This is a genomic window from Sinorhizobium sp. BJ1 (assembly GCF_002531555.1).
In the GTDB taxonomy this organism is placed as follows: Bacteria; Pseudomonadota; Alphaproteobacteria; order Rhizobiales; family Rhizobiaceae; genus Sinorhizobium; species Sinorhizobium fredii_B.
The window spans coordinates 57,523-283,489 of sequence record NZ_NWTH01000003.1 but is presented as its reverse complement, the minus strand read 5'-3'; the positions used below and the strand labels follow the sequence as shown (position 1 = coordinate 283,489).

Below are 225,967 nucleotides of genomic sequence, written 5' to 3'. Positions count from 1 at the left end.
CGTGACCGTGCTAATCCCCGGCAATGGAGGGCGGCCTAAGAAAGTGACGGTCAAGGTGCCGATGTAGGCATCTGCGGCGCCTGCCAGCAAAGGGAAGTAACAGCAAGATGCGCATCCTGATAGTCGAGGACGACGTCAACCTGAACAGGCAACTGGCCGACGCGCTGAAGGAAGTCGGATACGTCGTCGACCAGGCCTTCGATGGAGAGGAGGGCCACTATCTCGGCGAAGCGGAACCTTACGACGCGATCATTCTCGATATAGGCCTTCCGGAAATGGACGGCATCACGGTGCTTGAAAGGTGGCGCGCCGACGGTAAGACGATGCCAGTGCTGATCTTGACCGCCCGCGATCGCTGGAGCGACAAGGTGGCGGGTATCGACGCCGGCGCCGACGATTACGTAGCAAAGCCTTTCCATGTCCAGGAGGTGCTCGCCCGCATCCGGGCGCTGATCCGCCGCGCCGCCGGCCATGCCAGTTCCGAGATCGTCTGCGGACCGGTCCGGCTCGACACGAAAGGCTCGAAGGCGACCGTCGGCGGCGTTGCGCTGAAGCTGACCTCCCACGAATTCCGGCTGCTCTCCTATCTCATGCATCACATGGGCCAGGTGGTTTCTCGGACGGAACTTGTCGAGCACATGTATGATCAGGACTTCGACCGCGACTCCAACACGATCGAAGTCTTCATCGGTCGGCTTCGCAAGAAGATCGGCAATGACCTGATCGAGACGGTGCGCGGTCTCGGATATCGGATGCAAGCACCCGGCAATGGCCATTAGATCCCTCACGGCGCGCGTTCTGGCGGTTTCGACCGTTTGGGCCGTCGTTGCCCTCGTCGTGATCGGAGTGGTTATCTCGGCACTCTACCGGCAGGGCTCCGAGCGTGGTTTCCAGGACCTGCTGCGCGCCCAGCTCTACAACGTCATCAATTCGATCTCCGTTGACGAGAAGGCCGCTCTGTCCGGGAGTCCCCAACTCGGCGACCTGCGCTTCTCCCAGCCGCAGACCGGTTGGTATTGGATCGTCGAGCCGATCGGCGAATTCGCTACGCCGCCCTTGCTGTCGACGTCGCTCGGTTCCGCCAAGCTGCCGATCGTGAGTGTCGACGAGGTTCCATTCGATATTCGCTATGAGCGCTTCTACACGACCGAGGACCCATTCGGAAACGAGGTCGAAGTGGCCGAGACCGAAGTGGTGCTCGACATTCAGGGCCACACGGCGCGCTTCCGGGTTGCCGGCAACCGCGACGTCCTGGAGGCGGACATCGACCGTTTCACCCGCAATCTGACGATCGCGCTCTCGATCTTCGGTCTCGGCGGCCTCGGCGTGAACGCCTTGACCATTCTCTTCGGTCTGCGGCCGCTCGATCAGGTGCGCCGCTCGCTCGAAAAGATCCGGACGGGCCAGAGCGAGCGCTTGGACGGTGCTTTCCCGCGCGAGATCCAGCCGCTGGCCAACGAGGTGAATGCGCTGATCGACAGCAACCGCCGCATCATCGAACGCGCCCGCATGCAAGTCGGCAATCTTGCCCACTCCCTGAAGACGCCGATCGCCGTGCTGCTCAACGAGGCGCGCGTTCTCGAGGTCCCCCACGGTGAACTGATCAGGACGCAGGCGGACGCGATGCAGACCCAGGTGCAGACCTATCTCAGCCGCGCCCGGATTGCGGCCCAGCGCGGCTCCATCCTGGCGAGGACCGAGGCTCAGCCGGCCCTCGAAAGGATCGTTCGGGTGATGCGGCGGCTCAATCCGGAGAAGCAGTTCAGCCTGTCGATCAACCCGCCGGGGCTGGTGCTGGCAATGGAGCAGCAGGATGTCGAGGAGACCGTCGGCAACCTGCTCGAAAATGCCGCCCGATACGCACGTGATCACGTCGTACTCAGCGTTGAGCGCGCCGCCGACCAGGAGCGCAGCAAGGAGTCCGGCCGCGAATGGATCGTCCTGCGGATCGACGACGACGGCCCGGGCCTCAATCCGGATCAGATCGCGTTGGCGATGAAGCGCGGCAAACGACTCGATGAAAGCAAGCCGGGCACCGGCCTGGGGCTTTCGATCGTCAGCGAGATCGTCGGTGAATATCAGGGCAGCGTCGAGCTCAGTCGACGCGACGAGGGGGGCTTGAGGGCCAAACTCGTTCTGCCAGCGGCGGTCTGACGCGGGACGTTAAGCAGCTTTCAGGTCGGTCGCCTCCGCCATCGTGATCCGGCGGTCACACCGGCAGTCGAAAATGCCCTGTCCGACACGGCCCGCGGTTGCCTCGCGAGGCCGAGGGTGCAAAAAGAAATCCTGAAAGCGCCGCCGCCTCGACGCCATCGCCGAGACGCAGGCGGCGACCGGTCAATGAGGATTGAGTTGTCGCGTATCATGAAGATCAACGCAGAAATGGGGCGGGCCGTTGCCTTGAGCGGCAGGATCGTGGTCGTCGCATCGACTGTTGCCCTTGCCGGCTGCGGGACGACGGCCGGCGGCCAGCGCGGCGCGGTCGGTCTTGGCGCAGCCGCGGCGGGCGGAGCCTCATCGGCGTCCTATATCGAGGCCCTGCAGGGCGGTGTCATCGCGCGCCTCGGCAATATCGACCTCGGAAAGTCGGACCGGCAGCGCGCTCTCGAAGCGGAGTACCGTGCGCTCGAGGCCGCCCCCGGCGGCCAGCCGGTGGCTTGGGAAGGGCGCAGCGTTAGCGGCTCGGTCGTCGCCGCCGCCCCCTATCAGGTTGGCTCTCAGAATTGCCGTCAATACAGCCATACGGTGGTCGTCAAGGGGCAGTCATCGACGGCGCGCGGCGCCGCATGCCGCAACAGCAATGGCACCTGGTCGCCGCTGACCTGAGGGGCGAACGCGGCGCCTTCCATCATTCGATTGGCGGCGCTGCCCCTGCCGGGCCGCCGCCCCTTGCGGCGAAACGCCTCAAATATTCGTCATTTTCGGTTTTCGAGTTGGAAAGCCGGGAACCTCATAGTATTTCGCATCCATGTTGTTCTGGATTCTTGTCGCCACCTTGACGGCGGCTGTCGCAGTCGCGCTCGTCCTCCCGCTGATGCGGGCGGCGTCGCCCCTCCCGTCTCCTCACAGCCATGACATGGAGGTCTACCGCGACCAGCTCGACGAACTGACCAGGGACCGCGAGGCGGGGCTGATCAGCGGCGATGATGCGGAACTCGCCAGGGCCGAAATCGGACGCCGAATGATCGCCGCCAGCGCCGCAGATGCATCAAAGCAAGAAAGCATGTCCAAGCGGCTGGGTTCGAAGCGCCTGGCGCAGGCGTTCATTCTCCTCTGTCTTCCGGCCGTGGGGCTCTGTCTGTATTTGACGACGGGCAGTCCTGGCGTGCCGGCGCAACCGCTCGCAGCGCGGCTCGCCAATCCCGGCGAGGATATCAATATTTTGATCGCCAAAGCCGAAAATCATCTCGCCCTTAGCCCCGACGACGGGGCAGGGTGGGACCTGCTTGCCCCGATTTACATGCGCAACGGCCGCGTCGACGACGCGGTCGGCGCCTATGACCACGCGATCCGGCTGCTCGGACCGACGGCGGCCCGACTGGGCGGCTATGCCGAGGCCCTGATCGTACAGTCCGGCGGCCTTGTGACGGCGGCGGCACAGGATGCCCTGAAGAAGGCGCTGGCTCTCGATGCCAATGATCCCCGCTCGGAGTTCTACCTCGCCCTCGGCCTCAAGCAGGAGGGAAAGCATGGCGATGCGCTCGCCGCCTTCCGCAAGCTCGCCGGCAGGTCGCCCGCCGGCGCGCCGTGGTTGCCGCTGGTCAACCAGCATATCGCGGAGCTCTCTGCCGACAAGCCCGGCGCCGGTGGCGAAGCGCTCGGAAATCCGACCTCCGAGGATATTGCCGCAGCCGAGGGCATGAGCGCCGGCGATCGTCAGGCGATGATCCGCGGCATGGTCGACGGTCTTGCCGGCCGCCTGAAGGAAAATCCCGACAACTTCGAAGGCTGGATGCGCCTGGTCCGCGCCTATGTTGTCCTCGATCAAAGAGATAAGGCCGAGGATGCTCTAAGCGAGGGACTGCAGGCCTTTCCGGCCAGCGTCGACGAAGGCAAACGATTGCTGGCGCTCGGCCGTGAACTCGGCCTCGATGGCGGCGGAGCGAAAGAATGACCCGTAAGCAGAAACGGCTGGCGATCATCGGCGGTGGCGTCGGCTTCCTGACGGCCGCCGTCCTTCTGGTAATGGTCGCCTTCAGCCAGGCCGTGGCCTATTTCTATGTCCCCGGCGACCTTGCCAAAGCGGGTCTCGCGCCGGGCACACGCATCCGTCTCGGCGGGCTGGTGGAAGCGGGCTCGGTGAAGCGCGGCGACGGCAAGACCGTCACCTTCAGCGTCACCGATACGCTCGCGACGGTGCCGGTGACCTATACCGGCATTCTTCCGGACCTCTTCCGCGAGGGGCAGGGCGTGGTGGCGGAGGGGACCTTCGTCGCAAGCAGCCAGATTTTCGTTGCCGACACGGTGCTCGCCAAGCACGATGAGACCTACATGCCGAAGGACGTGGCCGACCGCCTGAAAGCCCAGGGCGTCACGCTCGGCGGGAAGGAAAACATTCAATGATCATCGAGCTCGGACACTATGCGCTGGTGCTGGCGCTCGCGACCGCGCTCATCCAGTCGGTGCTGCCGCTCTTCGGCGTTCGGCGCAACGATCGGGCCTTGGTCGAACTGGCGGGCAGCGCGGCGATCGTCTCCTTCCTGCTCGTCGCCTTCTCCTTTGCGGTGCTGACCTTCGCCTATGTGACCTCCGACTTCTCGGTCCGGAACGTCTGGGAGAACTCGCATTCGCTGAAGCCGCTGATCTACAAGATCTCCGGCGTCTGGGGCAATCACGAGGGCTCGATGCTCCTGTGGCTCCTGATCCTCGTGTTCTTTTCGGCTCTGGTGGCAAGTTTCGGCCGTAACCTGCCCGAAACCCTGAAGGCGAACGTTCTGGCGGTTCAGGCCTGGATCGCTGCCGCCTTCACGCTCTTCGTCCTGCTGACGTCCAATCCTTTCGCCCGGCTCGTTCCAGCCCCAGGCGAGGGCCGGGATTTGAACCCCGTGCTGCAGGACATCGGCCTCGCCATCCATCCGCCCTTGCTCTATCTCGGCTATGTCGGCTTCTCCGTGTGCTTTTCCTTCGCGATCGCAGCCCTGACGGAGGGCCGCATCGATGCCGCCTGGGCCCGCTGGGTCAGGCCCTGGGCCCTGGCGGCCTGGACATTCCTGACCGCGGGCATCGCCATGGGCTCCTACTGGGCCTATTACGAGCTCGGCTGGGGCGGCTGGTGGTTCTGGGACCCGGTCGAGAATGCCTCCTTCATGCCGTGGCTGGCCGGGACGGCGCTCTTGCACTCGGCGCTCGTCATGGAAAAGCGCGAGGCGTTGAAGATCTGGACGGTGCTGCTCGCGATCCTGACCTTCTCGCTGTCGCTGCTCGGCACGTTCCTGGTGCGCTCGGGCGTGCTGACATCGGTTCATGCCTTCGCCACCGATCCGACGCGCGGCGTCTTCATCCTGGCGATCCTCGTCGTCTTCATCGGCGGCGCGTTGTCGCTCTTCGCCTTGCGCGCCTCGCATCTCAAGTCCGGCGGGCTCTTTGCGCCGATATCGCGCGAGGGCGCACTCGTCCTGAACAATCTGATCCTGACGACGGCTACGGCGACCGTCCTCACTGGCACGCTTTATCCGCTGGTGCTCGAGGCACTCACCGGCGACAAGATCTCGGTCGGCGCTCCCTTCTTCAACATGACCTTCGGGCTGTTGATGCTGCCGTTGCTCTTTGCGGTTCCCTTTGGCCCGCTGCTGGCCTGGAAGCGCGGCGATCTTGCTGCTGCCGCCCAGCGCCTCTTCGCCGCCGTGGGCGCCGGTCTGCTCTTCGCCGCCGCCGTCTACTATACCAGGAACGGCGGTCCGGTTCTCGCCGTCCTGGGCATCGGGCTTGGCGTCTACCTGATCCTCGGTTCCGTCACCGATGTCGCGCTTCGATCCGGCCTCGGCAAGGTGGCAGGCAGCATTGTCTTGCGGCGGTTCCTGGGCCTGCCGCGCTCGGCCTTCGGCACGGCGCTCGCTCATATCGGTCTCGGCGTCACGCTGATCGGCATCGTTGCCGTGACGGCCTACGAGACGGAGACCGTCGTCGAGATGAAGCCTGGAATGGTGGTCGAGGCCGGCGGCTACAGCTTGCGCTTCGATGGCATGCGCCACGGCCGCGGGCCGAACTATACCGAGGACACTGGTCACTTCACCGTCAGCCGCGGCGGCGTAAAGGTGACAGAGATCTGGTCGTCCAAGCGCCTCTATTCGGCACGCCGGATGCCGACGACCGAGGCCGGCATCAGGACGTTCGGCCTCAGCCAGCTCTATGTTTCGCTGGGCGACGAGATGACCGGCGGCGGTATCGTTGTGCGCATCTGGTGGAAGCCGCTGATCCTCTGCATCTGGGGCGGCGCGCTCGTGATGATGGCGGGCGGTGTCGTTTCCTTGAGCGATCGACGCTTGCGGGTGGGCGCCCCGTCGCGCGCTGCCAGAGCGGCGCGCCTTGCTGCCGGAGCAGCCGAATGATCCGCATCCTCGTCGCGCTGTTCCTCTCCCTCGCTTCCGTCGCGCCGGCCTTCGCGGTCAACCCGGACGAAGTGCTCACCGATCCGGGGCTCGAAGCGCGGGCGCGGGCAATCTCGGCCAAGCTTCGCTGCATGGTTTGCCAGAACCAGTCGATCGACGATTCCAATGCGGAACTCGCCAAGGATCTGCGATTGCTCGTACGCGAACGCCTGAAGAGCGGTGACACAGACGAGGCGGTGATCGCCTATGTCGTCTCGCGCTACGGTGAATTCGTGCTGCTGAAGCCCCACTTCGAGGCCAAGACGCTGCTCCTCTGGGGTATGCCGGTCGTCCTGCTCGTCCTTGGCGCGGTCACCCTGATCGTCGCCGCGCGCCGGCGCGGGGCGCAGGGCGCGGGCCCACCGCTTTCCGATGACGAAAAGGAAAAGCTGGACAAGCTTCTGCGGTCGTAGGATTCCGTCGGCCCAGTCGGCAATCGAAAAAAGATAGTCCGTTCAAGTGGTTGAACGAACGATTTGCCGGGCGCCGGGCGATTCCGCGGCTCGCTCACGGGCGGCCCATTGCCGCCCTGCCGGAACATTACCAAAAATTCATCTTCCGGACAGAACTCAGTAAGGTCCCATCCGTTACACGTTTCGTCATCGGCTGTTCCTCCAGTCACAGCCAGGCGAGCGGGTGTCCGGGCGATCTCGTCCTCCGGATACTGGCTCGTGGTCAAGGTTTCGAAGCCGTCCACCGCTCCGCGGCGGCTTCATGCAAGAGAGAAGGCAACACGAATGTCCATGATCAAAACTCCGCGTCCATCGCTGAAGACCGTCCTGAAGACCTCCACGGTCGCCGGCCTTGCCGCAGTCATGCTGACGACCGGTCTGCCGGCGCAGATTACCCAGTCCTTCGCTGAAGCCGTGAGGATTCAGGCGCCGTCTGTTCCGAGCTTCGCCAACGTCGTCGACGCTGTTTCCCCGGCCGTCGTTTCTGTTCGCGTCCAGGCAAGGCAACAGGCTGCCGACGACGAAAGCAACTTCACCTTCGATTTCGGCGGCCGTGGTTTCGAGGATCTGCCCGAGGACCATCCGCTGAGGCGCTTCTTCCGTGAGTTCGGCGGGCCTGACTCCCGCGACGGCGACCGCGCCGATCGCTGGCGTGATCGGCGCGGTCCCCGCGGTGAGGGCCGTCTGCGCCCGAGAGCCCAAGGCTCGGGCTTCTTCATCACCGAGGACGGCTACCTCGTCACCAACAACCACGTCGTTTCCGATGGCTCCGCCTTCACTGTCATCATGAACGACGGAACGGAGCTCGACGCCAAGCTCGTTGGTAAGGACAGCCGCACCGACCTTGCCGTGCTCAAGGTCGATGCCGCCAACCGCAAGTTCACCCATGTCAGCTTTGCCGATGACAACAAGGTTCGGGTCGGCGACTGGGTGGTCGCCGTCGGCAACCCCTTCGGTCTAGGCGGCACCGTGACGGCGGGTATCGTCTCGGCGCGCGGCCGCGACATCGGCTCCGGCCCTTATGACGATTATCTGCAGGTTGACGCGGCGGTGAACCGCGGCAATTCCGGCGGCCCGACGTTCAATCTCTCCGGCGAGGTCGTCGGCATCAACACGGCGATCTTCTCGCCATCGGGCGGCAATGTCGGCATTGCCTTCGCAATTCCCGCCTCGGTCGCGAAAGATGTCGTCGACTCCTTGATCAAGGACGGCTCTGTCTCGCGCGGCTGGCTCGGCGTTCAGATCCAGCCGGTGACGAAAGACATTGCCGAGTCGCTCGGTCTCTCCGAACCGAACGGCGCCCTTGTCGTCGAACCGCAGGCCGGTTCGCCGGGCGAGAAGGCAGGGATCAAGAAGGGTGATATCGTCACCGCAGTCAACGGTGAGCCGGTCAAGGATCCGCGCGATCTCGCGCGCCGGGTAGCGGCGATGCGTCCCGGAGCCACCGCCGACGTCACCCTCTGGCGTGACGGCAAGTCTCAGAGCGTCAAGCTCGAGATCGGCACGCTGCCGGAAGAGGCCAAGGCGGCGACGCCGGACACGAGCGACGAGCAGCCCGACCAGGGTCAGGCCGGCGAAGAGGCATTGGCGGATCTTGGCTTGGCAGTCTCCCCCTCGGAAGACGGCAAGGGTGTGACGATCGCTTCCGTCGACCCGGACTCGGATGCCGCCGATCGCGGCCTGAAGGAAGGCGAGAAGATCGTCTCCGTCAACAATCAGGAAGTGAAGACGGCGGACGACATCCTGAAGGTGATGAACAACGCCAAGAAGGATGGCCGCAGCAAGGCGCTGTTCCAGATCGAAGCCGAAGAGGGCAGCCGCTTTGTCGCACTGCCGATCGCTCAGAGCTGAGACGCGGCGCCAACAAGACACGGAGCGGGCGGACTTAGGAGCGCTTACCGCCCGCTCCTGGCCGATGACGAGGCGCCGCGACATCTGTCGATATCGCGGCGTCCTCTGTTCCGGCCGAACTCTGCATTTGGCCGATGCAAACCCCGAAACCGGTTGAGACGAACAGAGGTCCGGGACTATGGTCACCCGTATGAAGATTTTGATTGTTGAAGACGACCTCGAGGCAGCCGCCTATCTGGCTAAGGCGTTTCGAGAAGCGGGTATCGTTTCCGACCACGCCAGCGACGGCGAAAGCGGCTTGTTCATGGCGAGCGAGAACACCTACGACGTGCTCGTGGTGGACCGCATGCTGCCCCGCCGGGACGGCCTGTCGCTGATCACCGAATTGAGGCGCAGGGGCATCCACACGCCGGTGCTCATCCTTTCGGCCCTTGGCCAGGTAGACGACCGAGTGACCGGCCTTCGCGCCGGTGGCGACGATTACCTCCCCAAGCCTTACGCCTTCAGCGAGCTTCTGGCGCGTGTCGAGGTGCTCGGCCGGCGCAAGGGAACGCCGGACCAGGACATGGTCTATCGCGTCGGCGACCTCGAACTGGACCGGCTTTCCCACTCGGTCCGCCGGCAGGGCAAGGAGATCCCGCTGCAGCCGCGTGAGTTCCGGCTGCTCGAATATCTGATGAAGAATGCCGGGCAGGTGGTGACGAGGACCATGCTGCTCGAGAATGTCTGGGACTATCACTTCGACCCGCAGACCAACGTGATCGACGTGCATGTGTCGCGCTTGCGCTCCAAGATCGAGAAGGATTTCGATCCGCCGTTGCTGAGGACCGTTCGCGGCGCCGGCTACATGATCAAGGACGACCGGACCGCTGACGCATGAGCAAATTCGGCGTTCTGTTCAGGACGACCGCGGTCCGGCTTTCCGCGCTCTATCTCGTTCTCTTCTCCCTCTGCGCCGTCTTCCTCGTCTTCTACGTCACCGGCATGTCCGAGCGTTTCCTGCAGCAGCAGACGCGTGAAGCGATTTCTGTCGAAGCAACCCAGATCGAGGGCATATACGAGCGCGCCGGCGTCAACGGCCTGCTTCGCTCGCTGGAACGGCGGGCGCGCCAGCCCGGCGCCAACCTTTACGTCATTGCGGGACCGAGTGGAGAAATCCTCGCGGGCAACGTGGCCGGCCTCGAGCCCGGCTTGCTAGACGACGAGGGCTGGACATCTGAGCCTTTTCACTACCGCCGCTTCACCGATGAAAGCCGCGCGGACAACCACGTCGCACTCGCCCAGGTGCTGGTGCTGGACAACGGTCTGCGGATTCTCGTTGGCCGCGACTTGCAGGAACCGGAAAAGTTTCGCGTTCTCGTGCGCCAGGCCCTGGTGGTCGCTCTCGGCATCATGGGGCTCGGCGCGCTGGTGATCTGGTTCGGCATCGGCCGCAATGCCTTGAGGCGCATCGACCGGATGTCGGAGGCGAGCACCAAGATCATGGCGGGTGACCTTTCGCAGCGGCTGCCGACGAGCGGTTCGGGCGACGAGTTCGACCGTCTGTCGGAATCGTTGAACGCCATGCTGGGCCGGATCGAGAAGCTGAACGAAGGCCTGAAACAGGTCTCCGACAACATCGCGCACGATCTCAAGACGCCGTTGACGCGGCTGCGCAACAAGGCCGAGGCGGCGCTCGGCAGCAAGGAAGGCGGGAGCCAGAACGGCGCGCTCGAGGAAATCATTGGGGAGTCCGACCAGCTGATCCGCACCTTCAATGCGCTGCTGATGATTTCGCGCGTCGAGGCTGGTTCCGCTGTCGCCGAGATGAGCGACGTCGACTTGTCCGGCATCGTCGACGATTGCGTCGAGCTTTACGAGCCGGTCGCCGAGGAAAGCGCCCTCCGCCTGGAAGCGGACATCCAGCCCGGCATAACAATTTCCGGCAACCGCGAGCTGATCGGCCAGGCGCTTGGGAACCTGATCGACAACGCGATCAAATATGCGGATGGTGCGGAAAATCCGGTCATGCGGGTCGAGATGAAGAAAAGCGGTGTCAACGCCGTCCTGACGGTCGCCGATCACGGTCCAGGCATTCCCGAAAATATGCGCCGCGAAGTGGTCAAACGCTTCGTGCGGCTGGACGAAAGCCGTTCGAAGCCCGGCACCGGTCTCGGCCTTTCGCTCGTCGAAGCCGTGATGGAGATGCACCATGGCTCCCTCGCTCTCTCGGCGACGGAGCCGGAAGGAAAGGGATTGACGGTTCGCATGGTTTTCCCGGCCGGCACGACCTGATACACCAGCCAAGCAATGACCGGTTGGATCAAGGTTTCCCCGATGATCCGAAAGGGAGGAGAAGACCGATGGTGGACGCGACCGAGAAGCGGTTGTCCGATATCGAGGCGGTGCCGATCCGTCCCGCGAGCCAGGCCGACGCAAAGGTCGCTCTTTCCGTTCTCAAGGACATGGCAAAGGGGCGCGAGCCGATCGCGAAGCTTTTGGCCTCCGATGCGCCGCTCAAGCACTTTATCCTTGCCGCATTCGCGCTCTCGCCGTTTCTGCGCGATACGGCCGCCAGCAGCCCTGCCACCCTCGAGGCGCTGCTTGGCGAGAGCCTGCCGGGGTTTTTGCAAAGCCGGATCGACGCCGCGCGAAGGGCCTGGCAGGGCGAGGCGGCAGGCAAGGCGCTGCCGGACGCGGAGATCATGTCGCGGCTGCGGCGGGCAAGGCGCGAGGTCGCCTTTGCCGTCGCGCTTGCCGATCTCTCGCGGCTGTTCAATGGCCGTGAAACGACACGATGGCTGAGCGACTTCGCCGGTGCGGCGGTATCGGCCGCGATCGATCACCTGCTGCTCGGCGCGGATGAGAGCGGCAAGTTCGTCCTTCCGGATCCCGCCGCGCCGAGCGTCGCCTCGGGGGTCGTGGTGCTCGGCATGGGCAAGCTCGGCGCCTGCGAGCTCAACTATTCCTCCGACATCGACCTCGTGATCTTTTATGATCCGCAGGCCGGCATCCTCGTCAGTCGCGACGAGGCGACGGAGATCTTCGCGCGGCTCTTGCGGAGGCTGATCCGCGTCCTGCAGGAGCGGACCGGCGATGGCTACGTGTTTCGCACGGACCTGCGCCTCAGGCCCGATCCTGGTTCGACGCCGCTCGCGATCCCCGTCGAGGCGGCCATGCTCTATTATGAAAGCAGAGGGCAGAACTGGGAGCGGGCGGCGTTCATCAAGGCGCGGCCGATCGCCGGCGACCTCTCGGCCGGCGAACGCTTCCTCAAGGAGCTGACGCCCTTCGTCTTCCGGAAATACCTGGATTACGCGGCGATTGCCGACATTCACTCGATCAAACGGCAGATCCACGCCCACAAGGGCCACGGCGAAATTGCCGTGAAGGGGCACAATGTCAAACTCGGCCGCGGCGGCATCCGCGAGATCGAGTTTTTCGTGCAAACGCAGCAGTTGATTGCCGGCGGGCGGACACCCGCCCTTCGGTTGCGCGAAACCGAGGCAATGCTGCATGTGCTCGCCGAGGCCGGCTGGATCGACCGTTCGACGGCGCACGAACTGGTGGACGCCTATTGGTTCCTTCGCGACGTCGAGCACCGCATCCAGATGGTGCATGACGAGCAGACCCACCTTGTGCCCGAGACCGAGGCGGAGCTGAAGCGAATTGCCTGCATGCTCGGCTTCGAAGATACGGCGTCCTTCTCCAGAGAGTTTTCGCGCGTGCTGCGGACGGTCGAACGACGCTATGCGCAGCTTTTCGAACAGGAGGCAAAGCTCTCGACCGAGACCGGAAATCTGGTATTCACAGGCCAGCAGGATGACCCCGACACACTCGAAACGCTGAAGAGGCTGGGGTACCAGCGTCCCTCCGACATAGCCCGCATCATCCGCACCTGGCATTACGGGCGCTATCGGGCGACGCAGTCCGTCGAGGCGCGCGAACGCTTGACGGAATTGACGCCGGAGCTCCTGCGCGTATTCGGTGAGAGCCGGCGCGCCGACGAGGCTTTGCTGCGCTTCGACCAGTTTCTTTCCGGCCTGCCGGCCGGCATCCAGCTCTTCTCGCTGCTCGGCAACAATCCGGGACTGTTGTCGCTGATCGTCAATATCATGTCCTCGGCGCCGCGCCTGGCGGATATCATCGCTGCCAGGCCGCATGTTTTCGACGGCATGCTGGACCCGGGCCTGCTCGCCGAACTGCCGACGAAGGATTATCTGGCGCCGCGGATCGCCAGTTTCGTCGCCGGCGCGCACCATTATGAAGAGGTGCTGGACCGACTGCGCATCATCGCCGCCGAGCAACGCTTCCTGATCGGCATCCGGTTGCTGACCGGCTCGATCTCCGGCCTGCAGGCGGGAAGGGCCTTCACCGATCTCGCCGACCTGATCATTGCAGCTGCGCTGGATGCGGTTCTGGAAGAGATCCGCTCGGTGCACGGCCGCTTCCCGGGCGGTCGCGTTGCGGTCGTCGGCATGGGAAAGCTGGGCAGTCACGAACTGACGGCCGGTTCCGATGTCGACCTCATCCTGCTCTACGATTACGACAGCGATGCCCACCAATCCGACGGCGCCAAGCCGCTCGACCCGACACGCTATTTTACGCGCGTGACGCAGAGGCTGATCGCCGCGCTTTCCGCCCCGACCGCCGAGGGCATCCTCTACAATGTCGACATGCGGCTCAGGCCGTCGGGCAATAAGGGACCGGTCGCGACACGCATCACCGCCTTTGCCAAATATCAGCGTGAGGAGGCCTGGACCTGGGAACACCTGGCGCTGACGCGCGCCCGATGCATCTGCGGCGACGAAAGCCTTGTCAGTGAAGCGGAAGCGATCTTCGCCGAGGTCCTGTCGCAAAAGCGCGATATCGCCAAGATCCGCAAGGAAGTCGAGGAGATGCGCAATCTCATCGACAAGGAGAAGCCGCCGAACGACATCTGGGACTTCAAGCTCATCCCCGGCGGCCTCGTCGATATCGAGTTCATTGCACAATATCTGACGCTCGTGGCGCCAGCGAAAGGCGAGGCGCCGCCGCCTGCCGGAACCCAAACTCTGGAGGCGCTGAAGAGGCTCGGCGCCACGCTGATGGATGCAAACGATCTCGACACGGCAGTCGAGGCGCTCGCGCTGTTTACGGAGGTCTCGCAGGTCGTCCGGCTCTGTCTCGACGGCGATTTCGATCCGAAGGAAGCGCCGGCAGGTCTCGTCGATCTCGTTTGTCGGGCCGGCGATTATCCGGACCTGAAGCACCTCGAGGCTGACATACGCCGCTTCTCCAAAGCGGTTCGCGGCATCTTCCACTCGGTTCTCGCGGCCTGACTCACGCGAGGTCTGGAATTCGCACCGAGATGATCGTGCCGACGCTCTCGGCGGAATGGATTTTCATCCGGCCCCCATGGAGCCGCGTGAGCGATCGGGAGATGGCAAGGCCCAATCCGGATCCGCCCTTGCTCTTGGCATACTGACTCTGCACCTGCTCGAAGGGATGGCCGATCTTCTGCAGCGCGTGCCGGGGAATGCCGATGCCGGAATCGGCGATCGTCAGCGTCACTGCGCCGCGAACCTTGCGGGCCCTGAGCGAAATGCGTCCACCTTCGTTGGTGAACTTGACCGCGTTCGACAGGAGGTTGAGCAGCACCTGTTTCATGGCGCGGCGATCGGCGAACATCGTCAGGCCCGAGGAGATCTCCTGGACGACGCGGATATTCTTCTGCTCGGCCGGTATCGTGGTGAAGCGAAGCGTTTCCTCGATCAGAGGCGCAAGATCGATCCTCTCGCGCGTGATGCGCATGTGACCGGCCTCGATCTTCGACATGTCGAGTATGTCGTTGATGACGTTGAGCAGGTGCTTGCCGCTCTCGTGGATGTCACGCGAGTACTCGTCGTATTTCTCCGACCCGAGCGGCCCGAACATCTGGTTCTGCAGGATCTCGGAAAAGCCGAGAATGGCGTTGAGCGGCGTGCGCAACTCATGCGACATGTTGGCGAGGAATTCCGACTTGGCCCGGTTTGCCGCCTCCGCCCGGTCCTTTTCCGCCTGGTAATTGGCGTTGGCGACGGAAAGCTCGGCCTTTTGTCGTTCGAGCGTGATGCGCGAGGCCGAAAGGTCGCCGATCGTCGCCATCAGCCGCCGCTCGGATTCGCGCAACCGCACCTGATGCCGCTTTAGCAGCGTGATATCGGTGCCGACCGAGACGAGGCCGCCGTCGCGCGTGCGGCGTTCGTTGATCTGCAGCCAGCGCTCGTCGGCGAGTTGCACCTCGCTCGTCTGCGAGTGATTGCTGCGGTCCGGATCGGCGACGCGTCGCTCGACGACGGGCCTGGCCGCCGCGGCATGGACGACCGCCCGTTCGGTCCCCGGCACGAGGACGTGGTCCGGCAACTGATAGGCCTGCTGATAGTGGGTGTTGCACATGACCAGCCGGTCGTGCTTGTCCCACAGCACGAAGGCTTCCGACGTGCATTCGATGGCATCCGTCAGGCGCTGGTCGGCTTCCGCATAGCGCTGGGCGAGCCGGTGCTGCTCGGTCACGTCCATGGCGATGCCGATCAGGTGCGTGCGCCCGGAAACCGTGCGGATGACCTGGGCGCGCGCCCGAAGCCACACGTAGTGACCGTCCGCGTGACGCATGCGGAACACCTGATCGATCTGACGCTCGCTGCCTTTGGCGATCGCCCGCGCCACCCGGTAGATGCCGCGGTCCTCCGGGTGCATGAGCCGCGCCGCATCGCCGAACGACAACACGCTGCTGTCGCCCGGCATGCCGAGCATCTCGTACATGGAGCGAGACCAGAACAGGCGCCGATTGGCAAGGTCGAAATCCCACAGCCCGCAGCGGCCGCGCGACAATGCGGTCTCGACGCGCAGGTTCGATTCCGCGAAGACCGAATCGGCGTCCCGCGCGCGTTTTGCCTGGATATAATAGGCGTAGAGCACGACGAGCAGGATTGCCGAGATGCCGGCAAACAGCGTGACATTGAGCGAGACATCGTCGCGCCAGGCGGCTTCGAACTGGGCGACCGGCGTTGCCGCCAGCACGGCGCCCGCGGAAGCCGAGACCTGCATCAGCGCCACCAGGTGTTCGACGCCGTCGATTGTCGCCCTCATCGCGCCGGCGCCTTCGCCGTAATACTGCAGCGAGGCCATGTCGGGGGCGATCGAGGTGAGCGTGCGTCCGATGAAATGTGCCCCGGCATGGGTGCTCGCGAATATGCGGCCGTCCCGGCGAACCGTCAGCAGGAACATGCCGGTGTCGAGGAGCTCGGCGGGCAGGTATTCAGCGAGCCGGCGTTCGGTCTCCCAGCGCTGCCCATCGACGAAGAGCTCCGGGCCATCTGCCTGGAAAGCCGCCGTTGCGGCGGTTGCCGCCAGGCTGACGGTCCGGCGCGAACTGGCTTCCATTCGGGCGTGCTCGTCCATGATCCCCGACATACGGGATATCGCCACGATGAGCAGGAAGGCGATGATGAGGACGGGAATTGCGCGCTTGAGAACGGGTTCGGCCCGCGCAAGCCTGCGCGATGCCGGCTCGGCAAAGAGCCTCGCCTTGTCGATGAGCTCCCGTTCCAGGCCGAAAAAGCCTGGGAACTTGAGTCGCAACCGCCCGTCGGCTGCGCTTCCCCGTCGCGCGTCCGCTATCTTTCCCAATTTCTGCCGTCCTCGAGAGCGTCCCGCATTTGAATGCGAAAGGAACGCTGTGATCTCTCACTCCGAAACGTCATCGGAAATCGGGACGCTTCGGTGATTCGGTGCGCCGCTCGCCCGAACCTGACTCAATGAATCACAGGGCGATTCGCCTTGTCCAGAGGCAGGGGTAAAGATTTATTAACCAATTTTCATCGTTGGAAAGTTGTAGCTCCTTGCCGCCGAGTCGAGCGCGCGGCGAAATTACGCCGCGCTTCCGTCGTTCAGCATTCGATCGACGATGTCGCTGGCATCGGCGGAGAGGCTGGCACTACCGGCGATTTGCTTGAGGGCATTCAGGGCGTGGTTGGCCCTGACCTGCTCCAGCGACCGCCAGGAGCGCATCGATGTCAGAATCCGTGCCGCGAGTTGTGGATTGCGGGGGTCGATATCGAGGATCTGCTGCGCCAGGAAGCGGTAGCCTTCGCCATCCGCCCGGTTGAAGCCCGTCGGGTTGGAGAAGGCGAAGGCGCCGACGAGAGAGCGTACGCGATTAGGGTTGTTGGCGTTGAAGAGCGGATCGGACATCAGCGCCTTGACCCGGTCGAGGGTCGAGGCGCCGGGGATTGTCGCCTGGATGGCGAACCATTTGTCGATCACCAGCGCATTGTCTGAGAAGCGTTTCTTGAACGTCGCCAATGCATCGAGCGCCTCATCCGCGTCCGGAAAGCGGTGGGCGAGCAGTGTCAGCGCCTGACTGAGATCGGTCATGTTGTTGGCGGAACGGAAGGCGCTTACCGCTTTCTCCGGCCGATCGTCCCCATAGACGAGATAGGAGAGGGCGGCGTTGCGCAGCGCCCGCCGGCCGGCGCTCGCAGCATCGGGCCGGAACGGACCTGACAACGTCATCGCCCCGAGCAATCGCGTGAAGATACGCTTCCCGGAAGCGGAAACGGCGGAAAGGATCGCCTGGCGGCCCGACTGGATGGCATCCGGGTCGTTGTCGCGGCCGATTTCCCGGGCGATGTCGGCCTCGCTCGGCAACGAGAGGACCTGTGCGCGGAACGCCGGCTCCAGCCGTTCGTCGCCCGCGGCCGCCAGAAGTCCGCCGATAAGGGCGTCGTCGCAGGCGATCGGCTGGCCGATTCGCGCCTCTCCCGCGGCCTTGGCCAGATTGTCGAGCGCCATGGCGTTCAGCGCCTGCCAGCGGGCGAAGAGATCGGCCTCATGGCGTGCGATGTGCGCGCGGTCTTCCGCGCTTTGTTCGACGTGCAGGTTGATCGGCGCCGAGAAGCCGCGATTGAAGGAGGGCACCGGCCGGGACGGAATGCCGGCAAAGACGACGGTCTGCTTGCGCTCCGTCAGGTGCACCACGTCTGCCGTGACGTCGGCGCCCGAAACGGCCGCGGGTGTTGCCTCGCTGCCGTCCTCGAGCAGGAGCCCGACACGCAGCGGTACATGCATCGGCTTCTTGGCGCTCTGCCCCGGTGTTGCCGGCACCGTCTGTTCGAGCGACAGGATGTAGTTCTGCTTCGTCGCGTCATAGGATCCGGAAGCGCTGATCAGCGGCGTTCCCGCCTGATGATACCAGAGCGAGAATTGCTTGAGATCGCGCCCGCTCGCGTCCTCGAAGCATGCGATGAAGTCCTCGATCGTCACCGCCTGGCCGTCATGGCGGTCGAAATAGAGATCCATGCCCTCCTTGAAGAGATCGCGACCAAGAATGGTCGCGATCATCCGCGTCACCTCGGACCCCTTCTCGTAGACGGTCGTCGTGTAGAAGTTGTTGATCTCGCGGTATTTCGTCGGGCGCACCGGATGGGCGAGGGGACCGGCGTCCTCGGGGAACTGTTCGGATTTCAGGTGCCTGACTTCGGCAATGCGCTTGACGGCGCGCGAGCGCATGTCCGCCGAAAACTCATGATCCCGGTAGACCGTAAGTCCTTCCTTCAGGCACAGCTGGAACCAGTCGCGGCAGGTTATGCGGTTGCCCGTCCAGTTGTGGAAATATTCATGGGCGATGATCGCTTCGATATTGGCATAGTCCGTGTCGGTCGCCGTTTCCGGATCGGCGAGAACGTATTTGTCGTTGAAGACGTTGAGCCCCTTGTTCTCCATGGCGCCCATGTTGAAGTCGGAGACGGCGACGATCATGAAGATGTCGAGATCGTATTCGCGGCCGAAGGCCTCTTCGTCCCACTTCATCGAACGTTTGAGCACGTCCATCGCATAGGCAGCGCGCGGCTCCTTGCCGTGCTCGACATAGATCCTCAGCGCCACCTTGCGGCCTGACGCGGTCGTGAACGTGTCCTCGACTACGCCGAGATCGCCGGCGACCAACGCGAAGAGATAGCTCGGCTTCGGATGCGGATCGAACCAGGCGGCGAAGTGACGGCCGTCACCCATGTCGGCGCCGCCGAGATAGTTGCCGTTCGAAAGGAGAAGGGGGGCGGTCGCCTTGTCGGCGATGATGTTGACCGTATAGACGGCGAGCACGTCGGGCCGGTCGGGGAAATAGGTGATGCGGCGGAAGCCCTCCGCCTCGCATTGCGTGCAATAGACGCTGTTGGTGTAGTAGAGACCCATCAGCTTCGTGTTCGTCTCCGGCGACAGGAGCGTCGTCACGGTGATCTCGAAGGGAGCGGTTTCCGGCAGGCTGCGGATCGTCAGCGTATCGTCCGTCAGATCGTAGAGCGTCGCCGGGATCTCTTCCTGGTCGAGCAGCAGGCCGGTCATGCTCAGCTCGTCGCCGTCAAGAACCAGCGGGGCGGAGGGGTCGACGCCTTCGCGACGGTGGAAGATGAGGCGCGCCTCGACCTTCGTCTCCTTGGGGTCGAGTTCGAAGGTCAGATCCACTCTTTCGAGAACGAAATCGGTCGGCCGGTAGTCTTCCAGATGAATGATCTGGCCAGTATTTGTCCGCATGGTCAGTCCCGCTTGCGCCTTCCGTTCCTAAGGTAGAGGGCGCCTGTGATGGTGAAAAGGCCAAGAGGCGAGATTTTGTGCTGCAATGCCGTCGACCGCACTTCGGAAGCAAACACGTTCGATTTTTTCCCGCCCCCGTACGGCAGGTTTAACGAAACGGCACTAACAAGAACTAAATCCAACAAGTTTTTTTCGTGATTGCTAAAGCAAGCGAGGAAAGCAACTTGTTCAAGCCATCACGAATATCCCGCACCCATCAAGAAAATTGATCCAACATCCCGCGCCGTGCAGCTAGACTGGCTCCATCCTCCCGCGGCTTGGGCCGCGTCCTTCTTCCCGCGACCGGCTCGCCGGTACCATCTCGAAAATGTCCTCCATGGATGCCGACATTCACAATCCCATGAAGGGGATTCTGCTCAAGGTCCTGTCCGTCATCGTCTTCGTTTGCATGTCCACTTGCATCAAGGCGGCCGGCAGTGACATCGCCACCGGGCAGATCACCTTCTATCGATCGGCCTTCGCCATGGTGCCGATTCTCGGTTTCCTCGCCTGTCGCGGCCAGCTGCGCGACGCCTTCCGGACAAACAATGTCCCGGGGCATGTGCTACGCGGCTTGATCGGCATTCTGTCGATGAGCTGCGGCTTCTACGGGCTCGTGCATCTGCCGCTTCCGGAGGCGATTGCGATCGGCTACGCGATGCCGCTGCTGGCGGTGGCCTTCGCTGCAGTGTTTCTCGGCGAGATTGTCCGGCTTTACCGCTGGTCTGCGGTGGTCATCGGCCTCGTTGGCGTGCTGATCATCACCTGGCCACGCCTGACACTGTTCGGCGAAGGAGGATTTGGCTCGTCGGAAGCGCTGGGTGCCGTCGCGGTGCTGCTTTCGGCGACGCTCGGAGCGGTCGCGATGGTCCTCGTGCGCAGGCTCGTGCAGACGGAGCGCACGCACACGATCGTTCTCTACTTCTCGCTCTCCGCCGCCGTGTTTTCCCTGGCAACACTTCCCTTCGGCTGGTCGGCGATATCGTGGACGTCCTTCCTGCTCTTGATGCTCGCCGGCTTCTGCGGCGGGGTCGCCCAGATTTTACTGACGGAGAGCTATCGCCACGCCGACATGTCGACGATCGCGCCCTTCGAATATGCCTCTATCGTGCTCGGCATCGCCATTGGCTATTTCCTTTTCGGCAACGTACCGACGGCAGCCATGCTCCTGGGCACCGCGATCGTCGTCGGAGCGGGCATCTTCATCATTTTCCGGGAGCACCGGCTCGGGCTTGAGCGGAAGGGGGCGCGCAAACACGTCACACCGCAGGGCTGAACATCGCCTATTGCGCCTGCCTCTGCCAGTCGGAGGGACGGCGTCGACCTTGCCCGGGGCGCAGGGGGTGGATGGTGCAGGGATCAGTTGGGCAGCAGAGGGCTCACCGCGACACGATGCGCGCGGCGAGCATCCGTGATCGTGCTCAGCCTGGTGAACTCGCGCGAGGCACGAACGGCGGTGCTGATATCAGAAATCGTGTCGAGCAGGCTACGGATAGACATGATCGTGATCTTGCTCAGGCGAGCGCCGGGACCGAAGGCTCGCCGCACCATTTGATCAGCGTTGAATGAAATCGGCGTAGATCTGGGCCGGGCGGCGCGTGGTGCGCGCGAAGCCGATCGCCGTCATCTGTTCGTTGGCTACGGCGCCGAAGCTATTGTACGGCGTCCGCAGAGCGACACGGGCCTGACGGAGCGTCTCGAAGCTGCTGTGGATCGGGCGAAGGCGGGCAGTCATGGTTCAGTTCCTTAATCCATTCCTCCCGTGGCCTTATATTGCGGTGCAGCATAGTATTTGCAACGCATTAAAACGCGGCACTGACCTGCGCAAATTGCATGGCTTTGTTCATATTTCCTTCACCCGTCGGAAAGGCGGGTCAGCCGGTGATCCGGGCCCTGAAGGCGAGGAGATCTTGCCAGGCGAAACGCTTATTGACCGGCGCGCTGATGAGATCCTGGGGGTGCAACGTCGCCAATGCCTGAACGGGGTGGCCTCCGGCGGAAAGCTCGCGCCATTGCCCCCTCGTTTGATGGATCGTCTCGCTGGTGCCGAAGAAGAAGCGGGCGGTGAAATTGCCGAGTAGGAGCAGGTGCCTGGGCTCGGCGAGGGCAATCTGCCGCTCGATGAAGGGACGGCAGATGTCGGCCTCCCGTCCGCTTGGCACGCGGTTTCCGGGCGGCCGCCAGGGTACGACATTGGCGAGCAGCACATCCGACCTCGACAGGCCGATGCCGAAAAGCATCCGTTCGAGCATATCACCGTGCTTGCCGGCGAAGGGCTGGCCATCCCGGTCATCCTCCGCATAGGGCATCGGACCGACAATCATGACGCCGGAGGCGGTGTTGCCGTCGGCGAATACGAGGTTGCGGGCGCTGTTCCTCAGGTTGCAGCCGGTAAAGGCCTCCATGGCCGTGCGCAATTCGGCGAGCGAGCGCGCACTTTCGGCAGCGAATCGTGCTTCGCTGATCGCTTGCTCGTCCGGGATCGCCACCGCCGGCGGAACACTTGCCGGCGCGGCAGGAAGAGGGTCCCGGGCCTTGCCGGGGGGCGCCGGCTGGACACGACCGCTCTGCACCTCCGAGGGGCTCGGCGGCCTGACTTGCGGGGCAGCCCGCGCGTCGGCGCGTGTGGCCCTCATCGCTTCGAACTCTGCCAGCCGATCGACGGGCTTGTCCTCAAGCAACCATTCGACGCCCGCCTCCGCATGGAAAGCAAGAAGGGCGGCGAGTTCCGAAGGGGAGAGGTCGTTGGCCGAGATCATGGGCGGAACCTAGAGCCTTTCATGGCCAAATGGAACCATTCTGTTGGCTCCATTTGGTCATATGAAAGGCTCTAGCAGATCGGCGAAAGCGGTCAGCGGCGGGCGGGACACTTACGCAGCGATCGTCCAGGCCGTGATGTCCTCCCGCTCGCCGATGAGCGCAAGCCCGTGGGCGATCGACAGGAGTTCGCCGCCGCTCTCGATCCGCTCCTGGCCGAAGCGGTTGTCGAAAAGCCGACGCACGGCGGGCACGAAGGACGTACCGCCGGTCAGGAAGATTCTGTCGATTTCGGCCGGCGCAGTCGCCGTCGTTGCAAGCACCTCGTCGAGAGCCGCTTCGATACGGGCGAGGTCCGGGGCGATCCACGCCTCGAAATCCTTGCGGCGAACCGTTCGCCGCGAGCGCTCCCCAAGCGGTGCGAAGAAGAATTCGGTTTGCTCCTCCTGCGACAGTCGCATCTTGGTAGCCGAGATCGCCTGATATAGCGGATAGCCTTCGTCATGCTCGATCAGGTCGACGAAGGCCTCCAGTTTCTCCGGTTCGAGGCTGGTGCGCACGAGCTTCTTCAGCTCGGCAAAGTCCTTGAGCGTCTTGAAGATCGACAGCTGGTTCCAGCGGCCGAAGTTGGCGTAGTAGCTCGACGGAACTTCAAGCAGCTTGTCGAAACTCTTGAACAGACTCCCCTTTCCGATCAGCGGCGCGACGATGTTGTCGATGATGCGGAAGTCGAAGTGATCGCCGGCAACGCCGACACCGGAATGCCCGATCGGCGTGGCGACCAACCGCCCGCCGTGGCTTTCGAACCGAATGATCGAGTAGTCCGTCGTCCCGCCGCCAAAGTCGGCGACGAGCACCGTCGCATCGCGCTCGAGCTTGCGGGCGAAGTAGAAGGCGGCCGCAACCGGTTCATAGACGTAATGGATCTCCGGAAAATCGAAACGGGCAAGGGCGCGGCCGTACCGTTCAATCGCCAGCTTCTCGTCCGGACTGGCGCCGGCAAACTGCACCGGACGCCCAACGACGAGTCGCCGCAACGCTCCGTTCCAGTCGTCTCCCGCATAATCTCTGAGGCGGCCCAGAAAGCTGTGCATCAGATCTTCGAACTCATGACGTTTCGCGAAGACGAGGGTGCCTTGAAAAAGCGCGCTTGCGGCAAAGGTCTTGATCGACTGGAGGAAACGGCATTCACCCGGATTGTCGATGAAATCGCGGATCGCCGCCTGGCCTGCTTCGACTTTCAAGGAAGCGGGGCCCTTCATGAAGGAAAGAGCCGTCCGTGTCGTGTCGAACCGGCCGGCGGGGCTTTCCACGTAGAGGGAGCGAGTCGAAGCGCCCTGCGCCAGCGCCAGGACGGAGTTGGTCGTTCCGAAATCAAGGCCGAGGGCCGAAGCCATGATTGTCTCCTTGCGATGTCAAGACGGGGCCGGCCTCCTTGCATGCGGGCGCCGCAAAAGCAAGCTGAGACAGTCTATTCGGTTGCGCCATTATTTACGTTTACGTTCACGTAATATATAGGATTGTGCTAAACTCATGAAGTCATGCGCAAATGCAGAGACAGTCTGTCGCATCCCGGCTCGACAAGGTTTGCGGCATTTGTCATGACGGGATGATCTGACTGGGAACGGAGCCGGCGGAGAACGGCAAGACTGGAGAACGCGCTAATGACCGAGGCGATGGAACTGCCCGAACGCGAGAGCATGGAATTCGACGTGGTGATCGTCGGGGCGGGTCCGGCGGGGCTTGCCGCGGCGATTCGGCTGAAGCAGGTCAATCCGGAGCTGTCGGTCGTTGTGCTGGAAAAGGGGGCGGAGGTCGGCGCGCACATCCTCTCCGGCGCCGTCGTCGATCCGATCGGCATCGACCGGCTGCTGCCCGGCTGGCGCGACGAGCCCGATCATCCGTTCAAGACCGAAGTCACCGACGACCATTTCCTCTTCCTTGGCCCGGCCGGCTCGATCCGCCTGCCGAATTTCCTGATGCCGCCGCTGATGAACAATCACGGCAACTACGTCGTATCGCTTGGGCTCGTCTGTCGCTGGCTCGCCACCCAGGCCGAAGCGCTCGGCGTCGAAATCTATCCGGGCTTTGCCGCGACCGAAGTGCTTTACAATGACGAGGGCGCGGTGATCGGCGTCGCCACCGGCGACATGGGGATCGAGCGCAACGGCGAGCCGGGCCCGAACTTCGCCCGCGGCATGGCGCTCCTCGGCAAGTACACGCTGATCGGCGAGGGCGTGCGTGGCTCGCTCGCCAAGCAATTGATCGCCAAGTACAGGCTCGACGACGGCCGCGACGTGCCGAAATTCGGCATCGGCCTCAAGGAGCTCTGGGAGGTGAAGCCCGAGAACCACAAGCCCGGTCTCGTGCAGCATTCCTTCGGCTGGCCGCTCGGCATGAAGACCGGCGGCGGCTCGTTCCTCTATCACCTCGAGGACAATCTCGTCGCGGTCGGCTTCGTCGTCCATCTGAACTACAAGAACCCCTATCTCCATCCGTTCGAGGAGTTCCAGCGCTTCAAGACGCACCCGGCGATCCGTGGCACCTTCGAGGGGGGAAAAAGGCTCTCCTACGGGGCCCGCGCCATCACCGAGGGCGGCTGGCAGTCGGTGCCGAAGCTGTCCTTCCCCGGCGGCGCGCTGATCGGCTGTTCGGCCGGCTTCGTCAACGTGCCGCGCATCAAGGGCAGCCACAATGCGGTGCTGTCGGGCATTCTCGCGGCGGAGAAGCTGGCGGCGGCGATCGCTAGCGGCCGCGCCAATGACGAGCCGATCGAGATCGAGCGCGGCTGGCGCGACAGCGCCATCGGCCAGGACCTGAAGAAGGTGAGGAACGTCAAGCCGCTGTGGTCGCGCTTCGGCACGGCGATCGGCGTGGCGCTCGGTGGCCTCGACATGTGGACCAACACGCTGTTCGGCTTCTCCGTCTTCGGCACGCTGAAGCACGGCAAGAGCGACGCCCAAGCACTGGAGCCGGCGGCCAAGCACCAGAAGATCGACTATCCGAAGCCGGACGGCGTCCTGACCTTCGACCGGCTATCCTCGGTGTTCCTGTCGAACACCAACCACGAGGAAGACCAGCCGATCCACCTGCAGGTCAAGGATCCGGACCTGCAGAAGCGTTCCGAATACGACGTCTATGCCGGTCCGTCGACGCGCTACTGCCCGGCCGGCGTCTACGAATGGGTGGAGAAGGACGGCCAGCCAGTCTTCGTCATCAACGCGCAGAACTGCGTCCACTGCAAGACCTGCGACATCAAGGACCCGAACCAGAACATCAACTGGGTGCCGCCACAGGGGGGCGAAGGCCCGGTTTATCCGAACATGTGACGCTCGGGGGCGCCGGGCCGCACGGACTCCCGAAAGCGAAGTGCGGGGAAGGCCCCGTCTATTCGAACATGTAGTGCTCGGCAGGCTGCACGGACCTTATCAATGGCCAAGGTGCGCATCCGAGGAGGGATTCTCGGAGCACCTGACCGCGTTCCCCATGCCCCTGCTGCAGATGAAATTTGCAGCCAGTCCTTCAATTGCTCATCTTCGTGAAAAAAGACAATGAGCGCGATCGCTGACGCAAATGGGCAAGCCTTTGCCCGCGAGACTCGATAGCAGTAACATGAACCATCGATCGGGAGTTTGGGTCGATGGCGACAAAGGCCGTTCGATCCGGTCCTGATCCAATCACTGTCCGCTGCCGCGGTGAGGCTGGCAGTTCGTCACGGGTACACCGTTAGAAGAGAGGGAAACGAGATGAAAAAACTACTTGCAACGACGTGTCTGGCCGTGGGCCTCTTCGGACTTGGCAGCGCCGCCTCGGCGCAGGAGTGCGGCGATGTGACGATCGCCAACATGAACTGGCAGAGCGCCGAAGTGCTGGCGAATGTGGACAAGTTCATTCTGACGGAAGGTTATGGCTGCAGCGCCGAATTGGTCGTTGGCGACACCGTGCCGACCATCACGTCGATGATTGAAAAGGGCGACCCGGACATCGCTCCGGAAGGCTGGGTCGACCTGCTGCCGGACGTCGTCAATCGTGGTCTGCAGGAAGGCAAGCTCGTCGGCGCGGCGATGTCGCTCTCCGACGGCGGCGTCCAGGGTTGGTGGATACCGAAATACATCGTCGACGCCAATCCGGACATCAAGACGATCGATGACGTGCTGAAGCGCAAGGACCTCTTCCCGGATCCGGAAGATCCGAGCAAGGGCGCCGTCTTCAACGGCCCGCAAGGCTGGGGCGGCACGGTGGTGACGACGCAGCTCTACAAGGCCTATGGTGCGGAGGCCGCGGGCTTCACGCTCGTCGACCCCGGCTCGGCCGCCGGTCTCGACGGCTCGATCGCCAAGGCCTACGAGCGCAAGCAGGGCTGGGTCGGCTACTACTGGGCGCCGACGGCGCTGCTCGGTAAATACGAGATGGTCAAGCTCGACCATGGCGTGCCGGCTGATGCGGCCGAATGGAAGCGCTGCAACACGGTCGCCGATTGCCCCGACCCGAAGAAGAACGACTGGCCGAAGGACAAGGTCCAGACGCTAGTGACGAAGGCCTTCGCCGACCGTGCCGGTCCGGTCATGGATTATCTCAATACTCGCGCTTGGTCGAACGACGTCGTCAACAAGCTGATGGCCTGGATGACGGACAATCAGGCGAGTGGCGAGGAAGGCGCCAAGCATTTCCTCGAAGAGAACCCGGATATCTGGACCAAGTGGGTCTCGCCGGAAGTCGCAGAGAAGGTCAAGGCGGCCCTCTGATCCAGTTTCTAGCCGAAGAGCGGCGCGCCCGAATGCGCGCCGCTTTCATTTAAAGAGCGATTGTGAGGCGGCTCCAGCCGTCGCAGCAACCCTCCGCCCTCCGGGGAACGCAGGCGCTGCGGCGGCCGTAACGAGAAAGCAGAAAATCTCGCCTCGACCAAAGCGAAGGGGAATGAAGCAATGGAATGGCTGACCAATTTTCCGCACATGGATGATGACCGCCTTCGAGAACTGAAGAAAGTGATCGATGAAGGCTTTCGGACCTTCACGCGGGCCTATGGTGACGGCATCGAGACGTTCTTCGAGCCGCTGCAATTTTTCCTGATCCAGTCCGAGCGGTTCATGACGCGCACGCCCTGGCCGATTATCATACTCCTGATTGCGGTGATCGCCTGGTTCGCCAGCCGCAACTGGAAGGTCGTCGCCGGATGCGTCGGCACCCTCCTGCTGATCGGTTACTTCGACATGTGGGACGACACCATGAAGACGATCTCGATGATCTTCGTTTGTACGGTGCTGTCCATCGCGATAGGCATTCCGCTAGGCATCCTCATGTCGCGCTCCGATCGCGTCCAGAACGTCGTCAATCCGGTGCTCGACGTGATGCAGACGATGCCCAGTTTCGTTTATCTGATCCCCGTGGTGATGCTGCTCGGCATCGGCAAGGTGCCCGGGCTGATCGCAGTCGTCATCTATGCCATCCCGCCGATGATCCGCCTGACCAATCTCGGCATCAGGCTGGTCGACAAGGATGTCCTCGAAGCCGCGGACGCCTTCGGCTCATCGAGCTGGCAGAAGCTGAAGAACGTGCAGATGCCGCTGGCGCTGCCCACCATCATGGCCGGTATTAACCAGACGATCATGATGGCACTTGCCATGGTGGTGATCGCGTCGATGATCGGCGTCCAGGGCCTGGGCCAGCCGGTGCTGAAGGCCATCGCCAACCAGTATTTCACGCTCGGCATCTTCAATGGCCTCGCCATCGTCGGCATCGCCATCATCTTCGACCGCGTCAGCCAGGCCTATGGCCGCCGCCTGCAGCGGCACCGTGAAATCGTTCACGGCTAGAATGGCACTGCGGTTGCGGCCGGGTCGGCCTGCGAGCAGTGACAGAAATCGGCCCGGGACCACACTCCCGGGCCGTCTGCCTTTAAGGCTCATGCCCGCCGAGCCGAGAGGATGCCGGTCGACAGCGCAACACCCGCGGCCGTAATAAACGCTGCGGCAATCTCGAATGGACCGATCGTCTCTCCAAGAAGCATGCCGCCACCAATCATCGCGAGCACGGGCGTCATGGCCGTGAAGGCGGCCGCCTGCGTGCCGCCGAGGCGCCGGACGGCAAGGCCGTAGGCAAGCGTCGCAATAAGACCGGAAAGAACGCCCTGGCTCATCACCTGCAGGCCGATCTCCTGCGCGGGCACGTTCCCGAGCGTGCTGCCGAAAACGAGCGCCAGGGCGATATGGATGAGGAACGACCAGATTGCGATGAGCGCGCTGCCTTCAAGCGGGTTCAGACCCGAGCGCCGGAAGGCGTGCGTATAGATCGCCCATAGCGTCGCGGCGGCAGGCAGCAGCAGGTAGCCGGTCCAACTGGGCGCGTCCGACGCGCCGAGGCTGCGGAATAGCAGGACCGTCATGCCGATGATGATCGCCGCAAAACCGAGGAGCCGCATGGGATCCGGACGTTCCCGGAACAGCATCACGCCGATGATTGCCGTCGCGAGCGGCATCGAGCCTCCGAGGAGCACCCCGACCGAGGCCGCCGGCGTCGCGTGGATGGCGAAAGCCGCCACCTGGAAGAATACGGCGCCCGATCCCGCGACCATCAGGGCGAGAAGTGTCAGCGGCAAGCCTTTCGGGATGAGACCCGCCTTCAGCCAAACCGGGGTAAGGAGCAGTGCCGGTATCCCATAGCGAATGAGCCCGAGATCGATGGTGCCGAGCTTGGTCGCGGCGGTGTGCCGCGTCGCGAGAATCCAGCCGGCCCAGATCAAGACCGTGACAAAGGCGCCGGCATAGCCGGCGGCAGGCGAATCGGAGTGGCCATCGAGTGTCAGCGCAACCATTGTCTTGTTCCTCCAGCGTCGTGGTGGGGTGTTTCAGGTGCGTGAATCTACCGCCGACACGCGGGGCATGTCCTTGCTATCTATGTCTTGGTATTGGTATATGAAGCAATGATCTGCCAATATTAGTATAGAAGTGATTCAGCTATGCCAAAACTCGACAAATTCGACATCGCCATCCTCAAGGTCCTGCAGGAGGATGCACGCGCGACCAATGTCGAGATCGCCGAACGCATCAACCTTTCGCCGTCTCCCTGTCTGCGGCGCATCCGCAATCTGGAGAAGTCGGGCGTGCTGCGCGGCTACCGCGCCGATATCGACCGCAAGGAGGTGGGGCTGGGGCTGACCGTCTTCGTCGAGATCAAGGTCGGCCAGCACAGCCAGGAAAATGCGCGACGGCAGCAGGAGGCGTTGCTCGCCATACCGGAGGTGGTCTCCTGCTTCCTGATTTCCGGCAATGCGGATTTCCTCGCCGAGGTGGTCGTGGAGGACCTCTCGGCCTATGAGAGGCTGCTCACCGAAACCTTGCTGACCCTGCCCGGGGTGACGGATATTCGCTCGAATTTCGCCATCCGAACGATCAAGACCGCCGGTCCTCTGAAGCTGCCGGTCCTGTGAGGCCGCGACACCGCACCCACCAACCGGCCGCGAAAGTCTTTTGCCGGTGTGCTCTGGAATCCCCCGCTGCCGCCCTTATCTCAGGACCAGAAAGGTTTCACGGATGAAAGAGAGAGCAGTCCTTGAGAGTTAAAGCCATCTTCAATCGGGATGGAGGGACTTTCCGCACCACGGATATGGAGACCTATGGCAGGAGGGTCGAGGAGGTATTTCGCGCCGCCGGGCATGAGATGGAAATTGCCGCGGTGGCCGCGAGCGATATCCTGCCGGCGCTGGAGACGGCCTGCCGGCGCGATGATCTCGATGCGATCGTCGCCGGTGGCGGCGACGGCACGATCTCCGCCGCAGCCGGGGTTGCCTGGCGAACCGGCATGCCGCTCGGTATCATACCTGCGGGAACGATGAACCTGTTCGCCCGCTCCCTCAAGCTGCCGCTCGATATCTGGAGGGTCCCCGAGGTCCTCGCCAATGGTCGAATCATCGATGGCGACATCGGCAGTGCCGACGGCCGGGCGTTCGTGCATCAATTCTCGATGGGACTGCACGCCCGCATGGTGCGTTATCGCGAATCCTATAAATTCGCTTCCCGCCTCGGGAAAATCGGTGCCAGCGTGCGCGCCGCCATTGGTGTGATCTTCAACCCGCCGGATTTCGAGATCGAATTCGACGCCGACGGCCACCGCGAGCTTAGGCACGTTTCCGCCATTTCAGTCTCGAACAACCATTTCGGACACGCGACGCTGATGTATGCGGATGATGTTACGGCCGGACATCTCGGTTTCTACACGGCCCCGCCGCTGAGCCCGGCGGGCGTCGCGAAGCTCGCCTTCGACATTCTGCGCGGCCGTTTCCGGGCAAGCCCGCTGATCACCGAGATGAGCGCCCTGGCAGTCGATCTGCATTTCCCCAAGGTCGATCGCAAGATCAATTGCGTCATCGACGGCGAACTCGTGCCAATCCAGCGGCGCGATGTCGCCCTGCGCATCCATCCGGGCGAACTGAAGCTGCTCGTCGGCTCGGAATAGCGGCTGCGGTTATTCGCCCACCCAGATATAGTTGAACCCGTAGCGATCCGGTCCGGACGCGTAGACGTAAGGCACTTCGAGTCTGCGCGGCGTTGCTGCGGACCCCGGGACGCCGGATGACTGAAGTGCCTCCTTCAGATTGGCAGGGAGCAGCGGCGATGGGTTTGCCTCATCGCGCCAGACCACCAGCAGCGGCCGCTTCGCGGCGTTGGCCAAAGGCACGTCCGAAAGATGAGGGATTACCACCGTAGCATCGGCAAGCCGCGTGCGGATGTTGCCGGCTACCTGCCGGTCATTGGTGAGCACCAGCGCAGGAGGTCGGCCTTCTGCCTCGACGACGGCTTCGACAAAGGCGGCATAGGGGATGTTCAATTTCGAGTAGTCACCGAACCATGGACGGACCACGGCCCGGGCCGACACGATGACGAGGGCTCCGAGGACAATGCAGGCAACCAGCGGCACGAAGCGCCGGAAGCCCGGCGCCGGATCGATCGCCGCCGCCTCGATCTTCAGACAGAGATAAAGCGGCAGCAGCACCAGAAAAAGAACCAGCCATTTTTCGCGGACATGGGTCGCAGCGACGCCGAGAACGACAAGCAAGACGCCCAAAAGGCAAATCGCGATCATCCGCCCGATGATGCGGGTCCATTGGCTTTCAGCCTGCCAGATCGTCCGGATTTTGCCGCGGAAGACGAGGCCGAATACAAGCAGGGTGACGAGACTGCCGCCAATGATTGCCGAGGCGAGGGCGAAGACGCCGTGAAGCGCCTGCATGAGGCGCCCCTCTGCAGCACGCTCCTTCATCTCGTTCAACGTGCCTGACGAAGCAGCGTCGAGATTTTGAAGCACCCACAATCCGTGCGGCAGGGCAACGACGCCGGCGACGCCGATCGCCGCCAGGATTCGCCAATCGAAGATGCGCTTGCGCAGTTCCGGTTCGGGCAGCACCGCAACGATCGCGGCGATCGGCACGAGGACAAAGTTATACTTGGAAATCACACCGATGCCGACCGCAGCGCCGGCCAAGAAATAGGAGAAAAGGCTCGGCCGCGTGAGTGTCCGCAGAAAACCGTAGAGGAACAGCGAAACGGCGAAGAGGGCGGCAACCGTATGGGAGAGATCCCGCTGGGCGAGCAGGAAAACCGGTGGCAGGCTCAAGACGCCAAGCATCGCGATCGCCGACAGGCGTCGATCTTTGAGAACAAGCTGCGCCGCGAGGCCGTAGAAAAGACAGCACAGAAACAGGAGCCCGTTCTTGAGAATGGTCATCGTCGCGAGCGACGTGCCGATCAACTGCGCCAGACCGTATTGCAGCCAATTGTAGAAGGGCGGTTGCGGCCCGTATCCGAGCTGCAGGAATTGCGACAGGAAAGCCTGTTCCGCCTCGTCGATCTCGAGCGAAGGCGAAGCGGCAAGGCGCAGCATGATGCACAGCAGGAAGTAGCCGGCCAGCACGCTGAACACCAGGTTCGGCCGCCGATCGACGATGTCACGCATGCGGCTGGTCCTGCCCGAAGACCTGGCGGACGATATAGCTCGCCGTATCGTCGTCGCGGAAATAGGCGCGCGCCATCATTTCCGCGAGAATGCCGGTGGTGATGAGCTGGACCGAGGACAGGAACAGCATGACGCCGACGATCAGCAGCGGTCGGGTGCCGATATCGTTGCCGAAGAGGAACTTGTCGATCCCGAGATAGAGCAGGATGAAGGCGCTCAAACTGCCGGTCGCAAGCCCGATCGAGCCGAAGAAGTGGCCGGGACGCGCCTTGTAGCGCATGAAAAACAGGACCGCGAGCAGGTCGAGGATGACGCGGAAGGTGCGCGAGATTCCGTATTTCGATGCGCCGAAGTGCCGAGCGTGATGCGTCACGGGCATTTCACCGATTCGGCTGCTCGGCACGACGCCGGCAACCCAGGCCGGAATGAAGCGGTGCATCTCTCCCATCAGCTTGACCTGCTTGATGATCGCGCTGCGATAGACCTTGAGGCTGCAGCCGTAATCGTGAAGCTTCACGCCGGTGATCTTGCCGATCAGGAAGTTGGCGCACCAGGACGGGATCTTTCTGAGCACGAGGCCATCCCGGCGGTTTTGCCGCCACCCGACCAGCAGGTCGAGCTCGCGCTCCTCGATGGCGGCGACCATTTGAGGGATGTCCTTGGGGTCGTTCTGCAGGTCACCGTCGAGCGTGGCGATCAGCCGGCCGGCGGCGGCATCGATCCCGGCCTGCATGGCGGCGGTCTGGCCGAAGTTCTTCTGCAGCTCGATGATCTTCAGTTGCAGGCTCGGGCGCGAAAGCTCCTTGCGGGCGTTCGGCAGGGTCCGGTCGGTGCTGCCGTCGTCGACCAGGATCAACTCCCAGGATCGGTCGAAACCGGCCATAGCCTCTTGAATGCGGGTGATGAGCGGCGCGACACTGTCCTCCTCATTGAACACCGGCACCACTATGGACAGCTCAATCGCCTCCATGGCGCCCGTCGTTGCGGTCAGAGGTTGTTCTATGTGAGTCAAGGCAGTCTCTCCGGTGTGCCGTCGCAGGTTTTCTTGCACAGTTAACGGTGATAACCAACGCTCATTGCGTGGCTCTGTACAGGAAATCGGCATCTCATGAATTCGGACTGGCAGTTGGGCCGGCGCGCGTGGCTCGCGCGCAACCGCATGGCACTGATTTCCGGGGCGGCGATAGCGGCTTATGCCGTTTTCGTCGAGTGGGTCTGGGGATGGTCGGTCCTGCTGCAGCAATGGGCCAACATCGGATTCTCGTCGGTGCTTGCCGCGCTTGGCCTTCTCATCGCGACCTACTTCGTCCGCTGCTACCGCATCTACGACTACTTTCCGGAGCAGACCGCGGGCAAATTCCTGGCGCTCTTTCGTGTGACGCAGGTCCACAATCTTCTCAACATCATGCTGCCCTTCAGGGCCGGCGAGACGAGCTTTCCGCTGCTCATGCGTGCCGAATTCGGCGTTCCGCTGCTTCGCGGAACATCGGCGCTGCTCGTCATGCGTCTCTTGGACCTGCATGCGCTGCTCACCGTAGCGGCGATAGGCCTGGTCATCGGCCGCAGCAATCAGATGGTCGCGTGGCTGCTTTGGACGACGGCCTTTTTCTCGCCGCTTGCTTTCTTCCTGCTCAAGGCCAGGATTCTTCGCCTGGTGCGCCGCGTGGCTCCGGCGCCGCTCGTGCCCCATGTCGACGAGATAGAGGCGGGTTTGCCGGAGCATGTTCCGGCGTTCCTGCGCGCCTCTGCGATGACGATGCTGAACTGGGGGGTCAAGGTCGCGGTGCTCGCCTGGGTGCTGGCGATCATGGGCGTCGCGCCGCTTGCCGCCGCCTTCGGCGGTGCACTTGGAGGCGAGCTCTCGTCCGTTCTCCCCGTTCACGCGCCGGCCGGCGTCGGCACCTATGCGGCTGCGATCGTTGCCGGGGCGGTCGCCTTCGGCGCGTCCGGTGGAAAGGCGGCGCTGGAGATCCTCGGGCGCGCCAGCGTCAACGCCCATCTCATCATCATCGCCTCGGCCGTCGCCGGCACGTTACTATCGCTCGTGCTGCGGCCCAAGGCTTGATGCGTCCTACTGGAACGACGTTTCGTAGAAGCTTCTGAGCTTGCGCGAATGCAGTTTCTCCGGCGGCATGGCGGCGAGCTTCTGCAGCGCCAGGATGCCGATCTTCAGGTGCTGGCTGACCTGCGTGCGGTAGAAGGCCGTCGCCATGCCGGGCAGCTTCAATTCGCCGTGCAGCGGCTTGTCGGAGACGCAGAGCAGCGTTCCATAGGGCACCCGGAAGCGGAAGCCGTTGGCGGCGATCGTCGCCGATTCCATGTCGAGCGCGATGGCGCGGGCCTGCGAGAGGCGCTTGACCGGGCCGCGCTGGTCGCGCAGTTCCCAGTTGCGGTTGTCGATCGTCGCGACCGTGCCGGTGCGCATGATCCGCTTGAGATCGTAACCCTGATAACCGGTCACTTCCGCCACCGCATCCTGCAGGGCGACCTGCACTTCCGCCAATGCGGGCAGGGGAATCCACACCGGCAGGTCGTCGTCGAGCACGTGATCCTCGCGCATATAGGCATGCGCCAGGACATAATCGCCGAGCCGCTGGCTGTTGCGAAGCCCGGCACAGTGGCCGAGCATCAGCCAGACATGCGGCCTCAGGACGGCGATGTGGTCGGTGATCGTCTTGGCGTTCGAGGGCCCGACACCGATATTGACCAGGGTGATGCCGCCGTGGCCCTTCTTCTTCAGGTGATAGGCCGGCATCTGCGGCAGGCGGGCAAGCGTATAGTCGGCCTCGGGCCTGTCGGCGCCCGCGGGCGTCACGATGTTGCCTGGCTCCACGAAGGCGGTGTAGCCGTTGCCGCCTTCCGCCATCTGCTGGCGTGCCCAGGCGCAGAACTCGTCGACATAGAACTGGTAGTTCGTGAAGAGCACGAAGTTCTGGAAGTGCGTGGCGCTGGTCGCCGTATAGTGGCTGAGGCGGGCGAGCGAATAATCGATGCGCTGCGCCGTGAAAGGTGCGAGCGGCGAGGGCTCGCCCGGCCCAGGCTCATAGGAGCCGTTGGCGATCTCGTCATCCGTCGTCGTCAGGTCCGGCGCATCGAAGAGGTCGCGCAGCGGGATGTCGATGGTATCGGCTGCCGACGCCTCGACATGGGCGCTCTCGCCGAACGCGAAGTGCAGAGGGATCGGTGTCGACGATTCCGAGACGGTGACGCCGCCGCCGTGATTGCGCATCAGATGGCCGAACTGCTCCTTCAGATAGTGACGGAAAAGCCGCGGCCGCGTGATCGTCGTCGTATAGACGCCGGGCGCGCTGACATAACCGAAGGAGAGCCGGGAATCCACATGTCCAAAGCTGCTCGTCTCGATGCTCACCTGCGGGTAGCAGGCGCGGAAACGCGTGACCGGCCGACCGTTCTTGCCCAGCCCCTCGAAAGCCTCGCAGAGGAACCGGGTATTGCGTTCGTAGAGAGCCTGCAAGCAATCGACGGCCGCGGCCGGATCGTCGAAGGTTTGCGGCTCGAAGGCTTCAGGGGTGGCGACGGAAAGGATAGAGTTTGCAGAGATTCGTGTGTCCATGGCGTATTATAGGCTGCGGCATCTGACAAGCAAACGACAAGATACGCGTTTGAATAGTGCCGTCTAACGTGGCCCGACGAGAATGATCGTCGTGCCGACAAGCGCCACGGCCATACCGGTCCAGGTTCCAGCGGTCGGGCCGCACGCCCTCGGCAAGCCAGAGCCAAACGAGCGAAGCTGCAATATAGACCCCTCCATAAGCGGCGTAGGCGCGTCCGGCCGCCGGCACGGCTATCATCGTCAAGAACCAGGCAAAGAGCGCCAGCGACCCCATCCCCGGAAGGAGCCACCAAAAGGACTTGCCGAGGCGGAGCAGGCCCAGAAGGCAAAGCATCCGGCGATTTCGGCGACCGCGGCGAGTGAATAGAGGGCGAATGCTGGCATCTGGCGACCTTTCAACCGCGAAGGGATCGAAAAGTCAGAGCATGCGCAAGAGGGAATTTCGTTTCCTGCGGTGCCACTGTGGGAGTGAGGCAGGTTTTCAGCTTCGGCCCACCCGGGTCGAGGATCAGCTCATCGCCTGGCGTTGCAGCGTGACGAAGAGAACGAGGCCGGCGCCATGCTTTCCGATGCCGGCGCCGGTGGCCTTGTTGTAAGCGACCGCTCCGATCGGCGCCATCAGCACGCCCGTGAGGACCAGGAGCCGGAGCGAGAGGATGGCGGAAGAGACGAGGGCGGCCATTTGTGTTCCTCTACAGCTTGGCTTGGCAATATTGCGCCGTGTGGGCGGTGCAGTCGGTCAGCGAGCCGATATAGGTGTTTTGGCGGCGACGCTCCGTATCGGCGCCGACTGCGGCGGCGAGCGACATCGCGAATACGACCATCAGAAGGCTGATGATGGTGAGGCGGCGAGCGAGAATATCCATTGTTCTGTCCGTGGGCTGGAGCGCGTTCAAATCGATTGAGCGTCTTTTCGCACAACCAAACTGAATTCTTGCTGAGATGCTCGTTCATCTGCCGTTCATCTTGGGCGCCGTGCTCTTGCCGGCGCCGGCGTGCGTTCCTACGTGTGTGTGCCCCGCAACCTTAGGAGACACCGCCTATGACCGCTCCCATCGAGCTCTATTACTGGCCGACACCGAACGGCTGGAAGATCACCATCATGCTGGAGGAGCTCGGCGTTCCCTATGCGGTCAAATACATCAATATCGGCCGCGGCGACCAATTCGCGCCGGATTTCCTGAGGATATCGCCAAACAACCGCATGCCGGCCATCATCGATCCGGACGGTCCGGGCGGCGAGCCGATATCGATCTTCGAATCCGGCGCGATCCTGCAATATCTCGGCCGCAAATACGGGAAGTTCTACCCGGCCGACGAGCGCGCCCGCGTCGAGGTCGAGCAATGGCTCTACTGGCAGGTTGGCGGTCTGGGCCCGATGGCGGGGCAGGCCCATCATTTCCGGCTCTATGCGCCGGAGGAGATCCGATACGGCATCGACCGTTACACCAATGAAGTGAACCGTCTCTATGGCGTCATGAACAAGCGGCTCATCGATCGGCCGTTCCTTGCCGGTGAATATTCGATCGCCGACATGGCCGCCATCGGTTGGGTGATCCCGCACGAGAACCAGGGCCAGGATCTCAATGATTTCCCGAACCTGAAGCGCTGGTTCGACACGATGCTCGCCCGACCGGCTGTCCAGACGGCGATCGAGGTGGGCAAGGAAGAGCGAGCCCGTCAGAAGAGCCTTGCCGAGGACGAGGAAGCGCAGAAAATCCTGTTCGGGCAGCGCGCCCGCTGAAACGACGGCGGGGGCGGCCACGGCAGACCGCCCTCGCTTGATTCTGAAAGAACTAAAGCCGCGTCCAGGTCTGGGACTTGCACAGCACTTTAAGCACGCAGCCTTTCATCTTCAGCGAATTGCCGTCGACCGAACCCGAACCGCTATAGGTCTTGTCGTTTTCCGGGTCGGTGATCTCGCCGCTGTAGCTGCCACCGGTTCCGGCAAGGTTGCCGATGCGTTTGCCGGCGTGCTTGCCCGTCTTCAGCGTCACGCAGAAGGCGCCACCGCATGGGGCGATTTCCGCCGTGGCTCCGCTCGCTGTCTTCCAGTTGCCGAGAATTGGTTCGGCGGCTTGAGCCGCTCCCACCACTCCGAAGGCGAGCGCCGCGCTGACGAGCAAAGTTCGAATCATTCAAAGTCCTCCTTTGGAGGCGGTCGGCTGCCAGCCGCCGCGATCTGGATACCTCGCACCGGCGGCCTCCTCGCCGCCTGAGCGCTGCACGATAACTTACGCGTACGTAAAGGTAAATACGTGCCAGCAGCGCGAAAATAGCCGCGGCTGAACGCTGGTTATGCGTCGCGGAAGGCGCCAGCGGTCGAGCGGCAGATTTGTTCTTGGTTAGCGATCGGTTGAAATCCGAGATTGAATTTTTCGTAAATTTTGAACCGGTTTGTCGGTCCCCCAGGCGCTCCGATGCTTAACAAAAACCCAAGTTTACCAAGTGTTTGAACTTTGTTTGCGGCAAATTAATCATGCATTTTAAGCGCGTATTGAAGGCCCCGGGGCATACTCGAACCATAAGACGAGCGGAGACAACGCCCCGCCAAATCAGACCGGAGCCGACGCCGCAGAAGACGGCGCGTTACCGGAAAGCCCGCCAAGAGGCAAGACTGAAACAGGGACAATAAACAAGCAACTGAAGCCGGGCGCGCCCCGAAGGGGCGTGCCGCTTCGGCTGAACCAACAAAGAACGACAGGGACAAGACAAATGGCACGCTTTCACTTCGAGATCACGTCGGATGCGGCATTGGGCGGCGAAAACCGGGCCGACGCTCTTTGCGAAATGGGCCTCGCCTATGCGACCGGTCGCGGCCGACCGGTCGACCTGGTGGCCGCCCATAAGTGGCTGAACATCGCCGCCATCAAAGGCTCGGACCGCGCAGCCGACCTTCGCGCCGACCTTGCGGCGACGATGAGCAAGACCGACCTTGCCGCGGCCCTGCGCGCGGCACGCGAATGGATGACCGTGCATTGATCCCATACGAGGCGCGCGGCAGTCGCTCTAAGTCTCGGCCAGGCTCTTGAGCACTGCGGGCAGGGCGGACTCGAGCAATTCCATCTCGGCGTCAGGCCCCGTGCTGATGCGGATGCAGCGATTGAGCGGCGCGACGCCCGGCATACGGATGAAGATGCCGTGATCGTTCATCAGCCGGTCGACGATCGCCCGGGCGTAGGCCGCATCCCGTCCGCAGTCGACAGCGACGAAATTCGTCGCCGAGGGTAGCGGCAGAAGCCCGGCATGACGCGCAATGCGCGCGATCCGGTCGCGCGACGCCGCGATCCGCTGCGTCACTTCCTTCAGATATTGCTGGTCGGAAAGCGCGGTGATCGCCGCAGCGACACCGACACGATTCATGCCGAAATGATTGCGGATCTTGTCGAAGGCCTGTGCGGTACCCGGCGTCGTCAGCGCATAGCCGACGCGCGCGCCGGCGAGACCATAGGCCTTGGAGAAGGTGCGGGTTCGGATGACGTTCGGCCGGTCGATCAGGCTATCGATCGGCGGCAGAGTCTCGGGCGGAGCCGTTTCACAATAGGCTTCGTCGAGGATGAGCAGTGTCGTTTCCGGCAGGGCGGCCGCGAACTCGATGACGCGTTCGGCCGGCCACCAGCTCCCCATCGGATTGTCGGGATTGGCAAAATAGACGAGCGGCGCCGCCTCGCGCTTCACGGCCGCAAGCAGGCCATCGAGGTCTTCGCGGTCATCGACGTAAGGTACGGTGACGAGCCGGCCGCCATGGCCTGCGACGTGGTAATTGAAAGTCGGATAGCCTCCGAATGAAGTGACCACCGGCATGCCCTGCTCGATGACGAGGCGGACGATCTGCCCGAGCAGACCGTCGATTCCCTCTCCGACGGCAATATTGGCCGGCGATGTACCGAGATGCGCCGCGAGCGCATGCCTCAAGTCGTAATTTTCGGGATCGGCATATTTCCAGGTTTCGCTGGCGGCTCGCTCAATGGCGCGCAATACCGAATCGGCCGGGCCGAATCCGCTCTCGTTGGCGCCGATGCGGGCCGCGATCCCGCGGCCGCGCTGCCGCTCGATCGCTTCCGGACCGACGAACGGAATCGTGGCCGGCAGGGATTGGACAAGCGGCGTGAAACGAGAGAATGCAGACATCTGGATAACCTGAGCTCCGTTCGAAAAGCGCCGCGGAAGTTATCGCATCGCGACGCCGAGCGGAATGCGCAAAAGTGACTGCGGTCAGCTTCTGCCCGGCAATGCGACAGTCTGCCTCGCAGGTGCGGGGCGATAGGCGCTGGGCCTAGGTTTGGCGTTGCCGGACTGACCCGTGAAAAATTCGTGGCGTACGATTTGGTGAAGGAAAGTCTCGTCGATGGCCTTGATGAATTGCACGCCGATTCGGTTGTCCCGCCGGTGGACCTCGGCGCAGCCAATCCGGAAATTCGTTCCGATGATGTGGAGATAGTAATGCGAAGACAGGCCGATTGTCGTGCTTACGGAGAAACTCGCTCCACCGCGCGAGATATCGATCATCTTGCAAGCGTGGATCGACACGCCGCCGAGGGCCGGCCGCACCGACATCAGCGTTGCGGCATGCCCGATCGCGAAGCGGTCGTAGCGCCGCTCGTAGAGCGGAGATGGGACAAGCGAATACATGGTCGACTGCAGCATGCGTCGTGCTCCGGTAGCGGCGTACGCCCAAGACACGTCACGCGGTCTTACGCCCGCCGGCCCAAGGGAGTTTGCCAGACGCCGGCAAGTCATTTGCCGGCACCCGTGAGGCGCGAGACGCCTGCAAGGTCGACAGTCAGTTTCCTTCAGCAATCTTGCAATCGCTTGAAGATCTTCAATAGAAATCTAATGAACGCCATCCGGCCTTAGAGTAGGGCCTTGCCCGGCCCACAACCCGCTCGAGAACTGGACACGAATCAGCCTGCTCAGGAAATCCTGCGCCAGCAGCATGTTGAATCGCACGCCCGAGTTCGGGACCGCTGCGGTGCACTTCGGCGCAGCCGATTTCCTCCTTGAAGCCATCGACTTCCAGAAAGAAGTGCTTCGGCAGGAGGATTGCGGCGTTGAAGTCGAGCATGGCGCCGCCGATGGAAATGTGCCGCAGCAGCGCCCGATATCTGGTCGTCGCCTTCAACTGACTGCCGATGACGAGAATCCGGCAGCGACGCTCTATGTGATAATGCGGATAGGCAACGGCCGACTGGCCGGGCTTTCCTTGCGCGAGATGCATGATCATCGACATGGTAGGGTCCGGGAAATACCTGTCCTCTCCACCGGAGAAACGCACATTCAGCGGCACAGCGTGTGCCAATTTTGTGTCAAACGTTGTTCTTTTTGCCGAAAACCCGGTCGATAACTTCCCGGACGGCATCCCCTTCCACATAGGTCTCAATCAGCAGCCGGCGTGACTTCCATCCGCCGATTGGGGCGCTCGGGACATCTCTGGGCCTGACGGATGAACAAATAGACGAGATGTGGCTATCTTCGGTCGGCATCTAGATTGGAACCGCAGCTTGCTTTGGCCAGACGCCCCTTGTAATTGACCTCGATCTGGTCATCGAGGATCGACTATGGGGATGCGCGAGTTTAAGAGGCGAGTGAATTTGTTCCTGAACGGGGATAAGGCGCTGCCTGGCTTTCACTCGGACAATGTGCGGGTGGTCAAGAAGAATCTCGGCTTCTTGGATGAACCGCGGTTCAAGACGGCCTGGGAATTCGGTCGGGATGGCAACAAGCATGCGTTTGGCAAGAAGCGCGATGTTCCGGACATCCGTTGGCGAGCCCATGTTTGTTGCTGGGCGGCCAGCAACGCTCTGAACCTTGAAGGCGACTTCGTTGAGTTCGGAGTGAACGGCGGCCTCGTCTCGATGACGGTGTGCGACTATCTGGACTTTGGGAAGCAAAACCGCTCATTCTGGCTCTTCGACACCTTCGCCGGCATACCGACAGAGAGCCTGAGCGGAGAAGCGGAAGAAAAAGCCAAGCGTGCTAACGACGGGCTCTATTCCGACGTCTTCGAGATTGCCAAGCGCAACTTTTCCAAGTTCGCAAATGCCCGTCTGGTGAGGGGCAATTTGCCCGGGACGCTGGATGCGTCGCCAGTTGGGAAAATCGCCTATCTGCACGTTGATTTGAACGTCGCCAAGTATGAAAAGCAGTGCATCGAACGGGTGTGGGACCGTATCGTCCCGGGCGCCCCGATCGTCTTGGACGACTACGCATTTCAAGGGCATGAGGATCAGTATGAAATGTGGAACGAGTTCACGGCGGCTCGGGGACATATGGTTCTTACGCTCCCAACAGGCCAAGGCATGATAATCAAACACTGAGTCCGAGCTATCAAGAGCAAAGCCCCGATTACCGTGCGGGGCTTATTATTGTTCCTTGGCGGCGCTGGTCTTGCTGACCCTTTACGGACCGAGAGGGTTTCAAGGAACGTTCGGACTCTATTCATCATTGAAGCACTAGAATCGTGATCCTGACCAGAGGAGACCGAAGATGGCCGGTTTACCGTTCAAGATTCTTCTCGCGTTTGCGACCGCGCTGACTGCCGCGCCGGGCGTCAGTGTTTCTCAAGACTTCGACGTCTACATCGGCGGCGGATATGTCCCCCGGTATTATGATGAATACAGGCCGCGGCGATATTATCGCGAGGATTACCCCCGGGAAGCGTATCAGTGTACTGAGCGTCAGGCGCTTTACATATCAAGGCAGTATCTTCGAAAGCCGAGAATCGGGCGAACGACGAGACATTCAATCGAGGTTAAAGGGATCGGGCGTCGAGGAGAGCGCAATCGCGTTATCTTTGGGGCTGAGCCTGGCTGCCCGCGGATCGATTAGCGGGCAGACCGGAGTTCGAAGCGAACTTACTTGGATGCAGATGCTGACCAAGCGAGTCTTGCGATGGCCCCGTCTGCCATGGCGCAGTTGGTGAGGGCAATCTTCCCGACGGTCTGCAGGTCAACTTTCTCACGCTCGCATTCCCCGCTTAGGCGGGGTTTTTGGTGCCCATAGGGCAAGACTGCAACCCCCTACATTCAGGTGAAACATATGGCTCGGGAAACCCTTCCCGTCGCCCTCGAACTCACGTTCGGGGATGAGGGCGGCTAGGTCTGGACTATGCCGTGTTCAACAGCGGCGTCATGTCGGGGCTATCTCGGGCCGTGAAGATCCTGCAGGAGACGCTCGGTGTTCGCGAGGATGGGCACGTCGGCGAGCAGACGCTCGCGGCCGTGCGGAAGTACCCGGGCGGCATATCAACGCTGATCCGCGCCTATTGCGATGCCTACAATGCGCTTCCTGCGGTCGCTCACCAATGCCAAGACAGGTTTTCCCGTCAACGGCCGCGGCTGGACCATCCGGGTCACCGGCAAGGATCCGAAGGGCGAATGGAAAGACCAGCCTGGCGTTCTCGGCAACGCGCTGCGCTTGGCGGCCGACGCCAGCGGCCAGACCGTGGAGAAGCCCAAGACACAGCCGGAGGCCAGCGCGGTCGTCGGCACGTCGCTGATCGGCCCCGCGGCGCAACGCCAGCCGATCAAGACAAGATCGACGAGACAGTCGCGGGCCTGTGCGGCGCCCGCGCCTGGACGCAGAGCGAATGCGCCCGCCACGACGTGGCGCAGTAAACCATTTCAAACATTCGCATTGCATACGAGGGCCGGGGATTGGAAAACGGATACGAAGAAAAAACCGTCGTGAAAACTCCAACATGGAAGTTCGAATGGAATCTGAACACCCTCGTCATCCTGTTCGGTTTCGCCGGGGGCGTCTAGCCTGGGGCGCGACATGGGAGAGGGTGGGCGCCAATCAGGATGCTCATGGCCGCTCGATCGATCGTCTTGAAAACCGGGTGACGGCCGTAGAGACGACAGTGCGGCAGCTCGACAATCACGACTCAGATTGTCGGCCGTCGAGAAACAAGCGGCAGAGGCGGCAACCTCAATGAGGGCGGTGGAGACCACGCTGAACAGCCTTTCGGCAGACACGCGGGTTTTGCGGGAGATATTGCAGAGGATCGAAGCGAGCCAGCGCGACGGGGCAGCATTGCGGCGGTGAGAACGGATCGCGATTTCCTTGTGCCAATTTTGTGCTGCGCGTGCCGGCGCGTTCCCGACTCGTTCGCGTTTTCAACTGCAATGACCTGCAAGATGGCAAATTGGCCAAAATCGCCAACAGCCTCAAAATCCTCTTGATCGGCAAGGCGTTTGCCCCTATCAGGGCGCTAACGGAGAGGTGGCCGAGTGGTCGAAGGCGCTCCCCTGCTAAGGGAGTATACCGGAAACGGTATCGAGGGTTCGAATCCCTTCTTCTCCGCCATTTCCGCAAAGCCGTTCTGAAGCTGCCGACCGCCTTGGCGGTAAAGCGCATGCCCACTTCTGTCGGCGGGGGGTCGAAGCCTTTCCAAGACGAGTCGCCAAAACGACTTCGCGCACGAAGGTCCGCACGTCCTCAAGGCTCTGCGCGACGACGCAGGACAGCCGCGAATCTCCGGCCGCTGATTCTCCGGGAATCGTCCGGAAAGCCTCCGGCTCCGGCTCGTCGAGCGGCGCTCTGGCCGGACCGAGGCGTGTGCGAAGCAGGCGCCCCGCAGCCCCGTTGCCCGGTTTTGCCCCCGTTTTGGGCCCTTTTCTGCCTCTTTCTGAAACAAATGCTGCGTTGAACCCCGGTGCTAACCCCCCGTGGCTAAAGGATTTTCTTAATGGTTTGTTAATGACCTCGGGCCGTCTGGGGCGATTTTGTGTCGTTTCAGCAACAGGGATCAGGGAAGGGCAGCGCAAAGCAGTTGATCTGACAAGTTGGACATTGCGCGCCCCACCCGGTTTTGTATTTTCAACTCCGGAAGCAAGGGCGGTTGATCGTCCGACTTCTTGAACGTTGGGGATGGGGCAGGGAACGCTGTCCTTCAGCAAAGAAACCCAGACCCGTTTGAAACTTTTGACTGGAGGTCAGAAATGAACATCAAGAGCCTTCTTCTCGGCTCCGCTGCTGCTCTCGCAGCAGTATCCGGCGCTCAGGCTGCCGACGCTATCGTCGCTGCCGAGCCGGAGCCCATGGAATACGTTCGCGTCTGCGACGCCTTCGGCACGGGCTACTTCTACATCCCGGGCACGGAAACCTGCCTCAAGATCGGCGGCTTCATCCGCGTACAGGGCGACTTCGGCCGTGACGCTGCTGACAACCGTTTCAACCTTGAAAACGACAACGATGGCGATGGCTTCGCTGACGGTCAGTCCACGTCGGACTGGGATGTCTTCTCCCGCGCTTACATCTCGTTCGACGCCAAGAGCGACACCGAGTACGGCACGCTCACCGGCTTCTTCGCTGCTGAGTTCAACGCCGACAACGACAGCGACGCTGGCGATAGCCTGATCGACGTCGATGAAGCCTACATCCAGCTCGGCGGCCTCAAGGCTGGCTTCTTCTACAGCTGGTGGGATAAGGGTCTGAACGGTGAAACCGACTCGATCGGCGAGAACACCGAATTCAACTCGATCGCTTACCTCTACGACGGCGGCACCTTCCAGGCTGGTATCGCTGTTGATGAACTCGAAGGCGCTACCACGAAGGCTAATGGTGTTGGCGTTGAAGGTATCGTTTCCGCTACGCTCGGTGGCGTGAGCTTCGACCTGCTCGGCTCTTTCGACACCGAAGTTGAAGAAGGCGCGATCCGCGCTCTGCTCTCCGCAGACGTTGGTCCGGGCACCTTCCAGGCCGCTGCTATCTGGGCATCCGACCCGAACGCTTACTGGTCTGACTCCGAGTGGAGCGTTGCTGCTTCGTATGCCTTCCAGGCAACCGAGAAGTTCAAGATCACCCCCGGCGCCCAGTATTGGGGTGACCTGAACGATGGTGCTGGTGGCTTCGACTCCGGTGACGATCAGTGGCGTGTTGGTATCACCACCGATTACCAGATCACCGAAGGCCTCGCTTCGCGCTTCACGATCAACTACACGGATCCGGATAACGCTGAAGAACAGGTCAGCGGCTTCCTGCGCCTGCAGCGTGACTTCTAATCTGACCTGACCTCGGTCAGTAGGGAAAAGCCCGGCTCTTGAGCCGGGCTTTTTCTTTATGCGCTTTGTGTAGGGAAGCTGCGACGCGGAACGAGATTCCATCTTGCCGCTGGGCAAGCGCGCCAGTTCGGGGACCATTGGGATCTTGCTTAGCCTTGAATAAAGGCGGCGATCTCGTTTCGGAGGCCATTGAGGTGCAGGAGCGGCGCGTGGCCCTGGCCGGGAGCGGTGACTGCAACCAGGCCGGGGTGTCGCCGCGCCATTTCCCGGACGGAAGACTCGCTGAGCAACCGCGAATATTCGCCCCGGACAACCATCATCGGTACGCCTGCGAAAGCCTCGAATTGCGGCCACAGCGACGGCAGCACGGCTTCGCTGGTGAGGCCTTGCAGTTGCGCTGCGATCTCCGGGTCGAAATCTGCGATCGGAACTCCGCCTTCATCCCGATAGATCGCTTCGGCCATTTCTCGCCAGTCCTGTGGTCGGAGAGTGGGAAAGTCTGCTCCGTGCACGCGCTGCAGGAAGCTTGGAGCCTCCGCCCAGTTACTCGGGCTCGCCGGATCATTGAGGTAGTCCCTGATCCTCAGCAGCCCGTCGATCTCGATTACCGGACCGATGTCATTGAGCACGACACGGGCGATGAGGGCAGGGGCTGACATGATGAGGTGATGCAGGATGAGGCCGCCCCGCGACGTGCCGATGAAGGTCGCCTTGCTCATGCCGAAATGCGCGCAGGCCGCGATGACATCCCCTGCCTCGACGGCGATCGCGTAACGGCTCTTGTCGCTGTCGCGCTCCGACTGTCCCCGGCCGCGATAGTCGAGCGTGACAACGGGATAAGCACCGCCGTCGGGCGAGGCAAGGAAAGCTGCCAGACGATGAAAATCGCGGCTGTTGCGCGTCAGTCCGGGCAAGCAGACGATGGGCGTCTTCTCATCGCGCCCTATGCCATCGCTGCCGTAGCGTCTGCCATAGAGCCTGAGGCCGTCCCTTGCGTGAAAATAGTGCTCCCGAAACACCTGTTCCTCACGCACCAGATGCTCTCGCATGGCTCCACCTTCGCTTACATTGCCGGAGATTGCCCTTGCCTGCGGGGGCTGCCGCTCAGGAAGGGTTGCGGCCCATCCTCAGGTCGGCGACGATGTCCGCCTGCTGCCCAAGTCGGGATTTGTAGACCTGGTAATTCTCCATCACCCGCTGAACATAGTTGCGCGTTTCCTGAAAGGGAATGCGCTCGATCCAGTCGACCACCTCGTCGATCGGCTTGCCGCGCGGGTCGCCGTAGCGCGCCAGCCATTCCGGGACGCGGCCGGGGCCGGCATTGTAGGCGATGAATGTCAGGATGTAGGAGCCGCCAAAACTGTCGATCTGCTCGCCGAGATAATGCGAACCGAGCGTGGCGTTGTACCCGGCGTCCGTCGTCAGGCGGTCCTTGGAATAGGCAAGGCCGTAGCGGCTGGCGACGCCCTTGGCGGTCGCCGGCAGAAGCTGCAGCAGGCCGCGGGCATTGGCCGCCGAAACTGCGGCCGGATTGAAGGCGCTTTCCTGCCGGGCGATGGCGTAAGCAAGTGCCTTTCCGGCGCCGCTGATATTGGCGTCCGACGGAATGACGCCGAGTGGAAAGGCAAGCGCGGCGACATCGATGCCGCGGCCGAAGGCGATCTTGCCGATCTGCAGGGACAGCTGATGATTACCCGCCTTTTCCGCTCGTGCCGAGAGAATGGCGAGTTCACCGGGGCTGGCGAGGTCCTCGGCGAGCGCCCGGTAGAGGCTCTCCGCTCGCCAGCCGTGGCCGGCAGCTTCCAGCCGTTCAATCGCCCGAACGGCTTCGCGGCCTTCCAGCCGCGCGCGCTCCTCCGCGGTCGGCGAGGGATAGGCGACGTTGAGGATTGGGCGCCCGAGCCGCGCCGCAGCGAGCTGCCCGTAGAATGTAGCGGGATAGCGGGCCGCATTGGCAAAATATTCGTCCGAACGCCCGGGATCGCCGGCCTCGGCGGCACGTCCCAGCCAATACCAGGCCCGCGAGGCCGAAATCGGCTGGCTGGACGCCTCGAGGATCTTGCGAAAGTGGCGTGCCGCGGTCGTTGAATCTTCCAGTCCGCGGAGCGCGTACCATCCGGCGTGGAATTCGGCATCCACGATGTCGGTCGCCTCGGTTGCGGCGTGGTGGGCGGCAACCCGGTAGGCGCCGCGGAAGTCGCCCTTGTCGAGCAGGCCCCGGCTGACGATCCTTTGTTCCGTCCACCATTCGCCGGGATCGACGAGGGCATTGCTGTCCTTCGGCGCCAAAGCGAGAAGCTTTGCCGCTTCCTCGAACTTCTCCTGCTTGCGCAGGTGCTCGATGCGCACGAAGAGATGGGCAGGATTGTCGCGCCAGGATGGATCGATCGCTGCGATCAGCGCCGCCGCCTTGCCATTGCCGCGGATGACCGCAGCCCAGGCCCTGTAGAGCGATTGCGCCTTGCCCAGTTCGCTGAACCGCTGCGCCTGCTCGACGCGGCCGCGGTAAAGAAGCATCTCCATGCGGCGCCTGTGGTCGGCAGTTGTAAGCAAAGAGGAGAATTCCGAAAGAATCTTGCTTTCCATCCCTCTGTCCAGCGCCTCCTTGGACCAGAAGGCTCGGAGGTGCTGCGTGGCCGCGCCGCTTTTTCCCTCGGCGGTGAGCGCGCGTGCGAGAACGATGGCGCCGTCGGCCGTTTCGGGCCGGGTCGAGCCGAATGCGGCGATTATGTCCACCGGACGCGGATTTTCGCGGGAAAGGGCGCGTTCGGAATGGGCGCGCAGCGTCTTCAAGCCGGGCCAGCCCTGAAGCTCGCGCTGCGCTTCGGCGATTTCGTAAGAGGGGATGTCCTTCTGCCCGGAGACGGCGATCGCCCAGGTGAGGATATGCCGGTCGAGCGTTCCCGCACCCATTCGGTTGCGGATGGTGATCGCCTCGGTCGGCCTGCGATCGGACAGCGCGTCGAGCCCGGCCTTCAGATCTGCCGCGACAGGCGCGACCGCGGCCCGTATGGCTCCGGTGACCTCGTTGGCCACCACGCGCCCCGATTTGCTGGTAGCGCCGGGCTTGCCCGTCGGTACGGGCATGCGGGTCTCGGCTGCGAGGGCGGAGGACGCCAGCATCGCGGCACCGAGAATGGCGGCGACAGGCAGAAAGAGTGGTCCGCGCATCAAGCCCCGTGCTTCCCCGTTTCTCTCAACTTCATTAGCTGCCGGATTCTCTAACGAAAAGTTAGCGGGCATCCGCCATCGACGCAATCGCCGGCAAAAGCCCGCCATCGTGCATCCCTGCCGTTTGCGACGCGCATCGAGCGGTCCAATTGCAAGAAATCTGGCAGGAAATGCGCCTCTCCGACGCTTGCCGCGGCCATGTCACATGATTATGGTGCGGCAGTTTCTAACCGTCGATTGCGGCCAAAGCGTGGGCGTGTGTTTGCCCCTTCAGCCGTCAGGAGTTGTGCATGTTCAAGGGTTCCATTCCCGCACTCGTAACCCCGTTCACGTCCACCGGCGCGGTGGATGCGGCAAGTTTCGTCGCGCATGTGGAATGGCAGATAAAAGAGGGTAGCCACGGCCTGGTGCCGGTGGGCACGACCGGTGAATCGCCGACCCTTTCGCACGACGAACACAAGCAGGTGGTGGAGCTCTGCGTCGAAGCGGCGGCGCGTCGCGTGCCGGTGATCGCCGGCGCCGGCTCGAACAACACGACTGAGGCGGTCGAACTTGCACAGCACGCAGAGAACGCTGGCGCGGATGCCATTCTGGTGGTGACGCCGTACTACAACAAGCCGACACAGAAGGGGCTCTTCGCTCACTATGCCGCGATTGCCGAAAGCGTGAAGCTGCCGATCGTCATCTACAACATTCCGGGCCGCTCGGTGGTCGACATGAGCGTCGAAACCATGGCCGCGCTGGCAAAGGCCTATCCGACGATCATCGGTGTCAAGGACGCGACCGGCAAGATCGAGCGCGTTTCCGAGCAGCGCATGGCCTGCGGCAAGAGTTTCGTCCAGCTTTCCGGTGAGGATGCGACGGCGCTCGGCTTCAACGCCCATGGCGGCGTCGGCTGCATCTCCGTGACGGCGAATGTCGCACCGCGCCTCTGCGCCGAATTCCAGGAGGCGACCCTTGCCGGCGACTACGCCAAGGCGCTGGAATATCAAGACAAGTTGATGCCGCTCCACAAGGCTATCTTCATGGAGCCTGGCCTCTGCGGAGCCAAATTTGCGCTTCATCGTCTCGGGCGAATGAGCCGTGCCGTGCGCTCGCCCCTGCTGCCGACGCTCGAGCCGGCGACCGAAGCAGCCATCGATGCAGCGCTCAGGCATGCGGGATTGATGAGCTGATGGCACCCAAGGGCAGCGAGCGGACGGTCAGGAAAGTGGTGGCGGAGAACCGCAAGGCCCGCTTCAACTACGAGATCGTCGACACCTACGAGGCCGGTCTTGTGTTGACCGGCACGGAGGTCAAGTCGTTGCGCGAGGGTAAGGCCAATATCGCGGAATCCTACGCCACCGACGAAGGCGGCGAGATCTGGCTGATCAATTCCTACCTGCCGGAATATCTTCAGGCCAATCGCTTCAACCACGAGACCCGGCGCCGCCGCAAATTGCTGTTGTCGAAGCGCGAGGTGAACCGGCTGCAGGGCGCGGTCAATCGCGAGGGCATGTCGCTCATTCCGCTCAAGATCTACTTCAACGAGCGGGGACGGGCGAAACTGGAACTGGCGCTCGGCAAGGGCAAGAAGCTGCACGACAAGCGCGAGACGTCCAAGGAGCGCGATTGGAACCGGCAGAAGAACCGCCTGCTGAAGGAGCGCGGCTGAGTCGCTGCCACGCCGCCTTCCGTCCGCGACGCGACCCAATCCGCGGCGTGCCGCTTGGGTGGAGGGCCGGGGGCAGATCGACCGGGATTCGAACGGGGTTCTATTAAAGCTCGGCGTCGTTGGAGACGGGCTCGGGCGGGCGCGGCATGCGTTCGGACGGCTCGCGGCCGATCTCGCCCCTGAGCGTTGCCAGATCGATGAAGTGGTCGGCCTGGCGGCGCAGGTCGTCGGCGATCATCGGCGGCTGCGTCGACATCGTCGAGACGACGGAAACCTTGCGTCCCTTGCGCTGCAGCGCCTCGACAAGCGTGGTGAAATCGCCGTCGCCCGAGAAGATCACCAGATGGTCGACGGTTTCGGATTGCTCCATGGCGTCGATCGCCAACTCTATATCCATGTTGCCCTTGATCTTGCGCCGTCCGAGCGAGTCCGTGAACTCCTTCGCCGGTTTGGTGACGACCTTGTAGCCGTTGTAATCCAGCCAATCGATCAATGGGCGGATCGAGGAGTATTCCTGGTCCTCGATAAGTGCGGTGTAATAGTAAGCGCGCAGCAGGTAGCCACGTTTCTGGAACGCCTTCAGCAGCTTTCTGTAATCGATGTCGAAGCCCAAGCTCTTAGAGGCGGCGTAGAGATTGGCGCCGTCGATGAAAAGAGCGATTTTTTCGCGAGGATCGAACATCGTAATTTCCTTTTCCATGCCCTGCGCATTATAGCGAACCGCCCTTGCGGAAGTGCGCAGAAAATAGGTGCATTACATTAATAATTGCTGATATTGCAAATAATGTAAGTTATGCCACGCATTAATCCAAGCGACGTACGATGCATATAGCAAGTTTTAGCAGTTGCTCCAGTTGATCCACACTTCAATTTACGATTGCTGGTGGAGATTTCCGAGGACGCCGCCTGAAATACAATCCATATCTGTAGCCGTCGGCCGGGTCGGGGAAATGTCGTATTCTAACATGGGGCTGGGAAGATGTGAGCGCCGGGCGCAGGAAAAACTTGAACTTGTGCTGTTTTGATTGTATCCGGGCGACTAATTCCAGAAATCGGAGCTGCACGTGCCGTCCTGTCGCGGCGTTCCGGTTTCGTGTCGTTAATCATGCCGCGGCAGCCGCCGCGCTCTCGCAAAGGACAAGGCCATGGCCCGCGTCACCGTCGAAGACTGCATCGACAAGGTCGAAAACCGTTTCGAACTCGTCCTGCTAGCCAGCCACCGCGCACGCCTGATCTCGCAGGGCGCCCCCATCACGATCGACCGCGACAATGACAAGAATCCGGTTGTTGCGCTGCGCGAGATCGCCGATGAGACGCTGTCGCCGGGCGATCTCAAGGAAGATCTGATCCATTCCCTGCAGAAGCATGTGGAAGTGGACGAGCCGGAGCCCGATGCGGCCGCCATCGCCCAATCGGAACCTGCCGCTTTTGCGGAGGCTGCGGAAGAGGAGGACCAGCCGGAGGCGCTAACCTTCGATCGCATGTCGGAAGAGGAACTGTTGGCCGGCATCGAAGGGCTGGTACCTCCGGAAAAGAGCGACGACTACTGAGATCCGTTCGCGAACAGCCGTTCCAAACGTGTTTCGAAGCAGTGCGCCACTCATATGATTGGCGCACTTTTTGTTTGTCTGACTGTCATGGAGCTGCCTGCGGATGATGCGCCAATACGAGCTCGTTGAGCGCGTGCAGAAATACAAGCCCGACGTGAACGAGGCCTTGCTCAACAAGGCCTATGTCTATGCCATGCAGAAGCACGGTCAGCAGAAGCGGGCAAGCGGCGATCCGTACATTTCCCATCCGCTGGAAGTGGCGGCGATCCTCACGGAAATGCACCTCGACGAATCGACGATCGCCGTAGCGCTGCTGCATGACACGATCGAGGACACGACGGCGACGCGGCAGGAGATCGACGAACTCTTCGGCGAGGATATCGGGGCGCTGGTCGAAGGCCTGACGAAGATCAAGAAGCTCGACCTCGTCACCAAGAAGGCCAAGCAGGCTGAAAATCTGCGCAAGCTGCTCTTGGCGATTTCGGATGACGTTCGCGTGCTGCTGGTGAAGCTCGCGGACCGGCTGCACAACATGCGCACCCTCGACCATATGTCGGCGGAAAAACGCGCGCGCATCTCCGAGGAGACGATGGACATCTATGCGCCGCTCGCCGGGCGCATGGGCATGCAGGATATGCGCGAGGAACTCGAGAACCTCGCTTTCCGCCACATCAATCCTGAGGCCTACGAAACCGTCACCAGGAGGCTCGAAGAGCTGTCCCAGCGCAACGAGGGCTTGATTAAGAAGATCGAGGAGGAATTGAGCGAGCTGCTGCAGGCCGAAGGTTTGAGGAATGCGCAGGTAAAGGGGCGTCAGAAGAGGCCCTATTCCGTCTTCCGCAAGATGCAGTCCAAATCGCTGTCCTTCGAGCAACTGTCGGACGTCTGGGGCTTCCGCATCATCGTCGACGACATTTCCTCGTGCTACCGGGCGCTCGGCATCGTGCACACCCGCTGGCGCGTCGTTCCGGGCCGCTTCAAGGACTATGTTTCGACGCCGAAGCAGAACGACTATCAGTCGATCCACACGACGATCATCGGTCCGTCGCGCCAGCGCATCGAACTGCAGATCCGCACCAGGCGCATGCATGAGATCGCCGAATACGGCATCGCGGCTCATGCGCTCTACAAGGATCGGGATGCCGTTACGGGCGACCTGACACGGTCTCCGACGTCGAACGCCTACGCCTGGCTGCGGCGTACCATCGAATCGCTTGCCGAAGGCGACAATCCCGAGGAATTCCTGGAACACACCAAGCTCGAGCTCTTTCAGGACCAGGTCTTCTGCTTCACGCCCAAAGGCCAATTGATCGCGCTGCCGCGAGGCGCCACGCCGATCGATTTCGCGTATGCGGTGCACACCAATATCGGCGACACATGCGTGGGCGCCAAGATCAACGGCCGCATCATGCCGCTGGTCACCCGCCTCAACAATGGCGACGAGGTCGAGATCATCCGCTCGGGCATCCAGGTGCCGCCACCCGCCTGGGAGGAGATCGTCGTCACCGGCAAGGCGCGCGCGGCAATCCGCCGCGCCACCCGCGCCGCCATCCGCAAGCAATATGCGGGTCTTGGCTACCGCATCCTGGAGCGCACCTTCGAACGGGCCGGCAAGACCTTCTCGCGCGAGGGGCTGAAGCCGGTGCTGCACCGGCTCGGCCAGAAGGAGGTCGAGGATGCTATCGCTGCCGTCGGCCGCGGCGAGCTCTCCTCGCTCGACGTGCTGCGTGCCGTCTTCCCCGATCACCAGGACGAACGCGTGACCGTCAAGCCGAGCGCCGACGATGGCTGGTTCAATATGCGCAGCGCCGCCGGCATGATCTTCAAGCTGCCGGGGCGTTCGAAGGAGACAGCCGCGGCTGGGCAGGTCGAGGGACCCGAAGCGCTGCCGATCCGCGGCCTTTCCGGCAATGCCGAGGTGCATTTCAGCCCGGCCGGGGCCGTTCCCGGCGACCGCATCGTCGGCATCATGGATCGGGACAAGGGCATCACCATCTATCCCATCCAGTCGCCGATCCTGCAGAAATTCGACGAGGAGCCGGAGCGCTGGATCGACGTTCGTTGGGACCTCGACGAGGCCAACAACAACCGCTTCATGGCGCGAATCGCCGTGAGTGCGCTGAATGAGCCGGGCACGCTGGCCGAGATCTCTCAGGCGATCGCCACGAGCGACGTCAATATCCGCTCGCTTTCCATGGGGCGGGTCGCCGCCGATTTCAGCGAGTTGCAGTTCGACCTGGAGGTTTGGGACCTGCGGCAGCTCAACCACCTGATGACCCAGCTCAAGGAATTGCCTAGCATTTCGCTGGTCAAGCGGCTCTTCGAATAGCCTCTCGCAGAGGTGAGGCCTGCTCGCCATGCCTCTTTCTTGGGCAGCGGGATTGGCACGCATGCGCGAAACGCATGGCTGCCGGTTGACCATGACGCTGGTAGAACACCGATCGCTAAACTACTCTTCGGATCGGGAGGTAAACGAAGAGGTTTGCCATGTTCAAGCAGTTGAAGAAAATCACCCGTGCCCTGCACGGCCCCACCACCGAAGAGCGCGAGACCGCCTATCTGAACGGCTCGGTCGACCGCATCGACCTCGAGTACCGCCAGCGTCAGATCGACCGCGGCCTGTTCCGCAAGAACTTTTGATCCTCAGGTCCGCGCCCGGTAGCGGTTTTTGGATCGCGGGAACCTGGGTTCCGGAGCGGACGATGCAAGAAGGCTGTCTCGAGCTGTGCGTTTGATGAATGGCTCGGATGCTTGTCCCGCCCGTTTGCGGCTCAACCTTGCGCCTGGCGGGTCTGGCGCCTATCTTGCGCCCATCAGAAGGCGGGCGGGCTGTCTTGCGCGGTTTCAAGGTGCGACGACGACAGAATGTTATTTAGGCGCAGAGAACCGGTCACGATCTCCGAAAGGCTTCGCGTGTTCTTCTGGCCGCGCAAGGGCTTCTCGCGCGGTCCGCGCTACATCGCCCTGCGCATTCTTCGCCTGAATTCCTCGCCGCATTCGATCGCCGTCGGTGTGGCAGCGGGCGCGGCTGCTGCCTGCACGCCGCTCTTCGGCTTGCACATCGTCCTTGCGGTCATTCTCGCGTGGCTCTTCTCCGGGAATCTGGTGGCCGCAGTCATTACCACTGCGCTCGCCAATCCGATCACCATTCCCGTGATCCTGACGGCATCCTACGAGATCGGCATCGCTCTCATCGGGCCGCAGTCCGGTCCGAGCGTCGGCTCGGCGGAGATCGGCCAATTGATCGAGCATATGCAGCTTGCCGAGCTTTGGGGGCCCGTCGTCAAGCCGACGCTTGTTGGTTCGTTGGCCCTTGCTCTTGTCGGCGCTTCGATCTTCTACCCGCTCGCCTTCCAGACCGCCCGGATTTTCCAGGTGCGGCGGCGGGAGCGCCTGCAGAAAGCCGGATACCCATCATGATCATCGGTATCGGAAGCGATCTCATCGATATCCGCCGCGTCGAAAACTCGCTCGAACGTTTCGGCGAGCGCTTCGTCAATCGTTGTTTCACCGACATCGAGATCGCCAAATCGGATGCGCGCAAGAACCGCGCGGCTTCCTATGCCAAGCGCTTCGCCGCCAAGGAGGCCTGTTCGAAGGCGCTGGGTACGGGGCTGGCCCAGGGCGTCTTCTGGAAGGACATGGGCGTCGTCAACATGCCGGGCGGAAAGCCGACGATGCAACTGACCGGCGGTGCGGCGGCCCGGCTCCAGGAGATGCTGCCTGTCGGACATCGCGCCGCCATTCATCTGACGATCACCGACGACTTCCCGCTCGCACAAGCTTTCGTGATTATCGAGGCGCTGCCGGTTGCCCCCGCCGAGGGAACGGTTTAGAGCACTGCCGGGACAGTGCCGGCTCCGACGGTCGCTTGAAGCGAACTCATCCGGTGAACATATAGATGCGGTTGCGCGGGCAGGATGACAAGGAAGAACTGAGCGTGGAAGAAAAGACAGAAACGCACCAGAGCGCCCTCTGGGAAAATGTAAAGGTCATTATTCAGGCGCTGCTCTTGGCTTTGGTCATCCGCACCGTTTTCTTCCAGCCCTTCACGATTCCATCCGGCTCGATGATGCCGACGCTCCTCGTCGGCGACTATATCTTCGTCAACAAGTTCGCCTACGGCTATTCGAAATACTCGCTGCCCTTCTCGCCGGACCTTTTCAGCGGACGGATCTTCTCGAGCGAGCCGAAGCGCGGCGATATCGTCGTCTTCCGCTTTCCGCCCAATCCGGACATCGACTATATCAAGCGCGTCGTTGGCCTGCCAGGCGATCGCATTCAGGTCAGAAACGGCGTCCTCCACGTCAACGACAAGCCGGTCGATCGGGTCCCTGACGGGACTTTCCGTGCCGATGACAAATATGACACCGGCGGCGACGTACCGGTCTATCGCGAGACGATGGACACGGGGGTCGCCTACGACACCCTCGACCAGTTCGCCGACTCGAGCGGTGACAACACGCGCGAATTCCTGGTGCCGGAAGGCCATTATTTCATGATGGGCGACAACAGGGACAATTCCTCGGACAGCCGCTTTGACGTCGGCTTTGTACCGGCGGAAAACCTGGTCGGTCGCGCCAGCATGATCTTCTTCTCGCTCGGCAACGGCACATCCTTCCTGAAGATCTGGGAGTGGCCGGCGAATCTGCGTTACGACCGGCTGTTCAAGGTCGTCGAATGATGAAGGGGCGGTCGCTGAACGCGGAGGATCGGGCCAGGCTCGAGACCGCGATCGGTTATCAGTTCGTAGAGAAGGAGCGCCTCGACCGGGCGCTGACGCATTCCAGCGCCCGCAATGCCAGAGCGAGCAACTATCAGCGTCTTGAGTTCCTCGGCGACCGCGTGCTCGGCCTTTGCGTCGCCGAACTTCTGTTCCAGACCTTTCTCGACGCCAATGAGGGAGAGCTGTCGGTTCGCTTGAACCAACTTGTCAGCGCCGAGAGCTGTGCCAATGTTGCCGATGAGCTGTCGCTGCACGAATTCATTCGCACCGGCTCGGACGTGAAGAAGATCACCGGCAAGCACATGATGAATGTGCGTGCCGATGTGGTAGAGTCGCTGATCGCCGCGATCTATCTCGATGGTGGACTGGAGGCGGCACGTCGCTTCGTGCTGCGGCACTGGACCGATCGCGCCGCGAGCGCCGACGGTGCCCGCCGTGACGCCAAGACGGAATTGCAGGAATGGGCGCACGCCAAGTTCGGCGTCGCGCCCCGATACAGGACGGACGATCGCTCCGGTCCCGACCATGATCCGCGCTTCACGGTGACCGTAGAGGTCGACGGGATTACGTCGGAATCCGGGACCGATCGATCGAAGCGCGGAGCCGAGCAGATCGCCGCCATGCGATTGCTGGAACGCGAAGGTGTTTGGCAGAAACGGTCTGCCGGAAATTGACGGAAGCCATGACGGACAAACAACAGAACACGGGCGCCGACACCACGGCGACCCGCTCGGGCTTCGTGGCGCTGATCGGCGCGACGAATGCAGGCAAATCGACTTTGGTGAACCACCTGGTCGGCGCCAAAGTATCGATCGTGAGCCACAAGGTGCAGACGACGCGGGCGATCGTCCGCGGCATCGCCATCCATGATAAAACCCAGATCGTGTTCATGGACACGCCCGGTATCTTCAAGCCGCGCCGCCGGCTGGATCGGGCCATGGTGACGACGGCCTGGGGTGGTGCAAAGGACGCCGACCTGATCATGCTGCTGATCGACAGCGAGCGGGGATTGAAAGGGGATGCCGAAAAGATCCTCGAAGGCCTGAAGGACGTTCACCAACCGAAGATCCTGGTGCTCAACAAGATCGATCGGGTTCGCCCGGAGGACCTGCTGAAGCTCGCGGCCGTCGCCAACGAAGCCGTTCCGTTCGAGCGCACCTTCATGATTTCGGCGCTCACCGGCTCCGGCTGCGGCGATCTCATGGACTATCTTGCCGCGGCACTGCCGGACGGGCCGTGGTACTATCCGGAGGACCAGATCTCCGATCTGCCGATGCGCCAGCTCGCAGCCGAGATCACCCGCGAGAAGCTGTTCCTGCGCCTGCATCAGGAGCTTCCCTATGCCTCGCACGTCGAGACGGAGAAATGGGAAGAGCGCAAGGACGGTTCCGTTCGCATCGAGCAGGTGATCTATGTCGAGCGCGACAGCCAGAAGAAGATTGCGCTCGGCAAGGGAGGGGAGGCGATCAAGGCGATATCGACCGCAGCCCGGAAGGAGATCTCCGAGATCCTGGAGCAGCCCGTGCACCTCTTCCTGTTCGTCAAGGTGCGCGAGAACTGGGGCGACGATCCGGAGCGCTTCCGCGAAATGGGACTCGATTTTCCAAAATAACCGCTATTTTTGGTCGTTCGAGGCGGCGAGCCTCCTGTTCAGGAGCGGTCCGATCGTCTCGGCCCGATTGGTCCAGACGTAGCCGGGAAAATTCTCCGGAACGAGTGCGAGCTCATCGGCGCTGTCGATGCCGGAGGTGAAATCGCCGCCGCGATGGGGACCGAGCAGGATGATCTCGCTTCCGGCGGCCTGCATCCGGGCGGCAAATCTATTCGGCCACCCCCACAGAAAAGGCGCGTAGTTGGCGGGCACGACGATCAGCGTATCGCGGCAGGCATCCGGCACGATTCCGGTCCAGCCATAAGCGGCATAGCGGCCAAGGCAGGCCATGGTGGATTGCCGGTCGTAGCCCCTCAGCCCGCCGACAAGCCGCAGGGCCTCTTGCGTCGGCGTTCTGCCTCCATAAACCCCGAAGACCAATTTGCGCCACTCCGGGTGAATGCGCAGCATGACGGCGAGAGTCGCACCTTCCTCCCGCCGCTCACTTTTGAAGTTGATCAGGAAGCGACCGTGCGGCAGGGCCGTGAACACCTCCCTGAGTGTCGGCATCTGGCCTTCCCCAAGGCCGCGGAAGGGAAAAGTCTTGCCGCCATCGGCCGTGTACCCGTAGCCGATGTCGAGCGTCTTCAGCTTCGACATTGGCGTCGCCTCCGTGACACCCGCTCCATTGGTGCGGCAGTCGAGCGTCCAATCGTGGAAAACGGCGAACTGGCGATCCGGAGTCAGGTGGATATCCAGTTCGATCACCTCGGCGCCGCTGTCGAGCGCAGCGCGCATCGACGCGATCGTGTTCTCGAGATAGGCATGCCGCGGCGGTTCGATGCGCTGCGCAGTGCAGGTATCATTGCCAAGCCCGTCCAGGCTGTAGACCTGGTGGATGCCGCGATGGGCGAGGACCTTCGCCGCGCCGGCGGGCGGGGTCACCAGGTAGGACGTGTTGAGGAGCCAGACGATGGCGACGATGATGACCGCGACGATGGCTATGACGGCGAGTTTCCTCATCGTAAGTCCTCCTCTCGCACCACGCTTTGCTCGGCATCGCGGCGATCCCGGACGTTTGCTGCCACGCTCCCTGTTATGCGGATTGCGAACAAACTGTCACCTCCGCGCGCGATTGACCGGTAGCAGGCCCTATGGGAGGTAGGCGACCGTGCCGTCCAATGCAATGCCGCAGGAGAACTTAGGTGCCGCAACTCGTCCAGGGAAAATGGGTCAAGGATGATGTCGCCGCAAGCGAAATGAAGGACGGTGCGTTCCATCGCGAGCCGACCCGCTTCCGTGATTGGATCACCGTCGAAGGACGACCCGGGCCGGACGGACAGCCGGCGGTCGCGGCGGAAGCGGGACGTTACCGCTTGTTCGTCTCCTATCTCTGCCCCTGGGCTTCTCGGACGATCGCGATGCGCAACCTCAAGGGACTCGGAGGTATCATCGGGCTCACGGTGGCAAATCCCGTGCTCGGAGAGGATGGATGGACCTACGACACGTCTGCGGACGCAGGCACCCGCGTCGGCCGTATCCGCTACCATCACCAGCTCTACACGGCGAGCGATCCGACCTATACCGGCAAGGTCTCCGTGCCGGTGCTCTGGGATATGAAGGAGGGGCGCATCGTCAACAACGAGTCGGCCGATATCCTTCGCATCCTCAACACGGCCTTCGACCATTTGTCCGGCAACCGCCTCGATTTCTACCCGGCGACCCTCCGGGCCGCCATCGATCGCTGGAACGAGCCGGTCTACGCGCGAGTGAACAATGGCGTCTACCGAGCCGGATTTGCAAAGACCCAGGCCGCCTATGACGAGGCTGTCGCGGCCCTTTTCGGTATGCTTGACGAACTCGAGCGGCATCTCGATGTGAACCGATATCTCGCCGGGGAATATCTGAGCGAGGCGGACATCCGCCTGTTCGTAACCCTGGTCCGTTTCGATGTCGCCTATCATGGCGTCTTCAAATGCAATATTCGCCGGATCGAGGATTATCCCAGCCTCTCCAACTATCTGCGCGAGCTCTACCAATGGCGGGGCATACGTGAGACTGTCCGGATCGACGATATCAAGCTTGGATATTACGGGATTCGGCACGTCAATCCCACTGGCATCGTGCCGGCGGGCCCCCTGATCGATTTCGATCGCCCGCATGATCGCTCGCGCCTTCCTGGTCTCGGCATAGTTGGCGCCTGAGCGCGGCCGCGCTGCCGACCGGAGGCCGCACGTCTTCCCCATGTACTAAGGAAACAAATCCTTGAGGGGCCACAAAGCAGCCCATTGAATAACCGCCGAACGCCGCTAAGTTAATGGAAGTTCTGATGGATAGGAGCCTGAAGAGGCTGGCCTGACGACATCCCGGTTGAGCCCCGCGCCTCGTGCACGGCGCCGGCCCGCCGGAGGCCGTGAGGGCTTGCCCGAACCGGTTTCTCGCTACTTCTGGACACACCGGCGCTGTTTCCAAGGCGCGCGTCTTTCCAGAAGCCGACCAAACCGCCCGCGCTTCATACTGAAGAACCAATATGGTCCGTGTAGGTCTGGCGCTGAGGTTGGAAATGAATGCAGCATTGTTGAAGTTGCTTCGCCGTCTTGTCCAGAAGGGAACTCTGACGGTCGTTTTTTCATCGGGAGAAAAAGTTGTTCTGGGTGATGGAACGGGAAAGCCCGCCGCCATCCGCATAACGGACGCCGAGGCGGAAAGGGCGATACTATACGATCCCGGCCTGAAATTCGGCGAAATGTACATGGATGGCCGCGTCTTGGTTGAAGAGGGGGATATCTTCGACGTCCTGGCCATCATCAAGAGCAACGGTGTGGAAAACGCGGCGACCTTCGCCAATTCCTTCGTTGCTTTTTGGCATGTGCTGCGCCAGCAGCTGAAAAGTCGGCTGCCGGTCAACCGCAACCGCTACAATGTCGCGCATCATTACGATCTCGACGGCAAGCTCTTCAATCTCTTCCTCGACGAGGACTGGCAATATTCCTGCGCCTATTTCCATCCGCCGGGCATCTCGCTGGACGAGGCGCAGCGCGCCAAGAAGCGCCATATAGCGGCGAAGCTGCTGCTCGAGCCCGGTCAGCAGGTCCTGGAAGTCGGTTCCGGCTGGGGCGGCATGGCGATGTACCTTGCCGAAGCGACCGGAGTCGAAGTCACCGGCATCACATTGAGCGAGGAGCAACTGAAGGTTTCGCGCGAACGCGCCGCCAGGCGCGGGCTTTCCGATCGCGTGCGGTTCGAATTGCAGGATTACCGCACCATGGAGGGACAGCAGTTCGACCGGATCGTCTCCGTCGGCATGTTCGAACATGTGGGCATCGGCAATTACGGCAATTTCTTCCGCAAGATCAAGGAATTGCTGAGACCCGACGGCGTCATGTTGCTTCATTCGATCGGTCAGGTCTACAAACCCTGGGCGACCAATCCATGGATCGAGAAATACATCTTCCCGGGCGGCTACATCCCGGCACTTTCCGAGGTCTTGCCGCCGGCCGAGAGCACGCGCCTGCTCGTCAAGGACATCGAGATTTTGCCGATGCATTATGCCTGGACGCTCCGGGCCTGGCGCGAGCGTTTCGTGGCCCGGCGCGAGGAAGCGGTGAAACTCTATGACGAGCGCTTCTTCCGGATGTGGGAGTTCTATCTCGCCGCTTCCGAGACCGCCTTCCTCTACGACAAGCACTTCGTCTTCCAGCTGCAGCTCTCGCCATCGCTGGAGACGGTCCCGGTTTCGCGCGATTACATCGAAGCGAAGGAGCGCGAATTGCTGGAATTCGAGAAGACCCGGTCGCGCCTGGAACTCGTCGCGGTGTAGTGGCGTCAAGACCTGCGTTTCTGTGGAGTGCGGGCGACTGATTGGCCGCCTTCACTTGGCCTCGTTCGCCCGGACCATTATGGTCCGGCTGGAAACAACGGACGGAACGCAGAATGGTCATGACCGCAAAGCCCATCGCCGCCATCATCGCAAGCGAGATCAAGGCAACCGTGGCGCAGGTCGGCGCCGCTGTCGAACTTCTCGACGCCGGAGCGACGGTGCCTTTCATCGCCCGCTACCGCAAGGAGGTCACCGGCGGTCTTGACGACACGCAATTGCGGACCCTCTCGGAGCGGCTCACCTATCTGCGCGAGCTCGAGGCGCGGCGGGCATCGATTCTGGAGTCGATCCGCGGCCAAGACAAGCTCACCGACGAGTTGGAAGGCAAGATCGCCGCCGCCGTTACCAAGGCGGAACTCGAAGACATTTACCTGCCTTACAAGCCCAAGCGGCGGACGAAGGCGGAAATTGCCCGCGAACGGGGTCTCGGACCGCTCGCCGAGGCGATTATTGCCGATCGGTCGATTGCGCCCGCTGAACGGGCGACGTCCTTCCTCTCCGCCGACGTGCCGGACGTGAAGGCCGCACTCGACGGCGCCCGCGATATCATCGCCGAAGGCATGACCGAGAACGCCGACCTCCTGGGACGCCTACGCAGTTATATGCGCGACGCGGCATTGCTGAGAGCAAAGGTCGTCGACGGCAAGCAGGAGGCCGGGGCGAAGTTCTCGGATTATTTCGATCACTCGGAGCGCTGGGCAACGGCGCCGGGTCACCGTGCGCTGGCGATGCTGCGCGGCTGGAACGAGGAGATCCTGTCGGTCGATATCGTCGTCGACCAGGACGCGGCATCTCAACAAAAGCCGGTCGAACGCATGATCGCCGCCGCATACGAGGTCGGTGGTCATCTGCCCGGGGACAAATGGCTGCTGGACGTGATCGGCTGGACCTGGCGTGTCAAGCTTTCCCTGTCGCTTTCGCTCGATCTGATGCGCGAGTTGCGCGAGCGGGCCGAGGAGGAAGCAATCCGCGTCTTTGCACGCAACCTCAAGGACCTATTGCTTGCGGCCCCCGCCGGCTCGCGTGCGACCATGGGTCTCGATCCCGGCATCCGAACCGGCGTCAAGGTCGCGGTTATCGACGGCACCGGCAAACTGCTCGATACCACGACGGTTTACCCGTTTCCTCCGAAGACCGACATTCGCGGCACGCAGGCGGAACTCGCATCGCTCGTCCGCAAACACAAGGTCGAACTGATTGCCATCGGTAACGGCACGGGCAGCCGCGAAACCGAGAAGCTGGTCGCCGATATGCTCGCGCAGATGCCGGCGCCGAAGCCTACCAAGGTGATCGTTTCCGAGGCAGGTGCCTCCGTCTACTCCGCTTCCGAAGCGGCGGCTGCGGAATTTCCGAATCTCGACGTATCGCTGCGCGGTGCCGTGTCCATCGCCCGGAGGCTCCAGGATCCGCTCGCCGAGCTCGTCAAGATCGAACCGAAGTCGATCGGCGTCGGCCAATACCAGCACGACGTCGACCAGTCGCATCTCAGCCGCTCCCTGGATGCGGTCGTCGAGGACGCGGTGAACGCTGTCGGTGTCGATCTCAACACCGCATCGGCATCGCTGCTGGCGCGTGTTTCCGGCCTGGGCAAGTCATCAGCGGAAGCGATCGTGGCGCACCGCGATGCGACGGGCGCGTTCGCAAACCGGCAGCAACTCCTCAAGGTGCCGCGCCTCGGCGCCCGCACCTTCGAGCAATGCGCCGGCTTCCTGCGGATTACGGGCGGCTCCGAGCCGCTCGACGCCTCGGCCGTGCACCCGGAGGCCTATGGAGTAGCGAAGAAGATCGTGGCCGCCTGCGGCCGGGATGTGCGCTCCCTGATGGGAGACAGTGGGGCTCTGAAAGCACTCGATCCGCGCGCTTTCGTCGACGAACGTTTCGGTCTGCCGACGGTGAAGGACATCCTTTCCGAACTGGAGAAGCCGGGCCGCGATCCGCGCCCGAGCTTCAAGACGGCCACGTTTGCTGAGGGCGTCGACGACATCAAGGACCTGAAGATCGGGATGCAGCTCGAAGGGACCGTGACCAATGTCGCGGCCTTCGGCGCCTTCGTCGATATCGGCGTGCACCAGGACGGACTCGTACACGTCTCCCAACTTGCTGATCGTTTCGTCAAGGACCCGCACGAGGTCGTGAAAGCCGGCGACGTGGTGCGGGTTCGCGTCACCGAGATCGATGTCGCGCGTAAACGCATCGGTTTGAGTATGCGCAAGGATGGCGGTGCCGAAACCGGGAGAGAGGCGAGAGGGCCATCGCCGAACGGTGGCAACCGCAACGCAGCCGCGCGTCCGCAGAAATCGCCGCCGCCGGGTCAGGGCGCATTCGGTGCGGCGCTGTTGGAGGCGATAAAGAAAAAATAGGCCGGAGCGTGGAACGGCGCGGCATCAAGGATCGTTACGTGCTCATCGGCTAGTGGCGCGATGGGCTCTCGTGGCTGGATGCCGACCATAGGAATGCCGGACTGCGGCGGAACAGGTCAGCGGAAAACCCTCTTCCGCCGGGTATCCCGGCGAAAAGGAGGTGCATCGTGGTAGGCCATGCAATCCGCGTCCTTCCGCAAGCCGTCCTCTTGGCGGCGGCGGTAACCGCATATCCCCAGACAGCAGGCGCGCAGGGTGTCGTGAATTGCGCCGACCGCTCGCAGGTGATCGAGTTCCTCGCTCGGCAATACGCCGAGAAGCAAGCTGCCGTAGGAATGGTCAACCAGCAGGCGGTGATGGAACTCTATGCCGCCGACAGTGGCAGTTGGACCTTGGTGATAACCGATGTGTCAGGCCGAAGCTGCGTGATTCTGGCCGGCAAGAGCTGGGAGACGATCATTCCCGTCGGCCCCAAAGCCTAAGCACCGGATAGGTTCCGGCGGCGTACCTTGTTCACTCCATGACGCGAGGGCGCACTCGCCAGCGTGCGAAATCCCGAGCCCACCACCGTTTCAGCTCCAGATCTCAAGAACGGGAGCAGGATAGGAATGTCCTGCTCCCGCCAGTCTTTTTTCGCTGATCAGTCCGGCCGGCCAACGCTGGCATAGGTGAAGCCGTGGCGGGCGATCTCGTCCTTGCGGTAGATGTTGCGCAGGTCGACGAGCAACGGGGCGCTCATCGTGTGTTTCAGCCGCTTGAAGTCCAGCGCCCGAAATTCGTTCCATTCGGTGACGATTACCAGTGCGTCGGCTTCCGCCGCCGCATCATAGGGATCGGTCGCATAGTCCAGGCCATCGATGACCTTGCGCGCGTTCTCCATCCCTTCCGGATCGTAGCCCGTGACCCGGGCACCCGCATCCTGCAGCGTCTGGACGATAGCGATCGCCGGGCTGTCGCGCATGTCGTCGGTGTTCGGCTTGAAAGTGAGGCCGAGCACGGCGATCTTGCGGCCGCGCACGTCGCCGCCGACCGCGGCGATCACCTTGCGGCCCATTGCTCGCTTGCGATTGTCGTTGACGGCGACGGTGGTTTCGACCAGCCGCACCGGACTGTCGTGATCCTGCGCGGTCTTGACCAGTGCCAGGGTGTCCTTGGGGAAGCACGAGCCGCCGTAACCCGGACCGGCATGCAGGAACTTGGCGCCGATACGCCCGTCGAGCCCGATGCCGCGAGCGACATCCTGGACGTTTGCGCCGACTCTTTCGCAAAGGTCGGCCATCTCGTTGATGAAGGTGATCTTCATCGCCAGGAAGGCATTGCCCGCATATTTGATCAGTTCGGACGTGCGGCGTGAGGTGAAGACGAGCGGGGACTGGTTCAGATACAGGGGCCGATAGACTTCCGTCATCACGTCGCGTGCACGCTGATCGTTGTCCGCAAGGCCGATGACGATGCGATCGGGCCGCTTGAAGTCATCGATCGCGGCACCCTCGCGCAGGAACTCCGGATTGGAGACGACGGCAAAGTCGGCATCCGGATTGGTTTCGCGGATGATGCGTTCGACCTCGTCGCCGGTACCGACCGGAACGGTCGACTTGGTGACGACGACGGTAAAGCCATTGAGATTGGCAGCGATCTCGCGTGCGGCGGCATGGACATAGGAGAGGTCCGCGTGCCCGTCACCGCGGCGCGACGGCGTACCGACGGCGATGAAGATGACATCGCTGCCGGATACGGCGGGCGCGAGATCCGTGGTGAAGTGCAGCCGCCCTGCAGCGACGTTGCTGGCGACGAGATGGTCGAGACCCGGTTCGAAAATCGGGATCTCACCCTTCTTGAGCGCCTCGATCTTGCCCTCGTCCTTGTCGAGGCAGACGACGTCGTGACCGAAATCCGCGAAGCAAACGCCGGAAACGAGGCCGACGTAGCCGGCGCCAATCATCGTAATCTTCATCCGTTCTTCCTTTGTTGGTGGTCCTTAAGCCTTGGGAGCTACTCATCCATTGATAGGCAAATAGGACCGTTTTTCGACCTGCAAATGACAGGGGCATTTACCCGATGCGACGAATCGCCCGGTTCTGCCTCAGGCAGGGCTCTTCGCAGGGCGATAATATTGCTCGTACCATTCCACGAAACGGGCGACGCCTTCCTCGACGGGCATGGTCGGCTTGAAGCCGGTCAGCGCCTCGAGCAGGTCCGGTGACGCGTAGGTGCGCGGCACGTCGCCCATCTGCATCGGCAGCATGTTGCGCACTGCCGGCCGACCAACGGCCCTCTCGACGGTTTCGACGAAGGTCATCAATTCAACCGGCTGGCCGCCGCCGACATTGACGACGCGGAAAGGCGCCTGTCGGGAAAGCGTGTCCTGCGCCAGATCCGGGCCGACGCGATTGGCTTCGGATGGCGCCACGTGGGAAAGCCGCAGAATGCCTTCGACCAGATCGTCGATATAGGTGAAGTCGCGGCTCATCCGGCCTTCGCCATAGACATCGATCGGCCGGCCGTTGAGGATGGCATCGACGAATTTGAAGAGCGCCATGTCGGGCCTTCCCCAAGGACCATAGACGGTGAAGAACCGGAAGGCGGTGGTCGGTACCTTGTAGAGATGGGCGTAGCTGTGGGCCATCAACTCCATCGACTTCTTCGTCGCGGCATAGAGCGTCATCGGCTCGTCGGTCCGATCCGCCTCGGCAAACGGTATCTTCTCGTTGGCGCCGTAAATCGACGACGTCGATGCCAGCATAAGATGCTTCGGGCCGATCGTCCTGGCAAGCTCGAGGATATTCCAGGAGCCCATAAGGTTCGCGTCCACATAGGCCTTCGGGTTTTCAAGGCTGTAACGAACGCCCGCCTGCGCGGCGAGGTGGATGATGACCTCCGGCTCTGCAAGCTCGGCAGCGCGGTCGAGAGCGGCGCGATCCTCGAGCATCGCGGTGACCGCCTTGAAACCGTTGGAACGCTCGAGGATTGCGTGGCGGCGTTCCTTGAGCTTCACGTCGTAATAGGGCGTCATGCCGTCGAAGCCGACCACGAAATGACCATCGTCGATCAGCCGCTTGGCGACGTGAAAGCCGATGAAACCTGCGGTGCCGGTGATGAGGTAACGCACGGAAACTATCCCAGTTTTCTTGAACTTGATCGTTCATACGAAGAAAGCCGGGCAATGGAAAGACGAAACCGTCACTCCTGTGCACCGTCGAGTTGCTGTTGCAAGGCCGTGAGCACCGATATCGCATGGCCGGAATACTGGCTGATCCAGCGGTCGTGAATGGCTTGGATCGGCAGGGCGTTCAGGTGGTTCCATCGTTCCCGCCCTTCGCGCCTGACAAGAACGAGACTTGCCTCTTCCAACACCTTCAAGTGCTGCATCACCGTGCAGCGGTCGAGATCGGAAAATCGCTCGCACAACATGCCGGTCGTCCGGGGCGCCTCCTTCAGCGCATCGAGAATCTGCCTGCGCAGGCCATTGGCCAACGCCTTGAAAATCGCATCGTCGGTCGAATCAATTGACATGTTATATTTTTATAACATATTATATCCGGACGCAATTGGAAGGAGGACGTCATGGCTTTCGAATTTCGGGTGAATGGGCGAATTGCCCGGCGCGTCGAGGAGGTCTTCGACGCGGTCGTCAATCCGGACAAGCTCAGCCGCTACTTCGTGACGCTCGGCGGCATCAGCGGCCCGTTGGTCGCCGGCGCCACCGTGACCTGGTGGGGCGAGGTCCCGGTTCAGGTGGAGGTCGTCGAACCCCATGAGCGGATCGTCTTCCGCTGGGACGCTATGGTTGCGAAGGAAGAGGCGCCATACCAGACGCGGGTGGAGATGCGCTTCCAGCCGCTCGAGGACGGCGCCACCATGGTGACCATTGCCGAAAGCGGCTGGCGCGAGAACGAGCAGGGGCAGAAGAGCTCCTACCTCAACTGCGAGGGCTGGTCGCAGATGCTCGCCTGCATGAAGGCTTGGGTCGAATACGGCATCAACCTCAGGGAGGGCTATTACGTGAGCGAACTCTCCGGCAAGCCGGCACTCGAGCCGCAAACATAGGAGGAGCGAGCGATGTCAGTGGATATAAAGGGCGGCATCAACATCGCCATGAAGGTACCGAGCCATCAATACAGAGCCGTGGTGGCCTTCTACCGCGATGTCGTCGGCCTGCCGCCATTCGACGAGAAGCAGCCCGCCAAGGGCTTCATCCTCGGTCCGAACCGCCTTTGGATCGATGAAATGGCGCATCTGAGTCAGGCGGAGGTCTGGTTGGAGCTGTTCACCGACGATCACGAAAGGGCGTTGAGCCATCTCACCGCAAACGGAGCGGTGCGCTGCGACGCGGTAGAGGATCTGGGCGAGGGCTTTCGCGGCGGCTGGGTGATGAACCCCGCCAATATCGTGCACCTCGTGCGCACGCCGGACGCCTGGTGACCTACAGCGCCGCGCGTCTTTTCAGACGCACAAAGGTCGCGGTAGGAATCGCTGCATGTTTTTATCCTTAAATAGGTGTCCGACTTAAGGATGCATGGACGTCAGAACGCCAGCGGCGCGTCCTCGGCGGGCGTCTCGATCGGGGCATCAACTGGCGGCATTGCCGCGTCCATCGGCGATTGCGCCTGGATCACGACGACCCGGGTGCCTTCCGGCACACGGTTGTAGAGATCGATCACGTCCGGGTTGAACATGCGGATGCAGCCGCTCGAAACGGCGCTGCCGATCGACCAGGCCTCGGTCGTGCCGTGAATGCGGAACAGCGTGTCCTTGCCGTCCTGGTAGAGATAGAGGGCACGCGGTCCGAGCGGATTGGTCGGACCCGGGTCTATTCCGCCGGCGAGCGGGCCATAGCGTTCCGGCTCGCGGGCGACCATGTCCGATGTGGGAATCCAGCGGGGCCATTGCGCTTTGCGGCCGATGCGTGCCTCGCCGGCGAATTCCAGCCCTGCCTTGCCGACGCCGATGCCGTAGCGCAGCGCCATGCCGCCACCCTGCACGAGATAGAGATATCGGTTCGGCGTGTCGATGACGACCGTGCCGGGAGGCTCGTAGGTGACGTAGGGCACCTGCTGACGCAAGAAGCGCGGATCGACCTTGCTGATGTCGGTCGCAGGCAGCGGGAACGCCTCGTCCGGTTGCGGTCCGTACATCGCCGTGAAATAGGGATCCGGCCCCCGCGGCCGGGGCGGCTGCGCGGTATTCGTCGCGCAGCCCGCCAGCGCGGCTAGAACAAGAAAGAACGTGAGAAGCTGGGTGAGGCGGAACACACACATACTCCAAACAATCTGATGATTGCCACTCCGAGATCGGCAGTCGGCTTCGACTTGTGGGTGAAGCTTCGCTGCGATTCGCCTGGATATTGACAGAATTCTACTGCATGTTTCCTTAAATCGTAGCCGATTTAAGGATAAAAAACATGCAGCAATTCAAAGTGCTACGGCGACCTTTGAAAAGACGCACGGCGCTGTAGTGCGGCGAACACGGTGCGGAAAGGGCGACAGGTGGTGGAACTAGGGCGCCCGCTGTGGCGACCTGTTGGACGCGCCATCTTCACTTGCTCCCGCTTCCGCCCCGGGTGTATGCCTTTGCCATGCAATGGAGCGATCAGGCCATTATTCTCGGCATCCGGCGGCACGGCGAAAGCTCTGTCGTCGCCGAGGTCATGACGTCCGCGCACGGGCGCCATCTGGGACTCGTGCGCTCCGGCCGGTCGCGGACGATGCAGCCGGTGCTGCAGCCGGGCAATTCGGTGGAAGTGACCTGGCGGGCGCGGCTCGACGAACATCTCGGCGAGTTTCGCATCGAGCCGCTGCAGTTGCGGGCGGCGAGGCTGATGGAGGCGGCAACCTCGGTCTACGGTATCCAGGCGCTCGGCGCCCTGTTGAGGCTGTTGCCGGAGCGCGATCCGCATCCGCATCTCTACGAAGCGCTCGCCGTCATCGTCGACCACCTGCAGGACCCGGCCGATGCCGGCGAATTGTTTGTGCGCTTTGAACTGGCGATCCTGAACGATCTCGGTTTCGGCCTCGACCTTTCGGAATGCGCGGCGACCGGCAGCCGGGCCGAACTCGTCTACGTTTCGCCGAAAACCGGCCGCGCAGTCAGCCGCGCGGCGGGGGCACCCTATGCCGAGCGCATGCTTGCCCTTCCGGATTTCCTGTCCGGAGCACACAGCGCGGCCGATCACGAGAGCCTCGCCGCAGCCTTCCGCCTCACGGCCTATTTCCTCAACCGGCACGTCTACGAACCGCGCGGCGTCGACGTTTCCTCCGCCCGCGACGGTTTCGTGCATGCGACGCTCAAGGCGCTGAAACCCTCGGCGGCATAAAAAAGGCGCCGCATATCTCATGCGGCGCCTGCAATCAGCGAGAAACCCCGCCTTAGCCGATCTTGCCACCGCCCTGCTTGGTCACTGCGACCACGGCCGGGCGAACCGGCATGTCGTCGCGGAAGTCCGGCCAGCGCGTTGCCGGCTTCTCGTAAGTGGCGAGGCCGGCATCTCCGGGATGCTGCACGGCAAGGAAGAAGGTGTCGCTCGTCGGGTTGAAACTCGGTCCGCACATTTCGGCGCCGACCGGAACCCGGAAGAACAGCTTCGACGTGCCGCGGGCCTCACCTTCCGTATCGATCGCCCAGACACCGTCGGTGCGACCCGTCTCCTTTTCGTTGTTGCCGTCGGTCGATACCCACAGGCGGCCGTCCGCATCGATGGCGCAATTGTCCGGCATGCCGAACCAGCCGTTCTTCGTCGTCGCCGTCGAGAACGAGGCACCGACGTCGGCAACGCTCGGATCGCCGCATTTCAGCAGAACATCCCACTTGGACTTCGTCGATGCGAAATCGCCGTCGGTTTCGGTGATCTCGACGATGTGGCCGAAGGCGTTCTTGGCGCGCGGATTGGCGGCGTCGATCTCGTCCTCCTTGCGCTTGGTATTGTTGGTCAGCATGACATAGACCTTGCCGGTCTTGGCATTCGGCTGGATGTCTTCCGGCCGGTCCATCTTGGTCGCGCCGAGCGCATCGGCGGCAAGCCGGGTATTGATCAGCACGTCGGCCTGCGAGGCAAAGCCGTTCTCGGCCGTCAGCGGGCCTTCGCCGTGGACGACCGGCATCCAGGTGACGGTGCCGTCCTCGTCGAATTTCGCCACGTAGAGCGTGCCGTCGTCGAAGAGGTCCAAGTTGGCGGCGCGGTCGTTCGGGTTGTAGGTTCCCTTGGTGACGAACTTGTAGACATAGTCGTAACGCTCGTCGTCGCCGCTGTAGAGGACGACCCGGCCGTCCTTGTTTACGATCGATTCGCAGCCCTCATGCTTGAAGCGTCCGACGGCGGTGCGCTTCTTCGGCACGGAGGTCGGGTCCATCGGGTCGACTTCGACGACCCAGCCGAAACGGTTCGCCTCGTTCGGGTCCTTCGATACGTCGAAGCGATCGTAGAATTTCGACCATTCATATTGGCCGCCCGGTGCTCCGAGGCGCTTCAGCTGCTTGAATTCCGGATGATCCTCGGCGAGTTCGCCGCCGAAATAGCCGTTGAAGTTTTCCTCGGCCATCATGTAGGTGCCCCAGGCGGTAACGCCGCCGGCGCAATTGTTGATGGTGCCGAAGACCTTCTTGCCGGTCGGATCGGCGGCGGTCTTTACGCGGTCATGGCCGGCCACCGGACCGGAAAGCTGCATCTCGGTGTTGACCGTGATGCGGCGGTTGTACTTGCCGTCGAGAACCGGCTGCCATTTGCCGTCCACCTTGCGGATCTCGATGACCGTGCCGCCATGGGCGGCCATTTCGATGTCGACCAGTTCCTTGGTGTATTCGCCGAGAACGACCTTGTCTTCCTCCTTGCCGTCCTCCGTCACTTTTTCGACGCGCGCGAAGTTGGGGAACATGATCTCGGCATTCGTGTATTCGTGGTTGACGACCAGCAGGCCGTGGTCCGGACTGCCGTCGAGCGGGATGAAGCCGACATAATCGTTGTTGTAGCCGAACTGGCGGTTCTGCGCTTCGGCCGTCTGCTTGAGCGGATCGAATTCCGGGCTGTCGGCGAAGATCTTGTCGCCCCAGCGCAGCAGGATGTCGGCGTCGTATCCTTCGGCGACGTGATGCGTCTCGTCGACGCCGGCCTCGATCTCCTTGAAGCCGAAGCGCGAGGCGCTGCCGCTGGCCCGTGCTTCGTCGGCCGAGAGCAGCGCAAGCGGGCTGACCGTCGTGGAAATGGCCGCCACCGCGAGCGATCCGCCAAGGAACGACCGGCGCGAGAAGCGGCGATTGATGATGTCGCCCATGGTCGGATTGGTGGAACAGTTCTGGCCGATGTCCTCCTGTTCCTCCCTGCGTTCCGTCAGCGTCCTGAATTCGGTTTCTTCCGTCGAGCCGAGATGCTTGTCCATGTCATTCTCCCCTTTGAGGACGATAGAGGCGCCGTTGGTGGCCGGCGTCCATCGTCGCTCTATCAGCTAGCTCATGACAGTTCTGCGACAGTTCGATGAAGAGATTACGGCTCCTCTGCCCGTTAGGAATACTTATCCCTCCGCCAAAGACCTGTGGTTGCGAGGACGAGGGTATTCAAGCGGGATGTCTCCGCTGGTATTCCGGGGTAACTTGTGCGAATCGTTCACTGTCGTCGTGGTGTCGGGGGACCCATGCTTGAGCTTATCGCCCTTGTTGCCTTTGCCGTGGCACTGGCCGCCTTCCTCGGCGGCCGCAGGACCGCAGGCCGGCTCGACGCCGAAATCGAGAGCCTCAAGGCGGAGATCGCCCGGCTCGCTCAACAAGGCCCTGCAGAGGTAGTGCCGGAACTTGCGGCCTCCGAGCGCAAGGAGGCTGAGGTTCCGACCGTGCCCGAGGTCGGGGAACAGGCGGTCCAGGGGCCGTGGTCGCAGGCACGCGAGGGGGCCTGTATCTTCGGCAGCACCCCGGCGGGCACAGAGGGCGCCGGGATGGAGGCAAGCAGTACGCCTGCCGACGTCGCGCCTGTTGCCGCGCGGCCCGCGGAGAGCCTTGAGAGCCGGATCGGCGGGCGCTGGCCGGTCTGGGTCGGCGGGCTTGCGCTGGCGCTCGGCGGCTTTTTCCTGGTGCAGTATTCGATCGATGCTGGGCTTTTGAGCCCGGTGGTCCGCCTGTCGCTGGCAGTGGTGTTCGGTCTGGTGCTCGGCGTCGCCGGCGAAGTGATCCGGCGTCGGGCGGTGCCGACGATTGCCGATCGGTTCCACAATGCGATGATTCCGGGGGTCTTGACCGCAGCCGGCGCCGTCACGCTGTTCGGGGTCGTTTATGCCGCCTACGGCATCTATGGGTTCATCGGCACGACAATGGCCTTCGTGCTGCTGGCCATGATTTCGCTGGCGACGGTCGCCCTGTCGCTGCTGCACGGTCAGGCGCTCGCCGGACTGGGCCTTCTCGCTTCGCTTCTGACGCCCCTGTTCGTCTCGACCGACAACCCGAGCCCCTGGGTGCTGTTCAACTTCCTTGCGATCGCGTGGTTTGCGACGATTTCCGCTTCGCGTGTTCGCCGATGGACAGTGGTGCCGACATTGTCGAATGTGGGAGTGGGCCTCTGGGGTCTCGCCTATCTCGTCGGTTCAACGATACCGTTCCAGGCAATGCCGGTGATGGTGTGCCTGCTGGTGATGATTGCCGGCACGGCCCTGATCTGGCCAGGCAGCTTGCGGCGCGAAGCCGTCGCAGTGGAGATGGGCCAAAGCGCACCAACCGTAGCCGGGCATTGGGAAAGACTGTTCACGCCGCCCCATGCAGCGATCTCGATCTCGGCGGCGATCGTGGCCACAATGCTCTCGCTCCTGTTCATCAGTCCAGCGCTCGAGGCTGCGCGCTTCCCGATCGCCGAGTTCGTGATCGTCATCGCGGCCCTTGCCGCCCACGGTGCCTTGAGGCAAACGGCCGCTTACCCCGCGCTGCTTGCGGCCTTCGGCGCCATCGCCGGCACGTGGACCCTGACCGCGCTTAGCGGCATATTCGCCTATCTCGACCCGACGCTGGCGACGCCGGAGATTGTCGTTCCCGGCCGGACGGCCATGCTGACGGCGATGATCCTGGCGGCACTTTTCCTCCTGCTTGCGTCGGCCGTGCTTTCGCGGCTCGCCGAACAGCGACATTTTGCGATTCTTTGGGCCGGCATCGCTGCCGTCGTGCCGGGCACCCTCATCGGCATGTCGTTCCTGATGACGGGTAATTTGGCCTTTGACCTGCCGCATGGGCTTGCCGCCTTTGCGGGCGGACTGTTCCTCCTTGCCCTCGTCGAGTGGCTCTCCCGCCGCTACGCCGAAACGGCGGAAGTCGATCTTGCCGCCGGTCTTCTGGCGCTGGGCTCCTTCGGCCTCGTGGTCATCGGCCTGCATGCTTGGACGGACGGGCTGGTCACGACACTTGCTATCGCGCTTCTCGGCACGGGGTACACTTTTGCAACGCGTGTCCGCTCCTGGCCGGTTCTGCCTTGGGTGACAGTCGCTTCCGCCATCGTCGTCCTGGCGCGGATTGCCTGGGAGCCAACAATCGTCGGCCCCGGCAGTCTGGGGACAACGCCGGTCTTCAATGCGCTTCTGCCGGGTTACGGCATTCCGGCATTGCTGCTCGTCTTCTGCGCCTATTTCCTTCGTGCTTCACCGGATCCCCGCGTACGCAACCTGCTGCAGGCGCTCGCAAGCCTGTTCGTGCTCCTGACGCTCGCGATTCTCGTTCGCCATGCGATGAACGGCGGAGTGCTCGACAGTTCCGTTCCAACGCTCGGCGAGCATGCGATCTATACGCTGCTTGCCATCGGCGCCTCCGGCATCTTCATGACGCTCGACGGGAGATCGCCAAGCCCGGTGTTCCGCTATGGCGGCATGGTCCTCGGCGTGCTCTCGATGCTGTCGGTGCTCTCGGCACATCTCGTGGGGCTGAATCCTTATTTCAGCGGCGAGTTGCTCGGCAGCATTCCTTTCTTCGACCTGCTCTTCATCGGCTATCTGCTGCCCACCATTGGCTATGGAGGCCTCGCCTGGTATGCGCGCGGCAGGCGCCCGCAGGCCTATGTCATGGCGCTTGCGGTGAGCGGCGCGGTGCTTGCCTTCGGCTGGGCGACTTTGAGCGTGCGCCGCTTCTGGCAGGGGGAAAGCGTTGCCGACTGGAAAGGCTTCCTGCAAGGAGAGACCTACACCTATTCGGTGGTCTGGCTGGTGCTCGGCGTTCTGCTCCTCGTGGCGGGCTCGCGCTTCAACGCAAAGAGCATCCGCATCGCCTCGGCCGTTCTGGTCTTCATTGCCGTGCTCAAGGTCTTTCTCGTCGATATGTCGAATCTCGAGGGCTTCCTGCGGGCACTCTCCTTCATCGGCCTCGGCGGCGTGCTGATCGGCATCGGGCTTTTCTACCAAAAGATACTCTCGAGCAGCGGGAACGGTTCGGTTGATCCGCCCGGATCGATCGCGACTGCGGCAGAGCCAAAACAGGGAGCGAGCCAAGCATGACGCGCCTTCACGAACTGGCCGCCGCCTTCGCGCCGCATGACGAGCTTGCCGGCCAGCTTCTGCCGCATGCATTCTCCGGCGACGATGGCTCCCATGACGCCGCCCACCTCATCCGCGTCTGGAAGAACACGGCGCGCATACAGGCGGAGGAGGGCGGCGACAGCCGCCAGCTCGCGGCCGCCGTCCTGCTGCACGATTGCGTCGCCGTCGAGAAGAATTCGCCGTCGCGGGCAGGCGCATCGCGGCTGGCCGCCGAAAAGGCATGGCAGATTCTGGACGGCTTGCGCTGGCGTACGCTGGAAATTTCTGCTGTTGCCCATGCCATTCTGACCCACAGCTTCTCGGCCAACATGGCGCCCGAGACGCTTGAAGCGAAGATCCTGCAGGACGCGGATCGGCTCGATGCCATTGGCATGGTCGGCGCCGCGCGCTGTTTCTACATTGCCGGTCGTATGGGAAGCGGCCTCTATGACCCGCTCGATCCCTTGGCCGAGGACAGGCCGCTCGACGACAAGGCCTTTGCGATCGACCACTTCGAAACGAAGCTCTTCCGTCTCGTCGACGGATTCCAGACTGCTGCAGGGCGTCGCCTGGCGCTGGAGCGACAAACGCGGCTGCGCGGCGTGCTTGCCATGCTGCTCGATGAAATCTAACTGTTTCAGCATGTTGCAGCCACGCGATGAATCGGATCGCGAGCGACCTGAATCAATCGCTGAATTTGGAAAACGCGATGAAAGTCACCGGCCTCAATATCCACCCCTTGAAAAGCGGTCGCGCCGTGCCGCAAACGGCCGTGACGGTCAATCGCGACGGGTTGGCAGGCGACCGGCGATTCATGGTCGTCGAGCCCGATGGCCAGTTCATCACCCAGCGCGAGTTGCAGGCGCTGGCCCAGGTCGAAGCGACACATATCGACGGCGGCGTTCAACTGAAGATGCATGGCAACGAAATCTCCGTCCGCTTCGATCCGGATAGCCGGCTCGCTGTCCGGGTCTGGTCAAGCGACGTGAATGCAGCCGTTGCCGACGACGCCGTGAATGAGGAGCTGTCGGCCTGGTTCGGGCGTCCGGTCAAGCTCGTGCATATGGACGAGGAGGCCGAGCGCTTCGTTGGCGCCGAATGGGCCGGTATCGCGGCGCCGGTCGGCTTTGCCGACGGCTTCCCGGTGCTGATCACGACGACCGGTTCGTTAGTCGATCTCAATCGAACCCTCGTCGAGAAGGACCAAGTGCCGGTCGGCATGGAGCGCTTCCGCACCAACATCCTCATCGACTGCGAGGAGCCTTGGGCGGAGGACCTGTGGGAAAGCGTGGAGATCGCCGGCATCACCTTCGATCTCGTCAAGCCCTGCGCTCGATGCATCATGACCACGCAGGACCAGATGACCGGTGAACGCATTGGTGGCAATCCGATTCAGGGGCTTGCGGAAAAGCGCATGTCCGCGGATCGCCGCGTGCCGGGCGTGCTCTTCGGCTGGAATGCCGTGCCAAGGGGCGAGGGGATCGTCAGGATCGGCGACGAGGCGAGGGTGGTTCGCCGGCGTACCGAACGCTGGCCGATGAAGATACGCAGCATCGGTTGAGCCGCAGCCACGACCTCGCGGCCATCAATTCCTGTGATTGTATCGTCAATAAATTTGGCTTTGCGCAGATTGTGCGCCGCAATAGGATGGCCCTCAAAAAATAGGAGCTTCCTATGTCCGCTGCCACCCCACCCGCCAAGCATTCGACTGATCACCTGCCTTGGCTGATCATCGCCGCCGGTTCCATGATCGCCATGCTGACCTTCGGTCCCCGCTCGGCCATGGGCTTCTTCCAATTGCCGATGCTCGCCGACACCGGCTGGGATCGAACGACCTTCGGTCTTGCCATGGCCATCCAGAATCTCTGCTGGGGCCTTGGCCAGCCGTTCTTCGGGGCATTGGCTGACAAGTTCGGCACCTGGCGCATGCTGGCGCTGTCCGGTCTTTTCTATTCCAGCGGTTTGTTCATCATGGCCTACGCCAATGCGCCGATCTGGTTGCATGTCGGCGGCGGCGTGCTCGTCGGTCTCGGCGTTGCCTCCGGTTCCTTCGGCATCGTGCTCTCGGCTTTTGCGCGCAATGTCGCGCCTCATCACCGTTCGTTCGTCTTCGGCATTGGTACGGCGGCGGGATCGGCCGGCATGTTCCTGTTCGCGCCGCTGAGCCAGGGGCTCATTTCCGCCTATGGCTGGTCCGACAGTCTCGTCTATCTCGGCTTCCTGATGCTGCTCGTGCCGCTCTTCGCCCTTCCGTTGCGCGGCAATGCCATGTCCGGGCGGCATTCCGAAGCGCTGTCCAAGCAGACCGTCGGCGAGGCCATAAAGGAAGCTCTCGGACACAGGAGCTATCTGCTGCTCGTCTCCGGCTTCTTCGTCTGCGGCTATCAGGTCGCCTTCATCACAGCGCATTTCCCCGCCTATCTCGGCGACATCGGCATCGATGCGCGCTATGCGGTGATCGCGCTCGCCCTGATCGGCTTCTTCAACATCATCGGTTCGCTGTCGGCCGGTTTCATCAGCCAACGCTATTCGAAGCCGTATTTCCTCGTGTGGATCTACCTGGGTCGCTCGGTTGCCGTAGCGGCGTTCCTGCTTCTGCCCCAGTCGCCGACCTCTGTGGTCATCTTCGCGATCGTTATGGGCCTCTTGTGGCTGTCGACCGTTCCGCCGACCAACGCGCTGGTAGCGATCATGTTCGGCACGCGGCACCTCGGTCTGCTCGGCGGCATCGTTTTCCTCTCGCACCAGGTCGGCTCTTTCCTCGGCGTCTGGATGGGCGGCTATCTCTATGACCGCTTGGGATCCTACGATCCGGTCTGGTGGCTGGGGGTCGCGCTCGGCATCTTTGCGGCCATCGTCCATTGGCCGATCGAGGAGCGGGGCGTCGCTCGCCCGGCCTTGGCCTGAGAGATAAGTTCGATGCGTCCGACGATTTGTCGGGCGCATCAGCCTTGAAATCTGTCACAAAACTTTCTAAATCAGTCGCCGCGGCTCAGCCGCTTTTGTTTTGACCTAATTATGCTCACCTTGAGCATAAAGGTGGCCGGAAACGGCGAGAGAGGAGATCTCGATGAGCAGTCTTGACCTTCGCGCGGGCGCAACAGCTGCCCCGGCTTTCCTGAGTGCCGCGGCGCGCTACGGTGTCATGGAAAGGCCGGACCTCGCCTTTACACCGGCGGTTGCCCGTGAGACCGAGCACCTCTACGAGAAGGTCAAGGACTTCATTCCGGCAATCGAGTGGGCGGCCTATGCACCCTATGTGCATGCGATCAACCGGCTGAAGAAGGAGCGCAACGCCGTCATCCTGGCGCACAATTACCAGACGCCGGACATCTTTCACTGCGTTGCCGACATCGTTGGCGATTCGCTGCAACTCGCCCGCGACGCCACCAAGGTCGATGCCGAGATCATCGTCCAGTGCGGCGTGCACTTCATGGCCGAGACGTCGAAGCTGCTCAATCCGGAAAAGACCGTGTTGATTCCCGACGCCAAGGCCGGTTGCTCCCTGTCCGAGTCGATTACCGGCGCGGATGTGCGGCTGCTTAAGGAACGCTATCCCGGCGTGCCGGTCGTCACCTATGTCAACACCTCGGCGGATGTGAAGGCGGAGACGGATATTTGTTGCACCTCGTCCAACGTGCTCGCCGTCGTCGAAAGTTTTGAATCCGACACCGTGCTCTGCATTCCGGACGAATATCTGGCGATGAACGTCGCGCGCCAGTCCAACAAGAAGATCCTGACCTGGAAGGGTCATTGCGAGGTGCACGAGCGCTTCACGGCGGCCGAGCTGCTCGCCTACAAGGATGCCAATCCGGGCATCGAGATCATCGGCCATCCAGAGTGCCATCCGGATGTGATCGAAGTCTGCGATTTCTCCGGCTCCACCTCGGGCATGATCAACTATGTCAAGGACAAGCGGCCGCAGCGCGTGCTGCTCGTCACCGAATGCTCGATGGCGTCCAATATCCAGGCGGAGGTGCAAGGCGTGGATTTCGTCAAGCCCTGCAATCTCTGTCCGCACATGAAGCGCATCACGCTGCCGAAAATCCTCGACAGCCTGCTCAACATGACGGAAGAGGTTCTGGTCGATCCGGCGATCGCCGACCGCGCGCGCCTTGCCGTCGAGCGCATGGTGAACCTCAAGCAGTAATCTCGAGCGGAATGAGGAAAACTGCGCGCGGTTTTCAGCTCGCATCCCGTTCAAATTGACATGGCCGGGCCTTTCGCCCGGCGCTCATGCAAGGCCGTTGGAGGAGTTACCGAGCCATGCTGACCGACCATTTCCGCCCGCAATCCTTCAACGGGATCGATGACATCGTCATCGTCGGCGGCGGCCTTGCCGGGCTTTTCTGCGCGCTGAAGCTGGCGCCGCGTCCGGTCACCATTCTGGCCGCCGCGCCGATCGGCCACGGCGCCTCCTCCGCCTGGGCCCAAGGCGGGATTGCCGCGGCGATGAGCACCGGCGACACCTTCGGAAAGCATGTTGCCGATACGATGGCCGCCGGCGCCGGCATCGTCGACGAGAAGATGACCCGGATGATGGTCGCCGAGGGGCCGGCGCGCATCCACGACCTTCTCGAATATGGCGTCCCCTTCGATCGGGATCTCGAGGGCAAGCTGGTCCTGTCGCGCGAGGCAGCGCATTCCGAGCGGCGCATCGTGCGCGTCAAGGGCGACATGGCCGGCAAGGCGATCATGGAGGCGCTGATCGCCGCCGTACGCAGCACGCCATCGATCCGCGTCATAGAAGGCTATGTCGTCGAGGAACTGGTGCGCGAGGGACGCTTCATTTCCGGAGTCGTCGCGCGCCCGGATGCCGGCCAGTCGAAGACCCGCGTATCCTTCCCGGCACGCGCCGTCGTGCTTTGCTCCGGCGGCCTCGGCCACCTTTACGCCGTCACCACCAATCCGTGGGAAGCCTGCGGCCAGGGCGTCGGCATGGCCGCGCGCGCAGGCGCGATCATCGCCGATCCGGAATTCGTCCAGTTCCACCCGACGGCGATCAACATCGGCAAGGATCCGGCACCGCTCGCAACCGAGGCTTTGCGCGGCGACGGCGCGATCCTCGTCAATACGAAGGGCCGGCGCTTCATGCTCGACATCCACCCGGATGGCGAGCTTGCACCGCGCGACGTCGTCTCCCGCGGCGTGTTTGACGAGGTCAAGGCCGGGCGCGGCGCATTCCTCGATTGCACCAAGGCGATCGGCAAGCATTTCCCGGACATGTTCCCGACCGTCTATGCTTCCTGCATTGCAGCTGGAATCGATCCGGTGAAGCAACCGATCCCCGTCGCTCCGGCGGTCCACTACCACATGGGCGGTGTGTTGACGGACGGGGAGGGCCGCACCTCGATCGACGGCCTGTGGGCCGCCGGCGAAGTGACCTCGACCGGCGTCCATGGCGCCAATCGGCTTGCCTCCAACTCCCTGCTCGAGGCGGTGGTCTTCGCGGCGCGGATTGCCGAAAACATCAAGGGCACGCTCCCGACTCCGAAGCTCACGGAATGGGGAGACAATGCCGGCGAAAACGACGATCCGGTGACGGTAGAGGACAGCCCGCCCTTCCAGCGACTGCGCGGCGTGATGAGCGAATGTGTCGGCGTCGTGCGCACGCGAGAAGGCCTGCTGCAAGCGATCCGCGAGATCGCCGAATTGGAGAGGGTCAATACGCGCTTGCGCTTCGCCAATATCATCACAACGGCCAAGCTCATTGCGGTCGCCGCCCTGCAGCGCACCGAAAGCCGCGGCGGGCATTTCCGCGCCGATTGCCCGACCGAACGTCCGGAATGGCAGCGGCGCACCTATCTGACGCTGGCGCAAGCGGAGCGCCTTGCCGCCGAGGCAGCGGCGGCAGAACCGGCTTGATGCCGCTGCCGCCTCTGCCGCGGAGTCAATTGGGAAATTGGAAAGAAGATCATGACAGTCGCCCTACGTCCGGAACTGCCCGCCCTCCTGGTCGAGGAGCAGGTGAAAACCGCGCTCCTGGAAGACCTCGGCCGAGCCGGCGACATTACGACTTTGGCGACCATCGGACCGGATATGACGGCGACCGCAAATATGAGCGCGCGCGAAGCGGGTATCATTGCCGGCCTGGAGCTGGCGCGCACCGCCTTCCGCCTCGTCGATCCTTCGATCCGCTTCGAAGCACTGGTTGCCGACGGTGATCGTGTCGCACCGGGAATCACGGTTGCGCGGATCTCCGGCCGGGCCCGGGGCGTGCTTTCAGCCGAGCGCGTCGCCCTCAACTTCCTCATGCACCTCTCGGGGATTTCCAGCTACACGGCGAAGTTCGCCGACGAAATCGGCCACACGGCGGCCAAGGTCTGCTGCACCCGCAAGACCATTCCCGGCCTTCGCGCGCTCGAGAAATACGCCGTTCGGCTGGGTGGCGGCTCCAACCATCGCTACGGCCTCGACGACGCGGTGCTGATCAAGGACAACCATATCGCTGTTTCCGGCGGCGTTGCCGGCGCCATCCGTGCGGCCCGCGCCTATTGCGGCCATCTGGTCAAGGTCGAGGTCGAGGTAGACGGGCTCGCCCAGATGCGCGAAGCGCTGACCGCCGCACCCGACGTCATCCTGCTCGACAATATGGGCCCGGAGCTGTTGCACGAGGCCGTGGCCGTCAATGCCGAACATTGGAGCTTGAGCGCCGCCTCCTATGCGGGTGACCTGCGCCGCACTCGGCTGGAGGCGTCCGGAAATGTCAAGATCGAGACGATCCGTGCGATCGCCGAGTCCGGCGTCGATTACATCTCAACGTCGAAGATCACCATGGCGGCGCCGACGCTCGACATCGGGCTCGATATTTCGATCTGACGCTCCTCCAGCAGGCCGTTTCAACTCGCCCAGCGCCGCATCTCCGGAATTGTCGTGGGAACGAGATCGGCAACCGCGCGTTGCTTCTCAAACCGACAGCGAGGAAGAGAACGATGATGATCAGGGTGATAATCGCGCTCGCCGCCACCGCGGGACTGGCGGTCGCTGCCTTCGCACAACAGTCATCGCAGACAGCGACGGCGGAATTCGTCGGCAAGGACGGCACGGACACCGGACGAGCCACGTTGACGTCCGGCGGCAAGGGTGTGCTGATCGAGATGGAGGTCAGCGGCCTACCCAAGGATACGTGGGTGGCCTTCCATGTTCATGAAACGGGACGTTGCGACGTCGCGGGCGGCTTCGAATCTGCCGGCAAGCATTTTGTCGGCGGAGACGAAGGCGCGGAGCACGGCTTCCTGGCTGCCCATGGTCCGCATGCCGGCGACATGCCCAATCAATATGTGGGTGCGGACGGCGTCTTGCGCGCCCAGTTGTTCAGCAGCTTCGTCTCGCTCGACGACAAGGCAACGGCCATTCGCGGACGTGCTCTGGTTATCCATGCGCGTTCGGACGACAACCGCAGCCAGCCGGCAGGGGATGCCGGCGACCGGCTCGCCTGCGCCGTGATTAAATAGTGCATCACCCAAAAGTCTGCAGCGGTTTTGGGATAGAGCCATGCATAAAAACAAGGACCTAAAGCGCGCCTCGTGAATGCGGCGCGCCTAGGATCATCGTCCGCCGACCTTGAGCCCCGGGGCAGGGCGCTCGTCGAGAATCTGTCGGCGAAAGCGGAAAAGCGCAGCCGGCCGCCCGCCGGTGGAGGCAAGAGTTCCTCCGGTCGGCTCGACGAGTTCCGCGCCCTCGACCAGCCGGCGGAAGTTCTGCTTGTGCAGATGGCGGCCGGAGATCGCCTCGACCGTTGCCTGAAGGTCGGTAAGGGTGAATTCCGGCGGCATCAATTCGAAGACCACCGGCCGGTATTTGATCTTGCCCCGCAGCCGGGCGACGGCGGTCGCGACGATGCGGCGGTGGTCGTGCCGCATAGCCAGCCCGGCCGCCGGCGTGTCGGATTCGCGGCCATGGCCGTCGATCACCGCTTCGCGCACCAGCCCGGCTTCATAAAGCAGTTCGTAGCGTTCCAGCACGCGCTCCTCGTCCCAGGGGAAATCGTCGAGCCCGAAGGCCAGCCGCACGCGCGATCGGCGTTGCGCACTCGCAGCGGATTTCTCGTCGCCGGCAAGGCCGGCTTCCCAGCGGGCAAGTGCAGGCAGGATCGTCTGGTCGAGCACGGCAGGACGTCCGTGCCGCCAATCTTCCCAAGGCAGATAGCCGTGCCAGTCCCGCCAATGGGCGCCGGCTTCCGCCAATCTCTCGTTGTTTTCGGCGTCGGTGCGCGTCAGCGCCAGATAGCCGACGGAGACCATGTGCTTGCCTTCTTCACCCGGCAGGCGCTGGCGTCCGCGATCGCCGAAGGTGTAGAGCTGCTCAATATAGCCGAGCTTCAGCGCCGTTCGTTTTTCGACGCGGGCGCGCAGGCTGGCCTCGAAAGTGCGGTGGCGGGCTGGATCGAAGGGGCCGAAGGGCAGGCTGTCGCGCATGTCGCCGTCCGTTTCGCTGACCGCGAGGATGCGCGGACTGCGGTTGACGACGGCAACGATGACCGCGTTGAGGCCAATCTCGACGGTGACCGGCACTCCTTCAGGGTGCATGGCGCTCATTTTCCTGGAGAAGACGCAGGAGGAAGGGCGCATTGCCGTCGGCGTCCGCTCCGCGGCCGATTGCCCGCACCGCGGCGACGAGCCGTCCTTGCCGCGACAGCGCCTCGTCGCCGATCTCGATGATGCGTGTGTTCGGCGTCGCGAAGGGCGAGGCGAGCCGCAAGCGTTTTACGAGCGCCTCGTCGTCCTGGTCCGGCGCGACGGCGAGAGCTGCGATCAGTGCCGCGGCGGGCGAGCGGGAAATCCCCATCCAGCAATGGACGAGGAGCGGTCGCGAGCGGTCCCACTTGCGGGCGAAGTCGATGATCTGCGCGACATGCGCCTCCTGCGGCGCGATCAGATCCCCCGTTCCGGCAAAGCTGATGTCGTTGACGCCGATCGTCACGTGCTTGGTCGCGTCGATCACTCCCGGTCGGTGAAAATCCTGTCCTCGTGCCACGAGGCTGAGCATCTCGCGGCAACCGTGGCGGACGGCCATTTCTGCGATTCGGCCGAGCGGCGATACGACGATGCCTGCCATGTCAGGCCTCCTGGCTCGTTTTGGTCCACTCCGCTTCCAGCGAAGTGAAACGCGCGGCGAAAAGCCGCTGCGCATCGACCGCCGGCAAGGGATCGATCAGCAGGGTCTCGCGCGTGACGCCACGCGGCTGGCCGAAGAACTTGCGCGCCTCCTCCGGTGAAAAGCCGGCAAGTTCGGTCGCTTCGAAATAGGCGGCGACGCGGTCGGCTTTCTTGATCCGCTCCTTGAGCTCCTTGGGGGTATGGGGCGGCAAGCCGAAGCGCAGATGGACGGCGCTTTCGAGCCGCTTCTCCACCGCCTTGTAACCTCCGCCGACCACGGCCTTGAACGGCGAAATCATGTCGCCGATGACATATTCGGGCGCATCGTGAAGGAGCGCCATCAGGCAGTCGCCCGCGTTGCAACGGTTGGTCCGGCGAAAGATATCTTCGACCAACAGGCTATGCTGGGCGACGGAAAAGGCGTGATCGCCAACTGTCTGGCCGTTCCAGCGGGCAACCCGGGCAAGGCCGTGGGCGATATCCGAAAGCTCGACGTCGAGCGGCGAGGGGTCGAGCAGATCGAGCCGTCGACCGGAAAGCATCCGCTGCCACGCGCGCGCATTCATCATGCGCTCGCCTCGTCCGCCTCGGCCGGAAAGGCAAGACCCGTCCAGCCGGGCAATTTCAAGGTGACCGGCACGTCGCCGGCGAGGATCGGGTCGCTCTTGGCGATCGCTTCGCCCGCCTTGTCGATGCGCACGATCGCGAGGGCTGCCTTGTCCTGGACGGTGCCGAGCGCGCCGATCGGACGCCCGTTGATGGTAAGGCTCGTGCCCGTCGGCGGGAGCGGGGCCTCGCCGGAGACAATCACGACACGGCGCCGCGCCGTGCCTCGGTGCTGCATCCGCGAGACGACCTCCTGGCCGACATAACAGCCCTTGCGGAAGGAGAGACCACCGTTCAGATCCATCAGCACGTCATGCGGAAAGGCGTCCTGCAGCGCGTAGTCTCGGTTCACGACGGCGATACCGGCCGCAATCCGCAGACGATCGTAGTCGGCGATGCTGGCCTCAGCGTCCGCTATTGCGTGATAAAGACGGAATACGGGCAGCCCGGCCCTCTCGAACCGATGGTCGCGATAGCTGCCCTCGGGCCGGTCCTCCTCCCCGAAAACGACTGCGACCGGCGCCGGCGTGAGAAGGGAGAGCTCCACCGCCGATCGCAGCTTGTACATGGTCAGTCGCTTCAACAGCGCCTCGACTTGATCGAGGGACGTTTCAAGCCGCAACGCCTCTCCATCGCGGGAGATCAGGAAGTCGAAAAATATCTTGCCCTGCGGCGTCAGCAGCGCCCCTGGCCGCACTTCGTCCTCAGCCAGCGCGCCGATGTCGGTGGTAACCAGGCTCTGCAGCAGCGTGCCGGCATCCGTGCCGGAAACGCTGATGATCGCGCGGTCGTCGAGGCAAAGTTTGGGCATGGTTTCGAATCCCGTTCTCTCTGCTGCATGCTTCCTTAAATCGTATTCGATTTAAGGAAAAAGATGCAGTAATTCAAAGATGCTACAGCGGCCTTTGTGCGTCTGAAAAGACGCACGGCGCTGTAGTCGAAGAGGTAGGATTTTCGCCGGTGAAGGACAAGCGTGCGATCAATCGCCGGCGACGAAGAATTTCCACTGGCCGTCGGGCGCGATGCCAACGCGGTAGAAATTGTAGTTGCCCAATTCTTCCATGCCAGCGAAATCGCCGGCGGTCACCAGCCGGAAGAGGTCGACCTTCTCCGGAGGGGTCAAGGAAGACAACGGCTTCTCGGCGAAATAGGGCCAGACATAGGCCTCCTCCGGCGTGCCCTTGTCGGCATGGACGAAGCCGGTCGAAAGAACATCGAGCAGGATTGCAAGGATTTCGACGCCATCCTGGTCGCCGGACAACCCTTTGAGAATTGCGATCGGGTCTTCATCGCCGCCGCTGCCGCTTACCTGGGTCTGGGTCGGACCCTTGCCAAGCAGCGGACGAAGCCGCTCGATGTCGCCGGAGGCGGCCGCCTCGACGATCAGTTCGCGCATGCGGGCGACTTGCGCCGGAATTTTCGAGACGTCTGTCAGAACCTCGACCGGTTGGACCACTTCTGGCGCGGCATCCTTGGCCTCGGTCGCGGACTTGTCGACAAGCGGATCGGGCATCGGAATTTCGAGCGGCTCCTCCGACTCGGTCTCGGGTGCCGCCGCCGGCGTCGCGTTCTCTGCACTATCGGCGGGAGCGGGAGGAGGCGCGCCCTTCAATTCGCTCAATGCGAATGCCGCCGGAGCCGCCATTGGGACATAGAGAACGGCGCCCGCCAGCAACAACATGACGAGGCGCACCGCTCTGGCACGGCCTGCAAGGTTCCGGGTCATGGGCAGTCCTGATGCTATTGGATTGAGCGCTGTGGCGAGAATTCTCCGGCGAGCATGCGCTCACGAAGCGAATTCAGCATGGCCTCGGCGCCATCTTCGCCATGCAGCCGAATGGTTTCGCGCATGGCCAACGCAATTGCCGCGTCGGCAATGATCTCCGGCTCGATCCCATCCGCCATGCCGTCCGCCCAGGCTTCGTTCTGGTGTTCCAGAGCCGCCTGCATTTTCTCATGAACGATCATGTCGTCGATGTCGGTCAGGCTTGGTTCCATCATTCGTTCCATGCGGCTTCCATCACGTGCACTTGGCCAACCTAGCGCCTCTCTGCTGAACCGCAACTGAACGGACAGACGGGCCGGTCACTTCTTACCACTCTCTTAACGGACTTTAGCAGCCTTTTCCCGAAACGACACGGGCGGGCGGAAAAAGAGGTTAATTTATCCCTAATTTCCAAAGCGCGCGACGATTTCGGAGGCGAGTGTTGCACCTTCGGCACGGTATCGCTCTTCGGCGATCGTCGCGGGCTCCGTGCAGCTCGTATAGACCGCGGCGAAGGTTCTATACCCGCGGTTGAACGCGGCCGTCATGCGCTCGCGCCGCTTCGGCTCGTCGGCGGTCTCCTTGTCGATCAGGTCCTGCATCGAGCGGCGCCAGGCGTCTTCAGGCTTGCCGAGGCAGAGATTGCGCAGATAGTGAACCGACCCGAGGATTTCGGCCAGGCGGACAAGGCGCGGCTCATAGGGAGGCGGTTTGTCTTCGACGGCAGGCGGCGCGGCCTGCGGCTCCTGAGGGGCGGGGGAGGCCTCCTGCGCGGCAGCCCCTGCTGCGATCGCGAGCATGTTGCCGGTCAGGAGAAGTCGGAATAGGAGTGGCGCTACGGTCATCAGTCCATCAAATCCGAATCGGCTCCGCTTGCAAGGGCGTCGCGGCTCGGGCGGATCGACGGCCGAATGCGGGTCAGTTTTTCCACACAATGTCGGACGCTCTCCGGAATGGGCAGGGCGAAGATCTCCTCCGGCGTGAACCAGCCGGCATCTGCCGCGTCGTCCGAAGCGATGGCCTCGCAATCCGCATCCGCCTCCACCGTGAAGACGGAGAGCAGGAAATGCCGGCTCTCCGATTGGCTCGGGATAAGGTCATAAGTCTCGAAAAGCACCGGATCGCGGCCGCAGATGCCGGTCTCTTCGGCGAGTTCGCGCAAGGCCGTTTCCGGAGGTGTTTCGCCGGGCTCCGCGCGGCCGCCCGGAAAGGCATACATGTCGGCCGATGGCGGGTTGGCCCGGCGGACGAGCAGGTAGCGTCCATTCCGCTCGATAATGGCGGAGGAGGCAAGTTGGGGCTGGCGTGTCATTTGCTGTTCTAGATTCATATGGTCGTTGACCCATCCTACGTGAAGTGCCACATCCATGCCATGTGCGGACGTTTTGCGCTGACGGCGAGCCCCGAAGAACTGTTGGAGCTGTTTGGCCTGCTGAAGGTGGAAGACTTTCCGGCGAGGTTCAATATCGCGCCGACGCAGCCGATCCTCATCATCGTTGCTTCCGAGCGGCCGGAGCCGGGCAGCAACCTGCCTGATCGCAAGGCCATGCTCGTCCGCTGGGGCTTCACCCCGGGCTGGGTGAAGGATCCGCGCAGCTTTCCGCTGCTCATCAATGCCCGCGCCGAGACCGCGACGGAGAAGGCCGCCTTCCGCGCCGCGATGCGTCACCGCCGCATTCTGGTGCCGGCATCCGGCTTCTACGAGTGGCATCGTCCGCCGAACGGCAGCCCTGATGCCTCGCAGGCCTATTGGGTTCGACCGAAGAAGGGCGGCATCGTTGCTTTCGCCGGTCTTATGGAGACCTGGTCGTCGGCCGACGGATCGGAGGTCGACACTGCCGCCATTCTGACCACCGGCGCGAACAAGGTGATCCGACGCATCCATGATCGCATGCCCGTGGTGATCCCGCCGGAGGAATTTTCCCGCTGGCTGGACTGCAGGACGCAGGAACCGCGCGCCATCGCCGACCTCCTGGTTCCGGCGCCTGAGGATTTCTTCGAGGCGATACCCGTATCCGATAGGGTCAACAAGGTCGCGAATGCCGGCCCCGACCTTCAGGACGAAGTGACACCCGTCGCATCGGCGAAAAGAACTCCCGCCGAGGACCGTGAGAAAGACAACGGACAGTTGACCCTCTTTTAGAGCGAGCTCCGCCCTGTCGTCGGACGCTTGGCGAGTTTCTTGGCGGCAGGCTTGGCTTTCGCCTGTAGTGCAGCGGCAAGCACGGCCTTGAGGCCAACCGGCCGATATTTCGCCACGAGATCGGCTGCTGCTGGCTTGGAGCCGGACGTTGTGGAGCCGGGCGTCTTGGCGGGTTTCATTTGCAGTCTCCTTGATGCTTCCCTAGATCGGAAACGCTTCGTCTTCGCTTTTGTGCCCGAAAACGGCGTTTCTCCTTGTTCCGCGGGAAACACGGGATCCGATGCAGCACGAACCGCAGCCCGAATCACGTTTCCCGGCCGGCGATCCCGTCAAGTCAAATCATGACAAATCCATGGCCGGGTTCTGGCGTTCACGCCCACCTTTGCTTGCATGCGGCTGACCTCTTGACCGACGCCATGCGACGCGCGATAAGGATCGCCATGAAAACGGTTATCTGCATTATTTGCCGGAAGATTATTCGCTAGCGATCCGCTGGCCTGGCCGTTTTCGTCTCCCGAAATCCAAGATGACAAACGTGCGGGCCGCCCCGGGCGTATAGTGTTACGGTTGCATGCGACTTGGAGATTGTTGGGATGGGCGGAGTACCGACTTTGAAGCTGTACAACACGCTGACGCGGGAAAAGGCCGATTTCCGGCCGATCGACCCTGAAAACGTCCGCATGTATGTCTGCGGCCCGACCGTCTACGACTATGCCCATATCGGCAACGCCCGGCCAATCATCGTCTTCGACGTGCTTTTCCGGCTGCTTCGCCATGTCTTCGGCGAAAGCCATGTCACCTATGCGCGCAACATCACGGACGTCGACGACAAGATCAATGCGCGAGCGCTGCGCGACTACCCCGGCCTGCCGCTGAACGAGGCGATCCGCCGCGTCACCGAGAAGACCGAGACGCAGTTCCTCGACGATGCCGCGGTGCTCGGCTGCCTGGATCCGACGGTACAGCCGCGCGCCACCGAGAGCATCCCCGAGATGGTCGAGATCATCGAGAAGCTCATAGCCAGGGGCCATGCCTATGAATCCGAGGGCGAAGTGCTCTTCGACACGAGGTCGATGGCGGACTACGGTCAGCTCTCGAAACGCAATCTGGACGAGCAGCAGGCCGGTGCGCGAGTCGCGGTCGAGGCGCATAAGAAAAATCCCGGCGATTTCGTGCTTTGGAAGCTTTCGCAGGAGCATGAGCCCGGCTGGGACAGTCCATGGGGACGCGGCCGGCCCGGCTGGCATATCGAATGCTCGGCGATGAGCGGCCGCTATCTCGGCGAAGTCTTCGACATCCATGGCGGCGGGCTCGACCTGATCTTCCCGCATCACGAGAACGAGATCGCCCAGTCGCGCTGCGCGCACGGCACGGATGTCATGGCGAATGTCTGGATGCACAACGGCTTCCTGCAGGTCGAAGGCCGCAAGATGTCGAAGTCGGAAGGCAATTTCGTCACCATCTACGAGCTCCTGCACACGGAGAAGTTCGGTCGCCGCAAATGGCCGGGCGAGGTGCTGAGGCTGGCGATGCTGATGACGCATTATCGCGAGCCGATCGATTTTTCGATCAAGCGGCTGGAGGAAGCCGAGCACTTGCTCTCCAGATGGCCGGTGCCCGGCGAGGCGACGGGCGAGCCGGACGCCGCCATCGTGGCTGCGCTTGCGGACGATCTCAACACCGTCGCGGCGATCCAGGCACTGCACGCCTTGGCGCAGAAGGCGTCGGTGGATGCGCAGTATCTCGGCGCCTTCGCCGCAAGCGCCGCGCTGATCGGCGTGCTGCCGAAGGAGATCGAACTCGACGAAGCGGTTGTCCAGGAGATCGATGGTCGCGTGCGTGCCCGCCTCGAACTCCTGAAAGCGAGGAACTATGCCGAAGCCGACAGCATCCGCGCCGATCTCCTGGACCGGGGCATCCAGCTCAAGGACGGCAAGGATCCGGAAACAGGCGAACGGGTCACCACCTGGGAAGTGAAACGGTCACAGACCTGACGATTGCCGCGGCGGCGCCTGCGGACGAGGAGGAAGATATGGCTGACGATATCCATACCGGCGGATGCCAATGCGGTGCGGTCCGCTTCCGCATCGAGGGCAAGCTCGGCGACGCCTCGGTCTGCCATTGCCGCATGTGCCAGAAGGCAAGCGGAAATTTTTACCTGCCGCTCGTTTCCGTGCGCGAGGCGAAGGTCGCCTGGACACGGGGCGAGCGCAAGCGGTTCCAGTCCTCCAACGCGGTTTGGCGCGGCTTCTGCGGTGATTGCGGCACACCGCTCACCTTCGAGGCGCCGGACGGCATGGCGCTGGCGATTGCCGCTTTCGACAGGCCTGAAGGCATTGCGCCGACCATTCAGTGGGGGACGGAAGCGAAGTTGCCCTATGTCGACCACGTGCCGAACTTGCCCGGCGAGGAGACGATGACGGACGTCGACGCGGCGTCTTACCTGGCCGATCTTGTTTCCTATCAGCATCCCGATCATGACACCGAAACCTGGCCCCGGAGGAGAGACAATGAGTGACGCCGTGCGAACTGGAGGGTGTCAGTGCGGTTCGGTCCGTTTCCGCATTCGGGGCGCGCTCGGCCGCCCGTCGATCTGCCATTGCCGGATGTGCCAGAAGCAGTTCGGGTCGTTCTTTTCGGCCTTGGTGACGGCACCGAAGGACGGGGTCGAATGGACGCGCGACGAACCGAGCTATTTCCAGTCCTCGGTCAATATCGATCGCGGCTTTTGCCCGAAATGCGGGACCCCGCTGACCTATCGCCATCCGGGCGGTCTCGAAATCGCAATCGGCGCCTTCGACGATCGCTCCGATCTCGCACCGCAGATCCAGGTCAATTACCAGGCCCGCCTGCCTTGGGTCGAAACGATCTTCGATCAGCCGGTCCACGATGATCAGGACTACTATGCCCGCCAGGAGCGGATCATCTCCTTCCAGCATCCCGATCACGAGACGGAGCAGTGGCCGTCGGCAGGGCAGTGGACATCATGATCCGGCGCATCTTCACGGGCGGCTGCCAATGCGGTCAGGTACGTTACCGTGCCGAGGGCACGCTCGACGATCCGCATATCTGTCACTGCCGCATGTGCCAGAAGGCGGCCGGCAATTATTTTCTGCCGCTTGCCAATATCGCGCGCCAGGATTTCAGCATCACACGCGGCCAGCCTTCTTGGTTCCGTTCCTCGGATCTGGTGCGGCGCGGCTTCTGCCGCAATTGCGGAACGCCGCTCTTCTACGACATGCCCGACGCCAGCTTCTTGAACATCGCGCTCGGTTCTCTCGACGATCCCGATGACGTCCAACCGATTTATCAGTCCGGCGTCGAGTCGCGGATGATCTGGTTTTCGCACCTGCCAAGACTTCTTGAAAGGGACACGGACGATGGCAGCGCGGCGGCCGGCGAGCGTCATCTGCGCGTGCTTGAATCGAACCGGCAACACCCCGACTTCGATACCGTTCACTGGCCACCCGAGGAAAACTTGTCGTGAGTGCTGCACCGAGAACTCTCTATCCGGAAATTGAACCCTATGCCTCGGGTCACCTCGCGGTTGGCGATGGGCATGTGATCTATTGGGAAAAGGTCGGCACGCCCGGGGCGAAGCCGGCCGTGTTCCTGCACGGCGGTCCGGGCGGCACGATCTCGCCGAACCATCGCCGTCTCTTCGATCCGGCGCTGTACGATGTGACGCTGTTCGACCAGCGCGGCTGCGGCAATTCGACCCCGCATGCCGGGATCGAGGCCAATACGACCTGGCATCTCGTCGCCGACATCGAGCGGCTGCGTGAACTCGCCGGCGTTGAAAAATGGCTGGTTTTCGGCGGCTCCTGGGGCTCGACGCTGGCGCTTGCCTATGCCGAAAAGCATCCCGAGCGCGTGTCCGAACTGGTCGTCCGCGGCGTCTATATGCTCACCAGGGCCGAGCTCGACTGGTACTATCAGTTCGGCGTCTCGGAGATGTTTCCCGACAAGTGGGAACGCTTCGTCGCCCCGATCCCGCCGGAAGAGCGCCATGAGATGATGCGTGCCTATCACCGCCGCTTGACGAGCGACGACCGTGCGACGCGGCTTGCGGCGGCCAAGGCCTGGAGCATCTGGGAGGGCGAGACGATAACGCTTATGCCCGAGCCGGCGACCAGTACCCGCTTCGAGGAAGAAGAGTTTGCCGATGCCTTTGCGCGGATCGAGAACCATTTTTTCGTCAATGCCGGTTGGCTGGGCGAGGGGCAATTGCTGCGCGATGCGCACAAACTGCACGGCATTCCGGGCGTCATCGTGCACGGCCGCTACGACATGCCCTGTCCGGCCAAGTATGCCTGGCAGTTGCACAAGGCCTGGCCCGAGGCCGAATTCCATTTAATCGAGGGGGCAGGGCACGCCTATTCCGAGCCGGGCATTCTCGATCGCTTGATTCGCGCGACCGACAAATTCGCCGGCAAGGCCGAATAGCGGGATGGCCAGAACCCGCACTGATTCTAGACCCTGATTTTTGGACCGAGCCATGACCAAGGAACGTATCTATCTCTTCGACACGACGCTTCGAGACGGACAGCAGACGCCCGGTATCGACTTTTCCGTCGAGGACAAGATCGCCATCGCCGCCATGCTCGACGAATTCGGCATGGACTATGTCGAGGGCGGATATCCCGGCGCCAATCCGACCGATACGGAGTTCTTCACGAAGAAGCGTACGCAGAAGGCCTCCTTCGTCGCCTTCGGCATGACCAAGCGCGCCGGTGTCTCCGCTTCCAACGATCCCGGCCTCAATGCGCTGCTCGCAGCCAAGAGCGATGCGATCTGTCTTGTCGCCAAGAGCTGGGACTACCATGTCGAGGTGGCGCTCGGCTGTTCGAACGAGGAAAATCTCGAGAATGTCCGCGCCTCCGTCGAGGCGGTCGTCGCCTCCGGCCGTGAGGCGATGGTGGATTGCGAGCATTTCTTCGACGGCTACAAGGCAGATCCGGCCTATGCGATCGCCTGTGCGAAAACGGCGCTCAAGGCCGGGGCGCGCTGGGTGGTGCTCTGCGATACCAATGGCGGCACGCAGCCGCCTGAAATCCGCGAGATCGTATCGGCGGTGATCGCGTCCGGGGTACCGGGCGCCAATCTGGGCATCCACGCGCACAATGATACGGGCCAGGCGGTGGCGAATTCCTTGGCTGCGGTCGAGGCCGGCGTGCGGCAGATCCAGGGAACACTGAACGGTATCGGCGAACGCTGCGGCAATGCCAACCTGGTGACGCTGATTGCGACACTGGCGCTGAAGGAAACCTATTCGGGGCGCTTCGAGACCGCCATCGACGCCGACAGGCTGCAGGAACTGACGAGCCTTGCCCACGCCTTCGACGAACTGCTCAACCGCTCGCCGGACCCGCAGGCGCCCTATGTCGGCGCTTCGGCCTTCGCCACGAAGGCCGGCATCCATGCCTCGGCGCTCCTGAAGGATCCGCGCACCTACGAACATGTCGCGCCCGAGTCGGTCGGCAACCTGCGCAAGGTCATGGTCTCCGACCAGGGCGGCAAGGCGAACTTCATCAACGCGCTCAAGCGGCGCGGCATCATCGTCTCGAAGGACGATCCGCGGCTCGACCGGCTGATCGAGATCGTCAAGGAGCGCGAGGCGACAGGCTATGCCTATGAGGGAGCGGATGCGAGTTTCACGCTGCTCGCCAACCGGATCCTCGGCACCGTGCCCGACTTTTTCCATGTGGAAAGCTTCCGGGTCATGGTCGAGCGCCGCTTCGATGCGAACGGCAATCTGAAGACCGTGTCGGAGGCCGTGGTCAAGGTCATCGTCGACGGCGAAGTGATGATGTCGGTCGCCGAGGGGCATGGTCCGGTCAATGCGCTCGATCTTGCTCTCCGCAAGGATCTCGGCAAATTCCAGTCGGAGATCGCCGATCTCGAACTTGCCGACTACAAGGTGCGCATCCTCAATGGCGGCACCGGGGCGGTCACCCGCGTGTTGATCGAATCGACGGACCAGACGGGCGCTCGCTGGTGGACGGTCGGCGTCTCCGACAACATCATCGATGCGTCCTTCCAGGCGCTGATGGACAGCATCGTCTACAAGCTGCTCAAGAACCGCGACCAGGTCGGGCTTATTGCCGCCGAATAGCCCTCGAGCCTTTCCTGGTTAAATGGAAACATTCTGCCGGAGCAGGTTTTCGACAGGGCAGAGGCGATTGCCGAGAGTCGTACCCGGACGTACGGCCGAGGCGATCGCCTCTGATCCTGGGGGAAAGATGCCCGGCCCTTCGGGGTTGGCTGAAGCGGGCGGCCTGTTTGCTCGGCCGGCTTCGCCGTAGCGTTGGCTACGCCGCGCGCCAGCCGAGCAAACATTCCGCTCCGCTTGAGCCAACAGAATGGTTCAATTTAACCAGGAAAGGCTCTAGCTCCACGTTCAGCGTCGCTCATGCATCGGTTCACGGAAATGAATTGGTGCATCACCTTTGGTTGGAGTAGGACGCGAGAAGGAGGGACGGCAGTTCTCCGCTGATGACTGGCCGTCGATTGCAATCGGAGCACGCCCGCTTGGCTCCGGTCGAATTTTCAGGATCAAGATCATGGCAGAGCCGAATGCGAAACAGCCCGCCGAGAATACCGATTCCGCGAGAGGATTCGCCTTCGCGCTGACAGCCTACCTCCTCTGGGGTTTCCTGCCCTTCTTCATGAAGGCCGTGGCGCACATCCCTGCGGCCGAAGTCGTCGCGCACCGCATCGTCTGGTCTGTCCCGCTCGCCGGCCTGGTGCTTCTGTGGCTCGGCCGCACGCAGGAGATCAAGACCGCGTTGCGTTCGCCGCGCATGCTGAAGATGGCGACGCTCACGGCCGTCCTGATCACGGTCAACTGGGGCATCTATGTCTGGGCGATCGGTGCCGGGCGGGCGATCGAGACGGCACTCGGCTATTACATCAACCCGCTGTTCTCGATTTTCCTGGGGGCCCTCCTGCTCAAGGAAAGACCGAGTCCGACGCAGATGGTGGCGATCGCGCTCGCTGCGCTTGCGGTCGCCGTACTCGCCTTCGACGCCGGCGGCCTGCCCTGGGTTTCGATCGGGCTCTGTATCTCCTGGGGCTTCTACGCCTTCTTCCGCAAGACGCTGCCCATCGGGCCGAATCAGGGCTTTTTCCTCGAGGTGCTTCTGCTCAGCGTCCCGGCGATCGGCTACATCATCTGGCTCGAAGCAACGGGGCAGGGGCACTTTGGCGACACAAGCATGACCGACGTCGTCCTCCTTCTGTCCTGCGGCCTCGTCACGGCCGTGCCGCTGATGATCTATGCCAATGGCGCCAAGCTCTTGCGGCTCTCGACCATCGGCATCATGCAGTATATCGCCCCGACGATGATTTTCGTGATCGCCGTCTTCGTGTTCCACGAGCCCTTCGGCGCCGCGAAACTCATCGCCTTCGCGCTGATCTGGGCGGCGCTCATCGTCTATTCGGGAGCGATGCTGGCCGAAAGCAGGGCGCGCCGCGCCGCACAGCCGACGCCTGCGGAATAGCTCAAAGCTTAGAGATGATCTCGGTTTCGCCCTCGCGACCATTCGCGGCGGCGGAAGCCAGAATGCCCGGGACGATGTCCTCGGCCCGGTCGATCACCAGCGGCTGAACCAGGTGGGCCGTGTGGACGAAGCCTTGCTCGCGCATGTGCTGCATGAGTTCGAGCATCGGCGCCCAGAAACCGTTGATATTGCCGAACACCATCGGCTTGCGGTGACGGCCGAGCTGCGCCCAGGTCATGATCTCGACGATCTCCTCGAGCGTGCCTATGCCGCCGGGCAGCGCTACGAAGGCGTCGGCGCGCTCGAACATCGTGTGCTTGCGCTCGTGCATGTCGCCGGTAACGATGAGCTCGTTGAGCTGCCCGAGCGAGTGGCGGGTCGCTTCCTTGTCCATCAGGAATTCGGGAATGATGCCGGTGACGTGACCGCCGGCCGAAAGCACGCCGCTCGCCACTGCACCCATGATGCCGCGCGTGCCGCCGCCATAGACGAGCTGCAGGCCATGATCGGCAATCGATTTGCCGAGAAGACGCCCCGCCTCGATATGTGCGGGGTCGCGTCCGGGCTGTGAACCGCAATAGACGCAGACGGATCGAATCGGAATATCATGCTCGCTCATGAAGGCAAAAGACATTGCAGCGCAGCACCGGTCAAGGAAAATGCGCGAAAACCTGTCGTGCCGGTGCTTGCCGGAGCAGTCGAAGCTTGTGCTTAACTACAGGAAACGTTAGCAATTTCCGCATTACATTGAAGAATTCGGACGGCCGATCGCCGTTGCGCTATAATGTGTCAAAGGCTTGCAGGTTGTGAGCCGATAAAGGGGCATGTGCGGAGCACCGTTCCGCTCCTGTGGAGAGTGGCATGATTAAGAACAAGGCCAGCTGGGTGGCCCTCGGTGTGCTGGCGATTGCGACTGCATTGATGGTCTTCGTGGTTCAGCCGAACCTCGATCTGAATGATGATGACAAGGCGCAGACCGCGCAACCCACGGCAGACGGCAGTGAGACCGCAGGGTCGGCGCCGGCCGCCAAGGTCGGAGACGCTTCGAGCACCGCGCAAAGCACGACCACGGAGCAGGCGGCTGGGACGGTTGCCGGTACTGCTCCCGGTGCGGCTACCGACTTGACCGTTCCAGGCTTTGATCTTCTTCGCGTCGAGCCGGACGGCTCGACCGTCGTCGCCGGTCGTGCCCAGCCGGGCACGAAGCTCGAAATTCTGAGCGGCGATATGGTTGTCGGTACGGCCGATGTCGGCGCCGCCGGGGACTTTGCCGCCGTGTTCGACAAGCCGCTTGCCGCCGGCGACCACCAGCTGACGCTCAGGAGTGTCGGCGCCGACGGCGTCAGCAAGATCTCGGAAGAGGTTGCGACCATTTCCGTGCCGAAGGAGCCGGGTGGGCAACTGCTGGCCATGGTCTCCAAGCCGGGCGAGGCGAGCCGGCTGATCACCACGCCGAAGGCCAAGCCGACCGAGACTGCCGCCGCACCCGCCACGCAGAACGGCGCGCCGGAGGCGGCGCTCGCGACGCCGGCCGCCTCCAATATCGTGCCGGGGCTGCAGGTGACGGCCGTCGAGATCGAAGGCAGGAAGATATTCGTTGCCGGCAATGCGAAACCCGGAGCGCTGGTGCGTATCTATGCCGACGACAAGCTCGTTGGTGAGATGAAGGCGGACGACAAGGGGCATTTCGTCGTCGATGGTTCGATTGACCTCGCGGTCGGCAGCCACATCATCCGTGCAGACATGATGAGTGAGGACGCCGCCAAGGTGGCGATGCGCGCCTCGGTGCCTTTCGACAGGCCGGCCGGCGCACAGGTCGCTGCGATTGCCGGCTCCTCTGCGGACTCCGCTACCCCTGGCCTCGACGGGCTGAGGACGGAGGCCGGCAAGGCGCTTGTCCTGTTGAAGGGCCTCTTCGCCGATGGCAAGCAGCCCTCCGCCGAGCAGCTTGCCGCGGCTCGTTCGGCAACGGAGTTTGCGCTCAAGTCGCTTTCCGAGTTCAAGCCGGCCGACAGTTCCGGCGCGGCGCAGGCGGCAGCGGCGGCCGAGGCTTCGAAGGCAGCCGCCGAGGCCTTGAAGCTTCTGAGGAATTCGCCGCAGGACCCGGCAAGCGTCGCCGCTACGCTGAGCAAGGTTGATGGTGTCGTCGGAGCCGCCTTGCCGCGACAGGCGGGCGGGACTGCGGTTGCGGCCTCTGCCAAGCCCCAGACCTCGGCGAGCGACGCGCCGGAACCCGAGAGCGCGACGAATGCCGCAACTCAGTCGTCGAGCGGTGAGATCGCTGCATCGCCAACGGCTGGCGCGCAGCCTGCAACGATCGAGCAACCGCCGCTCAAGCAAAGCAAGGAATCGGTGATCATCCGCCGCGGCGATACGCTCTGGCAGATTTCGCGTCGGGTCTATGGTGCGGGCGTGCGTTACACGACGATCTATCTCGCCAATCGCGAAGCGATCGACAATCCCGACCTGATCCGTCCTGGTCAGGTGTTCGGGGTTCCGAACGAGACTCTCTCCGATGAGGAATCGCGCGAGATGCATCGCAAGCGCGTAAGGCGCGAATAATCATCGCTGCTCCAACCGCAGTTCCATTGCGGTGGTGCAGTTGTAGACCTATCTGTAAGGACAGGCGGCGTCCGTCACGGACGCCGCTTTTCATTGAGTTGCAACGGGATCGCGGACACGGTACCCGGCCTCTCGGTTGACGGTGGAGTCGCGTGCGTTCGGCATCGCCGCGATTCTGAGAAGCATTGGAAGCAGACACGTGGCACCCCAGAAGCAGAAGAAAACGATTTCCGCCGATGCCGCCAATCCAGTGGGTACGATCGCCAATCTCTGGCCCTATATGTGGCCGGCCGAGCGTCCCGATCTCAAGCTACGCGTCATTTGGGCGACCATCATCCTTGTCGCCGCCAAAATTGTCCTCGTCCTGGTTCCTTATTTCTTCAAATGGGCGACGGATGCGCTGAACAACAAGCCGGACGCGCTCGGCTTCCTGCCGCAATTCCTGACCGGAGCCGTCATGCTGGTGCTCGCCTACAATCTGGCGCGCCTGCTGCAGTCCGGCCTCAATCAATTGCGCGATGCCCTTTTTGCGAGCGTCGGCCAGCACGCCGTGCGGCAGCTTGCCTACAGGACCTTCGTCCACATGCATCAGCTGTCGCTGCGCTTCCACCTGGAGCGGCGCACGGGCGGGCTCTCGCGCATCATCGAGCGGGGCACCAAGGGCATCGAGACGATCGTTCGCTTCACGATCCTGAACAGCGTCCCGACATTGATCGAGTTTCTGCTGACGGCGATGATCTTCTGGTGGGGCTACGGCTTCAGCTATCTCCTCATCACCGCTATCACCGTCTGGCTGTACATCTGGTTCACCGTACGCGCCAGCGACTGGCGGATCGCCATTCGCCGTTCGATGAACGACAGCGACACCGATGCGAACACCAAGGCAATCGATTCGCTGCTCAACTTCGAGACCGTCAAATATTTCGGCAATGAAGAAATGGAGGCGAAGCGCTTCGACAAGTCGATGGAGCGCTACGAACGCGCTGCCACTCAAGTCTGGACCTCGCTCGGCTGGCTGAACTTCGGCCAGGCGCTGATATTCGGGGCTGGCACGGCCGTGATGATGACGATTTCGGCGCTCGCCGTGAGGAGCGGCGAGCAGACCATCGGCGACTTCGTCTTCATCAACGCGATGCTGATCCAGCTTGCGATTCCGCTGAACTTCATCGGTTTCGTCTATCGCGAGATCCGTCAGGGGCTGACGGATATCGAAAATATGTTTGATCTTCTCGACGTTCAGGCGGAGGTGGTCGACCGGCCGAATGCGAAGGAACTCGACATCGGGCGCGGCGCGGTCGCCTTCAAGGACGTGTATTTCGCCTATGATCCAGCCCGTCCGATTCTCAAGGGAATTTCCTTCGAGGTGCCCGCCGGCAAGACGGTCGCGGTTGTCGGCCCGTCCGGCGCCGGAAAGTCCACCCTGTCGCGGCTGCTCTACCGCTTCTACGACGTTCAGCGGGGATCGATCACGGTCGACGGTCAGGACGTGCGCGGCGTTACTCAGAAGAGTCTCCGCGCCGCGATCGGCATGGTCCCCCAGGACACGGTGCTCTTCAACGACACGATCGCCTACAACATCCGCTACGGCCGCGTCGAAGCCTCGGAATTTGAGGTCGAGGCGGCCGCGGAAGCCGCACAGATCGCCGACTTCATCCGCGGCCTGCCGGAGGGTTATCGAGCGATGGTCGGCGAGCGAGGGTTGAAGCTCTCGGGCGGCGAGAAACAGCGCGTTGCGATAGCACGTACGATTCTTAAGGCACCGCCGATCCTTATCCTCGACGAGGCGACCTCCGCGCTCGACACGAAGACGGAGCAGGAAATCCAGGCGGCCCTCGACGTCGTGTCGCGCAACCGCACCACGCTCGTGATCGCGCATCGTCTGTCGACCGTCATCAACGCCGATGAGATCATCGTTCTCAAGGACGGCGTCATTGCCGAGCGCGGCACGCATGCCGAATTGATCGACCGTGATGGCCTCTACGCCTCCATGTGGAGCCGTCAGCGCGAGGCAACACAAGCGGAGGAGCAATTGAAGCGGGTGCGCGAGCGCGACGATCTCGGTATCGTCGACCGCGGCGCTCCAGCAGCGTGACGTAACCGGCATTTAGCCGTTCGCCGTTGCCGGGCCCTCGAATTCGCGCTAGTTCACGTTCCGCGTCACATCTGGAGTAAGTTGATGAGCTTGGTCGAAACGGTCCGCAACACGCTGGTCCCGGTGCACAAGGAAGGTTATCGCTTCATTGCGATCTTCTTCGTGGTTTCCCTGATCCTTGGTTTCCTTTGGGAGCCGCTGATGTGGATCGGCTTCCTCTTGACCGCCTGGTGCGCCTATTTCTTTCGCGATCCGGAGCGCATGACGCCGATCGACGACGATCTCGTCATCAGCCCGGCCGACGGACGCGTCTCGTCGATCGCCACCGTCGTTCCGCCGGAAGAACTGGGTCTCGGCTCGGAACCGATGCTGCGCATTTCCGTGTTCATGAATGTCTTCGATTGCCATGTGAACCGCGCGCCGATGAGCGGCACCGTCCGGCGCATCGCCTATCGGGCCGGCAGCTTCCTGAATGCCGAACTCGACAAGGCGAGCCTGGATAACGAACGCAACGGACTTGTTGTCGAAACGAGCCACGGCGCCGTCGGTGTCGTGCAGATCGCCGGCCTGGTGGCGCGACGCATCCTCTGCTGGACGACGGAGAACGCTTCGTTGGAAGGCGGCGAGCGCTTCGGTCTTATCCGGTTCGGCTCGCGCGTCGATGTGTTTCTGCCGGACGGCGCGCAGCCGCGCGTCAGTCTCGACCAGAAGGCCATTGCCGGCGAGACCGTGATCGCCGAATTCGGCTCGTCGAAGGGGCCGGTCATCAGCCGACGCGCGTGAGGAACGGTCATGGAAAATCCCCGGCAGGAAGATTCGGCTGAAGCGGCGATCGACACGAACGACGCGCATGAAAAGGCGCGTGGCCCACGGCTGCGGGAAATCCCGCTGCGCTTGATGGTCCCCAACACCATCACCGTTCTGGCGATTTGTGCCGGCCTATCCGGCATTCGCCTTGCGTTCGAGAATCGCTTCGAACTCGCCGTCGCAATGGTGTTGTTTGCAGCCTTTCTGGATGGCATCGACGGGCGCGTGGCGCGGCTGCTCAAGGCGACGTCGAGCTTCGGAGTCCAGATGGACTCGCTTGCCGATATCATCAATTTCGGCGTTGCCCCGGCCCTTGTCCTTTATGCCTTCCTGCTCGACCAGGCGCGCTCCGTCGGCTGGATCGCGGCGCTCATCTATGCGATCGCGGTCGGCTTGCGTCTCGCCCGCTTCAACGTCATGGCCGAGCGTCCCGTCAAGGCGGCCTGGCAGTCGGAATATTTCGTCGGCGTTCCGGCGCCGGCCGGCGCCATGCTGGTGCTGCTGCCGGTGTATATCGGTCTCCTCGGGCTAGCGCCCGGCAGGATCTTCGCCTTGATAGCGGCGGTCTATACCTTGCTGATCGCCTTCCTGCTGGTCAGCCGCCTGCCGGTCTGGTCCGGCAAATCCGAGAATCGCGTGCGTCGCGACCTGGTGCTCCCCGCCATCCTGATCGTCGTCCTCTATGTCGCAACGCTGATGACCTACACCTGGGAGACGATGGTCGTGACGGCAGTGGGCTATCTGCTTACGCTGCCTTTCGGCGCCCGCTCCTGGCAGCGGAAATATGGCGACTGGCCCGCCGGCCAGGGGGGCGACGGCCTACCGGGCGACAGCGACTGACTGCAAAAGCAGCACCAAGGAAAAAGCCACCGCGGATACCGCGATGGCTCTTTTTATGGGACAACCCGCAGAACCTGATTATTCCGGCATGCGGTAGTCGACGATCTTCTTTTCCCGGACGATGAAGAGCTTGCCGGTTTCGGTCTGTTCGGGACCAAGCAAGGGCATCAGCGCGGCCGCGACCTCGGAGGGATGAGGCACGGTGGCGGGATCCTCGCCCGGCACGGCCTGGGCGCGCATAGCGGTCCGCGTCGCACCCGGATCGACGCTGAGGATGCGCAGCGGCAGGCGTTGCGTCTCGTGCGCCCAAGTGCGCGCCAGCGCCTCGACAGCGGCCTTGGAGGCGGAGTAGGGCCCCCAGAAGGGTTTGCACTTGTGCGCAGCACTTGAGGAGAGGATGAGCGCGCGACCGGCGTCTGACTTGACAAGCAGCGGCTCGAGCGAGCGGATCAGGCGCCAGGTTGCGCTGACGTTGATCGTCATCACTTTTTCGAAGACCTTGGCCTCCACATGGCCGATCGGGGAGATGGTGCCGAGCACACCGGCATTGGCGACCAGGATGTCGAGCTTGCCCCAGCGTTCGTTGACGGCGCCGCCGAGCTTGTCGATTGCAGCCATGTCGGCAAGGTCGAAGGGGACGAGCGTCGCCGATCCGCCAACCGCCTTGATGGCGTCATCCAGTTCCTCAAGGCCGCCGACGGTACGGGCGCAGGCGATGACATGCGCGCCGGCCTTGGCGAGTTCGAGAGCGGTGAAGTAGCCGATACCGCGCGATGCGCCGGTGACGACGGCGATCCGGTCTTTCAGATTGGGCGTCATTGTGTTGTCTGGTTATCCGTTGCTGGCAAGAACCGAAAGTTTGCGGACGTTGCTCGCGCCTTCCTGGTCGAGCAGGCGCGTCGGATAATCGCCGGTGAAGTAATGATCGGTGAATTGGGGCGCCTGCGGATCGCGCGGAACGCCGCCGACGGCCCGGTAAAGACCGTCGATCGAAAGGAACTCGAGCGAATCCGCACCGATGAAGCGGCACATCGAGGCGAGATCGGCATGCTGGTTGGCGAGCAGCTTGTCGCGATCCGGCGTATCGATGCCGTAGAAATCCGGATGGAAGATCATCGGGCTCGCGACGCGGATATGCACTTCGCGTGCACCGGCCTCGCGGATCATCTGGACGATCTTGACCGACGTCGTCCCGCGCACGATCGAATCGTCGACGAGTACCACGCGCTTGTCTTTGATCATGGCGCGATTGGCCGAATGCTTCAGCTTGACGCCGAAGGCACGGATCTGCTGCGTCGGCTCGATGAAGGTCCGTCCGACATAGTGGTTGCGGATGATGCCGTATTCGAAGGGAATGCCGCTCTGCTGTGCGTAGCCAAGCGCGGCCGGAGTGCCGCCGTCGGGCACGGGAACGACAACATCCGCCTCGATGGGCGATTCCTTGGCGAGATTGACGCCCATGTTCTTGCGCGCCACATAGACGCTGCGACCGCCGACGACGGAATCGGGGCGGGCGAAGTAGACATATTCGAAGAGGCAGAGCCGTTCGGGCCGCGGTGATTCCGGTTTGCGCGCGTCGATCGCGATCGAGCCGTCCGGCTGGATTTCGCAAATGACCACTTCACCGTTCTCGATATCCCGGATGTACTTGGCGCCAATGATATCGAGCGCGCAGGTTTCCGAACAGAAGATCGGCTTGCCGTCGAGTTCGCCCATGACGAGCGGGCGGATACCCATCGGGTCGCGCGCGGCGATCAACTTGGTTCGCGTCATCGCCAGCATTGAATAGCCGCCTTCCATCTGGCGGATGGCGTCGATGAAGCGATCGGAGGAGGACGCCTGCTTGGAGCGGGCGATGAGGTGAAGGACGACTTCGGTATCCGAGGTCGACTGACAGATAGCGCCGTCGGCAATCAACTGGCGGCGGAGCGTCAGGCCATTGGTGAAGTTGCCGTTATGGGCGATAGCGATGCCGCCGACTTCGAGCTCGGCAAAAAGTGGCTGGACGTTGCGCAGTGCCACCTCGCCGGTCGTCGAGTAGCGCGTATGCCCGATGGAAACAAAGCCGGGCAGCTTCGCCAGTGTGGCGGGGTCGGTATAGTGGTCTCCGACGAGACCCATGCGCTTTTCGGTATAGAACTGCTTGCCGTCGAAGGTGACGATACCGGCCGCTTCCTGGCCGCGATGCTGGAGGGCGTGCAGCCCAAGTGCCGTCAGGGTGGCTGCATCCGGATGACCGAGTATGCCGAACACGCCGCACTCCTCGTGCAGGGTGTCGCCATCAATTTCGTCGTGGATTTCAGTGGATCTGAGATCGGTCATCACAGTCGCCTTTGCTCCGTGCCGGTGCGCATATCGTGATCAGGCTGCCAGACGTCAAGCAATTTTAGCCGAAATGACTGGCAAGCGTTATTCCAAATGGACAAAGCCCGCACAGCGGGCTTTGTTGCAAATTTCCTCGTTTCTTAGCCGTTCGTCGCCGGCGCATCCTCGGCGGGCGACTGATCGGTGGCGGCTGGCGGAGCATCGCTTTCGCCTTCGCCCGTCGCGTCCTTGCCGCGCAGGCGATCGAGAATGGTTGCGTCCGCCTCTTCCGGCAGCAGTGCGACGAGCTTGTCGCCGAGGTTGTCGAGCAGCGGCTTCGATTTCGCCTGGGTGACCCAGATCGGCTGCTGCGGCGGCGCCACCAGCCAGTTGAAGAACAGCATGGCGACGACGACGAGCAGGATGCCGCGCGCGGCACCGAAGAGGAAGCCAAGCGTGCGGTCGAGTGCGCCGATGCGGCTGTCGATGATGAAATCGGCGATCCGCATGGTGATGAAGGAAATGATGATCAGCGCCACCAGGAAGATCACGGCCGCCGAGCCGATCATCGCGACCGTGTCATTGGTGGTGTATTGCTTGGCATAGGGCAGCAGGTACGGATAGAGGAAGTAGGCCGCCGCCGCCGCGCCGACCCAGCTCGCGACCGAAAGCACCTCGCGCGAGAAGCCACGCACCATCGCGAGGATGGCCGAAAACAGTGCGACGCCGAGAACGATACCGTCGAGAATTGTAATGGGCATGTTGTCCTTACTCCGACCCCGTCTTGACTCGGGTCTTACAAAGCTTATCCGCCGCTGGCTCTGTCCGCACGCGCTCAGGCCGTCTTTCCACCGCTATCGCCATACCGCACCGGAGGTGCGCTTCGGTGGCTCGATGCTTCATTCCGCCTCGTCCGCCTGCTGCAGGGCATGTCGCGATTCCGCGATGCGCGCCACCAGATCCGGCAGGCTTTCCATCTCGCTCCACCGGCCATTGCCGTTCCTCGGCAGGTCGGCTGTTGCGGACGGCAATACGGCCTGGGAGAAACCGAGCTTCTCGGCTTCTTTGAGACGTTGAGCGGTATGCGAAACCGGCCGGACAGCGCCCGACAAGCTGACTTCGCCGAAATAGACGCAATCGGCCGGAAGAGCAAGCCCGGCAAGCGATGAAACCAGTGCGGACGCGACGGCAAGATCGGCCGCCGGTTCGGAAATCCGGTATCCGCCGGCGACATTCAGATAGATGTCGTGCTGGCCGAGCCGGATGCCGCAATGGGCCTCCAGCACGGCGAGGATCATCGACAGCCGCGCCGAATCCCAGCCGACGACCGCCCGCCGCGGCGTACCGAGCGAGGTCGGTGCGACCAGCGCCTGCACCTCGACGAGCAGCGGCCGGGTTCCTTCCATGCCGGCGAAGACGGCGGCACCGGGCGATTTCTCGTTGCGCTCCCCGAGGAAGAGCTCGGAGGGGTTGGCAACTTCGCGCAGGCCCCGGTCCGACATCTCGAAAACGCCGATTTCGTCGGTCGGCCCGAAGCGGTTCTTCACGGTCCGGAGGATGCGATAGTGATGGCCGCGGTCGCCCTCGAAATAGAGGACCGCGTCGACCATGTGCTCGACGACACGCGGACCGGCGATCTGCCCTTCCTTGGTGACATGGCCGACGAGCACCACGGCCGTGCCCGTCTGCTTGGCGAAGCGGATCATCGCCTGCACGCCGGTGCGCACCTGCGTTACCGTCCCGGGAGCGGAATCTGCGGTGTCGCTCCAGAGCGTCTGGATCGAATCGATGATCACCAGATCCGGGCGCTTGCCCTCCGAAAGGGTGGCCAGGATGTCTTCCACATTGGTCTCGGCCGCGAGAAGCACGTCGCTGTCGGCGGCGCCTAGCCGTTGCGCGCGAAGGCGCACCTGGGCCACCGCTTCTTCGCCCGATACGTAGATCACCCGATGCTTGCGGCGCGAAAGGGCTGCCGCCGCCTGCATCAGCACGGTCGATTTGCCGATGCCGGGATCTCCGCCGACGAGCAGCGCCGAGCCGCGTACGAAGCCGCCGCCCGTCGCGCGGTCGAGCTCGGAGATGCCCGTCTCAATGCGCGGCGCGTCCTCGATGTCGCCGGAAAGCGTCGTGAGCGCCACCGGCCGTCCCTTTTTCGGCGCCCGCGTCGGACCGCCGCCGATGCCGCCCGTCGGGTCCTCCTCGATGATCGTGTTCCACTCGCCGCATCCGTCGCATTTGCCGACCCACCGGGAGTGCAGGGTGCCGCAATTCTGGCAGACGAACTGGGTGCGCGTTTTCGCCATCGGGATCAGCTTTCGGCAAGTTGCAACAGGCAGGCCCGCCTGCCTCGGGAGAATCACTGTGAGCGGTCACATAATGACGTGGAATGCCGATTGAAAGGGTGAATTTCGACGCCGGCCAAACGACGCTCAGGCGCCGCCGGCATAGGTTCGGCAATAGCGGTGTCCGAGGCTCGTCAGCAACTCGTAGCCAATCGTGCCGCCGGCCCGCGCGACATCGTCGATGGCGACGTTGCGGCCGAAAAGCTCGATATAGTCGCCGGCCCGCACGGCCCGCTCCGGAAGGTCGGTGACATCGAACAGGCTGAGGTCCATCGTCACCCGGCCGACATGCGGGACCTTCCTGCCATGCAGGAAGCCAAAAGCTCCCGACGGCATTGCCTGCCTCAGCGTCACCCCGCCGCCCGACACTGAACGATGATAGCCGTCGGCATAGCCGATCGCGACGGTCGCGATGCGGCTGTCACGGGTGAATCGCGCCGAAGCGCCGTAGCTTGCCGTCCCGCCCGAGGGGACCGTGCGCAGTTGCAGAATGCGGGCTTCCGCGGTGACGACCGGCTTCATCGGATTGATGGCGTCGTTCACCGCCTCACCGCCATAGACCGCGATGCCGGGGCGGGTAAGGTCGAAATGGTAGTCCTCGCCGAGAAAAACGCCGCCGGAATTCGCAAGGCTTGCGGGCACGCCCTCGAAGGCTGCCGTCACCTCGCGAAAGCGCTGGAGCTGATAGAGATTCATCGGATGCTTCGGATCGTCGCCGCAAGCGAGATGACTCATCACCAATACGGGCGAAAAGCTCGCCGGGCGTGCGGGATCGTGAGCGAGCGCAATGGCCTCCTCGACGGATAGCCCCAAGCGGTTCATGCCGGTATCGACATGGAGAACGCAAGGATGCTCGCCCCGCTCGGAAAGCGTCGCCATGAAGACGGCAAGCTGCTCCTCCGAGTTGATGATCGGCACGAGGTCGTTGGCGAAGAAAAGTTCCTCATTGCCGGGCCACATGCCGGCGAGAATGTAGATTCGGGCATCGGGAAGAAGCGGGCGGAGCTCGGCGCCTTCCTCAGCATCGGCGACGAAGAAATCGCGCGCACCAGCCGCGCAGAGAGCCGGTGCCGCATGCGCGACGCCGATCCCATAGGCATTGGCCTTGAGGACGGCGGCGGCCGGGGCCTTGCCCGAGCGCTCGTTCATCGCCCGCCAATTGTCGGCGAGAGCCGTGAGGTCGATGGTAAGCCGGTTTGAGGCAGCGAGGAATTCGGGGCTGTGCATGGGCGAGCTCTTGCATGGGCGATACCTTGAGCAATACATCCATGCGCCCGATGCCGCAAACGGCTTCGGCACCGGGCTCCCCGATATGGTGAGCACTTTTATGCAAGACGAAAAATCGTGGCACCGTTAGGATTGGTCCGACGAGACCCACGATGGGCATCCGGGCAGTGACGGCTATCGCTACCGGATGATCTATCCGTCCGTCGAGCTCTTCGTCGAAGTTCTCGAGGATGTCACCGGCCGTCCCTTCCGCGGCACGCCCTGCTTTTTGCGGCAGTGGCAGACGGACACGGAGCTCGCAGCCGCCTTCCGACGGGCCCATCAGATGCTTGAAGGAAAAACGGGAGCGCTCGAGGCGGACGAAGGCATGTTCGGTTTCCTGGCGACGCTGTTTGAGCGGCACGGCAGCGCGATCATCGTTCCGGTCCGCACGCGCGAGAGTTCCGCGGTGCACCGCGCCCGCGACTATCTCCTCGAAAACTATTCAAGCGACATCGGGCTCGAAGAGCTTGCGAAAGTAGCCGGCCTCAGCCGCGCCCATCTGATCCGGGCTTTCCGCAAGGAGTTTCATATTACCCCACATGCCTTCCTGACCGACAAGCGGGTGCGCGAGGCAAGGACGCTCTTGCGTCGGGGGTGGTCGGCGGTCGATACGGCCTACCATTGCGGCTTCGCGGATCAGGCACACTTCACCCGCCATTTCAAGGCGCGCACCGGCGTGACGCCGGGGGCCTTCCGCGGCGGGTAAGTCGTTATCTTCATGCATGTCGTCATCCCAAAACCGCTGCAAACGTTTGGGCGTCAGGCATTAGGGCCCTGACGCTAGATCACTTTCGTTCAAGACCTGCCGCTGCGGTCCTTCTATGACTCTCCGCGAAACAAGGACGGAGATCGTAGACGTGAAAAGGGTAGGGATATCTCAGGAGTTTCTTGGCGGCATGAGGGCGATGGCGCCCTTGATCGTCGCCGTGATCCCGATCGGCCTGGTCTTCGGTGCCGTTGCCGCAAGCAAGGGCCTGAGCAGCCTCGAAGCGACGCTGATGAGCATCCTCGTCTTTGCCGGCGGGTCGCAGTTCGTCGCCATGGACATCTGGACGCATCCGGCCCCCTGGGGCGCGCTCGCCTTTTCTGCCCTGCTCGTCAACATCCGCCACGTGCTGATGAGCGCTTCGATCGGCACGAAGATGCCGGCTTTCTCCGGCCCGGCGAAATACGCCGCGATGCTGCTGCTCGCCGACGAAATCTGGGCGATGGCCGAGGTTCGTGCCGGCAAGACGCGGCTCACGCCCGCCTGGTATGCGGGCCTTGCCGTGCCGTTCTATTGTGTATGGGTTTTGGCGAGCCTCGCGGGCGCCGCCGCTGGCGCCTTCCTCGGTGACCCTAAGGCGATCGGCCTGGATTTCGCGTTTCCGGCCGTCTTCACCGTCCTGGTGATGGGATTCTGGAAAGGGCGAGAGACTGGCGCAGTGCTGGCCGCCAGCGCTGCGGCGGCGGTGCTTGCCCATCAGCTTCTGCCCGGCGTCTGGTACATCGCGGCCGGTGCCGCCGCCGGCGTCGCTGCAACGCTCGTCACAAGCCGACGTCAGGAGGCCTGCGCATGACGCTCGATCCGAATACCTTCCTCGCCATTGTCGCGATGGCCGCCGCCACGGTGCTGACTCGCATTGCTGGGCTTGTCCTCATCCGCTTCGTCGCCATCGGCCCACAGCAGAAGCGTGCCTTGGAGGCGATCCCGCCTGCCGTGCTGATGGCAGTCATCGCCCCGACGGCGCTCGTCACCGGGCCAGCCGAGACCCTCGCAACCCTTGCCACGGCATTCGCCGCAATGCGACTGCCGTTGCTCGCAGCGGTGGCGATCGGCGTCTTTGTCGTCGCCGTCGCCAGGGTGCTGATCGGGATGTGAAGATTGCTGTCGGGCGACGTCGACGCGCCCGGCTCAGTGCTCGTACTGGGTGAATGACGGATCGGCGAGGTCCGAGAAGCGCGTGAATTCCGACTGGAAGGCGAGCTTCACGGTGCCGGTCGGTCCGTGACGCTGCTTGGCGATGATCACATCGGCCGTCCCCTTCACCCGCTCCATCTGCATTTTCCACTCGTCGTATTTCGGATCGAGCTCGTCGCGCGGTTCCATGTTTTTCACATAGTATTCCTCGCGGAACACGAAGAGCACCACGTCGGCGTCCTGCTCGATCGAGCCCGATTCACGCAGGTCGGAGAGCTGCGGACGCTTGTCTTCGCGGCTTTCAACCGCGCGCGACAGCTGAGACAGCGCGATGATCGGTACGTTGAGTTCCTTGCCGAGCGCCTTGAGGCCGGTGGTGATCTCGGTGATCTCCTGCACGCGGTTTTCGCTCGATTTCTTCGAGCCGCTCATCAGCTGGACGTAGTCGACGACGAGCACGTCGAGACCGCGCTGGCGCTTCAGGCGGCGGGCACGCGCCGCCAGCTGCGCGATCGAGATGCCGCCGGTCTGGTCGATGAAAAGCGGCACCTTCTGCATCATCTGCGAGCAGGCGACGAGCTTCTCGAAATCGGCCTCCGAAATATCGCCGCGGCGGATCTTCGAGGACGACACTTCGGTCTGCTCGGAGATGATACGGGTGGCCAGCTGTTCGGACGACATTTCGAGCGAATAGAAGCCGACTACGCCGCCGTTCCTCGCCTTGAAGGAGCCGTCGGGCTGCACTTCCGGCTCGTAGGAGGCGGCGATGTTGTAAGCGATGTTGGTCGCAAGCGACGTCTTGCCCATGCCCGGACGCCCCGCGAGGATGATCAGGTCCGAGCGCTGCAGACCACCCATCTTGCCATCGAGTGAATGGATGCCGGTGGAGATGCCGGAGAGGTGCCCGTCGCGTTCGAAGGCCTGTCCGGCCATGTCGATGGCGAGCGCCACGGCGTCGTTGAAAGATTGAAAGCCGCCGTCGTAGCGGCCGGTCTCCGCGAGTTCGAAGAGGCGCCGTTCGGCGTCCTCGATCTGGTTCTGCGGCGGCATGTCGAGCGGCGCGTCAAAGGCGATGTTGACCATGTCCTCGCCGATGGTGATCAGCGAGCGGCGCAGCGCCAGGTCGTAGATCGCCCGGCCGTAATCCTCCGCGTTGATGATCGAAACGGCCTCCGCCGCAAGACGCGCGAGATATTGCGCGACCGTCAGATCGCCCACCTTGTCGTCGGCCTTGAGGAAGGTCTTGACCGTCACCGGGTTGGCGGTCTTGCCCATGCGGATGATCTCGCCGGCGACCTCGAAGATCTTGCGATGCAGCGGCTCGTAAAGATGCACCGGCTTGAGGAAGTCGGATACGCGGTAAAAGGCGTCGTTATTGACCAGGATGGCGCCGAGCAGCGCCTGTTCGGCTTCCAGGTTGTTCGGCGCCTCGCGATAATGCTGGTCCGCCTGATCCTTGAGCAAGGGAGCGAGCTTTCGCGCTGCGTCGTTCATGGTAAGTCCGTGTCCGCCTCTGAATTCCGTGAGCCAATCGGTTTGCTGCCTGCCCTCCGCCAAGTCTAGTGTAGCCGTGCAACAGTGCCGGAGGTTGTGGCTCCGTCGGTGTTTTTTTCGCGGTTGTTCACACTGATTCACAGGGGGCGCGGATAGACCCGAAACATGCCACGCCAGGGCATTGCGCTGAGGCCGAAGGCTGCCGCAAATCTATCTGATTCGTTTTCCCGCGTCGTCCGCCAATAGCCCCCGCTCCTTTCGTGGCGGCAAAAGAAAAGCCCGGATCGCGGGGATCCGGGCTTTTCGTTCACTCTGTCGCTGAAGCTTATTCTTCTTCGGACGCGAATTCGGCTTCCGGGTTGAAGAAGTCTTCCGGCTTCAGGGCGTCTTCGTCGACGCCGTAGATCGCCTCGGCGGAGGTCAGGCTTTCGCCCTTGGCCTGGCGCTCAGCCTCTTCGGCCGAACGGGCGACGTTGATCTGGATGACCACGTCGACTTCTCCGTGCAGGTGCAGCGTCACTTTGTGAACGCCAATCGCTTTGATCGGCTGGTTGAGGTTGACCTGGTTGCGGTTGATGTTGAAGCCTTCGGCAGCCAGCACGTCAACGATGTCGCGAGCGGCGACCGAGCCGTAAAGCTGGCCGGTTTCGCCGGCGGAGCGGACGATCACGAAGGACTTGCCGTCGAGCTTCTCGGCCACCTTCTGGGCTTCCGACTTGCGCTCGAGGTTGCGGGCTTCGAGCGTTGCGCGCTCGGATTCGAAACGGGCCTTGTTGCCCGCGTTGGCGCGCAGCGCCTTGCCGAGCGGCAGCAGGTAGTTACGGGCAAAGCCGTCGCGGACCTTTACGGTTTCGCCCATCTGGCCGAGCTTGGCGATGCGTTCGAGGAGAATGACTTCCATGTTGAATATCCTTTCAGTTTGGCATTGTTCGTTGGTTAGCTTTTTCCCGTCGGCGTGACCGCGATGGTGCGTCGCGTGTCGGTCAGTCCGGTCAGGAGGAAGAAGACCGCCGGGATCGTGAAGACGAGTACCGACAGATAGGCGATCCACAGCACGGGAAGCCGCCAGGACTTGCCGCGCGTGCGGAAATGGAAGGAAGCGAAGCCCGAGAGCAGGAACCCCGCCCCGAATGTCCCGCAGACGAGGGCGCCGATTGCCGCCGGCGCACCGCCCAGGAAGGTAAGGATCAGGCCGGCGAGGAAGACGAAGATGGCGTTGCGATGCATCCTGAGGGAAGAGGGGATGTCTTCGCGCGGCCGGACGGATCTTCCCGACATCTGCACGATCAGGGTCGCGACATAATAGGCGGCAAAGAGCATGACCACCCAGATCGCGCCCTGCACAAGCGGCAGGGCGAGCGTGAACATCGACTTGAGCTGGGCAATTGCGGCTGCGTCGGGACTATAGAGCGGTTCCTGCGCCTTCACCGCCTCGACGATGGTGTCGACCATCAGGTCGGAGACGCCTGAATCATATCCGACGATGGTGGCGACGATGACCATGCCGAGGGTAACGAGCCCGGCGAGGTGGCCGAGGATGTCGGAGAGCGGATACCAGGCGAGGGCCCCCTCGGGACCGCCGAGTTCCGGGGCCGGCCGCGCAAGATTGGCGAGGTGGCTGAGCCAGCCGGCCGGGACGAGCGTGACGACAAGGATGAGCAACGCAAAATAGGGCGAAATCAGGCCTGCCGCCGTCACGCCCGCCGCGATGATCGCGGTGATCGCGGCGGCATTGCCCCAACCGAGCCCGGCGATCAGGATCGGCAGTGCGGAAGCGGCATAGAGCACGATTGCAAGGGACGACTGCGTATTCGCGCCCATCGAAAGAAGGGCGGCGGTAATACCGGCAAGCGCGCCGGTGATCAGCGATGTCCTGTTCCAGGTCTGCACGTTCGCTGTCCTGCTCTAAACGCAGTTAGGGGCGCGCTCTTGCCTGCCCCAACATGGGATTTGGCGCTTTCCGCGCCGGTTCCGATCCGCGCCCACCGCGGAAGGGAGGCATCAAGGCGCTCACCCGAAGGAAGCGCCTCGACGCAGAGTCGGTTACCGTTGGGTCAGGTGACCAACGGAAAGTCAGCCTTACGATACGACGTAGGGCAGCAGGCCGAGGAAGCGTGCACGCTTGATCGCCTGGGCGAGTTCGCGCTGCTTCTTCTGGGAAACGGCCGTGATGCGGGAAGGAACGATCTTGCCGCGCTCGGAAATGTAGCGCTGCAAGAGGCGAACGTCCTTGTAGTCGATCCGCGGAGCGTTTGCGCCCGAGAAGGGGCAGGTCTTGCGGCGACGGTGGAACGGGCGGCGTACCGGAGCGGAAGAAACTTCAGCCATTGTCTTTATCTCCTAGGCTTCGGGTTACGCGCGGTCTTCGCGCGGGCGGCGCGGACGGTCGTCGCGGTCGCCACGGTCCGGACGCGGACCACGGTCGCCGAAACCACCACGGTCCGGACGGTCGCCGTCGCGGCGCGGACGATCGTCGCGATCGCGCTTCTGCATCATCGCGGACGGACCTTCCTCGTGCTTCTCGACGGCGATCGTCATGTAGCGCAGGACGTCTTCGTTGATGCGCATCTGGCGCTCGACTTCGTGGACTGCCGGTGCCGGAGCATCGATGTCCATGAGGACGTAGTGAGCCTTGCGGTTCTTCTTGATGCGGTAGGTGAGGGACTTCAGGCCCCAGTTCTCGACACGGCCGAGCTTGCCGCCGTTTGCTTCGATGACAGCCTTGTACTGTTCGACCAGGGCATCGACCTGCTGCGGCGTGATATCCTGCCGGGCGAGGAATACGTGTTCATAAAGAGCCATTGTGGCTTGCCTTTCTTGCGTTAATCAGCCCGGACCTTGGCGGCTAAGCCTCAACGACTGTTCTTATTGGCTGCAGAGAGCCGGCAAGAAAGTGTTGTATCGAGACGGTCGAGAGCGGAGACACGGGAGGCCGGAACAGCTAGTCGTTCCTGGCGGCCTCCGGGATGGAAGCCGGCCCTCCGTTCAGCCACCAGCCAGAAGACCGGGCGTTTCGAACAGCGCGCTTATACGGATTTTCGGGCGAAATGCAAGGCGCGATTGGAAGATCGTCCGCCGGCCCCCGAAGCGGGGAGATGCCCGCAGCGCCAAGTTGCGGAACAAACGCTGTTCTTCCTTGTTGGCCCGCAGTCGGGAAACTGCAGGAGAAGACAATGCACCATATCGATCCGAAGATGCAGGAGTGCATAGAAAACTGCCTGGCCTGCTACCGGGCCTGTCTTTCGACGGCAATGAGTCATTGTCTGGAGGCGGGCGGCAGGCACACGGAGCCACATCATTTCCGGCTGATGATGGCCTGCGCCGAGATTTGCCGGACCACAGCGCATTTCATGCTGATCGGAACGCCCCATCACCGGCACGTCTGCAGCGAATGCGCAGAGATTTGCAGCGAATGCGCGGCTGACTGCGAACGCATCGGCGACATGGCCGAATGCGTCGACGCCTGCCAGCGCTGCGCCATAAGCTGCCGTCAGATGGCAGCCTGAGGCGGCATTTGCAGCGTCCAGCGGAACGGCGCTCAGATCGGCGCCGGATAGAGTCGATGCAGACGCCGGATGCCGTTCAGCACGTCCTGCGGGAGCGCGATGTCAGCGGCGCTGATATCAGTCTTCAACTGCGGGATCGATGTTGCGCCGATGATGACGGAAGCCATGAAGGGGCGCGTCAGGCAAAAGGCGAGCGCCATCTGCGCAGGGTCGAGGCCATGCTCGCGCGCAAGCGCCACATAGGCGGCGACCGCCGGCTCCTGGTGCGGTGTGAAGCGGCCGCCGAGATCGCCGTTGATCGACAGGCGCGACCCGAGAGGTTTTGCTCCGTTGAGATATTTTCCTGTCAACAGGCCGGCCGCCAACGGCGAATAGGCAAGCAGCCCGACGTCTTCGTGATGCGACAGTTCGGCGAGATCGAGGTCGTAGGTGCGGTAAAGCAGATTGTACTCGTTCTGGATTGTCGCGACGCGCGGCAAGCTGTGCCTCTCCGACAGGTCGAGCATCTTCATCGCGCCCCAGGCGGTTTCGTTCGAAAGCCCGATGGCGCGGATCTTGCCGGCCTTCACGAGATCGCCGAGCTTGTCGAGAATGGCCGTCAGATCGGCGGCGACATGCTCTTTGTCCTGCCGCGACGGGTCGTAGGACCAGGCGTTGCGGAAGTGGTAGTGGCCCCGGTTGGGCCAGTGAAGCTGGTAGAGGTCGACATAGTCGGTCTTCAGCCGCTTGAGGCTGGCATCGAGGGCTTCTTCGATTCCCTCCGCTGTCATCGGTCCGCCGTTGCGGATATAGGGACGGCCGGAGCCGGCGACCTTGGTGGCAAGCACCACGTCGTCGCGCCGGCGACGCCCTGCCAGCCAGTCGCCGATGATGCGCTCGGTATTCCCGTAGGTTTCGGCCGACAGCGGCGTCGTCGGGTAAAGTTCGGCGGTGTCGATGAAGTTGACGCCCCGTTCGACTGCGTAGTCGAGCTGCCCGTGGGCTTCGATCGGCGTATTCTGGGAGCCCCAGGTCATGGTGCCGAGGCAGATTTCGGAAACCTGGATGCCGGTGCGGCCAAGCGTGTTGTAGCGCATGAAATGACGTTCCTTGTGCTGGCGAACGCGCGCCGGCGGGAGGAAAAGGCGCGCTGCCCTCGAATGGGGTGATGCCGCAACCTCGAGAATATCGAGCCGGTGCGGCCATGCGGGGCAAACTTAAGCGTTGGTTGACGAAGATCAAGGGCAAAAGCCCGCAACGAACGGGCCTGCGCGCTTGACTCGCCGTTCAGGAATGTGAATGGAGAGGAAAAGACGGGTGGAGTAAGAAAGTTGGCGGTCAGCGCCCGCATTCGCTCGGATACCAAGAGAGCAGATAGCGATGGGCCGAAAATCGCCGGTCGAGATCCAGGGAAGGGCACTCCTGATGAACATTGCATTCACGTTCCCCGGTCAGGGCAGCCAGGCTGTCGGCATGGGCAAGGACCTGGCCGAAGCGTTTCCGGAGGCCGCTGCCGTCTTCGCCGAGGTCGATGACGCGCTCGGCGAGAAGCTTTCCGACATCATGTGGAACGGACCGGAGGAAACCCTGACGCTCACGGCGAACGCCCAACCGGCGCTGATGGCGGTTTCCATGGCAGTGATCCGGGTGCTCGAATCGCAGGGGCTCGATCTCAGGAGCAAGATCTCCTTCGTCGCCGGTCATTCGCTCGGCGAGTATTCGGCGCTCTGTGCCGCCGGAACCTTTTCGCTCGGCGATACGGCTCGGCTGCTCCGCATTCGCGGCAATGCGATGCAGGCGGCCGTCCCGGTCGGCAAGGGTGCGATGGCCGCGATCATCGGCCTGGAACATGACGATGTCGAAGCGGTCTGTCGCGAAGCGTCGTCGCTCGGCGCCTGCCAGATCGCCAACGACAACGGCGGCGGACAGCTGGTGATCTCGGGCGAGAAGCAGGCGGTCGAAAAGGCCGCCGCACTCGCTTCGGAAAGGGGCGCCAAGCGCGCCCTGATGCTGCCGGTCTCGGCTCCCTTCCATTCCGCCCTGATGGCGCCTGCCGCTGAAGCCATGCGCGAAGCCCTTTCGACTGTCGAGAAGCGTGATCCGGTCGTGCCGGTCGTCGCGAACATCCTGGCCGCCCCGGTGAGCGACGCCGGCGAGATCGTCAGATTGCTCGTCGAGCAGGTGACTGGCCAGGTGCGCTGGCGCGAAACCGTTCAGTGGTTCGCCGCCAATGATGTGACGACTCTCTATGAGATCGGCTCGGGCAAGGTGCTGACCGGTCTCGCCCGGCGGATCGACAAGAACGTCAACGGCATTGCCGTCAATACGCCTGCCGATATAGACGCGGCGCTTGCCGCCCTTCTGGCCTGAACGCCCCAATCAAGCGCCCATTATTAAGGGAGAAATCCATGTTCGATCTTTCCGGCCGCAAGGCTCTCGTCACCGGCGCATCCGGCGGCATCGGCGAGGAAATCGCCCGCATGCTGCACGCCCAGGGGGCCATTGTCGGCCTCCACGGCACCCGCGTCGAGAAGCTCGAGGCACTTGCCAATACACTTGGCGAGCGCGTCCAGATCTTCCCGGCAAATCTTTCCGATCGTGCCGAAGTCAAGGCGCTCGGCGAGAAGGCGGAGACCGAACTCGGCGGCGTGGACATCCTCGTCAACAACGCCGGCATCACCAAGGACGGCCTTTTCGTCCGGATGAGCGACGATGACTGGGACAATGTCCTGGAGGTCAACCTGACGGCCGTCTTCCGGCTGACCCGTGAGCTGACGCATCCGATGATGCGCCGGCGCTTCGGCCGCATCGTCAACATCACCTCCGTCGTCGGCGTGACCGGCAATCCGGGCCAGGCCAACTACTGCGCGTCGAAGGCCGGCATGATCGGTTTCTCCAAGTCGCTCGCCCAGGAAATCGCCACCCGCAACGTCACCGTCAACTGCGTTGCCCCAGGCTTCATCGAAAGTGCGATGACGGGAAAGCTCAACGAGAAGCAGAAGGAAGGCATCATGGCGGCGATCCCGATGCGCCGGATGGGAAGCGGTGCCGAAGTCGCCTCCGCCGTCGCGTATCTCGCTTCCAGCGAAGCGGGATACGTCACCGGACAGACCATTCACGTCAATGGCGGCATGGCGATGATCTGACCTGCGGTTTTCGGCGGCCGGGTGATGCAACCCGCGACCTGCCGCCGGACGCTCGCGCAACGCCTTTGCGCGTGGATGCCAAATGCCTGAAATTCAATGTTGAGCAAGCGAATGTCGGGCATTTTCGGACTTTGCGGCAGACTTAAACCGTGTTAATCGGGCCATGACTGTGCGCAGTCGACCGGTCCGGCCAGGTGGTCCGGCAGCCTCTGCTGCCACGGGTTTCCGCGGTTTTCGGTTGAATGGATTGCTCGGTGGGCCATCTTGGTCTATCAGGCGTGAATGAGTACCGGCGCCAAAAATGGCGCCGCAGAGAAAACGAAGGTCGAGGAACTCCGACATGAGCGATATCGCAGAACGCGTGAAGAAAATTGTTATTGATCATCTTGGCGTCGATGCCGAAAAAGTGAGCGAAGGCGCAAGCTTCATCGATGACCTCGGCGCGGACTCGCTCGACACGGTCGAACTGGTCATGGCTTTCGAAGAGGAATTCGGCGTCGAGATCCCGGACGACGCGGCGGATTCGATCCTGACCGTCGGCGACGCCGTCAAGTTCATCGAGAAGGCCCAGGCCTAATCGTTGCTGCGGCCTCGAGGCCGCCGGCGGGCCGCAACTCGCGGCCCGTACAGCCCGGGGGATGTGGGCTGGCCCGCCTTAATTGCGGGTCGCGATCAGCAAAGCGCTCCCGCCTTTCCCTCTGATCGTCAAAGCTGCAAGGGATGCAGGGATCGGGCTCGTCGCATGCGTTCCGGTTCGGCTCCGGAATGGAACAATCAGGGTGGGTCACGGGCATGAGACGTGTCGTTATCACCGGTACCGGCATGGTATCTCCTTTGGGTTGCGGAACCGAGGTTAGCTGGTCGCGTCTTGTTGCCGGCGGCAACGCGGCGCGCCGGGTTACCGAGTTCGAGGTCGAGGACCTACCCGCCAAGATCGCCTGCCGCATCCCCTTCGGCGACGGTTCCGACGGTACATTCAATGCCGACGACTGGATGGAGCCCAAGGAGCAGCGCAAGGTCGACCCCTTCATCGTCTATGCGATGGCGGCCGCCGACATGGCGCTGGCGGACGCCGGCTGGAAGCCGGAAAGCGACGAGGACCAGATTGCAACCGGCGTGCTGATCGGCTCCGGCATCGGCGGCCTGGAAGGGATCGTCGAGGGCGGCTATACGCTCCGCGACAAGGGCCCGCGCCGGCTTTCGCCCTTCTTCATCCCCGGTCGCCTGATCAATCTTGCCTCCGGCCAGGTTTCGATCCGGCACAAGTTGCGCGGTCCGAACCACTCGGTTGTTACGGCCTGTTCGACCGGCGCGCACGCGATCGGCGACGCAAGCCGCCTGATCGCGCTCGGTGACGCCGACGTGATGGTGGCGGGCGGAACCGAATCGCCGATCTGCCGTATCTCGCTGGCGGGCTTTGCCGCCTGCAAGGCACTCTCGACGCAGCACAATGACAATCCGGAAAAGGCATCGCGTCCCTATGACGCCGATCGCGACGGCTTCGTCATGGGCGAGGGGGCCGGCATCGTCATTCTCGAGGAGCTTGAGCACGCAAAGGCGCGCGGCGCCAAGATCTACGCCGAAGTAGTCGGCTACGGCCTTTCCGGAGACGCCTTCCACATCACCGCTCCGTCGGAGGATGGTGACGGCGCCTATCGTTGCATGCAGATGGCGCTGAAGCGCGCTGGCCTGACGGCTGCCGACGTCGACTACATCAACGCGCACGGTACATCCACCATGGCCGATACGATCGAACTCGGTGCGGTCGAGCGACTGGTCGGCGACAGCGCCTCGAAGATCTCGATGTCTTCGACGAAATCGGCGATCGGTCATCTGCTCGGGGCCGCCGGCGCGGTCGAGGCGATTTTTTCGGCACTGGCAATTCGCGACAACGTCGCTCCGCCGACGCTCAATCTCGACAATCCGTCGGTCGAGTCGAAGATCGACCTCGTGCCGCACGTTGCCCGCAAGCGCGAAATCAACGTCGCCCTGTCGAATTCCTTCGGTTTCGGCGGCACCAATGCATCGCTGGTGCTCTGCCGCTACAAGGGCGACTGATACCGTGGGAGTGGCTCCGGCAGCGTGAGCGGAAAAGCCGGTCGCGCTTTCCATTAGCGCGTCGGAGCTTGATCCCGTTTTTTGCCGCAATGCTCGCTACAAGCTGTCGGCGGGAGATGCCGTGTCGGCGTCGCCCCGATTGGCTATGTTCGCGCAAGGCACATCTGACAATTGTAGAACACCTATTGCTCTGACACATTTGTGCACGTTTACGCTCGCCGTCGGTCTAAGCCGAAACCCGCACCGGCGACAGCTCGATTGAATTTGCGAGTTTCGGATTCGGGATAATCGTGAGCGACTCAAACGATAACAGCGCGGCACAGTTTGGCCGCAATGAAGCCGGGAGCAACGGGCCGATCATTCCGAAATCGGCCAGCGAGGCGCTGAGACCCGAGCGGGTGCCGGAGCCGCCCAAACGTTCCCGAAAGGCGCGCAGCCAGGCCGTCATCTTCCTCAATTTCCTGATGACCGTGGTCGTTTTCGTGGCGTTGGCGGCGGCGGGCGCCGTCTACTACGCGATGCATGCATATGAGAAACCCGGACCGCTGGAAGCAAACAGGAACTTCATCGTACGCAGCGGCGCCGGCATCATCGAAATTGCCGAGGGGCTGGAGCGCAACAACATCATCACCGACAGTCGCGTGTTCCGCTTCGTCTCCGAGGCCTATCTCGACAACGAGACGCTGAAGGCCGGCGAATACGAGATCAAGGCGCATGCGTCGATGCAGGAGATCATGGAACTCTTGAAGTCCGGCAAGTCGATCCTTTATGCCGTGTCTCTTCCGGAAGGACTGACCGTAAAGCAGATGTTCCGCAAGCTTGCGGACGACCCAGTGCTCGTCGGCGATCTGCCGACGGAACTGCCGGCCGAAGGCGCACTGAAGCCGGACACTTACAAATTCACACGCGGCACCAAGCGGGCGGAAATCGTCCAGCAAATGATTTCGGCGCAGAAGGCGCTGGTTGAGCAGATCTGGGAAAAACGTGATCCGGAGCTGCCGGTGACGTCGGTCGAAGAGTTCGTCACGCTCGCCTCCATCGTCGAGAAGGAGACTGGGCGCGCAGACGAGCGGCCGCGCGTGGCCTCCGTCTTCATCAACCGTTTGGAAAAGGGCATGCGCCTGCAGTCCGATCCGACGATCATCTACGGCATTTTCGGCGGGGAGGGGAAACCAGCCGACCGGGTGATCCTCAAGTCGGACCTCGACAAGGAAACTCCTTACAACACCTATCTCATCAAGGGGTTGCCGCCGACACCGATCGCAAATCCGGGCAGGGCGGCGCTGGAAGCGGTGGCAAATCCCTCGCGCACGCCTGAGCTTTATTTCGTCGCCGACGGCACAGGCGGTCACGTCTTTGCCGCGACGCTCGACGAGCACAATGCGAATGTGCGGCGATGGCGGAAGCTCGAGGCCGAAAAGGCGGCCGAGGCGGCAAAGGCGGCTGCGGATGCAGCCACGGCTCCGCCCGAGGCGCAATAAAGACAGGCTGCATTGTGGACGATTGGGGGACGGCGCGGATATCCCTTGCGGGATGCCGCGCCGTCGCCCTATTGCTTCTGCAACGACAGCGCCGCGCGTCGGTTCCGGCGCACAAAGGTCGCTGTGGCACCTAAAACCGCTGGATGTTCCCCAAATCGGCTCCGATTTAAGAAACATCCCGCAGCGAATGGAGGAAAGCATGCCGCTCCAATCGATGACCGGCTTTGCCAGGAGAGAGGGGAGCAGCGGCCGCTATCGCTGGACTTGGGAATTGCGCTCGGTCAACGGAAAAGGGCTCGATGTGCGGCTGCGCCTGCCGCAGGGGTTGGAGCGTTTCGAGCCCGACTGTCGTCGTCTTGCCCCACAGTATTTCTCTCGCGGCAACCTGCAGATCGCGCTGTCGGTGAGCGGCGGCGAGACGGCCGTCGAAGCGGTGGTCAACCGGGGTGCCTTGGATGCGGTCCTGAAACTGCGCGAGCAACTGGGCGATCTCGTCGACGCGGCGCCGCTCAGCTTCGATACGCTTCTGTCGCTGCGCGGCATCATCGATTTTCGTGAGCCGGAGGAAAGCGAGAGCGAGCGCGCCGCACGCGACGCCGATATCGTCAAGGGACTGGAATCGTCGCTCGCAGACCTCGCCGTCATGCGCGAGGACGAGGGAGCTGCGCTCGAAAAGGTTTTGCTGGCGCAGGTGGGCCGCATCGAAGAGCTGACGGCGACGGTAGAGAACGACCCGTCACGGAGCCCTTCCGCGATCGCCGCACGATTGGCACAGCAGGTCGCGCTGATCATGGACAACGCGACGTCCATCGACCGCGAAAGATTGCATGCAGAGGTCGCGCTGCTTGCGACCAAGGCTGACCTCAGGGAAGAGATCGACCGGCTCCGTTCGCACATCGCCGCCGCCCGCGAACTCTTGACGAAGGGCGGACCGGTTGGACGCAAGCTCGACTTTCTTGCACAGGAATTTAACCGGGAATCGAATACGATCTGCTCGAAGTCGAACGCCGCCGCCGTCTCGGCCGCGGGCATCGAATTGAAGGTTGTGATCGACCAGTTCCGCGAACAGGTTCAGAATCTGGAGTAAGACATGAAATCGGCGACTGCCTCGCCCATCAGGATCGCCCGTCGCGGTTTGATGCTTGTGATCTCGTCGCCTTCGGGTGCCGGCAAATCGACGATCGCGCGCAATCTCCTCGAAGCCGATCCGGAACTGAGCATCTCGGTGAGCGTGACGACGCGCGCCCGGCGCCCGAGCGAGATCGAGGGGCGGCATTACTACTTCAAGACCGTCCGCGAATTCGAAGCCTTGAGGGCGACGGACTCGCTTCTCGAATGGGCCGAGGTGCACGGTAATTTTTACGGAACACCGCGCGACGCCGTCGAAACCGCTATGGCCGAAGGGCGCGATATGCTCTTCGATATCGACTGGCAAGGTGCGCAGCAATTGCAGGAAAAGATGGCGGGCGACGTCGTCTCGATCTTCATCCTGCCGCCGTCCATGGCCGAGCTGCAGTCCCGCCTGCATCGGCGCGCCGAAGACACCGAAGAAGTGATCGCCACCCGGCTTGCCAACTCACGCGCCGAGATCGAGCACTGGCGGGAATACGACTATATTGTCGTCAACGACGATCTGGACCGTGCCTTTTCTTCGGTCCGCTCGATCATCGAAGCGGAGCGCCTGCGCCGCGACCGGCGACCCGGGCTGTTCGAATTCGTCAACGGTCTTCTGACGGAGAATCCGTTCTAGTCCCCGGCCTTTGCGCCAGCTCAGAGGCAATTGGCCAACCGGCAGAACTCTTCCACCGTCAGCGTCTCGGCCCGGCGTTGCGGGTCGATGCCGGCTTTGCCAAGCAGCGCTTCGCCACCGAGCGGCTTGAGGCTTTGACGTAGCATCTTGCGGCGCTGGCCAAAGGCTGCCTGCGTGACCTTCTCGAGCGCCGAGGCGGCGCATGGGATCGGATTGTCGATCGGCTCGAGATGCACGACCGTGGAGGTGACCTTCGGCGGCGGCGTGAAGGCCTGTGCTGGAACATCGAAGGCCAGGTGTGCATTGGTCCTCCAGCCGCAGAGGACGCCGAGGCGGCCGTAATGATCGTCGTCGGCGCTCGCCACGATCCGCAAGCCGACTTCCCGCTGGAACATCAGCGTCATCGACTCCCAGAAGGGCGGCCAGCGCCCCGGCAGCAGCCAATTGACGAGAAGCTGTGTGCCGACATTGTAGGGCAGATTGGCGATGATACGCACCGGACCCTCGGCGAGGGTCTCGAAATCGACCTTCAGGGCATCGCCCTCGACGACATCGAGCCGGCCAGGATAATGGGTGCTGATTTCGGCAAGCGCCGGAAGGCAGCGCGGGTCGCGTTCGATTGCCACGACCTTCTTGGCGCCGAGTGCCAAGATCGCGCGCGTCAGCCCTCCCGGGCCCGGACCGACCTCAATGACGGTGACGTCATCGAGAGGGCCGGCCGTGCGTGCGATCTTCTGCGTGAGGTTGAGATCGAGCAGGAAATTCTGCCCGAGCGCCTTCTTCGCATCCAGTCCGTGGCGCTGGATGACGTCGCGAAGCGGCGGCAGGCCGTCGAGTGCTGCCATCAGCCCTGCGCCTTCCCGGCATTGGCTGCAAGCTCCGCGGCAAGCCGCAGCGCCGCCTGCAGGCTGTCCTCTCGGGCAATGCCCCTGCCGGCAATCGCGAAGGCGGTGCCGTGGTCCGGCGAGGTTCTGATGAAAGGCAGGCCAAGCGTCACATTGACACTGTCATCGAAGCCGAGTGCCTTGGCCGGGATCAGGGCCTGGTCGTGATACATGCAGATCGCGACGTCGTAGGTCTCCCTTGCCCGATCATGGAACATCGTGTCGGCCGGAAGCGGTCCGACAACGTTGAGACCTTCGGCGCGAAGGCGGTCGATGACCGGGCGGATGACCGCATCGTCTTCGAGACCGAGCGCACCGCCTTCGCCCGCATGTGGATTGAGACCGGCGATGGCGAGGCGTGGCGCCGCCAGCCCGAAGCGGCTCTTCAGATCGGCGGCGGTTATCGTGCAGGTCCGGTAGATCAGATCCTGCGTCAGCGCCGCGGGAACATCCTTGAGCGGAATATGGATGGTTACGGGAACGGCGCGCAGCTTCGGTCCCGCCAGCATCATCACCGGCGGGGCGGAGGTCCCGGTCGCCTTCTCCGCCAGATCGGCGAGATATTCCGTATGACCGGGGAAACGAAAACCCGCCTCGTAAAGCACGGCCTTGGCGATCGGATTGGTCGTCACGCCTGACGCTTCACCGGCCATAACAAGCCGGACGGCGGTATCGATCGCGCCGGTGACGGCGGCGGCATTCTCCGCGCTTGGCCGACCGGCGACAACGCGAGCGGGACAACGGATCGGCAGGACCGGCAGGGCATTCGCGAAGACGGCGGCCGCGTTGAGGCAATCGGTCTCCTCGATCCGCACCGTCTGCGCGAGCGCCTGGGCGCGTGCCGATAGCACTGACGGGTCGCCAATGAAGAGGAAAGGCGCAGTCGCCTGCGCCTGCCGCCTTGCCCAAACGGCAAGGGTGATGTCCGGGCCAATACCGGCCGGGTCGCCCATCGTCAGGGCAATCGGCCTGCCGCTCGTGTCGCTCATGGTAGCCCGTATTATTTGTTGACGATCTGCGCCTTGGCGCGCAGTTCCTCGAGATACTTCTCGCTGTTGGGGTCATCGCCGCCGGCTTTCTTCTTGCCGATATCCTCGGCACGGAAGACAACTTCGGCAGCTGCGTCGTCATTGACCTGGCGCTTCCTGCAGATTGCCAGATATTCGACGCCCTTTTCGGTGACGCGTGTACCGGTCGTCATGCCGTCGCCCGCCTTTTCGACGAGCGGCTTCCAATCCTCCGGCAATTGCTGGGCAAGCACGCGGCCGAGACTACGGATCGATACGTCGCGGTAATTCGCCGCAAAGACCTTCGACGTTTCGCAGCCGGGAAACTTCGAGCGCGAGGCGTTGGCTTCGGCCTGCCGCTTGGCGGTGATCGCGCCGCGCTTCGATTCCGGGATGACGAAGATGACCTGCTGCAGGAAATACTCCGTCGTCACCGGCTTGTCGCCGCCGCCCTCCATCATGCGCTTGACGAGGTCGCCGCCGGATAGGCGGCTGGCGCTGCCATAGCGGAAGTTGACGACCCGCGGCCAGCTCATCTGGACGGCGATATACTGCTTGAAATGCTCGACGCCGACGCCGGACTGCTCGAGGATCTTGCCGAGTTGCTCGGCCGACAGCTTGTTGCCGGCGGCAAAACGCGCATAGGCGGCGTCGACCTCCTGGGTGCTTACCGATTGCTGGACGCGTGCGATCTCGGTCCGCTTCAGGACCTCGTCGACCAGCTGCTGCTTGGCTTCCGCCGCACCGCCCCCCTGGCGCTGCAGGCGAAGGAACGCCACGCGCTTGGCGATATCACCCGAGGTGATAACGGTATTGTTGACGATCACACTCACACCGCTCGCAGCCTGAACGGCCGCAACCGAAGCAATGCTCAACACGCCGGCCACCATCAGCGCGGAGAGCGCCCTCACGATCGAGAATTTCCCGCCCATCATTTTTCCCTGCTCATCCCTCGCCGACTGCTCGCAGCCGTTGCCACAGCCGCAATCGTCGTTTTCCCAGTGTCAATTTGTGGGAAATGCATAATACATGCGGCTAAACGATGACAAGAGCGCATGAACAATCGATCGCGCCGCATGTCGGCGGCAACGAGGCTGCGCTCACGAAAGAAAAGAAAAGAAGGGAAGGGGAAGCGGATCAGAAGTAGTCCAGCTCTTCGAACCTGGTCTCGCCCACATTGATGTCGCCCAACGTCCGGAAGCTGATGCGGGCGCCGATCGACCAGTCGTTGGCCACCGTGCTGTCGGTATCCCGCTCCGACTTGTACACGATCGAGAACAGCGTGTCTTGATCGTCATAGGTCAGTCCCAGGCCTTGGCGGGATACAACGCCTTCATTGATGTCATAGGTCAACGCGCCGAACACCGACCAGAAGTCGTGGAATCGGTAGGCCGCCGCTGTCTGAATTTCATCCTGATCGGATTGCGAGCCGTAGAGCGGCTGTGCCTCAATCCGCGTATAGGTGAAGGCGGCCTGCCATGTCAGGCCGAGATAGCCGACAGTCGCATCAGCGCGCCGCAGGTCGAGGTCCTTCTCGTCCAGTCGTCCGGAGAGGCTCGCCATCAGACCGGATGGAGCGTCGACACCGAACATGGCGACATAGTCGGATCGGTCGGTTTCCAGGCCGGAATCGGCGCCGGCCTTGACGAGATCGTCCGTCGCGAACGAGTTCAGCCCGCCGAGGTGGAACGATTGGCCGGCAATGGCGCGCAGGCCGTAGCCGCTGTCGAAGCTTCCCGTATATCGGAAGCCGACATTGGCGCGTGTTCCGCCTTCGATGCGGTCGAAGCCGGAGAACTTGTCGCGATCGAAGAGGTTGGTGGCGTCGAAGACGAAGCTCTGGGCATCTTCGTTCGGGAGTGCGCCGGCATATTCTTCGTTTGGACGCGCATAAAGCTGCGCGATCGGCTCCAGCACGTGGCTGCTCGTCTCACCGGCGAAAAGGATCGGATAACGAGCCTCGAGACCTGCGGTGAGCATGCGCCGCGTCACGGCATCGCTGCTCGTGAAATCGCCTGTGTAGCCGACCGGGTCGTCCACATTGACGCCCACAGCGTCACCGCGCGCCGCAAGCAGCGGCGTCAGAACGAGCCCGCCGGGCGCGATGAAGGTCCGTTTCCATTCGAGTTCGCCGGTCAGGCGATGCGACGTGCCTTCGAGCCCGCGGAAGCGATCGACGCCGAACACCGTCGTATCCCGGTCCAGCCGGTTGCGCTTGACATTCGTGAAGTTGATGTCGGCGTTGAGTTCTCCGCCCAGCACCGGCTCGGGCGCCGTGTAGGAATAGTCGAGGACCTGCGCGACCGGCTGCTGGTTTTCCGCGATGCTGTCCGGGTCGGCATCCTGAATATCGAAATAGAAGGCGCGCAGGTCGAAATAATTGCGCCTGCCGAGGCCAGACAGATAAGCCTGGTTGACATACGTCGTGCCGTCGAACGTCGAAAGATCATAGGTCTTGGCGAAGTTGTTGTCCGATTGGACGAGAACGTTCCAGCCGAAGGTCCAGCGCGGATTGATCTCAAATCGGCCCCTGGACGCCACCATGCCGCGTGCGGTCTCCTCGGCGTCGACCGTACCAGGCGTGAACTGGTCCCTGTCCATCTGGCTGATGCCGGCCACGTTCAGCGTGTGCATGCCGTTGTGGAAGCGCTGGCGGAACTCGCCTTCGAGCAGGAAGCCCTGGCGCGTCAATCCGGTCGTGGTGACGGTCGCGTCCATATAGGGCGAGATCGCCCAATAATAGGGGATACCGACGCCGGCGCCGAGTTTCTGCGCGTAGCGGAACGTCGGGAACAGGAAGCCGCTCTTGCGCTTGACCGTGTGGTCAGGGATTTCCATCACCGGTATGTAGGCGATCGGCTTTCCGAAAAGTTCGAAATAGGCGTGTTCAAGCCGAATCGTGCGGGTGCGGCCGTTCTGGATGACACGCTGCGCCTTGATGTGCCACAGCGAGCGGTGCTCCGGCTTGGTCGAGCAAGGCGTACAGGCGGTATAGACGGCCTTGTTCAGGATGAACTCTTCGCCGTTGCGTCGTTCGCCGCTTTCGGCCGCGAGCCGGGTCAGGTCCGTCGTCTCGATCCGCAACGCTTCGACGAATCCATTGCCGAAATCGTCGGTGACGTCCATCTTGTCGGCATAGACGACATTGCCGCCAGGCTCGATCAGCTGGACTTCTCCGGTCGCAAGAATGCGGCCGCTCTTTTGATTGTATTCGACCTGGCGGGCCACCATTTTGTAGCCGCCATATTCGATCTGCACGTTGCCGCGCACGGTGACGATTTCCGTGTCGCGGTTGTAGACCAGCTCGTTGGCGGTCAGCAGCAGTTTCGCATCAGCCGGGATGTTCGGCTGCAGCTCATCGATTCGGGTAGATGTGTCCTGTGCCATGGCCGGCGCATGCATTCCGATGGCAAGCGCATGCAGCGCCACGCCTGCGAGGAGGGCGGCGTTGATAAGCTTCATAGGTCCGCGGTTGCCTGCCGCCACTAGCCATCCTCCTGATGTAATAGAATCGTCGAGCCCAGCGCCATCGCTACAACAACTGGCAACCAGGCTGCAACGAACGGAGGCACAATACCGCTGCTCCCGAATGCTTTGACAAGCACGGTGACGACATAAAGCACGAAGCCTGACAGGATTCCACCGAGAATTACGGAGCGCGATTGGTTGAATCGGCTAAATTTCAAGGACACGCATGCGGCGATCAGAGTCATTGCAACGAGAAGCAGCGGCAGCGACAGGAGCGAGTGAAGCTGGGTCTCCATGGCGTCGGTCGAGAAGCCGAAGGACCGGGCCACGTCAATCTTGTGCGGCAGGTCGAAAAATTGAATGGAATCAGCCTTTGCCAGACGTTCCTGGACGAAATCGGCCTTCAGATTCGTACGCAGTTGTACCGTTTCCAGCCGTCGGGGCAGGCGTCCGTTGCCGCTTTCGGTGACCCCCTTAAGGAGCCAGTAACCATCTTCGAGTTTCGCCGACTTCGCATCCTGCCTCAGGATGATCGTTCCCTGTGGATCAAAGTGGATAACGGTGACGTTGATGAGCTCCGTGCCGCCGTTCTGGACGGACCGTGCGCCAATGATCGTGTCCGTGCCGTCATAGATCTGTCTGAGCCACGGAATCGAATTGGATTGCGCCGAGCGGGACGAGCCCCATTCCGCCTCCAGCGCTTCGGCCCTCTTTGTTCCCCAGGCGGCAAGCGGGTTGAGTGCGACGACGGCGAGAACGCCGACGAGAAACGCTCCCAGCACGAATGGTCTCAAGAACTGCCACACGGAAATGCCAGCGGCCCGCGTGACGACCAACTCGTAGCGGCGGTTGAGCGAAATCAGTGCCGCCATCGCAGAAAAGAGTGCCACGAAGGGAACCGTCTGCTGCAGGATGGTCGGGATGCGGAACGTCGTCATCAGCAGCGCGCCGGAAACCGTGTAATGCGGCAAGGCCGACATACGGCTGGCGAGCTCGCTGAAATCGATGATGAAGATCAGCGCGAAGATGCCGATCAGAAACCAGAACGTCGTGACGATGTACCGCTTGAAGAAATAGCGTCCAAGGGTGCTGAGGATCATGACGGCTGTTCCCCATCGACGCCAGCCGGCCGCACGAGCCGAAGCCGCAGCATCAGATCGGTGAGCTTTTCCTTCCAGGTCATCGGTATGTCGAGGCGGCGGTTGCTGGCGAGCTGGCGTATCGCCAGGGCACCGGTCACCAGCGGCACAAGATACATGAGCGGTACGAACCAGATCGAATCTTCCGCGCTGTTGCCGGCGTAGAAAGTCATCCAGCGGATGACGAGAGCCGCACCCACGGCGCTGAGCGTCGGATGCACGCGCGCCTCCCGGTGCGAGCGGGCATCGCTGCTGACGACGAGGGCGATCAAGCCGAAGAGGAGCGGGTATGTCCACTCGGTGAGACGCCGGTGCAGTTCCGCAGTAAAGGTCAGCGGCGAGCGCTTGTAGGAAGAATCGTTCGGATCGGGTGCGATGAGATAGAAGAGGTCGCGATCCTTGGCCCGGATGGTGGCCTCGCCGGCCGCCCGGGTCATGTCGGTGAGATCGAAGGCATAGGAATCGAACTTGATGACGGACACGCCGCCGTCCGGCAATTTGCGATGGACTTCGCCGTCCTTCATCACGAGCGCCGAGCGCTCCTCGTCGACCGCCCCCTCGCGCGCATAATAGACGAGTTCGAAATTCGGATTGCGCGAATCGGCGACGAAGATGCCATGCAGGACGCCGCCGCTGCGCCGGGCGGCGACCTGTACGTAAAGCCCGTCGGTGATCTTCCGAAAGGCGTTTTCCTGCACGACGGAGGACAGCAAGTCGGCATGCGCCGTCGCGATCATCTTGCGCACGGCAACGCGCGAATAGGGCTCGACGAAATTGTCGACGACGAAGGAGAGGGCGCTCAGCCCAATGGCGAGATAGATCACCGGCCGGATGACGGACATGCGCGAACTGCCGGCGGCGTTGAGCACCGTCAGTTCCGAATCCGTGTTCATCACGCTCAGCGTCTGGGTGACGCCGATCAGCAGCGCGAAGGGCAGAATGATCGGAACGACCGAAGGCAGGATCAGCGTCGCAAGCTTGAGGAAGGCGAAGATCGACTGGCCGCTGTCCGTGACGAGGTTGACGTTGCTCAGCGCCTGCGTGGTCCAGACGATGCCGAGCAGCGGCAGGAGCGTTGCCAGGAACATGATCGTGGCGCGCCGGAAGATGTAGCGTTCGATCAGCTTCATACCCGTTTCCGACCCAAATCCTGCTCTTCGTTCAAGCCGCTCATGCGTATGCGAGCCTCGTATTCGCTGTCCGGCCGAACCGGTCCCGGTTCCCTGCATCCGAACTCGGAGTGTCGAACAACAGGGATAACATAAGACGAAGAACTGCGGTTAACCGCATGTAAACATGTGCGGGCATCTTGCCAAGCGCCTCAAAAGCGAGAAGGGTGCGCGCCACGGTTTTGAACACGGCCGACGTCGCGAATGTCCGCCACTGTAGCCGTCCGGTAACAGCCAGACGGAAGCCCACCAGAAATGCCCGGAGTTCTGTATGCCGATGAAGTTCGAGTTCACTTTCAGCAAATCCCATCGCCCGGCCGGGGGCTCCGCAGTGCTCCTGCAGGTCGCGGGCGCGAAAGAGCCGGCCGGTGCCGCTGTCGTCGATCCCGAGGGCGTCCTGCCGAGGGCCGTGAAGATAGGAAAGTTCACCGGCAAGGCCCTGGCCGCCCTCGACGTCGTTGCACCACACGGTTCGCCGGCAGATCGGATCATCCTTCTCGGCCTTGGAGATGCGGCGGCGCTCACGAGCCATGATTGGCTGAAGGCCGGCGGCGCCGCGGCCGCGAAGCTCCGCTCTGCCGAGAAGGCGACGATCTTCATCGATGCGCCGGGCGTTGACGTCACAGGCAAGGCGGCTGCTGACTTCGTGCTCGGCATGGAAATGAACGCCTATGTTTTCGACAGCTACAAGACGCGCAAGTCCGACGACGAATCGAAGACTGCTCAGAAAGTGGTGAAGGTCACCATCGTCACCGGCATGGTTATTGCCGCCAAAAAGGCATTCGCCACCGTCCAGGCGGTCGGCGAGGGTGTCTTCCTGGCGCGCGATCTCGTCAACGAGCCCGCCAATGTGCTCGGCCCGGTGGAGTTTGCGGCGCGCGCCAAGGAACTGGAGAAGCTCGGGGTCGAGGTCGAGACCCTGACCGAGCGGGAAATGAAGAAACTCGGAATGGGTGCGCTGCTCGGCGTTGCGCAGGGATCCTCCCGCCCGCCGCGATTGGTGGTGATGCAGTGGAAGGGCGGCAAGGCGAAGGACAAGCCGATTGCCTTCATCGGCAAGGGTGTCGTCTTCGACACGGGCGGCATCTCGATCAAGCCAGCCTCCGGCATGGAGGAGATGAAGGGCGACATGGGCGGTGCTGCCGCCGTGACCGGTCTCATGCATGTGCTGGCGGCTCGCAAGGCGAGCGTCAATGCCGTCGGCATCATCGGGTTGGTGGAGAACATGCCGGATGGCAGCGCGCAGCGGCCGGGCGATATCGTGACCTCGATGTCGGGGCAGACGATCGAGGTGATCAACACCGACGCCGAGGGCAGGCTCGTTCTGTGCGACGCGCTCTGGTATTGCAACGATCGCTTCAAGCCGAAGGCGATGATCGACCTGGCGACGCTCACCGGCGCGATCATGGTGGCGCTCAGCAATCACTATGCCGGACTGTTCGCGAACGATGATCGCCTCGCCGAACAGCTGCTGAAGGCCGGCACGACGACACATGAGCGCCTGTGGCGGATGCCGCTCGGCAAGGAATACGACAAGATGATCGACAGCAAGTTTGCCGACATGAAGAATACCGGCGGCCGCCACGGCGGCTCGGTGACGGCGGCGCAGTTCCTGAAGCGTTTCGTAAAGGACACGCCCTGGGCGCATCTCGACATCGCCGGTACGGCGATGGGTTCGCCGACCCATGAGATCAACCAGTCCTGGGGCTCGGGTTTCGGCGTGCGTCTCCTCGACGAACTGGTCCGGGCAAACTACGAATCCTGATTGCCTGGGGATCCCGGGAGCGATCGGCATGACCGAAATCCTTTTCTACCACCTGACCGAATCGAAGCTCGAGGACGCCCTGCCGCCGCTCCTGGACAAGAGCATCGAGCGCGGCTGGCGGGTGGTCGTGCAAACAGTTGACGCGGAAAGGCGCGAAGCGCTCGACACGCATCTCTGGGTCTATCGCGACGACAGCTTCCTGCCGCACGGTACGGATGCGGGCGAATTCGCGACCGAGCAACCGATCCTGATCGTCGCCGACAATGGCAACCAGAACGGGGCGACCGTGCGCTTTCTCGTCGATGGCGCCGAGCCGCCGCCGGTCTCCGAATACGAGCGCGTCGTCTTCATGTTCGACGGCTACGACCAGCAACAGCTCGAGGCGGCGCGCGGCCAATGGAAGCGGCTGAAGGGCGAGGGGCACAACCTCACCTATTGGCAGCAGAACCGCGACGGCCGCTGGGAGAAGAAGGCCTGAAGCTCTTCCGAAAAACACAGGACCCGCGAAAACCGCGGGCCTTGATATTGCAGCTGAGTGAAGCTCAGTCGTGGAAGGCCTCGACGAACTTGCGCCGGCCGAGCATGAAGGCGTCGGCGACGTGGCGCAACGGCGAAAGATCCACGTCCGATCGGCCCTCTTTAATGATCTCGGCAAAACGCCGATAGAGCATCGGATATTCCTCTTCCGGCTCGTCATGAACGATCTTGCCGTCGAGGGCGAGCTTGGCACCACCTTCGGAGAGAACCATCTCGCCGGCCTCGGTCTCGGCAACGATGTCCCAGCTCTGCTTGCCCGTCTGGCGCCAATCGAACTCAGCCGAAACGTTCAGCTTTCGGGCATCGCTGAAGGCGATCGAAGCGGCGATCGGTGCGTCGCGGTTCTCGGGAAATTCGAGCGTCGCCGAGGTTATGAAGATCGGGTGGGGCAGGATATGAGTAATGATCGACAGGGCGTTGATCCCCGGATCGAACACGCCGAGCCCGCCAGCCGCCCAAATCCATTCCTGGTTCGGATGCCAGTGCCGGACATCCTCCTTCCAGATGATCTTGACATTGCGGATCGTGGTCGCCGCGAGAAAGGCCTTGGCCGCTTCGACCGCCGGCGCATAGCGCGAATGCCAGCTCGCGAAGAGCGAGAGATCCTTTTCCGCCGCCAGCGCCTGAAGGTCTGCGACCTCGCTCAGGGTCGCGCCCGGCGGTTTTTCGAGGAAGACATGCTTGCCGGCCTCGAGGGCCGTCCGGGCCGCTTCATAGCGGTATTGCGGCGGCATGCAGAGCGAGACTGCCTCGATCGCCGGCACCGCTTCGAGCATCGCTTCGATCGACTTGAAATTGTCGATGCCATCGACCGTTCCATGGCGGCTCGCCGCTGCGGTCAGTCGATAGTCGGCATTCTTGGCGAGTGCCGGCAGATGCTGATCGCGGACGATCTTTCCGACGCCGACAATGGCAATTGGAATGGGAGACATGGTGCTTCGCTCTTAATTAGTATGACTTATTCTCGCCCCTTGTAGCAGATTGGGGGCAGTGGGCAAGCGGGGTTCCGTCTTGAAATAAGCTGGCACCTCAGGGCACAACTTGCAAACAAATCTGTTATGCCTCCGGTGAGTCGGGCGACGGTTTTGCTGATCTGTTGTTCGGAACGACAGTTGAGGATTTGCCATGCCGAACATCCGCCGCGCCATGCGCGCCGAGCTTGACACGATCATCGACTGGGCGGCGAGGGAGGGATGGAATCCAGGTCTCGAAGACGCCAACGCGTTCTGGACCGCCGACCCGGAGGGCTATTGGGTTGCGACCGAACAGGAGACCTTGGCGGCGGCCATCTCGCTTGTGCGCTACGGCAGCCAATATGCCTTTCTCGGCCTTTATATTGCCGACCCGGCCTTTCGCGGCAGGGGCATCGGCCTCGCGCTCTGGAAGCGAGCGATCGCCAGCGCCGAGGGCCGCGTCATCGGCCTCGACGGCGTGGTAGCCCAGCAGGACAATTATCGAAAGTCGGGCTTCGCCCGGGCGCATGCGAATGTGCGCTATGGGGGCGCCGTCGATATATGGGAGCCGCCGGGCACCCAACTCGTCGACGCAGCTCCGGTGCATGTCGCGGCCCTGACCGATTATGACCGCCGCTTCAACCCGGCCCGCCGCGAAGCCTTTCTGTACGAGTGGACGAAGCAGTTGCCGACGCGTCGAAGCATACTGATGCTGCGAGACGGCACCATCGTCGGTTACGGGACGATCCGCGCCTGCCGCGAAGGGTTCAAGATCGGTCCGCTGTTTGCCGACAACGAGACCGGCGCCGACCTCATCTTCCGCAAGCTCGCCGCGGGCGCAAAGGGCGCGCGGGTCTACCTCGACATTCCCGAGCCGAACGCCTCGGCGAGGGCGCTTTGCGAACGCTACAACATGAAGCCGGTTTTCGAGACGGCGCGCATGTATCGGGGGCCGGCGCCAGACCTGCCGCTTCCACGGATTTACGGCATCACTACGTTCGAACTCGGCTGATCTGGTCGAGAAGCACCCGCCGTCTGCTACGGGAGGCGATGCCCAGGGGAAAGGCTCTAGATCGCCATCGCCTCTTCGTATTCGGCCGAGAGTTCGAGCCATTGCTCTTCGGCGTGGGCGAGTCTTGCCGCCGCCTCCGCCCGTTCCTTTGCTCTTTGGGCCGCCTTTGCCGGGGCTTTCTCGTAGAGGACCGGGTCGGCCAACTCGGCGTCGAGCGCCTGAATCAGTTTCTCCAGTTTTCCCGTCAAGGACTCGATCTCGTTGATCTTTTTCCTGAGCGGCGCCAGCGACGCGCGTTTTTCGGCATTCACCTTGCGCTGGTCGGCCTTCGACAAACCCTCGTCCAGGCCGTTTGGTCTGGGCCTCTCGTCCTTCGCCTTGGGGCCGCCGACGATCACGCTCCGATAGTCATCGAGATCGCCATCGTACACCGCAACCGTTCCGTCTCGCACCAGCCACAGCCGGTCGGCGGTGGCTTCGATCAGGTGTCGATCATGCGAGATCAGGATGACGGCGCCGGAATAGTCGTTGAGGGCGGTGATCAACGCATTACGGCTGTCGATGTCCAGGTGGTTGGTCGGCTCGTCGAGGATGAGCAGGTTCGGTTGGTCGAATGCCGCGAGGCCCATCAGGAGCCGTGCCTTCTCGCCGCCGGAGAGGTCCTTTGCGGGCGTGTCCATCTTCTCGGTCGACAGCCCCATCTGCGCGACGCGCGAGCGGACCTTGGCTTCCGGGGCATCGGGCATGCGGCGGCGCACGTGTTCCACAGCGCTCTGCGTCGGGACGAGGTCATCGAGCTGATGCTGGGCGAAGAAGCCGGTCTTCAGGCCCGAAGCGATCCGGACGTCGCCGGCCTCAGCATTGAGGCGGCCTGAGATGAATTTCGCGAAGGTCGACTTGCCGTTGCCGTTCGAGCCAAGCAGCGCGATACGGTCGTCCGCGTCGATGCGCAGATTGAGCCTCTTCAAAATCGGCTTGCCCGGCTCGTATCCGACCGCGCCGCCCTGGATCGCGACGATGGGGGAGGCGACCTGTTTCTCCGGATCGGGGAAGGAGAAACCTTGGACGTGCTGCTCGATCACCGCCGCGACGGTGCCCATGCGTTCCAGCGCCTTGATGCGGCTCTGGGCCTGGCGGGCCTTCGATGCCTTCGCCTTGAAGCGGTCGATGAAACTCTGCAGATGCTTGCGGGCCGCTTCGTTCTTGGCCTTTGCCTTCATCTGCAGTTCGTCGGCTTCCGCCTTCTGCCGCTCAAACTGGTCATACGAGCCGCGATAGAAATTGAGCTTCTTCTGGTCGAGGTGAACGATGGCGTTGACGGCCGTGTTCAAGAGGTCCCGATCGTGGCTGATGATGATGACCGTATGCGGGTAGCGGCGGATGTAATCCTCCAGCCACAAGGTTCCTTCGAGATCGAGATAGTTGGTTGGCTCGTCGAGCAGCAGCAGATCCGGTTCGGAGAAGAGCACCGCTGCAAGCGCCACGCGCATGCGCCAGCCGCCGGAGAAGGCGGAGGCGGGGCGCCTCTGCGCTTCGTGATCGAAGCCGAGCCCGGCGAGAATGCTCGCCGCCCGCGCTTCCGCCGAGTGGGCGCTGATATCGGCTAGTCGCGTCTGGATGTCGGCGATCCGGTGCGGGTCGGTGGCGGTTTCGGCCTCGGCGAGAAGTGCGGCGCGTTCCCTGTCGGCCTTCAACACGATCTCGATCAGCGGCTCGTCCGTACCCGGCGCCTCCTGGGCCACCTGGCCAAGCCGTGCGTTTTTCGGCAAGGAGACACTGCCGGCCTCGGCGGCAAGTTCGCCGGTGATGATCCGGAAAAGCGTCGACTTGCCGGCGCCGTTGCGTCCGACAAGACCGGCCTTCGTGCCCGCCGGAAGCGTCACGGAAGCATTTTCGATGAGAAGACGGCCCGCGACGCGGGCGGAGAGGCCGGTGATCTGGATCATCCGGGCCTTTTGCCCCGAGTTTTACCCGAAGGCAAGGGTCAGCGGACGAGCTTCGCGGCTTACCGATAAGTCCTTAGCGGGCGGTTTCAAGGGCTTATTGTTATCGAATCTTGGACGACGTGTTCCGATAATCAATACTTCCAAGCCTCATCATGAGGACCCACATCTATCAGCGAAGAGCACAGGAACTGCTCTTCCGATCATCCGGCTCGGATCGAATGCCATCGGCAAGGCCGCCGCGTTCGAAAAGACTGATCCGATCACAGGTGGTCGCGGCCTACCCATCGTTGAAGAGAACGTTCTCATCAGGAGTGTTAAACATGAGAAATGCAGTCCACACCGCTCTCGCCGCTGCCCTCGTTGCCACTGCCGTTCTTGGCGGCGCTTCCGCTGCCTTTGCCGGCGGCAGCTATTACGAAGGCATCAGCGACAAGCCGCTGTTTACCGAACGTGCTCCGAAGGCCGGTGACGAGGCCGCGGTCCGCCGCACCAACGGTTCCATCGACCGTACCTCCACCGGTGCGGTCTCCGACTACGCCGTTCAGCCGAAGCCGGTCCGCGGCGGAGAAGGCGAATACTACCAGGGCGTCAGCCGCTAAGTCGGAATCCCAGTAGAGCGGGTCGTCCTCCCAGACTGCTCTTTCCCTGGCCCGGTCCCGCCCAGCGGGACCGGGCCTCTTTTTGTCTTGCACGCGTTACGGGCACCGGTGCGTGCCGCGATTTGTCGCGGCCCTTCTTGCGCAGGTTGCTGCTTTAGTCGGGCGCTTATACTTGACGACAAGAGTCAGCAATAATATGCCGCCTTGCTAAAATGGAGGTGGCTTTGGGCGCTGGCGATTTGTCGATATTCCCGTTCCGTGTTGCGCACTTGTCCGCTCAGGGCGAGAAACCGGCGCTCGTGTTTCCCGGCGGGAGGGTCGTCAACTATCGCGAGCTCGCCGCCCGCGTCGGTCGCCAGGCATCTAAGTGGCGCCGCGACCGCGGGCTGGTGATGCTCGAGGCCGATCTCTCGGAGCACGCGATCATCGCCTATCTTGCTGCGCTCGATGCCGGACACGGCATCGCGCTGCAGGGCCCGGTCGCCACGAAAACGGATCGCGAGATCTTCAGGCCGGATTTCTGCCATCGCCGGATCGACGGATGCTGGCGCACGGAGCGGCTGGAGGGAGACCCTGTGGTCCCCCATCCCGATCTTGCCGTCCTGCTCTCGACCTCCGGCAGCACCGGACAGGGGAAATATGTCCGGCTGTCGAGAACGAATATCGAGGCCAATGCAGGTGCCATCGCTGATTATCTCGGCCTTACGGCGGCGGATCGGACCTGCCTCATCCTGCCGCTGCACTATTCCTATGGCCTTTCGGTCCTGAACGCGCACCTTTCGGTCGGGGCAAGCGTCTATCTGCCCGGCAGATCTATCCTGGACGAGGGCTTTCTCGACGGTCTCGCCGAGAGCGGCTGCACCAATCTTTCCGGCGTTCCCTATTCCTACGACCTTCTCGAAAAGGTGGGCTTCCGCGAGCGGGCGTTTCCGCACCTGCGGTTCATGACCGTCGCTGGCGGACGCCTGCCGCCCGAAAAGGTCCACCTTTACAACGAACATCTCACCGCACGCGGCGCATCCTTTTTCGTGATGTACGGCCAGACCGAGGCGACCGCGCGTATGGCCTACGTGCCTCCGGATCGCCTGAGCGGCCGGGAAGACCGGATCGGGGTCGCGATACCGGGCGGCAGCCTGACGATCGAGGACGAAAGCGGGCGTCTGATCACCGGTCCGGAGCAACCCGGCGAACTCATCTATCGCGGGCCGAACGTGATGATGGGCTACGCCCTGTCGCGCGCCGACCTCGCCGAGGGTGCCGCGCTCGCCGTATTGCGGACCGGCGACTTGGCGGTGCGCGATGCCGACGGGTTGTTCCGCATCGTAGGGCGGACGAAGCGGATATCGAAGATCGCCGGGCTGCGAATCGGGCATGACGGTCTCGAAGCGGCTCTCGAGCGGCACGATATCGCCGCCGCCGTCATTGGCAGCGATGTCGAAATCCATGCCTATTTCGTGGGAGAACGCGATCCGGCTGACGTCCGTCGGCTCCTCGTCTCCGCAAGCGGATTGACGTTGCTGCAGGTACGGGCGACGCGCATCGACGCGCTGCCGCGCCTGGCATCCGGCAAGGTCGATTACGAAGCGCTCCGCCAGAAGAGCCGGGGCACCGGCGGTCCTTCGCAGGCAGAAGGCGTGGAAGTCCTGTTCGAGCAGTTATTCTACCCGCAGAAGGTTCGACCGGAGGACAGCTTTCTGTCGCTCGGCGGGGATTCGCTCCGTTTCGTCCAGCTGTCGATCGGGCTTGAAAAAATCCTCGGCGAGGTGCCCGAGGCTTGGGAGAGAATGCCGGTCAATACCTTGGCGGCCATGGTTCGCCAGGAGCGCAAGACACCGCAGATCGGCACCGACTTCCTGATCCGGGCGCTGGCCATCCTGCTCGTCGTGCTTCACCACGAGACGCTCTGGCCGATCCCGGGCGGCTCGGCGGCGATGGTGATCCTCGCCGGATTCGGCCTGGCTCGGTTCCAGAGCGGCGCCCTTTTGTCGGGCGCGCTATGGCAGCTGCTGCGGCCGCTCGCGCAGATCCTAGTCCCCTACTATCTGATCGTCGCGGCTTACGCCCTTGCCTGGGGGGAAGTGCCCTGGGCTTCCGTCTTCCTTGTCGGCAATTTTGGTTTCGCCGACCCCGAGCGCCACAGCATGGTGCCGTACCTCTACTGGTTCATCGAGGCCTATTGCCAGATGGTGCTGGTGTTTGGCGCTCTGTTCGCCGTTCCGTTCGTCAGGCGCTTTGCCGCCGTGCGGCCCTTTGCCGCCGGCATGGCGCTGCTTGCTGCCGCTTTTGCCGCCCGCCTGGCGATGCCGCAGCTTTGGGAAATCGGTAACCGCCAGATCTTCACGCTGCCTTGGATCTTCCATCTGGCCGTCGTCGGCTGGTGCGCGGCCTTCGCCCAGAACTGGGCACAGCGGCTCGCGGTCATGGTGGCCGGAACGGGGATCTTTTTGTTTCTCGGGCTTTACGAGGGCGTCTGGATCGGCACCAAGATCAAGTACCTGTTGCAGATCGTCGTCCTCGCGGGCCTTTTGTTTCTGCCTCGCATCCGCCTGCCGCAATGGGCCGTGCAACTTGTCCTGCCGCTCTCGGCGGCAGGCTTTCATATCTACATCCTGCACCGCTTCGTGCCCGATCTCCTGCTGGCGCCAGTCCAGCCGTTCCTCCCGCCGCTCACCTATTCGCTCTCCTCGATCGCTGGCGGCGTCGTGCTCGGGCTTATGGTCTGGGCGGGGCAGCGTCAGCTATTCAAAGGGCTTGTGCGCGCCCGGGCCGGCGCTCTGCCGATGGACTGGCCGGCCGGGGTTAAGTCCTGGCTCTCTTCAGGCCGCCCACTTCTTTCCCTCGGTCCGCAGGAAGAAAACCAGGTCCAGCGTCAGTGACGGCCGCCCGAGCGCGGTCAAGGTCGCGTGCGCCTGCCCGCGGTGATGGGTCTGGTGGTTGAAGAAATGGGCGAGCGTCGGACCGACTCTCTGGGTGATCTTGTCGGGCGCGGTCAGCGGCGAATAGGTGAAGTGCGCGTTGAGACGCGCCTCGTCGAGGCTGTCCAGCCAGGCGATGATGCGCTCGTCTTCCGCCGCCCGCGCCGCCGTCAGCGCGGCGAGGTCTTCGCAGAGGATCGCATCGAGCCGCGTGGGTGCCTTGCCCTCCTTGGTGAATCGGTTCATCCAGATCCGGTCGGCCGCGAGAATATGGTTCAGCGTAGCGTGCAGCGAGCCGAAAAAGGCGCCCCTGTCCTCCCGGTATTCCGCCTCGGAGAGTTCCGCCGCGGCAGCGTAGAGCCGCCGGTTGGCCCAGCGATTGTAGTCGGCAAACATCCGATAGTGATCGAGCATCAACATTCTCCCTTGCTGTCCGGCCAGCCTAGCCGGGATTGATATTCGCGTGTCGAATGCAACTCATGAAATTTACTGATTTGATCACCCGCTCCCTATCGTCCTATGCGTCGAGCGATATGCAGATCAGGAGGTGAGATGACCCGCAAACTTTATGCGCTCTGTGGTACCGAACGGACGCGCCCCTTTTCTCCGCATGTGTGGAAGACCAAGCTCTCGCTCGCGCACAAGGGCCTCGACTTCGATGTGATGCCTGTCGGCTTCACCGAAATTCCGAAGCTCGAGCAAGGGGTGACGAAGATCGTCCCGCTGCTTCGCGATGGCGAAAAACTCGTTAGCGACAGCTTCGACATCGCCCTTTATCTGGAGGAAGCCTATCCCGAGCGGCCGACGCTGTTCGGCGGCGAGGGCGGCAAGGCGATGGCCCGCTTGGTCGAAGGCTGGTCGCAGACGACCCTGCATCCTGCCATTGGCCGCATCGCCATCATGGATATCCATGACAGCCTCGAACCGGTGGACCAGGCCTATTTCAGGCAAAGCCGCGAGAAGCGCTTCGGCAAGCCGCTCGAAGCGGTCGCCGAGGCAGGGCAGGCGGATCTCGAAACCTTCTCGGCCAAGCTCGAGCCGCTGCGCCACATGTTGAAATTCCAGCCCTTCATCGGCGGCGACGCTCCACTCTTTGCCGATTACATCGTTTTCGGTGCCCTGCAATGGGCGCGCATCGTCTCGTCACATCGTCTGCTTGCCACAGGGGACGTCGTTTCGGACTGGTTCGAGCGTTGCCTCGACCTTCACGATGGCCTCGGCCGCTCCGTAACAGCGGCGTGAAACTCTCCCCTGCAGCGGCGAATCATCGCCGCGCCCCCTTGTTTTGCGCGGCCCCCTTGTTTTGCGTGGCATTGGCGGCTAATGAACCGCCACTTTCTCAAGAGCAAGGGAATTGAGCCAATGGCGATTGAACGTACCTTTTCGATGATCAAGCCGGATGCGACGAAGCGCAACCTGACGGGCGCCATCACCAAGATGCTCGAAGACGCCGGCCTGCGCGTCGTCGCATCGAAGCGCGTCTGGATGAGCCGCCGCGAAGCCGAAGGCTTCTACGCCGTCCACAAGGAACGCCCGTTCTTCGGCGAACTGGTCGAATTCATGTCCTCCGGCCCGACCATCGTTCAGGTTCTCGAAGGCGAAAACGCCATTGCCAAGAACCGTGAAGTGATGGGCGCCACCAACCCGGCCAACGCCGACGAAGGCACCATCCGCAAGGTCCATGCGCTGTCGATCGGCGAAAACTCGGTTCACGGGTCCGATGGCCCGGAAACGGCTGCCGAAGAAATCGCCTACTGGTTCGCGGGCACCGAAATCGTCGGCTGATTCACCTTCTTCGCTTCGGCCCCTAAGGCTTGAAACGATTCTTCGAACCGGGGCGGAGACGCCCCGGTTTTTCTTATGCATGTCGTCAAAAGTGTGCAGCGGTATTGGGACAACGACATGCATGACGCACTTTATGTCGGGCAGGCTGCCGTGTCGAAATGTGTCGGCGCCAGCCCATTCCTGAAGACTTCCGGATTCTTGTCGTAAGCTGGACCGACGACCAACGGCCTCGCCGGCATGACGCTCTGGTCGAGGTCGGACATCACCGTCGTTTCCAGCTTTTGCAGCGTCGCACCATCCGGTCCCTTGACTTCAATCGTCACAGCATAGGGCCTTCCCTTCTTCACACAGGTGATGTCGGGGCTCTCCAGCGCCACCTTGTCCAGTTTCGGGAAGAGCTTGCGCGTCAGCGTCAGCGGTTCGCCGCCGGCCGGATTCTCGAAGGTCGCCACGACGATACTGCCGTCGGGGACCGGCTCGGTCTTGTTGAGCGTGATCGTATAGGTGGCATAGGCCAGCCGGTAGTTGAACACGAACATCTTGCCGGTCAGCTTCAGCGGGTCCGGCCCGGTCTCGCGCTGACAGCCGGCAAGTACCGCCGCCGCGACAACGGCGATGGCAATGACATTTTTCATGGCTGGATTTCCTCTTTGTTGCGGCGGTAGTGGCGTTTCGCCTTCGTGCGGTTGCCGCAAACCGCCATGTCACACCAGGTCCTGCTCCTGTTGCGGCTGCGGTCGAGGAACAGCCATTCGCAGTTCGGGCAAATCTTCAGACGATCGGGCTCCGGATTGGCAGCCAGGCTGAGCGCCGAATGCGCGGTGGCGACGTCGAGCGCGATGTATTTGCCGCGTTCGGATGATTGGCGCAGGACGGCCGTGATCGCCTCGAGCAGATCGGCGAGCAGCTCCGGCCGGTCTTCGGCCCGCACCTGCGCCCGGAAATGCCGATCCGTCGCCTCGCGCAGACCGATCAGCGGCTCCCGCCTTCCAGGCCCGATCGGCCCAAGCCTGCCAAAACGCTCCTTCTCGGCGCCGTAAAGATTGAAGGCTTCGGCAAAGCTGTCGATCGCCGCTCCATCCGCGAAACGATCGATCCGGCGCGTCGGGTCGAAGCGCAAAACCACGGAATTTGCGACATCCAGCGCCAATGCGCCGCCTGAGAATCGATGCGCGGTCCAGGTGAAGCTCATGCGAAAATCCTAACTAGTAAAATGCATTTTACCAGTTATATTGCTTCTGTCACTAGAGCCGCAGAGGAAAGTTGGCCTCTGCGTGTTGCAATTGAAATTGATGCGGTTTCGTTCTTGGATTGTCTCGATCCCGATCGCCGCGACCGACCGGAAATGTGATGGCCTATTTCCTTCAGCAGATCGCCAACGCCGTGCCAGTGGCAGCGCTCTATGCGGCACTCGCCTTCGGCTATGCTATCGCCTTTGCGGTGACGCGGCGGGCCGACCTGACCTATGGCGCTCTTTTCGCCTTTGCCGGTCAGGTGTTTGTGCTTTTTGCGGATTTCGGCTGGGACCGGCTGTGGTTGGTCTTGCCGGCGGCGCTGGGTCTCGGAGCCGCGGCGGCCCTGATCTTCGGGCTTGGTGCGGGTCTTATCGCCGGGCGCTATGTGATGAGGCCGCTGGCTTTTTCCTCGGCCAATGCCGTCGTCGTTGCCTCGCTCGGCAGTCTCCTGGTGCTCATGGAAGCGGCCAGGCTCGCGTCCGATACGCGAAGCCTATGGCTGCCGCCCTTCCTTAATCACGTCATCGTCTTCTGGCCGGATCCGGCATTTCCCGTGACGCTGACGGTCGTGCAATTGCTGAACACCGGGCTGATGGCCGCATTGGTCACCGCTGGTCACTTCCTGCTCAGCCATACCTATGCGGGGCGCTATTGGCGGGCCGTCTCGGAGGATCGCGAAGCGGCATCCCTCTGCGGGGTCGATCCTTCGACCGTCTACATTCTCGCCTATGGCGTCGCGTCGCTGATTGCCGCCTTCTGCGGGATTCTTGCCGCCTCTTACTATGGCAATATGGACTTCGGCATGGGCCTGAGCTTCGGCGTCAAAGTGTTGTTCATCGCCGCGATCGGCGGTCAGACGGCGCCGTTGTTCGCAGCCCTCGGCGCCGCCGGCGTAGGCCTGCTCGAGACGCTATGGAGCGCCTATTGGCCCGATCCTCTGGCGGGATTTCGCGATCTTCAGCTTTCTGGTCGTGGTCCTCGTCGTGACGCGGCGGGAAAAGATCATTCCCTGACCTTAGCGGTTCCACCGATCACGCGCCGCGTCGTCGGCGTCCTTGGCGCTGACCCATTCGCCGGCGCTGCCGTCGGCGCCGTGCTCCTTCTTCCAGAAGGGGGCCGAGGTTTTCAGAAAATCCATGATGAAATTCGCGCCCTCGAAGGCTGCCTGGCGGTGCGGCGAGGCTGTTACCACCAGTACGATGTTCTCACCGGGCTCGATGCGGCCGAAGCGGTGAATGGCCGTCGCAGCCTGCAGGCCGAAGCGCTGCACCGCTTCGTGGCAGATCCGGCTGATCTCGGCTTCCGCCATGCCCGGATAGTGTTCGAGTTCGAGCGCGTCGACGGCGCCTTGCTCGTCGCGGCAGAAGCCCGAAAAGGTGACCACCGCACCGATGTCTGTCCGCCCGCGGTGAAGCGCCGAGACCTCGGCTGCAAGTCCGAAATCTTCGCGTTGGACGCGCACGGTGACCGGGGCGTCCATCGCCTCAGCCGCCCGTCATCGGCGGAAAAAGGGCGATCTCGCGGGCGCCGCCGATCGGCTCGCCGTGATCGACATGTTCCTGGTTGATCGCCGCGCGGATGACGTTCTGGTGTTCGAGCGCTGATTCATATTCGGCGCCGAGAGTCTTCAGATGCGCCAGCAGGTCGCCGATCGTGACGATACCCGCCGGCAGTTCCAGCGTTTCCTCAGCCTTCCCGATGCGCTCGCGCACCCAGGAAAAATAGACGAGGTTTACGGTGCTCATTCGTTGACCACGTGCTTCAAGCCGGCGCGGAAGTAATCATAGCCGGTATAGAGCGTGATTGCCGCGGCGATCCAGAGAAGGACGATACCCGCTTCCGTTATATAGGGCATGATCTTGTCGCCGGCGGGACCGGCAAGCAGAAAGGCGATCGCCACCATCTGGATGGTCGTCTTCCACTTGGCGATCCGCGTCACCGGGACGCTGACCTTGAGCGCGGCCAGATATTCGCGGAGACCCGAAACGAGGATTTCGCGGCATAGGATGATGATCGCGGCCCAGATCGACCAGCCGGCGATCGTCCCGTCGGCGGCGACGAGCAGCAGGATCGAGGCGACCAGCAGCTTGTCGGCGATCGGGTCGAGCATCCGGCCGATATTGGAAGTCTGCTTCCATATGCGGGCGAGATAGCCGTCGAAGAAATCGGTGATCGAGGCGGTGACGAACAGGACGAGCGCGGTCCAGCGCGCGAAATCGGAACTGTGCAGCCGGCCCTCGATGAAGAAGCACAGCACAATCAGCGGTACGATGAGAATACGGAAATAGGTCAGCAGATTCGGAACGCTGTAGGCAATGGGCGTTGGCATAGACTCGGTTTCTCTGGACACGACAATCCCCCATTTCCCGCGAGCTAGGGTCATCGACGCGATTTTATCGTTCGGTCGGCATGGGGTAAGCACCAGCTTTTCCATGCCTTCCGGGTTTCAGGTGTACAGAATGACTTTGCGACCCCAAGGTCAACAGGTCATTGCGCAACTCCTGTCATATTTGGCGGATTTCGTCTGAACGCAGTCTGAATTGCGCCGCCAGGGGAATTTATTTGGCGTCCTCGTGAAAATGCTCGTAGACGAGACGGGCCACCGTCTCCGAGATCCCGTTGACAGCCATCAGGTCGTTGATGCCGGCGCGGGAAACCGCCTTGGCGGTGCCGAAATGGGTGAGAAGCGCCCGTTTGCGCGTCGGGCCGATGCCGGCGATTTCATCCAGCGGGTTCTTCACCATTTCCTTCTTTCGCCGCGCCCGGTGCGAACCGATCGCGAAGCGATGCGCCTCGTCGCGCAGCCGCTGGATGAAATAGAGCACCGGATCGCGCGGCGGGAGCGTGAAGCTTTCCCTTCCTTGGACGATGAAGCGCTCACGCCCGGCGTCACGATCGACGCCCTTGGCGACGCCGATCGCCGTCACGCAGTCCTCGACGTCGAGTTCCTTGAGAATGGCCCGAACGGCCGTCATCTGGCCCTGGCCGCCGTCGATGAGGATGACGTCGGGCCAGGCCGGAAAGGCCGTCTCCTCGCTCGCTTCGGTCGAGCGGTCCGGCTTACCTTCTTCTTTCAAGAGACGCGAGAAGCGCCGCGTCATCACCTCGCGCATCATGCCGAAATCGTCGCCCGGCGTGATGTCCGTCGATTTGATGTTGAACTTGCGATACTGGCCCTTGACGAAGCCCTCCGGACCAGCCACGACCATGCCGCCGACGGCATTCGTCCCCATGATGTGCGAGTTGTCGTAAATTTCGATGCGACGCGGCACCGAAGGCAACTTGAAGGTCTCGGCGAAACCTTCGAGCAGGCGCGACTGGGAGGCCGTTTCCGCCAGCTTGCGGCCATGCGCTTCGCGCGCATTCGCATGCGCGTGCTCGACGAGGTCCTTCTTCTCGCCGCGTTGCGGTACGAGGATCGAAACCTTGTAGCCGGACTTCTCGCTGAGCGCCTGGGCGAGCAATTCCTGCTCGTCGACCGCCTCGCAGAGGAGAATCTGCCGCGGGCAGGGCTTGTCGTCGTAGAACTGCGCCAGGAAGGCGCTGAGCACTTCGGCGGCCGGGAGCGCCGGGTCGGCCTTCGGGAAATAGGCGCGGTTGCCCCAGTTCTGTCCGGTGCGGAAGAAGAACACCTGGATGCAGGAGATACCGCCTTCGTGGTGGATGGCAAAGACGTCCGCCTCCTCGACACCGGCCGGGTTGATGCCCTGATAGCTCTGGACATGGCTGAGCGCCGCCAGCCGGTCGCGATAGAGCGCCGCCCGTTCGAAGTCGAGGGTTTCCGATGCTTCCGCCATTGCCGCGGCGATCGTTGCCTTCACCGCCTGGCTCTTGCCGGAGAGAAAATCCTTCGCCTCGCGCACGAGTTCCGCATAGTCCGGATCGCTGATCTCGCCCGTGCAGGGCGCCGAACAGCGCTTGATCTGGTAAAGGAGGCAGGGGCGCGTGCGCGTTTCGAAGACGCTGTCGGTACAGGTTCTGAGAAGAAAGGCCCGTTGCAGCGAGTTGATGGTTCGCCCGACGGCTCCCGCCGAGGCGAACGGGCCGAAATAGTCGCCCTTGCGGCTACGCGCGCCGCGATGCTTGTAGAGCGCGGGTGCTCGGCTGTCGCCGGTGACGACGATATAGGGGAAGGACTTGTCGTCGCGCAAAAGCACGTTGAAGCGGGGGCGCAGGCGTTTGATCAGGTTCGCTTCGAGCAGCAGCGCCTCGATCTCCGTCCGCGTCGTCACGAACTCCATGTTCGCCGTCTCGCGCACCATCCGCGCGATGCGGTTCGAGTGGCCGCGGCCCTGGGCGTAGTTGCCGACACGCTTCTTCAGGCTGCGCGCCTTGCCGACATAGAGCACGTCGCCGGCCCCGTTGAACATCCGGTAGACGCCCGGTCCGTTCGGCAGCAGCTTGACGAAGGCCTGGATCAGTTCTGCGCCCGTGAGCCCTTGCGCATCCGGCTTGCTTTCCGCCCAGTCCACCGCGGGCGCCGGCCGTTCGCTCTCCGCGACCTCGACGAGATCGTCCTCGTCATCGGTTTCGCTGCCGTCGTAGAGGATGCCGCCGTCCGTGGGCGTCCGCCCGTTCATTCCACTATCTCCCGAATATCCGGCGTCTCCCAGGCAAGGTGCTGGCCGCCGTCGAGCGCGATCATCTGCCCGGTAACCGACGGCGTGTCGAAAAGAAAGCGGATCGCCCGTCCGAACTCGTTTAGCGCCGGGCCGCGCCTGAGGATCAGCGCGTTCACCTGCGCCTCGAAATCACGCCGGTCCTGCCGTTCGTTCGGCAGCGTCGGCCCCGGTCCGATGCCGTTGACGCGTATGTCGGGGGCAAGCGCCTGCGCCATCGTCTGGGTTGCCGTCCAGAGCGCTGACTTGGAGAGCATATAGGAATAAAAGCGGGGATTTGGAGACCAGACGCGCTGATCGATGACATTGACGATGAGGCCGGAGATATCGGCCGGGCGCTGGCGTGCGAAGTCGCGGGCGAGCAGTGAAGGGGCTTTGACATGCAGGGCGAAATGCCGCTCCCAGACCCCCTCGTCGAACTGCTCGAGACTGTCCTTGTCGAAGACCGAGGCGTTGTTGACGAGGAGATCGAGGGGACCGAGCCTTACCGTTGCCTGTGCGATCAAGCCCGACGCCGCGCTCGCATCGGTGAGGTCTGCTTGAAGCGCGACGGCTTTGGCGCCCGTCGCACCAAGGTTCGCCGCCAGCGCCTCGGCTTCGGCGAACGAGCCGTTCGCGTGGATGGCGACCGCAAAACCGTGTGCTGCCAAGTCCTCAACTATTGCCCTGCCGATGCGCCGAGCGCCGCCTGTAACCAGCGCCGCCTTCAATGTCCTTTTCAACGTTCTTTCCCGTTCTGCGAATCCCGTTCCGATCGGACAAAGATATAGGCTGGAAAGGCGGGACTGAAAAACTCCCCGGACGATTCATTTCGGAAAAATTAACGCGAACGGCGTATTTTGAATTAACTTTTATCCTTATAGTATATCTTTGGTTAATCTTGAAACATAGTTAATAAATCCTCTGTGTCGCCAAGGCAACATCAAATTTTGGACGTGCTTGCGCCACTAAAATTTCACATTTTAGCTCTTGTGAATCCGCAATTTCTATCCAATTTCCGGTCAACCGGACGGGTTAATTGTAGATACCCGGTGTCCCGATAAAGCACGCCAAAGAGATGCTTCGGAGCGCCGGTCTGAAAGGAGAATAGTATGCGTACGCTCACCACCACTCTCATGGCTTCGGCCATCGCCCTGGTCGCCTTGCAGGCAGCTCATGCCGCTGACGCCGTCGACGAGGTTCCGGCTGCTCCGGCTGCCGAATATACCGAACCGGCCGTGAAGAACTGGTCCGGCGCCTATGTCGGCGGCACGGCGAATTGGCATCACGGCGAAGCCGATGCCACCGGCGGCAATACGTCAGCCGGCTTTGGCGGTGGTCTTTACGGCGGCTACAACGTGCAGGACGGCCAGATGGTCTACGGTGGCGAAGCCGACGTCAACTATGCCGGCAACGACTCGCACTCCAGCGGTCGCCGCGTCAAGCAGGGCGTCAATGGCTCGGTCCGCGGCCGTGTCGGTGTCGATCTGAATCCTGTCCTGGTATACGGCACCGCCGGTCTCGCCCTTGGCAATGCCAAGCTCTCGACCCCGGCAGGTTCCGACGACAAGACCCTCGTCGGCTGGACGGCTGGCGCCGGTGCCGAAACCTTCGTCACCGACAACGTCACCGCTCGCGTCGAGTACCGCTACACGGACTATGCCTCGAAGGACTTCCGCACCGGCGGCTCGACCGTCTCGTCCGGCTATGACGAGCACAGCGTCCGCCTCGGTATGGGCGTCAAGTTCTGATCCGACAAAATGGATCGAAAAAGGCCGGGGCGACCCGGCCTTTTTCATGCCTTGAACTTTCGTTTTGAATTCTCAGGCCTTGAATTTCGGATAGTCCGGAAAGTGCTTCTCGAACTTGGCGGGCCAGTTCTTGAGCTTCGGCCGGCCCTTCTGCCACTCGCCGGTAAAGCGCAGCTCGATATAGCGCAGCATGGCGGCGAGCGCGAAATGCCCGGCATTCAGTTTGCCGCCGGTCTTCGGCAGATTGGTTTCGAGATGGTCTAGACCCCGCTCGACCTTTTCCCATTGCCGGTCGATCCAAGGCTGATGCACTTTTTCCGGCGGATGGAAGCGCTTTTCGTAGACGATCGCCAAGAGGCTGTCGCAGATGCCGTCGCAGAGCGCCTCGAAGATCTCGAGCTGGGTGCGCTTCTCGGCATTCTTCGGATAGAGCTTGCCCTTGGTCTCGCGGTCAAGGAAATGCATGATCGCCCGGCTGTCGTAGATCGACTGGCCATCGGCAGTGATCAGTGTCGGGATTTTCCCCAGCGGGTTGTTGTCGATCAGTTCCGGCGGACTGGCGTTGGTATCCGTCAAAACGCTTTCCGCGGCGATGCCGACATGATGGGCGGCCATCCGGACCTTGTTGGAATAGGGCGAGGCGGGCGAGTAGAGTATCTTCATTCGTTTTCCCGTTGTCATGGTGCGGCGGGGAGTAGAACCGCGTCCCGTCTGCAGGCGCGGCGATCTATTTCAGGGCAGGCCCTGAAACGCAATTCCTTGTCGAAGCAGATTCTGATTTCCTCGATCAGCCGGCCCTCGCAGGTAACAGCGATCATCTCTCTCGTCATCCCAGGATTCTTCACTGCGAAAGCCGTCTCGATTGACGCGACGGAGAGGTCACGCGTTTGACCTGTGGAAGCGAGTTCGGCGGGGAGGGCAAGCCGCTCGCGGGCCGCCCGCGTGACGGCAAAATAGTCGGCTTGGGTGAGGCCGGAACAACTTCCGTGCTTGCGCCATTGATGGCCGATCAAGCCCATCGACGGAACGATGTCGAGATATTGCCGGCCGAGCGATTCGGGCACGCGATCCGATTGTCTTGTCGCGCAAAATTGCGGATAGCCGCGTTCGTTCTGCGGCCATAGGCCGTGGACGATCAGACCGCTGCCACGCTCGCATTGTTCCGATTCTTTCCTCGGGTCATTGGCGCGACACCAGGTCGGTGACCAGGACAGGGATAGAACATAGAAGTCGAAGCCCTTGCCGATAGGAACGCTTGCCGATGCCTCGCTTTTCGCGGCCTCCGTGCCTGGGCCGGGGTTTTTGTCGCCTTCATTGCTGCAGCCGGCGATCGCCGACAAAGCGAGAAACGCCGGCAGCAGCCTTGTTGGCGCAATCAACGCAGCGACGAGCAATGGGCGCCGTAGACATACCAGGGATCGAGGCCGCCGATGCAGAACTCGACATTGGAACCGACGCCGGCAAAGCCCCAGGGCCGCTCGATCAGATACCAAAGCGGGCGCCGCACGCCGTCGCTCATTACGGCAGTGCCGTAGCAATATTCACGCTCGACCAGATGCGTATAGTCGCGCGGCTCGAAGCGGCTCTGGCCCAACTCGCGAATCTCGGCAATGGCGAGATTGGCATGAAGATAGTTCGCGGCCTTGTAGTCGAATCGCCGCGTAATGAAGCCCAGCACCGAGGGATTGCCGCAAGCGCCGATGTCGTAGGTGTGTCGGACGACGGGCACCTCCGCATAATCCGCGGCCGCGGCGCTGTTGGCCGCACCGGCGGCGAGCGAAAGCGAGAAGAGAAGCATTCCGGCAAGCTTGCAAATCATGGCTACCTCCCTGGATCGTCTCAAGAGATTGAAGCCACTAAGCGTTACCCGTCAAGGCCCTCGGTTGAGAACTGCTTCGCCACGCAGCCAGAAGCAGCGTGCGGACGCGAAACGATCCTGGCGCAGCCGTTCCTTAAGGTAGGGCAGCAGGATGTCGAGTTCGCCCTTGAGCGTATAGGGCGGATTGATGACGACGAGACCGGATCCTGCAAGCCCGGTGATGTCGCGATCGCTGCGGACCGAAAGCTCGGCGCACAGCATTTTCGGAATCTCCAACGCCTTCAGGGCCTCGTGGAATTCCTTGATCGGTGCGCCTTTCTTCAGCGGATACCAGAGGCAGTAGATGCCGCCTGGAAACCGGCGATAGGCCTTGGCGAGCCCCTCGGCCATCCGCTCGTATTCGCCTTCCTTCTCGAAAGGCGGGTCGACGAGCACGAGGCCGCGCTTTTCCTTCGGGGGCAGGTGGGCACCGAGCGCCAGCCAGCCGTCGAGCCGGGTGATCCGGCTCTGGAAATCGCCGTCGAACAGCCGGTGCAGCGTTTCGTAATCGTCCGGATGCAGTTCCATTGCTGAGAGACGGTCCTGCGGCCGAAACAGCATGCGGGCAAGCTTGGGCGAGCCGGGATAATGCTTGAGCCCGCCATCCGCATTGAGATCGCGCACAGCCGCGAGATAGGGCTCGAGGATCGCGGCGACCGGTGCAGGGAGCTCGGCCTCGATCAGCCTTCCGATGCCCTCACGCCATTCGCCGGTCTTCTGCGCCTCCTCGCCCGACAGATCGTAGAGCCCGATGCCGGCATGGGTGTCCAGCACGCGGAAGGCCTTGTTCTTTTGCTTGAGGTAGGTGACGAGCCGCGCCAGCACCGCGTGCTTCAGGACATCGGCGAAATTGCCCGCGTGATAGATGTGCCGATAGTTCATAAGAGCCGCCGATGGCTGTGATCAATTGTTTCGATGGATGACGAATGGGACTTTGAGCCCCTTGGCGGATGCCATATAGAAAAGCCATGAACGTTGCGACCCCTATCAGAGCAGAAAAATCGGTCGGCCACTCGGTCTGTCCGCATGACTGTCCTTCGGCTTGCGCCCTGGAAGTGGATCTGACCGCCGAGGGGCGGATCGGTCGTGTCCGCGGCGCGGCCGCAAACAGCTATACGGCGGGCGTCATCTGCGCCAAGGTGACCCGCTATGCTGAGCGCATCTACCATCCGGGGCGGCTGATGGTGCCGCAGCGCCGCGTCGGCGCCAAGGGCGAGGGGATCTGGCAGGAAATTTCCTGGGAGGCGGCTCTCGACGAGATCGCCGACCAATTCGTAAAGGCCGAGCAGAAGCACGGCGCGGAAGCGGTCTGGCCCTATTTCTATGCCGGCACCATGGGGCAGGTGCAGCGCGATTCCATCGAGCGGCTGCGTCACGCGAAGCGCTATTCCGGCTTCTTCGGCTCGATCTGCACCAACATGGCCTGGACCGGCTTCACCATGGCGACCGGAGCCTTGCGCGGTCCGGATCCGCGCGAAATGGCCAAGTCCGACTGCGTGGTGATCTGGGGCACCAATGCGGTGGCGACGCAGGTAAACGTGATGACCCACGCGGTCAAGGCGCGCAAGGAGCGCGGCGCCAAGATCGTCGTCGTCGACGTCTACGACAACGCGACCGTCAAGCAGGCCGATCTCGGCCTGGTGCTGAAGCCTGGCACCGATGCTGCGCTCGCCTGCGCTGTCATGCATATCGCCTTCCGCGACGGCTATGCGGATCGCGCCTATATGGCGGAGTTCGCCGACGATCCGGCCGGGCTCGAGGCTCATCTCAAGACACGCGGGCCGGAATGGGCATCGGCCATCACCGGTCTGACCGTGGAGGAAATCGAGACTTTTGCGAAGCTCGTTGGGACGACGCCGAGAACCTATTTCCGTCTAGGCTACGGCTTCACCCGCCAGCGCAACGGCTCCGTCGCTATCCACGCCGCCGCGTCCCTCGCGACCGTGCTTGGGTCGTGGAAACATGAGGGCGGTGGCGCCTTCCATTCGAACAACGACATTTTCAAGCTCGACAAGCGCGAACTCGTCGGCACCGCTTTGCACGATCCGGATGTGCGCATGCTCGATCAGTCGCAGATTGGCCGCGTGCTGACGGGCGATGCCGAAGCGCTGCGCCACCGCGGCCCGGTGACGGCCCTGCTGATCCAGAACACCAATCCCGTCAATGTCGCGCCCGAGCAACGGCTGGTGCGGCGGGGCTTCCTGCGCGACGACGTGTTTGTCGCCGTGCACGAACAGTTCATGACGGATACGGCTAGGCTCGCCGATATCGTTTTGCCGGCGACGATGTTCCTGGAGCATGACGATCTCTACCGCGGCGGCGGGCACCAGCACATCCTGATCGGCCCGAAGCTCGTCGAGCCGCCGCCGACCGTGCGCACCAACCTCTTCGTCATCGAGGAACTGGCAAAGCGTCTTGGCGTCGCCGACTGTCCCGGCTTTGGCCTCTCGGAACGGCAGCACATCGACCGTTTGCTCGCCAATTACGGCATCGTCTACGAAGAGATGAAAGAGAGGAAATGGCTCGATTGTCAGCCGGGCTTCGAGGAGGCGCATTTCCTCAAAGGCTTCGGCCACCCGGATGGCAAGTTCCGGTTCAAGGCAGACTGGACCGGCACTCCGGCGCCCAATCGGCCGCCGAAGTCGATGGGCCCGCAGGGGCCGCACGGCCGCCTTCCTGAGTTCCCTGATCACATCGATCTGATCGAAGTCGCCGACGAGCGCCATCCGTTCCGGCTGGCGACCTCGCCGGCGCGTTCCTTTCTGAACTCGACCTTTTCCGAGACGCCCTCCTCGATCGAGAAGGAAGGGCGCCCGGAGGTGATGATCCATGCGGAGGACGCCGCCGAGCTCGGTATCGCCGACGGCGACATCGTCAAACTCGGCAACGACCGCGGCGAACTCCGCCTGCACGCCAGGATCGGCGGCGGTGCGCGCCGCGGCGTCGTTGTCGCCGAAGGGCTGTGGCCGAACGGCGCCCATCTCGACGGCGAGGGGATCAACGTGCTGACCGGCGCCGATGCGGTGGCGCCCTATGGCGGTGCGGCGTTCCACGACAACCGGGTCTGGATGCGCCGGGCTGACTAGCGCGAGGAGTCCGTCATGAGCGGAGATCACCAGCACGGGGACGTCAGCAATACGCCGGTATCCCGACTTTGGGGCGCGCTTGCATTGACGGGCGGCTTCATGCTCGCCGAAGTCGGCGGCGGCATCCTCACCGGCAGCCTCGCGCTGATCTCCGATGCCATGCACATGCTGACCGATGCCGCCGCACTTGCGATTGCGCTCGTCGCCATTCATGTCGGCCGTCGGCCCTCCAATCTCTTCCGGACCTATGGCTACGCCCGCTTTGAGATACTTGCGGCGGCCTTCAATGCGCTGCTGCTTCTCGGTGCGGCCTTTTACATTCTCTACGAGGCCTGGCAACGCCTGACCGTGCCGCAGGAGATCCAGTCGGGCGGTATGCTGGCGATCGCGGTGGTTGGCCTTGTGGTCAATCTTCTGTCCATGCGGCTTTTGACGACTCATAAGGACCGAAGCCTCAACGTCAAGGGAGCATATCTCGAGGTTTGGTCGGACATGCTCGGTTCCCTCGCCGTAATAATCGGAGCGGCGATCATCTGGCTCACCGGTCTGCAATGGATCGATTCCGTGTTGGCCGTCGGGATCGGATTCATGGTCTTTCCGCGCACCTGGGTCCTGCTCAAGGACTGCGTCAACATCCTGCTGGAAGGGGTGCCGGCGGCAATGCGGCTCGCCGATGTCCATGCTGCGATCACCACTGTGCCGGGAGTTGCTTCCGTGCATGACCTCCATCTTTGGGCGATTACGCAGAGTCAGCCGTCCCTGACGGCCCACGCCGTGCTTGAAGAAGGGGCGGATGGCGAAGCCGTCCGGCGCGCGATAGCGAATCGGCTCCGCGACGAGTTCGACCTCCACCATACGACCCTGCAGATGGAGCGAATTAGCTGCGCGCCGTCCGAACATGTTTACTGAGCTAACAGGGACTTCGAATGACGAAACACGAGGACCAGCGGTTCCGGATTATCGACCGCCGAACACTCTGGAATGGCTTCGTCAATCTCGAGCAGATCACGCTCGAGCAAATGATGTCCGATGGCAGCACTGCGCGACTCGTGCGCGAAGTGCACGACCATGGCCGTGCTGCGACAATCCTGCTCTTCGACCCCGAACGCCAGATGGTCGTTCTCGTCCGCCAGCTTCGCCTTCCCGTCTTCCTGCAAGGGGAATCGGGATATCTTATCGAAGCGCCGGCCGGCCTTCTCGACGGCGAGGCGCCAGAGGTGGCGATCTGCCGCGAAGCGATGGAAGAGACGGGCTATCACATCGAGAGCGCCCTACATCTCTTCGACGCCTATATGAGCCCCGGCTCGATAACGGAGCGGACAAGTTTCTTTCTCGGCCGCATCGACACCTCCAAGAAGGTGGCGCCTGGCGGCGGCCTTGCCCATGAGGGCGAAGACATCGAGGTGCTGGAAATCCCCTTCGAGGAGGCCATCGCGATGATCGGCACCGGCGAAGTCTGCGACGCCAAGACCATCATGCTCCTGCAATGGGCCATGCTGAACCGCGCGGCACTTTCAGGCTAGCCCTTTGATCCAGCATACATTATCGATAATTCACTTTTTGTCGGCGCCGTGCTGCGGTAAATCGCTCATGTCTTCCTCAACGACACGGGCGACCCATGACGTCCTCCTCCCCGCTGACGCGACGCGTCCTTGACGGTCTCGATCGAAGACTTGCGGCGGCGAAGTGACCTACTTTCGGTCAGAGGCGCGGGCTGTAGTTAGGAGGGCAGGGCAGAGGGGGTTAACTACGCCGATCCTCGTCAAGGCGTGAGTAGCAGGGCCACTGGTATCAGATGGCTGGCGAAATGAGCGTTCCCGAGGCCTCGCCCACCGCGTGGCTGACGGCGCGCCCCTCTTGCATCGTCACCTTGCCCTCGGCGACCAGCCGCAATGCCAGCGGATAGGTCTTGTGCTCTACCGTCAGAACGCGCGATGCAAGCGTCTCCGGCGTGTCGCCGGCAATGATCGGAACGGCGGCCTGCGTGATGATCGGGCCGTCATCCATGCCTTCGGTCACGAAATGCACGGTGCAGCCGGCGAGCTTCATGCCCGCATCGAGCGCACGCTGATGCGTATTGAGCCCCGGGAAAAGCGGCAGCAGCGACGGATGGATGTTGAGGATCCGGCCTTCGTGGCGCTGGATGAAGGCGGCGGACAGCAAGCGCATGTAGCCGGCAAGGCAGATGATGTCCGGCTGGAGCCGGTCGAGTTCCGCGAGGATCGCCGCCTCGTGCGCTTCCTTGCTTTGAAAGTCCCTGCGCACGAATGAAGATGTCGCGATGCCGAGCGCTGCCGCTTTGGCGAGGCCGCCGGCCTCCGCCTTGTCGGAGATGACGGCAATGATCTCGGCCGGGAAATCCGGCTCGGCCGCGGCCTTTGCCAGCGACAGCATGTTGGAGCCGCCGCCCGAGATGAAGACGACGACCTTTTTCTTGCTGGCTGCGGTCATGCTCATACAGCGAGGCTGCCCTTGTAGATCGTGCCAGGCGCACCCTCTTGGCGCGCCACGATGCGGCCGAGCGTGAAGACAGTCTCGCCTTCGGCGGCGAGAACCGCCGCGACGTTATCGGCTTCCGTTGCCGGAACGACGGCGATCATGCCGACGCCGCAATTGAAGGTGCGCAGCATCTCATTGGCGCCGACACCGCCGGTCTTGGCGAGCCAGGAGAACACGGCCGGCGGCTTGATGGCGTCGAGGTCGATTTCGGCGGCCAGCTGCTTCGGCAGCACGCGCGGAATGTTCTCGGGGAAGCCGCCGCCTGTGATATGCGCCAGCGCCTTGATCCGACCGGTTTCACGGATCGCCTTCAGAAGCGGCTTCACATAGATGCGGGTCGGCGTCATCAGGAGGTCGGCAAGCGTACCCTCGCCGAACGGCGCCGGCGCGTCCCAGGCAAGGCCCGAGAGCGCGACGATCTTGCGCACCAGCGAATAGCCGTTCGAGTGGACGCCGGAGGAGGCGAGCCCGAGGATGACGTCGCCCTCGGCAACGTCGCCGGCCGGCAGAAGCTGTCCGCGCTCGGCCGCGCCGACGGCAAAGCCGGCAAGGTCGTAGTCGCCGCCGGAATACATGCCCGGCATCTCGGCCGTTTCGCCGCCGATCAGCGCGCAGCCCGCCTCGCGGCAGCCGGCGGCGATGCCGGCGACGATCGCCGCACCCTGGTCGGGATCGAGCTTGCCGGTGGCGAAATAATCGAGGAAGAACAAGGGCTCGGCGCCCTGCACGACGAGGTCGTTGACGCACATGGCCACCAGGTCGATGCCGACCGTGTCGTGCTTGTCGGCGTCGATGGCGATCTTGAGCTTGGTGCCGACGCCGTCATTCGCGGCGACGAGGACCGGATCGGTGAAGCCGGCCGCCTTGAGATCGAAGAGGCCGCCGAAGCCGCCGATCTCGCCGTCGGCGCCGGGACGCCGGGTCGAGCGCACATGCGGCTTGATCTTCTCGACCATCAGGTTGCCGGCATCGATATCCACGCCTGCGTCGCTGTAGGTGAGGCCGTTCTTTCCCGACTGGCTCATGCTCGTTCTCCAAGGCTCGTCGTATTTTGCGGATGCGATTGGCACGGCAAGCTGAGGAGTGCAAGCGGAGAGGCCCAGACCTGCGGCCTTTTTTCACGTTTTTGCCTTCGCCTCGACGTCTTCAGGCGACAAGAGAGCGGATTGAAGGGCGTCGGGCTTGACCTGCGCGCGCGCCGCACCCTATCTCGTCACACGAAAGACGCGTGGCGTCGGTAGCGCCGGACGCGTGACGGGGAGTACAATGGGCAATCGGGTGAGCGGTTTGGGACTTCAGCGCCAGATTTTTTTCTGGTTGCTGGTGCTTGTCGCCTTTGTCGCCTTTCTGATGGTCTTCAGTTCCATTCTCCTGCCGTTTCTCGCCGGCATGGCGCTTGCCTATTTCCTCGATCCCGTCGCCGACCGGCTGCAGCGGCTTGGCCTCAGCCGCCTGATGGCGACGATCGCCATTCTCGTCGCCTTCGTCGTTCTCTTTGCGCTGTCGCTGATCATCATCATCCCGCTGATTTTCACCCAAGCCGCCGACTTCATCCAGAAGATGCCCGGCTATGTGGCCAGGCTGCAGGCCTTTGTGGCGGACACCACCCAATCGACGCTTGTGCCCGACTGGCTCGAAGCTCAAATGGCGTCGATCAAGCAGAATTCGGCCAAGCTCCTCGAGCAAGGGGCAGCCTTTCTCGGCACACTGTTCCAGCAGCTCTGGAATTCCGGCATGGCGCTGCTGGATATCCTATCGCTCTTCATCATCACTCCGGTCGTCGCCTTCTATCTGTTGCTCGACTGGGACCGCATGGTCCAGAAGGTCGATAGCTGGGTGCCGCGCGACCATGTCGACGTGGTGCGCCAGATCGCCCGCGACATGAACACGACGATCGCCGGCTTCGTGCGTGGCCAGGGTTCCTTGTGCGTCATTCTCGGCCTCTACTACGCCATCGGCCTGTCTCTGGTCGGGCTCAATTTCGGCCTTCTGATTGGCTTTTTTGCCGGCATGATCAGCTTCATCCCCTATGTCGGCTCGCTGGTCGGCCTGGTGCTCGCCGTCGGCGTGGCACTCGTCCAGTTCTGGCCGGACTATATATGGATCCTGCTCGTGCTTGCCGTCTTCTTCAGCGGCCAGTTTCTCGAGGGCAACATTCTCCAACCGAAGCTGGTCGGCAAGAGCGTTGGGCTCCATCCCGTCTGGCTGATGTTCGCCCTGCTTGCCTTCGGCGCGCTGTTTGGTTTCGTCGGCCTTCTCATCGCGGTGCCGGCCGCCGCCGCGATCGGCGTTCTTGTCCGTTTCGGCATCCAGCGATACCTTGATAGCGACCTCTATCACGGGCACAGGACGGCCGCGAACCAGCAGTCGGAGGGCGAGGAGCCCGGCCGACACATGCCATCCTCCAGAGCAAAGCATGACAAGACGTCCTAACGAACAACTGCCGCTCGTCTTCGGCCATGACCCGGCAACCAGCCGGGAGGATCTGCTCGTTTCCGATCGCCTGAGCGCGGCCATTGCGATCGTCGATCACTGGCCGGAATGGCCATCACCGGTCGTCATCATCGCCGGGCCGGTCGGTTCCGGAAAGTCGCACCTGGCCAGTATCTGGCGGGAGAAGTCCGGCGCCGAGACGATCCACCCCGTTGCCGGCTCGAGTGCCGCCGACATCGCCGCCGCCAAGCCGGTGCTCTTCGAGGATGTCGACCGTCAGGGTTTCGACGATACGGCACTGTTCCACGTCATCAACAGCGTCCGCCAGAACGGCACGGCGCTCCTGATGACCTCGCGGCTGTGGCCGATGTCTTGGCCGGTGACACTCGCGGATCTCAAATCGCGGCTGAAGGCGGCGACCGTCGTCGAGATCGGCGAGCCTGACGACGAACTCCTGATGCAGGTGCTCTTCAAGCTGTTCGCCGATCGCCAGTTGCTCGTCGATGAGCGTTTCGTGGCCTATATAGTCACTCGGATGGAGCGTTCCCTGGAGGCGGCGCAGACGATCGTCGAGCGGCTGGATCATCTGGCGCTTGCCCGTGGAACGCGGCTGACGCGTGTCCTGGCGACGGAAGTGCTGGAAGACCTTGCAAATGCCCGAGCCACCGATTGACTGTCACAGTTCCGTCGTCAAAGTGGGATAGCTCGTTTATCCGGAGCAATGGGGTCTGATGGGAATGGATAACGCGACGTCTGTAATCACCGAAAAAAAGGTGCCTGCGGAGCAACTTGATCTTCTCACGAGCCCCGAGCGCTTCATCAACCGCGAATTCTCGTGGCTTCAGTTCAACCGCCGCGTGCTCGAGGAAACCCTGAACACGGCGCACCCGCTCTTGGAGCGCATCCGCTTCCTGTCGATTTCGGCCGCCAACCTCGATGAATTCTTCATGGTCCGCGTCGCCGGCCTCGAGGGGCAGGTGCGCTCGGGCGTTTCGTTGCGCAGTCCCGATGGCAAAACGCCGGCAGAACAGCTCGACGATATCCTGAAGGAGATCGACAATCTCCAGATGGAGCAGCAGGCCTCGCTCGCCGTCCTGCAGCAATATCTCGCCAAGGAGGATATCCTCATCGTCCGTCCCGCTTCCTTGTCCGGCCAGGACAGAAGCTGGCTCGCCAATGAATTCGACCAGTCGATCTTCCCGGTCCTGACGCCGCTCTCGATCGATCCGGCGCATCCGTTCCCGTTCATCCCGAATCTCGGCTTTTCGATGGGCCTGCAACTCGTCAGCAGGACCGGGCGCGAGCCGATGACGGCGCTCTTGCGCCTGCCGGTGGCGCTCGACCGATTCGTCCGCCTGCCGGACGTCAAGAACGTTATCCGCTACATCACGCTTGAAGATGTCGTCGGTCAGTTCATCGACCGCCTGTTCCCGGGTTATGAGGTTCAGGGCTCGGGTACGTTCCGCATCATCCGCGACAGCGATATCGAAGTCGAGGAAGAGGCGGAAGACCTGGTCCGCCTGTTCGAGACGGCGTTGAAGCGCCGCCGCCGCGGGTCGGTGATCCGCATCGAGACCGATTCCGAAATGCCCGCCTCGCTGCGCCAGTTCGTCGTGCACGAGCTCGGCGTTCCGGATAACCGCGTCGCCGTGCTGCCCGGGCTGCTCGCGCTCAATACGCTTTCGGAAATCACAAAGGCACCGCGCGAGGACCTGCGCTTCGAGCCCTATAATCCGCGCTTCCCGGAGCGCGTCCGCGAGCATGGCGGTGACTGCCTCGCCGCGATCCGCGAGAAGGACATGGTGGTCCACCATCCTTACGAGTCCTTCGACGTGGTGGTGCAGTTCCTGCTGCAGGCGGCGCGCGATCCCGACGTGCTGGCGATCAAGCAGACGCTCTACCGTACCTCCAACGACAGCCCGATCGTGCGCGCCCTAGTCGACGCCGCCGAGGCAGGCAAGTCCGTGACCGCGCTCGTCGAGCTGAAGGCCCGGTTCGACGAAGAGGCGAACATCCGCTGGGCGCGCGACCTCGAGCGCGCCGGCGTCCAGGTGGTCTTCGGCTTCCTCGAGTTGAAGACCCACGCCAAGATGTCGATGGTCGTCCGTCGCGAGGAAGGCAAGCTCCGCACCTATTGCCATCTCGGCACCGGCAACTATCACCCGGTCACCGCGAAGATCTATACGGACCTGTCCTTCTTCACCTGCAATCCGGTGATCGCCCACGACATGGCGAACATCTTCAACTTCATCACCGGCTATGGCGAACCGGAAGCGGGCATGAAGCTCGCCGTCTCGCCGCATACGATGCGCCCGCGTATCCTCAAGCACATCGATGAAGAGATAGCGCACGCCGAAGCGGGTCGGCCGGCGTCGATCTGGATGAAGATGAACTCGCTTGTCGATCCGGAGATCATCGACGCGCTCTATAAGGCAAGCGGCGCGGGCGTCGAGATCGATCTCGTCATTCGCGGCATCTGCTGCCTGCGTCCGCAGGTGCCGGGTCTTTCCGACAACATTCGTGTCAAGTCCATCGTCGGCCGCTTCCTCGAGCATTCCCGGATATTCTGCTTCGGCAACGGCCACGGCCTGCCTTCGGAAAATGCGCTTGTCTATATCGGCTCGGCGGATATGATGCCGCGCAACCTGGACCGGCGGGTAGAGACGCTCGTGCCTCTCATCAACCGGACTGTGCACGAACAGGTCCTTTCGCAGATCATGCTGGGCAATCTCATCGACAACCAGCAGAGTTACGAGATTCTTCCGGACGGCACCTCGCGCCGCTTGGAAGTCGGTAAGGATGCCGAGCCGTTCAACGCGCAGCATTATTTCATGACCAATCCCAGCCTCTCGGGTCGGGGTGAGGCTCTGAAGTCCAGTGCACCGAAGCTGATTGCCGGCTGGAAAAGCGGTTGGCGCAAGTAAACTGGAATCGCATGGTCGAATCTGAAGCGCAGGGGCGTCTGCCCGGCATCCGCCCTGTGTCCGTCGTGGACATCGGCTCCAACTCCATTCGTCTCGTCGTCTACGAGGGGCTCAGCCGTGCCCCGGCGGTGCTCTTCAATGAAAAGGTGATGTGCGGTCTCGGCAAGGGCATCGACGCGACCGGCCGAATGGAGGAGGAGAGCGTCGAGCGGGCGCTGAAGGCGCTGCACCGGTTCCGTGCGCTGTCCGACCAGGCGCGCGCCACGCAGATGTATGTGCTGGCAACCGCCGCCGCGCGCGAGGCCTCGAACGGCGCGGCCCTCATCGAGAAGGCGGAAGCCATTCTCGACCAGAAGGTTCGAATCCTAACCGGCGAGCAGGAAGCCTACTACTCGGCCATGGGCGTCGTCAGCGGTTATCACGATCCGGATGGCGTGGTCGGTGACCTTGGCGGCGGTTCGCTCGAACTGGTCGATGTCGAGGGCCGGCGGATCGGCAACGGGGTAACCCTGCCGCTCGGCGGTATCCGTCTCTTCGAGCACAGCAACGGCTCGCTGGCACGGGCACGCACCTGGGTGCGGAAGTTCATGAAGGGTGCCGATGTCCTGAGAAAGGGTACCGGGCGCACTTTCTACGCCGTCGGCGGGACCTGGCGCGCGATCGCCAAGCTTCAGATGGAAATGCGCGACTATCCGCTGCACATGATGCAGGGCTACGAGATCTCCTATGACGAGGCGATGACGATTCTCGCCGAGGTGATCGAGCCCAAGGCCTTGAAGCCCTCTGCTTTTGCAACGATTTCCAAGAGCCGTCGCAGCCTTTTGCCGTTCGGCGCCGTGACGATGCAGGAGGCGATCTCGATCATGCGCCCCGAGCGCATTTCGTTTTCGGCCCTCGGCGTTCGCGAAGGCTACCTGTACTCGCTGCTTTCCGATGAGGAGCGCTTGCAGGACCCGTTGCTCACGGCAGCCGACGAGATCGCCATCCTGCGCGCCCGCTCACCGGAACATGCGCGCGAGCTTGCCGAGTGGACCGGGCGGATGGTGCCGAACTTCGGCATCGAGGAAACCGAGGAGGAGAGCCGCTACCGCAAGGCCGCCTGCTTGTTGGCGGACATCAGTTGGCGCGCGCATCCGGACTATCGCGGCCTGCAGGCGCTGAACATCATCGCCCATTCCGCCTTCACCGGCATTACGCATGCCGGCCGGGCCTACATCGCGCTCGCCAACTACTATCGCTTCGAGGGGCTCAACGACGACGGCGCCACCAGCCCTCTCGCCGGCATCACCACGCCACGTCTTCTCGAACTGGCGAAGGTGCTCGGCGGGCTGTTGCGGGTAGCCTATCTCTTCTCCGCCTCCATGCCGGGGGTCGCCCGCCATCTCACCCTGCGACGGTCGTTGCGGCCGGATGTCGACCTCGAATTCGTCGTGCCGGCAGCCTACCTGGATTTCGAGGGCGAACGCCTTGATGGCCGCCTGCAGCAACTGAGCCGGCTGACGGGCAAGAAACTCGCGTTCCACTTCGAGAGCTGAGAGCCCCGCCCTTTTGCAAGCGGGTGGCGGTCGCGCGAGGATTTCCACGCGCGACCATTCCCGACTATTCGGCCTTGAGGAATTCGCCGACTTCAAGCAGCACGAACTCGTTGTCGTCGGCCTTGTCCAGCGCGCGCCCGGCTGAAAAGGGCAGATTGTTGTCGTTGCCGACGATGATATGCGTGTCGTCCACCCGATCGACGTTCTCGATGGTGACGAAGGGCATGTCGTAGTAGCCGTCGCCGCCGCCCTGGCGCTTCCGGTTGTCCGGATCGGCGATCTTCAGGAGATCGATATAGCCGATCTTGCGCACCGCCTTGCCGATGTTTTCCTCGGTCATTTCAATCTTGTAGATACGCTTCAGCTTCGATCCGACCGCGAAGCAATCCGGCTTCGGATCCTTGGGGTCTGCACAGGCGTTGTCGAGGGTGCCGGCGCCATTGTCGCGTTCGATCACCAGCGCCGTCTTTTCGTCGAGCATGTTGAAGTCGCCGATCGCCTCGCCGCCTTCGGCAAGCGGATAGAGCCAGCTGCGTCCGGTCCAGCTCTTGCGCGCAGCGTCGAGTTCGACGATGCGGAGCGCCGGACGGCCATCCGCCTGCTCGACTGATTCGTTGTCGATCCAAAGCGGTCCTTCGAGCAGGCCATAGAGCTTCGTACCGTCCTTGGACAGCGCCAGCCCCTCGTAGCCACCGGAACGTTTGAGGTTGAAGGCCGGCGTCTTCTTGGAAGGGTCCGCCTGCAAAGCCAGTGTCGGATTGTCCGGCGAGAGGACCGGCTTGCCGTCCACCATCGTCGGGATGACGTCGGTGAGCTTGCCGTTCGTGTCGAACTTCAGGACATAGGGGCCAAATTCCTCGCCGACCCAGAAGCCATCGGCGACAGGCTGGATCGACTCGATGTCGAAATCACCACCCGTGAGATAGCGCGTCGTAGAACCTTCCATGACGATCGGGAAGGGAGCCTTGCTGTCTGGGTCCGAGAAAAAGATCGTCTCCAGCGCTTCGACTTTGCCGCCGTCCCAGTCGATCTTCAGGTGATGAAGCATCAGCGTGGCGTCGGTCGAATTGAGCTTGTTGCCGAAGCCATTACCCGAAAGGCTCCAGAAGGTTCCGTCCGGCATCGCCTTGATGCCCGAAAAGCCCTGCATCGGCTGGCCATTGAAGGGAAGCGACAGCCCGGTCGGCCGAACGACGTCCTTGCCCGGCACGCTGCCCAAATCCATCGCGCGCTTGCGGTCAGCGGCCGAGAACTTGCCGGACGTCTTGAGATAATCGGCCGCATCCGCCGGCGCGGCGATGATGGTATTGGCCGGAAGGATGGCGTGCGCCTTCAGTGTTGCCGGAAAGGCCTTCTCGTCGGCGAGCGCGGTCGTCGTCGACAAGAGCGTCAAGGCGACGGCGAGAATGGATTTCGTCATCAAATTCACCCTGGGTTCGAGGTGGGGATCGCTTCCCGATAGGCGGCTTTGATGACGGCTCGGTGACGCTTCCCTGACAGCGCGGTGAAGCTTTGTTGACGCCGCGATGCGTCTTACGGCGGGACGGCGCGAAGCGCGAACACGCCGAGCTTCTGGCCGCGGCCTTTCACCTCGTGTTCGCCGAGGTCTTCGCTTCTGACAAAAATGGGCAAGCGCATGCGCCGCAAGAGATCGGCGGAAATCAACACCTGCCGATCAAGCGTTCGGCAGAGGCCCTCGAGACGCGCCGTCGTGTTCACCGTGTCTCCGAAATAGGTGATCTTGTGCCTGTCGACGCCGATTTCGGCGGCGACGATCGTTCCGCCGTGAAGTGCGGCGCGCAGGCGCGGAACCTCGGCGTAAACCTTGCGCCAGCGGGAGGCGGACGCTTCGACCTGGTCGAGAATGTCGAAGACGCAGCGAATGCAGGCGGCGTCCGCCACGGCGCGATCGAAGGACCAGGTGATGACTGCAGCGTCCCCGACATAGTCGTCGATGGATCCGCGGTAGCGCAGCACCGGGTCGGCGACCTCCGCAAACAGCTTTCCGAGATATTCCTGCATCTTGAGATCGCCGAAGCGCTCGGCATAGGAGGTCGAGCCGGCGACATCGATAAACAGGAAGACGCGCTCCTCCTGCACCGGCTTGCGGTAGCGTCCCGTCAGCAAGCTGAGGAAGACATTGCGGCCGAGCAGTTCCCGCACCCGCAGGACGAAAATAATCGGACCGGAAACGACGAGCGCATAGACGAGCGCATTGAAGGACGGAATCACCGCGTCACTCCAGCTCTGCTGCAGCACGCCCAACAGCTTCAGCACCACCCCCGCCGCGACAAAGCCGAGATTCTCAACGGCGAAATAGACGGCGACCGAGGACAACAGAAAGGCTGGCGTCGGAAAGCTGTGGATCGTCCTGTAGAGGCGGCGGAAGATGATGCGTCGTTCAAAGGCAAGGACCGGCATGCAGATGAAGACCGCAAAGGTCGCGCCGATCAGCGCGCCGTCCCCATAGACGACCCAGGCATAGGCCACGCCGCTGCCGGCGACGACCAAGAGCAACAGGATGAACTCGAGCGTGGAAAATCTCCAGCGCATGCGCGACGGCCTCGGAAATCGAACTTCTGAAGGATGGCCGCGACCTGGGCAGCCCCATCCGCAGCGGTGCGAGCATCTGCTCCTCGGCCTTCGCGTCGGATCAGCTTTTCGATTCGCTGGCTAAGGGCGGATTCGGGCGGAAAGGTGTTGGCAGTTGCGGCCGTTCAACCGCCGATTTCCATTGCCTCGATTTTTTTTCCGACAAACCGAAGCGCCACTTCGCCATTGATGAGCTTCAGTGCCATCTCGCCGAAAAGCTCCCGGCGCCAGCCCTTCAGCGCGGCGACATCGGCATTCTCGCCTTCAGCGGCGATTCGGTCGAGATCGTCGCTGCTGGCGATGATCTTGGCCGCCACGCCCTGCTTTTCGGAGATGAGCTTCAAGAGCACCTTGAGCATCTCGACCGCTGCGGCCGCGCCTTCCGGCGTGTGATTCTGCCGCGGCAGTCGGGGCAGTTCAGTCTTCGGAATCGCCAGCGCCTCGGTCACCGCCTCGACGATCGCAGCGCCCGCACTGGAGCGCTCCCACCCCTTCGGAATGGTTCTGAGTCGGCCGAGCGCTTCCGCGTCCTTCGGCTGCTGCTGGGCAACTTCGTAGATTGCATCGTCTTTGATGATCCGGCCCCGCGGCACGTTGCGCGCCCGTGCTTCGCGCTCGCGCCAGGCGGCGACTTTCTGCAGAACCGCCAGCTCGATCGGCTTTCTGACGCGCATCTTCAGGCGCTGCCAGGCATTCTCCGGATGGAGGTCGTAGGTCTCGCGGTTCTCCAGAATTGCCATTTCCTCGGCAAGCCAGGAGGAGCGTCCCTCGCGCTCGAGCTCCGCTTTCAGGTAATGGTAGATGTCCCTGAGATGCGTCACGTCGGCAAAAGCATATTCGAGCTGCTTGTCGGTGAGCGGCCTGCGGCTCCAGTCGGTGAAGCGCGAGGACTTGTCGATCTGCACGTTCTTGATGCGGCTGACTAACTGGTCGTAGGAGACGCTGTCGCCGAAGCCGCAGACCATTGCCGCGACTTGCGTATCGAAGAGCGGATGCGGAATGAGGTTGCCGAGATGGTGGATGATCTCGATGTCCTGGCGGGCCGCGTGGAAGACTTTGATGACATCTGTATTGGCCATCAGCGCGAAGAAGGGCGCAAGGTCGAGCCCCGGCGCAATCGGATCGACGATCACCGCCGTGTCGGGGCTGGCCATCTGGATCAGGCAGAGTTCAGGCCAGAACGTGGTCTCGCGCAGGAATTCCGTATCGATCGTAATGTAGCTCGAGCGGGCCAGCTCTTGGCAGGCGGCCTCCAGTTCTGCTGTCGTCTGAATCATCTGGGCTTAAATCACTATGGCGAAAATGAGGCTTGAGCCTCCCCTCTATCGTTTCGGGGCGGACGTCTCAATCGAAATTGTCAGATAATTCTGAAATAACCGGTCATCCCGGTCTTTTGATGTTCGATGATGTGGCAGTGGATCACCCAGTCGCCGGGGTTATCGGCAACGAGCGCCACCTCCGCCTGTTCGTCCGGCAGAAGCAGGATCGTGTCGGTCGGCGGCGGCAGGAAGTTCCGTTTGTTCGAACTGAGGATGCGGAAGCTCAAGCCATGCAGATGGATCGGGTGCGCGTGCGGGGTGCGATTGGCGATTTCGAGCACATAGCTTTTGCCGAGCTTCAACTCCTCGATCGGCGCAATCGGGTCGGGCGTGTCTCCCGGCCATGGAACCTTGTTGAGCGCCCACAAGGTGAAGCCGAGCGATCCGCAGATCGACGGTGCCGCCTTGTATTCGGCGGTTGCCGTGAGTTCGAGGGGAATTCGCTTGGCCGTCGACAGGTCGGCTTCGGTGACCGGATTGGCGGGGAGGGGAGCGACGTCGCCAAGATCGCGTTTCAAGGACGGGCCGACCGCACGCAGTCTCGCGATCGTCCAAGGCTTCGACCCGCGGAAATTGCCGAGCGTCGCATGCGCCCCTTCGCTGTCGGGCATGCGCATCACGAGATCGACGCGCTGCCCCGGCCCGATGTCCAGCCGATCGAGCAGGAACGGAAGATCGACGGGATTGCCATCAAGCGCGACCACCTTCGCCTCGGCGCCCTCAAGGCCGATCGTGTAGATGCGCGTCACGTCGGTGGCGGCGATCCTGACCCGAACGAGTCCGCCGGTCGGCGCGTCGTAAACCGGCTCCTGTTGCCAATTGGCAGTTCTGACGGTCCCGTAGGTGCCGCCGCGTGCCGCATCCCGCGGTTTGAACGGATCGATGAATTTGCCTCCGGTGCCGAGCCGCCAGTCGCGAAGATTGAGGACGATCTCCGCGTCGAAAACCGGATCTTCGGGATTTTCGACGACGATCACACCGGTCAGGCCATGGCCTATCTGCGTCAGCGTGTTGCAATGAGGATGGTACCAGAAGGTGCCGGCGTCTGGCGGTGTGAAGCTGTAATCGAAGTGATCGCCCGGATAAACATAAGGCTGGGTCATCTCCGGCACGCCGTCCATCGCATTGGCGATTCTGAGCCCGTGCCAGTGAACCGTCGTCGGCTCATCGAGCCTGTTCACGAGCCTTGCCGCATAGGCCCCGCCCTTGCGAATTCGCAAGACCGGCGGCATGCCGGCATGAGGCGTTTCACCGAGTCCGTAGGTCATGACGGGGGTAGCGCCGTCGGCCGCGATCTGCGCATTTGCCAGTTGCGCCGTGAGGACCTGAGGTTCGGGAGACGCCCCGGCCCGTGCCGCAAGCCCGGCGCCGAGTGCGAAGGCGCCGCCCAGTGCGGCCGAGCCCTGGAGAAAAGTGCGGCGGCTGAGCATCGGCGTCATAGCGTCCACATTCTAAAAGGGCCGAGCGGGGCGTGGACCGCGTCGCCCCGCAGTGTTTCGGGATTGGCGCCGTTTTAAACCTGATCCTCGTGTTCAGCAATTCGTCGCGATCGCACATCTTGCCGCAGGCGATCATGCTGCGGCTGGCTGCCGCCCGCCAGCTTGTTGAAGTACGACGAGGTACGCAGGAGATTGCGGAACGGCATGGAGCGTTCGCCCGCCGGAATCGCTCCGCGGGCCGTCATGCGCCGGAGCGTGTAGAGCATGAAGAGGAAGAGGATCGCGGCGGTATAAAGGAAGAGCGCGCGCGGGCCGAAGAGATCGAGCAGGAAGGAGGCGAAGAGCGGCCCAATGATGGCGCCGAGCGACCAGAAGAACAGCATGCCGGCGGAAACCAGCGCATGCTGACCTTCCGCCGCGTGGTCGTTGGCATGGGCCGAGCAGAGCGAATAGAGCGGCATGGCGAAGGCGCCGAAGGCAAAGATGCCGGCGAAGTTCAGCCACTCGTCGCTGCCGGCGCCGAAAGCGAGGAAAAGGCCCGCAACGAGTGAGCCGAAAGTGGCGATTAGAATGATCAGCCGGCGGTCGAACTGGTCCGAGTAGTGCCCGAGCGGATATTGCAGCACGACGCCGCCGATGATGCCGGCGCTCATGAAGGTCGCAATCGCGGTGACCGAAAGCCCGATCTCCTGCGCATAGATCGGTCCGAGTGAGCGAAAGGCCGCATTGGTGAGACCCACGACGATGCAGCCGATGGTGGCAAGCGGCGAGATGTTCCAAAGCGCGTTGACGTCGAAGTGGATTGCTTCCGGAGCGACCGGGCTCGACCGGTCGGCAAACGAGATCGGCACAAGCGAGAGCGTCAGCGCCATCGAGATGAAGGCGAAGAGCTCGAAGCCGCCGATCCCCACACCCGGAATCATGTATTGCGCGGCGGTCACCGAGCCGAGGTCGACTAGGCGGTAGATCGACAGCGTGCGGGCCCGGTTGGCATTGGTGACGCTGGCATTCAACCAGCTCTCGACCGTTGCAAAAAGACCGGCGAAGCAGATGCCGGCGACGAGCCGCATCACGAACCAGAACCACGGCTCGATGACCAGCACCATGGCGATTGCCGCCGCCGAGGCGATCGCCGCCATGGCGGAGAAGGTACGGATATGACCGATCGCCCTGAGGATCCTGGTCACGTAGACGCAGCCGATCGCAAAGCCGACATTGTAGCCTGCGCCGACGACACCGATCAGCGATGTCGAAAAGCCTTCATCGAGCGCGCGCAAGGAAATGAAGGTGCCCTGCAATCCATTGCCGCCGATCAGAATGCCGGCGGTGAGGAGGAGGGGGATGAGCGGGCGTATTTGGGACATGGGCGCATCCGGTTTTACGGCGGCGACTCGTGGGGCAGGCGGGTCTCCCACTGTTTAGCGGTACACGGTGGGCGGGGACAGTCGCGATTTGTGACCTTTTCCGGGTGGATATCCGCCAGGAGGACCGACGAGGCGGAAGAGTGGCGACCGGCGGAGTCGCTGGACTGACGGGTCGGCGGCGAATGCCGCGGCCTTGACAAATCCGGCGCATCATGCGCTTTTCCGCCCGACTTTGGCTATGCCGCCGCGCCCGCCTCGGCGAGACACGCGCGGCCTTCTGCAATTCCAGGACCAGACGATGCACCGTTACCGCAGCCACACCTGTGCCGCCCTCCGAAAGTCGGACGTCGGCTCCACCGTTCGCCTTTCCGGCTGGGTTCACCGCGTCCGCGACCATGGCGGCGTGCTCTTTATCGACCTGCGCGACCATTACGGCATTACCCAGGTCGTCGCCGATCCGGATTCGCCGGCCTTCAAGATGGCTGAAACCGTGCGCGGTGAATGGGTCATTCGCATCGACGGAAGCGTCAAGGCTCGCACCGAGGACACGATCAACAAGAACATGCCGACCGGCGAGATCGAGCTCTATGCCCGCGAGATCGAAGTGCTGTCGGCCGCCAAGGAGCTGCCGCTGCCGGTCTTCGGCGAGCCGGATTATCCGGAAGATGTGCGCCTCAAGTATCGCTTCCTCGATCTCCGCCGCGAGACCTTGCACAAGAACATCGTCAGGCGCACCGAGGTCATCGCCGCCATGCGCCGCGGCATGACCGAGATCGGCTTCACCGAATATACGACACCGATCCTGACGGCTTCGTCGCCGGAAGGCGCGCGCGACTTCCTCGTGCCGAGCCGCATTCATCCCGGGACCTTCTACGCGCTGCCGCAGGCGCCGCAGCAATACAAGCAGCTGCTGATGGTGGCCGGCTTCGACCGCTATTTCCAGATCGCCCCGTGCTTCCGCGACGAGGACCCGCGCGCCGACCGGCTGCCTGGCGAGTTCTACCAGCTCGACCTCGAAATGAGCTTCGTCGAGCAGGAAGACGTATGGGACACGATGGAGCCGATGATCCGCGCGATCTTTTCGGATTTCGCCGGCGGCAAGCCGGTCACCGAAAAGTTCCAGCGCATCCCGTATGACACGGCCATCCGCAAGTATGGTTCCGACAAGCCGGACCTCCGCAACCCGATCGAGATGCAGGAGGTCACCCAGCATTTCGCCGGCTCCGGCTTTAAGGTCTTCGCCAACATGATCGCCTCGAACCCGAAGGTGGAGATCTGGGCGATTCCGGCCAAGACCGGCGGCTCCAGGGCATTCTGCGACCGCATGAACGCCTGGGCCCAGAGCCAGGGGCAGCCCGGCCTCGGCTATATCTTCTGGCGCAAGGAAGGCGAGAAGCTCGAAGGTGCAGGCCCGCTTGCCAAGAACATCGGCGAGGAGCGCACCGATGCGATCCGTACGCAGCTTGGCCTTGAGGATGGCGATGCCTGCTTCTTCGTCGCCGGTGAGCCGGCCAAATTCTACAAGTTCGCCGGCGAGGCCCGCACCAGGGCCGGCGAGGAACTGAACCTCGTCGATCGCGACCGCTTCGAACTGTGCTGGATCGTCGACTTCCCGTTTTATGAATGGAACGAGGACGAGAAGCGCGTCGACTTCGCCCACAACCCTTTCTCGATGCCGCAGGGCGGGCTGCAAGGGTTGTCGGGCGATGATCTCCTGTCGATCAAGGCGTTCCAGTACGACATGGTCTGCAACGGCTTTGAGATCGCATCCGGCTCGATCCGTAACCAGTCGCCGGAACTGATGGTCAAGGCATTCGAGAATGTCGGGCTCAGCCAGGCGGACGTCGAAGAGCAATTTGGTGGTCTCTACCGCGCCTTCCAATACGGTGCCCCGCCGCATGGCGGCATGGCCTTCGGTATCGACCGTATCGTCATGCTGCTCGTCGGCGCCAAGAACCTGCGCGAGATCTCGCTGTTCCCGATGAACCAGCAAGCCGTCGATCTGCTGATGGGCGCGCCATCGCCGGCAACGCCGGCGCAACTGCGCGAGCTGGCGATCCGTCCGATACCGCAGAAGAAGGACTGATCTTCTCTGATGCCAAATCTCTGATCCAAGAAAAACCCGGTGAAAATCTCGCCGGTTTTCTTGGCCTCGAGCGAACCAAAGCGGGTATGTCTGCGGCCCCGCCCCAAAAGGGCTTATTCGAGCTCACCTTGACAGGGCTTCTTTCAAGGCGCTTCCTTTCTCCCCGATGCTGCATGGCAACTATCGGTTGGAGGAAATGATGGTGAAGAACGTCAAGGACCTGCTGGCGGAAGCAAATAGTGCCGTCCCGAACTTGTCGCCGACCGAAGCCGCCGAGAAGATGCGCTCCGGCGACGTGCTCGTTGTGGATGTCCGAGATCCGACGGAGGTTCAGCAGACCGGCAGGATCAAGGGGGCAGTGAACGTCTCGCGCGGCATGCTGGAATTTCGAGCGGACCCGGAGAGCCAGTATCACAACCCGGCCTTTCAGAAGGACAAGACCATCCTTCTGCATTGCGCTTCCGGCGGCCGTTCCGCTCTCGCGGGTAAGACCCTGCAGGAGATGGGATATACGGCGGTTTTCAACATTGGCGGCTTCAAGGAGCTCGCCGAAGCGGGGATCGATACAGAGCCCGCGTGAGCAGCTTTTTTAGACTCTCCCCAACCCCTCCCCCTTGTGGGGAGCGGTCTCGGTGAGGTCGGCTCTCCCGGCCCTGTCGCCGCCTGGCGTTTCTCAGAAGTCCATGCCCGGACCGGGGGGCATCGGCATCTGACCCTCCTTTTTCGGCTTCTCGGCGATCATCGCCTCCGTCGTCACGAGGAGCCCCGCGATGGAGGCTGCGTCCTGCAGCGCCGCGCGCACGACCTTGGCCGGGTCGATGACGCCCATCGCGAAGAGGTCGCCGAACTCGCCCGTCTGGGCATTCCAGCCATAGGCGAAGTCAGTTTTCTCGCGCAGCTGTCCGACGATGATCGATCCCTCGGCGCCGGCATTCTCGGCAATCTGGCGCACCGGCGCCTCGATGGCACGGCGAACGATTTCGACGCCGACGCGCTGGTCGTCATTGCCGGTCGCCACGCTCTCGAGCACCTTGACGACCCGCAGCAGCGCGACGCCGCCACCCGGCAGGATGCCTTCCTCGACCGCGGCGCGCGTCGCATGCAGCGCGTCGTCGACGCGGTCCTTCTTCTCCTTGACCTCCACTTCCGTTGAGCCGCCGACGCGGATCACCGCAACGCCGCCGGCCAGCTTGGCGAGCCGCTCCTGCAGCTTCTCCCGGTCGTAATCGGAGGTTGTTTCGTCGATCTGCGCCTTCAGCTGGGCGACACGACCGCTGATATCCTGCTTCGTGCCGCCGCCGCCGACGATCGTGGTTGCGTCTTTCTCCACCATGACGCGCTTTGCCCGCCCGAGGCTTTCCATCGTCGTATTCTCGAGCTTGATGCCGAGCTCCTCCGAAACGACCGTGCCGCCGGTCAGAATGGCAATATCCTCCAGCATGGCCTTGCGTCGATCGCCGAAGCCAGGTGCTTTGACGGCGGAGATCTTCAACCCACCGCGCAGCTTGTTGACCACGAGCGTCGCAAGGGCTTCGCCCTCGACGTCTTCGGCGATGATCAGCAGCGGCTTGCCGGCCTGGATCACCGCTTCGAGAATCGGGATCATTGCCTGCAGGTTGGAGAGTTTCTTCTCGTGGATGAGGATGTAGACATCCTCCAGCTCCGCACGCATCTTGTCCTGATTGGTGATGAAGTAGGGCGAGAGATAGCCGCGATCGAATTGCATGCCCTCGACGACCTCGAGCTCGATCTCGGCGGTCTTGGCCTCTTCGACAGTGATGACGCCCTCGTTGCCGACCTTTTGCATCGCCTCGGCAAGATAGCGCCCGATCTCCGCATCGCCATTGGCCGAGATCGTCGCCACCTGTGCGATCTCCTCGTTCTTCGAGACCTGCCGGGCCCGACTCTTGAGTTCCTTGACGAGCGCATCGACGGCGAGGTCGATGCCACGCTTCAGATCCATCGGGTTCATGCCGGAAGCGACGGCCTTGGCACCTTCTTTGACGATCGCCTGGGCCAGAACCGTCGCGGTTGTCGTGCCGTCACCGGCGATTTCACTGGTTCTCGAGGCGACCTCCCGGACCATCTGCGCGCCCATGTTCTCGAACTTGTCCTCGAGCTCGATCTCCTTGGCGACGGAGACGCCGTCCTTGGTGATCCGCGGCGCGCCGAAAGACCTGTCTATGACCACGTTCCTCCCCTTGGGTCCAAGGGTGACCCGGACCGCGTTGGCCATTATGTCGACCCCGCGCAGCATTCGGTCGCGCGCATCGGCGCTGAACTTGACGTCTTTGGCAGCCATGGATCCCTCCCTCAACACAAAAAAATTCAGGTATTCATACGCCGGCCGGCAGCGGCAGGACCTTACGATTGCACCTTGCCGCCGACCCGAGAAGCAAGACGATAGCCGCCTCCAGGGGCGGACGTTTCGCAGTCATTCCTCATCGACGTCCGGCGTCAGGATGTCGATCAGGGCGGCAACCCGGCCGGCCGGAAGATGGCGGCCCTCGCCAATCAGCGCCTCGTCGTTGTTGACCCAAGCAATCGCTTCGGCAAGTTCACTCGCTGTCGCGCCCGTCGCAAGAAGTTCGGCCATCAGGGTTTCATCGACCGGGCCGAGAATGGCGGTGATATCCGAATGCTTCAGTCCCATTGCGTCCTCCTTCCGCTTTGCTTCGGTCAGGAATGCACAAACTGCCGGCAAACCATGTCGAGATAGATAGGCCGGCGCATGCGAGCATCAAGCGCCACATCATAACATCGCGATCACAGCGACAAGAAAAAAGCCCGGCGGGAGGTCCGCCAGGCTTGAATGCGAAAGCCGCACCGCGTCGCGGTCGGCAGCGGCGCTTCGTGAAGCGTCAGTCGTTCGCCGTCACCTTGACACCGAGGACCGAGGGGATGGTGTTCGGCGCGCCCATGGCGGCCCCCATGATCATCGGGAACGGCACAGGCTTTTCCGGTTCGGCGCTGATCGTCAGGCTCTTCGGCGCGTCGAGATAGGCGTTGACCGCGGCCGACACCTGGTTCTGCAACTCCGGCAGGTTGAGCTGCGCCATCATGATCGGCACCAGGCCCTTCAGCGACTGTGCCATCTGCTCGCCGGTGACGCCCTGCTGGCTGCCGGCGTAATCGAGTGCCTTCTTGGTGATCGAGGCATCGTCGAAACGGATCGAAGCGCTGTTGAAGGTCAACTGCTGCATGAGGCCGAGCATCGCGAGGCCCATTGCCTGGTTGGCCTCTTCCTTGTTCGGATTGGCTTGGGCGGCCTTGTTCGCCTCCTGCAGCGACTTCAGGAACTGGAGCGTGTAGCCGGAGAAATCCATGGCGATGTTCAGCCGTCCGACATCCTTGAAGTCGAGGGCATATTCCTCAACAGCGAGTTTGCCGCTCTCGAGCTCCCAACTTCCCTTCATCGTCACCTGGCCGTCGATCTGCTTCAGGCCGAGCTTGTCGATGGCGTCCTTTGCCTTGGCGTCCTCCACATCCGAGAGATCCGCATTCAGCCCGGCCATCGTCGCATCGAAGTCGAATCCGGCATCATTTTCCTGACGGCTCAGATTGCTCTCGATGCTGGCGATCTTGAAGACGTCCTTGCCCTTGACCTTGACCTCCATCGGGCCGGTGCCGAAGGACTCGTAGAGCAGAATGTCGTCGATGGTGCCGCCAGAGGCATTTCCGGGAATGGAAAGGCCGCCGATCGCTATGTCCTTGACGGATACGCTGTCTTCTTTTTCGCTGACGTTGACGTCCGCGAAGGAAACCGTTTCGGCATAATAGCCGCCATCGTCCGTTTCCTCGACGCCTTCGAACGTCACGTCGCCTATGGCGATCGACTCCCCGGGCGTTGTCGCGACTTGCAGCTTGACGCCGCTCGCCGTGACCACGTCCCCGTCCGTCTCCGCCTTGTCGAAGACAAGCGAGGTACCGTTCACCTCGAACGAGGCACTCAGTTTCTTCATCATGTCCGCGCCGTCCAGGGCGAAGGCCGGGCCGGCAAGCGTGAGGAGGGCGGCGCTGGCCATCATCAGGCGGATCTTGCGCGTATGCATCATTGCGTTGTTCCTTGTGAAAAATGATAGATTGTGCGGCTGTTTCCGAGGGGTGCTACAGGTGGTTCTTGGCGGTCGGCGCGGAATGCGTCACCAATGTCGCTGGGCGCCATAGGAAGGGCTGCGCGGTAGCAACCGCTGCGACGCGTCCGGTCGCCCGCCATGTCACTTGCATTGATTCCCATCCTCAACCGACCAAATCGCAGGTGCGACCCTAATACGAAACAGGGCAAATTTATATCGCCGAGTCGAATGACGGATGTTCCCCGCGGATCATGCTTTCCGGAAAATTACCCGGGGAATTTCGATGACTGCAACCCGAGGTATAGGCAAGTGGCTGTGAAGCGTTCTCCACAGAGCGATTGACGCGGATTCTTGCCGCGGCGCGCCTGTTGCGGTAGCAAGGATGCATGGGACAAAGCCTTTTGCCGCCTTCTGGCGGGGACGACAACATTCAGCCGGTTGACCTCAAGGCGGCGCTGGAAGAGCGCTATCTCGCCTATGCGCTGTCGACCATCATGCATCGCGCGCTGCCGGATGTCCGCGACGGATTGAAACCGGTCCACCGCCGCATCATCCACGCGATGAGCGAGATGGGGCTGCGGCCCAATACCTCGTTCAAGAAATGCGCGCGCATCGTCGGTGACGTCATCGGTAAGTTCCACCCGCACGGCGACCAGTCGGTCTACGATGCGCTGGTGAGACTCGCGCAGGACTTTTCGCAGCGCTACCCGGTCGTCGACGGACAGGGCAACTTCGGCAATATCGACGGCGACAACGCCGCCGCCTATCGTTACACCGAAGCGAAGATGACCGAGGTCGCGGCCCTCCTCCTCGAGGGCATCGACCAGGATGCCGTCGATTTCCGCCCGACCTACAACGAGGAGGACCAGGAGCCGGTCGTCCTTCCCGGCGCCTTCCCGAACCTCCTCGCCAACGGCGCGTCCGGCATCGCAGTCGGCATGGCGACGTCCATTCCGCCGCACAATGCGCATGAGCTTTGCGACGCGGCGCTGCATCTGATCCGCCATCCGAACGCGACGGTTGAAGAACTGCTGTTCGATCCGGCCAATCCGCAGCGCGGCGGTATCGAGGGGCCGGACTTTCCGACCGGCGGCATCATCGTCGAAAGTCGCGCCAGCATGCTCGAATCCTACCGCACCGGCCGCGGCGGCTTCCGCGTCCGGGCGCGTTGGACTGTCGAGGATCTGGGGCGCGGCGGCTATCAGATCGTCGTGACGGAAATTCCCTACCAGGTTCAGAAGTCGCGGCTGATCGAAAAGATCGCCGAGCTCCTCATTGCGCGCAAATTGCCGCTGCTCGAGGACATCCGCGACGAATCGGCCGAGGATGTCCGTGTCGTGCTCGTGCCGAAGAGCCGCTCGGTCGACGCCAATATCCTGATGGAATCGCTGTTCAAGCTGACCGAGCTCGAAAGCCGCATTCCGCTCAATATGAACGTGCTGTCGATGGGCCGCGTGCCGCGCGTCATGGCGCTGAACGAGGTGCTGAGCGAATGGCTGGCGCATCGCCGTGAGGTGTTGCAGCGGCGATCGCGCCACAGGCTTGCCGCCATCGATCGGCGGCTCGAGATCCTCGGCGGTTATCTGATTGCCTATCTCAACATCGACGAGGTCATCCGTATCATCCGCGAAGAGGATGAGCCGAAGGCGGTGATGATCGAGCGTTTCTCGCTGACCGATGTCCAGGCCGAAGCGATCCTCAACATGCGCCTGCGCTCGCTGCGCAAGCTCGAGGAGTTCGAGATCCGCACCGAATTCGACGCGCTGTCGAAGGAGAAGGCGGAGATCGAGGCCCTGCTCGCCTCCGATGACAAACAGTGGCAGGCAGTTGCCTGGGAAATCGGCGAGGTCAAGAAGAAGTTCGCCAAGGCGACCGAGCTCGGCAAGCGCCGCAGCACCTTCGCCGACGCTCCCGAGGCGGATGTCGAAGCCATTCAGCAGGCGATGATCGAGAAGGAGCCGATCACCGTCGTCATTTCGGAAAAGGGCTGGATCCGGGCGCTCAAGGGGCACATGTCGGACTCGTCTTCGCTGCAGTTCAAGGACGGCGATGCGCTGAAGGTGGCGTTCCCCGCGCAGACGACGGACAAGATTCTCGTCTTCACCACCGGCGGCAAGGTGTACACACTCGGCGGCGACAAGCTGCCGGGCGGCCGCGGCCATGGTGAGCCGTTGCGAATCATGGTCGATATGGAAAACGATCAGGACGTGCTGACGGCGCTCGTCCACGATCCGGCGCGCAAGCTCCTTGTCTCGTCCGCTGCCGGCAACGGTTTCGTCGTCACCGAAAGCGACATTGTCGCCAATACCCGCAAGGGCAAGCAGGTGATGAACGTCGTGATGCCGGACGAAGCGAAGCTCGTCGTGCCGGTCAAGGGAGATCACGTCGCCGTCGTTGGCGATAACCGCAAGATGCTGGTCTTCCCGCTGCCGCAGATACCGGAGATGGCGCGCGGCAAGGGCGTGCGCCTGCAGCGCTACAAGGACGGCGGCATCTCCGACATCCGCTGCTTCACCATGGCCGAGGGCCTCACCTGGGAAGACAGTGCTGGCCGTGTCTTCACGAAGGTGAGGGATGAGCTGATCGAGTGGCTAGGCGACCGCGCCGGCGCCGGTCGCACCGTGCCGAAGGGCTTTCCGCGAAGCGGCAGGTTCAGTGGCTGATTGCCCGACCTAGACTCTAGCACCTGCTGCCGGCGGGTGCCCCGTGGTTATCCACAGCTCCTGCGTCTTTTCCCGCTGCCGCCGCAACTCCGCGATGTTTCCTTAAATCGGCCGCGATTTGACGAATGATGCGCCGGAGAGAGGAACGCGATGATCCCGGCTCTTGACGATACATTGTTGGCGCTCGCCGATCCCACACGCCGCCGCATATTCGAAGTCCTATTTGCCGGCGAATCCGCCGTTGCGGACGTCGCCGTTGCGGTCGGTGCCGAACAGGACGAGCTGTCAGGTCACATGGTGATTCTGGAGGAGGCGGGGCTGATTACCCGGCGGCACCAGGACGATCGAGAGATGATCGCCGCCGATCCGGCCCCATTGGAAGTCGCGGCGGAATGGATCAACACCAATCGCGAGCTCTGGGCGATGCGCACGCAGATTGAGGAGACGGGGCCTGCTTCTACCACCCCGCAGTGACCGGTGGGCGAGCGGCCGTCAACCGGTAAATGGCAATTCGGCACAGGGTAGCTGCGCCTTTGCCGCCTTGCTGTGCATCTGCCACAGCGAATGACCAAGCAGGGCGATGATGAGGATGGTGCCGCCGACGAGCGTCTGGAAAGTGGGCGTCTCGGAAAAGACCATCCACACCCAGATCGGTGCCAGAATCGTCTCGAGCAGGTAGAACATCCCCACTTCCGGTGCCGAGAGATAACGCAGGCCCGTCGCCAGGCAAAAGAAGGCGACAGGGATCATCACCAGCCCATTGAAGAGAATATAGCCCGGTGCGGCAATGGCGATGCCGCTCGCCGGCAAAAGCGTGAGCGCCGCCAGGGCTGGAAAGATCGCAGTCGTTAGCGGCACCAGCGCCATGTCCCGTCCGCTGGCGCGGCTGATGGCGATGGCGCTCGCCAGCAGGAAAGCGGAGCAGGCGGCCATCGCGTCGCCAAACAGGTTCCCGCTTTCGAGCCCGTCCTGCACGATCACCCCGACGCCGAGAAGCATGATCGCCATCGTCAGCAGCGTGGCGTTGGAGGGGCGCTCCTTCAGGAAGATCCAGGAGAGAATTGCCGCGAACATCGAGGTGAAGGCGAGGATGAAAACGACGTTTGCTGTCGAGGTGTTGAACACCGCGAGCAGGAAGGTGAAGGAATTGATGCCGTAAAAGAGGCCGGCGATCAGCCCGGCCTTGCCGGGGATCAGCGCAATCTGGCGGCCCAGCACGCGATTGATAAAGAACCAGGCGGCGATCGCCACCGCAAAGGTCGACAGGCTGCGCACGGCGAGAATCGACCAGACTTCGCCGTCTGCCGAACGGATCAGCGGGATGTCGAAGGAAAGCGCAAGGCCGCCGAGGCCGGTGATGGCAAGGCCGCGCCGATGCCGGGCGGCGTCAGAGGAGGGGGTCAATCGTCAATCCGTGGCGGTTTCAGGAGAATCTTCCCCGCCAGCATAACGCTCCCAACCGCGGGCCATAAGGTGCTCCTGCGGCAAAAACTTTGTTTTGTACCCCATTTTGCGCGATCCCTTGACCCAGTAGCCGAGATAGACGTGCGGCAGGCCGCGTTCCTTTGCACGGCGGATATGGTCGAGGATCATGAAGGTGCCGAGGGACCGGTTTGCAAGGCCCGGATCGAAGAAGGAATAGACCATAGACAGCCCGTCGCACATCCGGTCGGTGAGTGCCGTGGCGATCAAGGGGCCTTTGGCCTTTTCGCTGATGCCGTCGCCCTCGGCCCTCAAGCGGTATTCGATGATTTTCGTGTGTACATGGGTGTCCTCGACCATCATTGCGTAGTCGAGCACTGACATGTCCGACATGCCCCCCCTCTGGTGCCGGCAATCCAGATAGCGGCGGAAGAGGTTGTACTGCTCGCTCGATGGTTCGGCCGGGTATTCGGTGGAGACCACGTCCTCGTTGGCCGCGAGCACGCGGCGCATCGAACGGGTGGGCAAGAATTCATTGGTCAGGATGCGCACCGAGATGCAGGCGCGACAGGTCTCGCAGGCCGGGCGATAGGCAATGTTCTGCGAACGGCGGAAACCGCCCTGGGTCAGAAGATCGTTCAACTCGGGAGCGCGCTCGCCCACCATGTGGGTGAAGACCTTCCGTTCCATCTCGTTCGGCAGGTACGGACAGGCTGCCGGTGCGGTCAGGTAGAATTGCGGAGACGATGTGGTCTGCGTGTTCATCGAGCGTGGGGGTCACTCTTCGCGAAGTTACTCTGCAATAGGATGGCCGAAGAAATAAAAACGTCAACACACTCGTTCCGCAAGGAGCGAGCAAAGTGCCGGCAATTCTTCGTCTGGAGATGCTTCCGGTTTGACCCGGGTTCATCCGGGCCGCGGCACAGTCGTTTTCGACGGTCCGGGCGCCGTCAATACATGTCGCGCCGGACGGTGACGGTACCGATCAGAAGATCGTGCAGCAGCCTGCCGCGATCCGTGAACAGTCCGATCAGCAAGATGAGCGGCGTCAACAGCGCATTGGCGATCCAGAAGATCGCCAGGTGGACGATTGCCGTCAGGAAATCCATGGGCCGGCCATCCGTCCGGGCGATCGCCACGCCCATGATCCTCATCCCTGGCGACGCCTGCTCGCGGCCGCCGACAGTCAGTCCGAAATACAGCATCGCCACGAGAGCGAAGAGCACGGGATAGAGGAAGAATCCGAGGCCGAGCGTCAGGATGCCGAGAAAGAACACGACAACCGCAGCCGGAATCCACAGGAGCGCGACGACCAGGTAGTCGATAATGAAGGCAAACACCCGGCGCGACAGAACACCCTGGTAAGCGCGCCAGTCCTGGCTCGGAAGTCGGAGTTCTTGGTTGTGCATGCTCATGTCAGCCTCGCGTCGTTTCGATCACATATGGGGACCGAATTCGTCAAAACAATGCGTCTCTCGCGCGAACCGGCCGCTCACCGCTTCGCCAGGATCTTAGCCACCTCGACGGCGAAATAGCTGAGGATGCCGTCGCAGCCGGCTCGCTTGAAGGAGAGCAGCGTCTCGAGCATGACGCGCTCGCCGTCGATCCAGCCGTTGGCGGCCGCCGCCTTGATCTGCGTGTATTCGCCCGAGACCTGATAGGCGAAGACCGGCAGGCCGAAGGCTTCCTTCATCCGCCAGCAGATGTCGAGATACGGCAGGCCCGGTTTCACCATCAGCATGTCGGCGCCTTCCTCGACGTCGAGCGCGGCGTCGCGGATCGCTTCGGTGCCGTTGGCCGGATCTATATAGTAGGTCTTCTTGTCGCCCTTCAGCAGCCCGCCGGTGCCGATCGCCTCGCGATAGGGGCCGTAGAAGGCGGAGGCGAACTTCGTCGCATAGGACATGATGCCGACATTATGGTGGCCGCTGGCATCGAGCGCCTCGCGGATCGCGCCGATCCGCCCGTCCATCATCTCGGAAGGCGCAATGATGTCGGAGCCGGCATCCGCCTGGACGACTGCGGCGCGCGCCACCGCTTCCACCGTCTCGTCGTTGACGATCTCGCCATCGCGCAGGATGCCGTCATGGCCGTGACTGGTGAAGGGGTCAAGCGCCACGTCGGTAATGACGCCGATATTCGGAACGGCTTTTTTGATCGCTTGCGTCGCCTGGTTGATGAGATTGTCGGCGGCAAGGCTGTTCGAGCCGGTCTGGTCGCGGAGCGCCATCTCGATATTCGGGAAGGTGGCGACGGCGGGAATGCCGAGGTCGGCCGCCTCCTTGACCGCCTCGACGGCCCTGTCGATGCTCATGCGGTTGACGCCGGGCATTGCTTCGATAGGCTGAGCGATGCCTTTGCCCGGCACGATGAAGATCGGCCAGATCAGGTCGTCCACGGCGAGCCGGTTCTCCTGCACCAAGCGGCGTGTCCAGTCCGCCTTGCGGTTGCGGCGCATGCGACGGTGCCCGGTGATCCTGTCCACAAGATTTGTGCTGTCGTTCATCGCGCCCGCGTCCTTCTTCCTTCATCTGCGTCGGTCAAAGGCGGTTTATCACGCGCCTCGGCAGATTGAAAACCGCATCACGCGGTGAGGGGCTGCGGCATTTCCTCTCCGCGCGCAGCGGCTCGGGCGCGTGCTCTTGATTTGCGGCTGGTGGATTGCCGGCACTCGGCCTATCTTGCCGGCCATGCTTCACGATTCTGCTCATGTGCCGAAGCCATCGCTCACCGAAGTGCTGTTCGGCTGGTTCCTGCGCCTGGTCTCGGCCTCCTGCTTCTGGTTCGCGCTGAATTACTGGGCGATGCTGATCGGTTTTTCCCACGGCGGCGCCGGGCGTTTCGATCTGCTGGCAGCGGAGTGGCGCGCTGCGGCAACGGCGCTCGCCGTCCTCTATCCGGTCGCCGCCATTGGGCTCTGGTTGCTCGTCTCCTGGGGGCCGGTTGTCTGGGTGCTTGCGGCCGCGATCGAAGTCGCCATGGTCGAGTTCTATCCGGGCATGCTCGGCGCCCGTCCGCTGCTCCTCGTGCTACATGGATCGGTCGCCGTCACCTTCGTACTTTTCCGTGCGGCGATCTTCTGGCAGCGCCTGCGCCAGGCGCGGCAGGTAAGGGTTGATTCACCCTGAGACAGTGTCGACGGATAGTAAGTACATGTTAAGGCTGCGGTTTAAGTAGAATTTTATACGTATTCGATAGGGTCTCACTCAAGGCGGGAAGACAAAGAAACACCGCCAAACGAAACAGTGAGGCACGAAAATGAACACGAAGATGAAGCCGCAGGTAGCTGCTCCCCGGGACCCGCAGGAAGAGACGATCCGTGGTCTCTATATGGAATCCCTTCACCTTGTCGAGCGTCTGCATCGCCGTCTGCTCGACGTCATCAAGGACGAATTCGACCGGCAGGGCCGCAGCGACGTCAACGCCGTTCAGGCGCTGCTGCTCTTCAACATCGGCAATTCAGAACTGACCGCCGGCGAACTTCGCTCCCGCGGCTACTATCTCGGTTCGAACGTCTCCTACAACGTCAAGAAGCTCGTCGATCTAGGCCTCATCAACCATCAGCGCTCCCGCATCGACCGTCGTTCGGTCCGCATCAGTCTGACGGAAGAAGGCCAGGAGATTGCCGAGACCGTCGCCAAGCTCTATGAGCGCCATGTCGGCTCGATCCATAAGGTCGGCGGCATCGGTTCGGATGAGTTCACCCAGATGAACAAGCTCCTGCAGCGCCTCGACCGCTTCTGGAACGACAGCATCATGTATCGCCTCTAAGTAAGGCGTACGCATCTCCAGCCTCAAGGGTCGGGCGCAATCCCTGCGTGTCCGACCTTTGCTGGTTTTTCTCCATCGAGTTGTCGTCCAAGCCCTCGCCGCTCTATCCGCCCGGGTAGGCCGAGACACGAATTGGCCATATTACTATGACAGCGACGCTACCATGCGGCAGGTGCGCAATTGCGTCTGTGGCGGCGATTCGTTTCGTGGCCCGCCTGCCGATTGGCTCTCGCTCGCACGATCGTGAAAGCAACTTGAGAGCCGGGTGGGCACGCGGGTTTACCTTTGTTAACCACGTTTGTGCTAGGGCTCGGGCAGCGCGCGTATTGGCGCATTTGATGGTGGGACTATGTCGAAAAAGAACGGAATTGATGCTTTCTCGCGCCGCGCGTTTCTGCGCTCGGCCGCAACGCTCGGTGCCGCCGCATGGGCAGGCGCCGCCAGTGCCCAGGACGCACTGGGCGAACTCATCAATTCGCCGCGTCGCGGCTCCTGGGATGACCAGTTCGATGCCAAGGCCTCGCGCACCGCGACAGCAGTTCTTTCCAATACACCGGTTTTCGGCCCTCAGACGATCAGCCATGTGCAGCAGGCAATCTTCGATTACCAGCAGATCGTCGCCGGCGGCGGCTGGCCCCAGGTTCCGCAGACCGGTGTAAGGCTCGAGCTTGGCGTCACCGATCCCTCCGTCCAGCAGCTGCGTCAGCGCCTGATGGTCTCCGGCGACCTGCCGCGGTCCGCCGGTATTTCCTCTTCCTTCGATTCCTACGTCGACGGCGCGGTCAAGCGCTTCCAGGCCCGCCACGGTCTGCCGGCGGACGGCGTGATCGGCGAATATACGTTCAAGGCACTGAACGTCGACGCCGCGACGCGGCTGGCCCAACTCGAGACCAACCTTGTGCGGCTTCAGTCGATGTCGGGCGATCTCGGCCGCCGCTATGTCATGGTCAACATTCCCGCCGCCTATATCGAGGCGGTAGAGAACGGCCGCGTCGTGTTGCGTCATGCCGCTGTCGTCGGCAAGATCGACCGCCAGTCGCCGATCCTCAATTCGAAGATCTACGAGGTCATCCTCAATCCCTACTGGACCGCGCCGCGCTCGATCGTCCAGAAGGACATCATGCCGCTGATGCGCAAGGACCCGACCTATCTCGAGCGCAACGCCATCCGCCTCTTCGACGGAAGCGGCAACGAAGTGTCGCCTGAAACGGTCGACTGGAATGCCGAAAAGGCGCCGAATCTGATGTTCCGGCAGGATCCCGGCAAGATCAACGCCATGTCCTCGACGAAGATCAACTTCCACAATGAGCATGCGGTCTACATGCACGACACGCCGCAGCAAGGCCTGTTCAACAAGCTGATGCGCTTCGAATCGTCGGGCTGTGTGCGCGTGCAGAACGTCCGCGACCTCTCGAACTGGCTGCTCAAGGAGACGCCCGGCTGGTCGCGCCAGCAGATCGAGGCGACCATCAAGACGGGCGTCAACACGCCGATCAAGCTTGCCGAAGAGGTGCCGGTCTATTTCACCTACGTCACCGCCTGGTCGGCGAAGGATCGCGTCGTCCAGTTCCGCGACGATATTTATCAGCGCGACGGCGCCGCGGAACTGGCCCTGCAGACGACGACCGGAGTCGAGCAATCGCCCGGCCCCATCGACGCCGACGCCTTGCCGCAATAAGCAAAAGTGCCGTATTTTTCGATCAAGGCCGCGTATTCCAGGATGCGCGGCTTTTTCATGTCTACTCGGCCGCGATATATGGGCGCGGCGGATGGTGGAAATGGCGCAAACCGCACAGCGGATATTGCTCTCGGCGTGCGAGGAAGCTAAAGAACAGCCACCCTTGAGAGGAGCCTCGCGCGATGCTTGCACAGACCAATGACGCCTTCTTCACCCGCTCTCTCGCCGACAGCGATCCGGAAATCTTCGGTGCGATCGAGAAGGAGCTGGGTCGCCAGCGCCATGAGATCGAGCTGATCGCCTCCGAGAACATCGTGTCCCGTGCCGTGCTCGAAGCCCAGGGCTCGATCATGACTAACAAATATGCCGAGGGTTACCCGGGCAAGCGCTATTACGGCGGCTGCCAATATGTCGACATCGCCGAGGAACTGGCGATCGACCGTGCCAAGAAGCTCTTCGGCGTCAATTTCGCCAACGTGCAGCCGAACTCCGGTTCGCAGATGAACCAGGCGGTGTTCCTGGCGCTCCTGCAGCCGGGCGATACCTTCATGGGCCTCGACCTCAATTCCGGCGGCCACCTGACCCACGGCTCCCCGGTGAACATGTCGGGCAAGTGGTTCAACGTCGTTTCCTACGGTGTGCGCGAAGACGATCACCTGCTCGACATGGACGATGTCGTCGAGAAGGCCCGCAAGCACAAGCCCAAGCTGATCATCGCCGGCGGCACCGCCTATTCGCGCATCTGGGACTGGAAGCGTTTCCGTGAGATCGCCGATGAAGTCGGCGCCTGGCTCATGGTCGATATGGCCCACATTGCCGGCCTTGTCGCCGGTGGCCAGCATCCGTCGCCGTTCCCGCATTGCCATGTCGCGACGACCACGACGCACAAGTCGCTGCGCGGCCCCCGTGGCGGTATGATCCTCACCAATGACGAGGATATCGCCAAGAAGATCAATTCGGCAGTCTTCCCAGGCCTCCAGGGCGGTCCGCTGATGCATGTGATCGCTGCCAAAGCCGTTGCGTTTGGCGAGGCGTTGCAGCCCTCTTTCAAGGACTATGCGGCCCAGATCGTCAAGAATGCCCGCACCCTTGCCGAAACGCTGAAGGCCAACGGCCTCGACATCGTTTCCGGCGGCACCGACAACCACCTGATGCTGGTCGATCTGCGCAAGAAGTACGCCACCGGCAAGCGCGCGGAGGCGGCGCTTGGCCGCGCCTACATCACCTGCAACAAGAACGGCATTCCCTTCGATCCGGAAAAGCCTTTCGTCACCTCCGGTGTTCGCCTCGGCGCACCGGCCGGCACGACGCGCGGCTTCAAGGAGGCGGAATTCAAGGAAATCGGCGAGCTGATCGTCGAGGTGCTCGATGGTCTGAAGGCGGCCAACTCCGACGAGGGCAATGCGGCCGTCGAAACCGCCGTTCGCGAAAAGGTGGTGAAGCTCACCGACCGTTTCCCGATGTACGGCTACATGTGATCGGAAGGTTGCATGCGCTGCCCCTATTGCAGTTCCGAAGACAGTCAAGTGAAGGATTCCCGTCCGGCTGAGGACGGGAATGCCATTCGCCGCCGCCGCATCTGCCCTGATTGCGGCGGCCGCTTCACGACCTTCGAGCGGGTGCAGTTGCGTGAGCTGATGATTATCAAGAAGACCGGTCGGAAGGTGCCCTTCGACCGGGACAAGCTCTTGCGCTCCTTCGAGATCGCCCTGCGCAAGCGCCCGGTCGATCGTGACCGTATCGAGCGGGCGGTGTCTGGTATCGTCCGCCGCCTGGAAAGCTCCGGCGAGACGGAGATTCCCTCGGAGGAAATCGGCCTACAGGTGCTTGAGGCCCTGAAGAGCCTCGACGATGTCGCCTTCGTGCGATACGCCTCCGTCTATCGGGATTTTTCCCACGCCGAGGATTTCGAGAAGGTCATTGCCGAGATCAGCGCCAAGATCGCGCGCGATCCCAGCGAATAGCTCTAGTTAGCGGAGGAGCGCATGGGCGGGCCGACGCGTGAGGACGAGAGATTCATGGCGGCGGCATTGCGCCTCGCCCGCCGCAATCTCGGTCTGACCTCCACCAATCCCTCCGTCGGCTGTCTTATCGTCAAGGACGGAACGATTGTCGGCCGAGCGGTGACGGCGCCAAGCGGACGCCCGCATGCGGAATCGCAGGCTCTTGCCGACGCAGGTGAGAAGGCGAGGGGGGCGACCGTCTATGTCACCCTCGAACCCTGTTCGCATCATGGCAAGACGCCGCCCTGTGCCGACGCGCTTATCGCCTCGGGCGTCGCCCGCGTCGTCGTTTGCCTTCTGGACCCAGACGAGCGCGTGGCCGGTCGCGGGGTCGTGATGCTCCGCGACGCCGGCATCGGAGTCGACATCGGTGTCCTTCGCGACGAGGGCGAGAGGGTGCTGGAAGCTTATCTTATGCGCCAGCGGATGAAGCGGCCGCATGTCACCCTCAAGCTCGCCGTCTCGGCCGACGGCATGATCGGACGAAAGGGGGAAGGGCAGCTGAGGATCACCGGTGCGGTCTCGCGCGCCCAGGTCCAGGTGTTGCGCGCCGAGACGGATGCCATCCTCGTCGGGGCCGGTACGGCAAATGCCGACGATCCGGAACTCACCGTTCGGTTACCTGGGCTTGAAGAGCGTTCGCCAATCCGTATCGTCCTTGATCGACGTCTAGACTTGACGGTCGAATCGAAGCTCGTCCGCTCGGCCGGTGCGGTCCCAATGATCGCCGTCGCAGATTCGGTGCTCGATCGGGCCGCAACAGCGAGGCGCAGCGCGCTGGAAGAAGCCGGCGTCGAAGTGTTGAATGCCGATACCGTTGCCGATCTTTTGACGGCGCTGGCCTCGCGCGGCATTTCCTCGCTTCTGGTCGAAGGCGGCGCGCGGGCGGCGCGCCAGTTTCTCGATGCGGGGCTGGTCGATCGAATTCTGCTGTACAACGGGCCGGCGACTATTGGCGCAGACGGCATCCGATCCCCATTTGGTCGGACGACCGTACCCGCCGGGTTTTCGCTCAAGCGAACGGCCCGTTACGGCGATGATATTTTCGACGATTACGAAAGAGATACCGGATGTTCACAGGCATAATCACCGATATCGGCACCGTGGAGAAGGTCACGGCGCTCCGGGAAGGCATCAAGCTTCGCGTCGCCACCAGCTATGATCCGAAGACGATCGACATGGGAGCCTCGATCGCCCATGCCGGGGTGTGCCTGACCGTAACGGGCCTGCCGGAGGCTGGCAGCAACGAGCGCTGGTTCGAAGTCGAGGCCTGGGAAGAGGCGTTGAGGCTGACGACCGTTTCCGGCTGGCAAGAGGGCACGCGCATCAATCTCGAGCGTTCGCTGAAGATCGGCGACGAGCTCGGCGGCCACATCGTTTCCGGCCATGTGGACGGCCAGGCGGAAATTCTCGCCGTTGAACCGGAAGGCGACGCGGTGCGCTTCCGGCTCCGCGCGCCGGAACATCTCGCCCGCTTTGTTGCGCCGAAGGGTTCCGTTGCGCTAGACGGCACTTCTCTGACCGTCAACCGGGTCGATGGCGCCGACTTCGACGTGCTGTTGATCCGCCATTCGCTCGAAGTCACCACCTGGGGTGAACGCCGGGCCGGCGACCACGTCAATTTCGAGGTCGATACCATGGCGCGCTATGCGGCCCGGCTCGCCGAGTTTCCCGTTTCCCAGGGAGAATGATGTCGATGGCGGCCGAAGGGTTTCGACGGCGGATGGCGGTATTTTGATCCTCTCCAGTCGGTGCGAAAGGTACCTAAGCGGTCAGTACATCCTCTATTCGGATCGGCAGGGTGCGCACGCGCCTGCCGGTCGCGTGGACGGCGCGTGGTAGGCCGGATAGGTGGCCGAGGCCACACGCATGCCGATCAGGAGACGACCGTCGCGCATGGAGCGCGGTTCGGAAACCCGATGCGACCAACCGAAGCGCTCGGCGGCGAGGTCTTATCATTTCATCAGCGAGCGGCTGGAGAAGGGCTTGTTCTCGCTCTCATCGATCTCGGGTTCGTTCCGCCGCCGTAGTTCGACAGGATCGAGCCCGAGGGCGTAGGACAGTTCATCCAAGGCGCATTCGAGCGCGAAGATGCCACTCGCCTCGCCCGGTCCGCGCATATGGTTCGGCGTACCGATTTCGAGCTGCCGCAGTCTGTACTGCGTGCGCACGTTCGGGCAGGAATACATGTAGCCGCTAGCGCGAACTGCAGGCGAACTATACTTTGTCGATTGCGCTATTGAAACGCGCTTGGTGCAGTTGCAGTGGGCGAAATGCGGGGCGGCGTCCCCGATCGGGGACGCCGCCTTGAGGCGGGATGGGAAACCGCGCGGTTTCCCGTCCGGTACTGCTTTCGAGGAGGTCAGCGAACGTAGATTGTCAAACCACCGTCGGCGGCTTCCTCGGCGCCGGCGATGTTGTTCATCTCGACACGTTGCGCCTTCAGCTTGGATGCCAAGGGCTTGTTGGCATCGACTGCTGCGAGCAGGGCGGTGCGTTGTTCCGCCGTTGCCTCATCGATCCACATCCGGGTCTGGTTCTCCTGGTTCAACGTGTCGACGTCGACGACTCTGACATTGTCGCCCTTGAAGGCGCGAACGGTGTGGTCGATGTGACTCGGCCAGTTCATCTTGGCGTCCGTGGCATAGGTGATGCCGCCGAAGCTCAGTGTGGAGAGGGCGGCGATGACGGAAAAAGTCGCGATGCGGTTCATTGTCATGCTCCTTTGCTCGCGGTTGCGGCCCGGGCAGGCAATCGAACGCATGACTCGTTGCGATTGCTGAGCCGGTCGCGCGGCTCCGCTTTGGCCAGCACGGACCGTTTGCGGGTGGGGTCATCCGCAGCAAGTGGCGCTGGATTGTTTCGACTGGTTGGGGTGGCGTTTCCCCGTTGCTTCCGGTGTCGCGCCGTGCCAACGGTTACGAAACTGGGCCGGAATGTGGCCATTTCCGAGGCGTAAGTTCCTGAAAAATAGTTAAAAATCGTTCATGTTCGCGGGTGCCAACAAGCCCGGCAAAATGGACGCCGGAGCCTGGCCTTGGCTCAGACTGCGCCCGTCGACCGGCGTTCGAACATGAGCATCGGTCTACCGTGATAGGTCGTGCGCCGGAATTCCCTAAAACCATGCTTGAGCGCGACCCGGATCGAAGCCTCATTGCCGGGTTCGATGATGCAGGTCTTTCTAAGGGCGGGAAACTCGCGATCGCCCCAGGCGAGTGCGGCGGAGACCGCCTCCGTCGCAAAGCCGCGGCCATGGCACTTCGGCGAAAGTGCCCAGCCCATCTCCATCGTTCCCTCGAGCGATGGTGTGATCTCGCGGTGGGGATCATGGAATCCGGCCTCGCCGATGAACGCACCGCCGTCCTTCTCCTGGATCGCAAAGAAGCCGAAGCCGAAATAGTGCCACATCCCCACCTGGCGCAAGAACCGCGTCCAGGACTGTTCGCGCGTGTAGGGCACGCCACCCACGTGACGCGTCACTTCCCCGTCCGCGAAGAGTGCGCTGTAGCAGGGAAAATCGTCGCGCCGATAGGGGCGCAAGAGAAGCCGCTCGGTCTCGATTACGGGCACACGATGCATTTTCACTCCGGTTTGGCTGATGGGGCCGGTTTGGCTGATGGAGAAGGTGAAGTTAGGTCCTGAGCGCAGCCCGGCTCACCATCCCAATAGTCGGTTGCCGATTGAGGCCGGCCGATAAAGTCGAACGAAGCCTCGCGCGTGTCGGACCGCCGGGTTCTGGCCAGGAACTTGCCGGAGTCCGGATATTCGCAAATCTCGGTCGAGGCCATGGTCGATATCGACAGATACTTGAGCGGCAACGTTCCTGTGTTGATCAGGTGATGCGCCGTTTCAGGACCGCCAGCCGGTGCGCCGAGCACGTCGCCGGGCCCGACGGCATAGCGTTCGCCGCCGAAGCGGTATGTGCCCTCTCCCTCGAGAATGATGAACAATTCCTCCTCGACATGGTGGTTGTGAAAGGGGCAGCCGGATTTGCCCGGCGGCACCTCGCCATAGCTGATGCCGAGGTCTTTCAGGCCGAGAAGCGCACCGAACGAGGCGTCGCGCGATTCGAAGAACGAGCCGCGGCGCCAGTGGTCGAGGCCGAGCTGGTCGAGACTGACGATCGGTTTGCGGATTTCCGTCATGGCTTTCCTCCCGGCCGTGGCGGCCCTTCCGCAGCGTGAACAGCTTCACCTTGCAGAATCGGCCGCAATATACTTGAGGTTTTAAAGCTAGTATATGCCGGAACCGTCACCGGAGCAGCCTGAGGCGGAAGATGGCGCGGCAAATGGCCTCCGCATGCAGGAATTTGCTTGCCATTCTGCGCAGGCCGTGGTTTGACCGCCGCCTGCGCTGGCCGAGGCCGGCCCATATTTCAAGACAGGTGATCCATGGCGAATACCAAGCCGGTCCGCATCCTGATTGTGGAAGCGCGCTTCTATGACGATATGGCCGACGCAATGCTCGACGGGGCGAAGCATGCGCTCGACGCAGCCGGCGCGACCTATGATATCGTTACGGTTCCGGGCGCCCTGGAAATTCCCGCGGCACTGGCCATGGCGCTCGATGGTGCCGACGAAGGCGGAACCGACTACGACGGCTTCGTTGCGCTCGGCATGGTGATTCGCGGCGAGACCTATCATTTCGACATCGTGGCGAACGAGTCGGCGCGTGCTTTGATGGATCTCGCCGTGAGCGAGAGCCTGGCGCTCGGCAACGGCATCCTGACGGTGGAGAATGAGGAACAGGCGTGGGCGCGTGCCCGTCGCTCGGAGGGCGACAAGGGCGGCTTTGCCGCGCGTGCCGCGCTCACCATGATCGAACTGAAGAACAAGCTGAGTAAAGAACAGTGACGAACACCCCCTCGGATCAGCCGCTGAAGCAGGTCAACCAGCGTGGCGCCGCGCGCCTTGCGGCCGTTCAGGCCCTCTACCAGATGGAAGTCGGCGGAACCGGCGTGCTCGAGATCGTTGCCGAGTTCGAGGCGCATCGTCTTGGCCAGGAACTGGACGGCGAGACCTATCTCAAGGCGGACGCCTCCTGGTTCCGCTCGATCGTCTCCGGCGTCGTGCGCGACCAGCGCAAGCTCGACCCGTTGATCGGATCGGCGCTTCAGGACGATTGGGCGCTTTCGCGACTCGATTCCACCGTCCGCGCCATCCTGCGCGCCGGCACTTTCGAACTGCTCGAGCGCAGGGACGTACCGGTTCCGGTGATCGTTACCGAATATGTCGAGATCGCCAAGGCCTTCTTCGAGGACGAGGAGCCGAAGCTCGTCAACGCTGTCCTCGACCGCATCGCCAAGCAGATCCGCGGCGAGCAGCGGACATAGCCCCTCATGCTTGTTGCGGCCGGGGACGACATCGGAACGGTTCTTCGCGAGGCCCGCCGCAACGTCCTTCTGCTGACTGTCGCCCAGGCGCTGCTCGGCGTCGTCGGGCCGATCAGCTTCGCCGTCGGCGGTATTGCGGGCCATCAATTGCTCGGCGACGACAAGTCGCTCGCGACCGCGCCGCTGACCGCATTCAATGTCGGAATGGCGCTTGGCGTCATCTTGGTGGCGATCCTGTCGCGATCGATCGGACGGCGCTTTGCCTTCATGGCTGGCGCGACGGTTGCCATGATCGGCGGCATGATCACGGCGGCCGCTCTTTTCCAGGCGAGTTTCTGGCTTTTTGCAGCCGGTCTGGCTATTCTCGGGTCCTCGAGCGGTTTCACCCAGAAGCTGCGTTTCGCCGCCGCGGATGCGTCGCCGTCCTTCTACAAAGCATCGGCAATTTCCTGGATTCTCGGCGGCGGCATCGTCTCGGCGGTCCTTGGTCCTCAGATCGTCATCTTGGCCGGCGACTTCTTCGCACCCGTATGGTTCGCCGGTGCCTTCGTCGCGCTGATACCCGTCTGCCTCTTCGCCCTTTTCTTCTTTATCCCCCTGCGGCTCCCGGAAGCCACGAAGGCGTCATCCGCAGAAGCGGGTCTACCCGCCCGTTCGCTCCGCGAGATCGCCGGCAGCCAGCGCTTTCTGACCGGGATGGTCTGCGGCATCTCCTCCTATGCGCTGATGACCTTCATGATGACCGGCGCCCCGGTCGCCATGGTCGTCGGCTGCGGTTTTTCGAGCGATCTCGCGACGCTTGGGATCCAATGGCACGTGCTTGCCATGTTCGCTCCGAGCTTCGCCACAGGTTGGCTAATAACCCGCTTCGGCGCGGAGCGCGTCGTCGCCTGCGGGCTCATGTTGCTCATGGGCTGTGCGGCCGTCGCCCATCTTGGCTTGGCGCTCTGGAACTTCTGGGGCGCTCTCGTTCTCCTCGGGCTCGGCTGGAACTTCGGCTTCATCGGCGCGACTTCAATCGTCGCCCAGAGCTACCGACCGCATGAGGCGGACAAGGTCCAGGGCTTCCACGACGTGGTGCTGTTTTCGACTGTTGCCGTCTCGTCCTTCGCCTCCGGCAAGGTTCTGGCCGCCTACGGCTGGGACATGCTCAACGCGGTCATCTGGCCGGTGGCGGGCCTCTGCCTTTTGCTCCTCGTCCTCCTGATGCGTTCGAGCAAGAGAGCGGCCGCCTGAAGCCACGCTCGCTTCCTGAAAGCCTGACCCTCAGAGGCCGGCATGCCGGCAATTTCAGGGGCTTGACGATCCACCATCGCAACCGCACTCTGGCCGCGCCGTGGGGGCATGCCGCTTGAGGAGGGGCATGCGATTCGCGGGACAGAGGGGCCGGCGGCAGGGAGTTGAGGCCGCGGGTTTAAACGGAGGAAAGTGCGAAATGACCATATTGTTGGGCGTTATCGCATGCGGGTTGCTTTCGGTGGCCTATGCCATCTGGGCGACACAGTCGGTGATGGCCGCCGACCAGGGGAATGCCCGCATGCAGGAGATCGCAGGTTTTATCAGAGAGGGGGCGCAGGCCTACCTCACGCGTCAGTACACAACCATTGCCATCGTCGGTGTCGTCGTATTCTTCGCTGCATGGGTTTTGCTTTCGGGTGCGGCCGCCATTGGATTCTTGATCGGCGCGGTGCTCTCGGGCGCGGCCGGCTTCATCGGCATGCATGTTTCGGTCAGGGCCAATGTCCGCACGGCCCAGGCCGCATCGGTCAGCCTCGCCTCCGGTCTCGATATCGCCTTCAAATCCGGTGCGATCACCGGTCTTCTGGTGGCAGGCCTCGCGCTCCTGGGCGTCTCGGTCTACTACTTCATTCTCACCGTCGGCCTCGGCCATGGACCGGCCGAACGTGAGGTCATCGATGCGCTTGTCGCACTCGGCTTCGGCGCCTCGCTGATCTCGATCTTCGCCCGCCTCGGCGGCGGCATCTTTACCAAGGGTGCCGATGTCGGCGGTGACCTCGTCGGCAAGGTGGAAGCCGGAATTCCGGAAGACGATCCGCGCAACCCGGCGACGATCGCCGACAATGTCGGCGACAATGTCGGCGACTGCGCCGGCATGGCCGCGGACCTCTTCGAGACCTATGCGGTCTCCGTGGTGGCAACCATGGTCCTCGCATCGATCTTCTTCGCCGGCGCGCCGATCCTCGCGACCGTCATGGTCTACCCACTGGCGATCTGCGCCGCTTGCATCATCACCTCGATCATCGGCACGTTCTTCGTTAAGCTGGGCACCAACGGCTCGATCATGGGCGCGCTCTATCGAGGCCTGATCGTCACGGGCGTGTTGTCGATCTTCGGTCTTGGCGCAGCGACGTCGTTGACGATCGGCTGGGGTTCGATCGGAACCGTTGCAGGGCAGGACGTCACCGGTTGGGCCCTGTTTCTTTGCGGCATCATCGGCCTCGTCGTCACCGCGCTCATCGTCGTGATCACCGAATACTATACGGGCACCAACAAGCGGCCGGTGAACTCGATCGCTCAGGCCTCGGTGACCGGCCACGGCACCAACGTGATCCAGGGCCTCGCCGTCTCGCTCGAATCGACCGCCTTGCCGGCGATCGTCATCGTCGGCGGCATCATCACGACCCATCAGCTCGCCGGTCTTTTCGGCACCGCGATCGCCGTCACCGCCATGTTGGGCCTCGCCGGCATGATCGTCGCCCTCGATGCCTTCGGCCCGGTCACCGACAATGCCGGCGGCATTGCCGAAATGTCGCACCTGCCGCCCGAGGTGCGCAAGTCGACCGACGCTCTGGATGCAGTGGGCAATACGACGAAGGCTGTGACCAAAGGCTACGCTATCGGCTCTGCGGGGCTCGGTGCATTGGTGCTGTTTGCGGCCTATTCGAACGACCTCACCTATTTCGCCGCGAATGGCGACAAGCACCCCTACTTCGCCGACGTGGGAACGATCTCGTTCGATCTCTCGAACCCCTATGTCGTCGCCGGCCTGATCTTCGGCGGTCTCATTCCCTATCTCTTCGGCGGCATTGCCATGACCGCCGTCGGAAGGGCTGGCGGCGCCGTCGTCGAGGAAGTGCGCCGACAGTTCAAGGAAAAGCCGGGCATCATGGAAGGCAAGGACCGGCCGGACTATGGCCGTGCCGTCGACATGCTGACCAAGGCGGCGATCCGCGAGATGATCATTCCCTCGCTCTTGCCGGTTCTCGCACCCATCGTCGTCTATTTCGGCGTGCTGCTGATTTCCGGCTCGAAGGCCTCGGCCTTCGCGGCACTCGGCGCCTCGTTGCTCGGCGTCATCGTCAACGGGCTTTTCGTGGCGATTTCGATGACCTCGGGCGGCGGGGCATGGGACAATGCGAAGAAAAGCTTCGAGGACGGTTTCGTCGACAAGAACGGCACGCGCCACATGAAAGGATCGGAGGCGCACAAGGCGTCGGTCACCGGCGACACGGTCGGCGATCCTTACAAGGATACGGCTGGTCCGGCCGTCAATCCGGCAATCAAGATCACCAATATCGTGGCCCTGTTGCTGCTCGCCGTGCTCGCCTGACGCTACGCCCCTTCAACAGAAAAGCCCGCGGAACTCGGTTCCGCGGGCTTTGTTGTGAAAAGGCATTTCGTCAGTTGTTGCCGAAGTTCTTGAACAGGTTGCGCGCCGCAGCCTGTCCGGCACCGGGGCCGGTCAAGAGCTGGCCGAGGAAGCTCGTTTCCTTGCCGCCGGTCGGCGTCGTCCGCGTCAGCATGTCGAACACCTTGCCGTCCTTCATCGTATAGTGGGCAAGTTGGCTGACGACGCCCTCCTTGTCGAAATAGACGGCGAGGATCGACTGGTCGATCAGCTTCGGCTTCATGAAGGCGACCGGGCGCTTGCGCTTCTGCGAGATGTAGTAGAACACCTCGTTGTCGAACGTCGCGGTGGTCGATGGGGTGCCGAGCGACAGCATGACCTGTTCGCGGCTCGATCCGACGGGAACGAGGTTCAACGTTTCCTGATCGACGACATAGCCCTGGTGCAGGACTTCGCCGACATCCATTGCCTGGCAGCCGGCAAGCGCTGTAGTGCATAGGGAAGCCACGATCACGGCACGGCCAAGAACTTTCAGGTTTGTTGTCAGATACCGCTTCGTCAACGACTGCTCCCCTTGGAGTAACGATGGCATATGCGCCATTGCAATTCGTGCCTGCTTCGGTAAACCAGCTTCGGCTATCATGCAACAACGTCATGGGCGCGTGCCCATGAATTCGAGAAAGCCACGGTTGGGCTTTGTTATGATTTTTGGACTGTTCAAGAGAAAAAGCGGCAATATTGCGATTGTGGAGCGCCAGTATGCGCTTCTGACCGCGGCGGCGCGCCAGCCGTTTCTCTATACCGACCTCGATGTGCCCGATACGGTGATGGGCCGTTTCGAGATGTTGTCGGCGATCCTGATCCTTTATTTCCGCCGCACCCGGGCCTCGGCACGCACCGGCCAGGAAATCGCGCAGGAGATCGTCGATGCCTTCTTCGAGGATGTCGACCACTCGATCCGAGAGCTTGGCGTCGGCGATGTCAGCGTGCCGAAGAAGATGAAAAAGTTCGCCGGCATGTTCTATGGCCGCCTGGAATCCTATGCGGCTGCGCTCGAGAATGGCGACAGGCAGGCTCTTGCCGACGCGCTGCGGCGCAATTTTCATCCGCAGCAAGAGGACGCGCCGACGATGATAGGCTTGGCACGTTATCTCATTTCCGTCGAAGCCGGGCTCGCGGAAGTTCCGGAAGACCTGGTCGAAACGGGACAGTTGCGCGTTCCACCGGCGGTGAGCCAATAGGGCGCCCGGCAGCGCAGCGGCATTTGCGCAACGGGCTAAGGCGGGCGCTGCAGGAAGGATCTTTTCTCATGAAGCACGAAAGCAAACCGGCATTTTCTTATCCGGTAAAGGTGGGGCATATTTCGGCCAATCCGGTCGGGGTGCATCTGTCCGCCAACGAGACCGAGCGGCGGGCGCTCGCTGCCCTTTGGAAGGTCAACGAGGTCCGCTCGCTTGCCGCCGATCTGCAGATCGGACGCTGGAAGAAGGATGGCGTGAAGATCAAGGGCGAGGTGCGGGCCGAGCTCGTCCAGACCTGCGTCGTCACGCTGGGCCCTGTCGAGGCGGAGATATCCGAGCCGGTCGAGGCGATCTTCGTGCCGGAGGGCTCCCGCCTGGCGCGGCAAGCCGACAATGACGGCGGCGAGATGATCCTCGATCCGAGCGGTCCGGACATTCCCGATACCTTTTCCGGCGATACGATCGACGTCGGCGTGGTCGTCAGCGAGCAGGTGGCGCTTGCGATCGATCCCTATCCCCGCAAGCAGGGCGCGGTCTTCGGCGAGCGCATCGAAAGCTCGGCGGCAGACGACAAGCGGCCCAATCCGTTCGCGGTCCTGAAGGATTTGAAAAAGGATTGAAACGGAATCGGCCGGGCTTACAATTCGGTTGTCACGCAGACGAAAAGCAGTATTTTGGCCCGACTTCAGCCGAGGGGGCCGTGGTGCCGACGCGCTGCCATTCTGGCCCAAGTGTCAGAAGGAGAGACGAATCGCCGTTGCGTATGGATTGCGCAGGGGCGGAATGCGTCGCGTGGCGGGAAAAAGGGATAAGACACGCGTGGTCAGAATTTCACTTGACGTTATGGGAGGCGACTATGGTCCGGAGGTCGTCATCCCCGGCGCAGCCAGAGCGCTCGAACGTCACCCGGACATAAAGTTCGTCCTGTTCGGCCAGGAAGCGCTCTGCGCCGAACTGCTGGCCAAGTACCCGAAGCTTCAGGCAAGCAGCACTTTTCAAGATTGCGAAATCGCCGTCGGCATGGACGAGAAGCCGAGCCAGGCGCTGCGGCGCGGCCGCGGCAAGTCGAGCATGTGGAACGCGATCGACGCCATCAATGCCGATGAAGCCGATGTCGTGGTCTCGGCGGGCAACACCGGCGCGCTGATGGCCATGTCGGTGTTCTGCCTTCGCACGATGCGAGGCATTCAGCGTCCGGCGATCGCGGCCATCTGGCCGACGCTCAAGGGCGAGAGCATCGTGCTCGATGTCGGTGCGACGATCGGCGCGGATGCGCAGCAGCTCATGGATTTCGCGCTGATGGGCGGCGCCATGGCCCGTGCGCTGTTCGAGGTCGAGCGTCCCTCCGTCGGGCTGCTGAATGTCGGCGTCGAGGAGATCAAGGGCCAGGAAGAGGTCAAGGAGGCCGGCCGGCTCATTCGCGAGGCCAATATCGAGGGGATCGACTACTACGGTTTCGTCGAGGGCGATGACATCGGCCGCGGCACGGTCGACGTGGTGGTGACCGAGGGCTTTTCCGGCAACATCGCGCTGAAGGCGGCCGAGGGCACCGCCCGCCAGATCGCCGAATATCTCCGTGCCGCCATGTCGCGCACGCTTCTAGCGAAGATAGGCTATGTCTTCGCCAAGGCTGCTTTCGACCGAGTGCGCGAGAAGATGGACCCGCGCAAGGTCAATGGCGGCGTATTCCTCGGGCTGAACGGCGTGGTCATCAAGAGCCACGGCGGCACGGATGCGGAAGGCTTCGCCGCCGCGATCGACGTCGGCTACGACATGGTGAAGAACGGCCTGAAGGCCAAGATCGAGGCCGACCTGGCACGCTACCACGGCGCCGAGCCGACCGAAGCCCTGCCGCCGGCATGATTGAAGAGGTTTGATTAGATGATCCGTTCTGTCGTTCGCGGCTTCGGTGCAGCGCTGCCGAAGCGAGTGATGACCAATAAGGAAATGGAATCCAAGGTCGAAACGTCCGACGAATGGATCGTGCAGCGGACCGGCATCCGCCAGCGCCACATCGCCGGCGAGGGCGAGACGACCGCCTCGCTCGGCGAGGGCGCGGCGCGCGCGGCGCTCGAGCGGGCCGGCATGACGGCAGATGATCTCGATCTCATCATCGTTGCGACCTCGACGCCCGACAACACCTTCCCGGCGACCGCAGTCAATATCCAGAACCGCCTCGGCATGCGCCATGGGGCGGCCTTCGACCTGCAGGCGGTCTGTTCCGGCTTCGTCTATGCAGTCGCCACGGCCGATGCCTATATTCGCGGTGGTCTCGCCAAGCGCGCCCTCGTTATCGGTGCCGAGACCTTTTCGCGCATTCTCGACTGGTCGGACCGCACCACCTGCGTGCTCTTCGGTGACGGCGCCGGCGCCATCATTCTCGAAGCACAGAAGGGCGACGGCACCAATGCCGATCGCGGTGTGCTGACGGCGCAATTGCGCTCCGACGGCATTCACGGCGACAAGCTCTATGTCGATGGCGGCCCCTCGACGACCGGTACGGTCGGTCATCTCCGCATGGAGGGGCGCGAGGTCTTCAAGCATGCCGTCGGCATGATCACCGACGTGATCGAGGCGGCCTTCGAAGCCACGGGAACGTCATCCGACGATGTCGACTGGCTGGTACCGCATCAGGCCAACCGCCGGATCATCGACGGTTCGGCGAAGAAGCTGGGCATTCCGAACGAAAAAGTTGTGGTGACCGTCGACCTCCATGGCAACACGTCGGCGGCCTCCATTCCGCTGGCGCTCGAGACAGCCGCCTCCGACGGCCGCATCAAGAAGGGTGATCTCGTGATGCTCGAAGCCATGGGCGGTGGCTTCACCTGGGGTTCCGTTCTCATCCGCTGGTAAAAAAATTGAATGACCGCAGGCGCTTGACCGAAAAAGGCAAGGGCAATAGTCTTCAATCGCTGATCGGCATGCCAGACATCGGTGGGGGAAGATGAGCGGAAAAACAGTAACGCGAGCAGACTTGGCTGAGTCGGTTTTTCGCAAGGTCGGTTTGTCTCGGACGGAGTCTGCCGAGCTGGTGGAGACCGTCATCGACGAGATCTGCAACGCAATCGTGCGTGGCGAGAGCGTGAAGCTGTCTTCTTTTGCAACCTTTCAGGTGCGCGACAAGAACGAGCGCATCGGTCGAAACCCCAAGACGGGCGAGGAGGTGCCGATCTCGCCGCGCCGGGTGATGACATTCAAGGCCTCCAACGTGCTGAAGCAACGGGTCCTGAAGGCGCATCTCAGCCGAAAGGCCAAGCAGAAGCAGACCGGAACGGCCTCCTGAGGCACAGCCGCAACCACAAATGTGGTTGAAAACCCATCCATAAGCCATTGAAATGGGCCTGATTCGTGCGATCATCGCGCAATAATCCAGTCATGCGGTCGCTAATTTAGTATCGCATGAACATGGAAATGGGGACGACATGGAAAAAAGCCCGGACGCCTTTCGTACCATCAGCGAGGTCGCAGACGAACTCGACCTGCCCCAGCATGTGTTGCGGTTCTGGGAAACGCGTTTCCAGCAGATCAAGCCGATGAAGCGTGGCGGCGGCCGGCGCTACTACCGGCCCGAGGACGTCGATCTGCTCAAGGGCATTCGCCACCTGCTCTACGATCACGGCTACACGATCAAGGGCGTGCAGAAGCTTCTGAAGGCCAATGGCAACAAATTCGTCGCCGCGATCGCGAGCGGCGATCTCGCCACCGTCGAGGCGCTTGCGGCGTCCAGCCACGAAGAACCGCCGGCGCCGAAGATCGGGGTCGCCGACGAGGATCAGATCGTCGGCCGCCCCAAGGCTCCGGCAAGCCGACGCTTCTTCTCGTTCGGCGCCGGCGGCGACGATGCGGAAATTTCGATCGGCAAAACCTCCGTCGGCAAGGAGGACCGGGCGCTCCTCCAGGAAGCGCTTTACGATCTCTTGGAGTGCAAGCGCCTGCTCGACCAGGTGCGGTAGCGGATCGTCCTCTCACCATTAGAGCCGTCCATGGGGAACTCGTTCGCCCCGGGGCGAACTGCAGCTGACGCGCCTGGTTCAACAGATTTGATGGCAGTTCCGCCGCCACGGCGATATCGCCGAAGAGCAGCTCGGTTTCCGCGATCATGCCCTCGTCCAGTGGGCCGGGTTCGCTCGGGTTGAAATCACCGAGCAGCACAAGCAACGTCTCGATTCATCGTCGTAGATCGTCGGCGAAGCCGAGGAGACGCCCGGTGATCCGGAGCCGCTTGCCAAACACGAATGGGCGAGGCTCAAGGCCAATGACAGCCTTGAATATCGCAACTGTCACTCGTCGGCGGCGATGGACCTTTCCAAGCAGACGCAGCGCGCCGCTGAGATACATACGCGCTACCTGCTGCCCGGGAGGGCCACCTGCATCGACTGCCACAAGGGTATTGCCCACGAACTACCGAGCATGCAGGGTGTCGCGCCCGGCTGGAAGCTGCCGCCCGAACTCGAAGGAGAGACGCTGGCCTCGACATCCGCCATCGATGACCTGAAGCGGGCCATCAATGACATCCACAGGACAGTCCTTGCGAACTGAGGTCGTCAATGCCCCATCATGGTGTTCGCGTGGGCTCCGGTGACCTTTTCCAGGGTCCGCCGCGCTTGGCATGGGCTTTACCGCGATCGCACCTTCCGCAGTCTGGACGAGTGCGACGTTGGTCGGTTTGCCCTTGCAAAAAACACCGCCGCCGTTTGAGTTGTGTTCCGGACGGTGGTGGATCACCGAGGTGATAGCGGTTCCAGTCCCGTCGCATTGACAGGCAAGCCGCGGTCGCCACAGGATGCGAGCAGATCTCCCGCAGGTTCATGCCCTTACAAGGAAAAATTAGTTGAACCTTTCCGTGCGGCTTATTCTTCTCGGGCTCGGTTGGATCATGGTCTGTATCGGCGTGGCAGGCATATTCCTGCCGCTTCTGCCGACGACGCCCTTCCTGCTCCTGGCCGCCTGGCTCTTTGCACGATCATCTCCGCGTCTCGAACAATGGCTGTTCGATCATCCCTTGTTCGGACAGCCATTGCGCGATTGGCGGAAAGACGGTGCGATATCCCGGGGCGCAAAGATATGCGCGTTGTCGCTCATGGCTCTTGGTTTCGCATTCTTCTGGCTCCGCCTTCAACCCTCCATGCTCACGGCATCCATCATTGCATTGATCATGCTTGCCCTGGGCGCGTTCATCGTCTCCCGGCCTGAACCGCGGAGGTAAATTCCGTGACAGTGTCGGCCGCGAGCGGAACCGTCTCGTGCGTTCCTATCCCATATTTGGTGGGTGGATCGGGGAAGGAGCGTTCCATAGGTAACACGTACCGCGCGCACTCTGTGGCAAAATACACTGGGTCAGTCCGACCTGGCATTCGCAACCACGGGAGGCAGGCATGCAAGTAGCAGATCACATTGAACGCACGAGAGCAGATCGCTCGTCCCCAGAGGTCCTGGATCGGCTCCAGGCGATCTATCAACGTCGGCAAAAGGATGAGTGGCGCGCAACCGTGGATAAGCTGGATGCGCTGCGCCAGTCGTTCGGCGAAGAGCGGCGCCAGATCTTTCCGCCCGCGTTGCGCGACAGAATCACAAGCACTGCGAGGGGCGGCAGACGCGACAATCCCCGCGGTCCGGGCCTTCGCTACAAGTCGCTTCTCGAAGCCAGAAACGCAGACGTGGACCTAAAGGCGGTCAAGGGGCTGCACGACCGTGCCTATGACAAGTTTGGTCAGCTGGTGAAAGGCTACAGTGCCTTTCACTTTCACGAATCGGTGGTCGGAAGCCTCGCCGATGCCTTGGCTCAGCCGCCGATCGTTTACGTCGCGCCCGATCCCGACAAGGAAAAGCTGTTCTATCCGCATTTCGGCGGCTGCTGGGACCGGCTTGATCAAAACCAGGCGACCGGCGACGGAGCGATCGTCGAAAACCGTTCCTATCTGGATTGCGCCGCCCGCATGGGATCCAAGCTGGTTGCCCGCAACGATGACGCGTCCGACGTCGACCTCCTCTGCGCCTATCGGGAGAACGGCTACCTCGTTCCATTCAAGACGCTGCGCACGGGCATACTTCAGGTCAAGGCCGATCTGTCGGCGCTCATTTGCCGCCATCATATCTCGACCTATGACGAGTTCGGCTGGTCCGACTTCCATGCCACCACGCACGGCAGGCTCGTCATGGCCGTGTTCTGGAACTGGGATGATGTCGATCCGGCCAACGAGGTAAGTGACCAATGGTTCATATCGGGCCTCGACTGCCGCGGCGACGGCGAGAGCTTCCCCGGCACGAGCGTCCAGGCGACCCCGGGTGAAAGAAGAATCATCAACCTGTTCACGGAGATGGCCTTCCCGGCTGGCCGCGAACTCTGGGTCTATGTCGGCGTTGCTGATCGTATCTGGGCGCTGCTCAATGATGTCAGCATCGACATCTCGATCGACTCGGCTTGGCTGCTGAACTCGCTGGCGATCCGTTCGGTCTGAAATGATCCGGTGGAAAAAGAGCAGGACCTATCCGCTCCCGGTGTGAGGGACAGAATAATTCTTGCTTTTTCAAGGAGATAATGGTCGGAGCGGCGGGATTCGAACCCACGACCCCTTGACCCCCAGTCAAGTGCGCTACCGGGCTGCGCTACGCTCCGACCCGCTTTGTTACAAGCCCGCTCTCATTAATCGGAACATACGGGCGGCGCAAGGGGAAAATGGATTATCGCCCGTCTATGGCAGCTTCGAGGAAAGCCGCAGTGGCGCAGACGCATCGGAGCGAACGGATTTGTGATTTGGTCGACGGCGGAGGCGCAGATACACTGCGCCTGCAACAACAGGAGAAGCCCCATGAAGCGCATCCTCGTACTTGCAGCCGCCCTCGCATTTTCCGCGACGGCAGCATCAGCCGCTTGCCTCGGCCACAACGACACCACGGCCTCTGCGGGCCCGGTAGACAAAGAGATCACGACGGCCAGCGTGACGAAGACCGAAGAGTCCAAGCCGGCCGACGAGCTTCTCCTGCAGCAGAAGCTGCAGCAAGAAGAACCGACCACAGAAGACTAGCCCAGGAGAGCGGCGAATGCGGGTCTCGCCGGGCGTTTCATGGCGCCTTCGAGGCCCGCTTTCCGCGTCATATCCGACCACGGTCGCAAGCATCTAATCTGCCGATAACGCATGTTTATTGAGCCCGCCAGCGGTGCGGGCGCATGGCGAGCTGGTTCGGGCACTTCGAGGAGGCGCAATGAAGCGGCTGCCGATCCGTCTCGATCGGCGGCTTCATGGCAGAGGGAGTCTTTCCGCACGGACCTGCCGCCGGTTGCGGTACTCGAGCGCGGCGCAACCCCAGACAATCCCGAGCAGCATGTAGAAATGACGCCAGTGATCGGTATCGATGACATTGCCGATGCCGACATGGCCGACCAGCGTCACCCACGCGATCATCAGATATGGCTGCCAGGGCCGGTCGAGCAGCAGAAGTCGAAAGCCGAGCGCGAGCGTCCACGCGATGAGCGTCACATAGGCGACGAACCCCAACCAGCCATAGGAGGTCAGGCTTTTCAGCCAGACATTGTGCTCGTCCTCCAGAAAGATCATGCCGAACATCAGCGGCCCGATGCCGAGTGGCCTTTCCATCGACATCAGAAAGCCGATCCGGTGCCGGTCGAAACGCCCGAGGTGCCCGCCGTCATAGTTTTGGACGAGTTGCGAGCGGCTCGAAAAGAGCGCTGCCACCTGTTCCGATTGCAGGGCGGCGGCAAGTGCCGCCATGACGAAGAGCGCGCCGCAGAGCGTAAGCACAAGGATTCTGAGCCGGAACAGGCCGCTGCGCTCCTTGAGGAGCATGACGAAGATCAGGGCGGCGACACAAAAGAGATTGAGCGCCCAGGCAGCGCGGGAGAAGGAAAGGAAGACCCCGAGAGTGAGCGCGACGAGGCCGGCGATTTTCAACGGGGCCCGCCGGATCGGCTGCGTGAGCAGGCCATGCACCAGATAGAGCACCGGCGCGGCGAGAAACGGCCCGAAGACGTTCGGATCCTGGAAGGCACCCTTGGCACGGTCGTAAAGGGTGAAGTGTGCCGCCCCCGGGATCGCACCGAAATAGCCGAGAATGCCGAGAAGGGCGGTGATCACAGCGGCCGAAACCCAGGCGTTGAAGATCAGCCGCAGGCGCTGGTGACGGTCTTCGACGATCGCGGCGAAGAAGAAGGCGGTAAGCGCGAGGAAGCCCGAGACGGCCATGTACAACGGACCGGTGGCGAGTTCGTCCATCACCGTCAGCGACAGCATGCCGCCAATCATGAACAGGATGAGCAGGGCAAGCAGGGGTGCGATGGCGCGCGAAATCTTCAGACCGAAGAGAAACCAGAGACCGATGAGGCCGGCCATGAAGACTTCATAGGGCGCGGGCTCCGCGATCACGAAGCCCGACAGGAAGACGCCGATCGTCACCAGGCCGGAGCCGATGATCGATACCGCGGCGAGCTGTGGCCGGAAGATGGCCGCCTGCGAAGCGTTGGCGGAGATCAATACGCGTTTTCCGTATTGAGCAGCCGGAAGGGCGTCAGAAACAGAATCTTGAGATCGAGAAGCAGCGACCAGTTCTCGATATAGTAGAGATCGAAGGCGGTGCGGAAGCGGATCTTTTCGTCATTGTCGATCTCGCCGCGCCAGCCGTTGATCTGGGCCCAGCCGGTGACGCCGGGCTTGACCCGGTGGCGGGCGAAATAGCCTTCTACGACATCCGAATAGGTGCGGTTGTGCGTTTGGGCGAGAAGGGCATGCGGGCGCGGTCCGACAAGAGAGAGCTCGCCTTTCAGCACGTTGAAGAGCTGCGGCAGTTCGTCGATCGAGGATTTGCGCAGGAAACGGCCGACGGGCGTGACGCGGGGATCTCCCTTGGTTACCGCATTGCGGGCGGTCGGATCGCTCATGTGCGAGTGCATCGAGCGGAACTTGTAAACTTCGATGGTCTCGTTGTTGAAGCCGTGGCGGTGTTGCTTGAAAATGATCGGGCCGGGGGAGGTGAGTTTGACCGCGACCGCGGCGACCAGCATCACGGGCCAGAGCAAGGCGAGCGCCACGATGCTGAAGAAAATGTCGAAGCATCGCTTGGCGACGGAATCCCAATCGGCGATCGGCTTGTCGAAGATGTCGAGCATCGGCACCTGACCGACATGGGAGTAGCTGCGGGGCCGGAAGCGCAGATTGTTGGCATGGGCGGCGAGGCGAATGTCGACCGGCAGCACCCAGAGTTTCCTCAGAAGTTCGAGGATGCGCTTTTCCGCCGTCAGAGGCAGCGAGAAGATCAGCATGTCGATCCGGGCGAGCCGCGCGAATTCGACGAGTTCGTCGACGGTACCGAGCTTCGGGTAACCGGCGATCACGTGCGGCGAGCGCCGTTCGTCGCGGTCGTCGAAGATGCCACAGATGCGGATGTCGTTGTGTGGCTGGTGCTCGATCGTACGGATCAGGTCTCTTGCCGGAGCACCGCCGCCGACGATCACCGCGCGGCGCTCCATCGTGCCGTTGCGCGACCAATGCCGGATCGAATAGGCGATGAAGGCGCGTTCGGCAACCAGGAAGAGCGCGCCGGCGACGAACCAGCCGCCAACCCAGACGCGCGAATAGAGATGGCCCGATTTCAGGAAGAACAGAACGAGCGCGATCGTGCCGAAAGTCGCCACCCAGGCGGCCAGAATGCGTGGCGTCATTCGCAGCCATGCCCTGAGTGCCGGCACCTGGTAGGTGTCGGCAATCTGCATGGCGATCACGGCGAGTGCTGATCCAAGGGCGAGAATGGCGAGGTAGACCGGTAAATCCTGGAGCGCCGGACGGACATATTGCGTATTGATGGCATAGCCGATCGCAAAGAGGGCGCAGAGATCGAGCAGCCGAATGAGACCGGTGATCATGGACGGAGAATAGGTATCGGCCCGGAACTGGAGCGCGATCTGCCGGGCCAGCGGGTTGAGCGGCGGCAGGCTTTTCTCGGTCTTTTTTCCGTCGAGAGAAGTCGTTCGGATCTCGGAGACCTTCTTGCGAAGCGCCTCGGTATCGAAGGTCTCGGGCCTGTCAAACTGGTTCATGGTGGCTTCCCGGCGCTGTCCCTACGCCCGGATAGCAGAAAGCCACTAAGAAACGCTTACGTTGTACGAAGGCGCGCCTCGGCAAAAAGCGTTTCCTCCGTAAGTTCACGATAGAGCTGCATGACGCGCCGGGTCATCACAGCGGCCGAGAAGCGGGACTTGAAGCGCTCCGTGTCGGGCATCGTCCGGGCCGCCCAGTCCTGATCGACGGCCGCCGCCATGACATCGGCGAGCGCCCTGGCATCTGCCGGCTCGACGAGTGCTGCGCTGTCGGCGCCCAGCACTTCCGGCATGCCGCCGACGCGCGACGCGATCACCGGCTTTCCGGCGGCGAGTGCTTCGAGAAGGATGTAGGGCATCGATTCGGCGCGTGAGGGAATAACCACGGTACGGGCAAGCGCAAACGCATCGCGCGCCTTCATCGCCGGGAGCATCCTGACGCGATCTCCGAGCCCCATGCCCGCGATCATGTCTTCATACTGGGATTGCTGCGGACCGTCGCCGATCATCACGCCCGAGAGCGGCCGTCCCGCAAGTCCTTCGGCCTTTGCGAAGCCCTCGATAAAAAGATCCGGCCCCTTCAGGTCCCGCATCATGCCGATATAGAGGAAGTCGGCTGCATCCGCGCTTGCCGCGACCGGCGCGAACTCCGTGTCGCCGATGCCGTTATAGATCAGCTCGTTGCGCCCCACCGGCCGCCCGACCTTGGCGAAATAGGTCTGCCGCTCGAAATCGCAGACGAAGACGAGCGCGTCGGTGAGACGCTCCTGCAAGCGCTCCATCCGGAAGATGGCGCCGCCGGTCAGGGATCCCCGCTCATAGTGGAGGCTGCCGCCATGGGGCGAATAGAGGCGGGCTACGCGATACTTGTTGACCCGCAGTGCTGAACCGATGATGCGTGCGAGTACGCCGCCCTTGGCGCCGTGCCCGTGCAACACATCCGGTTGCAAGCTCCTGATCTGCTTGTAGCTGCGCCAGAGCGCGCCAATGTCCGAGGGCCCGATCGTGCGATGGATCGGCGTGCGGACGATGCCGAGCGCCAAGAGGGGGCGGATCTCGTCGAAAAGCGCGTCCTCATAGGAGCCGCCCGTCGTGCTGTCGCAGAGAATTCCAACCTGATGGCCCGCTTCCGCATGGGCCTCGGCGAGATCCCGAACATGACGGAAGATGCCGCCGATCGGCGATCTGAAGCAATGAAGGATCCGTATGGGGCGTTCATTCGGCATGGGTTTAGAAGAGCCGTTCGCGAACATAGATCGTGTCGCCCGCAAGCACCGGATCGGTGATCGGCACGCGACCCGTTATGATGCGGCCATTGACCTTGCGGGTGATGTCGGCATTTGCCTGGTTTGCACGCGGGGTGAAGCCGCCGGCGACGGCGATGGCGTTCTGCACCGTCATCCCCGGGACATAGCTGTATTGGCCGGACTGACCCACTTCGCCCATGATGAACACCGAGCGGTAGCGGTCGACTTCGATCGTCACGTCCGGATCGCGCAGAAAGCCTTCGCGCAGCTTGGCGGCGATCATTCCCTCCAGTTCCGGCAGCGTATGGCCGCGGGATGGGACGGCTCCAATCAGCGGGAAGGCAACGTAGCCGGCCTGGTCGACCGTGTAGCTACCGCTAAGGCCGGGCTGTTCGAACACGGTGACGCGAAGCCGGTCGCCGCTGTCCAGCCTGTAGGGCTGGATCGTCGCCTCGCTGAAGCCCTTCGGAGCCGGCTGATAACTCGTGCAACCGCTGGCGAGCGCCGACAATATTGCCACGGCGAAAGCGCGTGCGGTCTTTGTGCCTGCGATCGACATGCGGGTTCTCGTTGGCTCCGGAAATGAACACCTCTCTGCGACGTTATCGATCCGTTAGGGTTAATAGCCGGTAAACTCCCGGTGGAATTCCGATGGAGCTGCGATCGGGGTCAGTCAAGGCGCGAACATCTCACAGTTGTGCCTGCAATTAACACTTGCGTTACCATGTTCCTTTACCTTCCGGCTGAATGCGGAAGCTTTGGGGTAGGGCATGTCGAGCGTCGGCGGTCAGCAGGATGTGGATATCGATCTCGGCGGACTCTTTCGCGCCATCTGGCGGCGTCGCGCCCGCGTCTTGCTCGCGACCGTGGGTGCCGCGGCGATTGCTTTTGGGGCGGCGAAGATGGTCGCACCGGCCTATGAGAGCGAGACGCGCGTCCTGATCGAATCGCGCGAGCCGGAATTCAGCGGTCCGAACCAGACTTCTCAGACGGGTGCGGATCGAATGTTCGACGAGTCCGGCATCGCCAGCCAGGTCCAAGTGCTGCGTTCCGCCGACCTCATCAAGCAGGTGGCCCGAAATATGACGCTGCACGAGCTGGAGGAGTTCGACCCGTCCGCGCAGCCTTCTGCCATTTCCGATCTATTGGTCATGCTGGGGCTCAAGAAGAACCCGCTCGAATTGCCGCCCGAAGAACGGATCCTGAATGCGTTCAATTCGAAGCTGCAGGTCTATCAGGTCGAGAAGTCGCGGGTGATCGCCATTGCGTTCACATCGAAGGATTCGAAACTCGCTGCGGCCATTCCGAACGAGATGGCCGAGGTCTATCTCTCGCTGCAGAGCGGCGCGAAGCTCGACTCCAACTCGGAGGCCAGCCGCTGGCTGGAGCCGGAAATCGCCAACCTGGGGGAAAAGGTTCGTGAGGCGGAGGCCAAGGTCGCCGCGTATCGGGCCGAATCGGGTTTGCTTCCGACCGGCGAGACGGAGAATTTTGCGACCCGGCAGCTCACCGATATTTCAACCGAGTTGGCGCGGATCCGGGCGGAAAGGGCGAATACGGCGGCGCGTGCCGAAGGCGTGCGTGCAGCGCTTGCCGGCGGCCGCTCGGTCGATACGCTCACCGACATCGTCGGTTCGCCGATGATCCAGCGGCTGAAGGAGAGCCAGGCCAGCCTGCAGGCGCAGATCGCCGATCTGTCTACGGCGCTGCTCGACGGTCATCCCCGACTGAAGGGGCTGAAATCACAACTCGAAGGCATTCGGGCGCAGATTCGTGCGGAGACGCGGAAAATCCTCTCCAGCCTCGAAAACGAGGCGCAGGTGGGTCAACTCCGCGAGCAGCAATTGCTTCAGCAGTTGAACGCGTTGAAGGCGCAGTCGGCGCAGGCGGGCGAAGAAGAAGTGGGGCTCCGCGCCCTCGAACGGGAGGCGGCAGCCCAGCGCCAGCTTCTGGAAACCTATCTCGCCCGTTACCGGGAAGCGACATCGCGAACCGTCGCGAACGCAACGCCCGCCGATGCACGGGTGATATCGAATGCCGTGGTCCCGACCACTGCGACCTTTCCCAAGGTCTTCCCGATCACGATCGTCGCGGCACTTGCAAGCTTCCTGATCAGCTGCGTCGTCATCATGCTGGGCGAACTCTTCAGCGGCAGGGCACTGAGGCCGGTGTCAAGTTCCGGAAGGATGTCCGAGACTACCGCTGCGGCAACGCCGCTTGTCGTGGACGAGGCGCCGGCACTCATTGTCGCGGTCGAAGCACCCGCCGAGGACGAGCAGCAGGAGCACGAGGCAAGCGGTGCCGCAGAGCACGACTTCTCGATCGAGTCGGTTGCCGACCACCTGCTTGGCAATGACATCCGGGTTGCCGTTTCCGTGTCGCCGGGAGGCGACGAGGGATCGACGGCAACGGTGATGCTTGCGCGTCTGCTCGCCGAAGAGGAACACAAGGTCGTGCTCATCGACCTTTCCGGCTCGGCCTGCCCGACGCGGCTGATGGCCCAGTCGCTGCATCTGCCCGGAATCACGAACCTGCTGTCGGGCGAGGTCGCCTTCACGGAGACGATCCATGCGGACAGATTTTCCGAGGCCCATGTCATCCCGCAAGGCGATGCCGATCCCCACGCGGCGATGCGCGGCATCGAGCGCCTGCAGATGATCATCGACGCGCTGACGAGTGCCTATGATCTGGTGCTGGTCGAGTGCGGTGCTGCGGACGCGGCTTCCATCGCCAAGGTGGCGCGGCGCGACGACGTCGAGATCATCCTTTCGGCGCCCTCGGTCACCGAGGAAAAGATCATCGAGGAACTCACAAGCTTCGGCGAGGCCGGCTACCGCGACATCGTTTTGATGACCGGCGGGGCGGAAAGCGGCCCGGAGCTTCCCGATCGCCGCGCGGCCTGAAACAGGCCGCAGACTCGGCCGTCGGCTGGTCTGATCTAGTCTTCCGCGCTTTCTGCAGCAGCGCGCAACATCTGGCGCCGTCGTCTCTGCACGAAGGCATAGAGGGTTGTGTTCGCTTTTATGGCGCGCTTGGCGCGGACTACGGCGCGATGCAGGCCTGCTGCCGCATATCCGCGCAGCGTCAGCGGCAGGGTGATGTCCCGCAAGCCGGTTTCCATCGTGCACCACGATCGCTTGTAGGGCTGGTCGCCGATGCCGAAGTCGAAGAGCGCGACGCCTTCACCGCAGAGACGTTCGATCACCCGGTAGAACAGCAATTCGCCCGGGCTGCTGTCGGCCGCGATCGTGTCGTCGATCGAACCAAACTGGCAGATGACGTGGTCGCCTTTTCGCGACAGGCCGGTCACGGCGATGATCCGGCCCTGATGTTCCCCCTTGAGGCGGATCGCGTTGAGTTCCAGCAGCCTGTCGCCATCGCATTGCCGATCGATCAACAGGCGGAAGAAGGCGCGTGTCTCCGAATTGTCGAACACATCCGGCAGGCCCTGGGCCTCCAACCGCGCGGTTTTCTGCCGGAAGAACGTCTCCAGCAGCGCTTGCGCCTCCGCAGGTTCACGGGCAATCACATAGTCGTAGCCGCCGAGCTCCGCGAGGCGCCTTTCGGAAAGACGCATTTTCTTGCGCCGGCGCTTTGCGTTGAGCTGGGCGAGCGTGCGGTCCATGTCGCCGGCGAGCCCGAGCTGGAAAGAGGCGTTCGGATTGGCGATCCCGGGCAGGGCTGCGAGCGGATGAGGCAGGCCGCGCCACACTGCCGGCGTTTTTTCGAGCGTAGCCACATCGGCGTGACTGCGAAGCGCGCGACGGAGTCCCCCGGTCAGCACGCGCCTGAGTTCGTCCCGCGGCACGCGCTCGATGTCGGCGGCAAAGAGCCCGGTGTTGAGATTGCTGTGCCCGGTCGCGATCAGCCGGGCGGTGCGGAAGAAGCGACCTATTTCGACCTCGAACGGCAGGAGGAAGAGCAGTTGCTTCCCGATAGCGCCGCGCACGATAAGCAATCGGCTCTCATGCGCGCTCTTCCAGGCCGCGCACCAGTCGAAGCTCTGATGCAGGGAGTTCAACCTGTTTGCATCGAGCGCACGCCAATCCGCCTCGAGCACCGCCATATCGTGATGCACGGACAGCGTGATGCGGTCCGCGTTGCGACTTTGAGCAAGCGGTCGCATTGGACCCTCGAGCGTCGATTGCCCGCTCGGCGAGGCAAGGGTGAAATAGGAGTTGGCCATCTCTCGGATCGTTCAGCATGCTTCGTATCTCGATTGGACGGCAAAAATTGCTACATCCCCTTAATGTCTGCATCGGCTTCGTCCGCGAGCGGAAACGCGGTTAGCAAAGCATGAAGCGATCGCTTCACCGTCGGCTTGGAAATCGTCACCGGAGCGTTACATCACGCAGCCGATACGAACGTCTCGAGGAACTGCAACTGTGGACCTGCTGATGATGCCGAGCCATGCCCTGCCTGACCCCGAGGCCAAGTTTCCGGTCACGGAATTTCCGCGGATCGGATTTCTGAAGAACATCGTGCGTTCGCCGCTGGTCGAGGTCGGAGATTACAGCTACTACGACGATCCGGACGGGCCCGACCGTTTCGAGGAGAAGTGCGTCCTCTATCACTATGACTTCGTCGGAGATCGGCTGGTGATCGGGCGGTTCTGTGCGGTCGCGACGGGCGTTCAGTTCATCATGAACGGCGCCAACCACGCGCTCGGCGGCTTTTCGACCTTTCCGTTCGGCATATTTCCGGGTGCCTGGCGCGAGGGCTTCGATCCGGCCGCCTATGCGACGGGCCATCGCGGCGACACCACGATCGGCAACGCTGTCTGGCTCGGCATGGAGGCGACGGTTCTGCCGGGCGTCACCATCGGCGACGGCGCGATCGTGGCGGCAAAATCGGTGGTTACGAAGGATGTGCCTGCTTACGCGATCGTCGCCGGCAATCCGGCAAAGGCAGTCAGGACGCGGTTCCCGGCCTCGACCGTCGAGCGATTGCGGGCGATTGCCTGGTGGAACTGGCCGGTCGACAAGGTGACGCGCAACATTGCGGCGATCATCGGCGCGGACATCGCGGCGCTCGAAAGTGCGGTATAGCCTCAGGCCAGAAAGCCGGTCGCGAGCGCGGCTGCCCATTCGGGTCGGTTGCGATCGGCGGCAAGGCGCGACATCGCCATGTGGTCATAGCGCACGCAGCGGAAGCTGACGCTCCAATCGATCCCGTCATGCTCCATGACGGCATATCGCGCGTCCGGCGAGCCGGTTTCGACCTTATGCGCGACGGGCTGGTCATCGTCGTAGCCAGGGCAGCCGACGCTGCCGGGATTGACGAGAAGGCGCCCGTCCGCCAGCCGCACCGCCCGCGGAATATGCGTATGGCCGCAGAGGATCACCGGGTAGTCGATGCCCTCGGCGAAAGTCTCGATCGCCCTGCGCGCCGCCATGTGGACGACTCCATTGTCCGTCAGCGCCTCCATCCAGTAGGTCTCGTCACTCGTGGGCGTGCCGTGGCAGAGAAAGAAGGTGTCGCGATAGACGAGCGTTTCGGGAAGCGTAGCGAGCCAAGACTTATGGCGCGGCTCGAGCTCGTCATAGGCTGCACGGTCGGACAGTCCCATTTCGTTCGGGTCAAGCATCAGAAGGTAGCGATCATGATTGCCGCGGATCGAAGGCATCTTGCGCCCGATCAGAATGTCGGCGGTGCGTGCGGCATTGAGCGGGCCGCTCAGATGGTCGCCCAGATTGACGATCTCGTCGATGCCCTGAGCGCCGATGTCCGCAAGCACCGCCTCGAGCGCCAGATCGTTGCCGTGAATATCGGAGATGACGGCGATCTTCATTTAGGTGCGCCTCAGTCGGTCAGTGATTGTTTGCAGGCTTTTCCATCCATTTGATGATCAACATCGCCGGAAGGATCCACAGGAGCCCGGTGAACAAGAAATAGAGAAGATGCACCCACCAGGGCGACGCGCCGAGGAGGAGGGAGGCAAAGGTGACCGCCGCCAGCGCATAGACGACGACAAGAATGATGATGAGGATGGTGCCGATCAGTTTTCTGAGGCGTGGAGGCATTGGACTTCTTTCGAATGACGGCAACCGAGCGGGATGAGGAAAGTGCGTGCGCTTACCGCTCGCATCCCCCTTTTGCTCAGAATCAGCCGCGACGGCATGCCGCAAAGGCTTTGGCCTTGTTTTGCACGGCGCTCTGGTGCAAATCAACGGCTTTCGGACCGGCTCGGCAGGCAACCCGTTGATTGCGAGGTCGCGGCCGACAAGCGAGGAAGACGTCATGGCGCATGCCGACCTGGCAACGGAACAGACGCTGCGGAGCGAGATCGACAGGACCGAGCGCAATCGCCGGCAGATCCGCGGCTGGCTCGCCGTCGTCCTGTTTGCGCTGTTTGCCCTGGTGATCGTCGGCGGCGCGACGCGCTTGACCGAGTCCGGCCTGTCGATCACCGAGTGGAAGCCGATCCATGGCGTCGTTCCGCCCTTGTCCGCGGAGGAATGGGAGGAGGAATTCCGCCTCTACCAACGCATTCCCCAGTATGAGCAGATGAACAAGGGAATGACGGTCGAGGCGTTCAAGACGATCTTCTGGTGGGAATGGGCGCACCGACTTCTGGCCCGCTCCATCGGGGTGATTTTCGCCCTGCCGCTTCTCTTTTTCTGGCTGGCGGGGCGGGTCGAGCGGCGACTGCGACTGCCGCTCCTCGGTATCCTGGCGCTCGGGGGCTTCCAAGGCTTTATCGGCTGGTGGATGGTCTCCTCGGGACTTGTCGAACGGACCGAAGTCAGCCAATACCGCCTTGCCACGCACCTGGTCATCGCCTGTTTGATCTTTGCCGCCTGCATGTGGATCTACCGCGGGCTTTCTCCGCATTCCGGCGACGCGGCGCCGACGAAAAGATCGCAAACGATGGCCGGCATCATCGCCGCCATGAGCCTCTTCCAGATCTATCTCGGCGCTCTGGTCGCCGGTCTCGACGCTGGTTTGAGCTACAACACCTGGCCGCTGATGGATGGCGCCTTCATGCCGGGAGATCTCTTCGTGCAGCAGCCGGCCTGGATCAACCTGTTCGAGAACCCAAAGATGGTGCAATTCCTGCACCGCGCCGGCGCCTACCTGCTTTTTGCCCTGGTCCTTGCGCACATGGCGGTGTCCTTGCGCGCTGCGCCCGGCACAACGCACGCACGCCGTACCGTGCTTCTTTTTGCGCTGGTGACAGTTCAGGCAGTGATCGGGGTCACCACGCTTCTTCTGCAGGTGCCGATCGGCTGGGGCGTGCTGCACCAGGCGGGCGCGCTAGTCGTGCTCGGCTTCGCGATCGCCCATTGGCGCGGTTTCGTCGGCGAATATCCGAGGCCGACCGCCATTGAAGTTCGCGACTGATCAATCTTCGCTTTGGACAAACAAAAACCCCGGCAGAGGTGACTGCCGGGGTTTCTTTTTTGAGCCCCTATCAGGCCGACAGCATCAGATCCATGTTCTGGACGGCGGCACCCGAGGCCCCTTTGCCGAGGTTGTCGAGCAGCGCAACAAGGTTCACATGCGCACCGCCGCTGGTCCCGAAGACGAAGAGCTTCATCGTGTCCTTGCCGGCAAGTTCGGTCGCGTCGATCCGGGCGATCTGCGCGCTTTCGGCAAGCGGAACCACCTCGACGATCGACTGGCCGGCATAATGCTCGACGAGCGCGGCATGGATAGTTTCGAGCGTCGCTCCGGCGGCGAGGTCGTCGAGGTAGAGCGGCACTTGGACGATCATGCCCTGCGGGAACTTGCCGACGGACGGAGAAAAGATCGGCGCGCGCTCCAGCAGGCCGTGTATCTTCATTTCCGGCACATGCTTGTGCTTGAGCGGGAGCCCGTAGAGGAAGTGCGGCGCGCTGATGTGGTCGGCGTGATGCTCGTCTTCCATCTGCGCAATCATCTGCTTGCCTCCGCCGGTATAGCCGGAGACGGCGTTGACGGTCACCGGGTAGCCGTCCGGCACGACGCCTGCCTGGCGTAGCGGCCGGATCAGGCCGATCGCCCCGGTCGGGTAGCAGCCAGGATTGGAGACGTGGCGCGCATCGCGGATCTTGGCAGGCTGTGTCTTGTCCATCTCGGCAAAGCCATAGGCCCAGTCGGGCGCGACGCGATGCGCGGTCGACGTGTCGATGATGCGGACGCGATTGTTGCCGGCGACCATGGCGACCGCTTCTCGAGAGGCGTCGTCTGGCAGGCAGAGGATGGCAACGTCGGCGCCGTTCAAGAGGTCTTCACGCATTGTCGCGTTGCGGCGCTCCGCTTCCGGGATCGACAGGAGTTCGAGGTCCGAGCGACCGGCCATGCGCGAACGGATCTGCAGGCCCGTCGTGCCGTGTTCGCCATCGATGAAGATCTTCGGTTTCATGATTTTCGTGCTCCTGCAGACGGTTACCGAGGTTTCCGGAATCAATCTTGCATAGAATTGAATCAGTTTCTTGGGAGGCAGGCGATCAGCCGCGCCGTTCCGCGAGCCATTCGGCCCGCAGGCCCAGCATATACATGGCGATGGTCGAGCCAGCAATGGCGGTCAGGTCGGCATGGTCATAGGCAGGTGCTACCTCGACCACGTCGCTTCCGGCGATATGCAACGCTCCAAGCTTGCGCAGCACTGAGAGGATCTTGGCGCTCGACGGACCGCCCGCGACCGGTGTACCGGTGCCCGGTGCGTGGGCCGGGTCGAGGCAGTCGATGTCGAAGGTCAGGTAGGCCGAAGCGCTGTCGACATGCCGGATGATCGTGTCTGCGATCTCCTCGGCACGCATCTCCTCCACCTCGTAGCCGTAGACGATCCGAATGCCGCAATCATCGGGGGCGTGCGTGCGAATACCGATCTGGATCGAACGCTCGACGTCGATCAGCCCCTCGCGCGCGGCCCGGCCGACGAAGGAGCCATGGTCGATGCGGCCCTTCTCGTCCGGCCAGGTATCCTGGTGGGCGTCGAACTGTACGAGGGCGAGGGGCCCGTGAAGCGCCGCATGGGCCTTGAGGATTGGATAGGTGACGAAGTGGTCGCCGCCGAGCGTCAGCAGATAGGCGCCGGATTTCAGAATCTTCGCCGCCTCCCGCTCGATCGTGGCCGGCGTCTTGGCGTGGTTGCCGTAGTCGAGCAGGCAATCGCCGTAGTCGATCGTCGCCATGTCGGCGAAGAGGTCGCGTTGAAACGGATACTGCGGATCGTTGTCGAAGATCGCCGATGCCCGGCGGATCGCCTGCGGGCCGAAACGGGCGCCGGGACGGTTCGAGGTCGCGGCGTCGAAGGGAATGCCCCAGACGACGGCGTCCACGCCTCGCAACTGCTTGGAATATTTCCGGCGCATAAAGGAAAGCACGCCGGCATGGGTTGGGTCGGAGGCAGCCGACGCAAGGGACCTCGCGGTGATCGCGTGGTCGATCGTCTTGTTTGCCATGCCGTACCCTCCGGTGAAATCGGCGAGACGATGGACAATCCGTTCCGGCAAGGCAAGCGCGTGCCGCCAAAATCATGTCCATTTGACTGCAACGAAAAAGGCCGGGACAAGCCCGGCCTTCGAAATGCAGTCTCTGCGAGCGATCAGCGCTTCGAGAACTGGAACGAACGGCGTGCCTTGGCGCGGCCGTACTTCTTACGCTCGACAACGCGGCTGTCGCGGGTGAGGAAGCCGCCACGCTTCAGAACGGAGCGCAGGCCCGGTTCGAAGTAGGTCAGCGCCTTGGCAATGCCGTGACGAACGGCACCGGCCTGGCCGGAGAGACCGCCGCCGGCAACGGTTGCGTCGATGTCGAACTGGCCGTCACGGGCAGCAGCAACGACCGGCTGCTGCAGGATCATCTGCAGAACCGGGCGGGCGAAGTAAGCCGAGAACGGCTTGCCGTTGACGGTGATCTTGCCGGAGCCGGCCTTGATCCAAACGCGGGCGACGGCGTCCTTGCGCTTGCCGGTCGCGTAGGAGCGGCCCTGCGCGTCGACCTTCTTGACGTGAACCGGAGCGGCCGGTTCCGCGGTCGTGGCGATATCCTTGAGGGCAGAAAGGTCAGCCATTATCAGGCGCTCCTTGTGTTCTTGCTGTTCAGCTTGGCGACGTCGAAGACGGCCGGCTGCTGTGCTTCATGCGGGTGGTTGGAGCCGGCGTAAACACGCAGGTTCTTCATCTGGCGGCGGCCGAGCGGGCCACGCGGAACCATGCGCTCAACGGCCTTCTCGATGACGCGCTCCGGGAAGCGGCCTTCGATGATCTGGCGCGCGGTGCGCTCCTTGATGCCGCCGGGATAGCCGGTGTGCCAGTAGTACTTCTTGTCGGTGTACTTCTTGCCGGTGAGCACGGCCTTCTCGGCGTTGATCACGATGACGTTGTCGCCGTCGTCGACGTGGGGCGTGAAGGTGGCCTTATGCTTGCCGCGCAGGCGGTTTGCGATGATGGAAGCGAGGCGACCGACAACGAGGCCTTCGGCGTCGATGAGGATCCACTTCTTCTCCACCTCTGCAGGCTTCTGAACGAAGGTTGCCATATCTAAACTCTTTCGTTGGACCCGGTATCAGGCCGGGCGTTTCTTGTTGCTTGCTTTGGCCCCGATGAGGCCAAAAAAGAAGGCGGCCCGAATAGGACCGCGATCTGCGGCAGCTTATACGGAAGCGCAGAAGCAAGGTCAAGAACAGAGTTTTTTAGATCGTCGGACAAAATGCAAAGAAATCAAATGCTTGATAATGTGGTCTTTTGATACCACACATCAGCGGGGTGGAATCGAGTAGGTCGCGGTTGCGTGAGCCACCAAAGCGTCGCCCTCGACGGGCTTGATCGACGCGTCGAGAACGGCGAGCCGCTTGCCAAGCTTCAGAATCCGGCAGGTGCATTCGAGCGGTTCGGGATCGGGCTTCCTAAGAAAGTTGATGTTGAGGTTGGTGGTGACCGCAAGCGCGACCGGACCGATATGTGCAATCAGCGCGATATAGGCCGAGACGTCGGCAAGCGCGAACAGCGTCGGCCCGGAGACCGTTCCGCCGGGCCGGACATGGCGCTCGTTCGGGTCGAGCCGCATCGTCGCAAAACCTGGCCCGGCGCCGGTCACGGCAAAGACCTTGCCGTCGGTGTGCACCTGCGGGAAATCCGTGTCGAGAAAGCGATTGAGTTCCTCGACGGTCATGATCGGCTGCAAGGTCATGCGCGCCCCTCCATACTGACTGCCGTTACAGGACGTCTCTGCCTGTCGCGCAAGCCGGAAAATGGTCTTAGGCGGGAAATGCTGCCGGGGTTGAAAGACCGGTGACGGCGGCGTACCACGGGCAGACCCTACGGCCAATCGGGAGAAGACCATGGCGGACGTCGTTGCATTTAAAAAGGAAGAGCCGAACGGCCTGTTGCTGCGAGAGACGAACGGCCCCGTCTTGCGGCTGACGCTCAACAATCCTCCAGCCAACGCGCTGTCGATCGCGCTCCTGCAGGCGCTCGCGGCTGAACTCGACGCTGTTGCCATGTCGAAGGAGATCAAGGTTGTCGTCATAGCTGCTACCGGCAAGGTCTTCTCGGCCGGGCACGACTTGAAAGAGATGACCTTGCATCGCGCCGACGAGGATGGCGGAAAGGGTTTCTTCGAACGCGCCATCCGCCTGGCGGCCGACATCATGCTGAAGATCACGAAGCTGCCACAGGCGGTCATCGCCGAGATCGACGGCCTCGCGACGGCGGCTGGCTGCCAACTGGTCGCGAGCTGCGATCTCGGGATCTGCACCGACAGCTCGACCTTCTGCACACCGGGCGTGAATATCGGCCTCTTTTGTTCGACGCCGATGGTGGCGTTGTCGCGCGCCGCGCATCGCAAGCAGGCGATGGAGATGCTGCTGACCGGCGAGACGATCGACGCCGGGACGGCCAAGGATTTCGGCCTCGTCAACCGCATCGTGCCGCAGCAATATCTGCGCCAGGTGGTCGACAAATACGCCGCTGTCATCGCCTCCAAGTCGCCGCAGGCCCTGAAGATCGGCAAGGAAGCCTTCTACCGCCAGGCCGAATTGCCGCTCGCCGACGCCTACGACTATGCGGTCGGCGTGATGGTCGAGAACATGCTGGCGAATGACGCGCAGGAAGGGATCGGCGCGTTCCTCGGCAAGCGGATGCCGGAGTGGAAGGAAGACTAGGCAAGCCTCAGCAGCAAGGCCCCAAGAGCGATCACGCTGGCGGCGACAATGCGCCAGACGCTGACGCGTTCCTTGAGAAAGACGACGGAGATCACCACGGCAAAGAGGATCGCCGTTTCGCGAAGCGCCGCGACGGTCGCCACTGGCGCCTTGGTCATCGCCCAGAGCGCCAGGCCATAAGCGCCGATCGAACCGGCGCCGCCGATCAGACCGCGCCACCAGTGGTGATGGACGTGCCGCAACACCGGCTTGACGCCGCGGCTTGCGAACGCCCAGGCGAAGAGAAGCACCGGCGGCAGCAGCGCCATCCACAGCGTGTAGGAGATCGCATTGCCCGATACCCGCGCGCCGATGCCATCGACGAACGTATAGCTCGCAATCACGCAGGCATTTGAGAGCGCCAGTGCGATGGCCTGTTTGCCGCCCCTGCGCGACTCGAAGGCAAGCGTCAGCACGCCCGCCGAGATTGTCAGGATGCCCGCGAGGGCTCCGCCGGTCAGATGCTCGCCAATGACGATGCTGCTCGTGGCGGCGACGATGAGCGGCGCAACGCCGCGCATCAGCGGATAGACGAGGCCGATGTCGCCGGCGCGATAGGAGGCAGCGACGAGCTGGAAATAGGCGAACTGAAGGACTGCCGAAACGAGGATGTAGGGCCAGGCTTCGGAATTGGGCAGCGGCATGAAGGGCAGGAAAGGCAGCGCCACGACCGCGGCGCCAAGCGCCACCATGGCGGCATCCAGCGACTTCTCCGAGCCCGCCTTGACGAGCGCGTTCCAGATCGCGTGCAGCAGCGCCCCGAAGAGCACGAGCGCAATGACATCGAGCGGCAAGATGAACCTCAGCGGGCGATTTGGAAGGAAATCTCGACGTTTGTCGCTTTGGCTGGCTCGAAATGCAACCGGATTCGATGGATCGGCGTTGAGATGGTGGCAACCGGCAACGAAACGGTGCAAATACCCTGGCGCGAACACAGGCTCGGTTGACTCGGCGTCATGGGGCGCCAACTATCCGCGCAACCAATAGCAATTCCCGGACGTGCAAGCATGAACCACGATGTCTACCCGGATCACTACCTCGCTGACATCCTGCGCGAGACCAAGACCATCGCGCTCGTAGGCGCGTCGCCGAAGGCAGAGCGTCCGAGCCACCGCGTCATGGCTTTCCTGCTACGCAAGGGCTACCGCGTCATCCCGGTCAATCCCGGTCATGCGGGCCGGGCGATCCTCGACCAGACCGTTGTGGCGAGGCTCGCGGATATTCAGGAGCCGATAGACATGGTCGACGTCTTTCGCGCCGCTCATGCCTTGCCTGCTTTGGTCGACGAAATCCTGGCGCTGCCGAACCTCCCGAAGGCGATCTGGGGTCAATTGTCGGTCCGCGACGACAAGGCGGCCGAAAAGGCCGAGGCTGCCGGCATCAACGTGGTCATGGACCGCTGTCCGGCGATTGAATACCCCCGCCTGATCGGTTGATCGATGAAGCCATGGAGGAATGAATGACGAAGGCCGGCCCCGGTTTCAGCACGCTCGCCGTCCATGCGGGGGCCCAGCCCGACTCGACGACGGGCGCGCGGGCAACACCGATCTACCAGACGACCAGCTTCGTCTTCAACGATGCGGATCACGCGGCCGCGCTCTTCGGCCTGCAGCAGTTCGGCAACATCTACACGCGCATCATGAACCCGACGCAAGCCGTGCTGGAAGAGCGCATCGCTGCGCTCGAAGGCGGAACGGCGGCATTGGCGGTCGCCTCCGGGCATGCGGCCCAGCTCCTCGTCTTCCATACGATCATGAGCCCAGGAGATAACTTCGTTGCCGCAAGGCAGCTTTACGGTGGCTCCGTCAACCAGTTCGGCCAATCCTTCAAGTCCTTCGACTGGCAGGTCCGCTGGGCAGATTCCGCCGACCCGGAAAGCTTTGAAACGCAGATCGATGAGCGAACAAGGGCCATCTTCATCGAAGGCCTTGCCAATCCCCGCGGCCTGTTCGTCGATATAGCCGCCATTGCCGAAGTCGCACGCCGGCACGGGTTGCCGCTCATCGTCGACAACACGATGGCGACGCCCTATCTGCTGCGACCGCTGGAGCACGGCGCCGATATCATCGTCCACTCGCTCACCAAG

The 225,967-nt window shown here is 62.6% G+C and carries 214 protein-coding genes, 2 tRNA genes and 7 pseudogenes (2 of these 223 running past the window's edge); 123 read left to right on the top strand and 100 right to left on the bottom strand.

From position 1 onward, the window contains the following. The 12 genes from feuN to CO676_RS04640 form a co-directional block, all read left to right on the top strand. A protein-coding gene (feuN, locus tag CO676_RS04695; protein ID WP_097519782.1) for a two-component system FeuPQ modulator FeuN crosses the window boundary here: on the top strand, positions 1-67 show its end. 185 nt of this gene lie to the left of the window's left edge; only the last 67 of its 252 coding nucleotides appear in the window; its start codon lies off the left edge, out of view; its stop codon occupies positions 65-67. Positions 68-107: 40 nt separating this feature from the next. Further along, complete coding sequence (feuP, locus tag CO676_RS04690) at positions 108-779, top strand: two-component system response regulator FeuP (protein ID WP_014761530.1); 672 nt, start codon at positions 108-110, stop codon at positions 777-779. Beyond that, positions 769-2,154 (top strand): HAMP domain-containing sensor histidine kinase, encoded by a 1,386-nt coding sequence (locus CO676_RS04685; protein ID WP_014761531.1) that lies wholly within the window; start codon positions 769-771, stop codon positions 2,152-2,154. Before feuP ends, CO676_RS04685 begins: the two co-directional genes overlap by 11 nt. A gap of 228 nt (positions 2,155-2,382) precedes the next feature. Then, positions 2,383-2,826 carry a membrane protein gene (locus CO676_RS04680; protein ID WP_041414934.1) on the top strand — a complete coding sequence of 148 codons (444 nt, stop codon included), beginning with the start codon at positions 2,383-2,385 and terminating at the stop codon, positions 2,824-2,826. A 142-nt stretch (positions 2,827-2,968) separates the two neighbouring features. Beyond that, positions 2,969-4,114 carry a c-type cytochrome biogenesis protein CcmI gene (gene ccmI, locus CO676_RS04675; RefSeq protein ID WP_097519781.1) on the top strand — a complete coding sequence of 382 codons (1,146 nt, stop codon included), beginning with the start codon at positions 2,969-2,971 and terminating at the stop codon, positions 4,112-4,114. Continuing rightward, positions 4,111-4,563, top strand: a complete 453-nt coding sequence (gene ccmE, locus CO676_RS04670; protein WP_014761535.1) for a cytochrome c maturation protein CcmE — start codon at positions 4,111-4,113, stop codon at positions 4,561-4,563. The genes ccmI and ccmE overlap by 4 nt, the downstream gene beginning before the upstream one ends. After that, positions 4,560-6,548 (top strand): heme lyase CcmF/NrfE family subunit, encoded by a 1,989-nt coding sequence (locus CO676_RS04665; RefSeq protein ID WP_014761536.1) that lies wholly within the window; start codon positions 4,560-4,562, stop codon positions 6,546-6,548. The genes ccmE and CO676_RS04665 overlap by 4 nt, the downstream gene beginning before the upstream one ends. Further along, the gene (locus tag CO676_RS04660; protein ID WP_097519780.1) at positions 6,545-7,000 is read left to right on the top strand and encodes a cytochrome c-type biogenesis protein; all 456 of its coding nucleotides are present in this window, start codon (positions 6,545-6,547) and stop codon (positions 6,998-7,000) included. The genes CO676_RS04665 and CO676_RS04660 overlap by 4 nt, the downstream gene beginning before the upstream one ends. A gap of 324 nt (positions 7,001-7,324) precedes the next feature. Then, a complete protein-coding gene (locus CO676_RS04655; protein ID WP_097519779.1) occupies positions 7,325-8,890 on the top strand; it encodes a Do family serine endopeptidase in 1,566 nt (521 codons plus the stop codon). 178 nt (positions 8,891-9,068) lie between these two features. Beyond that, positions 9,069-9,770 carry a response regulator transcription factor gene (locus CO676_RS04650; RefSeq protein ID WP_014761539.1) on the top strand — a complete coding sequence of 234 codons (702 nt, stop codon included), beginning with the start codon at positions 9,069-9,071 and terminating at the stop codon, positions 9,768-9,770. Continuing rightward, positions 9,767-11,164, top strand: a complete 1,398-nt coding sequence (locus CO676_RS04645; protein WP_014761540.1) for a HAMP domain-containing sensor histidine kinase — start codon at positions 9,767-9,769, stop codon at positions 11,162-11,164. The genes CO676_RS04650 and CO676_RS04645 overlap by 4 nt, the downstream gene beginning before the upstream one ends. A 68-nt stretch (positions 11,165-11,232) precedes the next feature. After that, entirely contained in the window at positions 11,233-14,190 is a 2,958-nt protein-coding gene (locus tag CO676_RS04640; protein WP_097519778.1) for a bifunctional [glutamine synthetase] adenylyltransferase/[glutamine synthetase]-adenylyl-L-tyrosine phosphorylase, read from the top strand. Position 14,191: 1 nt separating this feature from the next. Here the strand turns inward: CO676_RS04640 and CO676_RS04635 are convergent, their stop codons facing one another. After that, the gene (locus tag CO676_RS04635) at positions 14,192-16,519 is read right to left on the bottom strand and encodes an ATP-binding protein (protein ID WP_097519777.1); all 2,328 of its coding nucleotides are present in this window, start codon (positions 16,517-16,519) and stop codon (positions 14,192-14,194) included. A 240-nt stretch (positions 16,520-16,759) separates the two neighbouring features. Next, positions 16,760-19,420 carry an aminopeptidase N gene (gene pepN / locus CO676_RS04630; RefSeq protein WP_097519776.1) on the bottom strand — a complete coding sequence of 887 codons (2,661 nt, stop codon included), beginning with the start codon at positions 19,418-19,420 and terminating at the stop codon, positions 16,760-16,762. A gap of 376 nt (positions 19,421-19,796) precedes the next feature. Here pepN and CO676_RS04625 point away from each other — a divergent pair, with 376 nt between their 5' ends. Further along, positions 19,797-20,735, top strand: coding sequence for a DMT family transporter (locus CO676_RS04625; RefSeq protein ID WP_097519775.1), 939 nt, complete (start codon positions 19,797-19,799; stop codon positions 20,733-20,735). 83 nt (positions 20,736-20,818) lie between these two features. Here the strand turns inward: CO676_RS04625 and CO676_RS04620 are convergent, their stop codons facing one another. The 4 genes from CO676_RS04620 to CO676_RS04605 all read right to left on the bottom strand — a co-directional run bounded on the left by CO676_RS04620 (position 20,819) and on the right by CO676_RS04605 (position 23,613). Continuing rightward, the gene (locus CO676_RS04620; RefSeq protein ID WP_097519943.1) at positions 20,819-20,959 is read right to left on the bottom strand and encodes a hypothetical protein; all 141 of its coding nucleotides are present in this window, start codon (positions 20,957-20,959) and stop codon (positions 20,819-20,821) included. A gap of 55 nt (positions 20,960-21,014) precedes the next feature. After that, positions 21,015-21,194 (bottom strand): hypothetical protein, encoded by a 180-nt coding sequence (locus CO676_RS04615; RefSeq protein ID WP_014761546.1) that lies wholly within the window; start codon positions 21,192-21,194, stop codon positions 21,015-21,017. Positions 21,195-21,333: 139 nt separating this feature from the next. Then, on the bottom strand, positions 21,334-22,218 hold the full coding sequence (locus tag CO676_RS04610; RefSeq protein ID WP_097519774.1) for a uracil-DNA glycosylase: 885 nt from the start codon (positions 22,216-22,218) through the stop codon (positions 21,334-21,336). A gap of 111 nt (positions 22,219-22,329) precedes the next feature. Further along, a complete protein-coding gene (locus tag CO676_RS04605; RefSeq protein ID WP_097519773.1) occupies positions 22,330-23,613 on the bottom strand; it encodes an Hsp70 family protein in 1,284 nt (427 codons plus the stop codon). A gap of 267 nt (positions 23,614-23,880) precedes the next feature. Between CO676_RS04605 and CO676_RS04595 the strand changes: the two genes are divergently transcribed. The 3 genes from CO676_RS04595 to CO676_RS04585 all read left to right on the top strand — a co-directional run bounded on the left by CO676_RS04595 (position 23,881) and on the right by CO676_RS04585 (position 28,029). Continuing rightward, positions 23,881-25,545, top strand: a complete 1,665-nt coding sequence (locus tag CO676_RS04595) for an electron transfer flavoprotein-ubiquinone oxidoreductase (RefSeq protein ID WP_097519772.1) — start codon at positions 23,881-23,883, stop codon at positions 25,543-25,545. 417 nt (positions 25,546-25,962) lie between these two features. After that, positions 25,963-26,961: an ABC transporter substrate-binding protein gene (locus tag CO676_RS04590; protein ID WP_041413894.1), complete on the top strand. Its 999-nt coding sequence runs from the start codon at positions 25,963-25,965 to the stop codon at positions 26,959-26,961. 180 nt (positions 26,962-27,141) lie between these two features. Continuing rightward, positions 27,142-28,029, top strand: coding sequence for a proline/glycine betaine ABC transporter permease (locus tag CO676_RS04585; RefSeq protein WP_014761551.1), 888 nt, complete (start codon positions 27,142-27,144; stop codon positions 28,027-28,029). 89 nt (positions 28,030-28,118) lie between these two features. Here the strand turns inward: CO676_RS04585 and CO676_RS04580 are convergent, their stop codons facing one another. After that, positions 28,119-29,027, bottom strand: coding sequence for a DMT family transporter (locus CO676_RS04580; RefSeq protein ID WP_014761552.1), 909 nt, complete (start codon positions 29,025-29,027; stop codon positions 28,119-28,121). 144 nt (positions 29,028-29,171) lie between these two features. On the opposite strand from CO676_RS04580, the gene CO676_RS04575 reads away from it, so the two are divergent. Next, positions 29,172-29,642 (top strand): Lrp/AsnC family transcriptional regulator, encoded by a 471-nt coding sequence (locus CO676_RS04575; RefSeq protein WP_097519771.1) that lies wholly within the window; start codon positions 29,172-29,174, stop codon positions 29,640-29,642. 122 nt (positions 29,643-29,764) lie between these two features. Continuing rightward, on the top strand, positions 29,765-30,667 hold the full coding sequence (locus CO676_RS04570; protein WP_097519770.1) for a diacylglycerol kinase family protein: 903 nt from the start codon (positions 29,765-29,767) through the stop codon (positions 30,665-30,667). Positions 30,668-30,676: 9 nt separating this feature from the next. Here CO676_RS04570 and CO676_RS04565 read toward each other — a convergent pair whose 3' ends face one another. Both CO676_RS04565 and CO676_RS04560 read right to left on the bottom strand, forming a co-directional pair. Then, positions 30,677-32,164: a glycosyltransferase family 39 protein gene (locus CO676_RS04565; protein WP_097519769.1), complete on the bottom strand. Its 1,488-nt coding sequence runs from the start codon at positions 32,162-32,164 to the stop codon at positions 30,677-30,679. Next, positions 32,157-33,176, bottom strand: a complete 1,020-nt coding sequence (locus CO676_RS04560) for a glycosyltransferase family 2 protein (RefSeq protein ID WP_080605516.1) — start codon at positions 33,174-33,176, stop codon at positions 32,157-32,159. The genes CO676_RS04565 and CO676_RS04560 overlap by 8 nt, the downstream gene beginning before the upstream one ends. 96 nt (positions 33,177-33,272) lie before the next feature. Between CO676_RS04560 and CO676_RS04555 the strand changes: the two genes are divergently transcribed. After that, positions 33,273-34,229, top strand: a complete 957-nt coding sequence (locus CO676_RS04555) for a lysylphosphatidylglycerol synthase domain-containing protein (RefSeq protein WP_097519768.1) — start codon at positions 33,273-33,275, stop codon at positions 34,227-34,229. A 6-nt stretch (positions 34,230-34,235) separates the two neighbouring features. On the opposite strand, the gene CO676_RS04550 is transcribed toward CO676_RS04555, so the two are convergent. From CO676_RS04550 to CO676_RS04535, 4 genes and pseudogenes are all read right to left on the bottom strand, one after another. Then, on the bottom strand, positions 34,236-35,738 hold the full coding sequence (locus tag CO676_RS04550; RefSeq protein WP_097519767.1) for an AMP nucleosidase: 1,503 nt from the start codon (positions 35,736-35,738) through the stop codon (positions 34,236-34,238). 63 nt (positions 35,739-35,801) lie between these two features. Then, positions 35,802-36,122: pseudogene (locus CO676_RS04545) on the bottom strand (YnfA family protein). A gap of 124 nt (positions 36,123-36,246) precedes the next feature. Next, the gene (locus CO676_RS04540) at positions 36,247-36,420 is read right to left on the bottom strand and encodes a hypothetical protein (RefSeq protein ID WP_097519766.1); all 174 of its coding nucleotides are present in this window, start codon (positions 36,418-36,420) and stop codon (positions 36,247-36,249) included. Positions 36,421-36,430: 10 nt separating this feature from the next. Further along, the gene (locus CO676_RS04535) at positions 36,431-36,604 is read right to left on the bottom strand and encodes a hypothetical protein (RefSeq protein WP_012707384.1); all 174 of its coding nucleotides are present in this window, start codon (positions 36,602-36,604) and stop codon (positions 36,431-36,433) included. A 176-nt stretch (positions 36,605-36,780) separates the two neighbouring features. On the opposite strand from CO676_RS04535, the gene CO676_RS04530 reads away from it, so the two are divergent. Further along, positions 36,781-37,482 carry a glutathione S-transferase N-terminal domain-containing protein gene (locus tag CO676_RS04530; protein WP_014761559.1) on the top strand — a complete coding sequence of 234 codons (702 nt, stop codon included), beginning with the start codon at positions 36,781-36,783 and terminating at the stop codon, positions 37,480-37,482. Between the two features lie 52 nt (positions 37,483-37,534). Here the strand turns inward: CO676_RS04530 and CO676_RS04525 are convergent, their stop codons facing one another. After that, positions 37,535-37,876: a DUF2147 domain-containing protein gene (locus CO676_RS04525; RefSeq protein WP_097519765.1), complete on the bottom strand. Its 342-nt coding sequence runs from the start codon at positions 37,874-37,876 to the stop codon at positions 37,535-37,537. Positions 37,877-38,453: 577 nt separating this feature from the next. Here CO676_RS04525 and CO676_RS04520 point away from each other — a divergent pair. Next, positions 38,454-38,720 carry a sel1 repeat family protein gene (locus tag CO676_RS04520; protein ID WP_014761561.1) on the top strand — a complete coding sequence of 89 codons (267 nt, stop codon included), beginning with the start codon at positions 38,454-38,456 and terminating at the stop codon, positions 38,718-38,720. Between the two features lie 27 nt (positions 38,721-38,747). Here CO676_RS04520 and CO676_RS04515 read toward each other — a convergent pair whose 3' ends face one another. The 3 genes from CO676_RS04515 to CO676_RS04505 all read right to left on the bottom strand — a co-directional run bounded on the left by CO676_RS04515 (position 38,748) and on the right by CO676_RS04505 (position 40,968). After that, on the bottom strand, positions 38,748-39,869 hold the full coding sequence (locus CO676_RS04515) for a pyridoxal phosphate-dependent aminotransferase (RefSeq protein ID WP_097519764.1): 1,122 nt from the start codon (positions 39,867-39,869) through the stop codon (positions 38,748-38,750). Between the two features lie 84 nt (positions 39,870-39,953). Then, the gene (locus CO676_RS04510; protein WP_245424252.1) at positions 39,954-40,385 is read right to left on the bottom strand and encodes a PilZ domain-containing protein; all 432 of its coding nucleotides are present in this window, start codon (positions 40,383-40,385) and stop codon (positions 39,954-39,956) included. 175 nt (positions 40,386-40,560) lie between these two features. Then, positions 40,561-40,968 (bottom strand): hypothetical protein, encoded by a 408-nt coding sequence (locus tag CO676_RS04505; protein ID WP_223843391.1) that lies wholly within the window; start codon positions 40,966-40,968, stop codon positions 40,561-40,563. Here CO676_RS04505 and CO676_RS34415 point away from each other — a divergent pair. The 7 genes and pseudogenes from CO676_RS34415 (at position 40,955) to CO676_RS04470 (ending at position 45,742) form a co-directional block, all read left to right on the top strand. Continuing rightward, positions 40,955-41,134, top strand: coding sequence for a hypothetical protein (locus CO676_RS34415; RefSeq protein ID WP_144340115.1), 180 nt, complete (start codon positions 40,955-40,957; stop codon positions 41,132-41,134). The genes CO676_RS04505 and CO676_RS34415 overlap by 14 nt on opposite strands. Positions 41,135-41,302: 168 nt before the next feature. Further along, positions 41,303-42,055 carry a TylF/MycF/NovP-related O-methyltransferase gene (locus CO676_RS04500; RefSeq protein WP_223843392.1) on the top strand — a complete coding sequence of 251 codons (753 nt, stop codon included), beginning with the start codon at positions 41,303-41,305 and terminating at the stop codon, positions 42,053-42,055. Between the two features lie 813 nt (positions 42,056-42,868). Then, positions 42,869-42,952: pseudogene (locus CO676_RS35925) on the top strand (secretion activator protein); the annotation flags it as partial. A 64-nt stretch (positions 42,953-43,016) separates the two neighbouring features. Next, positions 43,017-43,427 carry a hypothetical protein gene (locus CO676_RS35920; protein WP_245424264.1) on the top strand — a complete coding sequence of 137 codons (411 nt, stop codon included), beginning with the start codon at positions 43,017-43,019 and terminating at the stop codon, positions 43,425-43,427. After that, a pseudogene (locus tag CO676_RS35915) lies at positions 43,394-43,784 on the top strand (hypothetical protein). Before CO676_RS35920 ends, CO676_RS35915 begins: the two are co-directional and overlap by 34 nt. A 171-nt stretch (positions 43,785-43,955) precedes the next feature. After that, a tRNA-Ser gene (locus CO676_RS04475) sits at positions 43,956-44,045 on the top strand. Positions 44,046-44,680: 635 nt separating this feature from the next. Beyond that, complete coding sequence (locus CO676_RS04470) at positions 44,681-45,742, top strand: porin (protein WP_014761569.1); 1,062 nt, start codon at positions 44,681-44,683, stop codon at positions 45,740-45,742. 149 nt (positions 45,743-45,891) lie between these two features. Here CO676_RS04470 and CO676_RS04465 read toward each other — a convergent pair whose 3' ends face one another. Together CO676_RS04465 and CO676_RS04460 are read right to left on the bottom strand one after the other, a co-directional pair. Next, positions 45,892-46,791 carry an alpha/beta hydrolase gene (locus tag CO676_RS04465; RefSeq protein ID WP_097519762.1) on the bottom strand — a complete coding sequence of 300 codons (900 nt, stop codon included), beginning with the start codon at positions 46,789-46,791 and terminating at the stop codon, positions 45,892-45,894. Positions 46,792-46,846: 55 nt separating this feature from the next. Further along, positions 46,847-48,913 carry a lytic transglycosylase domain-containing protein gene (locus CO676_RS04460; RefSeq protein WP_097519761.1) on the bottom strand — a complete coding sequence of 689 codons (2,067 nt, stop codon included), beginning with the start codon at positions 48,911-48,913 and terminating at the stop codon, positions 46,847-46,849. Positions 48,914-49,203: 290 nt separating this feature from the next. Between CO676_RS04460 and dapA the strand changes: the two genes are divergently transcribed. Together dapA and smpB are read left to right on the top strand one after the other, a co-directional pair. After that, positions 49,204-50,088 (top strand): 4-hydroxy-tetrahydrodipicolinate synthase, encoded by an 885-nt coding sequence (dapA, locus tag CO676_RS04455; RefSeq protein WP_014761572.1) that lies wholly within the window; start codon positions 49,204-49,206, stop codon positions 50,086-50,088. Continuing rightward, the gene (smpB, locus tag CO676_RS04450) at positions 50,088-50,567 is read left to right on the top strand and encodes an SsrA-binding protein SmpB (RefSeq protein WP_014761573.1); all 480 of its coding nucleotides are present in this window, start codon (positions 50,088-50,090) and stop codon (positions 50,565-50,567) included. Before dapA ends, smpB begins: the two co-directional genes overlap by 1 nt. A 103-nt stretch (positions 50,568-50,670) precedes the next feature. Here smpB and CO676_RS04445 read toward each other — a convergent pair whose 3' ends face one another. Further along, on the bottom strand, positions 50,671-51,249 hold the full coding sequence (locus CO676_RS04445; RefSeq protein WP_014761574.1) for an NYN domain-containing protein: 579 nt from the start codon (positions 51,247-51,249) through the stop codon (positions 50,671-50,673). Between the two features lie 463 nt (positions 51,250-51,712). Here CO676_RS04445 and rpoZ point away from each other — a divergent pair, with 463 nt between their 5' ends. The 8 genes and pseudogenes from rpoZ (at position 51,713) to era (ending at position 58,455) form a co-directional block, all read left to right on the top strand. Then, on the top strand, positions 51,713-52,117 hold the full coding sequence (rpoZ, locus tag CO676_RS04440) for a DNA-directed RNA polymerase subunit omega (RefSeq protein WP_014761575.1): 405 nt from the start codon (positions 51,713-51,715) through the stop codon (positions 52,115-52,117). A 103-nt stretch (positions 52,118-52,220) separates the two neighbouring features. After that, the gene (locus tag CO676_RS04435) at positions 52,221-54,446 is read left to right on the top strand and encodes a bifunctional (p)ppGpp synthetase/guanosine-3',5'-bis(diphosphate) 3'-pyrophosphohydrolase (RefSeq protein WP_014761576.1); all 2,226 of its coding nucleotides are present in this window, start codon (positions 52,221-52,223) and stop codon (positions 54,444-54,446) included. A 158-nt stretch (positions 54,447-54,604) separates the two neighbouring features. Further along, a complete protein-coding gene (locus CO676_RS04430; protein WP_014761577.1) occupies positions 54,605-54,757 on the top strand; it encodes a DUF3563 family protein in 153 nt (50 codons plus the stop codon). Positions 54,758-54,918: 161 nt separating this feature from the next. Further along, positions 54,919-55,537: pseudogene (locus CO676_RS04425) on the top strand (DUF2062 domain-containing protein). Then, positions 55,534-55,953 (top strand): holo-ACP synthase, encoded by a 420-nt coding sequence (gene acpS, locus CO676_RS04420; RefSeq protein ID WP_014761579.1) that lies wholly within the window; start codon positions 55,534-55,536, stop codon positions 55,951-55,953. The pseudogene CO676_RS04425 and the gene acpS overlap by 4 nt, the downstream one beginning before the upstream one ends. Before the next feature lie 104 nt (positions 55,954-56,057). Next, the gene (gene lepB / locus CO676_RS04415; RefSeq protein WP_041414939.1) at positions 56,058-56,801 is read left to right on the top strand and encodes a signal peptidase I; all 744 of its coding nucleotides are present in this window, start codon (positions 56,058-56,060) and stop codon (positions 56,799-56,801) included. Continuing rightward, entirely contained in the window at positions 56,801-57,517 is a 717-nt protein-coding gene (rnc, locus tag CO676_RS04410) for a ribonuclease III (protein ID WP_086018037.1), read from the top strand. The genes lepB and rnc overlap by 1 nt, the downstream gene beginning before the upstream one ends. An 8-nt stretch (positions 57,518-57,525) precedes the next feature. Further along, on the top strand, positions 57,526-58,455 hold the full coding sequence (gene era, locus CO676_RS04405; protein WP_014761582.1) for a GTPase Era: 930 nt from the start codon (positions 57,526-57,528) through the stop codon (positions 58,453-58,455). A gap of 3 nt (positions 58,456-58,458) precedes the next feature. Here the strand turns inward: era and CO676_RS04400 are convergent, their stop codons facing one another. Beyond that, positions 58,459-59,457 carry a glycerophosphodiester phosphodiesterase family protein gene (locus CO676_RS04400; RefSeq protein WP_097519760.1) on the bottom strand — a complete coding sequence of 333 codons (999 nt, stop codon included), beginning with the start codon at positions 59,455-59,457 and terminating at the stop codon, positions 58,459-58,461. Positions 59,458-59,639: 182 nt separating this feature from the next. On the opposite strand from CO676_RS04400, the gene CO676_RS04395 reads away from it, so the two are divergent. The 4 genes from CO676_RS04395 to CO676_RS04380 all read left to right on the top strand — a co-directional run bounded on the left by CO676_RS04395 (position 59,640) and on the right by CO676_RS04380 (position 65,156). Beyond that, the gene (locus CO676_RS04395) at positions 59,640-60,638 is read left to right on the top strand and encodes a glutathione S-transferase C-terminal domain-containing protein (protein ID WP_097519759.1); all 999 of its coding nucleotides are present in this window, start codon (positions 59,640-59,642) and stop codon (positions 60,636-60,638) included. A 359-nt stretch (positions 60,639-60,997) separates the two neighbouring features. Continuing rightward, positions 60,998-62,254, top strand: a complete 1,257-nt coding sequence (locus tag CO676_RS04390) for a cyclopropane-fatty-acyl-phospholipid synthase family protein (RefSeq protein ID WP_097519942.1) — start codon at positions 60,998-61,000, stop codon at positions 62,252-62,254. A gap of 113 nt (positions 62,255-62,367) precedes the next feature. Next, entirely contained in the window at positions 62,368-64,674 is a 2,307-nt protein-coding gene (locus tag CO676_RS04385; RefSeq protein WP_097519758.1) for a Tex family protein, read from the top strand. 167 nt (positions 64,675-64,841) lie between these two features. Beyond that, on the top strand, positions 64,842-65,156 hold the full coding sequence (locus CO676_RS04380) for a hypothetical protein (protein ID WP_014761587.1): 315 nt from the start codon (positions 64,842-64,844) through the stop codon (positions 65,154-65,156). 158 nt (positions 65,157-65,314) lie between these two features. On the opposite strand, the gene rkpK is transcribed toward CO676_RS04380, so the two are convergent. The 3 genes from rkpK to CO676_RS04365 form a co-directional block, all read right to left on the bottom strand. After that, on the bottom strand, positions 65,315-66,628 hold the full coding sequence (gene rkpK, locus CO676_RS04375; protein ID WP_014761588.1) for a UDP-glucose 6-dehydrogenase: 1,314 nt from the start codon (positions 66,626-66,628) through the stop codon (positions 65,315-65,317). Positions 66,629-66,757: 129 nt separating this feature from the next. Beyond that, on the bottom strand, positions 66,758-67,783 hold the full coding sequence (locus CO676_RS04370; RefSeq protein WP_014761589.1) for an NAD-dependent epimerase: 1,026 nt from the start codon (positions 67,781-67,783) through the stop codon (positions 66,758-66,760). A 71-nt stretch (positions 67,784-67,854) separates the two neighbouring features. Beyond that, positions 67,855-68,187, bottom strand: coding sequence for a metalloregulator ArsR/SmtB family transcription factor (locus CO676_RS04365; RefSeq protein WP_014761590.1), 333 nt, complete (start codon positions 68,185-68,187; stop codon positions 67,855-67,857). A gap of 51 nt (positions 68,188-68,238) precedes the next feature. Here CO676_RS04365 and CO676_RS04360 point away from each other — a divergent pair, with 51 nt between their 5' ends. Next, positions 68,239-68,721 (top strand): SRPBCC domain-containing protein, encoded by a 483-nt coding sequence (locus CO676_RS04360; protein WP_014761591.1) that lies wholly within the window; start codon positions 68,239-68,241, stop codon positions 68,719-68,721. A gap of 12 nt (positions 68,722-68,733) precedes the next feature. Further along, a complete protein-coding gene (locus CO676_RS04355) occupies positions 68,734-69,096 on the top strand; it encodes a hypothetical protein (protein WP_097519757.1) in 363 nt (120 codons plus the stop codon). 101 nt (positions 69,097-69,197) lie between these two features. Here the strand turns inward: CO676_RS04355 and CO676_RS04350 are convergent, their stop codons facing one another. Further along, positions 69,198-69,932 carry a L,D-transpeptidase gene (locus CO676_RS04350; protein ID WP_179875403.1) on the bottom strand — a complete coding sequence of 245 codons (735 nt, stop codon included), beginning with the start codon at positions 69,930-69,932 and terminating at the stop codon, positions 69,198-69,200. 317 nt (positions 69,933-70,249) lie between these two features. Between CO676_RS04350 and recO the strand changes: the two genes are divergently transcribed. Beyond that, complete coding sequence (recO, locus tag CO676_RS04345; protein ID WP_179875402.1) at positions 70,250-70,987, top strand: DNA repair protein RecO; 738 nt, start codon at positions 70,250-70,252, stop codon at positions 70,985-70,987. 52 nt (positions 70,988-71,039) lie between these two features. Here recO and CO676_RS04340 read toward each other — a convergent pair whose 3' ends face one another. After that, positions 71,040-73,043: a PhoX family phosphatase gene (locus CO676_RS04340; protein ID WP_014761595.1), complete on the bottom strand. Its 2,004-nt coding sequence runs from the start codon at positions 73,041-73,043 to the stop codon at positions 71,040-71,042. A gap of 252 nt (positions 73,044-73,295) precedes the next feature. Here CO676_RS04340 and CO676_RS04335 point away from each other — a divergent pair, with 252 nt between their 5' ends. The 8 genes from CO676_RS04335 to CO676_RS04300 all read left to right on the top strand — a co-directional run bounded on the left by CO676_RS04335 (position 73,296) and on the right by CO676_RS04300 (position 83,593). Then, complete coding sequence (locus CO676_RS04335; RefSeq protein ID WP_097519756.1) at positions 73,296-76,118, top strand: DUF2339 domain-containing protein; 2,823 nt, start codon at positions 73,296-73,298, stop codon at positions 76,116-76,118. Continuing rightward, positions 76,115-76,771, top strand: coding sequence for an HD domain-containing protein (locus CO676_RS04330; RefSeq protein ID WP_097519755.1), 657 nt, complete (start codon positions 76,115-76,117; stop codon positions 76,769-76,771). Before CO676_RS04335 ends, CO676_RS04330 begins: the two co-directional genes overlap by 4 nt. Positions 76,772-76,848: 77 nt before the next feature. Continuing rightward, positions 76,849-77,700: an MOSC domain-containing protein gene (locus CO676_RS04325; protein ID WP_097519939.1), complete on the top strand. Its 852-nt coding sequence runs from the start codon at positions 76,849-76,851 to the stop codon at positions 77,698-77,700. 113 nt (positions 77,701-77,813) lie between these two features. After that, a complete protein-coding gene (locus tag CO676_RS04320) occupies positions 77,814-79,046 on the top strand; it encodes an MFS transporter (RefSeq protein WP_014761599.1) in 1,233 nt (410 codons plus the stop codon). A 163-nt stretch (positions 79,047-79,209) separates the two neighbouring features. Further along, complete coding sequence (gene nadA / locus CO676_RS04315) at positions 79,210-80,289, top strand: quinolinate synthase NadA (protein WP_097519754.1); 1,080 nt, start codon at positions 79,210-79,212, stop codon at positions 80,287-80,289. Positions 80,290-80,405: 116 nt separating this feature from the next. After that, positions 80,406-82,004, top strand: a complete 1,599-nt coding sequence (locus tag CO676_RS04310) for an L-aspartate oxidase (RefSeq protein WP_097519753.1) — start codon at positions 80,406-80,408, stop codon at positions 82,002-82,004. Positions 82,005-82,055: 51 nt separating this feature from the next. Next, positions 82,056-82,958: a carboxylating nicotinate-nucleotide diphosphorylase gene (nadC, locus tag CO676_RS04305; RefSeq protein ID WP_097519752.1), complete on the top strand. Its 903-nt coding sequence runs from the start codon at positions 82,056-82,058 to the stop codon at positions 82,956-82,958. A 116-nt stretch (positions 82,959-83,074) separates the two neighbouring features. Next, entirely contained in the window at positions 83,075-83,593 is a 519-nt protein-coding gene (locus CO676_RS04300; protein ID WP_097519938.1) for a superoxide dismutase family protein, read from the top strand. Between the two features lie 93 nt (positions 83,594-83,686). On the opposite strand, the gene CO676_RS04295 is transcribed toward CO676_RS04300, so the two are convergent. The 8 genes from CO676_RS04295 to CO676_RS04260 all read right to left on the bottom strand — a co-directional run bounded on the left by CO676_RS04295 (position 83,687) and on the right by CO676_RS04260 (position 88,920). Beyond that, positions 83,687-84,667 (bottom strand): NAD regulator, encoded by a 981-nt coding sequence (locus CO676_RS04295; RefSeq protein WP_097519751.1) that lies wholly within the window; start codon positions 84,665-84,667, stop codon positions 83,687-83,689. Continuing rightward, positions 84,657-85,196: a tyrosine phosphatase family protein gene (locus CO676_RS04290; RefSeq protein WP_097519750.1), complete on the bottom strand. Its 540-nt coding sequence runs from the start codon at positions 85,194-85,196 to the stop codon at positions 84,657-84,659. The genes CO676_RS04295 and CO676_RS04290 overlap by 11 nt, the downstream gene beginning before the upstream one ends. Before the next feature lies 1 nt (position 85,197). Continuing rightward, the gene (locus CO676_RS04285) at positions 85,198-85,806 is read right to left on the bottom strand and encodes an HD family hydrolase (RefSeq protein ID WP_097519749.1); all 609 of its coding nucleotides are present in this window, start codon (positions 85,804-85,806) and stop codon (positions 85,198-85,200) included. Beyond that, the gene (locus tag CO676_RS04280) at positions 85,803-86,654 is read right to left on the bottom strand and encodes a folate-binding protein YgfZ (protein ID WP_097519748.1); all 852 of its coding nucleotides are present in this window, start codon (positions 86,652-86,654) and stop codon (positions 85,803-85,805) included. The genes CO676_RS04285 and CO676_RS04280 overlap by 4 nt, the downstream gene beginning before the upstream one ends. A gap of 168 nt (positions 86,655-86,822) precedes the next feature. After that, positions 86,823-87,569, bottom strand: a complete 747-nt coding sequence (locus CO676_RS04275) for a hypothetical protein (RefSeq protein WP_097519747.1) — start codon at positions 87,567-87,569, stop codon at positions 86,823-86,825. Positions 87,570-87,583: 14 nt separating this feature from the next. Then, positions 87,584-87,853 (bottom strand): hypothetical protein, encoded by a 270-nt coding sequence (locus CO676_RS04270; protein WP_018239227.1) that lies wholly within the window; start codon positions 87,851-87,853, stop codon positions 87,584-87,586. A gap of 159 nt (positions 87,854-88,012) precedes the next feature. Continuing rightward, positions 88,013-88,453, bottom strand: a complete 441-nt coding sequence (locus tag CO676_RS04265) for a TIGR02301 family protein (protein ID WP_041413899.1) — start codon at positions 88,451-88,453, stop codon at positions 88,013-88,015. Continuing rightward, entirely contained in the window at positions 88,453-88,920 is a 468-nt protein-coding gene (locus CO676_RS04260; protein ID WP_097519937.1) for an NUDIX hydrolase, read from the bottom strand. Before CO676_RS04260 ends, CO676_RS04265 begins: the two co-directional genes overlap by 1 nt. Before the next feature lie 60 nt (positions 88,921-88,980). On the opposite strand from CO676_RS04260, the gene CO676_RS04255 reads away from it, so the two are divergent. Further along, the gene (locus CO676_RS04255; RefSeq protein ID WP_097519746.1) at positions 88,981-89,751 is read left to right on the top strand and encodes an SOS response-associated peptidase; all 771 of its coding nucleotides are present in this window, start codon (positions 88,981-88,983) and stop codon (positions 89,749-89,751) included. Here the strand turns inward: CO676_RS04255 and CO676_RS04250 are convergent. Then, positions 89,748-89,930, bottom strand: coding sequence for a hypothetical protein (locus CO676_RS04250; protein ID WP_097519745.1), 183 nt, complete (start codon positions 89,928-89,930; stop codon positions 89,748-89,750). The genes CO676_RS04255 and CO676_RS04250 overlap by 4 nt on opposite strands. Positions 89,931-90,344: 414 nt before the next feature. Between CO676_RS04250 and cysS the strand changes: the two genes are divergently transcribed. The 7 genes from cysS to rarD all read left to right on the top strand — a co-directional run bounded on the left by cysS (position 90,345) and on the right by rarD (position 97,253). Then, a complete protein-coding gene (cysS, locus tag CO676_RS04240) occupies positions 90,345-91,745 on the top strand; it encodes a cysteine--tRNA ligase (RefSeq protein WP_097519744.1) in 1,401 nt (466 codons plus the stop codon). A 38-nt stretch (positions 91,746-91,783) separates the two neighbouring features. Beyond that, a complete protein-coding gene (locus CO676_RS04235) occupies positions 91,784-92,269 on the top strand; it encodes a GFA family protein (protein ID WP_041413901.1) in 486 nt (161 codons plus the stop codon). Further along, entirely contained in the window at positions 92,262-92,741 is a 480-nt protein-coding gene (locus CO676_RS04230; RefSeq protein ID WP_014761618.1) for a GFA family protein, read from the top strand. The genes CO676_RS04235 and CO676_RS04230 overlap by 8 nt, the downstream gene beginning before the upstream one ends. Continuing rightward, positions 92,738-93,238, top strand: coding sequence for a GFA family protein (locus tag CO676_RS04225; RefSeq protein ID WP_014761619.1), 501 nt, complete (start codon positions 92,738-92,740; stop codon positions 93,236-93,238). Before CO676_RS04230 ends, CO676_RS04225 begins: the two co-directional genes overlap by 4 nt. Continuing rightward, a complete protein-coding gene (gene pip / locus CO676_RS04220; protein ID WP_097519743.1) occupies positions 93,235-94,197 on the top strand; it encodes a prolyl aminopeptidase in 963 nt (320 codons plus the stop codon). The genes CO676_RS04225 and pip overlap by 4 nt, the downstream gene beginning before the upstream one ends. Before the next feature lie 52 nt (positions 94,198-94,249). Beyond that, positions 94,250-95,866 carry a citramalate synthase gene (gene cimA, locus CO676_RS04215; RefSeq protein ID WP_097519742.1) on the top strand — a complete coding sequence of 539 codons (1,617 nt, stop codon included), beginning with the start codon at positions 94,250-94,252 and terminating at the stop codon, positions 95,864-95,866. A gap of 448 nt (positions 95,867-96,314) precedes the next feature. Then, positions 96,315-97,253, top strand: coding sequence for an EamA family transporter RarD (gene rarD, locus CO676_RS04205; RefSeq protein WP_097519936.1), 939 nt, complete (start codon positions 96,315-96,317; stop codon positions 97,251-97,253). A 1-nt stretch (position 97,254) separates the two neighbouring features. Here rarD and CO676_RS04200 read toward each other — a convergent pair whose 3' ends face one another. Then, positions 97,255-97,872: a TIGR00730 family Rossman fold protein gene (locus CO676_RS04200; RefSeq protein WP_097519935.1), complete on the bottom strand. Its 618-nt coding sequence runs from the start codon at positions 97,870-97,872 to the stop codon at positions 97,255-97,257. A 242-nt stretch (positions 97,873-98,114) separates the two neighbouring features. On the opposite strand from CO676_RS04200, the gene CO676_RS04195 reads away from it, so the two are divergent. The 4 genes from CO676_RS04195 (at position 98,115) to CO676_RS04180 (ending at position 103,554) form a co-directional block, all read left to right on the top strand. Continuing rightward, positions 98,115-99,815 (top strand): LysM peptidoglycan-binding domain-containing protein, encoded by a 1,701-nt coding sequence (locus CO676_RS04195; RefSeq protein WP_014761625.1) that lies wholly within the window; start codon positions 98,115-98,117, stop codon positions 99,813-99,815. Positions 99,816-100,014: 199 nt separating this feature from the next. Beyond that, positions 100,015-101,907, top strand: coding sequence for an ABC transporter ATP-binding protein/permease (locus tag CO676_RS04190; RefSeq protein WP_097519740.1), 1,893 nt, complete (start codon positions 100,015-100,017; stop codon positions 101,905-101,907). Positions 101,908-101,991: 84 nt separating this feature from the next. Beyond that, positions 101,992-102,690 (top strand): phosphatidylserine decarboxylase, encoded by a 699-nt coding sequence (locus tag CO676_RS04185; protein ID WP_097519739.1) that lies wholly within the window; start codon positions 101,992-101,994, stop codon positions 102,688-102,690. Between the two features lie 9 nt (positions 102,691-102,699). Next, positions 102,700-103,554: a phosphatidylcholine/phosphatidylserine synthase gene (locus CO676_RS04180; RefSeq protein ID WP_014761628.1), complete on the top strand. Its 855-nt coding sequence runs from the start codon at positions 102,700-102,702 to the stop codon at positions 103,552-103,554. Between the two features lie 78 nt (positions 103,555-103,632). Here CO676_RS04180 and CO676_RS04175 read toward each other — a convergent pair whose 3' ends face one another. The 5 genes from CO676_RS04175 to alr all read right to left on the bottom strand — a co-directional run bounded on the left by CO676_RS04175 (position 103,633) and on the right by alr (position 109,427). Beyond that, entirely contained in the window at positions 103,633-104,373 is a 741-nt protein-coding gene (locus tag CO676_RS04175; RefSeq protein WP_097519738.1) for an SDR family NAD(P)-dependent oxidoreductase, read from the bottom strand. A 12-nt stretch (positions 104,374-104,385) separates the two neighbouring features. Beyond that, on the bottom strand, positions 104,386-105,876 hold the full coding sequence (gene purF / locus CO676_RS04170; RefSeq protein WP_041413903.1) for an amidophosphoribosyltransferase: 1,491 nt from the start codon (positions 105,874-105,876) through the stop codon (positions 104,386-104,388). A gap of 143 nt (positions 105,877-106,019) precedes the next feature. Beyond that, complete coding sequence (locus tag CO676_RS04165; RefSeq protein ID WP_014761631.1) at positions 106,020-106,619, bottom strand: CvpA family protein; 600 nt, start codon at positions 106,617-106,619, stop codon at positions 106,020-106,022. A gap of 138 nt (positions 106,620-106,757) precedes the next feature. After that, a complete protein-coding gene (gene radA, locus CO676_RS04160; protein WP_097519737.1) occupies positions 106,758-108,161 on the bottom strand; it encodes a DNA repair protein RadA in 1,404 nt (467 codons plus the stop codon). A gap of 126 nt (positions 108,162-108,287) precedes the next feature. Next, entirely contained in the window at positions 108,288-109,427 is a 1,140-nt protein-coding gene (alr, locus tag CO676_RS04155) for an alanine racemase (RefSeq protein WP_097519736.1), read from the bottom strand. 139 nt (positions 109,428-109,566) lie between these two features. Here alr and CO676_RS04150 point away from each other — a divergent pair. The 3 genes and pseudogenes from CO676_RS04150 to CO676_RS04140 form a co-directional block, all read left to right on the top strand. After that, positions 109,567-110,175, top strand: a pseudogene (locus CO676_RS04150) (AraC family transcriptional regulator); the annotation flags it as partial. Positions 110,176-110,374: 199 nt separating this feature from the next. Beyond that, positions 110,375-111,028, top strand: coding sequence for an AzlC family ABC transporter permease (locus tag CO676_RS04145; RefSeq protein WP_048657448.1), 654 nt, complete (start codon positions 110,375-110,377; stop codon positions 111,026-111,028). After that, positions 111,025-111,330 carry an AzlD family protein gene (locus CO676_RS04140; RefSeq protein WP_014761637.1) on the top strand — a complete coding sequence of 102 codons (306 nt, stop codon included), beginning with the start codon at positions 111,025-111,027 and terminating at the stop codon, positions 111,328-111,330. The genes CO676_RS04145 and CO676_RS04140 overlap by 4 nt, the downstream gene beginning before the upstream one ends. A 33-nt stretch (positions 111,331-111,363) precedes the next feature. Here CO676_RS04140 and CO676_RS04135 read toward each other — a convergent pair whose 3' ends face one another. From CO676_RS04135 to rpsF, 5 genes are all read right to left on the bottom strand, one after another. Then, positions 111,364-112,863 carry a replicative DNA helicase gene (locus CO676_RS04135; protein ID WP_014761638.1) on the bottom strand — a complete coding sequence of 500 codons (1,500 nt, stop codon included), beginning with the start codon at positions 112,861-112,863 and terminating at the stop codon, positions 111,364-111,366. A 325-nt stretch (positions 112,864-113,188) separates the two neighbouring features. Further along, positions 113,189-113,764, bottom strand: coding sequence for a 50S ribosomal protein L9 (gene rplI / locus CO676_RS04130; protein WP_014761639.1), 576 nt, complete (start codon positions 113,762-113,764; stop codon positions 113,189-113,191). Between the two features lie 35 nt (positions 113,765-113,799). After that, entirely contained in the window at positions 113,800-114,753 is a 954-nt protein-coding gene (locus CO676_RS04125) for a membrane protein (RefSeq protein WP_014761640.1), read from the bottom strand. A gap of 189 nt (positions 114,754-114,942) precedes the next feature. Continuing rightward, positions 114,943-115,191, bottom strand: coding sequence for a 30S ribosomal protein S18 (gene rpsR, locus CO676_RS04120; RefSeq protein WP_012707461.1), 249 nt, complete (start codon positions 115,189-115,191; stop codon positions 114,943-114,945). Positions 115,192-115,215: 24 nt separating this feature from the next. Beyond that, positions 115,216-115,665, bottom strand: a complete 450-nt coding sequence (gene rpsF / locus CO676_RS04115; protein ID WP_097519735.1) for a 30S ribosomal protein S6 — start codon at positions 115,663-115,665, stop codon at positions 115,216-115,218. A 371-nt stretch (positions 115,666-116,036) separates the two neighbouring features. On the opposite strand from rpsF, the gene CO676_RS04110 reads away from it, so the two are divergent. Next, positions 116,037-116,369, top strand: a complete 333-nt coding sequence (locus CO676_RS04110) for a four-helix bundle copper-binding protein (RefSeq protein WP_014761642.1) — start codon at positions 116,037-116,039, stop codon at positions 116,367-116,369. A 32-nt stretch (positions 116,370-116,401) separates the two neighbouring features. Here the strand turns inward: CO676_RS04110 and CO676_RS04105 are convergent, their stop codons facing one another. Beyond that, a complete protein-coding gene (locus tag CO676_RS04105) occupies positions 116,402-117,445 on the bottom strand; it encodes an aldo/keto reductase (RefSeq protein WP_014761643.1) in 1,044 nt (347 codons plus the stop codon). Positions 117,446-117,773: 328 nt separating this feature from the next. Between CO676_RS04105 and fabD the strand changes: the two genes are divergently transcribed. The 7 genes from fabD to gmk all read left to right on the top strand — a co-directional run bounded on the left by fabD (position 117,774) and on the right by gmk (position 124,783). Then, positions 117,774-118,718, top strand: coding sequence for an ACP S-malonyltransferase (gene fabD, locus CO676_RS04100; RefSeq protein WP_041414947.1), 945 nt, complete (start codon positions 117,774-117,776; stop codon positions 118,716-118,718). Between the two features lie 38 nt (positions 118,719-118,756). Beyond that, on the top strand, positions 118,757-119,494 hold the full coding sequence (gene fabG / locus CO676_RS04095) for a 3-oxoacyl-[acyl-carrier-protein] reductase (RefSeq protein ID WP_014761645.1): 738 nt from the start codon (positions 118,757-118,759) through the stop codon (positions 119,492-119,494). A gap of 340 nt (positions 119,495-119,834) precedes the next feature. Further along, positions 119,835-120,071, top strand: a complete 237-nt coding sequence (locus CO676_RS04090) for an acyl carrier protein (protein ID WP_003531676.1) — start codon at positions 119,835-119,837, stop codon at positions 120,069-120,071. A 215-nt stretch (positions 120,072-120,286) separates the two neighbouring features. Continuing rightward, the gene (fabF, locus tag CO676_RS04085) at positions 120,287-121,552 is read left to right on the top strand and encodes a beta-ketoacyl-ACP synthase II (RefSeq protein ID WP_014761646.1); all 1,266 of its coding nucleotides are present in this window, start codon (positions 120,287-120,289) and stop codon (positions 121,550-121,552) included. Positions 121,553-121,842: 290 nt separating this feature from the next. Further along, positions 121,843-123,033, top strand: a complete 1,191-nt coding sequence (gene mltG / locus CO676_RS04080) for an endolytic transglycosylase MltG (RefSeq protein WP_097519734.1) — start codon at positions 121,843-121,845, stop codon at positions 123,031-123,033. A gap of 199 nt (positions 123,034-123,232) precedes the next feature. Next, positions 123,233-124,120 carry a YicC/YloC family endoribonuclease gene (locus CO676_RS04075; RefSeq protein ID WP_041413906.1) on the top strand — a complete coding sequence of 296 codons (888 nt, stop codon included), beginning with the start codon at positions 123,233-123,235 and terminating at the stop codon, positions 124,118-124,120. A gap of 3 nt (positions 124,121-124,123) precedes the next feature. Further along, the gene (gmk, locus tag CO676_RS04070; protein ID WP_014761649.1) at positions 124,124-124,783 is read left to right on the top strand and encodes a guanylate kinase; all 660 of its coding nucleotides are present in this window, start codon (positions 124,124-124,126) and stop codon (positions 124,781-124,783) included. A gap of 20 nt (positions 124,784-124,803) precedes the next feature. Here the strand turns inward: gmk and rsmA are convergent, their stop codons facing one another. From rsmA to lptF, 6 genes are all read right to left on the bottom strand, one after another. After that, positions 124,804-125,628, bottom strand: a complete 825-nt coding sequence (gene rsmA, locus CO676_RS04065; protein WP_097519733.1) for a 16S rRNA (adenine(1518)-N(6)/adenine(1519)-N(6))-dimethyltransferase RsmA — start codon at positions 125,626-125,628, stop codon at positions 124,804-124,806. Continuing rightward, positions 125,628-126,656, bottom strand: a complete 1,029-nt coding sequence (gene pdxA / locus CO676_RS04060; RefSeq protein WP_014761651.1) for a 4-hydroxythreonine-4-phosphate dehydrogenase PdxA — start codon at positions 126,654-126,656, stop codon at positions 125,628-125,630. Before pdxA ends, rsmA begins: the two co-directional genes overlap by 1 nt. A gap of 11 nt (positions 126,657-126,667) precedes the next feature. Next, entirely contained in the window at positions 126,668-127,609 is a 942-nt protein-coding gene (locus tag CO676_RS04055) for a peptidylprolyl isomerase (protein ID WP_041413907.1), read from the bottom strand. A gap of 202 nt (positions 127,610-127,811) precedes the next feature. Beyond that, complete coding sequence (locus CO676_RS04050; protein WP_097519732.1) at positions 127,812-130,160, bottom strand: LPS-assembly protein LptD; 2,349 nt, start codon at positions 130,158-130,160, stop codon at positions 127,812-127,814. Then, positions 130,160-131,242: an LPS export ABC transporter permease LptG gene (lptG, locus tag CO676_RS04045; RefSeq protein WP_014761654.1), complete on the bottom strand. Its 1,083-nt coding sequence runs from the start codon at positions 131,240-131,242 to the stop codon at positions 130,160-130,162. Before lptG ends, CO676_RS04050 begins: the two co-directional genes overlap by 1 nt. Continuing rightward, entirely contained in the window at positions 131,239-132,411 is a 1,173-nt protein-coding gene (gene lptF, locus CO676_RS04040) for an LPS export ABC transporter permease LptF (protein ID WP_097519731.1), read from the bottom strand. The genes lptG and lptF overlap by 4 nt, the downstream gene beginning before the upstream one ends. A gap of 310 nt (positions 132,412-132,721) precedes the next feature. Between lptF and CO676_RS04030 the strand changes: the two genes are divergently transcribed. Both CO676_RS04030 and CO676_RS04025 read left to right on the top strand, forming a co-directional pair. Further along, positions 132,722-134,215 carry a leucyl aminopeptidase gene (locus CO676_RS04030; RefSeq protein ID WP_097519729.1) on the top strand — a complete coding sequence of 498 codons (1,494 nt, stop codon included), beginning with the start codon at positions 132,722-132,724 and terminating at the stop codon, positions 134,213-134,215. Positions 134,216-134,243: 28 nt separating this feature from the next. Next, positions 134,244-134,693: a DNA polymerase III subunit chi gene (locus CO676_RS04025; protein WP_014761657.1), complete on the top strand. Its 450-nt coding sequence runs from the start codon at positions 134,244-134,246 to the stop codon at positions 134,691-134,693. A 64-nt stretch (positions 134,694-134,757) separates the two neighbouring features. Here the strand turns inward: CO676_RS04025 and CO676_RS04020 are convergent, their stop codons facing one another. Further along, positions 134,758-135,684, bottom strand: a complete 927-nt coding sequence (locus tag CO676_RS04020; protein WP_097519728.1) for a Gfo/Idh/MocA family oxidoreductase — start codon at positions 135,682-135,684, stop codon at positions 134,758-134,760. Positions 135,685-135,877: 193 nt separating this feature from the next. On the opposite strand from CO676_RS04020, the gene CO676_RS04015 reads away from it, so the two are divergent. Continuing rightward, a complete protein-coding gene (locus tag CO676_RS04015; protein ID WP_097519727.1) occupies positions 135,878-136,717 on the top strand; it encodes a GNAT family N-acetyltransferase in 840 nt (279 codons plus the stop codon). Positions 136,718-136,773: 56 nt separating this feature from the next. On the opposite strand, the gene CO676_RS04010 is transcribed toward CO676_RS04015, so the two are convergent. After that, positions 136,774-138,663, bottom strand: a complete 1,890-nt coding sequence (locus tag CO676_RS04010; protein ID WP_097519726.1) for an ABC-F family ATP-binding cassette domain-containing protein — start codon at positions 138,661-138,663, stop codon at positions 136,774-136,776. A 320-nt stretch (positions 138,664-138,983) separates the two neighbouring features. Here CO676_RS04010 and CO676_RS04005 point away from each other — a divergent pair, with 320 nt between their 5' ends. Both CO676_RS04005 and CO676_RS04000 read left to right on the top strand, forming a co-directional pair. Further along, entirely contained in the window at positions 138,984-139,262 is a 279-nt protein-coding gene (locus CO676_RS04005) for a hypothetical protein (RefSeq protein ID WP_097519725.1), read from the top strand. A 212-nt stretch (positions 139,263-139,474) separates the two neighbouring features. Further along, positions 139,475-142,138 (top strand): AMP-binding protein, encoded by a 2,664-nt coding sequence (locus CO676_RS04000; protein ID WP_097519724.1) that lies wholly within the window; start codon positions 139,475-139,477, stop codon positions 142,136-142,138. Here CO676_RS04000 and CO676_RS03995 read toward each other — a convergent pair. Continuing rightward, positions 142,079-142,591 carry a DinB family protein gene (locus CO676_RS03995; RefSeq protein ID WP_014761663.1) on the bottom strand — a complete coding sequence of 171 codons (513 nt, stop codon included), beginning with the start codon at positions 142,589-142,591 and terminating at the stop codon, positions 142,079-142,081. The genes CO676_RS04000 and CO676_RS03995 overlap by 60 nt on opposite strands. 138 nt (positions 142,592-142,729) lie before the next feature. On the opposite strand from CO676_RS03995, the gene CO676_RS03990 reads away from it, so the two are divergent. Then, a complete protein-coding gene (locus CO676_RS03990) occupies positions 142,730-143,419 on the top strand; it encodes a glutathione S-transferase family protein (protein WP_097519723.1) in 690 nt (229 codons plus the stop codon). A 120-nt stretch (positions 143,420-143,539) separates the two neighbouring features. Next, complete coding sequence (gene ndk, locus CO676_RS03985; RefSeq protein WP_012707487.1) at positions 143,540-143,962, top strand: nucleoside-diphosphate kinase; 423 nt, start codon at positions 143,540-143,542, stop codon at positions 143,960-143,962. A 131-nt stretch (positions 143,963-144,093) separates the two neighbouring features. On the opposite strand, the gene CO676_RS03980 is transcribed toward ndk, so the two are convergent. After that, positions 144,094-144,597 carry a hypothetical protein gene (locus CO676_RS03980; protein ID WP_014761665.1) on the bottom strand — a complete coding sequence of 168 codons (504 nt, stop codon included), beginning with the start codon at positions 144,595-144,597 and terminating at the stop codon, positions 144,094-144,096. Next, on the bottom strand, positions 144,594-145,154 hold the full coding sequence (locus CO676_RS03975; RefSeq protein ID WP_014761666.1) for a CGNR zinc finger domain-containing protein: 561 nt from the start codon (positions 145,152-145,154) through the stop codon (positions 144,594-144,596). Before CO676_RS03975 ends, CO676_RS03980 begins: the two co-directional genes overlap by 4 nt. Positions 145,155-145,312: 158 nt before the next feature. Between CO676_RS03975 and CO676_RS03970 the strand changes: the two are divergent. Then, a pseudogene (locus tag CO676_RS03970) lies at positions 145,313-146,210 on the top strand (branched-chain amino acid ABC transporter permease). A gap of 2 nt (positions 146,211-146,212) precedes the next feature. On the opposite strand, the gene CO676_RS03965 reads toward CO676_RS03970, so the two are convergent. From CO676_RS03965 to CO676_RS03940, 5 genes are all read right to left on the bottom strand, one after another. Continuing rightward, entirely contained in the window at positions 146,213-146,677 is a 465-nt protein-coding gene (locus CO676_RS03965; protein ID WP_097519722.1) for a molybdenum cofactor biosynthesis protein MoaE, read from the bottom strand. A 4-nt stretch (positions 146,678-146,681) separates the two neighbouring features. Next, positions 146,682-146,942, bottom strand: coding sequence for a molybdopterin converting factor subunit 1 (moaD, locus tag CO676_RS03960; RefSeq protein ID WP_014761669.1), 261 nt, complete (start codon positions 146,940-146,942; stop codon positions 146,682-146,684). Continuing rightward, complete coding sequence (gene pgsA / locus CO676_RS03955; RefSeq protein ID WP_041413910.1) at positions 146,939-147,526, bottom strand: CDP-diacylglycerol--glycerol-3-phosphate 3-phosphatidyltransferase; 588 nt, start codon at positions 147,524-147,526, stop codon at positions 146,939-146,941. Before pgsA ends, moaD begins: the two co-directional genes overlap by 4 nt. A 229-nt stretch (positions 147,527-147,755) precedes the next feature. Further along, positions 147,756-149,777, bottom strand: a complete 2,022-nt coding sequence (gene uvrC, locus CO676_RS03945; protein ID WP_014761671.1) for an excinuclease ABC subunit UvrC — start codon at positions 149,775-149,777, stop codon at positions 147,756-147,758. Continuing rightward, entirely contained in the window at positions 149,774-150,538 is a 765-nt protein-coding gene (locus CO676_RS03940; protein WP_014761672.1) for an SDR family oxidoreductase, read from the bottom strand. The genes uvrC and CO676_RS03940 overlap by 4 nt, the downstream gene beginning before the upstream one ends. A gap of 369 nt (positions 150,539-150,907) precedes the next feature. On the opposite strand from CO676_RS03940, the gene CO676_RS03935 reads away from it, so the two are divergent. Further along, entirely contained in the window at positions 150,908-151,546 is a 639-nt protein-coding gene (locus CO676_RS03935; RefSeq protein ID WP_014761673.1) for an outer membrane protein, read from the top strand. 72 nt (positions 151,547-151,618) lie between these two features. On the opposite strand, the gene CO676_RS03930 is transcribed toward CO676_RS03935, so the two are convergent. The 4 genes from CO676_RS03930 to CO676_RS03915 are packed head-to-tail and all read right to left on the bottom strand — an operon-like array spanning position 151,619 to position 154,286. Next, the gene (locus CO676_RS03930) at positions 151,619-152,209 is read right to left on the bottom strand and encodes a glutathione S-transferase (RefSeq protein ID WP_014761674.1); all 591 of its coding nucleotides are present in this window, start codon (positions 152,207-152,209) and stop codon (positions 151,619-151,621) included. A 14-nt stretch (positions 152,210-152,223) separates the two neighbouring features. Continuing rightward, positions 152,224-152,940 (bottom strand): ribonuclease T(2), encoded by a 717-nt coding sequence (locus tag CO676_RS03925; protein ID WP_014761675.1) that lies wholly within the window; start codon positions 152,938-152,940, stop codon positions 152,224-152,226. Then, entirely contained in the window at positions 152,922-153,365 is a 444-nt protein-coding gene (locus CO676_RS03920; protein ID WP_014761676.1) for a hypothetical protein, read from the bottom strand. The genes CO676_RS03925 and CO676_RS03920 overlap by 19 nt, the downstream gene beginning before the upstream one ends. Positions 153,366-153,416: 51 nt before the next feature. Continuing rightward, positions 153,417-154,286: a 23S rRNA (adenine(2030)-N(6))-methyltransferase RlmJ gene (locus CO676_RS03915; protein WP_014761677.1), complete on the bottom strand. Its 870-nt coding sequence runs from the start codon at positions 154,284-154,286 to the stop codon at positions 153,417-153,419. Positions 154,287-154,354: 68 nt separating this feature from the next. Here CO676_RS03915 and CO676_RS03910 point away from each other — a divergent pair, with 68 nt between their 5' ends. From CO676_RS03910 to CO676_RS03900, 3 genes are read left to right on the top strand one after another with little or no spacing between them, the layout of a single operon-like run. After that, positions 154,355-156,490, top strand: a complete 2,136-nt coding sequence (locus CO676_RS03910) for a molybdopterin oxidoreductase family protein (RefSeq protein WP_097519720.1) — start codon at positions 154,355-154,357, stop codon at positions 156,488-156,490. Positions 156,491-156,505: 15 nt separating this feature from the next. Then, positions 156,506-157,399 carry a cation diffusion facilitator family transporter gene (locus tag CO676_RS03905; RefSeq protein ID WP_097519719.1) on the top strand — a complete coding sequence of 298 codons (894 nt, stop codon included), beginning with the start codon at positions 156,506-156,508 and terminating at the stop codon, positions 157,397-157,399. A gap of 17 nt (positions 157,400-157,416) precedes the next feature. Continuing rightward, the gene (locus CO676_RS03900) at positions 157,417-158,013 is read left to right on the top strand and encodes an NUDIX domain-containing protein (RefSeq protein WP_097519718.1); all 597 of its coding nucleotides are present in this window, start codon (positions 157,417-157,419) and stop codon (positions 158,011-158,013) included. A gap of 268 nt (positions 158,014-158,281) precedes the next feature. Here CO676_RS03900 and purN read toward each other — a convergent pair whose 3' ends face one another. Both purN and purM read right to left on the bottom strand, forming a co-directional pair. Beyond that, positions 158,282-158,947, bottom strand: coding sequence for a phosphoribosylglycinamide formyltransferase (gene purN / locus CO676_RS03895; RefSeq protein WP_097519717.1), 666 nt, complete (start codon positions 158,945-158,947; stop codon positions 158,282-158,284). Continuing rightward, entirely contained in the window at positions 158,944-160,014 is a 1,071-nt protein-coding gene (purM, locus tag CO676_RS03890; RefSeq protein ID WP_097519716.1) for a phosphoribosylformylglycinamidine cyclo-ligase, read from the bottom strand. Before purM ends, purN begins: the two co-directional genes overlap by 4 nt. A 241-nt stretch (positions 160,015-160,255) precedes the next feature. Between purM and CO676_RS03885 the strand changes: the two genes are divergently transcribed. The 4 genes from CO676_RS03885 to ppx all read left to right on the top strand — a co-directional run bounded on the left by CO676_RS03885 (position 160,256) and on the right by ppx (position 165,881). After that, the gene (locus CO676_RS03885; RefSeq protein ID WP_014761683.1) at positions 160,256-161,422 is read left to right on the top strand and encodes an AI-2E family transporter; all 1,167 of its coding nucleotides are present in this window, start codon (positions 160,256-160,258) and stop codon (positions 161,420-161,422) included. Then, complete coding sequence (hdaA, locus tag CO676_RS03880) at positions 161,406-162,095, top strand: DnaA regulatory inactivator HdaA (RefSeq protein ID WP_097519715.1); 690 nt, start codon at positions 161,406-161,408, stop codon at positions 162,093-162,095. The genes CO676_RS03885 and hdaA overlap by 17 nt, the downstream gene beginning before the upstream one ends. 64 nt (positions 162,096-162,159) lie before the next feature. Continuing rightward, complete coding sequence (locus tag CO676_RS03875; RefSeq protein ID WP_041413911.1) at positions 162,160-164,346, top strand: RNA degradosome polyphosphate kinase; 2,187 nt, start codon at positions 162,160-162,162, stop codon at positions 164,344-164,346. Between the two features lie 11 nt (positions 164,347-164,357). Continuing rightward, the gene (ppx, locus tag CO676_RS03870; protein WP_097519714.1) at positions 164,358-165,881 is read left to right on the top strand and encodes an exopolyphosphatase; all 1,524 of its coding nucleotides are present in this window, start codon (positions 164,358-164,360) and stop codon (positions 165,879-165,881) included. Positions 165,882-165,945: 64 nt separating this feature from the next. On the opposite strand, the gene CO676_RS03865 is transcribed toward ppx, so the two are convergent. The 5 genes from CO676_RS03865 to CO676_RS03845 all read right to left on the bottom strand — a co-directional run bounded on the left by CO676_RS03865 (position 165,946) and on the right by CO676_RS03845 (position 172,595). After that, positions 165,946-167,301 carry an esterase-like activity of phytase family protein gene (locus tag CO676_RS03865; RefSeq protein WP_097519713.1) on the bottom strand — a complete coding sequence of 452 codons (1,356 nt, stop codon included), beginning with the start codon at positions 167,299-167,301 and terminating at the stop codon, positions 165,946-165,948. 113 nt (positions 167,302-167,414) lie between these two features. Beyond that, positions 167,415-168,434 (bottom strand): adenylate/guanylate cyclase domain-containing protein, encoded by a 1,020-nt coding sequence (locus CO676_RS03860; protein WP_097519712.1) that lies wholly within the window; start codon positions 168,432-168,434, stop codon positions 167,415-167,417. Positions 168,435-168,598: 164 nt separating this feature from the next. Beyond that, a complete protein-coding gene (gene rnd, locus CO676_RS03855; protein WP_097519711.1) occupies positions 168,599-169,750 on the bottom strand; it encodes a ribonuclease D in 1,152 nt (383 codons plus the stop codon). 80 nt (positions 169,751-169,830) lie between these two features. Next, a complete protein-coding gene (locus CO676_RS03850; protein ID WP_097519710.1) occupies positions 169,831-171,231 on the bottom strand; it encodes a multicopper oxidase family protein in 1,401 nt (466 codons plus the stop codon). Between the two features lie 74 nt (positions 171,232-171,305). Next, positions 171,306-172,595 (bottom strand): MFS transporter, encoded by a 1,290-nt coding sequence (locus CO676_RS03845; RefSeq protein ID WP_097519709.1) that lies wholly within the window; start codon positions 172,593-172,595, stop codon positions 171,306-171,308. Positions 172,596-172,893: 298 nt separating this feature from the next. Between CO676_RS03845 and aspS the strand changes: the two genes are divergently transcribed. Then, on the top strand, positions 172,894-174,681 hold the full coding sequence (aspS, locus tag CO676_RS03840) for an aspartate--tRNA ligase (protein ID WP_014761692.1): 1,788 nt from the start codon (positions 172,894-172,896) through the stop codon (positions 174,679-174,681). Positions 174,682-174,880: 199 nt separating this feature from the next. Beyond that, the gene (locus tag CO676_RS03835; protein ID WP_097519708.1) at positions 174,881-175,261 is read left to right on the top strand and encodes a rhodanese-like domain-containing protein; all 381 of its coding nucleotides are present in this window, start codon (positions 174,881-174,883) and stop codon (positions 175,259-175,261) included. A gap of 93 nt (positions 175,262-175,354) precedes the next feature. Here CO676_RS03835 and groL read toward each other — a convergent pair whose 3' ends face one another. The 3 genes from groL to CO676_RS03820 form a co-directional block, all read right to left on the bottom strand. Further along, the gene (gene groL / locus CO676_RS03830) at positions 175,355-176,983 is read right to left on the bottom strand and encodes a chaperonin GroEL (RefSeq protein WP_014761694.1); all 1,629 of its coding nucleotides are present in this window, start codon (positions 176,981-176,983) and stop codon (positions 175,355-175,357) included. 132 nt (positions 176,984-177,115) lie between these two features. Next, on the bottom strand, positions 177,116-177,334 hold the full coding sequence (locus tag CO676_RS03825; RefSeq protein WP_011975002.1) for a hypothetical protein: 219 nt from the start codon (positions 177,332-177,334) through the stop codon (positions 177,116-177,118). A gap of 208 nt (positions 177,335-177,542) precedes the next feature. Then, the gene (locus tag CO676_RS03820; protein WP_014761695.1) at positions 177,543-178,736 is read right to left on the bottom strand and encodes a hypothetical protein; all 1,194 of its coding nucleotides are present in this window, start codon (positions 178,734-178,736) and stop codon (positions 177,543-177,545) included. A gap of 407 nt (positions 178,737-179,143) precedes the next feature. Here CO676_RS03820 and parC point away from each other — a divergent pair, with 407 nt between their 5' ends. Together parC and CO676_RS03810 are read left to right on the top strand one after the other, a co-directional pair. Next, on the top strand, positions 179,144-181,420 hold the full coding sequence (gene parC, locus CO676_RS03815; RefSeq protein ID WP_097519707.1) for a DNA topoisomerase IV subunit A: 2,277 nt from the start codon (positions 179,144-179,146) through the stop codon (positions 181,418-181,420). 150 nt (positions 181,421-181,570) lie between these two features. Then, the gene (locus tag CO676_RS03810) at positions 181,571-181,894 is read left to right on the top strand and encodes a helix-turn-helix domain-containing protein (protein ID WP_014761698.1); all 324 of its coding nucleotides are present in this window, start codon (positions 181,571-181,573) and stop codon (positions 181,892-181,894) included. 18 nt (positions 181,895-181,912) lie between these two features. On the opposite strand, the gene CO676_RS03805 is transcribed toward CO676_RS03810, so the two are convergent. From CO676_RS03805 to hemB, 4 genes are all read right to left on the bottom strand, one after another. Continuing rightward, complete coding sequence (locus CO676_RS03805; protein WP_097519706.1) at positions 181,913-182,824, bottom strand: DMT family transporter; 912 nt, start codon at positions 182,822-182,824, stop codon at positions 181,913-181,915. Positions 182,825-182,827: 3 nt separating this feature from the next. After that, positions 182,828-183,607 carry an arginyltransferase gene (locus tag CO676_RS03800; protein WP_014761700.1) on the bottom strand — a complete coding sequence of 260 codons (780 nt, stop codon included), beginning with the start codon at positions 183,605-183,607 and terminating at the stop codon, positions 182,828-182,830. Positions 183,608-183,792: 185 nt separating this feature from the next. Next, a complete protein-coding gene (locus CO676_RS03795; RefSeq protein WP_097519705.1) occupies positions 183,793-184,257 on the bottom strand; it encodes an RDD family protein in 465 nt (154 codons plus the stop codon). A 77-nt stretch (positions 184,258-184,334) separates the two neighbouring features. Beyond that, the gene (hemB, locus tag CO676_RS03790) at positions 184,335-185,348 is read right to left on the bottom strand and encodes a porphobilinogen synthase (RefSeq protein WP_014761702.1); all 1,014 of its coding nucleotides are present in this window, start codon (positions 185,346-185,348) and stop codon (positions 184,335-184,337) included. A gap of 184 nt (positions 185,349-185,532) precedes the next feature. On the opposite strand from hemB, the gene CO676_RS03785 reads away from it, so the two are divergent. The 7 genes from CO676_RS03785 to CO676_RS03755 all read left to right on the top strand — a co-directional run bounded on the left by CO676_RS03785 (position 185,533) and on the right by CO676_RS03755 (position 191,985). After that, a complete protein-coding gene (locus tag CO676_RS03785) occupies positions 185,533-185,970 on the top strand; it encodes a DUF6163 family protein (RefSeq protein ID WP_014761703.1) in 438 nt (145 codons plus the stop codon). A gap of 130 nt (positions 185,971-186,100) precedes the next feature. Next, positions 186,101-186,613, top strand: a complete 513-nt coding sequence (locus CO676_RS03780; protein ID WP_014761704.1) for a MarR family winged helix-turn-helix transcriptional regulator — start codon at positions 186,101-186,103, stop codon at positions 186,611-186,613. 349 nt (positions 186,614-186,962) lie between these two features. Next, positions 186,963-188,291 (top strand): murein L,D-transpeptidase, encoded by a 1,329-nt coding sequence (locus tag CO676_RS03775; RefSeq protein WP_097519704.1) that lies wholly within the window; start codon positions 186,963-186,965, stop codon positions 188,289-188,291. 182 nt (positions 188,292-188,473) lie between these two features. Beyond that, a complete protein-coding gene (glyA, locus tag CO676_RS03770) occupies positions 188,474-189,769 on the top strand; it encodes a serine hydroxymethyltransferase (protein WP_014761708.1) in 1,296 nt (431 codons plus the stop codon). Positions 189,770-189,781: 12 nt separating this feature from the next. Continuing rightward, entirely contained in the window at positions 189,782-190,255 is a 474-nt protein-coding gene (nrdR, locus tag CO676_RS03765; RefSeq protein WP_012707532.1) for a transcriptional regulator NrdR, read from the top strand. A gap of 21 nt (positions 190,256-190,276) precedes the next feature. Beyond that, entirely contained in the window at positions 190,277-191,380 is a 1,104-nt protein-coding gene (gene ribD, locus CO676_RS03760) for a bifunctional diaminohydroxyphosphoribosylaminopyrimidine deaminase/5-amino-6-(5-phosphoribosylamino)uracil reductase RibD (protein WP_097519703.1), read from the top strand. Then, positions 191,365-191,985 (top strand): riboflavin synthase, encoded by a 621-nt coding sequence (locus CO676_RS03755; protein ID WP_097519702.1) that lies wholly within the window; start codon positions 191,365-191,367, stop codon positions 191,983-191,985. The genes ribD and CO676_RS03755 overlap by 16 nt, the downstream gene beginning before the upstream one ends. Before the next feature lie 264 nt (positions 191,986-192,249). Here the strand turns inward: CO676_RS03755 and CO676_RS35910 are convergent, their stop codons facing one another. From CO676_RS35910 to CO676_RS03735, 4 genes are all read right to left on the bottom strand, one after another. Next, entirely contained in the window at positions 192,250-192,483 is a 234-nt protein-coding gene (locus tag CO676_RS35910; RefSeq protein ID WP_014761711.1) for a molybdopterin cofactor-binding domain-containing protein, read from the bottom strand. A gap of 173 nt (positions 192,484-192,656) precedes the next feature. Next, the gene (locus CO676_RS03745) at positions 192,657-193,007 is read right to left on the bottom strand and encodes a hypothetical protein (RefSeq protein WP_014761712.1); all 351 of its coding nucleotides are present in this window, start codon (positions 193,005-193,007) and stop codon (positions 192,657-192,659) included. 329 nt (positions 193,008-193,336) lie between these two features. After that, positions 193,337-193,873, bottom strand: a complete 537-nt coding sequence (locus CO676_RS03740) for a GNAT family N-acetyltransferase (protein WP_097519701.1) — start codon at positions 193,871-193,873, stop codon at positions 193,337-193,339. A 2-nt stretch (positions 193,874-193,875) separates the two neighbouring features. Next, entirely contained in the window at positions 193,876-194,439 is a 564-nt protein-coding gene (locus tag CO676_RS03735) for a cupin domain-containing protein (protein ID WP_014761714.1), read from the bottom strand. Between the two features lie 246 nt (positions 194,440-194,685). On the opposite strand from CO676_RS03735, the gene ribH reads away from it, so the two are divergent. The 4 genes from ribH (at position 194,686) to CO676_RS03715 (ending at position 199,197) form a co-directional block, all read left to right on the top strand. Continuing rightward, the gene (gene ribH, locus CO676_RS03730; RefSeq protein WP_014761715.1) at positions 194,686-195,147 is read left to right on the top strand and encodes a 6,7-dimethyl-8-ribityllumazine synthase; all 462 of its coding nucleotides are present in this window, start codon (positions 194,686-194,688) and stop codon (positions 195,145-195,147) included. After that, positions 195,144-195,626 (top strand): transcription antitermination factor NusB, encoded by a 483-nt coding sequence (gene nusB, locus CO676_RS03725; protein ID WP_097519700.1) that lies wholly within the window; start codon positions 195,144-195,146, stop codon positions 195,624-195,626. Before ribH ends, nusB begins: the two co-directional genes overlap by 4 nt. 6 nt (positions 195,627-195,632) lie before the next feature. Next, positions 195,633-196,862: an MFS transporter gene (locus CO676_RS03720; RefSeq protein WP_014761717.1), complete on the top strand. Its 1,230-nt coding sequence runs from the start codon at positions 195,633-195,635 to the stop codon at positions 196,860-196,862. Positions 196,863-197,061: 199 nt separating this feature from the next. Then, positions 197,062-199,197 carry a sodium-translocating pyrophosphatase gene (locus tag CO676_RS03715; protein WP_097519699.1) on the top strand — a complete coding sequence of 712 codons (2,136 nt, stop codon included), beginning with the start codon at positions 197,062-197,064 and terminating at the stop codon, positions 199,195-199,197. Between the two features lie 70 nt (positions 199,198-199,267). Here CO676_RS03715 and CO676_RS03710 read toward each other — a convergent pair whose 3' ends face one another. Further along, on the bottom strand, positions 199,268-199,777 hold the full coding sequence (locus CO676_RS03710) for an outer membrane protein assembly factor BamE (RefSeq protein ID WP_014761719.1): 510 nt from the start codon (positions 199,775-199,777) through the stop codon (positions 199,268-199,270). A gap of 139 nt (positions 199,778-199,916) precedes the next feature. Between CO676_RS03710 and CO676_RS03705 the strand changes: the two genes are divergently transcribed. From CO676_RS03705 to CO676_RS03660, 9 genes and pseudogenes are all read left to right on the top strand, one after another. Beyond that, on the top strand, positions 199,917-200,456 hold the full coding sequence (locus CO676_RS03705; protein WP_041413914.1) for a ubiquinol-cytochrome C chaperone family protein: 540 nt from the start codon (positions 199,917-199,919) through the stop codon (positions 200,454-200,456). A gap of 68 nt (positions 200,457-200,524) precedes the next feature. Next, positions 200,525-201,076 carry a DUF177 domain-containing protein gene (locus CO676_RS03700; RefSeq protein ID WP_097519698.1) on the top strand — a complete coding sequence of 184 codons (552 nt, stop codon included), beginning with the start codon at positions 200,525-200,527 and terminating at the stop codon, positions 201,074-201,076. A gap of 199 nt (positions 201,077-201,275) precedes the next feature. Beyond that, on the top strand, positions 201,276-202,319 hold the full coding sequence (gene plsX, locus CO676_RS03695) for a phosphate acyltransferase PlsX (protein WP_041413915.1): 1,044 nt from the start codon (positions 201,276-201,278) through the stop codon (positions 202,317-202,319). An 18-nt stretch (positions 202,320-202,337) separates the two neighbouring features. Next, on the top strand, positions 202,338-203,309 hold the full coding sequence (locus tag CO676_RS03690; RefSeq protein WP_014761723.1) for a beta-ketoacyl-ACP synthase III: 972 nt from the start codon (positions 202,338-202,340) through the stop codon (positions 203,307-203,309). Between the two features lie 91 nt (positions 203,310-203,400). Further along, positions 203,401-203,739 carry an integration host factor subunit alpha gene (locus CO676_RS03685; RefSeq protein WP_014761724.1) on the top strand — a complete coding sequence of 113 codons (339 nt, stop codon included), beginning with the start codon at positions 203,401-203,403 and terminating at the stop codon, positions 203,737-203,739. Positions 203,740-203,878: 139 nt separating this feature from the next. After that, entirely contained in the window at positions 203,879-204,409 is a 531-nt protein-coding gene (locus CO676_RS03680) for a MerR family transcriptional regulator (protein WP_014761725.1), read from the top strand. 268 nt (positions 204,410-204,677) lie between these two features. After that, positions 204,678-204,995 (top strand): annotated as a pseudogene (locus CO676_RS03670) (NapC/NirT family cytochrome c); the annotation flags it as partial. 292 nt (positions 204,996-205,287) lie between these two features. Beyond that, a complete protein-coding gene (locus tag CO676_RS03665) occupies positions 205,288-205,662 on the top strand; it encodes a DUF454 family protein (protein ID WP_097519697.1) in 375 nt (124 codons plus the stop codon). Between the two features lie 169 nt (positions 205,663-205,831). Next, positions 205,832-206,914, top strand: coding sequence for a hypothetical protein (locus CO676_RS03660; RefSeq protein WP_097519696.1), 1,083 nt, complete (start codon positions 205,832-205,834; stop codon positions 206,912-206,914). A gap of 81 nt (positions 206,915-206,995) precedes the next feature. Here CO676_RS03660 and CO676_RS03655 read toward each other — a convergent pair. Then, a tRNA-Pro gene (locus CO676_RS03655) sits at positions 206,996-207,072 on the bottom strand. Between the two features lie 193 nt (positions 207,073-207,265). On the opposite strand from CO676_RS03655, the gene CO676_RS03650 reads away from it, so the two are divergent. Continuing rightward, positions 207,266-207,481 (top strand): hypothetical protein, encoded by a 216-nt coding sequence (locus CO676_RS03650; RefSeq protein ID WP_097519695.1) that lies wholly within the window; start codon positions 207,266-207,268, stop codon positions 207,479-207,481. 213 nt (positions 207,482-207,694) lie between these two features. On the opposite strand, the gene CO676_RS03645 is transcribed toward CO676_RS03650, so the two are convergent. Genes CO676_RS03645 through CO676_RS03630 form a run of 4 tightly spaced genes read right to left on the bottom strand, consistent with a single transcriptional unit; the run spans position 207,695 to position 212,310 of the window. After that, positions 207,695-208,945, bottom strand: a complete 1,251-nt coding sequence (locus CO676_RS03645) for an O-antigen ligase family protein (protein WP_097519694.1) — start codon at positions 208,943-208,945, stop codon at positions 207,695-207,697. Next, positions 208,942-210,504, bottom strand: a complete 1,563-nt coding sequence (locus CO676_RS03640) for an undecaprenyl-phosphate glucose phosphotransferase (RefSeq protein ID WP_097519693.1) — start codon at positions 210,502-210,504, stop codon at positions 208,942-208,944. Before CO676_RS03640 ends, CO676_RS03645 begins: the two co-directional genes overlap by 4 nt. A gap of 56 nt (positions 210,505-210,560) precedes the next feature. Continuing rightward, positions 210,561-211,730, bottom strand: a complete 1,170-nt coding sequence (locus CO676_RS03635; protein ID WP_179875401.1) for a glycosyltransferase family 4 protein — start codon at positions 211,728-211,730, stop codon at positions 210,561-210,563. Positions 211,731-211,734: 4 nt separating this feature from the next. Beyond that, positions 211,735-212,310 (bottom strand): polysaccharide biosynthesis/export family protein, encoded by a 576-nt coding sequence (locus tag CO676_RS03630; RefSeq protein ID WP_014763989.1) that lies wholly within the window; start codon positions 212,308-212,310, stop codon positions 211,735-211,737. A 211-nt stretch (positions 212,311-212,521) separates the two neighbouring features. Here CO676_RS03630 and CO676_RS03625 point away from each other — a divergent pair, with 211 nt between their 5' ends. Beyond that, complete coding sequence (locus CO676_RS03625; protein ID WP_097519691.1) at positions 212,522-214,654, top strand: exopolysaccharide transport family protein; 2,133 nt, start codon at positions 212,522-212,524, stop codon at positions 214,652-214,654. Positions 214,655-214,689: 35 nt separating this feature from the next. Here the strand turns inward: CO676_RS03625 and CO676_RS03620 are convergent, their stop codons facing one another. Next, positions 214,690-215,877, bottom strand: a complete 1,188-nt coding sequence (locus CO676_RS03620) for a GNAT family N-acetyltransferase (RefSeq protein ID WP_245424258.1) — start codon at positions 215,875-215,877, stop codon at positions 214,690-214,692. A gap of 274 nt (positions 215,878-216,151) precedes the next feature. On the opposite strand from CO676_RS03620, the gene CO676_RS03615 reads away from it, so the two are divergent. Then, entirely contained in the window at positions 216,152-216,799 is a 648-nt protein-coding gene (locus CO676_RS03615) for a CatB-related O-acetyltransferase (RefSeq protein ID WP_097519934.1), read from the top strand. 2 nt (positions 216,800-216,801) lie between these two features. Here CO676_RS03615 and CO676_RS03610 read toward each other — a convergent pair whose 3' ends face one another. Together CO676_RS03610 and CO676_RS03605 are read right to left on the bottom strand one after the other, a co-directional pair. Then, positions 216,802-217,542: a metallophosphoesterase family protein gene (locus CO676_RS03610; protein WP_014763993.1), complete on the bottom strand. Its 741-nt coding sequence runs from the start codon at positions 217,540-217,542 to the stop codon at positions 216,802-216,804. A 19-nt stretch (positions 217,543-217,561) separates the two neighbouring features. Beyond that, on the bottom strand, positions 217,562-217,774 hold the full coding sequence (locus tag CO676_RS03605; protein WP_041414285.1) for a DUF2842 domain-containing protein: 213 nt from the start codon (positions 217,772-217,774) through the stop codon (positions 217,562-217,564). A 217-nt stretch (positions 217,775-217,991) separates the two neighbouring features. Between CO676_RS03605 and CO676_RS03600 the strand changes: the two genes are divergently transcribed. After that, a complete protein-coding gene (locus CO676_RS03600) occupies positions 217,992-219,095 on the top strand; it encodes a COX15/CtaA family protein (RefSeq protein WP_097519689.1) in 1,104 nt (367 codons plus the stop codon). Positions 219,096-219,165: 70 nt separating this feature from the next. Here CO676_RS03600 and argC read toward each other — a convergent pair whose 3' ends face one another. The 5 genes from argC to CO676_RS03575 form a co-directional block, all read right to left on the bottom strand. After that, positions 219,166-220,098 (bottom strand): N-acetyl-gamma-glutamyl-phosphate reductase, encoded by a 933-nt coding sequence (gene argC / locus CO676_RS03595; protein WP_097519688.1) that lies wholly within the window; start codon positions 220,096-220,098, stop codon positions 219,166-219,168. 85 nt (positions 220,099-220,183) lie between these two features. Then, on the bottom strand, positions 220,184-221,140 hold the full coding sequence (speB, locus tag CO676_RS03590; RefSeq protein ID WP_014763997.1) for an agmatinase: 957 nt from the start codon (positions 221,138-221,140) through the stop codon (positions 220,184-220,186). Positions 221,141-221,283: 143 nt separating this feature from the next. Next, positions 221,284-221,751, bottom strand: a complete 468-nt coding sequence (gene rpsI / locus CO676_RS03585; protein WP_014763998.1) for a 30S ribosomal protein S9 — start codon at positions 221,749-221,751, stop codon at positions 221,284-221,286. Between the two features lie 2 nt (positions 221,752-221,753). Continuing rightward, positions 221,754-222,218 carry a 50S ribosomal protein L13 gene (gene rplM, locus CO676_RS03580; protein ID WP_014763999.1) on the bottom strand — a complete coding sequence of 155 codons (465 nt, stop codon included), beginning with the start codon at positions 222,216-222,218 and terminating at the stop codon, positions 221,754-221,756. Positions 222,219-222,437: 219 nt separating this feature from the next. Next, complete coding sequence (locus CO676_RS03575; protein WP_097519687.1) at positions 222,438-222,869, bottom strand: PaaI family thioesterase; 432 nt, start codon at positions 222,867-222,869, stop codon at positions 222,438-222,440. A 151-nt stretch (positions 222,870-223,020) separates the two neighbouring features. On the opposite strand from CO676_RS03575, the gene CO676_RS03570 reads away from it, so the two are divergent. Next, entirely contained in the window at positions 223,021-223,842 is an 822-nt protein-coding gene (locus CO676_RS03570; protein WP_097519686.1) for an enoyl-CoA hydratase, read from the top strand. Here the strand turns inward: CO676_RS03570 and CO676_RS03565 are convergent. After that, on the bottom strand, positions 223,839-224,675 hold the full coding sequence (locus CO676_RS03565; protein WP_097519685.1) for a DMT family transporter: 837 nt from the start codon (positions 224,673-224,675) through the stop codon (positions 223,839-223,841). The genes CO676_RS03570 and CO676_RS03565 overlap by 4 nt on opposite strands. Before the next feature lie 213 nt (positions 224,676-224,888). Between CO676_RS03565 and CO676_RS03560 the strand changes: the two genes are divergently transcribed. Continuing rightward, on the top strand, positions 224,889-225,317 hold the full coding sequence (locus CO676_RS03560; RefSeq protein WP_097519684.1) for a CoA-binding protein: 429 nt from the start codon (positions 224,889-224,891) through the stop codon (positions 225,315-225,317). Between the two features lie 23 nt (positions 225,318-225,340). Continuing rightward, positions 225,341-225,967, top strand: the 5' end (the start) of a protein-coding gene (locus tag CO676_RS03555; RefSeq protein WP_097519683.1) for an O-acetylhomoserine aminocarboxypropyltransferase. 657 nt of this gene lie beyond the right edge of the window; 627 of the gene's 1,284 nt are visible here — the first part of the coding sequence; its start codon is at positions 225,341-225,343; the stop codon falls past the right edge of the window.

Excerpts from the sequence above, each read along its gene's own strand:
- feuP (WP_014761530.1), top strand. The coding sequence starts at position 108 with ATGCGCATCCTGATAGTCGAGGACGACGTCAACCTGAACAGGCAACTG.
- CO676_RS04685 (WP_014761531.1), top strand. The coding sequence starts at position 769 with ATGGCCATTAGATCCCTCACGGCGCGCGTTCTGGCGGTTTCGACCGTT.
- CO676_RS04680 (WP_041414934.1), top strand. The coding sequence starts at position 2,383 with ATGGGGCGGGCCGTTGCCTTGAGCGGCAGGATCGTGGTCGTCGCATCG.
- ccmI (WP_097519781.1), top strand. The coding sequence starts at position 2,969 with ATGTTGTTCTGGATTCTTGTCGCCACCTTGACGGCGGCTGTCGCAGTC.
- ccmE (WP_014761535.1), top strand. The coding sequence starts at position 4,111 with ATGACCCGTAAGCAGAAACGGCTGGCGATCATCGGCGGTGGCGTCGGC.
- CO676_RS04665 (WP_014761536.1), top strand. The coding sequence starts at position 4,560 with ATGATCATCGAGCTCGGACACTATGCGCTGGTGCTGGCGCTCGCGACC.
- CO676_RS04660 (WP_097519780.1), top strand. The coding sequence starts at position 6,545 with ATGATCCGCATCCTCGTCGCGCTGTTCCTCTCCCTCGCTTCCGTCGCG.
- CO676_RS04655 (WP_097519779.1), top strand. The coding sequence starts at position 7,325 with ATGTCCATGATCAAAACTCCGCGTCCATCGCTGAAGACCGTCCTGAAG.
- CO676_RS04650 (WP_014761539.1), top strand. The coding sequence starts at position 9,069 with ATGGTCACCCGTATGAAGATTTTGATTGTTGAAGACGACCTCGAGGCA.
- CO676_RS04645 (WP_014761540.1), top strand. The coding sequence starts at position 9,767 with ATGAGCAAATTCGGCGTTCTGTTCAGGACGACCGCGGTCCGGCTTTCC.
- CO676_RS04640 (WP_097519778.1), top strand. The coding sequence starts at position 11,233 with ATGGTGGACGCGACCGAGAAGCGGTTGTCCGATATCGAGGCGGTGCCG.
- pepN (WP_097519776.1), bottom strand. The coding sequence starts at position 19,420 with ATGCGGACAAATACTGGCCAGATCATTCATCTGGAAGACTACCGGCCG.
- CO676_RS04625 (WP_097519775.1), top strand. The coding sequence starts at position 19,797 with ATGGATGCCGACATTCACAATCCCATGAAGGGGATTCTGCTCAAGGTC.
- CO676_RS04620 (WP_097519943.1), bottom strand. The coding sequence starts at position 20,959 with ATGTCTATCCGTAGCCTGCTCGACACGATTTCTGATATCAGCACCGCC.
- CO676_RS04615 (WP_014761546.1), bottom strand. The coding sequence starts at position 21,194 with ATGACTGCCCGCCTTCGCCCGATCCACAGCAGCTTCGAGACGCTCCGT.
- CO676_RS04610 (WP_097519774.1), bottom strand. The coding sequence starts at position 22,218 with ATGATCTCGGCCAACGACCTCTCCCCTTCGGAACTCGCCGCCCTTCTT.
- CO676_RS04605 (WP_097519773.1), bottom strand. The coding sequence starts at position 23,613 with ATGGCTTCGGCCCTCGGCCTTGATTTCGGAACGACCAACTCCGTCCTG.
- CO676_RS04595 (WP_097519772.1), top strand. The coding sequence starts at position 23,881 with ATGACCGAGGCGATGGAACTGCCCGAACGCGAGAGCATGGAATTCGAC.
- CO676_RS04590 (WP_041413894.1), top strand. The coding sequence starts at position 25,963 with ATGAAAAAACTACTTGCAACGACGTGTCTGGCCGTGGGCCTCTTCGGA.
- CO676_RS04585 (WP_014761551.1), top strand. The coding sequence starts at position 27,142 with ATGGAATGGCTGACCAATTTTCCGCACATGGATGATGACCGCCTTCGA.
- CO676_RS04580 (WP_014761552.1), bottom strand. The coding sequence starts at position 29,027 with ATGGTTGCGCTGACACTCGATGGCCACTCCGATTCGCCTGCCGCCGGC.
- CO676_RS04575 (WP_097519771.1), top strand. The coding sequence starts at position 29,172 with ATGCCAAAACTCGACAAATTCGACATCGCCATCCTCAAGGTCCTGCAG.
- CO676_RS04565 (WP_097519769.1), bottom strand. The coding sequence starts at position 32,164 with ATGCGTGACATCGTCGATCGGCGGCCGAACCTGGTGTTCAGCGTGCTG.
- CO676_RS04555 (WP_097519768.1), top strand. The coding sequence starts at position 33,273 with ATGAATTCGGACTGGCAGTTGGGCCGGCGCGCGTGGCTCGCGCGCAAC.
- CO676_RS04550 (WP_097519767.1), bottom strand. The coding sequence starts at position 35,738 with ATGGACACACGAATCTCTGCAAACTCTATCCTTTCCGTCGCCACCCCT.
- CO676_RS04540 (WP_097519766.1), bottom strand. The coding sequence starts at position 36,420 with ATGGCCGCCCTCGTCTCTTCCGCCATCCTCTCGCTCCGGCTCCTGGTC.
- CO676_RS04535 (WP_012707384.1), bottom strand. The coding sequence starts at position 36,604 with ATGGATATTCTCGCTCGCCGCCTCACCATCATCAGCCTTCTGATGGTC.
- CO676_RS04530 (WP_014761559.1), top strand. The coding sequence starts at position 36,781 with ATGACCGCTCCCATCGAGCTCTATTACTGGCCGACACCGAACGGCTGG.
- CO676_RS04525 (WP_097519765.1), bottom strand. The coding sequence starts at position 37,876 with ATGATTCGAACTTTGCTCGTCAGCGCGGCGCTCGCCTTCGGAGTGGTG.
- CO676_RS04520 (WP_014761561.1), top strand. The coding sequence starts at position 38,454 with ATGGCACGCTTTCACTTCGAGATCACGTCGGATGCGGCATTGGGCGGC.
- CO676_RS04515 (WP_097519764.1), bottom strand. The coding sequence starts at position 39,869 with ATGTCTGCATTCTCTCGTTTCACGCCGCTTGTCCAATCCCTGCCGGCC.
- CO676_RS04510 (WP_245424252.1), bottom strand. The coding sequence starts at position 40,385 with ATGCTGCAGTCGACCATGTATTCGCTTGTCCCATCTCCGCTCTACGAG.
- CO676_RS34415 (WP_144340115.1), top strand. The coding sequence starts at position 40,955 with ATGATCATCGACATGGTAGGGTCCGGGAAATACCTGTCCTCTCCACCG.
- CO676_RS04505 (WP_223843391.1), bottom strand. The coding sequence starts at position 40,968 with ATGTCGATGATCATGCATCTCGCGCAAGGAAAGCCCGGCCAGTCGGCC.
- CO676_RS04500 (WP_223843392.1), top strand. The coding sequence starts at position 41,303 with ATGCGCGAGTTTAAGAGGCGAGTGAATTTGTTCCTGAACGGGGATAAG.
- CO676_RS35920 (WP_245424264.1), top strand. The coding sequence starts at position 43,017 with ATGCGCTTCCTGCGGTCGCTCACCAATGCCAAGACAGGTTTTCCCGTC.
- CO676_RS04470 (WP_014761569.1), top strand. The coding sequence starts at position 44,681 with ATGAACATCAAGAGCCTTCTTCTCGGCTCCGCTGCTGCTCTCGCAGCA.
- CO676_RS04465 (WP_097519762.1), bottom strand. The coding sequence starts at position 46,791 with ATGCGAGAGCATCTGGTGCGTGAGGAACAGGTGTTTCGGGAGCACTAT.
- CO676_RS04460 (WP_097519761.1), bottom strand. The coding sequence starts at position 48,913 with ATGCGCGGACCACTCTTTCTGCCTGTCGCCGCCATTCTCGGTGCCGCG.
- dapA (WP_014761572.1), top strand. The coding sequence starts at position 49,204 with ATGTTCAAGGGTTCCATTCCCGCACTCGTAACCCCGTTCACGTCCACC.
- smpB (WP_014761573.1), top strand. The coding sequence starts at position 50,088 with ATGGCACCCAAGGGCAGCGAGCGGACGGTCAGGAAAGTGGTGGCGGAG.
- CO676_RS04445 (WP_014761574.1), bottom strand. The coding sequence starts at position 51,249 with ATGTTCGATCCTCGCGAAAAAATCGCTCTTTTCATCGACGGCGCCAAT.
- rpoZ (WP_014761575.1), top strand. The coding sequence starts at position 51,713 with ATGGCCCGCGTCACCGTCGAAGACTGCATCGACAAGGTCGAAAACCGT.
- CO676_RS04435 (WP_014761576.1), top strand. The coding sequence starts at position 52,221 with ATGATGCGCCAATACGAGCTCGTTGAGCGCGTGCAGAAATACAAGCCC.
- CO676_RS04430 (WP_014761577.1), top strand. The coding sequence starts at position 54,605 with ATGTTCAAGCAGTTGAAGAAAATCACCCGTGCCCTGCACGGCCCCACC.
- acpS (WP_014761579.1), top strand. The coding sequence starts at position 55,534 with ATGATCATCGGTATCGGAAGCGATCTCATCGATATCCGCCGCGTCGAA.
- rnc (WP_086018037.1), top strand. The coding sequence starts at position 56,801 with ATGAAGGGGCGGTCGCTGAACGCGGAGGATCGGGCCAGGCTCGAGACC.
- era (WP_014761582.1), top strand. The coding sequence starts at position 57,526 with ATGACGGACAAACAACAGAACACGGGCGCCGACACCACGGCGACCCGC.
- CO676_RS04400 (WP_097519760.1), bottom strand. The coding sequence starts at position 59,457 with ATGAGGAAACTCGCCGTCATAGCCATCGTCGCGGTCATCATCGTCGCC.
- CO676_RS04390 (WP_097519942.1), top strand. The coding sequence starts at position 60,998 with ATGAATGCAGCATTGTTGAAGTTGCTTCGCCGTCTTGTCCAGAAGGGA.
- CO676_RS04385 (WP_097519758.1), top strand. The coding sequence starts at position 62,368 with ATGGTCATGACCGCAAAGCCCATCGCCGCCATCATCGCAAGCGAGATC.
- rkpK (WP_014761588.1), bottom strand. The coding sequence starts at position 66,628 with ATGAAGATTACGATGATTGGCGCCGGCTACGTCGGCCTCGTTTCCGGC.
- CO676_RS04365 (WP_014761590.1), bottom strand. The coding sequence starts at position 68,187 with ATGTCAATTGATTCGACCGACGATGCGATTTTCAAGGCGTTGGCCAAT.
- CO676_RS04360 (WP_014761591.1), top strand. The coding sequence starts at position 68,239 with ATGGCTTTCGAATTTCGGGTGAATGGGCGAATTGCCCGGCGCGTCGAG.
- CO676_RS04355 (WP_097519757.1), top strand. The coding sequence starts at position 68,734 with ATGTCAGTGGATATAAAGGGCGGCATCAACATCGCCATGAAGGTACCG.
- CO676_RS04350 (WP_179875403.1), bottom strand. The coding sequence starts at position 69,932 with ATGTGTGTGTTCCGCCTCACCCAGCTTCTCACGTTCTTTCTTGTTCTA.
- recO (WP_179875402.1), top strand. The coding sequence starts at position 70,250 with ATGCAATGGAGCGATCAGGCCATTATTCTCGGCATCCGGCGGCACGGC.
- CO676_RS04340 (WP_014761595.1), bottom strand. The coding sequence starts at position 73,043 with ATGGACAAGCATCTCGGCTCGACGGAAGAAACCGAATTCAGGACGCTG.
- CO676_RS04335 (WP_097519756.1), top strand. The coding sequence starts at position 73,296 with ATGCTTGAGCTTATCGCCCTTGTTGCCTTTGCCGTGGCACTGGCCGCC.
- CO676_RS04330 (WP_097519755.1), top strand. The coding sequence starts at position 76,115 with ATGACGCGCCTTCACGAACTGGCCGCCGCCTTCGCGCCGCATGACGAG.
- CO676_RS04325 (WP_097519939.1), top strand. The coding sequence starts at position 76,849 with ATGAAAGTCACCGGCCTCAATATCCACCCCTTGAAAAGCGGTCGCGCC.
- CO676_RS04320 (WP_014761599.1), top strand. The coding sequence starts at position 77,814 with ATGTCCGCTGCCACCCCACCCGCCAAGCATTCGACTGATCACCTGCCT.
- nadA (WP_097519754.1), top strand. The coding sequence starts at position 79,210 with ATGAGCAGTCTTGACCTTCGCGCGGGCGCAACAGCTGCCCCGGCTTTC.
- CO676_RS04310 (WP_097519753.1), top strand. The coding sequence starts at position 80,406 with ATGCTGACCGACCATTTCCGCCCGCAATCCTTCAACGGGATCGATGAC.
- nadC (WP_097519752.1), top strand. The coding sequence starts at position 82,056 with ATGACAGTCGCCCTACGTCCGGAACTGCCCGCCCTCCTGGTCGAGGAG.
- CO676_RS04300 (WP_097519938.1), top strand. The coding sequence starts at position 83,075 with ATGATCAGGGTGATAATCGCGCTCGCCGCCACCGCGGGACTGGCGGTC.
- CO676_RS04295 (WP_097519751.1), bottom strand. The coding sequence starts at position 84,667 with ATGCACCCTGAAGGAGTGCCGGTCACCGTCGAGATTGGCCTCAACGCG.
- CO676_RS04290 (WP_097519750.1), bottom strand. The coding sequence starts at position 85,196 with ATGGCAGGCATCGTCGTATCGCCGCTCGGCCGAATCGCAGAAATGGCC.
- CO676_RS04285 (WP_097519749.1), bottom strand. The coding sequence starts at position 85,806 with ATGATGAATGCGCGCGCGTGGCAGCGGATGCTTTCCGGTCGACGGCTC.
- CO676_RS04280 (WP_097519748.1), bottom strand. The coding sequence starts at position 86,654 with ATGCCCAAACTTTGCCTCGACGACCGCGCGATCATCAGCGTTTCCGGC.
- CO676_RS04275 (WP_097519747.1), bottom strand. The coding sequence starts at position 87,569 with ATGACCCGGAACCTTGCAGGCCGTGCCAGAGCGGTGCGCCTCGTCATG.
- CO676_RS04270 (WP_018239227.1), bottom strand. The coding sequence starts at position 87,853 with ATGGAACGAATGATGGAACCAAGCCTGACCGACATCGACGACATGATC.
- CO676_RS04265 (WP_041413899.1), bottom strand. The coding sequence starts at position 88,453 with ATGACCGTAGCGCCACTCCTATTCCGACTTCTCCTGACCGGCAACATG.
- CO676_RS04260 (WP_097519937.1), bottom strand. The coding sequence starts at position 88,920 with ATGACACGCCAGCCCCAACTTGCCTCCTCCGCCATTATCGAGCGGAAT.
- CO676_RS04255 (WP_097519746.1), top strand. The coding sequence starts at position 88,981 with ATGTGCGGACGTTTTGCGCTGACGGCGAGCCCCGAAGAACTGTTGGAG.
- CO676_RS04250 (WP_097519745.1), bottom strand. The coding sequence starts at position 89,930 with ATGAAACCCGCCAAGACGCCCGGCTCCACAACGTCCGGCTCCAAGCCA.
- cysS (WP_097519744.1), top strand. The coding sequence starts at position 90,345 with ATGGGCGGAGTACCGACTTTGAAGCTGTACAACACGCTGACGCGGGAA.
- CO676_RS04235 (WP_041413901.1), top strand. The coding sequence starts at position 91,784 with ATGGCTGACGATATCCATACCGGCGGATGCCAATGCGGTGCGGTCCGC.
- CO676_RS04230 (WP_014761618.1), top strand. The coding sequence starts at position 92,262 with ATGAGTGACGCCGTGCGAACTGGAGGGTGTCAGTGCGGTTCGGTCCGT.
- CO676_RS04225 (WP_014761619.1), top strand. The coding sequence starts at position 92,738 with ATGATCCGGCGCATCTTCACGGGCGGCTGCCAATGCGGTCAGGTACGT.
- cimA (WP_097519742.1), top strand. The coding sequence starts at position 94,250 with ATGACCAAGGAACGTATCTATCTCTTCGACACGACGCTTCGAGACGGA.
- rarD (WP_097519936.1), top strand. The coding sequence starts at position 96,315 with ATGGCAGAGCCGAATGCGAAACAGCCCGCCGAGAATACCGATTCCGCG.
- CO676_RS04200 (WP_097519935.1), bottom strand. The coding sequence starts at position 97,872 with ATGAGCGAGCATGATATTCCGATTCGATCCGTCTGCGTCTATTGCGGT.
- CO676_RS04195 (WP_014761625.1), top strand. The coding sequence starts at position 98,115 with ATGATTAAGAACAAGGCCAGCTGGGTGGCCCTCGGTGTGCTGGCGATT.
- CO676_RS04185 (WP_097519739.1), top strand. The coding sequence starts at position 101,992 with ATGAGCTTGGTCGAAACGGTCCGCAACACGCTGGTCCCGGTGCACAAG.
- CO676_RS04180 (WP_014761628.1), top strand. The coding sequence starts at position 102,700 with ATGGAAAATCCCCGGCAGGAAGATTCGGCTGAAGCGGCGATCGACACG.
- CO676_RS04175 (WP_097519738.1), bottom strand. The coding sequence starts at position 104,373 with ATGACGCCCAATCTGAAAGACCGGATCGCCGTCGTCACCGGCGCATCG.
- purF (WP_041413903.1), bottom strand. The coding sequence starts at position 105,876 with ATGACCGATCTCAGATCCACTGAAATCCACGACGAAATTGATGGCGAC.
- CO676_RS04165 (WP_014761631.1), bottom strand. The coding sequence starts at position 106,619 with ATGCCCATTACAATTCTCGACGGTATCGTTCTCGGCGTCGCACTGTTT.
- radA (WP_097519737.1), bottom strand. The coding sequence starts at position 108,161 with ATGGCGAAAACGCGCACCCAGTTCGTCTGCCAGAATTGCGGCACCCTG.
- alr (WP_097519736.1), bottom strand. The coding sequence starts at position 109,427 with ATGCACAGCCCCGAATTCCTCGCTGCCTCAAACCGGCTTACCATCGAC.
- CO676_RS04145 (WP_048657448.1), top strand. The coding sequence starts at position 110,375 with ATGGCGCCCTTGATCGTCGCCGTGATCCCGATCGGCCTGGTCTTCGGT.
- CO676_RS04140 (WP_014761637.1), top strand. The coding sequence starts at position 111,025 with ATGACGCTCGATCCGAATACCTTCCTCGCCATTGTCGCGATGGCCGCC.
- CO676_RS04135 (WP_014761638.1), bottom strand. The coding sequence starts at position 112,863 with ATGAACGACGCAGCGCGAAAGCTCGCTCCCTTGCTCAAGGATCAGGCG.
- rplI (WP_014761639.1), bottom strand. The coding sequence starts at position 113,764 with ATGGAAGTCATTCTCCTCGAACGCATCGCCAAGCTCGGCCAGATGGGC.
- rpsR (WP_012707461.1), bottom strand. The coding sequence starts at position 115,191 with ATGGCTGAAGTTTCTTCCGCTCCGGTACGCCGCCCGTTCCACCGTCGC.
- rpsF (WP_097519735.1), bottom strand. The coding sequence starts at position 115,665 with ATGGCTCTTTATGAACACGTATTCCTCGCCCGGCAGGATATCACGCCG.
- CO676_RS04110 (WP_014761642.1), top strand. The coding sequence starts at position 116,037 with ATGCACCATATCGATCCGAAGATGCAGGAGTGCATAGAAAACTGCCTG.
- CO676_RS04105 (WP_014761643.1), bottom strand. The coding sequence starts at position 117,445 with ATGCGCTACAACACGCTTGGCCGCACCGGCATCCAGGTTTCCGAAATC.
- fabD (WP_041414947.1), top strand. The coding sequence starts at position 117,774 with ATGAACATTGCATTCACGTTCCCCGGTCAGGGCAGCCAGGCTGTCGGC.
- fabG (WP_014761645.1), top strand. The coding sequence starts at position 118,757 with ATGTTCGATCTTTCCGGCCGCAAGGCTCTCGTCACCGGCGCATCCGGC.
- CO676_RS04090 (WP_003531676.1), top strand. The coding sequence starts at position 119,835 with ATGAGCGATATCGCAGAACGCGTGAAGAAAATTGTTATTGATCATCTT.
- fabF (WP_014761646.1), top strand. The coding sequence starts at position 120,287 with ATGAGACGTGTCGTTATCACCGGTACCGGCATGGTATCTCCTTTGGGT.
- CO676_RS04075 (WP_041413906.1), top strand. The coding sequence starts at position 123,233 with ATGCCGCTCCAATCGATGACCGGCTTTGCCAGGAGAGAGGGGAGCAGC.
- gmk (WP_014761649.1), top strand. The coding sequence starts at position 124,124 with ATGAAATCGGCGACTGCCTCGCCCATCAGGATCGCCCGTCGCGGTTTG.
- rsmA (WP_097519733.1), bottom strand. The coding sequence starts at position 125,628 with ATGGCAGCACTCGACGGCCTGCCGCCGCTTCGCGACGTCATCCAGCGC.
- pdxA (WP_014761651.1), bottom strand. The coding sequence starts at position 126,656 with ATGAGCGACACGAGCGGCAGGCCGATTGCCCTGACGATGGGCGACCCG.
- CO676_RS04055 (WP_041413907.1), bottom strand. The coding sequence starts at position 127,609 with ATGATGGGCGGGAAATTCTCGATCGTGAGGGCGCTCTCCGCGCTGATG.
- lptG (WP_014761654.1), bottom strand. The coding sequence starts at position 131,242 with ATGATCCTCAGCACCCTTGGACGCTATTTCTTCAAGCGGTACATCGTC.
- lptF (WP_097519731.1), bottom strand. The coding sequence starts at position 132,411 with ATGAAGCTGATCGAACGCTACATCTTCCGGCGCGCCACGATCATGTTC.
- CO676_RS04030 (WP_097519729.1), top strand. The coding sequence starts at position 132,722 with ATGCCGATGAAGTTCGAGTTCACTTTCAGCAAATCCCATCGCCCGGCC.
- CO676_RS04025 (WP_014761657.1), top strand. The coding sequence starts at position 134,244 with ATGACCGAAATCCTTTTCTACCACCTGACCGAATCGAAGCTCGAGGAC.
- CO676_RS04020 (WP_097519728.1), bottom strand. The coding sequence starts at position 135,684 with ATGTCTCCCATTCCAATTGCCATTGTCGGCGTCGGAAAGATCGTCCGC.
- CO676_RS04015 (WP_097519727.1), top strand. The coding sequence starts at position 135,878 with ATGCCGAACATCCGCCGCGCCATGCGCGCCGAGCTTGACACGATCATC.
- CO676_RS04010 (WP_097519726.1), bottom strand. The coding sequence starts at position 138,663 with ATGATCCAGATCACCGGCCTCTCCGCCCGCGTCGCGGGCCGTCTTCTC.
- CO676_RS04005 (WP_097519725.1), top strand. The coding sequence starts at position 138,984 with ATGAGAAATGCAGTCCACACCGCTCTCGCCGCTGCCCTCGTTGCCACT.
- CO676_RS04000 (WP_097519724.1), top strand. The coding sequence starts at position 139,475 with ATGGAGGTGGCTTTGGGCGCTGGCGATTTGTCGATATTCCCGTTCCGT.
- CO676_RS03995 (WP_014761663.1), bottom strand. The coding sequence starts at position 142,591 with ATGCTCGATCACTATCGGATGTTTGCCGACTACAATCGCTGGGCCAAC.
- CO676_RS03990 (WP_097519723.1), top strand. The coding sequence starts at position 142,730 with ATGACCCGCAAACTTTATGCGCTCTGTGGTACCGAACGGACGCGCCCC.
- ndk (WP_012707487.1), top strand. The coding sequence starts at position 143,540 with ATGGCGATTGAACGTACCTTTTCGATGATCAAGCCGGATGCGACGAAG.
- CO676_RS03980 (WP_014761665.1), bottom strand. The coding sequence starts at position 144,597 with ATGAAAAATGTCATTGCCATCGCCGTTGTCGCGGCGGCGGTACTTGCC.
- CO676_RS03975 (WP_014761666.1), bottom strand. The coding sequence starts at position 145,154 with ATGAGCTTCACCTGGACCGCGCATCGATTCTCAGGCGGCGCATTGGCG.
- CO676_RS03965 (WP_097519722.1), bottom strand. The coding sequence starts at position 146,677 with ATGGACGCCCCGGTCACCGTGCGCGTCCAACGCGAAGATTTCGGACTT.
- moaD (WP_014761669.1), bottom strand. The coding sequence starts at position 146,942 with ATGAGCACCGTAAACCTCGTCTATTTTTCCTGGGTGCGCGAGCGCATC.
- pgsA (WP_041413910.1), bottom strand. The coding sequence starts at position 147,526 with ATGCCAACGCCCATTGCCTACAGCGTTCCGAATCTGCTGACCTATTTC.
- uvrC (WP_014761671.1), bottom strand. The coding sequence starts at position 149,777 with ATGAACGGGCGGACGCCCACGGACGGCGGCATCCTCTACGACGGCAGC.
- CO676_RS03935 (WP_014761673.1), top strand. The coding sequence starts at position 150,908 with ATGCGTACGCTCACCACCACTCTCATGGCTTCGGCCATCGCCCTGGTC.
- CO676_RS03930 (WP_014761674.1), bottom strand. The coding sequence starts at position 152,209 with ATGAAGATACTCTACTCGCCCGCCTCGCCCTATTCCAACAAGGTCCGG.
- CO676_RS03920 (WP_014761676.1), bottom strand. The coding sequence starts at position 153,365 with ATGATTTGCAAGCTTGCCGGAATGCTTCTCTTCTCGCTTTCGCTCGCC.
- CO676_RS03915 (WP_014761677.1), bottom strand. The coding sequence starts at position 154,286 with ATGAACTATCGGCACATCTATCACGCGGGCAATTTCGCCGATGTCCTG.
- CO676_RS03910 (WP_097519720.1), top strand. The coding sequence starts at position 154,355 with ATGCCATATAGAAAAGCCATGAACGTTGCGACCCCTATCAGAGCAGAA.
- CO676_RS03905 (WP_097519719.1), top strand. The coding sequence starts at position 156,506 with ATGAGCGGAGATCACCAGCACGGGGACGTCAGCAATACGCCGGTATCC.
- CO676_RS03900 (WP_097519718.1), top strand. The coding sequence starts at position 157,417 with ATGACGAAACACGAGGACCAGCGGTTCCGGATTATCGACCGCCGAACA.
- purN (WP_097519717.1), bottom strand. The coding sequence starts at position 158,947 with ATGAGCATGACCGCAGCCAGCAAGAAAAAGGTCGTCGTCTTCATCTCG.
- purM (WP_097519716.1), bottom strand. The coding sequence starts at position 160,014 with ATGAGCCAGTCGGGAAAGAACGGCCTCACCTACAGCGACGCAGGCGTG.
- CO676_RS03885 (WP_014761683.1), top strand. The coding sequence starts at position 160,256 with ATGGGCAATCGGGTGAGCGGTTTGGGACTTCAGCGCCAGATTTTTTTC.
- hdaA (WP_097519715.1), top strand. The coding sequence starts at position 161,406 with ATGACAAGACGTCCTAACGAACAACTGCCGCTCGTCTTCGGCCATGAC.
- CO676_RS03875 (WP_041413911.1), top strand. The coding sequence starts at position 162,160 with ATGGATAACGCGACGTCTGTAATCACCGAAAAAAAGGTGCCTGCGGAG.
- ppx (WP_097519714.1), top strand. The coding sequence starts at position 164,358 with ATGGTCGAATCTGAAGCGCAGGGGCGTCTGCCCGGCATCCGCCCTGTG.
- CO676_RS03865 (WP_097519713.1), bottom strand. The coding sequence starts at position 167,301 with ATGACGAAATCCATTCTCGCCGTCGCCTTGACGCTCTTGTCGACGACG.
- CO676_RS03860 (WP_097519712.1), bottom strand. The coding sequence starts at position 168,434 with ATGCGCTGGAGATTTTCCACGCTCGAGTTCATCCTGTTGCTCTTGGTC.
- rnd (WP_097519711.1), bottom strand. The coding sequence starts at position 169,750 with ATGATTCAGACGACAGCAGAACTGGAGGCCGCCTGCCAAGAGCTGGCC.
- CO676_RS03850 (WP_097519710.1), bottom strand. The coding sequence starts at position 171,231 with ATGACGCCGATGCTCAGCCGCCGCACTTTTCTCCAGGGCTCGGCCGCA.
- CO676_RS03845 (WP_097519709.1), bottom strand. The coding sequence starts at position 172,595 with ATGTCCCAAATACGCCCGCTCATCCCCCTCCTCCTCACCGCCGGCATT.
- aspS (WP_014761692.1), top strand. The coding sequence starts at position 172,894 with ATGCACCGTTACCGCAGCCACACCTGTGCCGCCCTCCGAAAGTCGGAC.
- CO676_RS03835 (WP_097519708.1), top strand. The coding sequence starts at position 174,881 with ATGGTGAAGAACGTCAAGGACCTGCTGGCGGAAGCAAATAGTGCCGTC.
- groL (WP_014761694.1), bottom strand. The coding sequence starts at position 176,983 with ATGGCTGCCAAAGACGTCAAGTTCAGCGCCGATGCGCGCGACCGAATG.
- CO676_RS03825 (WP_011975002.1), bottom strand. The coding sequence starts at position 177,334 with ATGGGACTGAAGCATTCGGATATCACCGCCATTCTCGGCCCGGTCGAT.
- CO676_RS03820 (WP_014761695.1), bottom strand. The coding sequence starts at position 178,736 with ATGATGCATACGCGCAAGATCCGCCTGATGATGGCCAGCGCCGCCCTC.
- parC (WP_097519707.1), top strand. The coding sequence starts at position 179,144 with ATGGGACAAAGCCTTTTGCCGCCTTCTGGCGGGGACGACAACATTCAG.
- CO676_RS03810 (WP_014761698.1), top strand. The coding sequence starts at position 181,571 with ATGATCCCGGCTCTTGACGATACATTGTTGGCGCTCGCCGATCCCACA.
- CO676_RS03800 (WP_014761700.1), bottom strand. The coding sequence starts at position 183,607 with ATGAACACGCAGACCACATCGTCTCCGCAATTCTACCTGACCGCACCG.
- CO676_RS03795 (WP_097519705.1), bottom strand. The coding sequence starts at position 184,257 with ATGAGCATGCACAACCAAGAACTCCGACTTCCGAGCCAGGACTGGCGC.
- hemB (WP_014761702.1), bottom strand. The coding sequence starts at position 185,348 with ATGAACGACAGCACAAATCTTGTGGACAGGATCACCGGGCACCGTCGC.
- CO676_RS03785 (WP_014761703.1), top strand. The coding sequence starts at position 185,533 with ATGCTTCACGATTCTGCTCATGTGCCGAAGCCATCGCTCACCGAAGTG.
- CO676_RS03780 (WP_014761704.1), top strand. The coding sequence starts at position 186,101 with ATGAACACGAAGATGAAGCCGCAGGTAGCTGCTCCCCGGGACCCGCAG.
- CO676_RS03775 (WP_097519704.1), top strand. The coding sequence starts at position 186,963 with ATGTCGAAAAAGAACGGAATTGATGCTTTCTCGCGCCGCGCGTTTCTG.
- glyA (WP_014761708.1), top strand. The coding sequence starts at position 188,474 with ATGCTTGCACAGACCAATGACGCCTTCTTCACCCGCTCTCTCGCCGAC.
- nrdR (WP_012707532.1), top strand. The coding sequence starts at position 189,782 with ATGCGCTGCCCCTATTGCAGTTCCGAAGACAGTCAAGTGAAGGATTCC.
- ribD (WP_097519703.1), top strand. The coding sequence starts at position 190,277 with ATGGGCGGGCCGACGCGTGAGGACGAGAGATTCATGGCGGCGGCATTG.
- CO676_RS03755 (WP_097519702.1), top strand. The coding sequence starts at position 191,365 with ATGTTCACAGGCATAATCACCGATATCGGCACCGTGGAGAAGGTCACG.
- CO676_RS35910 (WP_014761711.1), bottom strand. The coding sequence starts at position 192,483 with ATGTATTCCTGCCCGAACGTGCGCACGCAGTACAGACTGCGGCAGCTC.
- CO676_RS03745 (WP_014761712.1), bottom strand. The coding sequence starts at position 193,007 with ATGAACCGCATCGCGACTTTTTCCGTCATCGCCGCCCTCTCCACACTG.
- CO676_RS03740 (WP_097519701.1), bottom strand. The coding sequence starts at position 193,873 with ATGCATCGTGTGCCCGTAATCGAGACCGAGCGGCTTCTCTTGCGCCCC.
- CO676_RS03735 (WP_014761714.1), bottom strand. The coding sequence starts at position 194,439 with ATGACGGAAATCCGCAAACCGATCGTCAGTCTCGACCAGCTCGGCCTC.
- ribH (WP_014761715.1), top strand. The coding sequence starts at position 194,686 with ATGGCGAATACCAAGCCGGTCCGCATCCTGATTGTGGAAGCGCGCTTC.
- CO676_RS03720 (WP_014761717.1), top strand. The coding sequence starts at position 195,633 with ATGCTTGTTGCGGCCGGGGACGACATCGGAACGGTTCTTCGCGAGGCC.
- CO676_RS03715 (WP_097519699.1), top strand. The coding sequence starts at position 197,062 with ATGACCATATTGTTGGGCGTTATCGCATGCGGGTTGCTTTCGGTGGCC.
- CO676_RS03705 (WP_041413914.1), top strand. The coding sequence starts at position 199,917 with ATGATTTTTGGACTGTTCAAGAGAAAAAGCGGCAATATTGCGATTGTG.
- CO676_RS03700 (WP_097519698.1), top strand. The coding sequence starts at position 200,525 with ATGAAGCACGAAAGCAAACCGGCATTTTCTTATCCGGTAAAGGTGGGG.
- CO676_RS03690 (WP_014761723.1), top strand. The coding sequence starts at position 202,338 with ATGATCCGTTCTGTCGTTCGCGGCTTCGGTGCAGCGCTGCCGAAGCGA.
- CO676_RS03685 (WP_014761724.1), top strand. The coding sequence starts at position 203,401 with ATGAGCGGAAAAACAGTAACGCGAGCAGACTTGGCTGAGTCGGTTTTT.
- CO676_RS03680 (WP_014761725.1), top strand. The coding sequence starts at position 203,879 with ATGGAAAAAAGCCCGGACGCCTTTCGTACCATCAGCGAGGTCGCAGAC.
- CO676_RS03660 (WP_097519696.1), top strand. The coding sequence starts at position 205,832 with ATGCAAGTAGCAGATCACATTGAACGCACGAGAGCAGATCGCTCGTCC.
- CO676_RS03650 (WP_097519695.1), top strand. The coding sequence starts at position 207,266 with ATGAAGCGCATCCTCGTACTTGCAGCCGCCCTCGCATTTTCCGCGACG.
- CO676_RS03640 (WP_097519693.1), bottom strand. The coding sequence starts at position 210,504 with ATGAACCAGTTTGACAGGCCCGAGACCTTCGATACCGAGGCGCTTCGC.
- CO676_RS03635 (WP_179875401.1), bottom strand. The coding sequence starts at position 211,730 with ATGCCGAATGAACGCCCCATACGGATCCTTCATTGCTTCAGATCGCCG.
- CO676_RS03630 (WP_014763989.1), bottom strand. The coding sequence starts at position 212,310 with ATGTCGATCGCAGGCACAAAGACCGCACGCGCTTTCGCCGTGGCAATA.
- CO676_RS03625 (WP_097519691.1), top strand. The coding sequence starts at position 212,522 with ATGTCGAGCGTCGGCGGTCAGCAGGATGTGGATATCGATCTCGGCGGA.
- CO676_RS03620 (WP_245424258.1), bottom strand. The coding sequence starts at position 215,877 with ATGCGACCGCTTGCTCAAAGTCGCAACGCGGACCGCATCACGCTGTCC.
- CO676_RS03615 (WP_097519934.1), top strand. The coding sequence starts at position 216,152 with ATGCCGAGCCATGCCCTGCCTGACCCCGAGGCCAAGTTTCCGGTCACG.
- CO676_RS03610 (WP_014763993.1), bottom strand. The coding sequence starts at position 217,542 with ATGAAGATCGCCGTCATCTCCGATATTCACGGCAACGATCTGGCGCTC.
- CO676_RS03605 (WP_041414285.1), bottom strand. The coding sequence starts at position 217,774 with ATGCCTCCACGCCTCAGAAAACTGATCGGCACCATCCTCATCATCATT.
- CO676_RS03600 (WP_097519689.1), top strand. The coding sequence starts at position 217,992 with ATGGCGCATGCCGACCTGGCAACGGAACAGACGCTGCGGAGCGAGATC.
- argC (WP_097519688.1), bottom strand. The coding sequence starts at position 220,098 with ATGAAACCGAAGATCTTCATCGATGGCGAACACGGCACGACGGGCCTG.
- speB (WP_014763997.1), bottom strand. The coding sequence starts at position 221,140 with ATGGCAAACAAGACGATCGACCACGCGATCACCGCGAGGTCCCTTGCG.
- rpsI (WP_014763998.1), bottom strand. The coding sequence starts at position 221,751 with ATGGCTGACCTTTCTGCCCTCAAGGATATCGCCACGACCGCGGAACCG.
- rplM (WP_014763999.1), bottom strand. The coding sequence starts at position 222,218 with ATGGCAACCTTCGTTCAGAAGCCTGCAGAGGTGGAGAAGAAGTGGATC.
- CO676_RS03575 (WP_097519687.1), bottom strand. The coding sequence starts at position 222,869 with ATGACCTTGCAGCCGATCATGACCGTCGAGGAACTCAATCGCTTTCTC.
- CO676_RS03570 (WP_097519686.1), top strand. The coding sequence starts at position 223,021 with ATGGCGGACGTCGTTGCATTTAAAAAGGAAGAGCCGAACGGCCTGTTG.
- CO676_RS03560 (WP_097519684.1), top strand. The coding sequence starts at position 224,889 with ATGAACCACGATGTCTACCCGGATCACTACCTCGCTGACATCCTGCGC.